Raw genomic sequence first — 230686 nt, 5'->3', positions numbered from 1 at the left:
ACCGTGCTGCTGGAGGATTTCGCGCGCGCCGACTGCATCTTCATCTTCGGCCAGAACCCGGGCACCAACTCGCCGCGCATGATGAGCGACCTGCGCAATGCATCGCGCCGGGGCGCCACCATCATGTCGTTCAACCCGTTCCGCGAGCGGGCGCTGGAGCGCTTCCAGGCGCCGCAGAACCCTGTGGAGATGGCGACGCTGACCTCCACGCCCATCTCCTCGCGCATCTTCCAGGTGCGGGTCGGCGGCGACGTGGCCCTCATCAAGGGCATGATGAAGCATCTCGTCGCGGCGGATGAAGCGGCCCGCGCGCGCAATGCGGCCCCGGTGCTCGACTGGGACTTCATCCGCGGCCACACCGCCGGCATCGACGCCCTCATCGCCGACCTCGCGACGACCTCCTGGGAGGACATCGAGCGCAAGAGCGGCATCGCCCGGGCCGACATCGAGACGGCCGCCGAGGCCTACATGCAGGCGGAGCGGGCGATCCTCGTCTACGGCATGGGAATCACCCAGCACCGCCACGGCACGAAGAACGTGCAGCAGATCGCCAATCTCGCGCTGCTGCGCGGGAATGTGGGGCGTGAGGGCGCCGGCATCTGCCCGGTGCGCGGCCATTCCAACGTGCAGGGCGACCGCACGGTCGGCATCACCGAAGTGCCGTCCGATGCGCTGCTCGATGCCATCGAGGCGCGCTTCGGCTTCGCCCCGCCGCGTGCCTTCGGCCACAACGTGGTCACCGCGCTGGAGGCCATGCTGCGCGGCGAGACGAAGGTGTTCATCGGCCTCGGCGGCAATTTCGCCGCCGCCATTCCGGACTGGCAGCAGACCCAGGACGCCATGCGCCGGCTGGACCTCACCGTCCACATCGCCACCAAGCTCAACCGCAGCCACCTGGTCCACGGACGAGACGCGCTGATCCTGCCCTGTCTCGGCCGGACCGAGATCGACATGCAGGCGAGCGGGCCGCAATCGGTCACGGTGGAGGATTCCATGTCCATGGTCCACGCCTCCACCGGCCACAATCCGCCGGCCTCCGCGCATCTGAAGAGCGAGTCGGCGATCATCGCCGGCATGGCACGGGCGACCCTCGGCAGCCGGTCCACGGTGAACTGGGAGGCGCTGACGGCGGATTACGCGCGGATCCGCGAGGACATCGAAGCGGTGTTCCCCATCTTCCAGGGCTACAACGCCCGCATCCAGGAGCCGGGCGGGTTCCACCTCACCTCCACCGCCCGCGAGCGCATCTGGGCGACCGCCTCGGGCAAGGCGAACTTCATCGTCTGCGAGGGGCTGTGCGAGGACCCCGGCGTCAGCGGCCATCCGCTCTGGCTCACCACCGTGCGCAGCCACGACCAGTACAACACCACGCTCTATTCCCTCTCCGACCGCTATCGCGGCGTCCATGGCGCGCGCGACGTGATCTTCCTCGGCGAGAAGGAGATGGAAAAGCGCGGGCTGAAGCCGGACGACCGGGTCGACATCGTGACCCTCTCCACCGACGGCATCGAGCGCGCGGTGCGCGGCTTCCGCGTGGTGCTCCATCCGTTCCCGGAGGCGAGCTGCGCGGCCTACTACCCGGAGACCAACCCCCTCGTGCCGCTCTACGCGCACGACCCGCAGAGCTTCACCCCGGCCTCCAAGGGCGTGCCCGTGCGCCTCGTGAAATCCGCCCCCGCCACCGGAGCGAAATGACCATGGACGCCCTCGCGCTGTCGCGCCTGCAATTCGCCTTCACCGTCGGCTTCCACATCCTGTGGCCGACACTCACCATCGGCACCGCCTGGTTCGTCACCCTGCTCAGCTTCCTGTGGTGGCGGACGGGCAAGACGGTCTACCGCGACCTCATGCGCTTCTGGATGCGCCTGTTCGCCCTGGTCTTCGGCATGGGGGTCGTGAGCGGGATCGTGCTGAGCTACGAGATCGGCACCAACTGGGCCGGTTTCTCCCGCTCCGTCGCCAACGTGCTCGGCCCGCTCCTCGCCTACGAGACCATGACCGCCTTCTTCCTGGAGGCCGGCTTCATCGGGATCATGCTGTTCGGCGAAGCCCGCGTGTCGAAGGCGACGCATTTCTTCGCCTGCCTGATGGTGGCGGGCGGCGCGCTCATCAGCACCACCTGGATCATCGCTTCCAACAGCTGGATGCAGACCCCGGCGGGAGCCGTCGCGGATGCCAGCGGCATCTATCATGTGGTGGACTGGTGGCAGGTGATCTTCACCGCCTCCTTCCCCTATCGCCTCGCCCACATGGTGTGCGCGAGCTTCCTCACCTGCGCCTTCGTGATCGCCGGCGTCTCCGCCTTCCACATGTGGCGCGGCCAGCACGTCGCCGCCTCGCGCACCGCCTTCTCCATGGCGCTGTGGCTGGCGCTGGTGCTCGCCCCGCTCCAGATCTTCATCGGCGACCTGCACGGCCGCAATACGCTCGTCCACCAGCCGACCAAGCTCGCGGCCATGGAAGGCCTGTGGGACACCACCCGCGGCCCGGCTATGACGGTCATCGCCTGGCCGGACATGGCGGCGCAGAAGAACCTCTATGCGGTGGAAATCCCCCACCTCGCCAGCCTCTATCTCACCCACAGCTGGAACGGCGAGGTCGAGGGCCTGAAGGCGGTGCCGCCCGCCGACCAGCCCAACGTGCCCATCGTCTTCTTCGCCTTCCGCATCATGGCCGGCATCGGCATGCTGCTGCTGGTGACGGCGGTGACGGGGCTGGTGCTGCGGATGCGCGGTCGGCTCTACGACACCCGCTGGTTTCAATACCTCGCCATGGCCACCCCCCCCCTCGGCCTCGTCGCGGTGCTCGCCGGATGGACGGTGACGGAGGCCGGCCGGCAGCCCTGGATCATCTACGGCGTGCTGCGCACCGCCGATGCCGTCGCGCCGGTGACGGCCGGCGCGGTGACCACCAGCCTCATCATCTTCTTCGCCGTCTACAATTTACTGCTGCTCGCCTTCCTCTGGTTCGCCGGACGGGTGGCGTTCAACGGCCCGACCGACACCACGCCCCAGGTCGCCGAGCGTCCCGGAATGGAGCGCGCCAGCGTCGGCCTCCTCACCGGCTCCCCCACCTCCCCGTCGCCCGCTTACGGCGCCGGACAAGCGAAGGCCTGACCATGACCGAGCTGATGCAGGCGGACCATGTGCCGCTCCTCTTCGCCGCCGCCGCCCTCTTCTGCGTCACGGTCTACGTGCTCGCCGACGGGCTGGACCTCGGCGTCGGCATCCTCTTCCTCGCCGCCCCGCGCGACGCGGACCGCGATGTGATGATGGCCTCCATCGAACCCGTCTGGGACGGCAACGAGACGTGGCTGGTGATGGGCGGCACGCTGCTGTTCGCCGCCTTCCCCGCCGGCTACTACATCCTCCTGCCGGCCTTCTATCTGCCCATCATGTTCATGCTGTTCGCCCTCATCTTCCGGGGCGTCGCCTTCGGCTTCCGCCTGCAGGCGACGCGGTTCCGGCCGGTGTGGGATGCCGCCTTCTTCGCCGGCTCCCTCCTCGCCACCTTTTGCCAGGGCCTCATCCTCGGCGGGCTGATCGACGGCGTGCCGGTGGAGAACGGCATGTTCGCCGGCGGCGCCTTCAGCTTCCTCAGCGTGCTCGGCGTCATGTGCGGCATCGGCCTCGTGGGCGGATACGCGCTCATCGGCGCCGGCTGGCTGATCTGGAAGGCGCAGGGACCGACCCAGGTGTTCGGCCGGGAGATCGCCCGCGCGGCGCTGATCCTGACCAGCGCGATGATGCTGCTGGTGAGCCTGTGGAGCGCCTGGAGCGTGCCCGAGGTGGCGGCCCGCTGGTTCGCTCTTCCCAACCTCCTGTGGCTCGCGCCCGTCCCCCTCCTCACCCTTGCGGTGATCGTGGGGATCTGGTGGGCCATCTGGAATGGCCGAGAGGCGCAGACGTTCGTCCTGTCCCTCGTGCTGTTCGCCCTCGGCCTGTTCGGCCTCGTGGTGAGCATGTGGCCCTATGTGGTGCCGCGTCAGGTCACGGTGTGGGACGGGCTGTCGGATCCCCGATCCCTCGCCTTCCTCGGGGTGGGCGTCATGGTCATCATTCCGGTGGTGCTGACCTATCAGGCCCACGCCTACTGGATCTTCCGGGGGAAGGTGCAGCACGAAGCGGGGCACGGCGGCTACGGCTGACGACCCCCGCCCGGTTCGCGATCGCTCGTCCCGAAGCCACATGGCACGGGGCGAGCGATTGCCGTTTTTGTTCCGGGCGACGCCCGTGATCTCTTGCCCTGAGGACGCGAGGCAGAAGCACCGCCGCCGTCATCGTCTTCCCAAAATCGTGCAAAGCGACCGGCATATTCGACAAGAGACCGCTCCCGAACACCGGCAAAATGGCAACGATTTTCCGGGACGCATCGGATGCGAGGATCGATGACCATGAGCCAGGCGCCTGCTCGTCGCCGCGGCGGCAATGTGAGACTGGCTTCGCGGCAGCGTGTCCGCTCGCTTTCGACTAGCCCGCAGGCGCGGGGCGCGCGGGCGATGCCCGACATGTGATCGCCGCGCCCCTCGCCGCCACGCCGATGCCGACGGTAGACACCTTGACGCGGGCGACCATCCCGGAATATTTGATCGAACGATAAATAGTCGGTTTTTCGCGTCCCTCCGGCGCGTCGACCGCCAGCCGCGAGCGCCAACGGCGTGCTGGACGCACTTGCAATAACGCAATACACATAATCTACAACATCGATCTTGTGCACATATATGCAATGAACGGATGAAAGATCGCCAGTGGACAGCGTGCGAGACATCGACGGCAACAGCCTTCCGCTCCGCAGCGGGATGGATGCCGCATCCTTCGACCGCCTCGCGCTGACGTCCGAGGGCGCCGTTGACGGCATCGAATCCTGTCTCGCCCAGGACGAGCTGACGGGCGAGCGCTGGCGGGTGAAATCCGCTTTGCGCGGCAGTCCGGCGGCGGCGATTCTCGATCGCGAGGCGGCCCTGGCGCAAGGGCTCCCCATCGACCTCGCCGACCCGCCCCATCGGCTGGAGCATCGCAACCGGGTGATCCTCCTCTACCCGGATCGCCCCACGTCGACCCTCGGCGACCTCACCCCCGGCACGCTCGCCCCAGAAGCGCTCCTCGATCTCGGCACGGCCATCGCCGCCGCGCTCTCCCGGCTGCACGCGCTCGGCACCATCCATGGCGGCCTCAGGCCGCCGAGCGTGCTTCTGGAAGAGCGGGGACGGGTCCGCTTCCGCCATCTCGTCGGCCCCATCGGCACCGGCGCCCCGCAAGCGGCCGAGTTCATGGCGGCCGACGCCATCGCCTACGCCGCGCCGGAGCAGGCGCGGCTTCATCGGCCGGCCAGCGACGCGCGCAGCGACCTCTATTCGCTGGGCGTCCTGCTCTATGCGCTGCTCGTCGGGCGACTGCCGCTCCAGGCCACCAGCATGGCGGAGTGGCTGCACGCCCATGTGGCGGTCGAACCCGTGCGGCCCGGCGCTGTACGCGGCGACGTCCCGCCTATGCTCGACGCCATTCTCATGAAGCTCATCGATAAGGATCCGGAGCAGCGCTACCAGAGCGCCGAAGCGCTCCAGATCGACCTGCGCCTCGCCCGCACCGCGCTGGCGGCCGGCGACGGCGCGGCGACCTTCGCTCTCGGCCGCGGCGAGTTCGCCCGAAAGGGGATCGAGGCGCGCGGGCTGTTCGGCCGGGCGCTGGAGCTGTCGCAGCTCGTGGAGGCCTTCGGGCGCGTGTCCCACACGGGCCGGAGCGAGCTGATCCTGCTGCGCGGCGAAGCGGGCGCGGGCAAATCCGCCCTCGTCGAGCAATTGTCGAAGGCCTGGCTGCCGGCGGAGGCCCAGTTCGCGGCCGGCAAGAGCGTCCTGCTGCAGGAGGGCATGCCCTACGCCCCCTTCGCCCAGGCACTGCGCACCCTTGTGATGCGGGCGCTAGGCGAGAGCGCGGACGTGCTGGACGGCATCCGCGAGCGCCTTGCCGCGCAGTTGTCGGGCTACAGCAGCCTGCTGATCGACCTTGTGCCAGAGGCCGAATTCATTCTCTCGGACGGTGGCGCGCTGCCCGAGGTCGCCGCGAGCATGGCGCAGGCGCGCGTGGTTCGGATCATGCTCCAGACCCTCAAGGCCTTCGCGACGCCATCCCGGCCCCTCGTCCTGTTCCTCGACGACCTGCAATGGATGGATGCGGCGAGCCTCGGTGCCCTTCAGGCGCTGTGGCGCGAAGCGCCGCCGCATGTGCTGCTCATCGGCAGCTATCGCGAGGAAGAGGTCGCCCGCCATCCCGAGCTGGTCAGCCTGCTGGCAGAGGCGCGCACCGGCTTGCTGCCGACCACGGAGATCCGCGTCGGCCCGCTCTCGAGCACGGAGACCCTCGAATTCGTCGCGAGCGCGCTGAACGGCGCACCGGCCGAACTCGGCGAGCTCGCGGACAGCATCCATCGCAAGACCGGGGGCAATGCCTTCTTTGTCCGTCAGCTCCTGCAGAAGCTTTTCGATGACAGGGTGATCGCCTTCGATCCGGAGGCGCAACGCTGGCGCTGGGATCCGCTGCGCTTCGGCGCGTACAATTCGGTTTCGGACTTCATGCTGCAGCGGCTCGATGCGCTACCGCCGAGCCAGCGCGGCGTCCTGCAGCGGCTCGCGAGCGTCGGCGGGCGGGTTTCAGGCGAGACCTTTGCGCACCTCGTCGGCCAGTCCGAGGCCGAAGCGGAGCTCGTCGCGGTCGGCCTCGTGGAAGCCGGCCTGCTCCTTCGGCGGGATGCGGACTACGTGATCGCCCATGACCGCGTTCTCGAAGCCGCCTACGCCTCCATTCCCGAGCCGGACCGCCCGGCCGAGCATCTGGCCATCGCCCGGCGCATGATCGCAGTCGAGCGCGACGGCGACGCCGACTGGGCCTTCGCCATGGCCGCGCAGATCGAGCGCGCAGATCGCACCACACTGGATGAGGCGGAGCGCCTGAGCTTCGTGAGGGCCTTGCGCACCGCGGCCCGCCGCGCCCGCAATTCCGGCGCCGTTCACGTGGCTGCCGGCCATATCGAGATGGCCCGCAGCCTCATGCCCGACGTCTGGCAGGTGAGCCATCGCGCCTTGTTCGCGGAGGTGAAATGGCTCCATTGCGAAATCCTCATCGCCCTCGGGCGTATCGATGAGGCCCTACCGGCCATCGAACGATCGCTCGCCATCGCCGCCACCCCGGTGGAGCAGGCCGACCTCTACCGCCTGAAGGCCATCGCGCGGACCATCCGGTCGGACTACGAAGGTGCGATCGACGAGGCTCTGGCGGGGCTAGCCCTCCTCGGTGTCGAACTCGAGCGGTTCGTGACGGACGAACAGCTCGCGCAGGCCTATCAGGCGTGCAGCGCCCGCCTCAACGCCCTCGACGTGTCCCACCTGCGCGACCTGCCGGAAATCACCGATCCCGCCATGCGGTCGGCGCTCGCCCTGCTCTCTGCCCTGAGCGCGGCCTTCTTCGTGCGCGGCGGCCTGCGCGTGCTGCATCTCATCAAGATCGTCGAACTCACCCTCGACCACGGCATGACGCCGGAGGCGGCCTACGGGTTTGCGTGGTTCGGCGTGTTCTGCGCGGATCTCTACGGCGCCTACGAGGATGGCGAGACCTACGCCATGATGGCGCAGGATATCGTCCAGCGGGACGGCTACGAGGCCCAGCAGACGGCGGTTCTGCTGGCCCTCGACCAGGTGGGCGCGTGGACGCGGCCGCTGCGCTTCGCCCTCGATCGTGCGCGCGAAGCCGCGCAGATCGGCCTGACGGCGGGCGATCTCGGCTGGGCCTGCTATGCCCGCAACCACATCGCGTCCAACATGCTCATGCTGGGCGCGCCCCTCTCCGCCGTCAGGGACGACATCGATGAAGGATTGGCGTGGACGCGCCAGTTCAAGTATCGCGACATCGAGCTCATCCTGGCGGCGCAGTTCAGCTTCGTGGATACGCTCGCATCCGGCGATTACGACGGCGCACAGGGCGTTCCGGAAGCGGAAATCACCTCGTTGGCGACCCTCTTCTGGGTCCGCCATTACGCAGGCATGACCGCCTTCCTGTTCGGCGATTTCGAGCGCGCCGTCCTCCAGCTGGAACAGGCGGCGGCGCTGAGCTGGGCGGCGCCGGCGCATATCGACACCGCCTCATGCGCGCTCTTCCTCGCCCTCGCGCTGGCCCGCACCAGCGCAGGCGCGCCCGCCCGGAAGGTGGCGCTGGGGAGGATCGACGAACTGCGGCGACGCTTTGCCGATCGCGCACGGCTCAACCCGTCCACCTTCGAGTGCAAGCACCTGCTTCTGGAAGCCGAGGCAGCGCGGCTGTCCGGCATCCCTGCGGACGCGCAGCGCCTGTACGAGCAGGCCGCGGACGCGGCGGCGGCCAGCGGTTTCGTCCATGAGCAGGCGCTGGCTTACGAGCTGGCGGCGTATTGCTGCCGGGAGGCCGGGCTCGGCATTCCCACCTCCGGATACGTCCAGGCGGCGATCAGCCACTATCGCCACTGGGGCGCAGAGGGGAAGGCGGACCAGCTGCTGCGCAGCTTCCCCCTTCTGCTCGACGGCGGCGCCGGCGCGCGCCCCCACCGGGCCGGCGACGGGGCGACCGACGCAACGGGCATTTCGGCGGGACAGGGCGGCCTCAACCTTGAGGTGATGACCAAGGCCGCGCAGACGCTGGCCGAGACTGTCGGGCTCGATCAGGTCATCCGCACGTTGATGCGAGAGATGATCGTCCATGCCGGCGCCCAATACGGCCTCCTGATCCTCATGCGCGGCGGCGACCCGGTGATCGAGGCCTCGGCGCGCGTGGAGAACCAGCAGGTGGAAGTGGACGTCCACTCCGCCGTTCCCACCGCACGGGACCTGCCGCTGGCCATGCTCAACACGGTCATGCGCACGCGCAGGACGGCGGTCTTCGCCGATGCCGCCAGCGAGGAGCCGGGCCTGCGCGCCGCCGGCCATGGCGGCACGCCCGCGCGCTCGCTCCTGTTCATGCCGCTGATCAAGCGCGGCACGCTCGTCGGCATTCTCTACCTCGAGAACAACCTCGCGGCGGACGTCTTCACGCCGAACCGCACGGCACTGCTGGAACTGCTGGCGACGCAGGCGGCCATCTCGCTGGATGCCGCCCGCCTCTACAACGACCTCGTGGACGAGAACACGCGGCGGGCGAGCGCGGAATTTGACCTCAGGGAGACGCGGGCGGAACTCGGTCGCGCGTCCCGCATGATGGCCATGGGCAATTATGCCGCCTCCATCGCGCACGAGATCAACCAGCCCCTGACCAGCATCGTCGCGAGTGCCGATGCGGCCATGCGCTGGCTGCGGCGCGCGGAGCCGGACGTGGATGAAGCCTTGCAGGGCGTCGAGCAGATCCGGGCCTCGGGCATGCGCGCGGCGGGCATCGTCAAGTCCCTGCGCGCGCTCGCCAAGCGCACTTCCCCCGTGCTGGAGCCGATCCGCCTCGAAGATCTCACCGAGGACGTGATGCGGCTGGTGGTCAAGGATCTCCAGTCGAACGGTGTCGAGCTGGTCGACCTGCTGGCGGTGGACCGGCGCCACGTGGAGGCCGATCCTGTCCAGTTGCAGCAGGTCGTCTTCAACCTCATCACCAACGCCATTCACGCCATGGAAGCGGTCGATCCCGGCCGGCGGCGCCTGACCATCGAGACATCTCGGGACGCGGGCATGGTTCGCCTGAGCATCGCCGACACCGGTTGCGGCATGAGCGAGGATGTCCTCTCCCGCATCTTCGAACCCTTCTTCACCACCAAGCACGCCGGCATGGGCATCGGGCTGTCCATCTGCCGCTCGATCATCGAGGCGCACGGCGGGGTGCTCCGGGCGCGCTCGACCGTGGGAGAGGGAAGCGTCTTCTATTTCAGCCTGAAGACGCTGGATGACGCCGCCCGGACGGAACAAGATGCGCAAGCCTGAGTGGAGGCGCGGATCGTGCCTTAACGAACGCTGGGCTTTCGCGTCGTAGGAATGTCGGGCCTGCCCCGTCCCCGCCATTCCACCGGCCTGCCCCGCGTCAGTCGTCCGTGACCTCGCCGGAATCGGGAAGGGTGGCTTGGAGCCGTTCCGCCGCTTCCTTCAGGTTGGGCACCAGGGCCCTGGCCTTCTCCAGCGAGAAGCGCGGCAAGGGGCCGTGGCAGGCTACCGCGGCCACCACCGTGCCGCGTCGGTCCTTCACCGGCACGGCGATGGCGACGAGCCCTTCCAGAAACTCCTGATCGTCCGTGCTGTAGCCATTCTTCGCGATGCGCTCCAGCTCGGCGTCCAGTTCCTCGACGGTGGTGATGGTGTTGGGCGTCTGCGCCTTCAGGTGCAGCGTCTCCAGAATGCGCCGGCGCTGGACGGGGCGCATGGCGGAGAGGAAGAGCTTGCCGGAGGCCGTGCAATGCATCGGCACCCGTGAGCCCACCTCCAGATGCAGGCGCAGCGGCCAGGCTGCTTCCACGCGGTCGAGATAGATCGCCTCGGAGCCCACGCGAGTGACGAAATTGCAGGTCTCGCCCGCCACGTCCACCAGCGCCTCCAGGATGCCGCGCCGCTCGGTGCTCACCGAATTGCGCAGCATGTCGAACCCCATGCGCAGGAAGCGCGGACCCACCGCGAAGCGCCGTCCATCCGGCTCGCGCAGCAGATAGGATTCGGCCTCCAGCTTCTGGCACAGGCGATGGACGGTGGGCTTGGGTAAAGAGAGCCGCACGCAGAGCTCGGGCACGCCGAGGGGCGTTTCGGACCGAGCAATCTCGCCCAGCAGATCGAGCGCCCGCAGCATGGCCGAGGCGTTGTCCCGCTCCTCGGGCTTCTCCGGCTTCTCCACGCTCTCCAGCTGCTGCTTTGCCTTGGCCATCTGAATCGCCAGCCTCTCGCTACGTGCAGCCTTAGCGGCTGGCAGCGGGGTGTCAAACGGAACGCAGGTGCACACGACGGCCTTCGCATTGCACAACATAAATCTCACTGAATGAGACGTTTCAGTTCAAAAAATGGATTGACTCGTCTCATCCCTTCGTCGCATCGTCAGTTCCGCAGAGAGGAAACTGCCATGCAAGGCGAGGAAAACTTCGACTTCGTCGTCATCGGCGCCGGGTCGTCGGGGTGTGTTCTGGCCAATCGGCTGAGCGAAGACGGCAAGAGCCGCGTCGCCCTGCTGGAAGCCGGACCAAAGGACACGAACCCCTGGATTCACGTGCCGATCGGCTACGGGAAGACCATGTGGAATGATCGCCTGAACTGGCGCTTCCACACCGAGCCGGAACCCACCATGGGCGACCGGCGCATCTATTGGCCGCGCGGCCGCGTTCTTGGCGGGTGCTCCTCCATCAACGGCCTCATCGTCATCCGCGGACAGCAGGAGGATTACGACGGCTGGGCGGCGCAGGGCGCCACCGGCTGGGGCTTCGAGGATGTGCTGCCCTATTTCCGCAAGCTGGAGGACAACCCCGCCTTCGCCGACGATCCGCTCCATGGCACCGATGGCCCCGTACGCGTCAGCTCCATCCCGCGCAAGCACGAGCTGATCGAGGTCATCAAGGAGGCCGGCCGCAAGCTCGGCGTGCCGGAGACGGCGGACTTCAACGGCGCCCGGCAGGAGGGTGTCGGCTACTACCAGCTGACCACCCGCAACGGCTTCCGCATGAGCGCGGCCAAGGCCTATCTTTCTCCCGCCAAGGGCCGCGCCAATCTCTCCATCCTCACCGACACACAGGCGCGCCGCGTGCTGTTCGAGAACGGCCGCGCCGTGGGCGTGGAGGTGAGCGTAGGCGGGCGGGTAAAGGTCATCCGGGCGCGCCGGGGCGTAGTGCTGTCGGCGGGCGCGGTGCAGTCCCCCCATCTGCTCATGCTCTCGGGAATCGGGCCGGCGGAGCACCTCAAGGCCAACGGCATCGGCGTCCATGTGGACAGCCCCGGCGTCGGCGGCAACCTGCAGGACCATCTCCAGCTGCGCCTGCTCTATCGCTGCACCAAGCCCATCACCACCAACGATGCGCTGAACTCCCTGTTCGGGCGCCTCAAGATGGGGCTGGAATATCTCCTGTTCCGGGGCGGACCGCTGGCCATCGGCATCAACCAGGGCGGCCTGTTCACCCGCGTGCTGCCGGAATCGAAGACCCCCGACATCCAGTTCCACATCGGCACCCTTTCGGCGGACATGGCCGGCGGCAAGGTGCATGACTATTCCGGCTTCACCCTCTCGGTGTGCCAGCTCAGGCCGGAGAGCAAGGGCTGGGTGCGACTCGGTTCTGGGGATCCGCTCGCGCCGCCGAAGATCACCGCCAATTACCTGGCCGCCGACACGGACCGGCGCTGCGCCGTCGCCGCCATGAAGTTCGCCCGCAAGCTCGCCGCCACCGAGCCGCTGAAGAGCTATGTGGCGGAGGAGAAGCTGCCGGGACCGGGCGTCACCGACGACGAGGGCCTCCTCGCCTTCGCCCGCGAATATGGCGCCACCATCTTCCACCCCGCCGGCACCTGCCGGATGGGCCCCGACGACGACCGCGATGCGGTGGTGGACCCGCGCCTACGGGTCCGTGGCGTCGATGGCCTGTGGGTGGTGGATTGCTCCGTGATGCCGAGCCTTGTGTCCGGCAACACCAACATCCCCGCGATCATGATCGGAGAAAAAGCCGCCGACATGATCCGCGAGGACGCGATGAACAACAGGAATGGGCGAGACAACGCCCCAAATCAAATCAATGACGGGAGGACACAACAATGGCTGGGCAAGCGGGAGCTTCAAGTCGCGAGCTGAGGCGCGTGGTCGGCGCCAGCGTCATCGGCGCGACCATCGAATGGTATGACTTCTTCCTGTACGGCATCGTCGCCGGCATCGTCTTCAATAAGCTGTATTTCCCGGCCGACGATCCGGTCATCTCCATCCTGCTCGCCTACACCACCTTCGCGGTGGGCTTCGTGGCGCGGCCGGTGGGCGGGCTCATCTTCGGCCATTTCGGCGACAAGCTGGGCCGCAAGAGCATGCTCATCATCACGCTGATGATCATGGGCGTGGCGACGGTGGCCATCGGCCTCCTGCCCACCTATGCGCAGATCGGCATCGCCGCGCCCATCCTGCTGCTGCTGCTGCGCGTGGCGCAGGGCATCGGCATCGGCGGCGAATGGGGCGGCGCGGTGCTGATGGCCTATGAATACGCGCCGGAAGACAAGCGCGGCTTCTTCGCCTCCATCCCGCAGATCGGCCTCGCGCTCGGCCTGTGCCTCGCCTCGGGCGTCACCGCCATCGTCTCCATGCTGCCGGACGAGCAGTTCATGAGCTGGGGCTGGCGCGTGGGCTTCATCGGCTCCATCGTGCTCATCATCGTGGGCATGTATATCCGCCTGAAGGTGCACGAGACGCCCGAGTTCGAGCAGGTGAAGGCCGCCAACAAGGCGGAGGCCATCCCCTTCGTCACCATGCTCAGGGAATATCCGCGCAACGTGCTGCTGGGCATGGGCGTGCGCTACATCGACGGCGTGTTCTTCAACGTCTTCGCGGTGTTCTCCATCGTCTATCTGGCGAACTACGTGAAGGTGCCCCGCACGACGGCGCTGTGGCTGGTTACGCTCGCCGCCTTCGTGATGATCTTCACCATCCCCATGTTCGGCAAGCTCTCCGACAAATGGGGCCGCCCGCGCACCTATGCGATCGGCTCCGCGCTGCTGGCTCTGGTGGTGTTCCCGGCCTTCTGGCTGTTCTCCACCGGGTCCCTGCCGCTGATCGCGCTCGGCATCGTGTTCCCGTTCGGCGTGCTCTACGCCATGTGCTACGGGCCTGAAGCCGCGCTGTTCTCGGACCTGTTCGACGCCCGGGTGCGCTACACCGGCATCTCGTTCGTCTACCAGTTCTCCGGCATCGTCGCGAGCGGCATCACCCCCATCATCGCCACCTATCTGCTCGCCCGCGGCGACGGACAGCCCTGGCAGGTGTGCGCCTACGTGGTGTTCGCGGCGCTCGTCTCGATGGTCTCGGCCTTGGCGATCCGGGTGCCGGTCACCCGCGCCCAGTTATCCGACGCCCGGCGCACCACCCCTGAAGCGGCCCGGCAGCCCGCGCGCTGATCCCCCGCCGATCCGGAGGCGGCGCGCGGCCGCCGCCTCCCTCTCCCCAAAGACTTCCAAGGTTCCAAGAGGATTTTTCCGTCATGAAGATGACCACCGAAGAGGCGTTCATCAAAGTCCTGCAGGCGCACGGCATCAACGAGGCCTTCGGCATCATCGGCTCGGCCATGATGCCGGTCTCCGACCTCTTCCCCAAGGCCGGCATCCGCTTCTGGGATTGCGCCCACGAGACAAATGCGGGCCTGATCTGCGACGGCTACACCCGCGCCACCGGCCGCATGGCCATGGCCATCGCCCAGAACGGACCGGGCGTGACGGGCTTCGTCACCGCCATGAAGACCGCCTACTGGAACCACACCCCCATGCTGCTGGTGACGCCCCAGGCGGCCAACAAGACCATCGGACAGGGCGGGTTCCAGGAAGTCTCGCAGATGGCCATGTTCCAGGACATGGTCTGCTACCAGGAGGAGGTGCGCGACCCCTCCCGCGTCGCCGAAGTGCTCAACCGGGTCATCGAGAAGGCCTGGCGCGCCTGCGCCCCGGCGCAGATCAACGTGCCCCGCGATTTCTGGACCCAGGTGGTCGACATCGAGCTGCCGCAGATCGTGCGCCTCGAGCGTCCCGCCGGCGGCCGCAACGCCATCGCCGAGGCGGCGCAGATCCTCTCCGAGGCGAAGTTCCCGGTGATCCTCAACGGCGCAGGCGTCGTCATCGGCAACGCCATCGGCGAGGCCATGGCGCTGGCCGAGCGGCTCGATGCGCCCGTCTGCTCCGGCTACCAGCACAATGACGCCGCCCCCGGCAGCCATCCGCTCGCCGTCGGTCCGCTGGGCTACAACGGCTCCAAGGCCGCCATGGAGCTGATCGCGCAAGCCGACGTGGTGCTGGCGCTGGGCACCCGGCTCAACCCCTTCTCCACTTTGCCTGGCTACGGCATCGACTACTGGCCGCGCCAGGCGAAGATCATCCAGGTGGACATCAACCCGGACCGCATCGGCCTCACCAAGAAGATCACCGTGGGCATCTGCGGCGACGCCAAGGAAGTGGCCGGCCAATTGCTCGACCAGCTCGCGCCCGGTGCCGGCGATGCCGGACGGGCGGAGCGCCGCGCGCTGATCCACCAGACGCGCTCGCGCTGGCTCCAGCAGCTCGCCTCCATGGACCATGAGGACGACGACCCCGGCACCCGCTGGAACGAGGACGCCCGCGCCCGCGACAAGGGCCGCATGTCGCCCCGTCAGGCGTGGCGGGCGATCCAGTCCGCGCTGCCGAAGGACGTCATCATGTCCACGGACATCGGCAACAACTGCGCCATCGGCAATGCCTATCCGAGCTTCGAGATCGGACGGAAATATCTCGCACCGGGCATGTTCGGGCCCTGCGGCTATGCCTTCCCGGCCATCATCGGCGCCAAGATCGGCTGCCCCGACGTGCCCGTGTTCGGCTTTGCCGGCGACGGCGCGTTCGGCATCTCCATCAACGAGATGACTTCCATCGGCCGCGAGGAATGGCCGCCGGTGACCATGGTGGTGTTCCGCAATTTCCAGTGGGGCGCCGAGAAGCGCAACACGACGCTCTGGTACGACAACAACTTCGTCGGCACCGAGCTCGACCCCAAGCTCTCCTACGCGAAGATCGCCGAGGGCTGCGGCTTCAAGGGGGTGCGCGTGGACACGCCGGAGAGCCTCAAGGAGGCCATCCACACCGCCGCCGAGGAGCAGAAGAAGGGCATCACCACCTTCATCGAGGTGGTGCTGAACCAGGAGCTCGGCGAGCCGTTCCGCCGGGATGCCATGAAGAAGCCCGTTCCAGTGGCCGGCATCGCGCGCTCCGACATGCGTGAGCAGATCGCACGCTGACTGAGACCCGGGCGGGGTCGCTCCTCCACACGCTCCGCCCGGCCTTTTCTGCCCCAGAGCGCGATCCGAGCGGATTGGATCAATCCGCTCGGTGAATCGCCCTCTAACCTTAAGAAAGAGAACGCGTTATCCGACGTGATTGCGATGCAATCAGGTCGGCGCGTGCTCTAGTCCCGAGAGGAAGGCCATGCTCGCCCTCGACCGGATCATCGACGCCGCGCGTGCCGCCCCCCGCAGCATCGTTCTGCCGGAAGGCAGCGACCCGCGCATTGCCGCCGGCGCCCGTCGCGCCGCGCGGGAAGGGATTGCCCGGCCGATCCTCCTCGGTGCCCGCGAGGAGGTCATGGCGGCCCTCGATGGTGATGCGCGGGGCATTGCCATCGAGGATCCCGCCACCTCGCCGCGCCTTCAGGCCTATGCCGAGGCCCTGCACCTGTTGCGCCACGCCAAGGGCATGGACCTCGCCACCGCCTGGCGCCGCGTGCGCGAGCCGCTCGCTTACGCCGCCATGATGGTGCGGCAGGGCGATGCCGACGGCACGGTCGGCGGCGCGGTGGCGACCACGGCCGAGACGGTGCGCGCCGCGCTCCAGATCATCGGCCTCGCGCCGGGCGCGAAGATCGTCTCCAGCTTCTTCCTCATGATCCTGTGCGAGGACTATCACGAGCAGAAGGGGGCCTATGTGTTCTCCGACTGCGGGCTTGTGATCGACCCCGACGCGGCCGAGCTGGCCGACATCGCCCGCGCGGCGGCGCACTCCTACACCGCCATGACCGGCGAGGCCCCCCGCGTGGCCATGCTCTCCTTCTCCACCAACGGCAGCGCGCGCCACCAGCGGGTGGACAAAGTGGTGGAGGCGGTGCGGCTGGTGCGGGAGGCGGAGCCGGATCTGGTGATCGAGGGGGAATTGCAGTTCGACGCCGCCTTCGTCGCCACGGTGGGCGCGGCCAAGACGGCGCCCGGATCGAGGATCCGGGGCGATGCCAACGTCTTCGTCTTCCCCAATCTGGATGCCGCGAACATCGGCTACAAGATCGCCCAGCGGATGGGCGGGGCGAAGGCCATCGGGCCGGTGCTTCAGGGGCTTGCAAAACCCGCCAACGATCTCTCCCGCGGCTGCTCGCAGGACGACGTGTTCCACATGATCGCGCTCACCTGCGCCCAGGCCGGCCGCACGCTTCCGGTCGCGATGTCTGGAAAGATCGACAGCGTCTGGCAAAACTCACGGCCTGCCGCAGCCAGCCTCGGTGAGACGCGGGCCGGCTGAAGGGACGGATCAGTTGCCCATCTGGAGCATGGACTCCGAGGCCGCATAGGCCTCACCCCACTGTGCGAGCGTCTTCGAGACGGCCGACAGCGAGATCGGCTGCCCGGCCGCGCGAGGAGCCGCGGCCGCGAACAGCGCTGCCACCAGCACGAGCGGCAGGAAAACCTTTCGCAGTTCGTCTTGCGTGTTCATCTGGGGTCACGAGCGTCGTTTCAAGCGCCCATTATATCCCCAGCCGCATCCGCCGCCAAATGCGGCGCAACATCGCGCTCTGCTGCGTCGCACAATGGCCGGAAAAACAAGGCGGCGCCGACCTCTACGATGGCGCCGCCCCTTCGTATTGAAGCTACGTCAGCTTCCCGGCTTGCCGTGGACGTTGGGCAGGAAGAGGTCCTTCCAGCTCTGCGCCGTGGCGGTGATCATGCCGGTGCGGGTCATGAAGTCCGCATATTTCTGGATGGCCTGCGGGGTGGTGGTGAAGGTCACCTGCGGGTCGTTCAGGATGCCCTCGATCAGCGCCACTTCGCTGCCGTCTCCGGCAAGGCGGACATAGTCCCGGGCGGCGGCTGACTTGTCGCGGTTGATGATGGCGATGGCCTCTTCGAGCGCCGCGAAGAAGGCGGCATAGATTTTCGGATTGTCGTTGGCGAAGCGCGTCGTGGTCCACACCACGTTGAAGGTGGACGGCTGGCCCAGCACGTCAAAGGTGTTGAGCACGGTGTGCACGCCGGGCTTCCTGAGCTCCAGCTCCTGGATGGGCGCGGCAGTGAAATGGGCGGTCACCTCGTTGCCGGCCAGCAGCGCCGCCATGCCGTCCGGATGGGAGAGCGTCACGGTCAGTTTGTCGAGGTCGTTGCGGCGATCCGGGCCCAGCTCCTTCTCTGCGGCCATCTGCAGGAACATGGCCTGCACCGAGACCTTCACCGCCGGTAGGGCAATCTTGTCCTTCGCCGTGAAGTCCTTCAGCGAGCGCACATTGGGGTTGGACGTATTGAGCAGGAGCGGCATGGAGTTCATGGCCGCCGCCGCCTTAACGGGATTGGAACCGTCCTTGGTCTTGGCCCACAGCAGCACCAGAGGCGGAACACCGCCGGCCGCGAACTGGATGGCGCCGGACAGCAAAGCATCATTCATCGCCGCACCACCGGCGAGCTTGATGTAGCGGGTCTTCAGGTTCGATACGCCGCGGGCTGCCGCTTCCTTCTCCAGCAGGCCGCGATCTTCCATGATCATCAGCGGCAGATGACCGAGGCTCGGCTGGCGGGCGATGGTCACGTTGTCCACCTCCGCCGCAGCGACCGACGTCATCGCGGCGAGCAGCACGAGCGCGGCAGCCGTTTTCCATTTCAGTGCCATCATCCTTGAGCCCTCCGTCTGCGTTTCCTCGCCCGTCGCGCGGGCGTCGCCGGGTCTGATGCCCGGATCGGGTCTAGGTCGGCCTGAGGCTCAGCCGCGCCGGATCACCGGAGCGGGGAAGCCCTCGATCATCACGTTGATCGCTGCGGGAAGCCCGCTCGCGTGGGCCTCGGCGAGAGCCTCCGGCAGGTCGGCGGCATCGGTGACGAGGGCGCCATATCCACCCAACGCCCGCACCACCTCGTCGTAGCGGGTGGGGAGCAGATCGCAGTAGCGGGTGCGCTCGGCGCCATAGGTGCGCAGCTGGATCTGGTGCTCGGCGTTCCAGCGGGCGTCGTTGCCGATGACCGCGATGAAAGGCGCACCGACCCGCACCGCCGTGTCGAATTCCGCCATGTGGAAGCCGAAGGTGCCGTCGCCCATCACCGCCACCACCGGCGCCTCCGGCCGCGCGAGCCGGGCGGCGATGGCGAAGGGAATGGAGGCGCCGATGGTGCCGGAAACGCCGTTGATGATGCGGTTCTGCGTCTTGACGATGGCTTGCGGCCACTGGCCGATCTCGCCGCCGTCGCAGACGAGCGTCCCATCGGGATGGCGGGCGAGGAAGTCGCGCACCGCAGCGCACAGCTCTACCGGGTGGATACGGCCCGAGGCCGCCCGCGCGCTCGCCCAGGCCGCCGGCACGAAGGCCAGCGCCTCTTTCGCCTGCGCCAGCCAGGATGCACGAGCCGCAGCCGCGGCCGGCGGGGATGCGGCGAGGGCGGCGAGCACACGGCCAGCCTCCGCTTCCACGCGCTCCACAAGGAGCGCACCTTTCGCCTTCACCGCACGCGCCAGAAGGTGTGGGTCCGCATCCACCACCGCGAAGCGGCAGGACGCCGCCACCGTAGGCGGCGCGCCGAACTTCAGCGTGAAATCTAGCGCCTTGCCGAGCAGAACAACGAGGTCCGCCCCGGCCAGAAGTTCCGCAAAGGCGCCAAGGCCGGGATCGTTCACCCCGCGCGGGCTCTCCATGCCGATCACCGGCACGCCCGTGGCGGCTTCCAGCCGCGCCATGGCTTGTCGTCCTGACGGCGTGCAGAGCGCGGGGCCGCACAACATGAGGGGGCGGTCCGCGCTCTCAAGCAGCGCCGCGAGACGTGCTGCGATGGCTTCCTCCTCCGGCGAGGTGCGTGCCTCCTCGATCGTCACGGTCGGCTGCGATGCAGCCAGCCGCTTCTCCAGAAGATCCACCGGCAGCGCGAGATGAACGGGGCCGGGCCGCCCCTCCCGCGCGATGCGGATGGCTCGCGCGATGTCGGCGCCGAGCGCTTCGGCGCTCTCCACCATCCACGAGGCCTTGGCCATGGGCCGTGCGACCGCCGCCTGATCCATCTCCTGAAAGGCGCCGCGGCCCAATTCGCCGATGCCGGCCTGGCCGGACAGCAGGAGCACCGGGGATTCCGCCCCGAGCGCCGTGAACAAAGCGGCGGCGCCGTTGGACAGGCCCTGCCCGCCGGTGACGAGCGCAACCCCGACCTCACCGGTCAGGCGCGCATGGGCATCCGCCATATGCACCGCCGCCGCTTCCTGACGCACATGGACAAGGGCGATATCCGTCTCCAGCAGCGCGTCATAGACCGGCATGATGTGGTTGCCGGACAGGGAAAAGATGCGCTTCACCCCATGCGCCTCAAGCGCGCGGACAACGAGGTCCGCACCACGCGGAGCGAGGTCCTGCCCCGCGGCGGGGCGAGGGGCGGCGGCAGTGGGGGCGGGTGCGGGGCTCATGCGACGTCCTTCAGCAGGCTCTGGCCGGGCGCGACGCGGGTGAAGGCCACCGCGGCCGTGGAAATGTCGAGGTGGCCCGCCTCCTGCCGCACCAGCGTGTAGCGCGAGGTATCAAGGTCCGAGGTCTCGGGGAAGTCCTCGCGGAAATGGGCGCCTCGGCTATCCTCGCGGGCGAGCGCCGCCGCGGTGATGGCCTGGCTGACAAGCACCAGATTCTCAAGGTTCAGCCGGTCCATCCAGGTGAGGTTGTAGCGGCGATCCCCATCCGGCGCGCCGGCGCGGGAGATGGCATCGCCGAGGCTGCCCAGCGTCGCCTGCGCGCGCTTCAGCCCCTGCGCCGTGCGCAGGATGCCCACGTCATCCCACATGGCCTCGTAGAGCGCCTCGCGGATGGCGGGCAGGTCCCGCGCATCGCGGCCCAGCGGAGAGAAGGCGCGCTCCAACGCGTGTTCCATGGCCGCCGGATCGGGATCGGCAAGGGCACGCCCGCGCTCCACCTCCCGCGCCATGGCATCGCCCGCGATGCCGCCGAACACGGTGGAGTTGGCGACGCCGTTGCCGCCCAGGCGGTTGGCGCCGTGCACGCCGCCCGTATCCTCCCCGGCCGCGTAGAGACGGGGCATGGCGGTGCCGCAATTGCCGCCGAACACCACGCCGCCCATCATGTAGTGGGCGGTCGGGATCACCTCCACCCGCCCTCCGGCCAGGTCGAAGCCGCAATCGGCACAGCGCTCCACCATGCCCTTGAAGGTCTTGCGCACACGGTCCGGGCCGAGATGCCCCATCTCGATGTGCACGCCCCCATGGGCGGTGGCGTAGCCGTCGCGGATGCGGCGCATGATGGAGCGGCTGACGATGTCACGAGTGGCCCGCTCGCCGCGCGGGTCATAGAGGTGCATGAAGCGCGCGCCGGTGCGGTCGGTGAGCCAGCCGCCGGCGCCGCGCAGGCCCTCCTCCAGCACGGTGCCCGTCATGCGCGTGCCGGGGCCGGCGAGGAGGCCGGTGGGGTGGAACTGCACCATCTCCATGTCGCGCAGCGCGAGGCCAGCGCGCAGGGCCATGGCGAGCCCGTCGCAGGACTTGTCGCCGGACGGGGTGTGATACTTGTACATGGTCGGCCCGCCGCCGGTGGCGAGCAGCACCGCGCGCGCCTTCACCAGCACCGGAACGCCGGTACGCATGTCCAGCATGAGCACTCCGGCGAGGCCCGAGCCATCCGCGGCGGGGATGAGGTCGAGGGCGCGGTGGTCCTCCATACGGTTCACGTCGCGCCGCCACACCTGTTCCATGAGGCGGTTGATAATCTCGATGCCTGTGAGGTCGCCCTTGTGCACCGTGCGGTCGAAGGTCTGGCCGGCGAAGGCCTTCTGGTGGACGCTGCCATCCGGATTGCGGTCGAAGAAGCAGCCAAGCTCGGTCTCCAGTTCGCGGATGCGCACCTGCGCCTCGGTCACCAGCGTCCAGGCGAGGTCCTGGTCGTTGAGCCACTTGCCGCCTTCGACCGTGTCCATGAAATGGCGCTCGACGCTGTCGCCGGGCGCCAGGGCCACGTTGTAGCCGCCCTGCACCATGCGGGTGCAGCCGCATTTGCCGATGAGGCCCTTCACCGCCACCGTCACGTCGAGGTCGGGCGCGGCCTTCTTGGTGTGAAGCGCGGCGAACAGGCCAGCTCCGCCCGAGCCGAGGATGAGGACGTCCGTCTCCCGGATCGCGACGGCGGGGGTCATTCGGAGGCTCCGATGCCGGCCAGCACCGCGTCGCGGCGGGCGGCGACATCCGCCTGCACCCGTTCGAACAGCGAGCCGCCATGGGCATCCATGCCCACCAGCAGCGGCCCGAAATCGCGGATGCGGAATTTCCAGAGGCTCTCGGGATGGAGATCGTCCATGTCCACGTCCTCGATCTCCTCGATCCACGTGGTCTCCAGCGCCGCCGCCCCGCCGACGATGGCGAGATAGGCGCCGCCGAGGTCGCGGAAGGCTTCCTGCGTCGCCGGCCCCATGCCGCCCTTTCCGACGATGAGGCGTACCCCTTCCCGCTCCATCAGCGGGCGGGTGAAGCGCTCCATGCGCATGGAGGTGGTGGTGCCGATGCAGAAGGGCGTGTAGCCGGCGGGCGCGGCGGGGGACTTCGCCACGCGGTGCACGTTGGGCGCGGTGTGGATCACCGCATGCCCCTTGAGATCGAGGCGGGTGGTGCGGCCGCGGTCGAACATGTGGATCTGCGTCGCGTCGCGGATGCCGAACAGGGTGCGCTGGAGCGTCACCGTATCGCCGACCTTCAGGGCGCGGACCTGATCGGCATCAACCGGCATTTCAAGGACATGGTGGGCCATCGGGGCGCTCCGGATCAGCTGAAGGCGATGCCGCCGGGGGTGAGGGTGGCCCGCGCGCGGCGGGCGGAATGGCACTGGATGTTCACCGCCACCGGGTTCTGGGTGATGTGGGTGGCGGCCACCTCCACATGGACGGCGAAGGACGTGGATCGCCCGCCGAGGCCCTGCGGCCCGATGCCCAGTTCGTTCACCGCACGGGAGAGCTCGGCCTCGATCTTCGCGCCTTCGGCATCCTCGCACACCGTGCGCAAAGGCCGCGTGGCGGCGATCTTCGCGAGGTGCATGCACAGGTCCGAGGTGCCGCCGATGCCGACGCCGACGATGGTGGGCGGGCACACCCGGCCGCCCAGCTCGATCACCCTGTCCACCACGAAGCGCTTCACGGCGGTGATGCCGTCCGAGGGCAGCAGCATCTTGAGGAACGAACCGTTTTCCGAGCCCGAGCCCTTGGGGATCATCTCAATGGAGACGGTCTCCTCCCGGTCGTCGAAGTCGATATGGATCACCGGCACGCGGATGCCGCAGGAATTCTGGTCGTTCTTGCGGGTGATGGGATGCACCACCGACGAGCGCAGGGAGTTTTCCCTGGTCGATCGCGCCGCGCCGCGGCGCACCGCCTCCTTCAGCCCTGCCCCGTCGAAGGTCACGTTGCGGCCGATGGTGATGTTGTAGATGGGGATGCCGGTGTCCTGGCACAGGATGTTCCGGGTGCGCTCGGCGACCTTGATGTTCTCCACCATGGTGCCGAGGATGGCCTGGCCGGTCGCGTCCGTCTCCGTGCGCTGGAGTTCCGAGAAGCCCGCCTTGATGTCCGGCGGCAGCAACTGAAGCGCGCGCAGATAGAGGTCGGCGCAGATCTTTTCGACTTCGTCGAGGTTGAGGTCCATGGGGTGCTCCTAGAAGACCAGCGCCAGACCCGAGAGCAGGATCATCAGCGACAGCATCTGCTTGAATGCCTTCTCGTTCAGACGGCCGTAGATCTGGAGGCCGAGCACGGCGCCGATGGCGAGCGGCGGCAGGGCCAGGACGATGAGCAGCCAGGAGCGCCCATCGATGCCCACCACGCCGACTGCTGCCAGCGTCACCACGTGCGCGAACAGGATGAAGGGCTGGTACACCCCGCGCGCCACCTCCTTCGGCCAGCCGCGCAGCTGGGTCCAGATGGTGGGGACGACCCCCGAATAGCCCCCGAGGCCGCCGAGGATGCCGCCCACGAAGCCGATGCCAGCATTGGCCCACCGGCCGCCGGCGACGATCACCGGAAGGCGCGGGGCCAGCAGCGCGTAGAGGGCATAGGCCGCCATGCCGAGGCCCAGAGCGAGCTTCAGCGGAGCGGGGTTCACCGCCGTAAGCACCAGGACGCCCAGCGGCACCCCCACCAAAGCGCCCACGAGGAAGGGCGCGAGGCGCACGCCGTCGATGGACCGGCGGATGGGCCAGACCAGCGTGAGGTGCAGGATGCTGCCGCAGGCGACGATCAGCGCGGTGGTCTGGATCGGGTCCAGCGCGTGCAGCCAGATGGCGGAGGCGGCGAGGGCGAAGGCAAAGCCGGCCCCGCCCGCGGCCACCGCGCCAAGAAAGGCGCCGGCCCAGAGCACGGACAGGGTGGCGAGCGGAATGCCGAGCATGCTCACCACCCGCTCAGCAGGAAGAGGAGCCCCACGGCAAGCCCTGCCGCGATGGCGCCCGCCACCACACCGGCGGTGTGGCCGCGGAACGAGAACCACTCGATGGCCAGCACCCGGAGGCCGAGGGCCATGTGCACGGCAAGGGCGCTCACGAGGCCCCATTCGGCGATCTTCACCAGCGGGCTGTGGGTGACCGCCAGGAAGCTGTCGAGCGCGTTAGCGCCGGAGAGGGCGGTGCCCAGCGCGATGAAGTGCATGGGCAGAAACACCGCCAGCGCCACGCCCGACAGGCGATGAAGCAGTGCCGCGATGAAGCCCGGCTTCAGGTGGGCGGCCTCGCGCAGGCCGGGGCGGGTCGTGGAGGAAAGGGCGGACGGCTTCACGGCACCAGTCCTCCCGGCTGGTAGACCGCGAGCGCCGCGCGCAGCCCCAGCACAAGGATGGCGGCGGCGAAGGCGAGCATGGCCATGTCGAGGGAGCGTGAGCGCCAGCCGGTCCATTCGCGGATCACGCTGCGCAGGCCGATGGGAGCGTGAATGGCGGCGGCGCAGACGAACACGCAATAGAAGGCGAGGAACCAGCCATTGCCCGCCGTGCGCGACAGGATTTCCGCCGCGCTGAGCCCGCCGCGCACGGCGTGCACCATGGTGGCGAGATGCACGGCCACCGCGACCGCCAGCACCGCGGCCGTGCCGCGCTGGGCCATGTAGAGAAGGGGATTCATGACTTCACCAGCAGCGCGAGGAGACGGCCGAGGGGCAAGGGCGCAGTGGCGCGCTTGAGGCCAGCGATGGCGTAGGTCGGTGCCAGATCCTTGGGGCAGAACTCGGTGCAGCTCATGTGGCTGTGGCAGGAGTGGCAGCCCACATCCCCGGACACCGCGGCGAGCCGCGCCGCATTGCCCCGGTCGCGCTCGTCATTCACCAGCGTCCAGGCGCGATTGAGGGCGGCCGGGCCGAGATAGTCCTTGTTCCAGGCCACCACGTCGCAGGCGGAATAGCACACGCCGCAATTGATGCACTCGACGCCGGCATCGGCGGCCTTACGCTTCGGGCTGTCGGGCCGCACCTGCGCGAAATCTGAGGGCGGGGCCTCGCCCGGCTCGAAGGCGCCGTGGGCATCGCGCCATTTCTCGAAGAAGGGGACCATGTCGACCGTCAGATCCTTCACGATCGGCAGGTTCCGCAGGGGCTCCAGCACGAGGATGTCGCCGTCCACCGCTTCGGAGACGCGGGTGCGGCAGGTCCAGCGCGGCCGGCCGTTCACCACCATCGCGCAGGAGCCGCACATCCCGACCCGGCAGGCGAAGCGGTAGGAGAGCGTCGGGTCCTGCGCACGCTGGATTTCCGTCACCACGTCGAGAACGGTCTGGCTGGCGCGGCGCGGCACCGCGAAGTCCTCGAAGGCGCCATCGGCCTGGCCGCGCCACACGCGGACGCGCAGGGTCTCCTCGGCCGGCGCTGCCGCCGACCGCCCGTTCTGGCTCGTGCTGGTCATGTCGTTCGTCCTGAAGGCTTCTTGAGACGCCGCAGGCTGCCGCCCGCGACGGGAGGGCACGCGATGGCCGCGCGCCGGCCTAGGAGATATTCAGCCCCCCGGCGCACCGTGGATGGCGGGGAAGAAGATGTCCTTCCAGTCCTTGGTGGTGGCACCGACGAGGCCGGCCCGGTGCATATAATCGAGATAGGACAGCACCTTCTTCGGGGTGGTGGTCCACTCGTTCTCCGGCGCTTTGATGATGGCCACCGCCTCGTCAACGCTCATCTTGGAGCCCTCGGCCTTGATCCACAGCGCGGCCATGGCGGCAGGATCCTTGCGGATCATGGCATTGGCCTCCTCCAGCGCGGCGAGGACGGCGGCGAGGGCCTTGGGGTTCTCGGTGGCGAACTTCTCGGTGGTCCAGATGACGTTGAAGGTGTGCGGCCCGCCAAGCACCTGATAGCTGTCCAGCACCTTGTGGGCGCGCGGATCCTTCAGCTCCAGTTCCTGGAAGGGGGAGGAGCCGAAATGCGCGGTCACCTCGGACTTGCCGCCCATCATGGTGAGCTGGGCGTCCGGGTGGCCCATGGAGACGGTCAGGGAATCCAGCTTGTTTTGCTGGCCCGCGCCGAAGGCCTGTTCGGCGGCCATCTGCAGCGTCACCGCCTGGATGGAGGTCTTCACCGCCGGCAGGGCGATCTTGTCGGCGACGGTGAAGTCCTTGATGGTCTTCACGTTCGGGTTCACCGAGACGAGGTAGAGCGGCATGGCGTTCAGCGCCGCGATGCCTTTCACCTTGAGATTGCCGCGGGTGCGGGCCCAGATGGTGAGCATCGGCCCGACGCCGCCGGCGGCGATATCGAGATTGCCGGAGATAAGGGCCTCGTTCATGCCCGAGCCGCCGGTGAAACGCAGCCATTCGGTCTTCAGAGCGAAGCCCTTGGCGCTCGCCTGCTTCTCGATGAGGTTCAGCTCCTCCATCACCGTCATCGGCAGATAGGAGATGCCGAACTGCTTGGCGAGGCGGACCGTTCCGGTTTCCGCGCGCGCCGTCCCTGCGGCGAGCGACAGCGGAACAAGGGCTAGCGCTGCGGCGGCGAACACGGCCGCGCGTTTGAAGAAGAGACCCATTGCGTTCTCCCTGGTGGCAGACTCCCTGGCGCCTCGCAGCCGGCATGCCGAGGGCTGCCATGGCCGCGCGCTGCGGGCGTGCGGTCTTGTTTTCGTTTCCGGGATCAAAGGCCGATGGACATGTCCGCTCGGGTTTTGATTCCGGCGCGCGACCATTTTCCGATTGAGTGTCGGCAGGGGCAGAGTACCCTCGGAAAGACAGGTGTCAATAGTCTTAGGTCATATATATGACATCGGAATCTATCACCCCCACGAACGCCCGGGCCGCCGCCATCGAGGCGCGGCCGCTCTACCAGCAGACGCGCGACCTGCTGCTGAAGCGCATCATCGACGGTGTCTGGAAGCCCGGCGGCTACCTGCCGAGCGAGCAGCAGCTCTGTGGCGAGCTGGGCGTGTCCATCGGCACCATCCGCAAGGCGACCGAGGAGTTGGTGATCCACGGGCTTCTGGAGCGCCAGCACGGACGCGGCACGCGAGTGGTGCCCCACTCTAGCGCCAAGTCGCGCTTCCGCTTCCTGCGCTTCGTGCACGGGGATGGGCGTCCGCTCGATCCGGTGGCGCATCTCCTCACCCAGACCGTTCGCGCGGCGAGCGCCGAAGAGCGCCGGCAGCTCGATCTCGATGCCAACGGCAAGGTGCTGGCCCTCACGCGCATCCGCAGCGAGAAGGACCAGCCGCTGGTCTATGAGCGCCTGGCGCTGCCGGCGCAGACCTTCGCCGCGCTGGGGCTGGAGACCGGCGAGGATATCGTGGAGGAGGTGTACGTCTTCTATCAGGAGCGCTGCGGCGTCACCATCATGCGCACCGTGGACGAGGTGGGCATGGCGACGGCGGACGCCCTCATGGCACAGCACCTGGGCATCGTGACGGGCGCCCCGGTTCTGGAGGTGCGGCGCGTCGCCTACGCCCTCGATGGGCGACGCGTGGAGTATCGCGAGAGCTTCACCGCCCACCTCAAATACAAGACCGCCCTCGAATGAGGGCGGTCCGCGCTTCGCACCGATTGGCGCCGCTCAGGCCTGCATGCCCCAGCGCTGGATGGTGTGGCGCTCGATGGTCTGGAAGATCAGGTTTTCCACCACGAGGCCGATGAGGATCACGGTCAGAAGGCCGGCGAACACGTTGGAAATGTCCAGCATGTTCTTGTTCTCGAAGATGAACCAGCCGAGGCCGCCAGAGCCGGACGACACGCCGAAGACCAGCTCTGCCGCGATCAGCGTGCGCCACGCAAACGCCCAGCCGATCTTCAGCCCGGTGAGGATGGAGGGAAATGCCGCCGGGATGAGGATGGTGGCGATGAAGCGCGGCCCCCTCAGCCCGTAGTTCCGGCCCACCATCTTCAGCGTCCGGCTCACCGAGAGAAAGCCCGAGTGGGTGTTGAGGGCGATGGCCCATGTCACCGAGTGCACTAGCACGAAGACGAGACTGGCGGTGCCGAGCCCGAACCAGATCAGCGCCAGCGGCAGGAGCGCGATGGCCGGCAGCGGATTGAACATGGAGGTCATGGTCTCCAGGAAGTCCGTGCCGATGCGCGAGGCGATGGCGAGCGCCGTCAGCACTGCCGCCAGCGTGATGCCGATGGCGTATCCCATCAGCAGCACCCGGAGCGACCCCCACGCGCGCTCCGGCAGCACGCCGTTCATCACGTTGGCGAAGAAGGCGGATACGGTGGCGCTGAAGGTGGGAAAGAGCAAATCGTTGTTGAGGACGCGCCCGTAGATCTCCCACGCCAATGCCAGCGCGGCGAGGATGATGAGCTTGCGGAAGAAGCTCCAGTTGTAGAGCAGCTCCCAGGTGGAAAGCGGCTTTTCCACCACCGTCATGGCGTCGGCCGGCGTGTCTTCGCGAAAGATTTCCGGACGCGCCTCGGTGGCGGGGATGACCTTCAGCGTGGCGATCTCAGGCATCGATGATCTCCTTCGCCTCGTCGGCGAACAGCATGTGCTGGATGCGCTGCTCGAGGAGCGCGGCGTCCTTGGGATCGGTGGTGCTGTTGAGCTCGGCCTTCACCCGGCCCGGATGGGGTGAGAGCAGGAGGATGCGGTTGCCGATCTTGATGGCCTCGGCGATGGAATGGGTGACGAACAGCACGGTGAAGCGCGTGTCCGACCACAATTGCAGAAGCTCGTCCTGCATCTTCCGGCGCGTCAGCGCATCGAGGGCGGCGAAGGGCTCGTCCATTAAGAGGATGTCCGGCTCCATAGCCATGCCGCGGGCGATGGCCACGCGCTGCTTCATGCCGCCGGAGAGCATGTGCGGATAGGTGTCCGAGAACTTGGTAAGGTTGACCTTCTCGATGTAGTGCATGGCCCGCTCGTCCGCCTCCTTGGCCTTCAGCTTGCGGGCGGCGGTGAGGGCAAAGGCCACGTTCTGGCGCACGGTCTTCCAGGGCAGGAGCTGGTCGAACTCCTGGAACACCATCATGCGGTCCGGCCCGGGGGCGCGGATCACCTGCCCCTTGAGGCGCATCTCGCCCTCGGTGGGCGTGATGTAGCCTCCGACGGCCTTCTGCAGGGTGGACTTCCCGCAGCCGGACGGCCCCAGCAGGATGAAGCGGTCGCCCTCGAGAACGTTGAAATCCACCCTGTAGGTGGCTGTGACGAGTAGATTCGGCGTCTTGTACTGCAGCGTTACGCCACTCACCTCCAGAAGAGGTTTCTGCGAACCCATGCATCCCTCCCTTGGGACCTGTCGCCGCGGCCTTTATTGGCCGTTCTGGCGAGGCGTCGTTTCTGCTCCCGGTCTTCATGGTGCCGGACCACCCTTGGCGGGGCGGCAGGCCTTGTCGTGTCTGTTGGGATCCCGCGGTCGGGGCGCGCGAAATGGCGCATCCGCCCCGCCGTTCTTCGGCTTTTCCTGCGGGCTGCGGACTCCTGTCGCGCCGCCTCAGGTGTGATGACGATAGACAAGGCTGGTAGGCCTGTAAAGGTCATCTACTATCATATATAAGACATAAGTTTTGTCGCACCACTCCGGCGGCCATCTCGCGCGGAAAGATGGATTTTTCTCAAAGGCTTACGAGAAATCAGGTCAGGTCGGAGAGATAGTGGAAACCGGCCGTGAGGCAGAAGCTGACGCGCCATTCCACCGGAGTTCCGTCGAGCGAATAGGCGAGACGGTCGATGAGCAGCACCGGCGCGCTGGGCTCCACATGCAGCATGGCCGCGGTGTCGGCATCCGCGCCGACGGCCTTCAGCTGCTCCCGCGCCCGCGCCACGGTGATGCCGTAGCGCTGCGCGTAGAGGCCATAGAGATTGTTCGGCACCGGCGCGTCGGCGAGGCCTGGGAACATCTGGTCGGGCAGGATCAGGCTCTCGATGATGAGCGGCGCGCCGTCGAACGTACGCAGGCGGCGAATGCGCAGGACGCGCCCGTTGCGCGGCATAGCGAGGGCGGCGCATTCGGCGGCGGTGCCCTTCGCCCGCTCGATGCCGAGCACCCGGCTTTCCGGGAAGTGGCGCTCGCCGTCATCCCCCACCAGCTTGAAGAACTGGAACAGGATGCGCTCCTCGTCGTGGCGGGCGACGAAAGTGCCCCGGCCCTGCCGGCGCACCACGATGTTCTCCGCCGCCATCTCGTCCAGCGCCTTGCGCACCGTGCCCTGGCTGACCCCGAGTTCGGCGGCGAGCTGGATCTCGCTGGGCAAGGGCTCTCCCGGGGCCCACACGCCGTCCACCATGCGGCGGATCAGGGTCTCGCGAACCTGGCGGTAGAGCGGCTTGGATTCGAGTCCTTCGCCCTCGCCGCGATGGGCGGCGCCGGCCGGGCTTCTCTCCTGCGCCCTGCGGGACTCGGCCCCGGCGGCGATGTTTGGCTTGCTCACGATCCTCTCGCCCCCTGGTCCGGCGCGTCTTTCTCCGACGCTTATAGGTGTGGCTGGCCCGGCTTGCATCTCCCCCGTAGAGCTTGCAACACCCGTCAGTCTCATATCTTATATATGATAATGGAATAGAAGCGCATGCAATGCCCTCGTTCCGCGCCCAGAACGACAATATCCGAAAACGACAACCGGAAACGCCCATGCCCGACATCGTCGTCACCGAGTTCATGGACGAGGCGGCGCTCGCCGCGCTGCGCGACCTTCACGAGGTCCATTACGATCCGGCGCTGGTGGACCAGCCCGATACCCTCAACGCCCTCCTCAAGGATGCGCGCGCCCTCATCGTCCGCAACCGGACGCAGGTGCGCGGAGCGCTGCTCGCGGCGGCGCCAGGGCTGGAAGTGGTGGGGCGGCTCGGGGTCGGCCTCGACAATATCGACGTGGAGGCCTGCCGCGCCCGCGGCATCGCCGTGCGCCCGGCCACCGGCGCCAACGACCTGGCGGTGGCCGAATATGTCATCTGCGGCGTGATGATGCTGCTGCGCGGCGCCTACCACGCCTCCGCCGAGGTGGCCGGCGGCGCCTGGCCGCGCACGCGCCTCATGGGGCGGGAAACGTCCGGCCGCGTCCTCGGCCTGGTCGGCTTCGGCGCCATCGCGCGGGAGACGGCGCGGCGCGCCGTGGCCCTGGGCATGGAAGTCATCGCCCATGATCCCTTCCTTGATGCCGGCAATTCCGCCTTCGCCGCCAACGGCGCGCGCCCGGCCTCGCTTGATGCGGTGCTGCGGAACGCCGACGCGGTGAGCCTCCATGTGCCGTTGACCGCCGAGACGCGCGGGCTCATCGGCGCCGACGCTCTCGCCTGCATGCGGCCGGATGCGGTGCTCATCAATGCCGCGCGCGGCGGCGTGGTGGACGAGGCGGCTTTGGCAGAGGCGTTGAAGGCGGGCCGGCTCGCCGGCGCCATGCTGGACGTGTTCGAGACGGAGCCCCTGCCTGGCGGCGGCCCGCTCGAGGGCGTGCCCAACCTCATCCTCACCCCGCACATTGCGGGTGTCACCGTGGAATCCAACGTGCGCGTCAGCGAGGCGGTGGCCATCGCGGTGGCGCAGGTGCTTCAGGAGAAGGCGGCATGAGCGAGCAACTCTCCCTCCACGCGGCCCGCGCCCTCGCCCGCTCGGTGCTGATCGCGGCCGGCGCCGGCCGCACGGCGGCCGATGCGACCGCCGAGGCCCTGGTGGCGGCGGACGCGGACGGCATCCCCAGCCATGGGCTCTCCCGCCTGCCGGCCTATGCGGACCAGATCCGCTCCGGCAAGGTGAAGGGACAGGCGGAACCGGCGCTCGAATGGACCTCCGTCTCCACCCTGCGGGTGGATGCGCGCGAGGGCCTCGCCTTTCCCGCCATCGCCGCCGGGCTCGATGCCGCCTCAGGCCGCATCGCCGAGAGCGGCATCGTCGCGGTTTCGGTCTTCGCCTCGCACCACGCGGGCGTCATGGGTCATCATGTGGCGCAGATGGCGGAGCGGGGGTTGGCGGCCCTCGCCTTCTCCAACTCGCCGCAGGCCATCGCTCCATGGGGCGGGCAGGCCGGGGTGTTCGGCACCAATCCCATCGCGTTTGCCACCCCGCGCAAGGATGCCGCGCCCCTCGTCATCGACGCCTCCCTGAGCAAGGTGGCGCGCGGCAAGATCATGGTAGCCGCCCAGCGCGGCAATCCCATTCCCGACGACTGGGCGCTGGATGCGCAGGGCAACCCCACCACCGATCCCAAGGCCGCTTTGTCCGGCACCATGCTGCCCATCGGCGATGCCAAGGGGGCGGCGCTGGTGCTGATGGTGGAGATCCTCGCCGCGGCGCTGACCGGCGGCCAGTTCGGCTTCGAGGCGGCGTCCTTCTTCACCGCCGAAGGCCCCTCCCCCGCCATCGGCCACCTGTTCCTGGTGATGGACCCGGTGCGTCTGGGCGGGCCGGACTATCTCGTGCGGCTGGAGCTGCTGCTCGGCGCCATCCTGGGGCAGGAGGGCACGCGCCTGCCCGGCGAGCGGCGGCTGAAGGCGCGGGCCGTGAGCGAGGCCGAGGGCATCACCATCCCCGCCGACCTGCTGGAAGACCTGCAGCGCCGCTCCGCCGCCTGAGATCCAAAAACAAAAGGGCCGCCGGCATATCCTGCCGGCGGCCCTTTTTCGTGCGGGGAGAAGGCGGTCGCTCCCGGCCGCCCTGCCCTCACGCGCTGCGGTAGAGCTTTGTCATCACGAACTCGCGGTGACCGAGGGATTCCGCCGCCGTGAGGCGCCCGTTGGCGGTGCGCACGATCATGTCGATGAGCGCGTCGCCGGCCTCCGGAATGGTCATCTCCCGGCGCAGCACGCCCGACACGTCCACGTCGATATGCTCGCCCATGGTGCGGATGGTGCGCGGGTTGCCCGAGATCTTGATGACCGGGACGATGGGGTTGCCGATCACGTTGCCCTGCCCGGTGGGGAAGGTGTGGATCACGTAGCCCGCCGCCGCCATCAGCGTCACGCATTCGGCCGCCGCGGAGGAGGTGTCCATGTAATAGAGGCCGGGGCCCTTGGCCGGAGCCTCGGCGGGCTCGAGGGCGTCGATGTAGCGGCACTCGCGGCCGATCTTCTCCAGATTGCCCAGCGCCTTCTCCTCGATGGTGGTGAGGCCGCCGGCAATGTTGCCCTTGGTGGGCTGGCTGTCGGAGAGATCGTCGGTCTTGTGGGCCTCGATCACGTCGTCCTGGTAGGACTTCCACATCTTGAACCACTTCTCGGCCACTTCCGGGGTGGCCGCGCGCTCCTTGCACAGGTGCTCGGCGCCGGTGATTTCCGAGGTTTCGCCGAACACGCCGTAGATGCCGTGCGGGATCAGCTTGTCGTACATGTTGCCCACGGTGGGGCAGGAGGACAGGCCCGTGGTGGTGTCGCTCTCACCACATTTGGTGGAGATCCACAGGTCGGAGAGGGGGCAGTCCTCCTGCGGCAGCTCGTTGGCCCACTGCACGAAGCGCTTGGCCTCGTAGGAGGCCTTGGCCACGGTGGCGATGTCGCCGTTGAGCTCGATGCCGAAGCCCACCACCGGCTTGCCGGTCTTGGCAATGCCCTCGACCACCCGGTTGGTCCACTGGTCCTCGATGCCGATCACCACCACCGCGGCGACGTTCGGGTTTGAGCCGATGCCGATGAGGGTGCGGAAGTGGATTTCCAGATCCTCGCCGAACTGCAGGCGACCATAGGCGTGGGGCAACGCCATGGTGCCCTTCACATGGGCGGCCACGGCCTCGCAGGCGGCGTTGGAGAGGTCGTCGAGGGGCAGGATGACGACGTGATTGCGCACGCCCACCCGGCCGTTCTCGCGGCGCCAGCCGCGGACGGTGGCATTGGCATAGTCGGCCGAGGCGAGCGCCGTGGGGGTCGCCTTGGTGATGAGCTGGTCGGGCGCGCCGCCGCGGAAGGGGTTGGGCGCGGTCTGGGCGTGGAACATGGCGATGTTGGACATTTCTTCCCTCACCAGCGCTTGGTCTTGGCATTGTGGACGTGGACATGCTCGCCCTTGGCGATGTCGGCCTTGGCGATGCCGATGTCCTGACCGTACTTCCAGATGGTGTCCCCGGCCTTGATGTCCGCGAGGGCGACCTTGTGGCCGATGGGCACGTCCATCTTGGAGGTGAGGTGGAACGCCGAATTGTCGTGCGTCACCACGCACAGCATGTCGGTGCCGGCCTTCAGGCCTTCCACCACGACGACACCCACGGTGTCCTTCTTCTCGTGAACCAACAGTTGCGGCGCACTCACGCTTGCCTCCTCCTTGCGTCTCGGCCGGCTCGTGCCGACCAAGTCTTATATAAGATATAGTACATAAAACTGCGAACAAAACCCTGTCAAGCGGCCCGTCGGGCGCCGGCATTCTTTCTGGTTTTTCGAATGAAAGGCGCGTCTGGCCGCGCGGAGCCGGCGCCTGCGCCGGAGCAGCAGGCGGGGACGGGAACCCAAGATGAGGAAAGCGCCCCGGCCCGGCGGGGGCGCGCCGGCGGTCAGAGCCGCAGGACGATCTTCGCCGCGCCGGTCCGGCCGGCGTCGATGTCGGCGAAGGCGGTGATGGCCTCCGAAAATCCGCGCTCCTCGATCCAGCCGAGGTCGCCGAGGCGGCCCGAGGCGAGCGCGTCCACCGTCGCCCGGAAGTCGGCGGGCGTGTAGCAGTAGGTGCCGGAGACGATGATCTCCTGAAGCGTGATGCGGCGGATGTCGAGCCCCTCGGTGCCGGGCAGAAGTCCAGCATGGACAATGACACCCCCCGGCCGCACGAGCCGGCAGGCCGCGGCGCGGGTCGCGACAGCGCCCACCGCATCAACAACGAGATCGATGCTGCCGTCCTTCGGCTCCCCACCCTCCCCCGGCGCGTAGCAGCGGAACGGGCCGGCGCGCTCGACCGTGGCCCGCCGGGCCGCATTGGGCTCGGCGACGAAGATCTCCGCCGCCCCCTGCATGGCCATCACCAGCGCCGCCGCAAGCCCGATGGCCCCGCCCCCGAGCACGAGGCAGCGGGCGGCGGGAAGGGGCATGCCCAGCAGGCGCGCCCCCTGGTTCACTGCGTGGTAGCTCACCGCCACCGGCTCGGCGAGCGCGGAATGGGCGATGGGGAAGTCGTCGGGGATGGGCACCAGATTGCGCTCTGGCACCCGCACCAGCTCGGCGAACGCACCGGGGCGCGGCGGCATGGAGAGGATCTGCCGGTCGGGACACAGATGCGCGCGCCCCGCCTCGCAGGCCGGGCAGGTGCCGCAGGTGACCAGCGGATTGACGGTGACGCGCTGTCCCGCCCGTGGCCCGGAGGCGACGCGCCCCGCAGCCTCGTGCCCCAGCACAAGCGGCGCCGGACGCCGCGCGTCATGGCCGTGATAGGCGTGCATGTCGGATCCGCAGATTCCCACCGCCTCTACCCGCACCAGCACCTCGTCGCTGGTGGGCAGAGGCTCAGGCTCGCTGCGGAACTCCAGCCGGTGGGGGCCGGTATAGACCAGAGCTTTCATGATCGGGCTTTCATCTCGGGGCGCTATTTGGCGGTGAAGCCGCCATCCACCGCCAGCACCTGGCCGGTGACGTAGGCCCCAGCGTCGGAGGCGAGGAAAACGGCGGGACCCACCAGATCCTCCAGCCGCCCGTTGCGGCCGATGGCGGTCTGAGCCGCATTGTGGGCGGCGCGCGCCTCGTCCTCGAACACCGCCTGCGTGAGCGCGGTGGGGAAGAAGCCCGGCGCGATGGCGTTGGCGGTAATGCCATGGCGTGACCATTCCTCCGCCATGGCCCGCGTGAGCTGGGCGACGGCGCCCTTCGCCGCGCCATAGGGCGCGGAATTGGGAAAGGCGCGGAAGGATTGTAGCGACGCGATGTTGAGAACGCGCCCCCACCCCCGCCCCGCCATGGCCGGCGCGAGCTTCTGTACCAGCATAAACGGCGCGCGCACGTGCACGGCCATGTGCAGGTCGAAGGCCTCCCGCGTCACCGCGCCGAACGGCTGGCGCAGGTTCATTCCGGCGGCATTGACGAGGATGTCGATGCCATCGCCGGCCGCTTCGGCCAGAAGCTCCGCCCCGTCGTCAGCCGCAAGGTCGGCGACGATGGCGCGGGCGGCGATGCCGTTGCGGGCGAGATCGGCGCAGGCGGCGTCCAGCTCCGCCGCGCGGCGGGCGGCGAGGACCACGCCGGCCCCCGCCTGCCCCAGCCCCGCGGCGATGGCGAGGCCGATGCCGGAGCTTCCGCCCGTCACCAAAGCGGTGCGGCCGGAAAGGTCGAACAGGGAAGACAGATTGAACATGGCTCAGGCGTCCACCGGCACGCCCATGTCGAAATTGTGCCCGGGGAAGTATTTGGCGAGACGGTAATCCCCGGTGCGCGCGTGCGCCTCCATGCCCTCCAGCCGCGAAATGCGGGCCGTGACCTGGGCGATGGTCTTGCAGGCGTCGCGGCTCATCTGCTGCCAGGTGAGCGGCTTGAGGAACTTGTGCACCGACAGCCCAGCCGAATAGCGGGCCGCGAACTTGGTGGGCAGGATGTGGTTGGGGCCGGATGTCTTGTCGCCGAACGCCACCGTGGTCTCCTCGCCGAGGAAGAGCGAGCCGTAATTGGTCAGGGCCTCGCGCCACCAGCCGAGGTCGGCGGCATGGACCTCCAGATGCTCGGAGGCGTAGCGGTCCGAGACCTCCACCAGTTCCTCGCGGGTGTCGCAGACGATCACCTCGCCATAGTCGCGCCAGGCGGCGGCCGCCGCATCGCGCGCGGTGGGCGGCAAATCGGCGATGAGGCCGGGCACGCTGCGCATCACCTCATCCGCCAGCGCGCGGGACGAGGTGAAGAGCCATGCGGGGCTCTCGTGGCCGTGCTCGGCCTGGCCTACGAGATCCACCGCCACCATCAGGGGATCGGCGGTCTCGTCGGCGATCACCGCCACCTCGGAAGGGCCGGCGAACACGTCGATGCCCACCTTGCCGAACAGCATGCGCTTGGCCTCGGCGACGAACTTGTTGCCGGGGCCGACGATGATGTCCGCCGGCTTGCCTGTGAACAGGCCGTAGGCCATGGCGGCGATGGCCTGCACCCCGCCGAGCGTCATCACCACATCCGCGCCGGCCACCATCATGGCATAGAGCACATAAGGATGGATGCCGCCGCCCCGGTAGGGCGTGGAGCAGGCGACCACGGTGCCGACGCCCGCCGCCTTCGCCGTGGCGACCGACATGTAGGCGGACGCGATGTGGGCATAGCGCCCGGTGGGCACGTAGCAGCCGGCGACATTGCAGGGCACCAGCTTCTGCCCCGCGGTGAGGCCGGGCAGAAGCTCCACCGAGAAGTCCTTCACGCTCTCGCGCTGGGCATCGGCGAAGCGGCGCACCTGATCGGCGGCGAAGGCGATGTCGCGGCGCACCTGATCGGGCACCTCGCGGGCGCGGCGCTCCATCTCCTCGCGGTTGACGAGGATGGGGCCATCCCACTTGTCCAGCTTCAGGGCATAGTCGCGGACCGCCTCCTCGCCCCGGCGCTCGATCTCGCCCAACATGGCGGTGACGACCTCGCGGGCCGTTCCCGTCTCGGTCTCGGGGGTCTTGCTCGCGCGCTTCAGGTATTCGATGGCCATTTCAGTGCTCCATGGCGCCGGGGAGGAGACGTCCTGCCGTCCGGGCTCTAGTTGGTCGTGTCGAATTCGGTGGCGAAGGCCTTGAGCTTCGGGTCGGCCGCGACCATCCGCATGAAGCTGTCGTCCACGTAGGACTTGGCCTCGGGCGCCGCGGGAATGGTGCCGACTTCCGCCATGAAGGCGCCGATCCGGCCGAGCCAGCCGTCGAGGGCGGACGGTCCCTTGGCGCGATCCATGAGGCGGAGCTGTTCGGTGAGCGCGAAGGTGGGCCGCAGGGCGAATTCCTGGTCGATGGCGGAATCCGAGGCCTCGACGCCGCCGACGGCATAGAAGGCCTTGGTCATGGCGTGCGCCTCCTGCGGATGTGCCTTGGCCCAGCCCCAGGCGCGCAGGTAGACGGCGGCCACCTTGGCCACGAGGTCCGGATGCTCCTTGGCGAAGGCGGGACGCACCACCAGCGCGCCGGGCACGATGGCGCCGGCATCCGCGCCCGAGCAAAGCACCTTGGCGCCGGCCTTTTCCTCCAGCGTGTAGGTGTAGGGCGCCCACACCCCGACGACGTCGGAATTGTTGGCCATGGCGGCGGAGATGATCTGCGCCTGGCCGAGATTGACGAACTGCATGTCGGAGGATTTCAGCCCCCATTTGGCGAGGCAGTTGCGCGCCGCATAGTCCGCCGTGGAATTGGTGGTGAGCAGCAGCTTCTGCCCCTTCAGGGCGGACGGATCCTTCTGCAGAGCGGCGACCTTGTCGGCGCGGGTCATCAGCGCGTTGGTCTTGGATTCGTCGTTGGTGATGCCCACCGTGACGAGCCCGAAGCGCGCGGCGCCCAGCACCGCCGGAACCGAGCCGGTGCCGCCCACGTCCCACGATCCCGCCTGCGCCGCAGCCACCTGCGGCGCGCCCGCCGGGAAGGTGACGAAGGTCGCGTCGAGCCCCACCTCCTTCCACCAGCCCTTCTCGGCGGCGATGTAGAAGGGCAGAGCCCAGTAGAGCGAGGGCTGGTAGGAGATGCTGATCTTGGTCAGCCCCTCGGCCCGTGCCGGTGCGGCCGGCGCGACCAGGGTTGCCGAGAAAGCGGCGAGCGCCGCCGCGAGGAAGGCGTGCCTGCGCGCGGGGCGTTTGAACGGCGTGTCCTTGACCTTGGTCATGCGTGTCTCTCCCTGGTGCTGCCGGTGGTCCGGCCTGTTCTGGAGCGCGCGCCGGGGCGCCCTGCTCCCTTTTTCGACGCCGTCAGTGCGCGGCGCCGGTCTTTTCCTCTCGGAGCGATCGCCAGATGTGGGTGCGCAGGTGGACGAAGGATTCGAGGTCCATCACGTCCTCGATGCGGCTGTAGCGCTCCCAGCCCTCGGCCTCGCGGATCGACTTCACGTCCACGATCTCCTTCAGGCGGCCGGGGCGACGGGTCATGATCGCAACCCGGTCGGCGAGATAGACCGCCTCTTCCACGCCGTGGGTGATGAACAGCACGGTGCGCGGATTGCGCCGGGCGAGGCGCACCAGCTCTTCCTGCATCACCACGCGGGTCTGGGCGTCGAGCGCGCCGAAGGGCTCGTCCATGAGAAGCACCTGGGGATCGAGCACATAGGCGCGGGCGATGGCCACGCGCTGCTGCATCCCGCCCGAGAGCTGGTGCGGATAGGCGCCCTCATAGCCATTGAGGCCGATCAGCTCGACCGCCTCCATGACACGGATGCGCCGCTCCTCGCGCGGCATGTTCCGGTTGCGCAGGCCCAGCTCGATATTCTCGACCACCGTCTTCCAGGGGAAGAGGGCGAACTGCTGGAACACTACCGCCCGGTCCGGCCCCGGCTCGCGCACCTCGGCATTGCCCACCAGCACCCGTCCGGAGGTGGGAAACTCGAAGCCCGCGGCGAGCCTCAGGCAGGTGGTCTTGCCGCAGCCGGAGGGGCCGACGATGGCCAGGAATTCCTTGTCGGCGATGGCAAGGTCCACGTCGTCCAGCGCCTTCACCTGGCCGGCGCCGAAACTCTTGCTCACGGCATCGAAGCGGATGGAGCTCATCTTGTCCTCTCAGGCTCGCTCGAGGCGGTTGTGGATGCGCGCCTCGAGGGCACGAAGGGCGATGTCGATGAGGACGCCGACGAGGCCGATGGCCGCCATGCCGACCATCACCGTTGCGGTGGCGACGCCGCTCTGGGCCTGCACCATCATGTAGCCGACGCCGGTGGAGGCCACGATCAGCTCGGCCCCAACCAGCGACTGCCAGCCGAGGCCGGCGCCGATCCTGAGGCCCGCCACGATGGAGGGGGTGGCGGCCGGCAGCAGCACTTCCAGGATCAGGCGGTGGGTCGGCGTGCCCAGCATCTCGGCGGCCTCAATGTAGCGCGGGTCCACCTGGCGGGCGCCGCGATAGGCGTTGAGCAGGCAGGGGGGAAAGGCGCCGGAGAAGATGATGAGGACGGGCCCGCCGAAGCCGGTGCCGAACCACAAGGCGGCGAACGGCACCCACGCGATGGGCGCGATGAAGCGCAGGGCGTCGAACAGCGGCGAGACGATGTCGTCGAGCAGCCGGAAGCGCCCCATGAGCAGGCCCAGCGGCACGCCCACCGCCGCCGCCAGCAGGTAGCCGGCGGAAAAGCGCTGGAGGCTGGAGGCGAGATGCTGTGGCAGCGTGCCCCCCGCGAACGAGGTGTGGAGCAACGTCACCAGCCGCTCGGCCACCTCCAGCGGGCCGGGAAGGAAGGCCTTGCCGACGAGCCCGCTCGCCGCGACCAGCGCCCACAGGCCGAAGAAGCCGACGAGACCGGCGAGGCCCAGCGCCATGCGCCGGGCAGGGTCCAGCGCGCCGGTCATGCCGTGTCTCCCTTGATGCGGACCCAGGTGAGGGTGCGGCGCTCGACCAGCCCCAGCAGAGCGGTGGTGAACGCGCCGAAGATGGCGACGCAGATCATGCCCACGAGGATCATGCCGGGATAAAGGTCCTGCTGGGCGAGGTTGAGCAGGTGCCCGAGCCCAGCGAGGGCGCCCACGAGTTCAGCCGCCACCAGCGTGGTCCAGCTCGCCTGCAGGGACAGGCGCAGGCCGGTGAAGATCATCGGCGCCGCGCCGGGCACCACCACCTCGCGGATGAAGCGGCCGTGCGGCGTGCCGAGCATGCGCGCCGCCTCGATGAGGGGGCGCTCGATGGTGCGCACGCCGGCCTGAGTGTTGATGACCGAAGGGACGAAGGCGGCGAAGAAGATGACCATGATCTTGGCCGTGTCCCCGAGCCCGAACCACAGGATGGCGAGCGGGATCCAGGCCAAAGGCGGAATGGGGCGCAGCAGCATGAACACCGGGTTGAGCACCGCCTCGGCCGTCGCGCTGGTGCCCATCAGCAGGCCGAGGGGCACCCCCACCGCCACCGACACCACGAAGCCCAGCGCCACCAGCTTCAGCGATTGCAACACATGCACCACAAGCGTCGCGTCGCCGTAGCCCCGCACCATGGCCTGGAGGCCGGCGGTCCACGTATCGGCCGGCGTCGGGAAACGTCCCGGTGAGATCAGCCCGTTGGCGCCGGTGGCCATGAACCACGCGAGCACCAGCAAGCCGAGCGTCGTCACGCCGATGGCGGACCTGCGCCCGAGCGGCATTCGTCTCCTCCCGTCATTGCGTGCTCCATCTGCGGGAGCATCGGCACGCTGCGTCTCCGCCTCGTGGGCGGCCAATGCAAGCGCTTACATAAAAGCTATCATCGAGCCTCAGAGTGTCAAGCGGCGATCGGCCCGAGATCTCTATTTTCACCGCTGCACTGCGGTAATTACCTTGCGGACACAAGGCTGCAAGCGCATTCATCCCTGTTCATTCCGGCCGGCTGCTGGCATGATGACGAGCATGAATCGCAAGGCGCGGGCGACGCTTCAGGATGTGGCTCAGCTGGCCGGGGTCTCCACGGCCACGGTCTCGCGCGCCCTCTCGCGCCCGGACCTGGTGCAGGAGGAAACCCTGGCGCGCGTGAGCGACGCCATCGCGCGGCTGAACTACGTGCCGGGCGGCGCGGCCCGGGCCCTCGCCTCGGGCAAGACGCTGACCATCGGCGCCGTGGTGCCCACCCTCGATCACGCCATCTTTGCCCGCGCCATCCAGGCCATGCAGACCGAGCTTGCGGGCAACGGCTATCAGCTCCTCGTCGCCGCCCACGATTATGCCCCGGCGCAGGAGGCAGCAGCGGTGCGGGCGATGCTGGCGCGCGGCGTCGACGCACTCATGGTGGTGGGCGCTGACCATCTGGAGGAAACCTGGGCGCTGCTCACCACCGCATCCGTTCCGGTGGTGCTGTCCTGGTCGTTCGACGCGCGCCTGCCGGCCATCGGCTTTGACAATGAGAAGGCGGGGTGGCTCATCGCCGATCACCTGCTCGATCTCGGCCACCGCCGGTTCGGGATGATCTCCGGCTTCACCCACGCCAACGACCGCGCCCGCTCCCGCGTCGCCGGGGTCCGCGCCGCCCTCGCCGCGCGCGGGCTCGAGCTGCCCTCGTCCTGCGTGGTGGAGGCCCCCTTCACCCTCGCCGGCGGCCGCGCTGGGCTCGCCGAGCTGATGGCGCGGGCGACGCCGCCGACGGCCGTGGTCTGCGGCAACGATCTTCTGGCCGCCGGCGCGTTGTTCGAGGCCCAGGCGAGCGGCATCGCCGTGCCCGGTGCGCTGTCGGTCGTGGGCATCGACAATCTGGAAATCGCCGCCCACCTTGCCCCGCCTTTGACCACGGTGCATCTGCCCACCACCGAGCTGGGACGCACGGTGGCGCGCCATCTCCTTGCCCGCCTTCGCGGCGAAGCGCAGCCGCACCGCGTGGAGCTGCCCATCGAGCTGGTGATCCGCCGTTCGGCCACGGCGCCGGCCGCAAGTCCGGCTCTCGCCCGGGAACCGTCATAGAGGCGGCCGGCGTTCCGCGCGCCTATCCGGCCGGTTCGGTCTGCCCCGGGACGCGGGACGAACACGCGGTCCGCAGCGCCGCGCGCAGCCATCGATGGGCGGGATCGGCATCGAAGCGGGGATGCCAGGCAAGGGACACGGCGAGCGCATCCGTCTTCACCGGCAGGTCGAAGCTGTGGAGGCCGGCACGCGCCGGCTCCGTCAGCCGGGCCGGCACGGCGGCGACATGGTCCGAGGTGCGCACGATGGCCAGCGCATCGTTGAAGTTGGCCACCGCGATGGCCACGAAGCGCTTCAGTCCCAAAGCTGCCAGCGCCACGTCGATGGGCCCTGAGAAACGCCCCCGGCGCGAGACGGAGACATGGGGAAAGGCCGCGAACCGCTCCGGCGTCACCTCCCCCGCGAGCGGATGGCCGGGGCGCACGACCCCCACGAAGCGATCGTGGAACAGCGCCTGCAAGCGGATCTCCGGCCCCATGGCGCCGATGACGCCCACATCGGCGTCGATCCGGCCCTCTCGCAGAGCCTCCACATCCTCCTTGTCCTGATGGGCGAAGCGCAGCCGGACCAGGGGGGCCTCCTGCGCGGCCAATGATGCCAGCGCCGCGCCGAAGGTGCCGACGAACCCGTCATTGGCGCGGATGACGAAGGTGCGCTCCAGCCGCAGCAGATCGATCTCGTCGCCGCGCACCAGCGCCTCGGCCTCGGCCACGAGGCCGCGCAGCCGTTCGCGCAGGGCCTCGGCCCGCGGGGTCGGCACGAGCCCGCGCCCCGCCCGCACCAGCACCGGATCGCCCAGGAGGTGACGGATGCGCGCGAGCTGGCGGCTCATGGCCGGCGCCGAGAGGTTCAGCCGCTGCGCCGCCCCCACGACACTGCCTTCCGAGAGGAGCGCGTCGAGCGTCACCAGCAGGTTCATGTCGAGCGGCGGCGCGTGGCGCGTCGGTTTGGCAGGCAAGGGAGCGCCTCCGCATCAGTGCATCTGATGCAATCATATAATAGCGACATTGCACTGTATGCAAACAAGATCGGCCCCTATCGAAAGACCAGTTCAACGCGCCTGCGCGCTGCTTTCGACAGGACCCCACATGACACGACAAACCTCTTCCCCCACCGCCCAGCCGCACGCTGCGGCCGCGCACCGGCCCATCCATTCCGGCATGGTGCTGACCGGGCTTTCCCTTGCCATCCTGCTGTCGCAGCTCGGCACCAACATCATCAACGTCGCCCTGCCCACCTTGGTCAAAAGCCTCGGCGTGGACTTCGGGGCCGTCCAATGGGTGGTGGTGAGCTATCTGCTCGTCGTCACCGCCCTCATCGTCGGCGTGGGCCGTTTCGGTGACCAGCTCGGCAAGAAGCGGCTCTATCTGTGGGGGCTCGCCGTCTTCATGGCGGCCTCAGTGCTGTGCGCCCTCTCCACCAGCCTGCCCCTGCTGATCGCCGGCCGCGCCGGCCAGGGGCTTGGCGGCGCCATCCTGATGGCGCTCTCCTTCGCCTTCGTCGGCGAGGTGTTTCCCAAGGAGCGCACCGGCTTCGCCATGGGCGTGCTCTCCACCATGGTGTCCTTCGGCATCGCGCTCGGGCCCTCGCTCGGCTCGCTGGCGCTGGCCGCCTTCGGCTGGCAGGCGGTGTTCTGGGTCAACCTGCCGTTCGGGCTTCTGGCCTTCCTTCTGGTCTCGCGCTATCTGCCCAATGCCGTCGATGCGCCGAAGCATCCCGTCCCCGCGGCGCGGTTCGACTGGCTCGGCACGATCCTTCTCGCCTTGACGCTCGGCGCCTATGCGCTGGCCATGACGTTCGCCGGCAAGCAGGGCTTCGATGCACCGCTCGTGCTGCAGCTCGGGCTCGGCGCGCTCGTCGGCCTTGCCCTGTTCCTCGCGGTGCAAGTGAAGGCGCGCGCGCCGCTGCTGAAGCTATCCATGTTCGGCAACGTGCTGCTCTCCACCAGCATGGTCATGAGCGTGCTGGTCTATGCGGTGATGATGGCGACCCTGGTGCTGGGGCCGTTCTTCCTCTCGAAGGCCCTCGGCCTCGACACCCGCATGGTCGGGCTGGTGATGACGGTCGGCCCCCTCGCCGCAGCCATCATGGGCGTGCCGGCCGGCACCCTCGCCGACCGCATCGGCGCGAGGCTCGCCATGGTCCTCGGGCTGGCGCTGTTCACCGTCGGGGCGTTCGCCATGTCCTGGGTGTCGCGTGATGGCGGCGTCGCCATCTACATCGTCGCCATCCTGTTCATCAGCGTCGGCCTCGCCTTCTTCCAGACGCCGAACAACACCGCCGTCATGACCGATGCGCGCCCCGAACAGCGCGGCCTCGTTTCCGGCCTGCTGGCCCTGGCCCGCAATCTCGGCCTCATCACCGGCGCCTCCCTCATGGGCGCGCTCTTCGCCAGCGTTGCCGGCGATACGGCCACCGCCACCCCGGACCTCGTGACGGAGGCCATGCGCTTCGCCTTCCGCATCGCAGCGTCCATGGCGGCTGCCGCGTTCCTCCTCTCCCTCACCACGCTGCGCCGGCGTCGCGCCTGACCCGGCGGCCAAGGACCCTTCCGATGAAACAGAACAACACCCCCCTCGCGGGCGCCGAACGCCCGGTTCCGCCCGAACGCCGCCTGAGGATCGCCGAGGTCCGCAAGGTCACCGAGGTGAGCCCGCACATGCGGCGCATCACCCTCGCCTCTACGGCGCTGATGGACTTTCCCGTCCGCCGCCCGGCCCAGTGGGTCAAGGTCTTCGTGCCCACGGTCGATGGCGGGAAGCCCGACGGGCGCGCCTACACCATCCGCCATTTCCGCGAGACGCTGTGCGAGATGGACATCGATTTCGTCCTGCACGGGGACGGCCCCTGCTCCACCTGGGCGCAGAATGCGGCGCCCGGCGATGTGGTCCAGATCGCCGGCCCGCGCGGCGGCTTCCGGCTGGATCCGGACGTCTCGCATCTGCTGATCGGTGGCGACGAGACGGCGCTTCCCGCCATTGGCGCGATCCTCGAAACCCTGCCGGCCGGGCTTTCCGTCGATGCCTTCGTGGAAATTCCCGAGGATCGGGATGCCCAAATCATCCACTCGAAGGCGGATGTGGAGATCACCTGGCTTCCGCGCGGCAACGACGATGCCGGCCCGTTTTCGACCCTCGCCGACCACGTGACGCGGGCGGAGGTGCCGCAGGCCTCGGGTGCGGTGTGGTTCGCCGCCGAAGCCTCGGTCGCGCGAAATGTGCGCCGCCACTTCCGGATCGACCGCGCCATCCCGCCCAGTCGGCTCGTCATGTCCGGATACTGGAAGAAGGGCGAGACCGACTTCAAGGACAGTGAGGGAGATCAGTGAGGGACGAGACCGGCGCGTTTTAGGCCGACCGGGGCGCCTGGCTGTCGATGCGCATGAAGAACTGGGTGCGCGGCACGAAGATGCGCTGGAACGAGCCGTAATTCGCCGGGCTCGCCGAGCTGAAGATTTCCACCACCATGCCGATGGTCTTGGCCTCCACTCCGATCTTCGAGCAGATGTCGCGCGGCAGCGGCTCGATGCGGATGTCATACGTCATGCGCTGGACCGTCAGGTTCAGCTCACGGCGCAGATTGACGCCTTCAAGGGCAGTCTGCTTGTCCTTGCGCACCTGGTCGTAGACCCGCGCATCGATGATGAACTGGCTGTAGACGAGGAATTCGTGGCCGATATCGACGATGCGGTCGATCTCGACCACCTCGTCCTCCACCCATTGCATGTGCATGCTCCAGGAACCGCGGTTCCTGTGCCGGTGAATGCGGTCCACCTGGGGGAAGACGGGGAAGAAGTTCTCGCGCCGCTCGTCGCTGAACAGGAAGTGCCAGACCGTGTCCACCTGGCGCGGCTCGCGATTGACGAAGCTGCCGGCCCGCCCCTGCTTGCGGTCCACCGCCCCGTCCTGCACCAGTTCGCGATAGGCCTTCTGGACCGTGCCGAGACTGAGCCCGGTGGCGAGCGCCAGATCCTTCTCCGGCGGCAGGCGGTCGCCAAGGCTCCAGTATCCCTCGCGAATTCCCGCCAGCACCGCATCCCGCAGCTGGAGGTATTTGGGGGACTGGCCGGGGTCCTTCGGCGCGAAGCGGCGCCAGAAGTCGTGGCCCGCCTGGGACGGCGGAGCCTTGGTCACGGCATCTGCCTTGTCGTGCGTCGCACGCGGAACCCGAGGCTTTGTCATGGGAGATTCCGAACGCAGGTGAGAGGGCGGTGGTACTGACATTCCCCCAAGGAGGCAAGGCGCCGGCACAATGGCGTGTCCGGTGCCCGCCACGATGGGTCAATCGCCGGGCAGATCATGGACGTTGCTGAAGAAGACGTCCTTCCAGGAGGTCGGCAGATTCTTCAGCAGGCCGGTCTTGTGCATGTATTCAGCGAAGACCATCACCTTCCGGGGCGTCGGCGAAAAGCTCATCATGTTCGGATCATTGAGGATCGCTACGATCTCGGCCTCCGACAGCTTCGACTTGTCGAACCGCTTGAACGCCTGCGCCGCCGCGGTCTTGTCGGCGGCGATGAGGCCCATCGCCTCGGTCAGCGCCGCATAGGTGGCGGCGTAGAGCCTGGGATTGGCCGCCCGCCACTTGTCATTGGCATAGGCGGTAATCAGCGTGTTGGCGCCGCCGGTGACGTCATAGGAACTGAGGATGGTGCGCACGTTCGGATTGGCGAGCTCCATCTGGATGAAGGGCACCGTCGTCACGTGCGTCCTGGCGACGGCCCCGCCCGAGAGCAGCGCGGCGACGCCGTCGGGATGGGACATGGTGATGGCCAGCGTGTCGAACTTGTTGCGCTGGTCGAAGCCGAAGGCCTGGGCGGTGGCCATCTCCAGGATCAGCGCGTGCTGCGTGCCCTTGCCGGCGGCCATGGCGATCCGGTCGGTGGGCTTGAAGTCCTTGATGGACGTGATCGCGGGATCGATGGTGTTGAAATAGATGGGTGAATCGCAGATCGCCATCATCCCCTTCACGGGGGCGAACTTCACCGTCTTGTCCCACAGATTGAGCATCACCGACGTGCCTGCCATGGCGATGTCGGCATTGCCGGAGATCAGCGCATCGGTGATGGCCGGGCCGCTGGTCAGCTGCGTGTAGATGACCTTGGCATCGGGCAGGCCGAGGGCCGCCGCATGCTTTTCGATCAGCTTGTTTTCCGCTGCGACGATCATGGGCAAATAGCACAGGCCGAGGCCGCTCACGACACGCACCTCGGCCGCAGCGGCGGGCCTGGCAAGGGGCGGGGCGATGGTGGCGGCAATAGCGACGGCCAATACGGCCAGCCGGGCAAGATGTTTCATCTGGATCCCCTCATGGTCTGGAAGGTTCCGCGCCAGTTCGGCGTCTCGTTTGGTGATCGGCGGAACGCGACGCCCGCAGGCGTCGCGTTCCCATTTTCAATGCCTCAGAGCAGGCGGTCGTTCTGTGGCCCCTTGAGCGGGATTTCCATGAGATCTTCGCCGAAGAAGATGTTGCCGCCATAGACCCGCGAGATGTCGGCGACCACCCGCTCCCTGAGGCCGGGCCGGTCGAATTGCTCGGTGATGTGGGTGAGGACGAGGTTCTTCACCCGGGCATCGCGCGCCAGTTCCGCAAGCTCCATGTGCCCCATGCAGCTGTGCGAGAAATCGGGGCTGTAATTGGTGCCCGAGAGGTAATGGCACATGTGCACGAGCACGTCGCAATCCCGCGCCAGCACATGCATGCTTTCCGCCGGTCCGCTGTCGCCGGAATAGACGAAGACGCCTTCGGGGGTCGTCAGGCGGAAGCCGAGGGTCACGAGGAAGGGCTGGAAGTGGTTCACCTGATCCGTCTCCAGCGTCCAGCCATCGCCCTTGATGACGTCGCCGGGCGACAGGGTGGTGACCTCCGGAACGGGACGCGGCCGGGGCAGCGTGCCGCCGCGGGCCTTGAACAGATCGAGGCTGGAACCGTGGGAGGTGCGCGCCACCAGATCCGCATTGTACACGCCGTCCAGCCCGAACAGGCGCTCGGTGATGTCGGCGATAGGCGCTGGGCCGAACACCTTCAGCTCGGGAATGCGGTCGGCGCCCTGGTCCCAGCGCGTCAGCAGCAGGCGGCCATAGTCGCCGCAATGGTCATAGTGCAGATGGGAGAAGAAGAGGTGGGTCACCCGGGTCGCGGGGATGCCCAGCTCGAGCAGGCGATGATGGGCGCCGAAGCCGTGGTCCATGACGATCACGTCGTTTCCGGTCTCGATCACATAGCCGGAGGACATGCGGCGCAGGGAAGGCGTGGGCGTGCCCGTGCCGAGAAGGCGAATACGCATGGGACTGCTCTTTTCTTGGAGGTGTAAGTGCAGGGTGAGGTCAGCCGCGGCTCATGCCCCAGCGGCGGATGGTGCGGGCCTCGATGGTGCGGAAGATCAGTCCTTCCACCAGCAGGCCGATGATGATGACGCAGGTAAGCCCGGCGAAGACCTGATCGGTCTCCAGCTGGTTGCGTTTCTCGAACAGGAACCACCCGAGCCCGCCCGAACGCGAGGACACGCCGAACACCAGTTCCGCCGCGATCAAGGTGCGCCAGGCAAAGGCCCAGCCGATCTTCAATCCGGAGAGGATCGAGGGGAAGGCGGCCGGGATCAGGATCAGCGCCACGTAGCGCACGCCGCGCAGGCCATAGTTCTGGCCGGCCAGCCTCTGGGTTTCAGAGACGCCTAGAAAGCCCGTCAGCGTGTTGAGGGCGACCGCCCAGAGCACCGAATGCACGATGACGAAGACGAGGCTGGGCACCCCGAGCCCGAACCACAGCAGCGCCAGCGGCAGGAGGGCGATGGCGGGGAGCGGATTGAACATGGCGGTGAGGGTGGCCAGAAGGTCGGCGCCCAGCCGCGAGGAGACGGCGAAGGTCGTCAGCATGGCCGCAAGGGCGATGCCGATGGCATAGCCCGTCATGAGCACCTGCAGCGTCGCGCCGATGCGCTGGAGGAGGACGCCGTGGACGAGGCCATCCCACAAGGCGCTCAGGGTGTCCGTCAGCGTGGGGAACATCAGCGGGTTGGACAGCCAGACGGCATAGACCTGCCAGGCCACCATCAGCGCCACGACGATGGCGCCGCGCCGCACCCCCTCCATGTTGGCGAGGTGCTCCCAGAGCGAGAGCGGACGCTCGATCTCGGCCGCATCGCTCACGGGGGGCGTGGTCCGCTCGAATTCCGGCCGGATAGGCGGAGACAGCCGGGCGACCGGCAAGGGGGTGATTTCAGCCATGGTGCCCCTCGGCGAAAAGCATGGTGTTGATCTTCTGGGACAGGGCCATGAAATCGCTGCCGCCCTGGTGGTCGTGCCCGTATTGGTGGGCGTTCAGCTCCGCCTTCACCTGCCCGGGATGGGGCGAGAGCACGAGGATGCGTGACCCGACCACGATCGCCTCCTCGATGGAGTGGGTGACGAAGAGGACGGTGAAGCGGGTGTCGTCCCACAGCTGCAGCAGCTCGTCCTGCATCTGGCGGCGGGTCAGGGCGTCGAGGGCGGCGAAGGGCTCGTCCATCAAGAGGATGGCGGGCTCCATGGCCATGGCACGGGCGATGGCCACGCGCTGCTTCATGCCGCCGGACAGCATGTGCGGATAGGCATCCGCGAACTTGCCGAGCTTGACCTTGGTGATGCTGGCCATAGCCCGCGCGCGGGCTTCGGCGCGGGGAAAGCGGCGGCTCACCAGGATGGGGAACATCACGTTCTCCAGCACGGTCTTCCAGGGCATCAGCTGGTCGAAGTCCTGGAACACCATCATGCGATCGGGGCCGGCGCCGTCGATCATCTGGCCGTTCAGCCGCATGAAGCCCGCCACCGGTTTCAGGAAGCCGGCGACGCCTTTCAGCAGGGTGGATTTGCCACAGCCGGAGGGGCCGAGCAGCACGAAGCGGTCCGCCGGATAGACTTCGAAGCTCACGTCGCGGGTGGCCGTGACGAGCAGATCGCGGGTCTTGTACTGGAGCGTGACCCCGGACACCTCCAGCAACGGGCTCGCATACGAAGGCGGATAGGTCTGGTCTTTCGGATGCATGGTGGCAGCGTTCATCGGCCCCCTCATTGTTCCGGCTCTGGCTTCGCCTTCGACAGAGTCCGAACGGGACGCCGGCGCGGCGAATTGCATTTATGAGATGTAGTGAAACATAAATGCTATATAGTTTACTGTCAACCGACAGAGGGCGCGTCGGAGCGTTGCGGACCGCCGTGGCGCACGCGGGGGGCGCCGTTGATCCGAAGCGTTGCAAGAAGCCGACCGGGGGCAGCGGCGGACAGGCGCGAAGGCGGCGCACGCGGCGGGACGCGCTCCGTCGCGGTCGGCCGCAGGAGAGCTACGGCCGATCAAGGCGCCGATGTCGCAAGACTTCGCGTTGAAGGTGGCAGGCGGGGCAGACTGGAAGCGCTGGCAGCAGACTTCGAATGATCGCCGAGTGGCTGGCGCCCCGCGCCTTTGCCTATTTCGCGTTCAGGGGGTGATGTCAGGCTGCCACGAGGCCAATGCGCTCCGCCCCAGTTCGGTCAGCACGTAGACGCCGCGCTCCGCACGCTGGAACCACCCATAGACATTGCGGTGGAGAATTTTCTGGGCATCGGGGCAGATGTGCTTCAGGTCGCGCGGACGCTGCGGCGCGGCTGTCATCGCGGCGGCGCAGGCCAGGGCCTGCTGCCGATACGCGGTCATGATCGGCTTGCGCGTGCCGCCGCCCGCAACGGGATCGCCCTGGCGGCGCCTGTGCTCCTCCATCAGCCGCGAGCGGCGGCGGGGATCCTTCCGCGGCATCGGCGAGATTGGTGAAACAAGGACATCGACGCGCCCGGTTGCCGAGACGCCCAGCAAGCCGAAGCCGAGGCGGCGGCAGAGATTGCGATAGCGCGGGTCGCTTTCCCGCCCCTTGCCGTTGGCGGACAGGCGGGCCGCCAGCCAGATCTCGTCGCCCATGGTCGCCCGGTCGACGCCCTGAAGAATGAGTTCGAGATTGAATGCCAGCTTCAATTCGCCGATCACCACCACCGCAGGATCATCGTCCCGGAGAGCGACGATGTCGCAATTCCTCACCTCGCCTTTCACGGTGTAGCCGAGCTGCTCGAGGAAGCGCTTCACGGGCTCATAAAGGGACGTTTCCACAGCGCGCCTCCGGTTGGACCGCGCCGAACATGTCCTGCCCGTGGTTTAGGAGCGGCAAACGACGGTGATGTTCCGGCGGATTGCTCGCCGCCCCCTAAGACCTCGCGCCCGAAACCAGCCGTGCACCATTGGCGAGAACGGTGTCGCGCACCTCGACCCCCAGGGGCTCCAAAGCCGCGAGGGACTTCCGGCCCTCCGCATCACCGACCTCGAACGGGAAGTCGGTGCCGAACACGACCCGCTCCGGGCCGACCAGCTTGAGCAGGAAGTCGAGCACGGTCAGGTGGGCGACCACCGTGTCGTAATAGAGATCGCGCAGATAGTGCGACGGCGGCTTGCCGATATGCGCGCGGCAGGCCGGATTGGCCTCATAGAGCGGCGCCTCATAGGCGAGATCGAGCCGGCCTGCGAGCATGGCCAGCGTGCCGCCGCCATGGGCCAGCACCATCTTGAGGCTGGCATGGCGCTCGATGACGCCGGCGAAGATCAGCCGCGCCACGCACAAGGCGGTTTCCGAGGGCCAGCCCACCAGTTGCAGCATGGTGAAGCTGCCGAAGGCCTGCCGCTCCACGCCCGTGGTCGGGTGCATGAAGACGATGCAGCCCTGCCGCGCGCATTCCGCCCACATGGGCTCGAAGGCGGGATCATCGAGCGGGCGCCCCGCCGCCGAGGTCGGCAGGGCGACGCCCACATGGCCCTCGTCCAGCCCGCGCCGGATTTCCGCGACGCATCGCTCCGGCTCGGCGATGGGCGGAACGAGGAGCCCGCCGAGGCGGCCGCCAGCGTCGCGCACCGCCGCGAGGGTCTGGTCATTGAGCCGCCGGGCGAAGGCCGCATCCGCCGCCCATCCCGCATGGGAGACGACGCGCGGCGGCGGCGACACCAGCTGGAGGCCGATCTCGCGCCGCGTCAGGCTTTCGAGCCGCCCGTCCATGTCGAACAGCAGCGGATCGAGGGGGCCGTAGCCGGCGAAGCGGAAGCCTTCCGGACACGTCTCGATGCCGAAGGCACCCTCCCGTGCGAGTTCGCTGAGGAAATCGCGCGAGAGGGCATGGGCGTGAACGTCGACGATCACGGGAAGGGCTTGCGCGGATAGACGACGGGGGCCGCCGCGATGGCCGCGGGATAGACCGGCACCGCCTTGCCGCCCTGCACCTGCGCGACCACGGCGGAGGCCTTCACGTCGACGCCGGCGTCGTTGTACTTCACCGGGCCGAAGAAGGTGTCGGTGTCGAGCTGGAGCATGGCCTCGCGCACCTTCACCGGGTCGATGCTGCCGGCCTTCTCGATGGCGAGCTGGAGCGACAGCGCGCCCGCCGTGCCGGCGGCGGTGATGTAGGTGGGCACCTCGCCGCCGAACTGCTTCTTGAAGGTCTCCACATATGTCGCGCTGTCGGCGACCACCGGGCCCTTATAGGTCAGCGCCGGATCCCAGATCTGCACGCCGAACAGGTCTTCCGCCGCCGGGCCGAGGGCGTTGAGGAAGTCCGGGATGCCCACCGCGAAGGCGAAGCCAATGAGCTTGGGGTTCACCTTCAGCGTCTGCAGCGTCTTGATGAGCAGGATGGAATCCTGGACGTAGCCGGTGAGGATCAGCACGTCCGGATTGCTCTCCTTCAGCGCCGTGGCGACGGAGGAGAGGTCGGCCGAGCCCTTCGGATACTTGGTGGAATAGACCACCTTCAGGCCCTCGGCCTCCGCCTTCTTCTGCGCGGCGCCGGCGAACACATTGGGGAAGAGGTCGTCGGGGCCGGCGATGGCGATGGTCTTGGGCGGGTCCTTCACCGTCTTCAGCAGCGCCAGCATGGGATCGAGCGTGGTCGAGGCCAGTGGCGCGGGACAGAAGATGTATTTGTAGCCGCGCTGGTAGAGGCTGTCGGCCGTCGCCATGGGCGTCATGGTGATGACCTTGTACTTCTCGCTGATCGCCGCCGTGGCGGTGGCGATGCCGGAGGAGTAGGGCCCGAGGATGAAGCCCACGCCGTCTTCGGTGATGAGTTTCTCGGTCAGGCGGGCGGAGGTCTGCGGCTTGCTCTCGTCGTCGTAATAGATGACCTCGACGGGCATCTTCTTTTCACCGACCTTGATGCCGCCGGCGTCATTCACCAGCTTTTCCCAATAGGCGTAGCCGTTCTTCAAGAGATGGCCTTCGCGGGCGAAGTTGCCGGTGAGGCTGACGGCGGCGCCGATCTTGATCTTGTCCTGCGCGGCGGCCGTGCCCGCGCCGAAAAGGGTGGCGAGGCCGAGGGCGGCCACGCTCTTCACCAGAGTTCGTCTGTGCATCATCTCGCTCGCTCCTGCTGGTCCCGGAAGGTTTGGTTTTCTTAGGTTTCTCAGGCGGATGCCGCGGTGCCGGGCACGAAGCGCCCGAAGCCCGGCGCGCCCACCAGCTTGCCGCCCTGCGCGACGATGGTGCCCCGCACGATGGTGTGGGTGGCCGCGCCCTTGGTGGCCATGCCCTCCCAGCTGGAGAAGCCGGTGCGCGAGAGCATGTCCTCGTTGCGGAAGACGCCTTCGCGGCTCATGTCGACGATGGTGAAGTCGGCATCCGCGCCGGGCTGGATCACGCCCTTTCGCGGGAAGATGCCAAAGCGCCGGGCGGGGGCCTCGGCGGCGAGGCGCGCCACGTCGTTGAGCGAGAGGCGCCCCTCATTCACCGCGTTCATGAGCAGGGGGATGTATTCCTGCGCGCCGGTGACGCCCAGCGGCACCGAGAACAGGTCCTTCCAGCCGGGGTCCACGTCCTCCTTGGAATGGGGGGCGTGCTCCAGCACGATCATATCAGCCGTGCCGTCCTTGATGGCGTCCCAGCCGGCCTCGGGGTCGTAGGCCCAATTGTAGGTGCGCGGCCCCACCTTCTCCATCTGCGCGCGGTTCATGAACATGGTGCCGAGCTCCAGCTCGCACGACACGTCCTGGCCCAGGTCGAACTTGGCGTGGTGGATCATCTCGTTGGCGCCCTTGGGCATGACGCCGAGATGCAGCACGTGCAGCTTCACCCCGCAGATGCGGGCGTAATAGAGCGAGGCCGCGAGGCCCGCGACCATGCCGTGGCCATACATGTAGCCCTTCGAGAAGCTCTCGTGATAGGCCATGGCATCGGTGCGGCCCTTGTCGATGTAATCGCGGAAGGTGAGCCGCTTGCACCATTCGGGATCGTCATGATGCACCGAGGCGACGAGCCCCATGTCCCGCGTCGCCTCATAGAGCTCGAACAGGATGCCGTGGTCGAGCACGCCGAGTTCCGAGATGTAGGGATAGACTTCCTTGATGTGGCGCGTGTTGAAGATCTTGATGCCGATGGCGCCCGCCTTGGCCAGCGCCTCCACCGTGCGCGGATAGAGCCCGCCGCCATAGAGCGCGTAGTCCACATGGGCCTTAGGCGCGACCAGCGCCTTCTTCATCTCGTAGTCTTCGAGCGTGGTCGGGTGCGGCGTATTGTTGGTCATGTCGATGCACATGGTCACGCCGCCGACCGCCGCCGCCGCGGAGCCGGTCTGAAAGTCTTCCTTGTAGGTGTGGCCCGGCTCGCGGAAATGGCAGTGGACGTGCCACATGCCCGGCAGCACGGCGAGGCCCTTGGCATCCACGCGCTTCGCCGCCTCGGTGAAGGGGCCGCCGATGGCGGAAATCTTGCCGTCGAGCACGGCGATGTCCGCCTTGAAGGAGGAGGACGGGGTGTGGATCGTGCCGTTTTCGATCACGAGGTCATAGGGTCGGGACACGTCACGCTCTCCAGAAGGATCGGTTGAGGCACGTCAGTTGAGGCCGAGATAGGCGGCGCGGATGTCCTCGCGCCGCAGAAGGTCGTCCGCCGGGCCGTCGATGGTGATGCGGCCGGTGTCGAGCACGTAGCCGCGGGTGGCGATCTCCAGCGCGAGGCCCACGTCCTGCTCCACCAGCAGCACGGTGATGCCGCGCTCGCGGTTGACCTGGCGCACCGCGTCCGCGATGCGGTCGACGATCACCGGGGCGAGGCCCAGCGACATCTCGTCGACGAGCAGCAGGCTCGGCCGCGCCATAAGCGCCCGGCCGATGGCGCACATCTGCTGCTCGCCGCCGGACATGAGGCCGGCGAGCCGGCCTTCCAGCCGCTTCAACTCGGGGAACAGCTGGAAGACGAAGGCAAGGTCGTCCTCCTCGCCGGCGCGGTCCGGGCGCGCTGTGGCGCCGAGCTTCAAATTCTGGCGCACGGTGAGGCCGGCGAACAGGCGCCGGCCCTCCGGCACCATGGCGATGCCACGCCGGGCGCGCTCATAGGGCTTCAGCGGGCCGAGGTCCGCGCCGGCGAAGCGCATCTTTCCGCCGCGCACCGGGACGAGGCCGGTGAGGGCCCGCAGGAGGGTGGTCTTGCCCGCGCCGTTCGCACCCACCAGCGCGACGATCTCGCCTTCCGCCATGTCGAAGCCCACGTCCCACAGGACGCGGCTGTCGCCATAGGCCACCGCGAGGCCTTCGACCGAGAGAAGGCTCATTGCACGCCTCCCGCCGCCGTGGCCACCTGGGCAGCCGAATGCGCCTTGGCGAAGCGCTGGCCGAGATAGGCCTCCACCACCTTGGGGTCGGACACCACGTCGTCCGGCACACCCTCGGCGAGCTTGGCGCCGAAGTTCAGCACCATGATGCGATCGCAGAGGGCCAGAACCGCCTTCATCACATGCTCGATGACGACCACGGTGAGGCCGGCCTGCTTGAGGCTCTTCACGAGGTCGATCATGCGTTCGATCTCCGTGTGGTTGAGGCCCGCCATCACCTCGTCGAAGAGGATGATGCGCGGCCCCATGGCGAGCGCGCGGGCCACCTCCAGGCGCTTTCTGTCGGCGAGGGTGAGCTGCGGCGGCATGAAGGCGGCCTTGGGCGCGAGGCCCGTGCGCTCCAGTGCGGCATCGGCGGCGGCGAGCCAGGCGTCGCGGGTGCGCAGCCGCGCGTGGCCGAACATGGCGCCGATGGCGACATTCTCCCGCACGCTCATGGCCTTGAAGGGCTGCACGATCTGGAAGGTGCGGGCGATGCCGAGGCGGGAGAGGCGATGCGGCGGCAGGCCGGTCACATCCTCCCCAGCGAAGCGGATGGAGCCGCCATTGAGCCGGTAGACGGCGGAGATGGCGTTCAGCAGCGTGGTCTTGCCGGCGCCGTTGGGGCCGATGACCCCGAACACCTCGCCCTCCTCCACGCGGAAGGAGACGCCGGCCAAGGCCTTCACGCCGCCGAAGCGGATTTCGAGGTCGTTCGCCTCAAGCAGCGCCATGGCGCGACCTCCACCGCTGGATCAGGGAGCGCCCCGCCACCAGCATCCCGTTGGGGGCGACGAGGCAGATGACGACGATGAGCACGCCGAACACGATCTGGTGCGCCTGCAGGAAGCCGCCCCACACCAGCGTGGAGAGGAATTCCAGCACGAAGGCGCCCAGCACCGGCCCGATCACCGTACCCATGCCGCCGAGGATGAGCATCATGTAAGCCTTCACGCCAATGGCGGGATCGAACGCGCTGGCCGGCTCGATGAAGGTGATCCAATAGGCCCACACGCCCCCCGCGAAGCCAGTGATGCCGGCGGAGAGCGCCCAGGCCGCGACCTTGGTGGCGGTGGTGTCGATGCCCATCACCCCCGCCGCGCGCTCGCCATCGCGGATGGCCCGCAGCGCGTAGCCGAAGGGGCGGGTGAGGATGAACGCCACCAGCAGGGTGGAGACGACCATGCCGGCCAGCATCACCAGATAGATGGCGCGATAGAGCGGCCCCGGCGGCAGGTCCGAGAGCGGCAGCGGCAGCCCCTCGGCGCCCCCCGTCACGCCGCCCACTTGGATGACCAGCTGGATGGCGGCGAGGTTCAGCGCGACGGTGGCGATGGCGAAGTAATGCCCCCGCAGCCGCAGGATGGGCCAGCCGACGATGCCCGCCACCAGCGCCGAGAAGGCGACCGCCGCGACGAGCGCCACGGGAAAGGGTGCCCCGAGCGTCATGGCCACGCCGCAGGCATAGGCGCCGAAACCGAAGAACACCGCATTGCCGAAGGCGTGATAGCCGGTGAGGCCGACGATGACGTTCAGCCCCTGCGTGACCGTGGCGTACATGAACACCGTGGTCAGCACCCGCAGCCAGTAATTGTTGAGGGCGAGGGGCGCGAGCGCGAGGACCACCGCGCCGGCGGCGAAGAAGGCCCAGAAGACAAGCGCGCGGCGCCGCGCGCCCGAGGGGGAAGAGGGGGAGATCATGCGTGCTCCCCGAAGAAGGCGCGGCCGAACAGACCCTGCGGCCGTAGGGCCAGCACCAGCAGGAACAGGCCGAAGCCGACGATCTCCTGATAATTGGCGCCGAGGAAGTAGCCCGCCCAGGCCTGCACGAGGCCGTAGATGAAGCCGGCCACGATGCACCCCTCCACCGAGCCGATGCCGCCCAAAACGGTGATGACGAACACCGCGCTCAGGAAGGTGACGCCCATGCCCGGCATCACCGGGAAAAGCATGGAGGCGAGCGAGCCGGTCGCCCCCGCCAGCGCCGCGCCGGCACCCGCCGTCAGCGCGTAAATCCGCTCGGGATTGATGCCCATGAGGGAGGAGACCTCCCGGTCGAGCGCGGTGGCGAGGATCATCTGACCGGCACGGGTGAAGCGCAGGAAGGCGAAGAAGGCGATGCCGAGGGTGACGGAGAAGCCCGCCGCGATGAGGCGCACCACCGGCACGAGGATGCCGAACACCTCGATGGAGCTCGCCGCATAGGAAGAGTTCACCGAGCGCACGTCGGAGGTGAAGGCGATGGAGACCGCATCCACCATCACCAGCTCGATGCCGAAGGTCACCACCAGCGACAGGAGCAGGCTGGTGCGGATGATGCGGTTCAGCACCAGCACCTGCAGCGCGTAGCCCAGCGCGAACATGGCGATCATGGAGACCGGAATGGACGCGATGGGGTCGAGCCCGGCGAACCGGAACAGGCCGTAGGTGATGTAGGCGCCCAGCATGATGAAGCCGGTGTGGGCCAGGTTGATGACCCCCATGACGCCCCAGACCATCGAAAAGCCGATGGTGGCGATGCCATAGAGGCCGCCGAGCAGCAGCCCGTTAGCGGTGGCTTGCCAAAGCACCGTTACCCCCCCAAATCGTTGATATCACGAAGTTATATGCTTGACGGAAGGCTTATTTATACATATCTTATGCAAAATAAATTGAGTCATGCAACAACGATGTCTGAACGAAACGCACAAAGAAGCCGCACCCGTGCCGCCGGACGCGGCAGCCTCGCGGTGCCCACCGCCCCCAAGGCGGGAATCTCGAAGGGGGGATCGAGCGAGTTCGCCTATCAGGTGATCCGCGCCGAGATCGTCTCGCTCGCCCTCGCGCCTGGCTCCGACCTCGACGAGGCGGCGCTGGTGAGCCGCCTCGGCCTCTCCCGCACGCCGCTGCGCGAGGCGCTGGTGCGCCTCGCCGGCGAGGGGCTGGTGCAGATCCTGCCCAATCGCGGCACGCGCGTCGCGCCCATGGGCTGGAACGACATTCGCGAGCATCTGGAGGCGTTCGACCTCTCCCAGCGCCTCGTCACCCGCTGGGCGGCGCTGCGGCGGACGGAGGCGCAGATCGCTGCCATCGACGCCCAGCGGGAGGCCTTCGAGGCCGCGACGGCGCAGCGCGATTCCGAGGCGATGCTGGAGATCAACTGGCGCTTCCATGCCGCCATCGCCGCCTGCTGCCGCAATGGCGTGGTCGAGCGCTTCTATCTCCAGCTGCTCACCACCAACCTGCGCATCTCCCGCCTCGCCATGACCTACGACTGTTTTTCCACCGAGGAGGCGTACGACGCGCACATCGGCAACATCATCCGCGAGCACCGCGAGATGGTGGAGGCGATCCGCGCCCGCGATGCCGACCGGGCGGACGCGCTCGGTAGCTCCCACGCGGGGCTGGCCCGCAAGCGCGTTTCCGAATGCCTCACCCAGAGCATGCTGTCCGACATGGAGCTGCCCCTCGGCGGCGCGCCCGACAGCCTCGCCTGACTGCGAGAAGGAGAAACCGCCATGTGCGAGGTCTGCGCGATCTTCGGCGCGGGAGAACACTGGAGCGACTTCGCTCGGCAGCGCGACGAGCGCTTCCCGTTCGAGGATATCCTGCACTATCGCGAGGAGCGCCGCCGGCGCGTCGCCATGCTGAATGCGCTGGTGCAGCCCCTCGGCCTCGTCTGCGAGGATTGGGACGGGGAGGCGCTGGCGCTGACCGACGCGCGCGGCCGCACCAAGATCGCCCCGACCCTCGGAGACGTCTGGCCGGTGGCCGAAAGCCTCTCCGGCCGGAGCATCGATCCGCTCACCGAGGATTTCATCGCCCCGGTCGCCATCGCGGAGACACCGGTCCATGGATGAACGCCTGCCCTTGATCGTCGTGACCGGCTTCCTCGGCTCGGGCAAGACGACGCTCATCCGCCGCTTCATCGAGACCCCGGAGGGCGGCGATTCCGGCCTCATGGTCAACGAATTCGGTGAGGCAGGCGTCGATCATCGCCTGCTGGTGCATGCCAGCGAGGCGGTGGAGCTGATCGACGGCGGCTGCCTGTGCTGCGCGCGCCGCGCCGATGTGGCCAAGGCGATGCACGATCTGGTGCGCATGGCAAAGACCGGTTCCAGAGCCGGCGGCGGCCTGCGCCGCGCCATCCTCGAAACATCAGGACTTACCGATCCCGCGCCCGTCATCGCGACCCTCGCGCGCGACCCCTGGCTGAAGGCGCACGTGCGCCTCGCTTCCGTCGTGGCGGTGGTGGATGCGGTGGCGGGCCTGCGCAATCTGGAACACCGGCCGGAGGCGCACCGTCAGGTGGCCATCGCCGATACGGTGGTGCTAACCAAAGGCGACATGCGCGCCGCCGTGCCGCCGGCACAACTCGCCGCGGCGGTGCGCGCCATCTCCCCCGATGCGCGCATCCTCGACGCGCAGGACGAGACGTTCCGCCTCGCGGACGTGCTGGCGGGCCGCGACAGCCTCCACGCCCCGCCCTCCCCTTTCCTCGCCGACGCGCCGGAGCATGACTCGGAGGTCTCCTCCTTCACCCTCTCTTTGGAGGGCGCGCTGGACTGGCCGGCCTTCACACTCTGGCTCTCTGCGCTGCTGCACGCGCATGGCGACCGCATCCTCAGGGTGAAGGGGCTTCTGCGGACCACATCGTCGGACCGGCCCCTCGCCATTCATGGGGTCCAGCACGTGATGCATCCGCCGACCCATCTGCCGGAGCGCGATGCCGGCCCCTCCTTCCTCGTCTTCATCGCCCGCGGCATCAGGAAGGCCGAAATCGAGCTCAGCCTCGCCCGCCTGCTGGAGCGCTGCGCGCCGTTCGCTGCACGCGAGGCGCGCACCGGGAGTCAGGACGGCAACCAGGCGCTGCTGCTACACCATTAGACCACGCGAGGCATCACCCTCGGGGTCTTCCCCGCCCGCCCTTCGGCGGCCGTTGCGACAGCTCAAAACAGCTGGCGCATCAAGGCCAAGACGGTCGCCGGACTGCCCCACGGGAAGCTCCATCGTGCCGGCGAGAGTTGTTGACCAATCGAGCGGCAGGGTGAAGTTTGGACCGCAATCGCCTGCGGTGTGCGGGCGGTTCGGCACCGGCCATCGGGCCGCTCGTCCGCCCTTCCGGCGGGACGGACAAGCCCGGAGAACGCCGGACAAAAGCAGATGCCGGAGCAACCGGGCTGCCGGGAAGGGAAACGCGGAATGATCACAAGGCGTCAGGCGTTGCGCTCGGTCGGAGGCATGGCCCTCGGGGCCGGGGCCGGGCTCATGGCGGGGTCCCGTTTCGCGGCACTGGCTGCGGACACGATCACGCTTCCCTTTGGCAATGGCGAGCGCCCGCTCGTGGTCTATCCCGGCAAGCGCGCCCTGATCGGCCTGACCGCGCGGCCCCCGCAGCTCGAAACCCCGTTTTCCGTGTTCAACGAAGGCATCCTGACGCCGAACGACGCCTTCTTCGTGCGCTATCACCTGGCCGACATTCCCCTCGACATCGACCCCACCGCCTTCCGCGTGGAGGTCAAGGGCAAGGTCGCGACGCCCCTTTCGCTGTCGCTGGACGATCTGAAGACCAAGTTCGACCCGGTGGAATTCGTCGCCGTGCATCAATGCTCGGGCAACAGCCGCGGCTTCCTGGAGCCACGCGTGGGCGGCGGACAGGCGGGCAACGGACTGATGGGCAATGCCCGCTGGAAGGGCGTGCCGCTGAAGGCCGTGCTGGAGAAGGCGGGCATCGCAAGCAGCGCCGTGGAAGTCGCCTTCAGCGGGCTCGACCGTCCCGCCATGCCGCAGACGCCGGGCTTCGCCAAATCCCTGAAGCTCGATCACGCGCTCGATGGCGAGGTCATCCTCGCCTACCAGATGAACGGCGCCGACCTACCCTGGCTGAACGGCTTCCCCCTACGCCTCGTCGTGCCCGGCTACTTCGGAACCTACTGGGTCAAGCACCTCAGCCAGATCACCGTGCTCGACAAGCCGCTCGACAATTTCTGGATGGCCACGGCCTATCGCATTCCCGACAATGAATGCGCCTGCGTGCCGCCCGGCACGAAGCCGGAAAAGACCGTGCCGATCGGCCGTTTCGTCGTGCGGTCCTTCCTCACCAACGTCCTCGACGGCGCCAAGGTTGCGGCGGGCAAGCCTCTGCCCTTGCGGGGCATTGCCTTCGATGGCGGCTCGGGCATCGCGCGCGTCGAAGTCTCCGCCGATGGCGGCAAGTCCTTCGCGCCGGCGACGCTGGGCGAGGATCTCGGCAAATACTCGTTCCGCGAATGGCGGACGAGCGTGACCGTGCCGGCGGGGGAGCATGCCATCCTGGTGCGCGCCACCAACGTGCTCGGCAAGACCCAGCCCATGGAGCCGACCTGGAATCCCTCCGGCTACATGCGCAACGTCGTCGAAACCACCCGTATCGTGGCCGCGTGAGGGACATTCCGATGACCAACCATCTAAAGGCCCTCTCCGCCGCCATCGCCGCTGTAACCATGGCCTGTGCCGGCACCTTCGCCGGCCTGGCGATGGCGCAGCCCATGTCCTATGTGCTTCCAGAGGAGACCGCCGTCTTCAAGCCGGGTCCGGGGGTCGAGGCCGCCGAGAACAATTGTGCGGCCTGCCATTCGGCCGACTACATCCTCACCCAGCCGCCCAAGATGGGGCGGCCGTTCTGGGATGCCGAGGTTCACAAGATGATCTCCGCCTACGGCGCCCCGATCGACGAGAAGGACGCCAAGGCCATCGTCGACTATCTGGCGGCGACCTACTAGGCGAAGCCGCCTCACGCACCCGCCCGACCTGGGGGCGGGTGCGTGATGAGCTGCCTCTCCCGACGGACTATTTCCCCGCCGGCGCGACACCCGGCGCCGGACGCTCGACGTCGCGGGTGGACGCCGCCTTCAACCACGCGTTCATCGACTCCAGCGAGACGGAGCCGTCGCCGAGATCGACGGCGATGGAGCCGATCTTGCCGGTGAACAGGGCCGGGACCTGATAGTCGGCATCATCAACCGGGGTGCCGGTGTCCTGGCCCACGTCGAAGGTCTCGTCCCAGGCGAAGGTGAAGGGCGTCGTGTGCGGCAGGGTCAGCTTCGCCGCTTCCGTCCCGTCCACGGTGAGAATGCCCGTCCCGCCATGTCCGAACGGGACCTCGCCCTGCTGGACCAGCGCGAAGTCGAACACCAGCGTGTGCCGGCCTGCGGCCAGCGCCTGCGCCGCCTGCCATTTCGGCCGCTTCAGGTTGAGCAGGTTCATGGTGAAGGTCGGCTTGCCGTCCTTCAGATAGAGCCCCCATCCGGCGAAGCGGCCGCCCTGCGTGACCAGAACGCCGCTGCCGCCATCGGCCGGCACGGTGATGTCGGCGGTGATGCGGAAGGAGCGGTTAAGAATGCTCGGCGCCGCATTCGCCTGGGTGCAGCAGGAGGGGCCGGTATAGACGAAGCGGCTGCGGCCGGCGGCAGGGCCGGGACGCGGCGCGATCATGGCGGCGATGGAATTGTTCAGCGGGAAGACCTGGTTCCTCTGGCCCTCCATGATGAACAGCTCCTGCATCGCCTTGAGCTTCGCGGGCTCGGCCTTGGCGAGGTCGTGCAGCTGCGTCGGGTCGTCGGCGAGCTTGTAGAGCTCCCAGGCATAGCCGTTCATCACATCAGACGGGCGGGCATCGGTGATCGTCGCCCACGGCGGCACCGGCGGGGTGGTGCTGGCGATCCAGCCGTCATTGTAGATGGCGCGGTTGCCGAGGATCTCGAAATACTGCGTCTTCCGCGTGGAGGGCAGCGCCTTGTTCTGCGCCGGCAGCGTATAGGCCATGGACACGCCGTCCATGGGCCGCTGCGCGATGCCGTTGACGAAGTTGGGCTGAGGCACGCCCACGAGTTCGAGGATCGTCGGGGCGATGTCGATCACGTGGTGGAACTGCCCGCGGATGCCCCCGTGGTCCTTGATCTTCGCCGGCCACGAGATGGCCATGCCGTTGCGGGTGCCGCCGAAGTGCGAGGCCACCTGCTTGGTCCAGCGATAGGGCGTGTCGAAGGCCCAGGTCCAGCCCACCGCCATGTGGTTGTAGGTCTGGTCGGTGCCCCAGGCGTCGTACCAGGGCATCTGCTCCTCGGCGTTCAGCGCGACGCCGTTGAAATACATCACCTCGTTGGGCGTGCCGTTGACCGAGCCTTCCCCGCTCGACCCGTTGTCGCCGCTGATATAGATGATGAGCGTGTTGTCGAGCTGGCCGAGCCGCTTCACCTCCTCGATGACACGCCCGATCTCATGATCGGTATATGCGAGGTAGGCGGCATAGACATTGGCCTGCCGGATGAAGAGCTTCTTCTCCACGTCGGTCAGATCGTTCCAGCGCTTCAGCATGTCGGCCGGCCAGGCCGGCAGTTCCGCATTGGCGGGGATGACGCCGAGCTTCTTCTGGTTGGCGAAGATGCGGTCGCGCAGAGCTTCCCAGCCCTCGTCGAACAGATGCATCTGCTCGATCTTCTCCACCCACGCCTTCGTCGGGTGGTGGGGCGCGTGGGTGCCACCGGGAGCGTAATGGATGAACCACGGCCGGGTGGGCGCGATCTCCACGTTCCGGCGGATATAGTCGATGGCGTCATCCGCCAGGGCCGTGGTCAGGTTCCAGCCGGGATGACCGTCATAGGGATGGATGGGCGTGGTATTGCGGAACAGGTTGCCCGGCTGCCACTGGCTCGTGTCGCCGCCGACGAAACCGTAGAAATAATCGAAGCCGAGGCCGCCCGGCCAGTTGGTGAACGGGCCGACGATGCTCGCCTCCCATGGCGGCACGTTGTGGTTCTTGCCGAACCAGGCCGTGGCATAGCCGTTCTGCCTGAGGATGGCGCCGAGGGTGGCGGTCTCCGGCGGGATGATGGCGTTATAGCCGGGATAGCCGCTGGAAAGCTCGCTGATGTCGCCGAAGCCGACCTGATGGTGGTTGCGGCCCGTCAGCAGCGCCGCACGGGTGGGCGAGCACAAGGCGGTGGTGTGGAAGGTGGTATAGCGCAGGCCCTCGTTCGCCACCTCTTCCAGCGTCGGTGTCGGGATGACGCCGCCGAAGGTGGAGGGGGCCGCAAAGCCCACGTCATCGGTGAGGATGAGCAGGACGTTCGGCGCCGCGGCGGGCGGCATCACCTGCGGCGGCCACGCCGGGGTGCTGTCCACGGTATCGGGGAGGATCCGGCCGACGAAAGGCGGGGACGGCGCCGGCAACTGAAGACCAGGCAAAGTCATCACCGCATCCGGCGCACCCGGCACACCGCGGATATCCTGAGCCCGGGAACCCGCTACCGGCACAATGGTGACCGCCACAGCAAGACATGGGAAAATGATCGAACGGAGCATCCGGCCCTCCCTTGCACGCTTTTTTTGATCTGCGTCGCGCGCGACTTTCGCGTGCAATATGCGCCTTCTTGAGAGCTTCCGCTTTGACTTTAGACAGTCCGGCGACGTCCATCCGTCTGGTTCAGGGGATCGGATGGTTATTTTGGCGCATGGGGGATCATCTGGTGGGTTCGCCACGCGCTGAGCCGCGCTGCGACAGGAGCCACCCGGACAGGCCTAACTCCATGATCGCCATCTGTCCAACAGTCAGGCGATAGGAGCGCAGGATGGGGGCGCAGGGCGTAGATGGCCTTCGCCACCGCCTCGCCCAGCGCAAAGGCCTCGTCCGGCCCTGCATCAGCGCGGAGGTGATGGACTGCGTCGCCGCGACGCCGAAATAGTCGCGCCGGCCCTCCTCGGTGGTCTCATCGTTGCAGATCAACGGGTGGCAGGGGTGCGAGACGAAGGAGATGAGGTCGCGCCGCTCCGGCAGATGGCCGGCGAAGGGCGCTGGGGCGTCCAGCAGCATCACCTTGGTGCCCACCTTCAGCTTCGGCGAAATGGCGACATTTGGCGCGGCGCCCCGGACGGAAGCGCGCGGCGGGAACTGAGCTAGCCCGTAGCCAGGGTCACCGGCATCTTGATTGCAAAGGTCGCGCCTGTCCCGGTCTTTGCGGTGATGGCACCCCCGAACTCGCCCAGCACCGCGCGGACCAGCCGCATGCCCAATCCTGTGCGGCCCTCCGGACCGAAGCCGGGGGGCAGGCCGGCGCCGTCATCGCTAACGACGAGGTTCACCCAGCGATCGTCGGCGGTGAGGACGACGCGAACGTCGCCACGCATACCGTCGGCATAGGCGTGCTTGAAGGCGTTCGTGACCAGTTCCGACAGGAGCAGACCGAGGTTCATCGCCTGACTCGATTCGAGCGTCAGCTTGTCTGCGTGGACCCGGAGCGCATCCACATTCGCCGGACGATTGGCCGCCAACGCAGCGCAAAGACCCTCCACGAAATCGCTGACCTCGACGAGGTCCGTACCCGAGCTTCTGTAGAGCTGCTCGTGCACAGCGGCGATACCGCCGATGCGCTGCTGCGCATCTTCAAGGGCTTTCGCCGCCGACGCGTCCGACAGCCGGCGCGCTTGCAGCCCCAGCATGGCGGCGACCAGCTGGAGCGAGTTCTTCACGCGGTGATCCGCTTCCCGCCTCAGGACGTCGTTGCGGGCCAGCAGGTCGTTTCGTTCCGACAGCAGCCGCGCGACCTCGGTCCGCGCCGCGCGCTCGGCATCGAGGCTCCGTCTCAAGCCCAGCTCGGTCGAAGCATGCCGCGCCAACGATTGCAGGGCCAGTCGCTGGACAGGCGCGAGATCGCGGGGGCTGTGTCCGACGACGCACAGGGTTCCGGTGCCCTGCCCCTCCAGCATTTCCAGCGGCACACCGGCGTAAAAGCGCAGGAAGGGCGCGCAGGTGACGCACGCGAGCGTGTTGAACCGCGGGTCCTGGGTCAGGTCCGGCACGATCAAGATGCCGCCCTGCTGGACGGCCTCGGCGAACAGAGCCATGTCGCTCGGCACCTCGTGCGGCGCGAAGCCAAAGCCGAGGCTTGTGCCCTGCGGATGATCGTCGTCGACGCGCGTGAGCACGGCCATCGGTGCCTCGCACAGCAGGGCCGCCAGTCCAACGATCCGATCCAGCGCCGCCTCGCCCGGCTCAGCCATCCGGCCGCGCGGGACCGGCGTGGCCAGGCCATCTTCGAGGGAACGGGGAACGGACTGGTTCATGCGTGACGTTCCTTGGTCCCCGTCGATCCGCTCCCAATGGTGGGGGCAACGGAAAGCATCGGCTTTCCTGCCGATCAAACTAGGCTTTGGGGGACCACTGCCATAGAGCCGGCTGCATCAGTGCGAACTGATGCGCCTGCGCCCCTTCACCGCCTGGGGCGTGTGGGCGGAGATGCCTTTTTGCCCGGCGTGCCGGTGAAACCGCGCTCGCGTGCCCAGACCACCGCTGCCGTGCGGCTGTGGACGTCGGCCTTGCTGTAGATGCGGGCGATGTGGTTGCGGACCGTGTTGCGCGTCAGGCCCAGCTTCTTGACGATATCCGCATCCGCCAGTCCCTCGCACATGAAGCCGAGGATTTCCTGCTCCCGGGCCGTCAGATCGGCAAGACCCACCCGCGGCTTGTCCGAGCGCCGGGGTCGGCGCAGTTCGGCAAGCTTTTCGATGACGGTTCGGCTGAACCACGAGGTATCCTGCATCACGGCCTCGATGGCGGCGATGAGCTCCACTTCCGAGCGCCTGCGCTCCGTGATGTCCTGGATGACCGTCAGCAGGCAGTCCTGCCCGTGGATGGTGACGGTTTCCCCGGATATCAGGCAATCGAGAATGTCCCCCGCCTTGGTGCGCAGTTGCACCTCGATGCTGCGGAAGCTTCCGCTCTCCGCGATCTTGCGCTCGATCTGTCGGCGGACGACCGCGCTCGTCCAGATCGGCAGTTCGGGACCGGACCGTCCCACGGCCTCTTCCTCGCTGTAGCCCAGCAGAGCGACGAACGCGGCGTTCACATCGAGCAGACGAAGGTTTTCGCGCGTGGAGAGGGCGGTCGGCAGGGGCGTCATCCGAAACGCGGAGGCAAAGCGCTCTTCACTCTGGCGGAGCGCATCTTCCGCCATCTTTCGCTCGGCCATGTCCATGAAGGTGAACAGCATGCAGCCTTCATCGCCAAGCTCGATGGGCTGCCCAGCGACAATGACGAAGCGGGAGCCGCCTTCGGCAACGCGAATGGTGGCCTCGGTCTGCGAAATGGTCCGTCCCTCTCGGAGGCAGGCGACGGCGGTCTCCTTGTTCGGCGCGCCCTCGAGAACGTCGAGCTCATAGACGGAGAGGCCGATCAGGTCCTCCCGCGCATAGCCGGTCATTTCCAGGAAGCCCTGGTTGACCTTCACATAGCGCAGATCGGACAGGCGGCAGATGATGGCGGGAGCCGGGTTGGCGTTGAACGTCCGCTCGAAGCGCTCCTCGGCCGTGAAGCGATCGGTCAGGTCCTCGATCACCAGAACATGGGATTCCGCTTCGCCCTTGGTGTTGGACAGGCTGCGGCCGCCAATCCGGCAGATGCGGCGCCAGCCATCGTCCGGGCTTTCGGCATGGGTGATTTCCACGACGAGGTTCTCGAACGGCTCTCCGGCGAGCAGCCGGTCGATAGGATACTGGCTGTCGGTCAGGATGTGATTGTTGCGATATTTGAGCAGGTAGGTCTTCCGGTAGCCGGCCGCCGTGGTGCCGAGGCCGGCAAGCTCCGCCACGTCATGCAGCGCAAGCGCACGCTCATTCGCCCACACGATGCCATCGACCGGATCGATCAGCACGATCCCTTCCGCGAGCCCGGCGATGATCTGCTGAAGCTGGCGTCGATCGACCCGCTGGCGCAGGGCTGCCTCGTTGGGAACATCGGTGTCCATGGCGCTTCCCTGTGTGGCGAACGAGGTCCCCGGGACCAGTTCGCCCGATCACAGCACGGAAAGCAAACGCGACGTGCGCGGATGCGCTGCATCCGGCCGCATGGCACGGCCGGACGCAGAGGGGCGGATCTGGTCAGATCATTCCGCCGGCAAGCCGGACAAGGCCTGCAGGGCCCGCGTCTCGCCGGATCACTTCAGGGCGTCGCGGGCGGCATCCTTGGCGCCACCCACCGCATTCTGGACCTTGCCGGCGGACTTTTCGGCCTTGCCTTCGGCTTCGGTCTTGACGTCGCCCGTCACCTTGCCGGCGGCTTCCTTGATGGTGCCCTTCACCTGCTTGGCGGCACCAGCGACACGATCCTTATCCATGGCAGCTCTCCTGTTATCGGCTCACCGCACGGCGACTGGACCTGATGCACAGATCGCCTCCGGATCTTCAAATACATAGGCCGCGAGAGCGAGATTAAAAGATGCAGACACGCCAATTGAGCTGACGCATCTGCATCAATGCTCGGCATACGATGCTCAAACTTGATCTCGGCCGCAATCTGTCCACCGATCTATTTCATATACCTGGACTATTTACGGGATTGGCACAGGAACAAAACTGGCATCCGGTTGCTTTATATTCTGCTTTTTTCGCGTTCGGGAAAGGCGATGCAATGCTGCACGACGAAGGACACACCCCATGATCCGCGAAAAAACGCTGGAAGATCTGTTCCACGACACGCTCAAGGACATCTATTACGCCGAGCGGAAGATCCTGAAGACGCTTCCCAAGATGGCGCGCGCCGCCTCTTCGCCGGAGCTGAAGGCAGCGTTCGAGAAGCACAAGGACGAGACCGAAGGCCAGGTCGAACGCCTGCAGCAGGTCTTCGAGCTCATCGGCAAGCGTGCGCAGGGCAAGACCTGCGATGCCATCGAGGGCATCGTCGCCGAAGGCGAAGAGATCATCGAGAACTTCAAGGGTTCGCCGGCCATCGACGCGGGCCTCATCTCCTCGGCCCAGGCGGTCGAGCATTACGAGATCACCCGCTACGGCACGCTCAAGCGCTGGGCCGAGGTGCTCGGGCTGACCGATGTCGCCGCCCTGCTCCAGCAGACGCTGGCCGAAGAGACCCAGACCGACAAGTCGCTGACCGCGCTCGCGGATAAGTCTGCCAACTCCATCGCCAAGGCCGCCTGATCCAGAGCGGCCACCGCGCTTATCGGCGGCCGCCTCGCTTTCCATCCACGTTCATTCAAGGAGACCACCCATGGGTCGAGGCATTCTACTGTGGCTGCTGGGGATTCCGATCCCGATCATCATCCTTCTCGCCCTTTTCATGCGATAGGGGGACCGCATGTCATCCACCTACGCACCACCGGCGCCCGCCATCGCGGCCGCCGTGGAGCCGTCCCCGTCGGCGGTCAGCTGGGGCGCGATTTTCGCCGGCGCCCTGGCTGCCGCCACCCTCACCTTGACCCTGATGCTCCTCGGCTCGGGCCTCGGGCTGACCATGGCCTCGCCCTGGGCCGGCGAGAGCGCCAGCATCACCACCTTCGCCGTCTCCACGGTCATCTGGCTGGTGATCGTCCAGTGGCTTTCGGCGGGTTTCGGCGGCTATCTCACCGGACGGCTGCGAACCAAGCGGGTTGGCGTCCATAGCGATGAGACGTTCTTCCGGGATACGGCCCATGGCTTCATGGCCTGGGCGGTCGCCACGCTGCTGGTTGCCGGCATGCTCGGTTCCGCCATGTCGTCAGCGGTGGGAACGGGCGTTCGTGCCGCGTCCAACGTCGCTTCCGGCGCGGCCATGGGCGCGTCCGCCGGTGCCGCTGCCAATGCGGGATCGGGCAGCGCAACCGACGCCGTCTCCTACTTCGTCGACACGCTGTTCCGCCCGGCCGATCCGGCCAGGCTGGCGGCTCCCGAAGGCGAAGGGGACGCGGCCGCGGCGGCACAGGCGTCGCGCATCCTGACAGCGAGCGCGGCGGCAGGCGAAGTCTCCGCGGCAGACCGGGCCTATCTCGGCCAGCTCGTGGCGGCGCGCACCGGCCTCTCCCCGGCCGAAGCGACCGAGCGGGTGAATGCCGTGCTGGCGCAGGCCGAGGCGGCGAAGGTGAAGGCGCAGAAGGCGGCCGACACGGCCCGCAAGGCCGGAGCCTTGTTCGCCCTTCTCGGCGCCCTCTCTCTCCTGGTCGGCGCGTTCGTCGCCGGTGTCGCCGCTGCCATGGGTGGGCGGCAGCGCGATGACGACGAGGCGCTGTATCTGGGCATGTCGCGCTGAGTGCCGGGCATCGGCGGGGCTTCCAGCTCCGCCGATGCCATTTTTTAGTTCTGGGCGTCAGAGCTTGACGCTTCCCTCCCGCGCCCACAGGCGCAGCTTCCGGCAGCTCTCGATGAAGCCGGAGATGGCGGAGGCGCCCTCCAGGGCAATCATTCCCTCATCCGCATCGGGCACAACGCTAGCCTTGGCGAGGAGCGGCACAGCACCGGCCGTGAAGCCGATGAACTTGCAGTGGGCAAATGCGTCCGCCACGAAATCGCGCGCCGCCGCTTCGCCGGTCAGCCGCTCGGCCCCCTCCTCCGACAGCAGCAGCACGACCGCATCGAACAGCACGGAAGGACCGCCATCGATCATGTGATGGGCGGGCAGCCGGCTGCCATCCGAGGCCTCGACGCCGCCCACCTTAGGCGCGACCAGCTCCATCGTTGCGCCCTCCTTTTCCACCGCAGCCCGAAGCTTCTTCAGCAGGCCCGCGTCGCAGCCGTTGCTGACGAGCACCCCCACCTTCCGGCCGGTGAAGCTCTCCGGGCCGTTCAGGATGATGCTGAGGGCCGGAGACGCCGGCAGGTCATCGCGGGGCGATACAGCCGCATCGGCGGGCTTGGGCATCGGATCCATGCCGAGCTTGTCGGCCACGGTGGCCCCCAGCGCCTCGTCGATCACCAGCAAATGCGCCACCATCCGCTCCCGGATGGGTACCGCCTCCACCTTGCTGAGCTCGAAGGTGAGCGCCATGGCGATGTGCTTCTGCTCGGGCACGGTCTGGCTGTTGAAGAACAGCCGGGCCTGGCTGTAGTGGTCGGCGAAGCTCTCGGCGCGCAGGCGCACCTTGGGTCCGTCGACCTCCTCGCGAAACGACCGGAAGCCTCGGACAGGGTCCTCGCGAGGCCCCTCGCCCCGCGAATTGGGTTCATAGTTCGTGCGCCCGGCGGGATTGCGCATCGCCATGTGTCCGTCCTGCTGAAAATGGGCGAACGGGCATTTGGGGGCGTTGATGGGGATGTGGGTGAAGTTCGGGCTGCCGAGGCGCTTCAGCTGGGTGTCCAGATAGGAGAAGTTCCGGCCCTGAAGCAGCGGATCGTTGGAAAAGTCGATGCCGGGCGGCACGTTCTGCGTCATGAAGGCGACCTGCTCGGTCTCGGCGAAGAAGTTCTCCGGCATCCGATCGAGCACCAGCCGGCCGATGGGGACCGGCTTGATGAGCTCCTCCGGAATGAGCTTGGTCGGATCGAGCACGTCGAAAGCGAAGCTGTCCGCGAAGTTCTGGTCGAACAGCTGCACGCACAGCTCCCACTCCGGAAAATTGCCGGACTGGATGGCCTCCCACAGATCGCGGCGATGGAAATCGGGATCGGCGCCGTTGATCTTCACCGCCTCGTTCCAGACGACGGACTGCAGGCCGAGCTTGGGCTTCCAGATGAACTTGACGAAGGTGGATTCGTCCTTGGCATTCAGCAGCCGGAAGGTGTGGACGCCGAAGCCCTCCATGAAGCGGAACGAGCGCGGAATGGCCCGGTCGGACATGACCCACATGATCATGTGCATGGATTCCGGGGTCAGCGAAATGAAGTCCCAGAAATTGTCGTGCGCCGACTGCGCCTGGGGAAAGCCGCGGTCAGGCTCGGGCTTCACGGCGTGAATGATGTCCGGAAACTTGATCGCGTCCTGGATGAAGAAGACCGGGATATTGTTGCCGACGAGATCCCAATTGCCTTCCTTGGTATAAATCTTGACCGCGAAGCCTCGCACGTCACGGGCGAGATCGAAGGAGCCCTTGGAGCCGGCGACGGTGGAGAAGCGCACGAAGGCCGGCGTTTTCTCGCCCGCGCGCTGGAAGAGGTCGGCGCGGGTGTAGTCCGCAAGCGACTCGTAGGTCTCGAAGAAGCCGTGGGCGCCGTAGCCGCGGGCATGGACGACCCGCTCGGGAATACGCTCGTGATCGAAGTGGAAGATCTTCTCGCGGAAGTGAAAGTCCTCGAGCAAGGCGGGACCGCGAGAGCCTATCTTGAGGGTGTTCTGATCATCAGCGACGGGACCGCCCTGGGCGGTGGTGAGCACGGGGATGTCGCCGCCCGCCAGCTGGTGAAGCTCGCCGCCCGCCCCACGCTGAAGCTTCTGGTCATGGACAGTCGCCGGCTTGCCAGAGGAAAAGCCCGATTTATTAGCCATTGGATTTCCTTCGCGAAAGTATTTCGCGCGCGAGCGCTCAATTCAATGCGAGGGATTTTGTTAAGTTCCCAAAATTCGGATTGTGCCTGTCCATAAATACAGGAACCGCGCGTGGCAGTGGGCGTTCGTTGAAAGCTGCTATATTTCTCGTTTGGCGGGTTATCGAGCATGCCATCACGGAGTGCTCATCATGTCGTCACGCCCCACCAACACCCAAATTTATCTAGCTGCCGGAGTGGCCGCCACGGTGGCCGCCGTTGTCGCCAACGCGCTGATCGCGCGCAAGACCGAGCGCAACAATCCGCCGAACGGCAAGTTCATCGAGGTGGACGGGGTGCGGCTTCATTATGTGGAGCGCGGGATTGGCCAACCGCTCGTGCTGCTGCACGGAAACGGGGTTTCGATCGACGACCTTGAGTCCAGCGGGCTCCTGGATCTGGCGGCGAACCACCACCGCGTGATCGCCTTCGATCGGCCCGGGTTCGGACACAGCTCCCGTCCGCGCGCCACCGTCTGGACCGCGGAAGCGCAGGCCGCGCTGTTCCACAAGGCCCTGCTACAGCTCGGCGTGCCGCGCTTTCTCCTGTTCGGCCACTCGTGGGGCGCTTGCGTCGCGGTCAGGCTCGCCGCGGACTACCCGCAGGCGGTTGCCGGCCTCGTCCTCGCGTCCGGCTATTACTACCCCGGCTTCCGGGCCGATACGCTTGCGATGGGGGCTCCTGCCGTGCCGGGCTTCGGCGATGTGTTGCGCTATACGGTGTCGCCGCTCCTCGGCTGGCTGATGTGGCCCAAAATGCTCCGCACCCTGTTCGGGCCGGCGACGGTTCCGGCCAAATTCGGGGCCTTTCCGCGCGACATGGCCCTGCGCCCGTCGCAGCTGCGGGCCTCGGCCGCGGAGGCGATGCTGATGATTCCGGCCGCCTACGGTGCCAGCGAGAAGTACAGCGATCTCAGAATGCCCGTAGCCATCGTGGCCGGTGAAGGCGACCGCATCGTGGATATCGACGACCAGTCGAGCCGGCTTCACGATGATATTCCCGGCAGCACATTCCGGCGGATCAAGGGCGGCGGGCACATGGTGCACCAGACCGCCACGGGCGAAGTCATGTCCGCCATCGATGATGTGGAGCGGGAAATCGCGACGCGGATGTGAAGCCTGCGTCGCCCCACCCGTTCATCCAACACCCCCGCAGCTCTCCGCGTCCCATTTGGGCGTGGAAGGCTGCGGGGTAAAGCTTATCGTCAGCGCCGAGGTATCTGCCCCGCTACACGCCCGCGCTCCGCGCGGCCGTGGCTGCTCTCCACAAAGAAGCGCAGCATCTCCCGGCTCGCGTCCGGCCCCTTCGGATCGGTGAAGGATCCCGCCGGGCTACCGCCGGACCAGGCATGGCCGGCGCCGTGGAGCACCCAGTTCTCCAGCACTACATGCCCTGCGGCATCGCTGTGGACTTCCCTTGTGTAGGCCACGCCGCCCGGCGACTGGCCGGATGTGACCGTCGTCCCGAGCTTCATTTCCCCCTGCGCCTGCGCGGCCGCCTGCGCCACCACCTGCATGCCGTTCACCGGATGCACTGTCCTGTCGCCGTCGCCATGAAAAACGATGGTGGGCACGACGGTGCCATCGCTCCGGCATGGCGCCGGACTTCCGCCCTGGCGCATCGCCGCGAAAGCGGACGGCATGTCGCGGGCGGCACCGCATGCCAGCCCCGAATGCACCCCGATGGCGCGAAAGAGATCGGGATAGGTGGCGCCCATGATCGCAGCCGTCGCGCCCCCGGCGGACAGGCCGGCGGCGAATACCCGGTCCGGATCGACCGGAAACTCATCCATGATCTGGCGTGTGATGCCTGCGATCAGAGAGGGCTCGCCACGGTCGCGCTTCTGGTCGCCTGCATTGAACCAGTTCCAGCAGCCGGAGGCGTTCGCGTCGGGGCTCTGTGCGGGATAGGCGACGATAAAGCCATGATCCTCCGCCAGCTCGTTCATACGCGTGCCGGCCGCGAAATCATCGGGGGACTGGGTGCAGCCGTGCAGCATGACCACCAGCGGCACGGCCTCGTCCGCCAGGCTCTGGGGCACGTAAAGCTTGTAGGATCGACGGCCGGCCTCATTGGCGAAACTACGCTCCTCGAAGCGCGCGCCTTCAGGCACCGGCGCCTGTGTACCAACGCGGGGTCCCCTCGCCTTGACGCGGGCGGAGGGGCCGGCGTCGAGGACCAGATCAAGCATTCCGTCCAGCCAGGAGGCGGGCCGGGCGGCGCCGCGCTCGACATGGCCGGGGGCAGCCGTCTTTTTGGCTTCGGGCGCAGTCCAGGCGCCGCCGGTTTCCGGCGAAGGGGGGACGAGATCGACGGTCTGTGAGCCCGCGTCCGCATCGGCAGGGCGATCGGCGTCAGGGGCGCCGGACAGGCCGTCACGCAGCACGCTCATGGCTTCTTCCAGCCGACCTTGACGAGTGAGGCGTGTGGCTTCCAGCACGTCGATCTTGAATTGTCTGGCCATTTCGTACGGCTCCGTAAGTTCATTCTGAGAAAGCGCAGGAGCCGGCCCTGCGGTGAAAGGCTTGAAACGGCCAGCATTGGCGGTTCAGGTCGTCAGCTGGTCCGATCGGCCAGTGCCGCCTTGACGCCCGCGCTGGCCTGGAGAGCCCCGAGAATCTGAAGAGAGGCGATGGTGGACCGCGCCAGCTCAGGCGAGACATCCTCCTCGATAACCGCCATGCCAAGCACGTGGATATGCAGCATCTCGCCGGAATTGTGTGCCGCCTCCAAGTCCTTACGACTATAACGCCGCAGACCGAGGTCCAGCTGATGCCGGCTCAGCGATTTTTTCAGAGCCTCATCATGTCGGTCGATCTGATTGCGAATGGCGGTGCGGATGAAATCGGTGCGGTTGGAGTAAAACCCTTCGCGCACCAGAAGGTCCACTTGACCCAGGTCCACATAGCCGAGGTTGATAGTGATCTTCTCGCTCTCCGCCTGCCGCGGCCTTAGCTCCTGCACCTTATGGGCCATTTTTCCATCCCTAAACCATCTGTGTGGATGGTAGATGGTTTTGCCGGACGCCCCGCACAAGGGGCTCCGGTGAAGGTTTTTGTCGCGTCAGGACCCGAGCCGGACGTGAACGGCACGCTCTCCCGGTTCATCCCGCAGCGGGATGAGGAGCGGACACGTGGACAATGCAACGCCGTCGAGGGTTGCCGAAGCAATGCCCCGGCTCACCCCCTTCGGATTGTCCACGGTGATGCGATAGCGCGCAGCGCCATGACGGATGGTGAGATCGAACCCGGGCCAGCCGCGCGGGATGCAGGGATCGAGGCGCAGCATGTCCCCTTCCTTGTGCAGCCCGAGGATGCTCTCGATGCCAGCCCGCTGCATCCAGCCGGCGGAGCCGGTGTACCAGGTCCAGCCGCCGCGGCCCGCGTGGGGCGGCTCGGAATAGATGTCGGCGGCGAGCACGTAGGGCTCGACCTTGTAGCGCACCACGTCGGAGCGGGTCCGCGCGTGACTGATGGGATTGAGCATGGAGAACAAGGCTCCGGCCTTGTCGCCTTCGCCCAAAGTTGCGAAGGCCATCACGGACCAGAGCGCCGCATGGGTGTATTGGCCGCCATTCTCGCGGATGCCCGGCGGATAGCCCTTGATGTAGCCGGGATCGAGCGGCGTCCTGTCGAAGGGCGGCGTGAACAGCAGCGCCAGTCCTTCCCCCGGCCGGATGAGGTCCCGCTCCACCGCCGCCATGGCGCGGACCGCCCGCGCGGGATCGCCCGCGCCGGAGAGCACCGCCCAGGACTGCGCGATGGAATCGATGCGGCATTCCTCGCTCATGGCCGAGCCCAGGGCCGTGCCATCGTCGAAGAAGGCGCGGCGATACCAGTCTCCGTCCCACGCCGTGCGCTCGAGGGCGGCCTGGAGTCCTTCCGCATGGGCGTGCCAGCGCGCGGCCCGACCATCCTCTCCCCTTGCTTCAGCGAGGGGGGCAAACGCGGTCAGTGCGGCATGCAGGAACCAGGCGAGCCAGACGCTCTCGCCTTCGCCGCCTTCTCCCACACGGTTCATGCCATCGTTCCAGTCCCCGGTGCCGATCAGCGGCAGGCCGTGGCCGCCCAGCGCGAGGCTCTCGTCCAGGGCGCGGGCGCAGTGCTCGAAAAGGGATGCAGACTGATCCGAGACCGAGGGCGGGAAGAAGGCCTCGTGCTCGCCGGGATGCAGCCTCTGACCTTCCAGGAAGGGCACCGCCTCATCGAGCACCGCCCGGTCGCCACTCACCTTCACATAGTGGGCGGTGGCATAAGCGAGCCAGGCCCGGTCATCGGAGATGCGGGTGCGCACGCCGCGGCCGGAATGGGGCAGCCACCAATGCTGCACATCGCCCTCCACGAACTGCCGCCCGGCAGCGCGCAGGAGATGGGCGCGCGTCATGTCGGGACGCAGCGGCACCAGGGCCATGCCGTCCTGCAGCTGATCGCGGAAGCCGTAGGCGCCGCTCGCCTGATAGAAGGCCGAGCGCGCCCACACGCGGCAGGCCAGCGACTGGTAGAGCAGCCAGCCATTCAGCATGATGTCCATGGCGCGATCGGGCGTGCGCACCTCGACGGCGCCGAGGATGGCGTCCCAGCTTTGGGTCACTTCGGCTAGAACCGCGTCGAGGTCGGCGGCGCGGAACCGGGCGATCAGTTCGCGGGCCTCGGCCGTATCGGCGCCCTGGCCGAGCAGGATGACAATTTCCGCGCTGGCATTGGGGCGCAGGTCAACGGTGGTGCGCATGGCGCCGCAAGGGTCCAGACCCGCCCCCACCAGCCCGGAGAACCGTCCGCCCCGCAGCATCGCCGCGGGCGAAGCGAGGGTGCCGTTTCGGCCGATGAACTCGCTGCGGTCGCCCGTCCAGTCGGTCTGGCGCCCGGCCATGTCGAGGAAGGCGACGCGGGCGCCGAAATCCCCGTTCCAGGGATTGCGGGCGAACAGCGCGCCGGTCTCGCCGTCGATGCCCGTGGTCGCGAACGGAGACGTTGCCGTCCGCGACGGACCAAGCACCCATTCCACATAGGCCGTGAGGGAGAGCCGGCGCGAGCGAGGTGTCAGGTTGCGCACCTTCAGGCGTGCGATCTTGATCGAACCTTCCACCGGCACGAACTGGATAAGCTCGCTGGCGATCCCATGGGCCGCATGGGTGAAGGCGCTGTAGCCGCGACCATGCCGGGCGACATAAGTCGCCGCCTCGTCGCGCATGGGCAAGGCGGTCGGGGTCCAGACGGCGCCGGTCTCGTCGTCACGCAGGTAGAAGGCTTCGCCGATCCGGTCGGTGACGGGATCGTTGGACCAGGGGGTGATCAGGTTTTCCCGGCTGTTCTCAGCCCAGGTGCAGCCGCTGCCCTCCGTCGCCACGTGGAAGCCGAACGCGGGGTTGGCGACGACATTGATCCACGGCGCCGGGGTGGACCGACCCGGGCCAAGCACGGTCACATATTCGCGCCCATTGTCGGCGAAGCCGCCAAGACCGTTGAAGAATTCCAGCTCCGGCACGACAGGCGGCGGCTCCGGCACCACCACGCGGCGCTTGGGCGCGGCGCTGGCGGTGAATTCGGCTTCGCTGATCCGATCGAGCTGCTCCACGAGACTGCCGCGCTGCGCCACGAGAACGATCCGGGCGATGGAGGACAGGAGCGATCGCGTTTCCCCCGGAATGAGATCGGCCCGCAGCACGAAGACCCGTCCCGTGGGTCCGTTCCGCTCCGCCTGCGGCTGCGAGCGGCTGGTGCGGACGAGGGCCTCGATGGCGATCTGCAGATCCTGCACGTAGGACGACTGGCGGTCATTGAGGATCACGAGATCCACCGCCAGCTGCTTCATGCGCCAGTAAGCGTGTGCCTTCAGCAGTTCGTGGGCGACATCGATGTCCTCGATATCGGAAATGCGCAGCAGCACGATAGGCAGGTCGCCGGAAATGCTCTGCGCCCAGAGGCCGGACTGCGGCCCCCCGCCACGCAGGATGGTGTCGGACGAAGGGCGCAGCGTCGGCGCGGCGTAGATCGCATAGCCGGCGAGCCGCTGGTATGTGGCCGCATCGCTCGCGGTGATGCCGAGGTGGTAGAGCTCGACCTGGGCCTGCGTCCAGGCGAGGGTTGCCGCGCGGCTGTAGGCGGCGGTGTCGCGATGTCTGTCGATGCCGTCCAGCAGCGCGCTGCGGGTGGGCGTGGCCATGGTCCAGAACGCCACCCGCGCCATGCCGCCCGGCTCGATCCGCACGCGCCGGCGCAAGGCGAAGATCGGGTCCAGCACCCTGCCGGTGGTGTTCGAGAGGGGGCGCCCATCGATGACCGCGATAGGGTCGCGCACGCCGTGGCCCCGACCGAGGAAGCGGGCCCGGTCGGTCTCGATCTCCGGCCCGCCCACGGCCTCGCCATCCAGCACGCTGAAATGGGCGGCCCAGATCTCCGGCTCGCCCGGCGCTCGCCGCCGGCGCGTCGCGAGGATCGCGCCGAGGTCGGAGAGATATTCCGTCTCGACGAAGAGCTTGGAAAAGGCCGGATGGGCGATGTCGGAGGATTGGGGCGCCAGCACCAACTCGGCGTAGGAGGTGATCTCCAGCTCCCGCCAGCGGGTGCCCGTGTTGGAGAGCGAGACGCGGCGCACCTCGGCATCGTCCTCTGCGGAGACGAGCACATCCAGCGAGGTTTCCAGCGTGCCGTCGCGGCGCACGAATTCCGCGCGGTCCTCGTGGAAGGTCACATGATAGGCGGCCGGCTCGACGCCGCTCGGCTGCGCTCCGCACGACCAGACCTCTCCGCTCTGTACGTCGCGGATGAAGACATAGGAGCCGTAGTCATCGCAGGTCGGATCCTCGCGCCAGCGGGTGACGGCGAAGTCGCCCCAGCGGCTGTAGCCGGAGCCGGCGGCCGTCAGCATGGCGCAATAGCGCCCGTTGGACAGCAGGTGAGTGGCAGGCGTCGCCTGCCGGGCCGAGCTGAAGGTGCGGCCGGCAGGTGGATCTAGATCGCGGGCGCGGGCCGTCGACCGCCCGTCCGCCGACCAGGGGCGCACCACCGCCACGTCCCGGGGCGTGCGCTCCTGCAGCAGCAGTTCCGTCGCCTGGATCAACGGTTCGACGTGGAAGCGCGCGCGCATGATGCCGCCCAGCAGCGTGTCGGCGATGGCGACGATGGTCATGCCCTGATGGTGCGCCATGAAGGCCTTCACCACGGCATGCCGCGCGCCCACCGGGACTCGGCTCGTGGTGTAGTCCAGCGCTTCGTAGAAGCCGTAGCGGCCGCGGCCGCCGGCCTCCCGGAGCCGGGCGAGATTGGCGCAGGCGGCGATGGGGTCGGCCATGGCGGCAAGAGCGGTCGCGTAGGGCGCGACCACCAGATTGTCGCCCAGCCCCCGCTTCAGCCCCAGGCCGGGAACGCCGAAATTGGAATATTGGTAGGTGAGCTCTAGGTTGCGGGCGTTGTAGGCAGATTCGGAAATCCCCCACGGCACCCGCAGGTCGGCCGCATAGTCGATCTGCCGACGCACCACGAGCCGGTTGGTCTGGTCGAGCAGGCTGCCGGCCGGTGCGCGCATGATCAGCGACGGCATCAGGTATTCGAACATGGAGCCCGACCACGAGATCAGCGCGCCGCCATGGGCGATGGGCGTCACCGAGCGCCCGAGGCGGAACCAGTGCTTGGCGGGAACATCCCCCTTGGCGATGGCGAAGAAGCTGGCGAGGCGGGCTTCCGAGGCCAGAAGATCGTAGCAGCTGGGGTCGAGCGTCCCCTCCGCCACCAGATAGCCGATGGACAAGAGATTGCGGTCGCGGGAGAGGAGGAAGCCGAACTCCATCTCAAGCGCCATGGTGCGGGCGTCATCCTCAAGCGCGGATAGCCGGGCGGCGAGCGCGGCGTCCTGCGTCTGGCTGTCCGCGATGTCCTGGCGATGGCTGGCGATGATGTCGAGACTGGCCCGCGCCCAGAACAGCATGTCCGCGCCGGCAGCGTCACCGCGCTCGGTGGCGAGGGCGAGGGCGATATCCATCATCGTGTCCGCACCGGCGGCGAGCTCGGCGAGCCGGAGGGCGGGGTCCTCGCCTTCTGCAGAGCCCCGGCGCGCGCCGGCGGAAAGGCCGGCGAGGGTCTCGTCCAGCTGCGGGAGGGTCACCGTCTGGGTGCGCCGTCCGTCCGCGAGCAGGCCAGCCTCCTCGCGGGTCAGGTCCAGCGCATCGGCGATGCCGGCCAGACGCTGGGCGATGGGCTGCGCGGACGTCTTCCACTCGTTGAGCGCGTTGGCCAACGCGATGAGGTGCCCGGCGAGGTTGCCGCTGTCGACCGTGGAGACGTATTTCGGGTCGAGCGGACGCAGGTCGCTGGTATCGTACCAATTGAAGAAATGGCCGCGGAAGCGCGGAAGCCGCGCCATGGTGGCAAGGCTCGCCTCCAGCCGCCCCAAGGCGGCGCCGGTGCCGAGCCATCCGAAATCGCGGGCGCTCGCGATGGAGAGCAGATAGAGGCCCATGTTTGTCGGCGACGTCCGGTGCGCCACCACGGGCGCAGGGTCTTCCTGGAAGTTGTCCGGCGGCAGGTGATGGTCGGACGCCGTCACGAACGTCTCGAAGAACCGCCAGGTGCGCCGCGCGGTCAGCCGCAGGGTCTGGGCCTGGGCGTCGGACATTTCCAGCTGGCCCGCCGGATGGGGCGCACGGCTGATGCGATACGCCACGGCGGGCGATGCCGCCCACGCGACGGCAAACACGGCCGCGAGCGGCCAGGCGCCCTCTCCCGCGACGGCGGCGACAGCCACCGCGACAGCAGCGACAACCAAGCCTCCGGCCATCCGGCGGTAGGAGCCCGCAAGGTCGAGCTGCCGGGCAAGGCTCGCCTGCGCGGCGGGCACCCATTCCAGCAGGTGGCTGCGGGTGACCAGCAGCCGCCACAGGGTGCGCACGATGGCATCGCCCATCAGCCAGGCCTCGTAGGCGAGGAACACCACATTGAGCGTGGATTGCAGCGTCGCCAGCCGCAGGTCGGCCAGCAGGGCCCGGAGATGGCTGACGGCTGCGATGCCGCGCTGGCGGGGCACGATGGCCGCGAGAACGGGAATGAAGTGCGGCAGCGCCAGGGTGACGAGCACGGCGGCGGTCCAGAACAGCGCGGCGGCGAATGGCAGCGTCCACCCGGCGATCAGGGCCGCAACGGCCAGCGGCGCCGAGAGCGATCGACGCAGATTGTCGAGCATCTTCCAGCGCCCCATAACGGGCATGGTGTCGATGCCGGGGGTGGCGCCGGGGAGCTTGGGGCCGCGTCCGAGGATCCAGGGCAGAAGCTGCCAGTCGCCCCGCGCCCAGCGATGCCGTCGCAGGGCGCTGACGTCGTAGCGGGCGGGAAACTCCTCCACCACTTCCACGTCGGAGGCGAGGCCTGCGCGCGCGAAGACGCCTTCAAACAGATCATGGCTGAGCAGGGTGGAATCCGGCACGCGCCCGTTCAGCGCGGCCTCGAAGGCGTCCACGTCGTAGATGCCCTTGCCGACATAGGAGCCCTCGCCCGACAGGTCCTGATAGACATCGGACACGGCCGAGCCGTAGGGGTCGATGCCGCTCATGGAGGAAAACGTGCGCTGGAACAGCGAACCTTCCTCACCCATGGGCAGAGAGGGCGTCACGCGCGGCTGGAGCACGCCATAGCCTTCCACCACGCGCCCCTCCGCCGCATCGAAGCGGGGTCGGTTGAGCGGATGGGCCATCTTGCCGATGAGCCGGCGGACCGTGTCGCGCGGCAGCCGGGTGTCCGCGTCCAGGGTCACCACATAGCGCACGTCATCCGGCAGGCTCGGCGGCGATCCGGCGATGTCCACGAAGGTCGTGTCGGCGGCACCGCGCAGCAGGCGGTTCAGCTCGTGCAGCTTGCCGCGCTTGCGCTCCCAGCCGATCCAGCGCGCCTCGCCCGCGTTCCACACCCGCCGCCGGTGCAGCAGGGCGAACCGGACACCGCCGGGCGCGGGTCCGTAACGTGCGTTGAGGGCGGCAATCCCGGCCGCGGCCTCGGCGAGCAGGGCGTCGTCGCCGTCCGCATGCTCCGTCTCGGAATCGGTCCAATCGGACAAGAGCGCGAAATGCAGGTCGCCTTCGGGGCTGGCGAGGTGGTGGATCTCCAGCCGCTCGACATTTTCCGCGATGGATGCGGGGCTCGTCAGCAGGGTGGGCACCGCCACCAGGGTGCGCAGATGCGAGGGAACGCCCTCGCGCAGCTCGAGCGCCGGCAGGGCCGTTGCCCCGAAGCCGAAGCTCATGGCGCGATTGACCAGCGCCACCGCGGCATCAATGGCCGGCACCGATCCGAGCAGGGTGAGAATAACGAGCTGTGCCGCACCGACGCCGGCCGCGCCGAGCGCGAGAAGCGGCAGGGCCAGAAGCGCTGCGGCCGCAATGGCGATGGCCGCCACATAGCCGCCGACGCCGAAAGCCCGATTCAGGTGGGTGGAGATGTTGCTGATGGGCAGGCGAAATCCGACGTGTCGCTCGAAGGCGCGCCGTCCGCTTCCAATCAGATAATAGCCGGGCTCACAATCACGCGGGAGCGGCCCCTGATCGGGATGCGCAGCGCAGGCTCGCTCGGTCGCGGCAATGGCCTCCCGGGCAATGTCGAGCTCGCTGCGGCGGGACCCGCGCGCCAGTTGCTCGATGGCATCCCGGTAGAGATTGCGTGTCGGGAAATCCATGGCGTCATAGGCGCTTCCGGCCGACAGCAAAGCGTGGACGAGGCTGGTGCGCTCGAAGAGGTCCGGCCAGTCCAGATCGGAGATCAGACGCAGGCTGGTGATGATGTTGCGGATGGTGACGTTCGCCGCGCCCTGGCTGCGGTGCACGTCGCGCACTACCGTGTCGGCGGTCGTGTGCCGCGCCGCCAGGCGCTGGTCGAGCCAGACCAGAGCCGGAGTGATCCGGGGGTCCTGATCGCGCAGCCGGTGCACCAGCTGGACGGCGAAGGCGTCGGCGATCTGGCCCTGCTCATATTTGCCGAGCACGCTTTCGACCGGCTCGCCCGGTGTCCCGCCGGCGCCCAGCAGCCGATCAGCCAGCGCATCGGCCTCGCGCCGGGCGATCCGGTCGTCAACGATCGCCTCGGCCAGGCGCCGCAGATTCTCGATCAGCACGATCCGCAAGGTGATGGAGACCGCCCACAGCTCGCCGATGGTGAGCGGTTGGATCTCCTGATAGGCCGTGAGATAGCGCGACAGCATCTCCGGATCGAAGCGGCTGTCGGTATGGGCCACGAATGCCCACGCCACGCCGAACACGCGCGGATATCCCGCGAACGGCCCGCCGGCGAGCTTGGGAAGCTGGCGGTAGTAGCCCGGCGGCAGATCGGAGCGGATCTCCCGAATCTGCTTTTCCACCAGATGATAATTGTCGATCAGCCATTCCGCCGAGGGGGTGATGGCACCGCCTTCCGCAACGGATGTGGCGATGGCGCGGTAGGCGGCCAGCAGAATGGCGCCATTATCGGCGAGGCGGGCGGAGAGCGCGTGTCCCCGGGCGAGCCGAGGCTCCACCATCTGGGCGGAGGCAAGGCTGCGTGCGTGCTCTTCAAGCCGTTCCGCACCGAACAGTTCCTCGCGGATGGGCTGCTGATCCCACGGCGAGGATGCGGGCGCGCGCCCGAAGGCACTGAGAAGATGGGAAAGCAAATGGACCTTTCTACCGCGTGGTGCGGCCGATGATCGGCCGTGCGGAAAGTGCTGCCGACGTGCGCAGCTTCGCGTGCGGTCTCATGACCGGCGGGACAGCGCGCTAATCCTGAATCGTGTCCGCGAAGGCGCGGGCGAAGCGGACGGCAAGGGCGCGGGCGTCGGCCTGGAGTTGCTCGGTGCTCTTGGGAGCGGCCGCGCTGTTGCGGACGGGAATCTCAAGCGTGAGGCTGCCGCCGCCGCTGTCCTGCTCGCGCCAGATGACCCGGGCGAGGACGTGCTCCGCATCGAGCGACTGGAAAACGATGTTGAGGCCCTTGTTCATGCGATCGAACGCCTTTCTTGCCGGAGGCACGGCGTGCGACGCGCGGCTCGCATACGATCGCGCGAAGGGGGCCGGGGCGCCCGCCGATGGTGGGCCCTAGAAGTCGGACGTGGACAGGCGGTGGAAGCTTTGCCGCCGCCGCGCATAGACGCCGCTCGCGGCGCGCTCGATGCGCTGCCGGTTGGTGTCGAAGGTGCGCAGGGACGCGGCCTCGTCATGGCCGCTCTGGGGACTGAAACGCGTCAGGACATCGGCGTCGAGATGGAACGCGACTTCGAAGGCGGAATCGTGCCCCCAGAAGGTCACGCAACGCCTGACGGGATCAAAGACGCGGCTGGCGTTGGGAAACTGAAGGGTCATGGAAGCCTCCTGATTGCGGCACGTCCGTCAAAGAAGGAGCGCGTCCGCCGAAGGGGCTTCGCGCGCCCTCGCGGATGTCTGCTGGTCCTTCAACAAGGCGGCATCGAGTTCGGCGGCATTCACCGACAAGCATTCGTTTCGACCGGGGGGCGCCGCGAGGGCGGGCGTGTGCAGCATCGTCGCCATGCGCCGGTAGGCCAGGAAGGAGACGCCGAGAAGCTGCTCCTCGTCGATGACGAGACGGTAGGTTCCCGCCGGAAGGTCGCCATCCGCCTCGCTGAGGTGGAAGGCGTGATCGAACGTGACCGTGGTTTCACGGGTGCGGACGTTCATGACATCACCTCAGCCTTTCTTCTTGGGCGGACCCAAGGAAACGGGAGACCCTTTCACGAACGACGCCGGCGGCTCGGGCACCTTGATCTTCTTCGGCTTCTTGGTTTCGCGGTTGCCGCGCATCTGTCCTTTGGCCATGGCCGTCTCCTCTCGGGCACGTGGGTAGATCCTGCCGGCGAGACGAAAAACGCCCTGCGACCTCAAGGGCCACAGGGCGTCGGACGCTCTGCAGGGCAAGAGATGGCTCATCGCCACCGGGACCGCCGGTACATCCGCGGTCAGCCTTCGGCAACAATGGGCAGGCCGGCATTCCCGAAAGGCTCGGGCCGCCGGCCATCAGCTCAGCTCAGATCCTTGAGCATGTCCGCGGCCATCTTGCCGCTCTTGCGATCAACGACGAGCTCAAAGCCCACCTTCTGGCCTTCGCGCAGATCGCCGAGGCCGGAGCGCTCGACAGCGCTGATATGGACGAACGCATCGCTGCCGCCCGCATCGGGGGCAATGAATCCAAAGCCCTTCTGGGCGTTGAACCACTTCACGGTTCCCTCAGTCATAGGAACCCTTTCTATTTTCAGTATTTAGCTGGCCGGCTCACAGCCGGGTGTCGAAATCGCATTTTCGGGCGAGAATTTTGGACGGGCGCAAGAGCAAAATCTGCGGAGATCCAAATGATCAGGCTTTGTATCGACTGGGGGAATATGCTCCCCGGCGCCTCGATTTGCAAGATTATTTTATAAACGCCTCTGCTTTGGCGCGGCGGTTGGTCCATTATATGCTACCGGCACGGGGCTCTGGCCGAGCTGCTCCGCGGCGCGTCTCACGATGCGAACGCAAAGCCTGGCCGGCCCCTTCAACCGCCGGAACCCGGGCCGAGTGACGTGCTGCCTTGCAGCCCCGTCAAAGACCTCGGGCGTGGTCGAGCCCCATGGAGCGCCCTTGATTCCTCTCCAGATCCGCCACACCACCACCTACCGCTTCCATCGGCCGGTGACCTTCGGACCGCATCGGCTGATGCTCCGCCCCCGGGAAAGCCGCGACCTGCGGGTGACATCGAACCAGCTGATCCTGACCCCGGCGGCGACGGTGAACTGGGCTCAGGATGTCTTCGGCAACGCGGTCGCCACGGCGAACTTCTCGACGTCCGGCGATCAACTGGTCATCGAGAGCACGACAGAGCTCCAGCTCGATGCCGTGCCGTGGCCGGTGTTCGCCATCGCGGGCACCGCCACGTCCTTTCCGTTCAGCTATTCCGCCGACGAATGGACCGATCTCGGCGCGCTGGGGGTCCCCCAGTTTCCCGATGCCAGCGGCCGGCTACGGAGCTGGGCCATGGGCTTCGTTCGGGGGAACTCCACCGACACCCTCTCGCTGCTCAAGGATCTGAGCGCCGGCGTATCCCGGCAGATCTCCTATCAGAGCCGCGACGAGGAGGGCACACAATCGCCGACGCACACGCTGGATCGCGGCTGGGGCTCATGCCGTGATTTCGCGGTGCTGTTCGTCGAGACGGTCCGCAGCCTCGGCTTCGGCGCGCGCATCGTGTCGGGCTATCTCTACAACCCCGCCGGAACATTCGTGGGGTCTCAGGGCATGGGCTCCACCCACGCATGGGCGGAGGTGTTCGTGCCCGGAGCAGGATGGATCCCGTTCGATCCCACCAATCGCAGCATGGGCGGGTTCAATCTCATCCCGGTCGCCGTGGTGCGCGACATACGCCAGGCCATCCCCGTGCAGGGCAGCTTCATCGGCGACAGCAACGCCTTCGGCGGCATGACGGTGGACGTCCACGTCACATCATGACGGGACGGGGCGCCGCGCCCCCGAGGAGGTCAGCAGGATCAGGGCCAGCAGCCCGCCGGCGGCCGAGACCACGGACGCGGCGAGGATGCCGAGCTTCGCCGAGGTGAGCAGTCCCCCCTCGAACGCCATCTCGGCGATGAACAAGGCCATCGTGAAGCCGATGCCCGTGAGCATGGCCCCCGCCGCCAGCACGCCCCAGGACAGCTCCGCCGGACGTTTGCCGAGCCGGAGCGCGACAGCGATCGCGCTGAACATCACGATGCCGACAGGCTTGCCCAGGACGAAGCCGGCGAAGACGGCCAATGCAAGCCCGCGGTGAAATTCGGCCGGCACGATGCTGACGCCGGCATTCGCCAGGGCAAAGAGCGGCATGACCGCAAACGCCACCCAGGGATGGAGCAGCATTTCCAGGCGCTCGATGGGCGAAAGGGATTCGCGCGCGGCGATCCTGGCCCGCTGCAGGTCCTGTCGCCCCTTGCTGTCTCCGGTCCAATGCTCATCAAGGGGATAGGCGATCACACGATCGAAGATCGCATGCAGGCGAATGCCGCTGACCCAGCTTCGGGCCGGCGTCATCAGGCCGAGGATCACGCCGGCGAGGGTCGGGTGAATGCCGCCCGCGTCCAGTGCCAGCCAGATGGCGCCACCGATGGCGAAATAGGCCGGGATGCTGCGAATTCCCAACCGCGAGATGACCGCCACCAGGCCGAATCCGGCGCCGGCAAGGGCGATGGGAATCCAGGAGATGGTGCCGCCATAGCCGATGGCGACCACGAGGATCGCGCCCATGTCGTCGAAGATCGCCAGCGACAGCAGGAACAACCTCAGGCTCAAGGGAACGCGGTTTCCCAGCACAGCGAGTGCGCCGATGACGAAGGCGGTATCCGTCGCCATCACCACCCCCCAGCCGTGCCAGCCCTCACCGCCACCTTGGAGCAGGAGGAACAGGGCCGCCGGCACCGCCATTCCCCCCAGCGCGGCCGCAAGGGAGAGTGTGATGGTTCGCAGGTCGCGCAGTTCTCCCAGGACGATTTCGCGCTTGAGCTCAAGGGCGACGACGAAAAAGAAGAGCGTCATCAGACCATCATTGATCCAATGCTGAAGCGAGCGGGAAAAGCTGATGTGGCCGATCTCCAAGCCCACGCGCGTGTCCCAGACCGCGAGAAACGTCTTTGACCAGGGAGAATTGGAGAGCCCGAGGGCCACGATGGTGGCGAGCAGCAGCGCCGCGCTGGCCATGCTCTCGATGCGCACGAAGCGCATGAACGGCTTGGTGAATCGGTCTGCGGGCTCCTGAGGAAGCCGGCCCAGGCCGTTCGCGATAGTCTTCGCAGATTGCATTATGGGTCGCCCTCGGATGCGCCGTGGGCGGAAGCGCATGCGGCATCGCAGTATTGCTGCTCGGATCGAGCTAGAACTTCACAGCCATACTGGCGGCAGAGTGTCTATGGTGCTGGATAAAGCGCGCCGAGCGCCTCCAGCCGTGCTGAGCTACGCGGCTCGGACCGTCGCCCTCGAAAGAGGGCGCGCTGAACTGAAGCTGGCGATGCGTTCCCTAGCTTGAAAACAGCCGCGCCCAAGCATTCGAGAATGCACCTCTCTGATCCAGTCAAGACGCTGTCGCACCTCAAGGGCGTCCCATCGATGCATAGGCGCACCGCCCTCCCCCTCCCAGCGCGCAATCGCGGCCGCCGTCTCTGTAAGATCGGAGGGCTTGTTTTGGTTGATGTCATTCATAGTGAACGCCTATCACAGGGCGACCAATTTTACAATTTTCGGACTGCTTTTGTTTTCTCCACATATTGGAATAACGGATATTTCGAGCTTATAGCCAATTCACATGGGATCTATTTTTAATTTTGACCTCCGACGATTGGAACAAGATCAGCATGACCGCGAAGATGGAGGCTGGCGCTCGCAAGGGGCGGCGCGATGATAAGCTGGGCCGCCTCGGCCGGGAGGCTCGATGCGACGAACGACGACTGATCCGCTATCCTGGTCAGGCAGCCCATTTTCCTCACCATTGGGCTGTAGATTAAGGGACCTGATGCCATTACTCCCCTCACAGGCGACCAGGCGCAGCATCGGTAACGTGGTTGCCCCCGCGCGCTTTATCGCGTTCGCGGTACTGCTCGTTCTTGTGGGCGGCGGATCGATCTGGTTCGCGGGCTGGCGCCTTGGCTTCATGATCGGGTTCGACGTCGCCTCGGCCACCTTCCTCCTGTCCTGCTACGAGCTGCTGGACGATGCGCCAAGCGACATGCGCGCGAACGCCAAGCGCAATGACGCCAATCGGCCAGCGCTGCTGGCGCTCACATTTGTCATGGGGCTGTTGATCCTCACGATTGTTGCCAGCGAGCTGATGGAAAAGGGGAACGCCGGACCCGGGACAATCGCCTTGATCGTGCTGACGCTGGTGTTGGCCTGGATCTTCAGCAACACTGTCTACACAATTCACTACGCACACTTGTATTATACGAATTCAAAAGAAGAGACAGATCTTGGTGGCCTGGCATTTCCCGAGACGCCGGAGCCAAAATATTGGGATTTCATATATTTTTCATTTTGCCTCGGCATGACATTCCAGACCTCCGACGTGGAGGTGACAAGCATGCATATGCGCCGCGCCGTGACATTCCACTGCCTGGCCGCCTTCATTTTCAACATCGGCATTCTCGCATTCAGCATCAACTCGCTGGGCGGCTGACTTCCGCTTACGCGCTAGTCGCATTCACAACGTTGGCGGCGCTGCCTTGGTGCTCCAGCCGATCGGGGACTGATGCGCCCGCGCACTCTCAGGACGGGCGGCAGAACGCAATAAAAAAGGCCGGCGCACACGGCGCCGGCCAGCTGGGAGGAGAGGAAGAGGCCGGCTCAGGTGGCGTAGGGCCGATGGAGCTGGACCTCGGGATTGAGCCGCACGCCGAAGCCGGGCTTGTCGAGAGCGGAGGCCTTCATGCGGCCGTTCACCGGCACCGGCTCGTCCAGCAGCAGCGGGCTGAAGGCGGGGCGCACCTCGTCCGCATTGGGCGCGCTCATGATGATCTCGGTGAACGGGCTGTTATGGCGCGTGATGACGAAATGGTAGCTGTAGACGCCCGAGCCGTGGGGCACCATGAGCTTGCCGTGGGCATCCGCGAGCGCCGAGATCTTGATCAGCTCGGTGATGCCGCCGCACCAGTTCACGTCGGGCTGGATGATGTCGCAGCAGTCCATCTCCAAAAGCATGCGGAAGCCCCAGCGGGTGGCCTCATGCTCGCCGGTCGTCACCAGCATGCCCTTCGGCACGTTGCGCTTGAGGTCCGCATAGCCCCAATAGTCATCGGGGGAGAGGCATTCCTCGATCCACTTCAGGCCGAATTCCTGCGCCTTCTGGGCGAGGCGGATGGAATAGTTGAGATCGAGGCTCATCCAGCAGTCGTACATGAGCCAGAAGTCGTCGCCGACCTTGGCGCGCATGTCGGCGAGCTTCTCGATGTTCTTCTTCAGGCCCTCGTCGCCCTCGGCGGGGCCGTGCAGCAAAGGCAGCTTGCCACCGATGAAGCCCATCTCCTTGGCAAGGTCGGGCCGCGCGCCGGTGGCGTAGAACTGCAGCTCATCGCGCACCGGGCCGCCGAGAAGCGCATGCACCGGCTCGCCGCGCAGCTTGCCGAGCAGGTCCCACAGGGCGATGTCCACGCCCGAGATGGTGTTCACCACCACGCCCTTGCGGCCGTAGAACTGGGTGGAAAAATACATCTGGTCCCAGATCTTCTCGATCTCCGTGACCTGCCGGCCGATGAGGAAGCGCGAGAGGTGCTTCTCCACGATGAAGGCGCCGATCTCGCCCGCCGTGGTCACGCCGAGGCCGATGGTGCCGTCGGAGGCCTCCACTTCCACCACCAGCGTGCCGAGCACGTTGATGCCGAAGGAGCGGCGGCTCTGCCGGTATTCCTCATAGCGCGCCATGGGGGTGGCGATGTGGTCGTCGATCCAGTGATAGCCCTGGGTGTCGTGATAGTCGGCACCGCCGCCGCGCACGGTGTAGGCGCGGACCGCCTTGATTGTCGGCATGGCCATGGTCTTGTCTCCTCTTCGCCCCGCGCCTGGCGCGGGGCGTCACATGGTCGAAATCAGGCGTCGAGGGTCACGCGCGGCGCGTGGCCGGAGCAACGGGAAGGGCCCGTGACTGGCCGATGGCGAGGATCAGCAGCGCGCCAAGAAGCGTGGTGCCGGCGAGCACATAGAGGCCCGCCGCCTGGGAGGCGAAGGCCGCCTCCGCCCAGGTCTTCACGTTGGGCGCCACGAAGCCGCCAAGTGCGCCGAGCGAGTTGATGAGGGCGATGCCGCCCGCCGCCGCCACGCCGCCGAGATAATCGGTGGGGAAGGTCCAGAAGATGGGCTGCACCGAGATGAAGCCCGCCGCGGCGAAGCAGAGCGCGATCAGCGCCAGCGCCGGGGAGGTTGTGGCGACGGAGGCCGCGATGCCGAGACCGGACACTGCGAGGATCGCCGCCGCATAGCCGCGCCGGTTGCCCGAGGCATCCGCCATGCGGGGCAGCACATAGGCGGCCACCAGCGCGCACACCCACGGGATGGCGGAGACGAAGCCAACCTGAAGCCCAACCTTGGTGCCGAGCAGGTTCGCCACCTGCGTCGGCAGGTAGAAGACCACGCCGTAGACGCTCATCTGGATGAGGAAATAGATGAGGGCGAAGTGCAGCACCTTCATGTTGCGCATGGCGGAGAGGAGATGCGCCGGGCCGTGGGTGGTCTTGTGGGTCTCCTCGGCGGCGAGCACGCGGGTCAGCTCGTCCTTCTCGGCGGCGGTCAGCCACTTGGCGTCGGCCGGCTTGTTGTCGAGGTAGAAATAGGCCCACACGCCCACCACGGTGGCGAGCAGCCCTTCCACCATGAACATCCACTGCCAGCCATGCAGTCCGCCGAGGCCATGCCAGTCCAGCAGCAGGCCGGACAGCGGAGAGCCGAAGATGAAGGCGAGCGGCGCACCGAAATAGAACAGGCCCATGGCCCGCCCGCGGGCGAAGGAGGGGAACCACAAGGTGAGATAGAAGATCACGCCCGGGAAAAAGCCGGCCTCGGCCGCGCCCAGCAGAACGCGCAGCACGTAGAAGGTGAATTCGTTGTGCGCGAACATCATCGCCGCGGAGATGAGGCCCCAGGTGACCATGATGCGCGCCATCCAGATGCGCGCGCCCACCTTGTGCATGATGATGTTGGAGGGCACTTCCAGCAGCGCGTAGCTGAGGAAGAAGATGGAGGCGCCGAGCGCGAAGGCCGCGTCCGAGATGCCGGTGTCGGCCTGGAACGCCTTCTTGGCAAAGCCCACGTTCGCCCGGTCGAGGAAGGCGAGCACGTACATGAGCAAAAGGAACGGCAGGAGCCGCTTGGTAACCTTGGAAATCGTCGCCTGAAGCGACGCGGACGGGGCGGGCATGAGCCTCTCCATGGGAAACGTTGCCTCCGGCCGTCTCGGGCTCATTCCCGGGCAGCTCTTGTCTTGGCGCGCCCCAAGGTGGCGAGGCGCGCGGGGAGACGGCGGCGTCACGCCGCCAGTAACTTTCGGGCTGCGGTCAATACACCGCGCGGCCGCCGGAGATGTCGAACACCGCGCCGGTGGAGAAGGCGCAGTCTTCCGACGACAGCCAGGTGATGAGCGCGGCCGCCTCGTCCACTTCCAGGAAGCGGCCCATGGGGATCTTCGACAGCATGAAGTCGATGTGCTCCTGCTTCATCTGGTTGAAGATTTCGGTGCGCGCGGCGGCGGGCGTGATGCAGTTCACCAGCACGTTCGACTGTGCCAGTTCCTTGCCGAGCGACTTGGTGAGGCCGATGAGGCCCGCCTTGGAGGCGGAGTAATGGGAGGCGTTGGGGTTGCCTTCCTTGCCGGCGATGGAGGCGACGTTGACGATGCGTCCCCAGCCGTTCGCCAGCAGGTGCGGCACCACCGCCTTGGAGGTGAGGAAGGGGCCGACCAGGTTCACGTCGATCACCCGCCGCCACACGTCGGTGGCGAGTTCCCACGTCTTGCCGTTGCCGCCGGTGATGCCGGCATTGTTGACAAGGATGTCGATCTTGCCGTGCTTCGCCACGACATTCGCGGCGGCGGCGGTGACGGACGTTTCGTCGGTCAGTTCCACCATCTCGGTGGAGACAGTCCCGGCCTTGGCGAGTTCTGCGGCGGCTTCCTCGAGGCGGGCGGCGTCGATGTCCCAGAGCGAGACTTCCGCACCCGAGGCGAGCATGCGCTGCGCCGTCGCATAACCGATGCCGCGCGCGCCACCGGTGATGATGGCCACACGGCCCTTGAGATCGATATTGGTCATGGCGCTGTTCCTCAGCCCTGCACGGTGGTCTGGCGCTGCTCGCCGAGGCCCTGGATGCCGAGGCGCATGGTCTGGCCCGGCGTGAGATAGAGCGGGGGCTTCTGCCCGAGGCCGACGCCCGGAGGCGTGCCGGTGGAGATGACGTCTCCCGGCTGCAGGCTCATGAACTGGCTGATGTAGCTCACGAGATGGGCCACGCCGAAGATCATGGTGCGGGTGGAGCCATCCTGGAAGCGCTTGCCGTCCACTTCCAGCCACATGTGGAGGTCCTGCGGGTCGGAAATCTCGTCGGAGGTGACGAGCCACGGGCCCATGGGGCCGAAGGTGTCGCAGCCCTTGCCCTTGTCCCACTGCCCGCCGCGCTCGATCTGGAATTCGCGCTCGGACACGTCGTTGATGACGCAATAACCGGCCACGTGGGAGAGGGCATCCTCTTCGCTCACATACTTGGCGGGCTTGCCGATGACGATGCCCAGTTCGACTTCCCAATCGGTCTTCTGCGAGCCGCGGGGGATCTCCACATCGTCATTCGGACCGACGATGGAGCTGGTGGCCTTCATGAACAGCACCGGCTCGGAGGGCACCGGAAGGCCGCTCTCGGCCGCGTGGTCGGAATAGTTGAGGCCGACGCAGACGAGCTTGCCCACGGAACCCACACAGGCGCCGATGCGGGGATTGCCTTCCACCAGCGGCAGGGTCGCCGGATCGATGGCCTTCAGGCGATCGAGGCTTTCGGGAAGGAGGGCGGTGCCGGCGATATCCGGGACAATGCCGCTGAGGTCGCGCAGGCGGCCTTCCGCATCGATCAGGCCGGGGCGCTCCTGCCCCGCCGCGCCATGGCGAACGAGCTTCATGTGTTTCCTCCCATCGGTCCGCCGTTCGTCCGTTATGGGCCGGACCGGTTCGAGCCAATTCGGGGGGACGCTAGCCGACTCAGCGATAACGGGATAATGAGAAGATCTGTTCAGCCTATTCCATCAGGTTATCGCAATGCGCGACCACGGCCCCACGGCGCTCCTCTCGCGCCTGCGCTTCAAGCAATTGCGCCTCGTGGACGTGCTGGGGCGCACCGGAAATCTCCGCCGCACGGCGGCTGAGTTGAACATGACGCAGCCGGCCGCCACGAAGATATTGCAGGATCTCGAGGAAACGCTGGGGGTGAAGCTGTTCGAGCGCACGCCGCGCGCCATGCTCGCCACCGAGATCGGCGCACATGTGGTGGACTATGCGCGCCGGGCGCTGACGGACGGGGAGCGTTTCGCCGGTGCCCTCGCCAATCTCAAGCGCGGTGGCTATGGCGCGCTGGCGTTGGGCGCCATCATGGCCACCGCTTCCGACCTCCTGCCCCGCGCCATTGCCGAGTTGAAGAGGCAGCGCCCGCTCATGACCATCCAGGTGCTCGCCACCACCTCGGACCAGCTGATCGCGGCGCTGGGGCGGGGCGAACTGGACCTCGTCATCGGCCGACTGCCCACCAGCGAGGACGGGGCGAAGTTCGATTTCGAGCCCTTGTCCAAGGAGGAGCTGTGGGCCTTCGCGGCCGCCTCCCACCCGCTCGCCGGACGGCACCATCTCGACCTTGCCGATATGGGGGACCTGCCATGGGTGCTCCAGCCGGCGCCGAGCCCCATGCGACGGCTCATCGATACCGCCTTCGCCGCTGCGGGCCTGAGGACGCTGGACAATCTGGTGGAGACCTCCTCCATCTTCGCCACGCTCAATCTGGTGCGGCATGCGGGCATGGTCTCCATGCTGCCGAGCACGATCGTGGCGCAGGAAGTGGCCGGCGGCGGCTTCGTCCGCCTGCCGCTGGAGGTGAAAGGCGAGCTGGAGCCCTACGGCATCGTCACGCGAAAGGGCGTGGTCACGACGCCCAACGCCGCGGAATTCCTCGCCATCCTCAAGGCCCTCGTCGCGCAGGAGGAGGGTGAGGGCATGAATCCAGGCGGCGCAGGTCGAAAGCCCCAGGCTCGGGCCGACGCCCTTCCCAGTCCGCGGAACCCGCGCCAGAAATGACGGCAGGCCAGGCCCGCGCCGACTGAAACGCGTCGGCACGAACGGGACGCAACCGTCATGCTCAGGCGGATTGAGAGCCGCAACAGCGACATTGCGCACACTTTCGGCCGGCGTCAGCAAACCCGCACGGCCATCGGCTTGCTGTCCGCGATGATGCTGCCGCTGGTCCTGAAGTTCCTGTGGGCGCCGTGGGTGGATCGCCTGCGACCCATCCCTGGCATGCATCGAGCGGGCTGGGTCCTGATCACCCAGAGCCTCACCGTCCTGGTGGTTGCCGCCTTTTCCCTCGTGGCGCCGACGGACATCTGGGCCTTCTTCGCCTTAGGCATGGCGCTGGCGCTTCTGGTCTCCACCCAGGATATCGCCGCCGACGGCTACGCCACGCGCCGACTCGCCCCGGCCGACCGGCCGTTCGGCAACGCCATTCAGGGCGGATCGGTGGCCTTGGGCGCTCCCTTCCGCCAGTCCCGCAGGGCGACGACCTCGGTAGCCCAGAGCCTGCGACTGCTGCGACGCGACCGTCGTCCTCAGGCGCCCGCCACGACTTTGCCGAGGCCGGACTTGAGCGCGTGCTCCAAGCGCTCGTCCGGGGGCGCGATCTCGGTCACGAGGTCGCGCAGGTGTGCTTTGTTGCCCAGCGGCTCCAGCACCATCTCGCGCGGCTCTAGGCGGGCCGTACAGGCATAATCCACCTTGCCGTCGACGATGATCATACACTCCTTGCAGGTGTTGGCGTTGATACAGGAATGGCGGACGGACAGCGTGGCATCGAGGTTGGTACGCACGAAGCGCAGCCCGTCCAGCACGGACTGACCGGGGGTATAGGGTACCTCGTAGGTCGAGGTGCGGGTATCGTCACCGGCATGGCCGCGGCGGACGATCAGGGTGGCTGTCTCACGCATCAGGCGACCTCGCAGAGGGTGCGGCCCTCGACCGGGGCTCGGCCGAGCACGATGTCGTCACCCGCCAGCTTCACCGTGTGGTGCAGCACGAAGGCGGGGTCCATGGCGGGGAAGTCGTCACGCTGGTGGGCGCCGCGGCTCTCCTTGCGAGCGAGTGCGGAGCGCGTCACCGCCTCGGCGACGAGGAGCATGGTGCGCAGGTCGAACCAGTCGAGGCGGGCCATGTTGTAAGGGCCGGGTGCGCCGGGCGGCAGCGCGCCGACTTGCGCCTTGAGGCCGGCGATGGCGGCGAGTGCCTTTTGGAGGCCCTGCTCGGTGCGGAAGGGCCCGACGTCCACGGCCATGATCTGCTGCAGGTCAGCGATGAGGCCGGCGTGGTTCTCAACGCCCTCGGGCATCGCCGCGCAGACGAGGTCGAGCGCGCCGGCTGGCACCGGGGTATCGGCATTGCCGGCGGTGCTGGCATGGAGCGCCGCGGTCCGGCCCGCGGTGCGGCCGAATACGAAGGCTTCGGTGATGGCATTGCCGGAGAGGCGGTTGGCGCCGTTGGAGCCGCCGTTGGCCTCGCCGCAGGAGAACAGGCCGGGCACGCTGGTGCGCATCTGGGCGTCCACCTTCACCCCGCCCATGTGGTAGTGGGCGATGGGCGCCACCTCGATGGGCATCCGGGTGAGGTCGATGCCGTTAGCGGCGAGCCGGTCGATTACCGGCCCGAAGGAGGCCCGCAGCGTCTCCGCCGGGATGTGCTGGAAGGACAGATAGGCGCCGCCCGCCGGCGAGCCGCGGCCCGCCTTCACCTCGGAGAGGATAGCGAAGGTGGCGCGGTCGCGCGTCACGTTGTAGGTGCCAGCCTCCTCATTGCCGTAGTCGTTCACGAACTCGCGCATGTCGGCGTTGAGCAGGCGCCCGCCGAGCTTGTAGCGGAAAGGGTCCCACATGATCGGGTCCATGCCCACGAGGCGAGGGGCAAGGTGGCCGATGGGGAAGAACTGCACGAACTCCATGTCGGTCAGCTCGGCGCCAGCGCGCAGCGCGAGGGCGTATCCGTCGCCGCTCATGTTGGCGGAGGCGCTGTTGCGCTGGTAAAGCCGGGTAAGGCCACCGGTGGCGATCACCACCGCCTTGGCCTTCAATACGACGGGCCGTCCGTCGGCCAGCGAGAAGCCCGTCGCACCGGTGGCGACGCCGCCGGTCACCAGAATGTCGGTGATGTAGAGGTCGCCGATGCGGGTGACCTCCTTCTGGCGCAGCACGCGGCCGCGCAGGGTCTTGGCCACCGCCGGGCCGGTGGAGAGGAAGTCCACGTAGACGCAACGCGGCCGGTCGTGCCCCGGCGCCAGCGCCTGGCGGATGGAGCCGTCGTCGTTGCGCGCCCAGCCCACCTTCCACTCGTCGAGCTGGAGGATGTCGCGGGGACCTTCCTCGCACACCAGCTGGGCGAGGGAGGCGTCGCACAGCTCGCGGCCGGCGGCGAGGGTATCGGCGAGGTGGTGCTCGCAGCCGTCTGGGGTCTGGGAGCCGAGCGCCACCGCCACGGTCATCTGCGCCATGATGGTAGCGCCGCTGCGCCCGATGAGGCTGCGGTCGGCGAGGATGACGCCCGCGCCTTCCTTGCCGGCCTCCAGCGCCGCCATCATGCCGGCGGCGCCGGAGCCGATCACCAGCACGTCGGTTTCGAGTTGGACCACATCGATTGCCACTGCCATGCCTTTCCCAAGATCGGCCCTGCATCAGACCGTGGCCGCCAAGTGTGCCGCCTGTCGCAATATCCGGAGACGGCGCGCAGCACCTCGCCGGGCTCGGAGAGGATCTCCTTAGAAGGTAGCCTGGAACGCGATTACAAGTTCTGCCTTTTTGCCCGAAAGGGAGAGAAATTTCCTCCCATCAAATATTGAACGGAAAAATCGGATCCAGGTCATGGGCCGGGCCTAGCTCATGCGCCAAGTCCTGATGATGGGCGACTACACGCCCACAGCTACGCTCAAGCTGCCCACGGCTAAACTCGCCCATGCGGCGTATGATCATTCCCCCAGCAGCGTGGCGCCGCAGACGCGAATGACACGCGCGGCCAGTCGCCACGATAGTGCGCCCAGGAGATCCGGAGGGGCGGCGTATCTTCCTGCGCTCCATGCCTGCGCAGGCACCATCGCCACCGGGCTCGCCACAGTGGAATAGTTACCGTGAATTTCCATGCGCATCCCTTGGCACAGATAGACGATGGCAACCCGCGTCGCGAGATACGCGGACGTTAGAATATTTCCAACATACAATCAGTTATGTATGTCATAGCGCATTTAGACGATTGCTTTTGACGCTTCCTTATCATTTCTCCAAATCATCGCGATTGCTCGCTTGCGGCGAAGCGGTTACCAATTCGGCTCTTCTTCACCGAATAGCCGCCTGCCCCGCCACGATGATTGCGAAAACTGACCCCAGCAGCGATCTGATGCTGGCCTACATGCGCCAATGGCGTGACCTACGGGCCCACCTCAGTCGCCGCGTCGGTTCACGGGACCTTGCCGAAGAGGCCCTTCAGGAGACGTGGCTGCGGCTTGCCGGCATGGGGCAGGCTCCGGTGGGGGTGCGTGACTGCCACGCCTTCCTCCTGCGCATCGCTGGCAACATCGCCATCGATCTGCTGCGGCGAGAACGCCGTCATGCCGCCCGGCAGATCAGCGACGAGGCAGTGCTCCGCGGGATTGCCGACGCCACGCCCTCTCCGGAAGCCTATGCTTTGCACCGCGACGAATTGCGGGTGCTGGTGCATGCCCTTGCCGAGTTGGAGCAGCGGCCCCGCGCCGCTTTGCTGCTGAGCCGGTGCGACGGGCTGACACATGCAGAAATCGGCGCGCGCTTGAAAGTCTCCGACAGCATGGTCGCGAAGTATCTGGTTCAAGCCCTACGGCACTGCCGCGACAGGCTGCGCGCATTGGACTAGCCTCGGCACCCTGCATCGGTATCCGCGCATGACGCCCACGCCCCGCTCCGTCTCGCCCGCGTTCGCCCGCGCCCCCATTGTGGCAAGCGATCGCGCCATCGAATGGCTCGTGCGCATCCATTCCGGGGCGCCGGGGGCGGAAGCGGAGGCACAGGCCTTCGCGCGCTGGCGCGCCGAGAGCCCCGAGCACGAGGCGGCGGCGCGTGAGGCCGAGGCGCTCTGGCACGGGCTCGGCGGCGCCGGAGCCGTCGCGCGGGATACGGCGCACAAGGCATCGCGCGGAAAGGTCACGCGCCGGGCGCTGATTGGCGGCGGGGCGTGCGCCGCGCTGGGCCTCGGCGCGCTCGCCGCCGGTGCCATCCGCGATCATCTCGCCGCCGATGTTGCTACCGGTGTCAACGAAGTGCGGGCGACGGACCTGCCGGACGGATCGCGCGTCCTTCTCAATGCCAGCACGGCGCTGGCGCTTGATTTCAGCGCAACCGAACGGGGCGTGAAGCTGCTCTCCGGACAGGCCCTGTTCACCGTCGCGCGCGATCCGGACCGCCCCTTTGTCGTCACTGCAGCGGACGGGCGGACCCGCGCCATCGGCACCGCCTTCGACGTGGACATGCAGCCCGACGGGGTGGTGGTGACAGTTGTGGAGGGCGTCGTCACCGTGGCGGCGGGCGAGGACGGCGTCACCCTGCGCGCCGACCAGAGTCTGCGCTATGACACCCGTGGGCGGGTGATCGGCCCGCGGACGGTGAATGCCGACTCCGTCACCGCCTGGCGGCGCGGCAAGCTCATCTTCGATCGCCGGCCGCTGGTGGAGGTGGTGGCCGAGCTCCAGCGCCACACCCACGCACGCATCATCATTGCCAGCGGCCGCCTCAAGGGGCTGGAGGTGACCGGCGTGTTCGAACTGGCCGATCCTGCATCAGTGCTGGAGACCATCGAGCAGACGCTGCCAGTGCGCGTTGTCCGCCTGCCGCTGATCAACGTCATCCTCTGAGCGCGAAAAAAATCGCAGGCGCCGCTGCAAGGTCGCCGGTGTCGCTTCGTCCTTGTCTTCGAAGGTCCTGAACGGCGGCGCGCTGGTGGGCCGGCCTGACGGAGAGAGAGAGACGATGGCGGCGGGATGGGAACGGCTCCGGCGGCGGGCGGACGGGACGGCGGGGCGGACGGCATGGCGCTCGGGAACCGCCGTCTGCGCCCTGCTGGCGATAGCATGCCCCGGCGCGGCGCACGCGCAGGAGGGGGCGCCGGGCATCGCCTTCAGCATTCCCGCGCAGGACCTCGGCAGCGCGCTGACGCGCTTCGCCGACACGGCCGGCCTGCGCCTGCTCTTCCCATCCGATCTGGTGGCCGGGCGCCGCACCTCGGGGCTGTCCGGCACCTATTCGCGCGATGCGGGCCTCGCCCGCCTGCTGGCAGGCACCGGCCTTGTCTATCGTTTCACCAGCGCCAACACCGTAACCATCACCTCGCCGCAGGCGCAGGGCGCGGCCGGCTCCGGCGCGGACTGGCTCGGCACCGTGGACGTGGAAGGCGATAACACCCAGCAGGTGGTGGCGCTCGAGACGTCGGCCGGGACCAAGACCGAGACGCCGCTCATCGACACCCCGCAATCCATCAGCGTGGTGACGCGGGCGGAAATGGACCAGCGCGGCGTGCAGGATTTCAATTCTGCCGTGGCTTACACCCCGGGCGTGCGGGCCGTGGACTATCCCGGCGGCCAAGGGATGCCGGACATCTACATTCGCGGCTTCCGCGCGATCGATCAGAATGCCAATTACCGCGACGGCCTGCGCAACGGCTTCAACAACTACGACAGCGATATCGAGGTCTATGGCCTCCAGCGCCTGGATGTGGTCAAGGGGCCGACTTCGGCTCTCTACGGCGCCGGCACCCCGGGTGGCATCATCGACGCAGTCACCAAGCGCCCGACGGCCACGCCGCTGCACGAGATCGAGATCCTCGGCGGCAACTACGACCGCATCCAGGGCGCCTTCGACATCGGCGGGCCTGCGACCGAAGATGGCACTTGGCTCTATCGCCTCACCGGCCTGTTTCGGGACAGCGGCACGCAGATCGACTATTCCCCGGACAATCGCATCTACATCGCTCCCGCCGTTACCTGGCAGCCCAACGCCAATACCTCGCTTACCCTCTTGGCGAACTACCAGAAGACGGAGAAGGGCGGCTCGGAGCAGAGCATCCCCATGGCCAACAGCCTGTTTCAGCTGGGGCCGAAGATATCGCCAAGCCTCTATCTCGGCGCGCCCGGACTGAGCAGCTGGAACGTCGAGAACACCTCGGTCGGCTACGAGTTCAAGCACAGGTTCGAGAACGACTGGCAGCTGGTCCAGAATGCGCGCTACACCCATTCCGACGTGGATTACGCCTCCGCCTGGGGCTGGGACTGGCCGATTGCGGTGGTCGACAACAAATATTTCAATGTCGGCGTGCAGTTGCGGCCGAAGGTCTCGGACAGCTTCCTGATCGACACACATCTCTCCCGCGATTTCCAGACCGGGCCGGTGGCACACAAGATCCTGCTCGGCGTCGACGGGGGATGGTACAATGCGAGCGAAGTTCGAACGAATTCCACCAATTACAACTCCATCAACATTTTCGCCCCGGACTACAATTTCATCTATACGTTCGGCCGCCCCTGGTCGGATACGGAGAGCACCATCTCCCAGATCGGAGTCTACGCACAGGATCAGATGACCCTCAACAACTGGCTGCTCACCTTGAGTGGACGCCAGGACTGGGCGCGCAACGAGGAAGCCAATTATTACTCGCGCACCATCCTCGCAGACTACGGCTTTACGGACGAAGTTGTGGCGGCCAATTATTCCGCTTTCACATGGCGTGCGGGCCTGGGATACAAGTTCGACAACGGCGTGATGCCCTATGCCAGCTACGCCACCTCCTTCCTGCCGGTGGCTGGGACGGACTTCCAGGGCCGGTCCTTCAAGCCAACGACCGGCGAGCAGTACGAGGCCGGCATCAAGTATGAGCCGCAGGGCTGGCGGGCCATGTTCACGGCTTCGGTGTTCCAGATCACCCAGCAGAACGTGCTCACCACGGATCCCGTCAACGTGGGCTATTCGGTGCAGGACGGCGAAGTGCGCTCGCGCGGCATCGAGCTCGAGGCCAAGGCGAACGTCACCGCCAACCTCGATATCATCGCCTCCTACACCTATCTCGACACGGTGGTCACGCAGGACAACGCCAACGATGCCGGCATCAGCAAAGTCGGCACCACCCCTTCCAGTGTGCCGCACAACAGCGCAGCCTTGTGGGCCTACTACACATTCCATGAGGGAACACTGGATGGGCTCGGCATCGGTGCCGGCCTGCGCTATGTCGGCAGTTCCTGGGCCGTCATGAACGATGCGAATGGCGGCCAGATCGCCATCCCCGGCTATACCCTGGTGGATGCTTCGCTTCGCTACGACCTTGGCAAGCTCGACCAGCGGCTACGCGGCGCCACCTTCTCGCTCTCGGGCACCAATATCTTCGACACGGAATACTACACAGCCGGCTTCTACTGGAACTCTGTGATCTACGGCACGCGACGCACCGTATACGCCTCTTTGAATTACCGTTGGTAGAAAACAGAGGATCGCCCACGGTGGAGCGTTCAATCTAATCTACGTCGAGCTGGAAAGTTTGCAGCTCGGGGAGACCGAGTTGCGCCGCCGAACCTACGCCGGCTGCGCGCAGGCCATCGGGCGCGGTTCACGAGGTGGGGATGGCCTGAAGGTCGCGATAGCCGCGCACCGACGCCTGCTACCGGCGACTCGCCTGCGATCCTACGCCGACGTGACGAGCTGGGGCCCCGCGCTGGCGGACCGGCCCGTTGTCGTGGTCTGCCAGAAAGGCCACAAGCTCAGCCAGGGCGTAGCCGCATGGCTGCGGCTCCGTGGGCTTCCGGTGAAAACGCTGGAAGGCGGCTTCGAGGCGTGGAGAGACAGTGGCGGCGTGCTTTTCTCTGAAGCAGCCCTGCCGCCGCGCGACGCGGCTGGGCGAACCGTGTGGGTCACGCGCGCCCGTCCGAAGGTGGACCGCATCGCCTGCCCCTGGCTGATCCGCCGCTTCATCGATCCCGATGCCGCCTTCCTCTTCATCGGCGCCTCCGAGGTAGAGGGCGTACCGGCCGCCTTCGGTGCCGCGCCCTTTGATATCGACAGCGCCTTCTTGAGCCACCGCGGCGAGGGCTGCACCTTCGACACCATGATCGGGGAATTCGGGCTCAGGTCCGCCGCCGCGCGCTGAAGAACCGCCTCATGGTGGTGATCGCCGGCCTCGCCTTCCTGGCCATCTACGTGCTGCACATCCCGTTCCCGCTGATCATTCTCGCCGCCGGCGCGCCATGTTCCGGTTCAAGCTCGGGATGCACCCCACGCTCGCGGTATGTGGCGTGGCGGGGATGGTGCTCGCAGCGCTGGGCTAGGTGAGCCGGCCTTCGGACCCGACGGCCCGACCTGCGTGGCGAGGCAGCTCTCGTAGCGCCGATCCCCAATCGGATGGAATGGCCAGCGCGCCACCGTCACGAGCTCGGTCCAGTGAAGCCCACCGTCCGCCTGCGCGCACGCTGTTTCTGGCGATGACCCAGCGGCACAACACGGCAAGCCCGCTACTGGACGGGCGCCAGATTATCGTTTGTTTTTCTGGATTTAAGGTGGCGCGCCGGGGAAGATTCGAACTCCCGACCCCCAGATTCGTAGTCTGGTGCTCTATCCAGCTGAGCTACCGGCGCCTATGCCCTGGACCGGCGAACCGGTCGGGAAAGCGGGGAGCTTTCCGGGGCGTTCGCGGCTTGGAATTCCGCGAGGCCCGTCTGCTACCCCTTTTTATCGGAGGGTGCAAGGCCCCTGTCCGGCATCACGCGCGAGGCGGGCCGGAAACAGCGCGCCTTGTGGAAAACTCGCACCCATTACGCACGGATGCGTTCGCGCCGGTGGTGCCGGCTTTCCGGCTGGTCGGGGATGGTGATGCGGAAGGCGGTGCCGATCTTGGTGTCGAGCAGGTGGATGTGGCCGCCATGCGCCCGCACCAGTTCGTCGGCGATGGGCAGGCCGAGCCCGGTGCCGCCGCGCCGCGCCGAGGAGACGAAGGCCTCGAACAGATGCTCCCGCCGCGCCGGGGGAATGCCGGGACCGGTATCGCTGAGATCGATCTCCACCACCGGCCCCTTACGGCGGGCGCGGACGCGGATCTGGTCGCGCTCGGGATCGAGCGGTGCGCGCGCCTCCAGCGCCTGGAGGGCGTTGCGGGTGATGTTGAGGATGACCCGGAACAGCTGGTCGGGATCGGCATCGGCGGTCAGGCCGCGCTCCACGTCCACGACCCAGCCCACCCCCGCGCTGCCGCCAGCCGAGAGGCCGAGGGTCTCGCGCACCTCCTCGAACAGGTGGGCAAGCTCCACATCCCGCCGCTCCGGCAAGGGCTCCTTGGCGCGACCGTAGGACAGGGTCTGCTCGCAATAATGGATGGCGCGATCGAGGGCGGCGAGCAGCTTCGGCGCAAAGCGCTGCACGGTCGGGTCCGGCACCGAGGCGAGGCGGTCCGAGAGCAGCTGCGCGGAGGACAACAGATTGCGCAGATCGTGGTTGATCTTGGACACGGCGAGGCCCAGCGCCGCGAGGTGGCTCTTCTGGTGCAGGGTGTGGGAGAGCGCGCGCTGCAATTCCTCAAGGGCCTCTTCGGCGGTGCCGATCTCGTCGGAACGGCCGGAGGGCACGATGATACGGGAGGCATCCTCCGGATCCTCGCGGAAGGCCGACATGCGCTCGGTGAGGCGGCGCATGGGGCGCACGAACAGCCAGTTGAGGCTCACATAGACCAGCACGCCCGCCGCCACCGCGACGGCAAGCGAGATCAGCAGCACCGTGGCCGCAAAGCGCAGCAGCGCGGCGCGCAGCGGGGTCTCGCTGAGCACGATCTCGATGAAGTCCGCCCCCCGCGGCGGCTCGCCGACGATGCGCAGGATGCGTCCGTTGTCGGCGATGAGCGTGTCGAAGGCGTCATGCACCGCGCTCCAGAGCGTGGTCTCGCGCATGTCGATATGCACGTCCGCTTCCGGGGGCATGTCGGAGGCGGCGAGCAGGCGCCGGGTGCCTTCCCGCTTCACCACGATCACCTTGGCGCCCACGCTGTCGAGAAGCTCGCGGGTCATATCGACAGTCACGCCGTCCTGCGGCGCGGCATCGAGCACCAGGGCGGCGGTGCGGGCGGCGGCGAGGCGGTCGGATAGCCAGGCAATGCGGTAGTTGGCGATGGTCGGCACCAGCACGGCGATCTCCGCCGTGGCCACCACCGCCACCGTCAAAGCGAGCAGCTTTGCCGACAAGCCGAGGCTCCACCGGGTGCGCTTGGGCGCCGGTGCCTCCTCGGGCTTATGGCTCCTCGGCTCGAACATCGTATCTGATACGGGGGGAAGGCCCGTCCCGGATCCCTCGGGCCCATTGCACGAAGGGATCAGCGTTAAGACATAGGCAACCATCGGGGAACCGGCCAGAGCAACCTCAATTTGAGGTAAACGGCCGAAACGGCAGCGCTTTCGCTTGCCTGCCCGTCACTGCACGGGCGCGGGGCTTGTGCCCTACTCTTCCTCGCCGAAACGGCCGCTGACGAGGGTGCCGAGGGCTTCGAGCACGTCGGACGCCTCCCGGCCGGTGGCGGTGACAGTGACGCAGGTGCCGGGCCCGGCGGCGAGCATCATCAGGCCCATGATGGAATTGCCGCCCACCGCCTCGCCGCTGCGGCACACCGTGACCATGGCGTCGAAGCGCTCCACGGTCTGCACGAATTTGGCGGAGGCCCGGGCGTGGAGGCCGCGCTTGTTGATGATGGGAAGGACGCGTACCAGCGCCTCTGGCGCGATAGGCCTGCCGCAGGCGATGGCCGGATCGTCGGAACAGCCGCCCGCCTCGCAACCGGCGTCGGCGAACAGCTCAGTTACCGGAGAGGACGCGGCTTGCGACATTGATGTATTTCCTACCGGCTTCCTGGGCGACGTCCACGGCCTGGGCCAGCGGCATCTCCCCACGCACCTTGGCGAGCTTGACCAGCATGGGCAGGTTGATGCCCGCTACCACCTCGACGTCGGGCGTATTCATCACCGAAATCGCGAGGTTCGAGGGCGTTCCGCCGAACATGTCGGTGAGGATCACCACCCCGTCGCCGGTGCGCACGCGGTCCACCGCCTCGATGATGTCCTGACGCCGCCGCTCCATATCGTCTTCTGGACCGATGGTGACAGCGGCGATCTGGGCCTGCGGGCCCATCACGTGCTCCAGAGCGGAGCAGAATTCGTCTGCCAGACGGCCGTGTGTGACGAGGACGAGACCGATCATGCTTCCTCCGCCCTCACCTCCCCCTGATGAAGGCCTCCCGCGCTGCGGGACGGCCATATTCAGAGCGGCTCAAAAATTACGCAAGGGGTGCAACGCACAAAAGCACATTTAGTTTTCGTAAGCTCGAGTTTTGAGAATGCAAGCGATTATGACAGGAGCCAAGGCCAAGGCAGAGATTGGAGTTCTCAGGATTTCAATGCCTTGAATTTGCTCCTGAAGCTCGGCCGTATCCGGCATGCGCGCCGTTTCCGGTGCCGATAGATCGACCACATGCCGCACTGCGACGTAAGCGCGATGGGGCATCCGCCGCACACCAATACCGCGCAACTCGATGAGCCCTGCAAGCAAAGGCGGCGGCCGAGCGATCAGGATACCATTCTCGGCCGTGAGAACCACCCGATCGTCCGCGACCAGCTCGGCCGGCGGGAGAGCGCGGGGCCCATCGAGGATGAGGCTCAGCGCCAGCGTGGATTTGCCGGAGCCCGACGGACCACGGATGAGGAGCCCCACGTCCCCCACGGCGACGCAGCTGGCATGGATGGTGGGCGGTGCGGCCCCGGTCACGATCAGCCGGTGGGCAGGCGCACGACGAAGCGGGCGCCGGTGACATGGGGGGTGCCGTCGGGATCGGTGGCGGTGCGGTTCTCGGCCCAGATGCGCCCGCCGTGGGCCTCGACGATCTGCCGCGAAATGGAGAGGCCGAGGCCGGAATTCTGGCCGAAGCCCTGGTGAGGGCGGTCCGTGTAGAAGCGCTCGAAGATGCGCGAGAGGGCATCAGGGCGGATGCCCGGCCCATCGTCGTCCACCATGATCTCCGCGCCATCCTTGAGGCGGCGGCAGGTGACCCGCACAGAGCCGCCCTGCGGCGAGAAGGAGCGGGCGTTGGACACGAGATTGTCCACCACCTGGCCGAGGCGCGAGGAATGGCCGGCGATGTTGTAGTCCTGCGGCGCTCCCGCGGCGCGATCGAAGGCGAGGGAGACGCTGACGCCATCGTCCTTGCGCACGTCCTGGGCGAGGCCCACCACCATCTCCAGCAGTTGCTTCAGGTCCACTGTCACGGCTTCCTGCCGCTGCAGCTCGGCGTCGAGGCGGCTGGCGTCGGAAATATCGGAGATCAGGCGGTCGAGCCGCTTCACGTCATGCTGGATCACCTCCAGCAGCCGCGAGCGTGAGGAATCGGTCTTGGCCAGCGGCAGCGTTTCCACCGCGCTGCGCAGAGAGGTGAGCGGGTTCTTCAATTCGTGCGCCACGTCCGCCGCGAAGCTCTCGATGGCCTCGATGCGGTTGTAGAGCGCGCTCGTCATGTCGCGCAGGGCGCCGGAGAGGTGGCCGATCTCGTCGGCGCGGGCGGTGAAATCGGGAATTTCCACGCGGGTCTTGATGCGCCGGCGCACCCGCTCCGCCGCAGCGGCGAGCTTGCGCACGGGATCGGCGATGGTGCCGGCGAGCAGCACGGAGAGCAGCACCATCACCGCCGCAGCCACGAGGAAGACGCGGACGATGACGAAGCGTTCGGCCTTCACCGCAGCATCGATCTCACCGCTCTGGGTGGAGAGCAGCAGCACGCCGAGAATGGCGCGGAAGCGCTGGATGGGCACGGCGACCGAGACCACCACCTGCCCGCGCTCGTCCACCCGCACTTCGCTGGCCTTGGTGCCGAGCGCCGCGGAGGCGACCTCCGGATAGTTCTTGCCGGCCTGCGGCCCCATCTCCCGGTAGAGCGGCAGGTCGCCACGGCCGAGCCAGAGCTGGACGCCGAGCCAGGCGCGCTCCAGGAAGCCGGGCTTGGGCTCATTGGGCGACGGCAGGTCGAAGCGCAGGATCTCGCCGCGGGAATAGAGCGAGCGGGAATCCAGCAGCAGCTGGCCTTCCCGGTCATAGATGCGGGCGCGGGTCCGGGTCGGGCCGACGAGGCGGCGCAGCACCGGCGCGACACGCTCGGGATTGATGGGGAATTCCAGCGGCGCGAAGCCGTCCTCGGGGCCGTAGCTCTCGCCCGCCTGCAATTCCAGCAGGCGATCGGGGTCGAGCGTGATGGCGTTGGTCTCGACCTGCGCCGAGGAGGCGATGGCGGCGGCGATGATCTCGCCCTGCACCAGAAGGCTCTGGATGCGCGCGTCAATGAGGCCGGAGCGGAATTCCGAGAGATAGAGGATGCCGGAGACCAGCGCGCACAGGCCGGCGAGGTTCAGGAGCACGATGCGCCGCGTGAGCGACGAGAAGCCCTTGAACGCCACGAAGCGGCGCACGCGCCGAACGGTGGCGAGAATGCCCGCCGGCTCGCTCGGGCGCTCCAGCGGCGCTTCGTTGGTCTCGACCGTCATTTGGTGCCGAACCTGCCGCGCGCGGCCCGGATCACTCCTTGAACCGGTAGCCGACGCCGTACAGGGTCTCGATCATCTCGAACGAATCGTCCACCGACTTGAACTTCTTGCGCAGCCGCTTGATGTGGCTGTCGATGGTGCGGTCGTCCACATAGACCTGATCGTCATAGGCCGCGTCCATCAGCGCATTGCGGCTCTTGACGACGCCCGGACGCTGGGCGAGCGCCTGGAGGATCAGGAACTCGGTGACGGTGAGCGTCACCGGCTCGGCCTTCCAGGTGCAGGTGTGGCGCTCGGGGTCCATGCGCAGGTTGCCGCGCTCGAGAACCTTGGCGCTGTCCACCTCGCGCGGAGCGGCGCCGTCCTTGGCACCGGCGCGGCGCAGGACCGCCTTCACCCGCTCCACCAGCAGGCGCTGGGAGAACGGCTTCTTGATGAAATCGTCGGCGCCCATCTTGAGGCCGAACAGCTCGTCGATCTCCTCATCCTTGGAGGTGAGGAAGATCACCGGCATGTCGGTCTTCTGGCGCAGGCGGCGGAGCAGCTCCATGCCGTCCATGCGGGGCATCTTGATGTCGAGGATGGCGAGGTCCGGCGGGTTGGTCTTGAACCCGTCCAGCGCCGAGGCGCCGTCGGTGTAGGTGTCGATGCGGTAGCCCTCCGCCTCCAGAGCGATGGAGACCGAGGTCAGGATGTTGCGGTCGTCGTCGACGAGGGCGATCGTGGGCATGACACCTCTTTAAAGCCGTCCGGAAAGCGGTCCGTTGAACACGGGCCTTCAAGCCGACCATCTGTTGCGGCCGCTCACTGCGGTGAACCGCGTTCGCGTGGCCGAAATGTGACACACAAGACTCGATCGATGCAAATTAGCGGGATTCTCCACCGACACCAAATGGCGGCTGCCGAATACCCTTAATCAAGCTTTTCCTTTCCCCAGCCGCCTTACGATGGGGCGTGTGTCCTCTTGCGCCCGCCCGCCGCGCCGGAGCATCGTGGCACCGCCCCTTGGGAGGAGACCATGACCAAGCCGTCCGCGACCGCAGTCCGCCATCTCGTGCGCGAGGCCCGCTTCGGCGCCCTTGCAACGCTGGAGGGTGACGGTGCGCCCTACGCCTCGCTCGTGGCCATCTCCACGGACCCCGAGGGCCGGCCGACACTGCTCATCTCCCGCCTCGCCCGCCACACCCGCAACATTGCGGGCGATGCCCGCGTCTCCCTCCTTGTTTCGGCGGCCGGTGCCGCAGACCCGCTGAACGCGCCGCGTGCCAGCCTCATCGGCCGCATCATTCCCGCCCCTGCCCCGGAGGTCCGTGCGCGCTACCTCGCCCGGCATCCCGCCGCGGCGGGATATGCGGATTTCACGGATTTCGCCTTCTACGCCATCGACATCACCGAGGCGCACCTGGTCGAGGGCTTCGGCCGCATCGTGGACGTGCCGGGGGAGAAGCTGCTGACCGGCTGGCAGGGGGCGGAAGCGCTCTCCGAGGGGGTCGCGGGCGTCATCGAGCACATGAATGCCGACCATGCCGACGCCGTGAAGCTTTATGCCACCGTGCTCCTCGGCGCGCCGGAGGGCGACTGGCGGATGCTTTCCCTCGACCCCGAGGGCTGCGAGCTGATCTGCGACGATCTCGTGCGGCGCCTCGACTTTACCAAGCGGGTGGAAGACCTTGCTGCGGTGCGGCAAGAACTTGTGAAGCTGGTCAATGACGCGCGGCGCGGAACTGCGGCCTGAACTTAAACGTTTAGCCTCCGTTTGTCGGAGTTTCCTTGGCGGCGAACTCCCTCTAGCTTGCTCGCCGCGGCTTCGAGGGATGCGCAAAGACATCCCCGGCCCGACACCTCCCGCATAACTCTACGAGAGCGGGAAGGCGGATGAATGCCGGCGTCACGCCGGCGGGAACTGTGGAGGATTTTCCGTGCTCGAAACCGGTCACCGGAACAGCGCCTGCGGCGCGGACACTTTCGGCCTCAAGCATCTTACGGCGGTCCACTGGAATCTTCTGGAGCCCGAGCTCTACGAGCACGCGCTGGCCCACAAGGAAGGGCACCTGTCCTCCGGCGGCGCGCTGATGGCCGAGACCGGCGCCCACACCGGCCGCAGCCCCAAGGACAAGTTCGTGGTGCGCGACGCCACCACCGAGGGCGAGGTCTGGTGGGACAATAACGGCGCCATCACGCCGGAGCAGTTCGAGACGCTGTATCAGGATTTCCTGAAGGAAGCCGAGGACAAGACCCTGTTCGCGCAGGACCTTTATGGCGGCGCCGATCCGGCCTCCCGCATCAAGGTGCGCGTCTACACCGAGTTCGCGTGGCACTCCCTGTTCATCCGCACCATGCTGCGCCGCCCCGAGCGGGCCGAGCTGGACGGCTTCGTGCCGGAGATGACCATCATCGACCTGCCGTCCTTCAAGGCCGACCCGGCGCGCCACGGGGTCCGCTCGGAAACGGTGATCGCGGTGGACTTCACCCGCGGCATCGTGCTCATCGGCAACTCGTCCTATGCGGGCGAGATGAAGAAGTCGGTGTTCACCGCGCTCAATTACATCCTGCCGAAAAAGGGCATCATGCCCATGCACTGCTCGGCGAATGTCGGGGACGCAGGCGACGTCTGCCTGTTCTTCGGCCTGTCGGGCACCGGCAAGACCACGCTTTCCGCCGATCCCAACCGCACCCTCATCGGCGACGACGAGCACGGCTGGAGCCAGGACGGCGTCTTCAACTTCGAGGGCGGCTGCTACGCCAAGACCATCCGCCTCTCGGCCGAGGCCGAGCCCGAGATCTTCGCCGCCTCCAACCGCTTCGGCACGGTGCTGGAGAATGTGGTGCTGGACAAGGTGACGCGGGTGCCGGACTTCGACGACGGCAGCCTCACCGAGAATACCCGCTCCTGCTATCCTCTCGCCTTCATCCCCAATGCCAGCCCCACCGGCCGCGCGGGGCAGCCGAAGAATGTGGTGATGCTCACCTGCGACGCCTTCGGCGTACTGCCGCCCATCGCGCGGCTGACTCCGGCGCAGGCCATGTATCACTTCCTCTCCGGCTACACGGCGAAGGTCGCGGGCACCGAGAAGGGCGTGAAGGACCCGGAAGCGACCTTCTCCACCTGCTTCGGCGCGCCCTTCATGCCGCGTCACCCCTCGGTCTACGGCAATTTGCTGCGTGACCTCATCGCGGAGCATGGCGTCGACTGCTGGCTGGTGAACACCGGCTGGACCGGCGGCAAGTTCGGCACCGGGCGGCGCATGCCCATCAAGGTCACCCGCACGCTGCTTACGGCGGTGCTGGACGGCTCGCTCAAGGGCGCCTCGTTCCGCACCGACCCCTATTTCGGCTTCGAGGTGCCGACCTCGGTGCCGGGCATCGAGCCGCACATCCTCTATCCGTCCAAGACCTGGGCGGACAAGGCGGACTTCGACGCCACCGCGCGGCGGCTGGTGAACATGTTCCGCGAGAACTTCGCCCGCTTCGAGACCCATGTGGACGCCGCCGTGCGCGATGCCCAGCCGCAGGTGCGCATCGCCGCCGAGTGAGCGGCCCGCGCCAAGCTTCAGAAGCGCAGGCTCAAAAGCAAAAGGCCCGGCGCGCTGCGCCGGGCCTTTCCATTTCCTAGAGAGGCGCTTCAGCCGCGGCGGCGCTGCTGGCCGAGACCCATCTGCTTGGCCAGCTCCGAGCGGGCGGCGGCATAGTTGGGCGCGACCATGGGGTAGTCGGCCGGCAGGCCCCACTTCTCGCGATACTGCTCGGGGGTCATGTCGTAGCGCGTGCGCAGGTGGCGCTTCAGCGACTTGAACTTCTTGCCGTCCTCAAGGCAGATGATGAAGTCCGGATGCACGGAACGCTTCACCGGCACCGCCGGCTTCAGCGGCTCGGCGTCCGCCGGCGCCTCGCCGGTGCCAAGGCGCGTGAGGGCGAGGAAGACGTCGTTGATGAGGGCCGGCAGCTCGGTGGCGGCAACCGTGTTGTTGCCGACATAAGCGGAGATGATATCCGTCGCGAGCTCGATGAAGGCCGTCTGTTCCGTGGTGTCGCTCATGGGACCTGCTTCGCGTTGAGATGGCTTGAGAAAAATGCGCCGTCGGTCAGGTTTCGCGCTTCCGAACGATCAGGACATGCAATCGACGGGCGGAGCGGGAGAAGTCGGCGGGTGCGAGCAAGGTGGAGCCCAGTGCTGACAAGGCGCCACCAAGACGCGACACGCCACCGGGACGCTTTAGCGGCGCCCCGCCGCGCTCGTCCGCAGAGACACAGTGTACGAACCCCGGACAGTGTACGTACCCTGAACAGTCGCCCGCGCACGGATGCTGCGAAGACGGCTATAAGACCGTGTTAGTTTCGCATTTTCGACTTTGCAACCGATATTTCGGCTATACGGCTCATCTTCGTCAGTTGTCGCGATATCGCAGTTCTGCATTGCCGACCCGCCGCGGCGCGGCGCAAAAGAGCGGCCGCGCCGCAGCACCCCTCCACTGCCCGCCCGCGGTCATGTGATCGGCGCAGCCTTGCCGTTGCCATATGGAATGCCTACCTCTGCGACAAATCAGACTGGGGTTCTTCCATGTCCACCTCTGCCCCTTCCGACGCGGACCACACCAAGGTCGTGAAGAGCGAAAGCGAATGGCGCTCCTGCCTCACGCCCGAGCAGTTCCGAATCACCCGTCAGGCCGGCACCGAGCGTGCCTTCACCGGCCCCTACTGGGACGAGAAGCGCGCCGGCCTCTATGAATGCGTCGCCTGCGGCGCGCCGCTGTTCCGCTCCGAGACCAAGTACAATTCGGGCACCGGCTGGCCCAGCTTCTTCCAGCCGGTCTCGCCGGAGGCGGTCGTGACCCATGAGGACGTCTCCCACGGCATGCGCCGCATCGAGGTGCGCTGCGCATCGTGCGACAGCCATCTCGGCCATGTCTTTCCCGATGGCCCGGCGCCGACCGGCTTGCGCTTCTGCATGAACGGCACCGCCCTCTCCCTGAAGACGGACGACGAGGCAGACCGTGGCGTCTGAGCCGCCGCGCGCCCCTCGCCGTCCGTCGACCCGCACCGTCCACGGCATTTCCCTCACCGACGACTACGCCTGGCTGCGCGCCGACAACTGGCGCGCCGTCATGCGCGACCCATCGGTGCTCGACGGCGACATCCGGACCTATCTGGAAGCCGAGAACGCCTATGCGGATGCCTGGTTCGCGCCGCTCGGCGATCTCAAGGCAAAGCTGGTCGCCGAGATGCGCGGGCGCATCAAGGAGGATGATTCCTCCGTGCCCGCGCCGGACGGCCCCTTCGCCTATTATTCCCGCCACCGGGAGGGGGGCCAGCACCCCCTCGCCTGCCGCAAGGCTCTGCCGGATGGCCCGGAGGTCATCCTCCTCGATGGCGACAAGGAGGCCGAGGGCAAGGCCTATTTCCATTTCGGCCACTGGCGGCACAGCAGCGACCATGGCCGCCTCGCCTATTCCGCCGACACGTCCGGCTCCGAGCTCTATTCGCTTCGCGTCCGCGACCTCGCGACCGGCACCGACCTCCCCGACGCCATCGAGGAGACCACGGGCGACCTCCTGTGGAGTGCCGACGGCAACGTGCTCTATTACATTCGCCGGGATGCCGAGCACCGCCCATCCCTCGTCTTCCGGCACGTCATCGGCACCGCTCCCGAGACGGACACTCTGATCTATGAGGAGCCGGACAAGGGTTTCTTCGTCTCGCTGGGCGAAACCCAGTCCCGCCGCTACGGGCTGATTGCCTGCGGCGATCACGAGACGTCGGAGGTCCACCTTCTGGACCTTGAAGACCCCGCCGCCACCCCGCGCTGCATCGCGCCCCGCACCGAGGGCGTGCGTTACGAGGTGGAGCACCATCCCGACCTTGGCGGCGTCTATGCCCTGATCTTCCTGACCAATGCGGACGGCGCCGAGGATTTCAAGATCACCACGGCCCCCGTCGCCACGCCGGGGCGGGAGCACTGGAGCGATCTCGTCCCGCATCGCCCGGGCTGCATGATCCTCAGCCACACGGTGTTCAGCGGCCACATGGCGCGCCTGGAACGCGAGGGCGGGTTGCCGCGCATCGTCATCCGGTCGCTCGCCGACGGCGCGGAACACGCCATCGCCTTCGACGAGGAGGCCTATGCGCTGGGCATGTCGGCGGGATACGCCTTCGACACGACGCAGCTGCGCTTCACCTATGCGTCCATGACCACGCCGTCCGAGGTGTGGGACTATGACATGGCGAGCCGCCGGCGCGAGATGCTGAAGCGGCAGGAGGTGCCCTCCGGCCACGACCCCGCGCATTACGTGACGCGCCGCCTGATGGCCCCGGCGCCGGACGGCGAAACCGTGCCGGTCTCGCTCATCTACCACAAGGACACTCCGCTCGACGGCTCCGCCCCGCTGCTGCTCTACGGCTACGGTGCCTATGGAATCACCATTCCCGCCGGCTTTGCCACCAACCGGCTGTCGCTGGTGGACCGTGGCTTCATCTATGCCATCGCCCATATACGGGGCGGCACGGACAAGGGCTGGCGCTGGTATGCCGACGGGAAGCTGGCGAAGAAGACCAACACCTTCACCGACTTCATCGCGGCCGCCGAGCATTTGATCGCGGAAGGCTTCACCAGGCCCGAGCGCATCGTCGCCCAGGGCGGCTCGGCGGGCGGGATGCTGATGGGGGCGGTCGCCAACCTCAGGCCCGATCTGTTCGCCGGCATCGTCGCCGAGGTGCCGTTCGTGGACGTGCTCACGACCATGCTGGACGACACCCTGCCCCTCACCCCGCCGGAATGGCCGGAGTGGGGCAATCCCATCGCCGATGAGCAGGCCTTCCAGCGAATCCGGGCCTATTCGCCGGTGGATAATGTGACGGCCCAGGCCTACCCCTCCATCTTCGCCCTGGCCGGACTCACCGATCCGCGCGTGACCTATTGGGAGCCGGCGAAGTGGGTGGCGCGGCTGCGGGCGGCCGATACCGGGAAACGGCCCATCCTGCTGCGGACCAACATGGACGCGGGCCATGGCGGCGCCGCCGGGCGGTTCGACCGGCTGGACGAGGTGGCGCTGGTCTACCTCTTCGCCCTGAGAACGGTTGGCCGCGCCGGCTGAGCCGCGCGGCCATTCACAGACGGAAGCCGGGCAGTTCCCCATCGGCATTTGCGCGGCGGACGGCTTCCGGCTATCCAGAGCGCGCTGTCGATCGACATGCGAGTGAGGGGGCGGCTCCGCGCATTGTAAGGCATGCTGTGATGGGCCGTCTGGATCGTTACATCTTCTCCACGGCGGCTGTCGCCTTCCTGGGGGTCGTGGTCGTGCTCGCCGGCATGATCTGGGCGACGCAGGCCCTGCGCCAGCTCGACTTGGTGACCAGCCAGGGCCAAACCATCCTCGCCTTCATCGCCATCACCAGCCTCACCATGCCCACGCTGGTGCTGGTGATCGCCCCGGCCGCCCTGTTCATCGCCACCGCCTACACCCTGCTGAAGCTCAACGGCGACAGCGAGATCGTGGTGATGGCGGCCGCCGGCATGGGGCCGTGGCGCCTGCTGCGCCCGCTCATCCTGCTGGCCATCCTTGTGTCCCTGTTCTGCTCCTCCCTCGCGGTCCATGTGGTGCCGGCCAGCCTCACCAGCTTCCGCGAGCAGGTGACCAAGGTGCGCGCGGACGTGGTGTCCTTCGTCGCCCAGCCCGGCCGCTTCGTGAACCTGACGCAGGGCCTCGTCTTCCACGTGCGCGAGCGCTCCGCCAATGGCGTGATGCGCGGCATCTTCATCAATGACGCCCGCGAGAAGGAGGTTTCCACATACCTCGCGGATCGCGGCCAGATCGTCGAGAGCAAGGCCGGCATCTTCCTGGTGCTGGAAAACGGCTCCATTCACCGGCGCGGCGGCGACCTGTGGAAGACCGAGGCGACGCCCCAGCCGACGCCCGAAGAGGCCCGCGCCGCCGCCCGTGCCAAGCTCGCCGCCCAGAACGCCGGTGGACAGGCCGCCAAGGCGTCCGAGCCGGCAGCGCCGCCCGCCGCGGCTCCCGCAGCTGGCGACCAGAAGCAGGGGCGCTCCGACAGCAAGGCCGCCAATTCCTCGGTGGTGGAGTTCCAGCGCTACGCCTTCGACCTCTCGTCGCTGGCACCGGACAACAAGGGCGTGGACATCAAGCCCATGGAACGGCCCCTCACCTATGTGATGAACCCGCCGCCCGAAGACATGTACGTGCGATTCTTCCCCGGCCGGTATCGGGAAGAGCTGCACAAGCGCCTGTCCGCGGGGCTCTATCCCATGGCCTTCTTCGCCATCGCCGCCGCGGCGCTCGCCCAGCCACGCACCACCCGCCAGAGCCGGGGCGCCGCGCTCACCGCCATCATCCCGGCCATGGGGCTGGTGCAGATCGGCAACTTCGCCATCGCCGGCCAGCTCAAGGCCAATGCCGCGGCGGTGCCGCTGATCTACGCGCTGCCCGTCGTCACCGTCATCATCTGCGCCATGGTGCTGCAAGGCTGGATCCGCCTCGCCCCGCCAGCGGCGCTGACCGCGTTCATCGATTCCATCCGGGCTCGGTTCTCGCGGCGGGCGGCCGCCTGACGATGATCGGACGCATCCTCGGCTTCTATTTTGCGCGCCGCTTTGCGCACGCAGTGGCGGTCATCTTCCTGTCCTGCGTCACGCTGATCGTGCTCGTGGACTTCCTGGAGATGGCGCGGCGCACGGCCGACCGCGATCAGGTGACGGTGAGCCTGCTGGCCCTGCTCACCCTCTACCGCGCCCCCGCCTTCACCGAGCAATTGCTGCCGTTCGCCGTTCTGTTCGGCGGCATGGTGACCTTCGTCATCCTGTCCCGCCGACTGGAACTGGTGGTGGCGCGGGCGGTGGGGCTTTCGGTCTGGCAGTTCATCACCCCGCCGGTGCTCGTGGCCTTCCTGGTGGGCGTTTTCGCCACCTGCGTGTTCAACCCGATCTCCGCCGACTTCAAGGAGCGGGCCAACCAGATCGAGGGCGACATCTTCGCCAGCGGCGGCGGCACGCCCGGGTTCACCCAGGGGAAGAAGGAATTCTGGATTCGACAGCAGAGCGTGGACGGCCAGTCCATCATCCAGGCGCAGTCCTCCCGCCAGGGGGGCCGCGTGCTTTCCGGCGTGGTGATTTTCGAGTTCGATCCGGCCGGGAACTTCATGGAGCGTGTGGAGGCGAAATCTGCAACCTTGGGAGATGGTGCATGGATTCTTACCGGCGCCAAGGTGCTCGTCCCGGGCCTCGATCTTGCTTCCTATGATACCTACATGATCGCCACGAAGCTGGACCCCAAGCAGGTCCAGGATTCGCTGATCGCCCCGGAAACCGTGTCGTTCTGGCAACTCCCGTCGGCTATTCGCAGTGCAGAACAATCCGGCTTCGGCGCGGAAAAATACCGCTTGCAGCTCCAGAGCCTTCTCGCGAAGCCGTTTCTGCTGGTGGCAATGGTCCTCATTGCCGCGGTCGTGGGCCTCCGCGTGTTCCGCTTCGGCGGGGTGGGCCAGACGATTCTCGGTGGCGTGCTTGCGGGCTTTCTGCTTTATGTTGGGACCAAGCTCGCCGAGGACCTCGGTGAGGCGGGAATCGTTCATCCCGTTGCTGCTGCGTGGTTTCCTGCAGTGACCGGGATTTTGTTGGGGGCGCTCATTCTGTTGCACCGGGAGGACGGATGACGGTCGGGCATCCCCCCGCCGTAGGGATGACTGCCAGGGGCCTTCGCGCAGCTGCGCGGGGAACGGGTGGTCGCGCGTCTCGACGCGCCTCCTCGGCTGCCGCCTTCAGCTTGATCTTTGCCGGCCTCGTCGCCCTCCTCGCGCCGATGGGGAGCGCCCGTGCGCAGACCCAGCCGGCCGCCAGCCAGAACACGACGCCGGGCAGCAATATCCTCACCGCGCGCCAGCTCGACCCGAACCAGAAGATGCTGGTGACGGCCGACCAGCTTGAATACGACTACCAGAAGGACACGGTCTCGGCGGTCGGCAACGTCCAGATCTATTATGACGGCTCCACCCTGGAGGCGCGCCGCGTGGTGCTGGACCGCAAGGCCAACACCCTGCGCGCGGAAGGCAATGCCCGCCTCAAGGACAAGGACGGCAAGATCGTCACTGCCGACACGCTGCAGCTGACCCAGGACTTCAAGCAGGGCTTCATCGATTCCCTGCGCCTCGACACGCCGGACAACACCCACTTCGCCGCCGTCCGCGCCGACCGGACCGACGGCAACATCACGGTGTTCCAGAACGGCATCTACACGGCCTGCGAGCCGTGCAAGGACGACCCCTCCAAGCCTCCGCTGTGGCAGATCAAGGCCAAGAAGATCATCCACAACGACGACGAGAAGATGGTCTATTACGAGGACGCCTGGGTCGAGTTCTTCGGCATGCCGGTGGCCTATTTCCCGTACATGTCGTCGCCCGACCCGACGGTGAAGCGCAAGACCGGCTTCCTGATGCCGGAGTTCTTCTCCTCGAGCCAGATCGGCTACGGCGTCGCCGTTCCCTTCTTCTGGAACATCGCCCCCGACCGTGACCTGACCCTCACTCCCGCCTTCCTGACCCAGCAGGGCGTGCTGATGCAGGGCGAGTGGCGCCAGCGCCTGATCAACGGCAGCTACACCATCCGCGCCGCCGGCATCGTGCAGCAGAACCCGCAGGACTTCATCACCACCTCGAACGGCATCACCGAGGTGCTGCCCGGCTATCGCCAGGACCGCGGCGCGGTGGAAAGCTCCGGCGCCTTCGCGCTGAACAAGTTCTGGACCTTCGGCTGGGATGCCACCGTCGCCTCGGACCGAACCTTCCTGCGCGACTACAACCTGATCCCGGACACCACCACCACCAAGACCTCCACCGTCTACCTGACGGGCCAGGGCGACCGGTCCTATTTCGATCTGCGCGGCCTCTACTTCCTCGGCCTTGGCGTGACGGATGACCAGGCGCGCCAGCCCGTCGTCGGCACGCTCAACTACGACAAGGTGTTCAACAACGCCCTGTGGGGTGGCGAGGCCGGGTTCAAGGTGAACCTCACCAGCCTGACCCGCCAGCAGGCCGACTTCATCGGCACCTCTGAACTCACCTCGGCCATCGGCAGCGTCGGCGTGCCCACCGGGGCGTGCACCCTGTGGAGCCCGAACGCCAAGGAATGCCTGCTGCGCGGCGCGCCGGGCGACTACACGCGCCTGTCCGGCGACGTGTACTGGAAGAAGACCATCACCGATCCCCTCGGCCAGCAGTGGACGCCGTTCGTCACGGCGCGGGTGGACGTGGCCTCGGTCAACACCTCCTATCTGCCCGCGAGCTACCAGTTCGGCCCCACCTTCCCCGGGCAGAACCCGCTCCAGTCCGGCAGCGACGACCTCATCCGCGCCATGCCTGCGGTGGGCCTCGACTACAAATATCCCTTCATCTCGGCGGAGAGCTGGGGCACCCAGACCATCGAGCCGCGGGCACAGGTCATCATCCGCCCGAACGAGAGCAACATCGGCAAGTTCCCGAACGAGGACGCCCAGAGCCTGGTGTTCGACGACACCAACCTGTTCGAGGTGAACAAGTATTCCGGCTACGACCGGGTCGAGGGCGGCAGCCGCCTGAACCTCGGCGTGACCTATACCGCCGCCATCAACGGTGCCGGCCTGTTCACCGCCGTGGTCGGCCAGTCCTACAACCTGTTCGGCAAGAACTCCTACGCCTACGGCGACATGGCCAATACCGGCCTTGAGTCGGGCCTTGAGACCTCGGCCTCGGACTACATTGCCAAATTCGGCTACTCGCCCACCAAGTATCTCGAGTTCGTGACCCGCTTCCGGTTCGACGAGCAGAACTTCTCCATGCAGCGGTTCGAGCTGCAGGCGCGGGCCGAGATCGACCGGTTCAACATCGCCGTCACCTACGGCCGCTACGAGGCGCAGCCGCTGCTCGGCTATTACGATCCGCGCGAGGGCATCTACACCAACGCGTCCTACAAGCTGAACGACAATTGGGCGGTCCGCGGCGCCATCCGCTACGACTTCGCCGCGGGCGAGGTGGACTACACCCTCGTCGGCCTCAGCTACATCGACGACTGCTTCACCCTCGCCCTGAACTACATCTCCGACTACACCCTCAACGGCCCCAACGCGCCGCCGGTGACGAAGGTGATGTTCCGCATCGGCCTGCGCACCCTCGGCGAAGGCGGCTTCTCCACCAGCTTCGGCTCCGAATCCTCGAATTGATGCCGGCTGCGGCCGCGAACGGTAAGGCCACGTTCGCGAAGCCGCATTGCCGCCACAGGATGAAGACAAAAGTCGCAGGCAGCCCCCCGGACAGGACCATGCCGCTCGTACGCCTTCTTCTCCTCGCCGCCGCCCTCCTCCTTCCCGTGCTTGCCTCGGGAACGCAGGCCCACGCGCAGCAGATCGTGGTCCTCGTCAACGGCGATCCGATCACGAGCTACGACGTCTCGCAGCGCCAACTCCTGCACAACCTCATCGAGCGCAAGCCCGTCAGCGCCAAGGACGCGCTGGAGGAGTTGATCGACGAGCGCCTGAAGATCCAGCAGGGCGCGCGTCTGAAGCTCGACGTGGACCAGAAGGACGTGGACCGCTTGTTCGCCTCGGTGGCCGAACGGTCCGGGCGCACGCCCGAGCAGCTCTCGTCCGGCTTCAAGCAGCAGGGCCTCGACGACCGCACCTTCAAGCAGAAGCTGCTCGCCGATTATGTCTGGGGCCAATATGTCCGCGCCCGCTCCGGCACCGTGAACATCCGCGACGCGGACGTGATCGCCGCCTTGCAGAAGCGCGGCGAGACCCAGATGGTCGCCACCGAATACACCCTCATGCCCATCGTCTTCGTGGTGCCGCGCAATGCCAGCACGCATCAGGCGCGACTGGCGGAAGCCAACGCCCTGCGCGGCCGATTTACAGATTGCGACGGCGGCGCCCAGATGGTGAAGTCCATGAAGGAGGTGGTGGTGCGCCCCAAGGTGACCCGCCTGTCCTCCGAGATCCCGGCGCAGCTCAAGCAGATTCTGGACAAGACCGAAATCGGCAGGCTGACCCCGCCCGAGGTCGCCCAGGCCGGTGTCGAGACCTTTGCCATGTGCGGCAAGCGCGAGGTGCGCGGCGAGAGCTCGCAGAAGCGCGAGATCAAGGACGAGCTGACCTCCAGCCAGTTCACCGCCGAATCAAAGAAGTTCCTCGCCGAGCTGCGCAAGCAGTCCCTCATCCAATACCGCCGCTGACCGGAACGGGCGTGCATTGCGCCCGTCGCTTGCGTGCTATGGTCGGCCGGCGCCCACGCCGGTCGCTGAACCCGTGCTGCTGACGAATCCCTGATGCCCGCCGCCTCTCCCCTCGTTCTCGCCCTTGGCGATCCGGCCGGCATCGGCCCCGACGTCGCGCTCGCCGCCTTCCTGCGCCGTCGCGGGCCTGAAGGTGGCGCTGCAGCCGTCCCGGCCTTCATCGTCGCCGGCGATCCTGCCGCGCTCGCCGCCCGCGCCCGCCTCCTGAACCTCGATATCCCGCTGGTGGAGACGACCCCCGAGGGCGCGGTGGCACACTTTGCCAATGCCCTGCCCGTGCTCCCCGCCGGCCCCGCCTTCACGGGCCGCGCCGGCCGGCCGGATGCGTCCTCCGCCGCCTGCGTGGTGGCGAGCCTTGAGTCCGCCCTCGGCCTCGTGACAACCGGGCGGGCCGCAGCCCTCGTCACCAATCCGCTTGCCAAGTCGGTGATGTACGAGGCCGGATTCCCCTTTCCCGGCCACACCGAGTGGCTGGCCGACCGCGCCGCCGCGCCGGGTCGTCCGCCCCCCCATCCGGTGATGATGATCTGGTCGGAGCAGCTCGCCGTGGTGCCGGCGACCATCCACGTGCCCTATGCAGACGTCCCCACCCTGCTCTCCATCGACCTGCTGGTGGAGACCGGCCGCATCGTCGCCCGCGACATGGCCAGCCGCTTCGGCATCGCCCGGCCGCGGCTCGCCTTCTGCGGCCTCAATCCCCACGCCGGGGAAGAGGGCACGCTCGGCGGTGAGGACGAGGCTATCGTGCGGCCCGCCGTGGAGGCGCTGAAGCGCGAGGGCATGCTCGCCATCGGCCCCCTGCCCGCCGACACCATGTTCCATCCCGAGGCGCGGGCGCGCTACGACGTGGCGGTGGGCATGTATCACGACCAGGTGCTGATCCCGGCCAAGACCCTCGCTTTCCATGACGGGGTGAACGTGACCCTCGGCCTGCCCTTCATCCGCACCTCGCCGGACCACGGCACGGCCTTCGACATCGCCGGCACGGGCCGCGCGAACCCGTCCAGCCTCATGGCGGCGCTCAGGCTCGCGCGCCGGCTGGCCGATGCCGAAGCGGCGGCGCGCCCGGCTCCCGCTCCCGCCCTGGCGCGCGCATGAGCGCGCTCGACGATCTGCCGCCGCTGCGCGACGTCATCCGCCGGCATGGCCTCTCGGCGCAGAAGTCGCTGGGGCAGAACTTCCTCCTGGACCTCAACCTCACCGGCCGCATCGCCCGCGCCTCCGGGCCGCTGGAGGATGTGACGGTGGTGGAGGTCGGTCCCGGTCCGGGCGGCCTGACGCGCGCGCTCCTGGCATTGGGCGCGAAGCGCGTCATCGCCATCGAGCGCGACCGGCGGTGCATGGATGCGCTGGCCGAGGTGGCGGCGCATTATCCCGGCCGGCTGGAGGTGATCGAGGGCGACGCGCTGAAGGTGGACGTGCGCCCCCTCATCGGCGAGGGCGAGGCGCGGGTGGTGGCGAACCTGCCCTATAACATCGCCACGGTTCTGCTGGTGGGCTGGCTCTCCACGGACCCGTGGCCGCCGTGGTTCTCCTCCCTCACCCTCATGTTCCAGAAGGAAGTGGCCGAGCGCATCGTGGCGGAGCCGGGCTCCAAGGCCTACGGGCGCCTCGCGGTGCTCGCCGGCTGGCGCACCAAGGGGCGGATCGCCTTCGATGTCGCCCCCTCGGCCTTCGTGCCGCCGCCCAAGGTCACCTCCTCGGTGATCCACCTCGTGCCGCGCCCGGAGCCCCTGCCCTGCGCGCTGTCGGCTCTGGAAAAGGTCACGGAATCGGCTTTTGGCCAGCGCCGCAAGATGCTGCGCCAGAGCCTGAAGACCCTCGGCGTCGATGCGCAGGCCCTGCTCGCGGCCGCCGGCGTGGAGGAAACCGCCCGCGCGGAGGAGATCGACGTCGCCGGCTTCGTACGGCTGGCCAACGCCTTCTCCGAGGGTGTCGGCCGCCAGTTCGGCGCGCTGTCCGCGCTCAAGTAAGCCGAGGAGGCGGGGCTACTCCGCCGCCGCCACCCGCGCCGGGTCGTAATTGAGGATGGGGGCGAGCCAGCGCTCGGCCTCCGCCAGGGTCCAGCCCTTGCGCCGGGCGTAGTCCTCCACCTGATCGCGCTCGATGCGGCCGACGCCGAAATAGGCGCTTTCGGGGTGGGCGAAATAGAAGCCCGACACCGCCGCCCCCGGCCACATGGCGAAGCTCTCGGTGAGGTGGATGCCCGCCTTCTGGGTGGCGTCCAAGAGCTCGAAGAGCGTCGCCTTCTCCGTATGGTCGGGCTGGGCGGGATAGCCCGGCGCCGGGCGGATGCCGCGATAGCGCTCGGCGATGAGGTCGTCGTTGGCGAGGGCCTCGTCGGTGGCATAGCCCCACAGCTTGGTGCGCACGATGTGGTGCATGCGCTCGGCGAGGGCCTCGGCGAGGCGGTCGCACAGGGCCTTCAGCAGGATGGCGGAATAGTCGTCATTGGCCGCCTTGAAGGCCGCCACCCGATCCTCCTCGCCGATGCCCGCCGTCACCGCGAAGCCGCCCACATAGTCGGCGACGCCGCTCTCCAGCGGGGCGATGAAATCCGACAGCGCGAGGTTGAAGCGGCCTTCGCGCCGCGCAAGCTGCTGGCGCAGCGTGTGCAGGGTCGCGAGGGGGGTCTTTCGCGTGTCGTCGCGGAACAGGAGGATGTCGTCGCCCACGGCGTTGGCCGGCCAGAAGCCCACCACGGCACGGGCCGTCACCCACTTCTCCGAGACCATCTTCTTGAGCATGGCCTGCGCATCGGCGAACAGCGCGCGCGCCGGCTCGCCCACCACCGCGTCCTCCAGGATCGCAGGGTAGCGGCCCGTCAGCTCCCAGGACTGGAAGAAAGGCGTCCAGTCGATGAAGGGCACGAGGTCGGCGAGGTCATGGTCCTCGAACACATGGGTGCCGAGGAAGGACGGCTTTTCCGGCGTGTGGGCAGAAAAATCCAGCTTCAGGGCGTTCTCGCGCGCCTTGGCCAGCGTCAGGCGCTGCTTGTTGGCGTCGGCGCGGGCGTGGGCCTCGGCGAGCTTGGCATATTCGGCGCGCACGTCGGCCACATAGGTGCCGCGCGTCTCGGCATTGAGCAGGTTGGAGACGACGCCCACCGCACGGCTCGCGTCGGTGACATACACCGCCTGCCCGCGCTCGTAGCGCGGCGCGATCTTCACCGCGGTGTGGACGCGCGAGGTGGTGGCGCCGCCGATGAGCAGCGGCACGACGAAGCCCTCACGCTCCATCTCGGAGGCGACGTTCACCATCTCGTCCAGCGACGGGGTGATGAGGCCGGAGAGGCCGATCACGTCCACCTTCTCGTCCTTGGCCACCTGCAAGATCTTCTGCGTGGGCACCATGACGCCGAGGTCGATGACCTCGTAATTGTTGCACTGGAGCACGACGCCCACGATGTTCTTGCCGATGTCGTGGACATCGCCCTTCACCGTCGCCATCAGCACCTTGCCGGCGGCCGAGGCGGAGGTGATGCCCTGCTCCTCCTTTTCCTTCTCCATGAAGGGCATGAGGTAGGCCACCGCCTGCTTCATCACGCGGGCGGACTTCACCACCTGGGGCAGGAACATCTTGCCGGCGCCGAAGAGGTCGCCCACCACGTTCATGCCCGCCATCAGCGGGCCCTCGATGACGTGCAGCGGGCGCGCCACCGTCTGCCGGGCCTCCTCGGTGTCGGCCTCGACGAAGTCGGTGATGCCGTTGACGAGGGCATGCTCCAGCCGCTTCTCGACCGGCCAGGTGCGCCAGGCGAGGTCGGCCTCCTTCTTCTCCTTGCCGGCCGCGCCCTTGAAGCCTTCGGCGATCTCAAGCAGGCGCTCGGTGGCGTCGGCGCGGCGGTTCAGCACCACGTCCTCGCACGCCTCGCGCAGCTTGGGCTCGATCTCGTCATAGACGGCGAGCTGGCCGGCATTGACGATGCCCATGTCCATGCCCGCCTTGATGGCGTGGTAGAGGAACACGGCGTGCATGGCCTCGCGCACCGGCTCGTTGCCGCGGAACGAGAAGGAGAGGTTGGAGACGCCGCCCGAGACATGGGCATAGGGCAGGCTCTGGCGGATGAAGCGGGTCGCCTCGATGAAGGCGACGCCATAGCCCGAATGCTCCTCGATGCCGGTGGCCACCGCGAAGACGTTGGGATCGAAGATGATGTCTTCCGGCGGGAACCCCACCTCTTCGGTCAGGATGCGGTAGGCGCGCTCGCAGATGGAGGTCTTGCGGGCGTAGCTGTCGGCCTGCCCCTCCTCGTCGAAAGCCATCACCACCACGGCGGCGCCATAGGCGCGCACCAGCCGGGCCTTCTCGAGGAAGGCTTCCTCGCCCTCCTTGAGGGAGATGGAGTTGACGATGCCCTTGCCCTGCAGGCGCTTCAGCCCCTGCTCGATGATCTCCCACTTGGAGCTGTCGACCATCACCGGCACCTTGGCGATGTCCGGCTCGGCGGCGACGAGGTTCAGGAAGGTGATCATGGCGGCCTCGCTGTCGAGGAGGCCTTCGTCCATGTTGATGTCGATTACCTGCGCGCCGTTCTCCACCTGGTCGCGCGCCACCGCGAGGGCGGCGGGGAAGTCGCCGGTGGTGATGAGCTTGCGGAAGCGGGCGGAGCCGGTGACGTTGGTGCGCTCGCCCACGTTCACGAAGGGAATCTGCGGCGTCAGCTCGAACGGCTCAAGGCCGGAGAGGCGCAGGCGCGGCTCCAGCTCCGGCACCTCGCGCGGGGCCTTGCCCTTCACCACCTCGGCGATGGCGCGGATGTGGGCGGGCGTCGTGCCGCAGCAGCCGCCCACCACGTTCACGAGGCCGGAGGCGGCGAACTCGCCTACGAGGGCCGCCATGGCCTCGGGGCTCTCGTCATACATGCCGAATTCGTTGGGCAGGCCCGCATTGGGATAGGCGCAGACGAGGGTGTCCGCCACCCGGCCGATCTCGGCGATGTGGGCGCGCATCTCGCGGGCGCCGAGGGCGCAGTTGAGGCCGATGGAGAAGGGCTTGGCGTGGCGCAGCGAATACCAGAAGGCGCTCGGCGTCTGGCCCGAAAGCGTGCGGCCGGAGAGGTCGGTGATGGTGCCGGAGATCATCACCGGCAGGCGGAAGCCGCGCTCCGCATAGAGCTTCTCGATGGCGAAGATGGCCGCCTTGGCGTTCAGCGTGTCGAAGATGGTCTCGACGAGGAGAATGTCGGCGCCGCCGTCCACGAGGCCACGCGCCTGCTCGAAATAGGCGTCGGCCAGCTCGTCGAAGGTCACCGCGCGGAAGCCGGGGTCGTTCACATCCGGCGAGATGGAGGCGGTGCGGTTGGTGGGGCCGAAGGCGCCGGCCACGAAGCGGCGGCGGCCGTCCTCCTTCTGCGCGATGTCGGCCGCCTCGCGGGCGAGCTTCGCGCTCTCGAAGTTCAGCTCGTAGACGATCTCCTCCATGCCGTAGTCGGCCTGGGCGATGGAGGTGCCGGAGAAGGTGTTGGTCTCCACCATGTCCGCGCCGGCACGGAAATATTCGAGGTGGATGGCGCGCACCGCATCGGGCTGGGTGAGGCTGAGAAGGTCGTTGTTGCCCTTCACGTCTCGCGGCCAGTGCTTGAACCGCTCGCCGCGATAGCCCGCCTCGTCCAGCTTCAGCTGCTGGATCATGGTGCCCATGGCCCCGTCCAGCACCAGGATGCGCTCGGCGGCGGCCTTGGCGAGATCGGCGAAGATGGTGTCGGCGTGGGTCGAAGCGGCGGTAGTCGTGGGCGCGGTCATGGGGCGGTCTCGAGGCTCGGGGCGACGCACGCGCGCGCCTCCGTGAAGGACAGTCCGGCGCACCGCGCCGGCGGGAATGGCGTCGCGCTCAGACCGCCATCGCCTGCGGCACCGGCCCCGCATTCGGGCGCAGCCCGAGCAGGTGGCAGATGGCGTAGACGAGGTCGGCGCGGTTCAGGGTATAGAAATGGATATCGGTGACGCCACGATCAACGAGGTCCGTCACCTGCTCCGCCGCCACCGCCGCGGCGATGAGCTTGCGGGTCTCCACATCGTCGTCCAGCCCCTCGAACCGCTTCAGCAGCCATGCGGGCACGCTCGCCCCGGTGCGGGTGGCGAAGTTCGAGGCCTGCTTGAAGTTCGTCACCGGCAGGAGGCCCGGCACGATGGGGATGTCGATGCCCTTGGCGCGCACCTTGTCGAGGTAGCGGAAATAGACGTCGTTCTCGAAAAAGAACTGGGTGATGGCGCGGGTGGCGCCGGCGTCCACCTTGGCTTTGAGATAATCGATGTCGGCATCGAGGTTCGCGCTTTCCGGGTGCTTCTCGGGATAGGCCGAGACCGACACCTCGAAATCGCCGATGCGGCGGATGCCCTCCACGAGATCGCAGGCATAGGGGTAGCCCTCCGGATGCGGCTCGTACGCCGTGCCCACGCCGGTGGCCGGATCGCCGCGCAGGGCGACAATGTGCTTCACGCCGGCATCCTTGTAGGCGCGCACCACGTCGTCGATCTCGGCCCGGCTGGCCCCGACGCAGGTGAGATGCGCCGCTGGATGAAGGTCCGTCTCCTTCACGATGCGCGCCACCGTCGCATGGGTGCGCTCCCGGGTGGAGCCGCCCGCGCCATAGGTGACGGAGACGAAGCTCGGAGACAGCGGCGCCAGCCGGTGGATGGAGGACCACAGGGTCTTTTCCATCTCCTCGGTCTTGGGCGGGAAGAACTCGAAGGAGACGTTGACCGGCGGCCGGTCCATCTCCCGGCTGGCCCGCACGGGCGCCGCGGCGGGAATGGAAGCGGGGGTGGTCATCAGGCAATCTCCCTTTGGGCAAGGTCGGCGTCGGCCACCACGTAGCGCGGATCGCGGGCGAGCCAGAGCGAGACGGTGAGGCCGTCGCCGGCACCGCCATCGGGGGCGAGGGTGTCGAAGGAGACGAGCTCGAGGCCCGCCGCGGCGAGCCAGCCCTCCACCGTCGCACGGGCGAAGCCGAGGTGGCGGTGGGCATGGGCCTCGCGCAGGAATTCGAGGCCATGGGGGGCGAAATCCACCACCAGCAGCCGACCGCCGGGCGCCAGCACCCGCGCCGCCTCTTTCAGCGCGCGGCTGCCGTCGTCGAGATAGTGCAGCACCTGATGGACGATCACGGCGTCGAACGCGTCGCGCGGGACCGGAACGGCATAGATGTCGCTCTGCCGCAGCAGGCAGTTGCGCACGCCGGCGCGCTCCAGATTGGCGCGGGCGACGCCCAGCATGTCGGGGGAGAGATCCACCCCCATGCCGCGCTCGATGTCCGGCGCGAACAGTTCCAGCATCCGGCCGGTGCCGGTGCCGAGATCGAGCAGCGCGCGGATGGGCGCGCCGGCGAAAGCGCGACGCACGGCGGCTTCCACCGCCGCCTCGGGCACATGGAGGCGGCGAATCTCGTCCCACTGGCGGGCATGGGCGGCAAAATAGCCCTGCGCGGCGGCAGCACGGGCGGCGCGCACCGCCTCCAGCCGCGCCCGGTCGCCGGCGAGGACGGGATCGTCCCGGTCCAGAAGGTCGAGCAGGCTCCGGGCGATTCGCCCGCCCGGTCCCTCCGCGGCGCGGCGATAGAAGACCCAGCTGGCCTCGCGGTGGCGGTCGACCAGCCCGGCATCGGCCAGAAGCTTGAGGTGGCGCGAGATGCGCGGCTGCGACTGGCCGAGAATCTCGGTGAGATCGGAGACGGTCAGCTCCGCCTCGCCCAGCACGGCGACAAGGCGCAGGCGCGTATCCTCCCCGGCGGCCTTGAGGCCCTCGAGGACGGCGGCGAAGGAGGAAGCTGCGGGCAAAGGCCGATCTGACATAAAGATATCTTTATATCCTTACCGACCGGCATTCAAGTCCGGCGTCTATGCCCCGCGCGCCACACTGCGATCACGATCGCGAGCCTGCCGGAATCTCGCATTGCCGGGGATCTCTTGCGGGCCTAAAGGCGTTTCAGGACAAGAGCTGCAAAGCCGGAACAAGTTACCGCCGGACGGGCCAAATTTTTCCTCGACCCGTTTCCAATTTCGTCACGTTTCACGGTTAACACCTCAAGCATGACCCTTCGCAACACCCTTCTCCTCGCCGCCGTCGGCGCGTCCGTTCTAGCCGCCCCGGCCTTCGCCCAGGGGCCGTACGGGGGGCCGAACTACAGTCTGCCCGGCGGACAGCAGGACGATGCTACCGGCACGCTCCCGCCCGCCCCTGTCGGCGGCTATGGCGAGGCGCCTCCCGGCTATTCGGACCCCTATGCGCGCCAGCAGGCGCCGGTGCGCCGCGATCAGGTGGAGCGCACGGACCTTCCCGCGCCGGGTCAGCCCCAGCAGGCCTATCCCCAGCCAGCGCAGCAGGGCTATCCGCAGCCCGCGCCCGGCGGCCCTGTTGCGGTGGCGCCTGATTCCGGTCCCTACCCGACCGCCGTTCCGGCGCAGGGGCAGCAGGCCTATGGTGGCCAGCCGGTCTACAATTCCGCGCCCGACCTCTACGGTCGCCAGGCGACCCCCACGTCCTATGAGCCCCAGCAGCAGGCCTATGGCCAGCAGCCCGGCTATTCCGGCTCCGGCCGCGGCGCCGTGGATCAGGATGCGCTTTATGCCAGCCTGAACAACGCGCCGGCCCCTGCGGGTTCCTACGGCCCCAACTCCGCCGTGGTGCCCGGCACGACCGAAGCGCCGTCCGGTCCGCGCATCGAGAATGTCGATCCGACCGAGCCCGTGGCCGAGCGCTTCCGCCGTCAGACGGTGGACTACGTGACCACCCAGCCGGCCGGCACCATCGTCATCGATACGCCGAACACCTACCTCTACTTCGTGCTCGGCGGCGGCAAGGCCATCCGCTACGGCATCGGCGTTGGCCGCGAGGGCTTCACCTGGGCCGGCACCGAGAAGATCACCGCGAAGAAGGAATGGGCCGACTGGCGTCCGCCGTCCGAGATGATCGAGCGCCAGCCCTATCTGCCGCGCTTCATGGCCGGCGGCCCCGGCAACCCGCTCGGCGCCCGCACCATGTATCTCGGCGGCACCATCTATCGCATCCACGGCACCAACGAGCCGCAGACCATCGGCAAGTTCGTGTCCTCCGGCTGCTTCCGCATGCTGAACGCGGACGTGGAAGACCTCTACGACCGCGCCAAGGTCGGCACCAAGGTTGTGATCCTGCCCAAGGCGAATTCGGCCCCGCAGGCCAATGCCGCGCCGGTTTCCACCGCCTCGGCCGGCAAGCCCGCCGCCCAGCGCTGAGCGCAGCCCGCTCCCACGGCGGAAAGACATCACCGAAACGGCCCGGCCCACGCCGGGCCGTTTCGCGTTTGGAGCCCCCCTGATCCGGGTGCAGGCTCCGCAATCTGCCGGAGCGGAAGACCGCTGTGCGCGGCGTTCCCATTCGATATGATGGCCCAGCAGCGATCAAGCTGACAGGAGAGGCCCATGTCCACGCCTGCATCTGCGCCCACCCCCGCTTCCGCCGTCGCCGACCAGTTGCACGCCGTGCGTGCAAGCTGGGGCTGGTTCGCGGTGCTCGGCATCGCTTTCATCGTACTGGGCTTCGTCGCCCTCGCCCACGTGCTCGCCTCCACGGTCGTCACCGTGCTCTATGTGGGCGCGCTGATTCTGGTGGGCGGCGTGGTGCAGGTCATCCACGCCTTCCGGGTGCAGGGCTGGGGCCGATTCTTCTACTGGCTGCTCGCGGGCGTGCTCTACGTCGTGGCCGGCGGCCTCATGATGTACAACCCGCTGCTCGGTGCCGGCGTCCTCACGCTGATGATCGGCGTGGCGCTCGCCGTCGAGGGCATCTTCCGCCTCTTCGCCGGCTTCGGCTCGCAGCACGGCAAGGGCTGGGGCTGGATCGTGGTGTCCGGCGTCGTCACTTTGCTGCTGGGCCTCATCATCATCGCCCGCTGGCCGGTGAACTCCGTCTACATCCTCGGCCTGTTCCTCGGCGTCGACCTCATCGTCAACGGCGTCGGCACGCTTATGTTCGGCCTCGCTCTGCGCGAGAAGAAGGACTGAGTCGCGGCACTCCGCCCGATTCGAAAAACCGCCCCGCCCGTCCTCGGCGGGGGCGTTGCCGGGAACGGGCGGAGCGGACGGCCCCGGGGGGCGTCGGGGCGCGTCCTGTTCAGATGAGGGGGATCATGACGCCGGCTGCGGCAGCGCGGCCGGTGCGGTCTCCTCTTCCGTGACCTTCACGCGGAACCAGGTGGCATAGAGCGCCGGCACCACCAGCAGGGTGAGCACGGTCGCCACCAGCAGGCCGCCCATGATCGTGACCGCCATCGGCCCCCAGAACACGCTCTCCGCCAGCGGGATCATGCCGAGCACGGCGGCCAGCGCCGTGAGCACCACCGGACGCGCCCGGCGCAGGGTCGCCTCCACGATGGCCCGGTGGGGCGTCGCGCCGTCCCGGATATCGTGGTCGATCTGGTCCACCAGGATCACCGTGTTGCGCATGATCATGCCGGCGAGCGCGATGAGTCCGAGCAGCGCCACGAAGCCGAACGGCCGGTGCGCGATGAGCAGCGCCGCCGCCGCGCCGATGAGGCCGAGGGGCGCCGTCGCCAGCACAAGAGCAAGGCGGGAGAAGCTCTGCAGCTGGATCATCAGCAGCGTGAGCATGACGATGATCATCACCGGGAATACCGCCGCCAGCGAGGCATTGGCCTTGGCGCTTTCCTCGATGGAGCCGCCGGTCTCGATGCGATAGCCGGGCGGCAGCTCGGCCTTGAGCTGCGCCAGCTTGGGCAGGAGGCGGGTGGTCACGTCCGGCGGCTGCACGCCGTCCCGCACGTCGCCGCGCACGGTGAGCACGAGGTCGCGGTCGCGCCTCCAGAGGATCGGCTCCTCATGGGCATAGCCGATGCGCGCCACCTGTCCGAGCGGCACGGCAAGCCCGTTGCGGGTGGTCACGGTGAGCGCGGCGAGATGCTCCAGATCCACCCGTTCTTCGGGCACGGCACGGGCCATCACGTCGATGAGCAGGTTGCCCTCGCGCAGCTGGGTGATGGCGTAGCCCTGAAGCAGGGTCTGCAGCGTCTCCGCGATATCGCGCGGCGAGGTGCCGAGCGCACGGGCGCGGTCCTGATCCACGGTGAGGGTGATGGACTTGACCTGCTCGCCCCAATTGAGGTGCGGGTCGATCATGTCGGTGTCGGAGGCCATCACCAGCCGCACCTTCTCGGCGATGTCGCGCACCGCGATGGGGTCCGGCCCCACCACGCGGAACTGCACCGGAAAGCCCACCGGCGGGCCGAACACGAAGCGGTCCACACGCACCCGCGCTTCGGAGAGCGCGCCTTCGGCCAGCTCCGCATCGAGCCGCGCCTTCAGCCGCTCGCGGGCGGCCACGTCCTTCGCCACGATCACGATCTGCGCGAAGTTCGGATTGGGCAGCACCGGATTGAGGCCGAGCCAGAAGCGCGGCGCGCCACGGCCCACATAGGTGGTGCTGGTGGCCACGTCTGGGTCTTCCCCGACGAGGGCCTCCGCCTTCTTCGCCGTCGCCTCGGTGACGGTGATGGAGGTGCCCTCAGGCAGGCGGATTTCCAGGAACAGCTCCGGCCGGGTGGAGGTGGGGAAGAACTGCTGCTGCACGAAGCCGAAGGCCACCACGGACCCGGCAAACATCACGACCGTCGTGCCGATGACCATGAAGCGGTGGCGCAGGCAGAATTCCAGCGTCCCGCGCAGCATCCGGTAGAGCCGGCCGTCGTGCATCTCGTGATGCCCGCCCGCCTTCTTCATGTCCGGCAGGAGCACCGTGCCGAGATAGGGGGTGAAGATCACCGCCACGAACCACGATGCGATGAGGGCAATGCCCACCACCCAGAAGATGCCGCCGGCATATTCGCCCGAGGAGGACTTGGCGAAGCCCACCGGCAGGAAGCCGGCCGCCGTCACCAGCGTGCCGGTGAGCATGGGAAAGGCGGTGGAGGTCCAGGCGAAGGTGGCGGCGGACATGCGGTCCCAGCCCTCCTCCATCTTCACCACCATCATCTCGATGGCGATGATGGCGTCGTCCACCAGGAGGCCGAGGGCGATGATGAGCGCGCCCAGGGTGATGCGATGGAGGTCCATGCCCGCCGAGAACATGATGAGGAAGACGATGGCGAGCACGAGCGGCACCGAGAGCGCCACCACGATGCCGGTCCGGAAGCCCAGCGACAGAAAGCTCACCACCAGCACGATGACGAGGGCTTCGAGGAAGGTCTTCAGGAACTCGCCCACCGATTCGCCGACGATGTGCGGCTGATCGGCCACCTGCGTCACGTCGATGCCGTGCGGCAGCTCGGCGGTGGCCTCGGCCATGGCGGTTTTCAGCCCCTCGCCCAGGGTGAGGATGTTGGCGCCCTGCGCCATGGACACGCCAATGCCCAGCGCCGGCAGCCCATGCTGGCGCATGAGGAAGGCGGGCGGGTCCTCATAGCCGCGCTTCACCGTGGCGATGTCGCCGAGGCGCAGCAGCGCCCCATTCACCGCCACCGGCACCTCGGCGATGGCCTCGACGCCGGTGAAGGCGCCGGTGACGCGCAGGTTGATCCGGTCGGAGCGGGTATCCACCGCCCCGCCGGCCACCACGGCGTTCTGCCGGGCCACGCTGTCGAACACCTGCTGCGGCGTGATGCCGAGATTGGCGAGGCGGGCGTGGGAGAATTCGATGTAGATCTTCTCCGGCCGCTCGCCGATGAGGTCCACCTTCTCCACATTGGGCACGCGCAGCAGGCGCTGGCGGATGAGCTCCGCCTGCCGCTTCAGCTCGGCCGGCGCCGCCCCCTGCCCGCTCAGGATGTAGAGGGCGGAATAGACGTCGCCATATTCATCGTCGAAGCCCGGCCCGATGACGCCGGCGGGAAGATCGCCGCGCACGTCGGAGACCTTCTTGCGCACCTGGTACCAGAGGTCCTTCACCTCCTTCGCGGGCGTGTTGTCCCGCAGGAACACTTGCACGAAGGAGACGCCGGGGCGCGAATAGCTCTCCACCCTGTCGAGGTGCGGCAAAGACTGCAGCTTCTTCTCGATGGGATCGGCCACCTGCGCCTGCATCTCGGAGGCGGTGGCGCCGGGCCAGGCGGCCTGCACCACCATGACCTTGATGGTGAAGGAGGGGTCCTCGGCGCGGCCGAGATTGAAATAGGAATAGGCCCCCGCCGCGCCGAGCAGGAGGATGGCGAACAAAGTCAGCGCGCGATGGGTGATGGCCCAGCGCGAAAGATTGAAGCGCGAGGCGCCTTCGGGCGCGGACACGGCGCCGGGCGCCGGATCGTGGGAGGGGCCTGCGCCGCTCACGGACGCTGCTCCGCCACGCTGGTGCCGGCGGCGGGCGCCTGCGCCCGGCGGGTCTCGACCGACGGAAGGCGCTCGGCCACCTCGGTCACGGCAGGCGCCTGGACGGTGCGCACCTTCTGGCCGGGCAGCAGCGTCTGAACCCCGAGGATCACCACCGCATCCCCCGGCGCGACACCGCCGGAGAGCAGCACCTCATCACCCGTATAAGCGGCGATCTCCACCGGGCGGGCGACGATGGCATGGGTCGCCCCATCCACCACGAACACCTGCGGGCCATGGCCGCGATCGATGAGCGCGGACAGCGGCAGGCGTGCCACCTGCTGCTGGTCCTTGGGGCGAAGGGTCACGGTTGCGGTCATGCCCAGCGCCACCGCCCCGTCAGCACCCTCCAGGGAGAAGCGGGCGGGATAGGTGCGGGAGGTGACGTCGGCCTGCGGCGATAGCTCCCGCAGGCGCGCGGGAATGCGCCGGCCGGGATCGGCCCAGAGGGTCACGACGGCATCGGCCGTGCGGGCATCGGCAAGGGCGGTCTCGGGAAGGGAGACCAGCGCTTCCTTTTCGTCGAGGCGGGCGACGCGCACGATGGTCTGGCCCGAGGCCACCACCTGCCCCGGCTCCGCAGAGGTCGCGACGACGACGCCCGCCGCGTCGGTGACGAGGTCGGCATAAGAGAGGCGGTTCTCCGCCAGCTCCAGCGAGCGCTTGGCGCGTTCGAGGCGGCCCACCGCCTCCTCCTTGGCGAGCGACTTGCGGTCGAGATCGGCGTTGGAGGCCGCGCCCTTGGCGGTGAGCGCGCGATAGCGGGTGTCCTCGGTGGTGGTCTGGGCGAGGTTGGCGGTGGCCGCCTGCATCTCCGCCTTGGCGCTCTCCAGCTCGAGCTTGAGGTCTTCCTTATCGAGGCGGGCCACCACGGTGCCGGGCTCGATGCGGTCGCCCACTTCCACAAGCCGCTGCACCACCTTGCCGCCCACGCGGAAGGCGAGGTCGATCTCGCGGCGGGCACGGACCACGCCGACGAAGCTCTTCTGGGTCTGACGCGGGCGGAAGCTGACGGTCGTGACCTGCACCGGCCGGGCGAGCGTGGCCTCCTTGGAGGCAGGCGCCTCGCCGGCATTGGCGGGGTTTTCCTGACCGCAGCCGGCGAGCAGCACGGCGGACCCGGCGAGGAGCAGCGCCGCCAGGCCCTTCAGGCGGCGGCCGGTTCGGATCGGAACGTCAAGGCGGGGCATGGAACGATCCTGTGGCTCGGGTCTGCGAAATACGGATTTAACACTGACGATTTTCGTCGATCATCACTCTTACGGCGCACGAAAGCGTTTCGCTCACCCCGCTCATGGGAGAGGCGAACGCTCCACCTCGATACTTCTCAGAATGAACCGGAGGGTGTCCCGCAGAGCGGCCTCCTGATCCTCGTCGATATGCTGCGCCACCAAAATGGGGTGGCAGAAGCGAATGAGGGCGCTCTGGATCTGCCGGCTGACCTTCGAGGGATCATGGGCAACGAACACACCCTGCGCGATGCCCTCGGCGAGGACGCGGGCGGTCAGATCGCACAGGCGCGCCTTGTGGGCCTCTATGGCCTCCCAATTGTTCTCGATGGCCACCAGAACCATGTCGTGCACGCGCCGCTCCTCAAGGAAATTCTCCTTGTGGTAGCGCATGATGGACAGATAGGCGGCGAGGATGCGCTCCTGGGGCGAGCCGACGTCGGCAATGGCCGCGGCCACCTCCGCCTCGCTCTCGTTGAGGCAGCGGCCGCAGATGGTGGCGACGATGGCGTTCTTGGAGGGGAAGAAGCGGTAGACATTGGCCGGCGACATGCCGAGTTCGGCGGCGATGTCCGCCACCGCCGTCTTGGCGAAACCCATGCGGCGAAACAATTCCTCCGCCGTCCGCGCGATGCGCTCACGGGTCTCGTCCGCCGTCTCCTTCACCCTGACGTTCACCATGCACTCCCATAAACTGACGATTATCATAAATCGTCAGTTCTAAATTTCCAAGCCCGCGATTCGCCCGTGTCGCAAAATCTTATCCTTGCCGTGTCGGTGCGTCGCCTGCGTCCGCGTCCTCGGGGTGGCCCGAAGCCCCGGGGCCGTGGGAGGGAGAAGATGACGCAGAAGGTGCTGATCCTGATCGGAACGAAGAAAGGCGCGTTCATTCTGGAGAGCGACCCTGCCCGGACGAGCTGGTCGCTGCGCGGTCCCTTCTGCGACACGTGGCCGACCAATCACGTGGTGGGCGATCGCACCTCCGGCCGCATCTATGCGGGCGGCGGGAATGAATGGTTCGGCCCTGCCGTGTGGCAGTCGGACGATCTCGGCGCCAGCTGGACCCATTCCTCCCGTGGCCTTGCCCATGCCGAAGGCGAGGCGCCGGTGAAATCCGTCTGGAGCCTCGCGCCCGGGGCGGAGGGCGTGCTCTATGCCGGCGTCGAGCCTGCCGGCCTGTTCCGCTCGGATGATCGCGGGCAGAGCTTCACCGCCCTCGACGGCCTGCAGAAGCACCCGTCCCGCGGCGATTGGGGTCCCGGCGGCGCGGGCCTCATCCTCCACTCCCTCGTGCTGGATCCGGACGATCCGGACGCACTGTGGGTGGGCATCTCCGCCGCCGGCGTCTTCCACAGCGCCGATGGCGGACGCACCTGGAGCGCGCGCAATCGCGGTACCCGCGCCGATTACATGCCCGAGGACCAACGCTACCCCGAGCATGGCCAGTGCGTGCATTGCGTGGTCAAGGCGCCGGGCTTGCGCCACCGCCTCTACCAGCAGAACCATTGCGGCATGTACCGCTCCGACGACGGCGGCGTGTCGTGGCAGAGCATCGAGAAGGGCCTGCCCTCCAGCTTCGGCTTTCCGGCGGCCGCCCATCCGCGCGATGCGGAGACGCTGTTCCTCGTGCCGCTCAACGGCGACACCGCCGGCCGCTTCATGCCGGAGGCGAAGGCTGCCGTGTGGCGCACCCGCGACGGCGGCGCCTCATGGCAGGCGCTGCGGTCCGGCCTGCCGCAGAAGGACGCCTATTTCAACGTGCTGCGGCAGGCCATGGCCACCGACACGCTGGAGCCCGCCGGCGTCTATTTCGGCACCGGCTCCGGCGAGATCTATGCCAGCGCCGACGAGGGGGAGAGCTGGACGCGCCTTGCCGAGCACCTTCCCACCATCTCCTCCGTGGAGACTCTGGTGGTGGAGACCTGAGCGGTGACGGACGACACCGCGCCGGTGAAGGTGCGCCTGCCGGCCCACCTCGTCCGGCTGTTCCCGGACGGGGAGACCTATCTGGAGCTTCCCGCTGCGACGGTGCGCGAGCTGATGGATGCGCTGGAGACGCGCTGGCCCGGCATGCGCGACCGACTGTGCGACGAGCGCCCCGCCATCCGCCGCCACATCAACGTGTTCGTCGACGGGCGCCGGGCGCGGCTGGATACCCCACTGCGGCCCGGCGCGGACGTGTTCGTGCTCACCGCCATCAGCGGCGGGTAAAGCGTTTTCGAGCGAAGTGGGTACCGGTTCGCGTGAAGAAAACGCGTTGGAATGGGGAGCCTCAGCGCCCGTCGGCGATGAGGCAGCCGGGCGGGAAATCCGTTCCGTCCAGCGCCGCCACCACGCATTGCGCCGAGATGAGGTTGCCGCGGGCCAGCGCCTCGGCGCTGGAGCCGGAGGCGTGAGCCGTCGCCACCACGTCGGGCCGTGCGGCCAGAGCGGCGGCAACCGGTAGCATCGCCGCGTCCGCCTCCGCCTCGAACACGTCGAGGCCGGCGCCGCCGATGCGTCCCGCCTCCAGCGCGGCCAGCAGCGCGCGGTCGTCCACGAGGCCACCGCGCGAGGTGTTGATGACCAGCGCATGGGGCTTCATGGCGGCGAGCGCGTCAGCTCCGATCAGGTGGCGGGTCTCGGGAGTGAGCGGCGCGTGGATACTGATGATGTCGCTCTGCGCGATCAGGTCGTCGAGCGGCACATAATCCACGAAGGGGAAATCCGGGTCGGGGGTGCGGGTCGCCACCAGAACCTTGGTCCCGAAGCCGTGCAGGCGCCGCGCCACCGCCTTGCCGATGCGGCCGAGCCCGACGAGGCCCACCGTCTTGCCCGTGAGGTCGTATCCGCTCAGCACCCGCCAATTGCCGGCGGCGATGGCGCGGTCGCTCTCCTTCAGGCGCCGTAGCAGCGCGAGAATCATCGCCAGGGTGTGGTCCGCCACCGCATCGTCATTGGCGCCCGCCGCGATGGTGACCACCCGGCCGAGCGCCTTGGCGGACGCCACGTCCACCCGCTCATAGCCGACGCCGCGACGGGCGATGACCTTGAGATCGGGATGGGCGGCAAGAATCTCCCGCGTCACCGCGCGCATGCCGACGATCCAGCCCTCGACGCCTTCCAGCAGCGCGCTCAGGGCGGCGTCGGGAATGTCGGCATCGAGCGCATCGCCCGGCAGGCCGGAGGGGACCACCACGCAGCCGTGCTCGGTGAGATATTCGGCGGCGGCGGCATCGAACAGGCGGGTGGTGACGAGAACCTTGCGGGGCGCGGACACGGCAGGCGACCTTTTCCGGAGGGAACGCACGGGAGCGAATGCCCCCTCCTCTCCCGGCCGCGCCTTGAGATCAACCCCCCGGCCGGCATCGGCGCCATGCAGAAGCAGCCATCCGGAAGCACCATGCAAAAGGGCGGCGCCTGCGCACCGCCCTCAAGTCTTGGCAGGCGGGCCGCAGCCCGCCCTTTCATTTCCGCCGGTCAGGCCGCCTGGGCCGCGCGCTCTACCGGCGCACCCTCGATGGTCTTGGGGGCGGAGGTCGCTCCCGCGATGGGAATGATGCGGGGCTTCTTGGTCTCGGGAATGTTGCGCACGAGGTCCACGTGCAGCAGGCCATTCTCAAGTACCGCGCCCTTCACCTCCACATGGTCGGCGAGCTGGAAGCGACGCTCGAAGGCGCGGGCGGCGATGCCGCGATAGAGCACCTGGGCGCTCTCGGACGCTTCGGACGATTTCTTCTCGCCCTTGAGGGTGAGGGTGTTTTCCTTCACCTCGATGCCGAGCTCGGCCTCGGTGAAGCCCGCCACAGCCACCGTGATGCGATAGGCGTTCTCGCCCGTGCGCTCGATGTTGTAGGGCGGGTAGGTGGGCGCCGCATCCACGCCGCCGACGGAATCGAGCAGCGAGAACAGCCGGTCGAAACCGACGGTATTGCGGTACAGGGGGGCAAGGTCAAACGTACGCATGGCATATCCTCCTTTGAAGCGACATGCGGGACCCGCATAAAGCCGGGTCCGGTCAGGGCGCCGTCAGGTCTCTGCCCGGCGCCTTTTCGGATGTGGGTAGGCCCGTTTCGGGCGTCAAGGGGGTGCCCCGGCCACAATCTGAACCGGCGATGAACGCCGCCGCAGGCCCGCGTTCACCAGACGCGGCTAGACTTTTCCCCAACGACATCTGCTCCGTCCGCGGCGTGATCCGGTGAGGAGGCGGGGAGCAAGGGGAGGTCGGGCGATGCGGGCCTGTGCGGCCGCCTGTGCGGCCTTCTTCCTGATGGCGCTCGCGCCGCCCATGACGCGGGCCCTCGCCCAGTGCGGCCCCGAGCCGCCGGCCCCGGCCGGTGTCCAGCCGGCCGTTCCGGCCAAGCCCCCGCCTTTGCACTCGTACCATCCGCCAAGCGAAGCCGGGACGATCGCCTTGCCCGGCCTGCCGCTCGCCCGCGCCGCCTCCGTCACCGCGACCCAGATGCCGGACGAGGCCGCCCTGATGCCCGGCGGCGCCATCGCCCCCCGCGCCTACCGGCCCTACCAGATCGCCCCCGCCGGCCCCCTTCCGCTCACTGCAGAGACCGTCGCGCCGAGCCTGGAGGCCCGCGGCTTCCGCCAGATCGGCGCCGTGCGCCAGCGCGGCCAGAGCTTCCTCGCCGAGGCCACCGGCCCGCGCGGCGAGCGGGTGCGGCTGGTGCTGGATGCCGCCAGCGGCGACATCAGCGGCATGCAGGTCATCGGCTCCGGCGCGCCGCGCTGAGCGCTGCTCCCGCGCGAGAGGGCGCGCGCTGAGCGCCGATCCCGCGCGAGACGGCGATTGTGAAGCGGGCGCCCGGCGTGTAACCCTCAGCCCGCCCGCCTTCCATCGCTGCGAGCCTCATGACGCTCTATTTTCTGCCGAACAATCCGGTGCCCGAAGGCGCGATCGAAGGCGAGATCACCGCCCGGGACGGCGTGCGCCTGCGCTTCGCCCGCTTCATGCCCGAGGGCAAGGCGAAAGGCACCGTCGCGCTGTTCAGCGGCCGCTGCGAGTTCATCGAGAAATATTTCGAGGTGGTGCGCGAGCTGAGGTCGCGCGGCTTCGCCGTGGCGCTGCTGGACTGGCGGGGCCAGGGCGGCTCCCAGCATCTGCTGCGCAACCGCCTGAAGGGGCACGTCACCCGCTTTTCGGATTATCTGCTCGACCTCGAGGCCTTCGCCCGCGAGGTGCTGCTGCCGGATTGCCCGCCGCCCCACTTCGCGCTCGCCCACTCCATGGGCGGCTCGATCCTCCTGTCCTCGGTGCTGGAGGGGCAGCGCTGGTTCGATCGCATGGTGTTGAGCGCGCCCATGCTGGGGCTTGATTCGGTGCCCTTCGAGGGCATCGTCCGGCCGACCGCCGCCGTTCTCTCCCACATCGGCTTCGCCCGCGCCTTCGTGCCTGGCGGGCGCGGGCGCTCGCTGGCGCGGCTGAAGTTCGAGGGCAATCCGCTGACCTCGGACCGCGGCCGATTCGATCGCACGCACGCTCTGGTCACGGCCTATCCGCAGCTCGATCTCGGGGCGCCGACCATCGGCTGGCTGGCGGGCGCCTATTCCACCATGGCGGAATTGACCCATCCCGACGTGATTCCGCGCATCCGCCAGCCGCTGCTCATCATCGCGGCAGGGGGAGAGCGGCTCGTGTCCAACAAGGCCATCGAGCATTTCTCGGCCCGGCTCATCGCCGGCGCCCATGTGGTGGTGCCGGCCAGCCGGCACGAGCTGCTGATGGAACGCGACATCTTCCGCGCCCAGTTCTGGGCGGCGTTCGACGCCTTCATTCCGGGCACGCCGATCTGAGGATGCTCAGCCGCCGGTGAGCTGGCGCAGCGCCGCCTCGTGCACCTTGCGGCTGCCGGCGGCGACCACGCGGCCGCCCGCCACCGGCGAACCGCCTTCCCAGCTGGTGACCACGCCGCCCGCGCCCTCAATGATGGGCACCAGGGCGATCACATCGTGATCCTGCAGGCCGGTCTCGATGACGAGATCGATGAGGCCCGCCGCCACCATGCAATAGGCGTAGCAATCGCCGCCGTAGCGCGACATGCGCACGCGCTCCTCCACCGTGCCGAAGGCGGCGCGGTCTTCGTCGTTCATGAGGCGGGGGCTGGTGGTGTAGAGCACCGCATCCTCCAGCCGTCCGCAGTCGCGGGTGGCGAGGGTGCGCTCGCCGGCCGGGCCACGATAGCGCGCCGCGCCGCCGTCGCCGAAGAAGCGCTCGCCGATGAACGGCTGGTGCATCATGCCGTAGACCGGATCGCCCTCCTTCAGAAGGCCGATCAGCGTACCCCAGGCGGGCAGGCCGGCGATGAATGACTTGGTGCCGTCGATGGGGTCCAGCGCCCAGGTATAGGGCGCGTTCGCCGCCACGTTCTCGAACTCCTCGCCGATGATGCCGTGGGCGGGGAATGTGGAGCGGATGAGCGTGCGCATGGCCTGCTCGGCCGCCCGGTCCGCCTCGGTGACGGGATCGAAGGCGCGGCCCGCGCTCTTGTCCTCGATGCCCAGGGCCGTGCGGAAGAAGGGCAGGATGGCCTCGCCCGAGACGGTCGCAAGCTGATGGACGAAGGCGTCGAAATCGACGGCGGTCATGGGCGCTCCGGAACGATCGGGCGGGCCGAGGGTGCCCGCGCCGGCAAGAAAGCGCGGGTGCCTGCGGCTGCCAAGGAAAATCTGCGGGGGAAGTACGGCTCCGGTCGCGGATAGCCCGATGCGGCACGTCGGCCGAATCCGGCTGCCGATGATCCCGGCGGCACACGTGCGATGCGAGATGATCGCCGCAGCGGCAGGCGCGGCAGGCAGAACGCGCAAAGATTGGGCAGGTCCGCCGCAATGGGCTGAAAATAAATGGTTTTAAATGTTGGACAGATGCACAAACTATCTGCCTGTCACGGACTTGATGCAGAGGGGGCCGTTCGTCATATTGATGCAGCGCGGCATTGCTTGTTGCGGTGCCGCTGCCCTCCTTGGGCGTTTCCTCCCTAGACTTGGGCCGCTGTTCTCAGCGGCCCCTTTCTTTTTTCGGCCCCTCATGCCGAGGCAGGAAATGCGCGCCGCCCGGCAAAGTCCCGGTGGCCTGCGTCCGCCTCCGACTCCCCCGCTCGCGACTCCTGCCCTGCCAGATCCCGCTCCGCGCCCGTGGCGCGTGAAGAGAAGCTCGCGGCTGTGGTCGACCGCGCGCGTCCACCTGCGTGCGTTTAGCCCTGATCGACTGACCGTCACCATGGGCCCGGCGCCGGACATGCCGAGTCCTGGCCATCCCCGGCACGGCCGAGTCGGACCAAGCGCACGCTTTTATCGATTTTTTTGAGCGGCCCGATCGCACAGGCCCCAGCCCGGGCTTAGCCGGGAGAAATAAATCCTTATAAAAATCAATGAATTGCCGTGGTATACCAGGCTGCGACAAACGCGCACTTGATTTATGGCACTGCACTCGGCTATTTGTGCATTGCGACACGGCGATTGGCGTCGCTGTGTCGCTGCCCTCCTTGGGCGTTTCCTCCCTAGACTTGGGCCGTCTGCTCACGCGGACGGCCCCTTTCTTTTTCGGGCTGGCCGATCCGGCATTCGCCGTCACCCGCCGCCCTGTCTAGGCCCCTCTCGTTCCATCCCTGGATGCGGTCTTGCGCCGCCATTCGATCCCGTGTCTCGCGGACGTCTTCGCAGGGCGAAGCCAGTCCGGGCCGGAATTCGATGGTGCCTGAGTAATTCCTCGGCAACCGTGCGCAATTGGTAGCCTTGCCATACGAAAAACGCAAGGCACCTTATGCAAAAATGCAGGGCTTTGTCATTCAGCTGCCGCACGGAGCGGGGCAAGGCCCTCCGACACCGCGATGAACAGGTCCCCCATCAGGGCGCGAATGTCGGCCTGAACCCGCACAAATCCGCCATTTCGCTCATAACCGGCCTCATCCATGTAGAGGCTGCGGTTGAGTTCGATCTGCACCGCGTGCAGCCCGGCGGAGGGGTTTCCGTAGTGCTCAGTAATATAGCCGCCCGCATAGGGCTTGTTGCGCACCACCCGGTAGCCGCGGGCAGTGAGAGACCGTTCGATGGCGTCGGTCACGAGATCGCTGCAGCTTGTGCCGTAGCGATCGCCGATGACGAAATCGGCCCGCGCCACCTCGTCCCGCGCGGAGGTGGAGGGCATGGAGTGGCAATCCACCAGCACCGCCAGTCCCCATTCCCGCTGGATTCGCCCCACGAGGCGGCGCAGGGTCTGGTGGTAGGGCTTGTAATAGGTCTCGATGCGCTCCAGCGCCTCGTTCACGGCGAGACGGCGCGGATAGATCTCCTGCGCGTCGCCCACCACCCGTGCGATGGTGCCGAGGCCGCCGGACACGCGAATCGACCGCGTGTTGGCAAAGGGCGGCAGCCGGCCTTCGAACATGCGCGGGTCGAGCTCGTACGGCTCGCGATTGAGGTCGAGGAAGGAGCGCGGGAACAGCGCCCGCATCATCGGCGCGCCGAGCGCGACGCAGTCGCCGAACAATTCGTCGACGAACGTATCCTCGGAGCGGCGCAGGGTTGAAAAGTCGAGACGGGTCTGCTCGACGAAACTGCGCGGATAGATGCGGCCGGAATGCGGGGAGTTGAAGAGGAAGGGCGCGCGCGCCTCGACCGGAGTGAGCACCTCGAATGCGGGTTCAATGGTGTCGGCGAGACAGGCAGTCATCAAGAACCCAGCACCTTGGAATAGTTCCGGAATTCACACCGGCGGGCGGCGGAATGATGGCCCGGCGAAACACCTTTTGGAAAGGGGTGGCGCGGCTTTCACTTCGAATTTACCCGAATGCGGCAGACAAGTCATATGAACCCCCTGCTCTGGCCGGGGGTGGACAGAACATGACATCAGGGGAAGCGGCGTGGCCAAGATCCTGCTCGCTGAAGACGACAACGACATGCGACGCTTCCTCGTGAAGGCGTTGCAGAATGCGGGCTACTCCGTCGCCTCCTGCGACAACGGCCGCTCCGCCTACGAACGCATGCGGGAGGAGCCGTTCGAACTGCTCCTCACCGACATCGTGATGCCGGAGATGGACGGCATCGAGCTGGCCCGCCGAGCCACCGAGCTCGATCCCGACTTGAAGGTGATGTTCATCACCGGCTTCGCCGCGGTCGCCCTTAATGCCGACGGCGAGGCGCCGAGCGAGGCCAAGGTGCTCTCCAAGCCCTTCCACCTGCGCGACCTCGTGAGCGAGGTGGGCAAGATGCTGGCGGCCGCCTGACGCGTCATCCACAGGCCGGAACATCCTTCGACACACCCGCCTTGCCTCCGGCGTTTCGAGCCGATATAGAGGCGGCTCCTGCGAGGGGGCGCGTAGCTCAGCGGGAGAGCACTACGTTGACATCGTAGGGGTCACAGGTTCGATCCCTGTCGCGCCCACCATCCCTCACCTCATCATCCGGCGATTGATCCGTCCGGCGGCACCAGCCGTCCGGGCCGTCATCGCGTGTGCGGCACCGGCCATCCAGCGTGCACCCGGTCGCGTAAAAGAGCGGCGCCTGCGGGCGCATTGACGCGCCCCGGCCGAGGCGCCATCTCACCGGCAGCAGCCGAGGACCTGATGATCGACGCTCCCGCCTTCTCCGCCGATTTCACCCATCTGCCCAAGGACCACCCGAAGGTGGCGTTCGGGCGCATCGGCGTGCTCATCGTCAATCTCGGCACGCCGGAGGCGACAGACTACTGGTCCATGCGGGCCTATCTGAAGGAATTCCTCTGGGACCGGCGGGTGATCGAGGTGAACCGGGCGCTGTGGTGGTTCGTGCTCAACGCAATCATCCTCACCAAGCGCCCCGGCCCCAAGGGCCGCGACTATGCCAGCATCTGGAACAAGGAGCGCAACGAAGGCCCGCTCAAGACCATCACCCGCGACCAGGCCGAGAAACTCGCTGCCCATTTCGCCGGCATCGATGAGCGCATCGTCGTGGATTTCGCCATGCGCTACGGCAAGCCACCCATCGCCGAGCGCCTCGCCGCTCTTCAGGCGCAGGGCTGCGAGCGCATCCTGCTGGTGCCGCTCTATCCGCAATATGCCGCCGCCACCTCCGCGACGGTCTGCGACAAGGCCTTCGACGCGCTGAAGGAAATGCGCTGGCAGCCGACGCTGCGCGTCGCCCCGCCCTGGCACGATGATCCCGTCTATATCGACGCGGTCGCGCGCGACCTGGAGCGGAATCTGGCGGCTTTGGACTTCGAGCCGGAGGTGATCCTCGCCTCCTTCCACGGCGTGCCGAAGTCCTACCTCATGAAGGGCGACCCCTATCACTGCCAGTGCGCCAAGACCGCCCGCCTGCTGCGCGCGCGGCTCGGCATGGACGAGAAGCGCTTTCGCCTCACCTTCCAGTCCCGCTTCGGCCGCGAGGAATGGCTGAAGCCCTATACGGACGAGACGGTGAAAGCCCTCGCGACAAGCGGGGTGAAGCGGCTCGCCGTGTTCAACCCCGGCTTCGTCGCCGACTGCCTGGAGACGTTGGAGGAGATCGGGGTCGAGAACCGCGAGATCTTCGAGCATGCCGGCGGCGAGAAGTTCGCCGCCATCCCCTGCCTCAATGCCGGCGATGAGGGCATGCGGGTGCTGAAGACCGTGGTGGAGCGGGAATTGAAGGGCTGGGTGGGGTAGGCCCCCTCCCCGCCTCTTACTCCGCCTTCGGCTCCACCTTCGCGGCTTCCCAGCCGAGTATGGCTCGCTTGCGCGTCAGGCCCCAGTGGTAGCCCGTAAGGTCGCCGCTCTTGCCTATGACGCGGTGGCAGGGCACCACGAAGGAGATGGGGTTCTTGCCGATGGCCGCGCCCACCGCACGCGCCGCCTTGGGCCGTCCCACGTGCTCGGCGATGGTGGAATAGGTGGTCGCCCGGCCCATGGGGATGCGCAGCAGCGTCTCCCACACCCGGATCTCGAAATCCGTGCCGATGAAGACGATGCGCAGGGGCTGGTCGCCCCGGCATGAGGCGGGATCGAATATCTGTGCCACCAGCGGGGCGGTGGCGGTCGGGTCTTCCAGATAGGTGGCATTGGGCCAGCGCGAGCGCATGTCGGCGAGCGCCGCCGCCTCCTCCCCCAGATCGGCGAAGGCGAGGCCGCACAGGCCGCGCGGCGTGGACATGGCCAGCGCCTGCCCGAACGGGGACGGGTGGAAGCCGAAGCGGATGACGAGGCCGGCACCGCCGGTCTTCCACTCCCCCGGCGACATGGCCTCATGCACCACGAAAAGATCGTGCAGCCGGCCGGGACCGGAGAGACCCAGTTCCAGCGCGGCATCCAGCACGTTGGGGCATTCGGCAACGATGCGCCGGGCGCGGTCCAGCGTCACCGCCTGCAGGAATGCCTTGGGCGTGAGGCCGCACCAGCGGCGGAACAGGTCTGTCAGCGCGCGGGCAGAGACGCCGGTGGCGGCGGCGATCTCCTCCACCTCCGGCTGCCGGCGCACGTTGCGGGAGATGTACTCCACCGCCCGGCGTACCACGTCATAGTCGCGGGCGGCGATGTCGAGCGGCGCAGCGGGCGTCGCCGTCAGCGTCGGCGCCGCCGCCGGCAGGATGAGATCGGGGGCATCGAGCGCCAGCACGGCACGTCTCCTTCTGATCGAGCGTTGCCCATCTCAGCAGGCGCCGCAAGCGCCGGCCACCCGATTTCCCCCGCCCCTGCCATCAGGCGGGATCGCGCCGCACGGTCAGCCCGTTGAAGGTCTGCTGGCCCGCCATGCACTGGATGCGGTTGATGTTGACGTGGCGGGGCATGGTGCAGGCGAAATACACCTGCTCGGCGATGTCCTCGCCGGTCATGGGCGTGTAGCCGGCATAGACCTGATCCGCCTTGCCCTTGTCGCCGGCGAAGCGGACCACGGAGAATTCGGTCTCCACGAGGCCCGGCTCGATGTTGGTGACGCGCACCCCGGTACCAGCCACATCCGCCCACAGGTTCAGGGAGAACTGCTTCACGAAGGCCTTGGTGGCGCCGTAGACGTTGCCGCCGAAATAAGGGTAGTCGCCGGCGACGGAGCCGGTGAACACCACATGCCCCTCCTTGCGCTCCACCATGGCCGGCAGGCTCGCCCGCACTGTGGTGAGCATTCCCGTGATGTTGGTCTCCACCATGGTCTTCCACTCGTCTAGATCCGCCTTCTGCGCGGGCTCCAGCCCGAGCGCGAGTCCGGCATTGGCGAAGACGATGTTGTAGTCGGCGAACGGCGCCGGCAGGCTGGAGAGGGCGTCGAACGTCGCCTTCTCGTCGCGCACGTCGAGCTCCAGCGGGAGGATCAGGTCGCCGAACTCGGCCTTGAGGCCGTCCAGGCGGTCGGCCCGGCGGCCCACGGCCACCACCTTCGAGCCCGCGCTCGCGAAGCGGCGGACGGTGGCGGCGCCGATGCCCGAGGTGGCGCCGGTCACGACGAGGGTCAGCGTGCGGGGATCGAGCATGGCCATGGGAAGCTCCGGGCAAGGCAGGGACGGGAAAAGGGCGCGGAAGACCGTGCCGCAAGGTGCGCCGGTGATTAAACCGCCTTAACCATCGCGTCCATCCGTCGCCTCCAAACGGTACTTAGATACATCACCAGCCTTGCTGCTGCCACGATCTCGCGAAAGGGTGCGTTTACCCGCAGCCGGCTAGGGTTCGCGCCTGTCAGTTGCGGTCCGAACGTCGATGGCGTCCCGTGCGAGCCACCCAGGGGCGGGTGGCGGTTTTCTCGCGAAGACGCTAGGTTGCGGACACGTCCGGAGAACAATGGATGAAGGTGGTTCTGGTTTCGGCGGCGCTGGCGCTGGCCCTTGGTGGGTGCAGCACGGAGCTTGACGGCTTCGGGGCGAAGCCGTCCGCCACGGCGGCCAATCGCGTGCTCACGGCGCCCACGGCGGCGGTCGAATCCTCGCCCGTGCCCGGCAACGTGTCCACCACTGCGGCCGATACCGCCACCGGCGCCATCACCCCGCGCACCACCGCATCCAACGTGCCCCTCACCCCGCCTCCGGCCAATCCCGGCGCCACCGCCTTTGCCCCCAGCGCGGCCAAGGAACAGGTTTCCGGTGCCTGGAGCTTCTCGTGGGATGGCGGCAAGGCCTCCTGCCCGGTGCGCCTCGGCACCGACCGCGGCCTCAGCGGCCTGTCCGCCCAGGCCGACGTCTCCTGCCCCAGCGAGATCTTCATGACCAAGGGCTGGGACATGATGGGCTCGGACATCGTGCTGCAGAACCATCAAGGCAAGGTCACCGCCCGCCTGCAGCCGGATGGCCCGAACCATTACGTCGGCACCATCGCCGAAACCGGCCAGCAGGTCGCCCTCGCCCGCTGAGGCGGGCCCTCAAGCTTTTGCCCGAAGCCGGCTGCCTTACGTCCCGACCTTCTCCCCGAACCGCTCCGAAAACACCAGCTCCTCCAGCGGGAGGCGCTGGCGCCATCCCGCGCGCTCGAGGTCCGGCGTCGCTGCGAACTGGTCGACATAGCCCATGCACAGCAGCGCCACCGGCACGATGGGATCGGGAATGGCGAGGATGCGGCTGAGATCGGCCAGGTCCAGGATAGACACCCAGCCCACCCCGAGATTTTCCGCCCGCGCCGCCAGCCAGATGTTCTGCACAGCGCAGACGGTGGAATAGATGTCCATCTCGCTCTGGTGCGTGCGCCCCAGCACCACCGGCCCCGCGCGATCCCGCTCGCAGGTGATGCACAGGAGGAGCGGCGCCTCGCGCAGGCCCTCCAGCTTCAGCGTGCGGTAGAGAAGCGCCCGCTCGCCCTCGAACATTTCCGCCGCCTCGGCATTGGCGCGGGAGAAGGCCGCGTGGAGCGCGGCCTTGGTCTCGTCCGAGCGCACCACGATGAAGTTCCACGGCTGCAGGAAGCCCACCGAGGGCGCCGCATGGCCGGCGGCGAGCACCCGGGCGAGCACCGCGTCGGGCACGGGATCGGGCAGGAAGTTTCGGCGCACGTCCCGCCGCGCGGCGATGCAGCGATAGATGGCGGCGCGCTCGTCCGCCGAGAAACTGTCGTCCCGGACCATGGCCGCGCCCTCCCTGTGTTTGTTCATGGCGTCCGCCCCCGGTCTTCGACCGGCGCCGGACGATTGCTTCGCTCAGACGCCGAGCGGGCTTTGCCCAAGGCCACTCCGCCTTGGGCGCCATTCGGCGGCAGCGGGACGGCAAGGTCAATCCCGAAGCCTGCGCCCTCACACCCCGCCGATCAGCCGCCCCACCGCATCCCGCCACTGGGCGATGCGGCCGGTGCGCACCTCCGGCAGCATCTGCGGCGTGAACCGCCGCTCCAGCCGCCACTGGCCGGCGAACACATCCGGCGGCGGGAAGAAACCGCACTCAAGGCCAGCGAGATAGGCAGCGCCGAGCACGGTCGTCTCCTTCTGCACCGGCCGATCCACCGGGGCGCCGAGAAGGTCGGCGAGGCGCTGCATGGTGAAGTCCGAGGCGGTCATGCCGCCGTCCACGCGCAGCACCGTGTCACCGTCCGGCCAGTCGGCGCGCATGGCGTCGATCAGGTCCACGGTCTGGAAGCACACGCTCTCCAGCGCCGCCCGCGCCAGCTCCGCCGGTCCGGTGGCGCGGGTGAGGCCGAACAGGGCGCCGCGCACCTCCGGCCGCCAATAGGGCGCGCCGAGCCCGACGAAAGCAGGGACGAGAATCACGTCCTGCCCCGCATCCGCCTCCGCCGCGAGGCGGTCGCTCTCGCTGGCGGTGGAGATGATCCTCAGCCCGTCGCGCAGCCACTGCACCGCCGCGCCGGCGACGAAGATGGAGCCCTCCAGCGCATAGGTGCGCTGGCCGCCGATCTGGTAGGCGATGGTCGTCAGCAGCCGGCTGGAGGAGGCGACGGGGGTCGTCCCGGTATTGAGCAGGGCGAAGCAGCCGGTGCCGTAGGTGGATTTCACCATGCCGGGCGCAAAGCATGCCTGCCCCACCATGGCCGCCTGCTGGTCCCCCGCCACGCCGCGGATGGGAATGGGCCCGCCGAACAGCGCCGGATCGGTGGTGCCGAAGTCCGCGGCGCAGTCCTTCACCTCCGGCAGCAAAGCGCGGGGCACGCCGAACAAGGCGAGGAGATCGTCGTCCCATTCCCCGCGATGAATGTCGAAGAGCAGGGTGCGCGCGGCATTGGTGGCGTCGGTGACATGCACGCGGCCGCCGGTGAGGCGATGGAGCAGGAAGCTGTCCACCGTGCCGAAGGCCAGTTCCCCCGTCTCCGCCCGTTCCCGCGCACCGGGCACGGCATCGAGGATGTGGGCGATCTTGGTGGCGGAGAAATAGGGATCGAGCAGCAGGCCGGTGCGCGCGTTCACCAGCGCCCCGTGGCCGTCCGCCTCCAGCTGGGCGCAGGCCTCGGCCGTGCGGCGGTCCTGCCAGACGATGGCGCGATGGATGGCGCGTCCGGTCGCGCGCTCCCACACCAACGTCGTCTCGCGCTGGTTGGTGATGCCGATGGCGGCGATGTCGGACGCCGTGGCGCCGGCCTTGGCCAGCACCGCGCGGCAGCAATTGAGCACGGTGCCGAAGATGTCCTCCGCCTCCTGCTCCACATGGCCGGAGGCGGGGAAATGCTGCGGCAGTTCCTCCTGCGCCAGCGCCGCGACGGACCCGTCCCGCCGCACCAGCAGCGCGCGCGAGGAGGTGGTGCCCTGGTCGATGGCGAGAATGTAGGCGGCCACGGCGTCCTCCCTTGTTCTGTTTCAGGCGCGCCGCGCCGCCATGTAGGCGTCGAGCGCCTCCACCGCATGCGGCGCGGTGCGCAGGCCGAGCTTGGAGCGCCGCCACAGCACGTCGGCGGCAGTCTCAGCCCATTCCCGGTCCATCAGATAGTCCACCTCGCGGGCGCACAGATGCGCGCCGAACCAGTCGCCGAGGTCGTCCTCGTCGCTCACCCCGTCCAGCAACTGGAAGGCGGACGTGCCATAGGCCCGCGCGAGGCGCGCCAGCAAGGCGGGATCGAGCGCCGGAAATGCCCCGCGCAGGGTGCGCACCAAAGTGTCATAGCCCTGCCGCGGGAAATCGCCTCCGGGCAGCGGCGCGGTCGCGGTGAAGGGCGCGCCGAGATGGGGAAAGTGCGGCGCGAGGCGCGTCAGCGCCGCCTCTGCCAGCCGACGATAGGTGGTGATCTTGCCGCCGAACACGGTGAGGAGCGGCGCCCTCTCCTCCGGCGCGTCGAGGGCGAGCACATAGTCCCGCGTCGCCGACTGGGCCGCCCCGGCGCCGTCGTCATAGAGGGCGCGCACGCCGGAATAGGTCCACACCACCTGTTCGGGGGCGATGGTGGCGGCGAAATACTCGCTCGCCGCCGCGCACAGATAGGCCACCTCCTCCGGCGTCGCGTGCACATCCTCCGGATGGCCGGAGAAATCGCGGTCCGTGGTGCCGATAAGGGTGAAATCGCCCTCGTAGGGAATGGCGAAGATGATGCGCCCGTCCGCATTCTGGAAGATGTAGCAGCGCTCGTGCGCATAAAGCCGCGGCACCACGATGTGGCTGCCCTGCACGAGGCGGAGCGGGGCGTGCGCCTCGCCCCTGCCCGTCTTCAGCACGTCGAGCACCTCGCCCGCCCAGGGGCCGGCCGCATCCACCAGCGCCCGCGCCTTCACCGTCTCGGGGCGGCCCTCATGCTCGCTCTCGATCACCCACAGCCCCGCCTCCCGCCGCGCGCCGGTGACGCGGGTGCGCGGGCGGATGGCGGCGCCCCGGTCCGCGGCGTCGCGGGCGTTGAGCACCACAAGGCGCGCATCCTCCACCCAGCAGTCGGAATATTCGAAGGCGCGGCCGTAGCCCGGCCGCAGCGGCTGGCCAGCGGGATCATGCCGCAGGTCCAGCGTGCGGGTGGGAGGCAGCAGGCGGCGGCCGCCGATATGATCGTAGAGCCACAGGCCGAGCCGCAGCATCCATGCCGGGCGCAGGCCGGGATGGTGCGGCAGCACGAAGCGCAGGGGCCAGACGATGTGCGGGGCGAGGCCCCACAGCACCTCCCGCTCGGCCAGAGCCTCGCGCACCAGGCGGAACTCGTAATATTCGAGATAGCGCAGGCCGCCATGGATCAGCTTGGTGGAGGCGGAGGAGGTGCCGGAGGCGAGATCGCCCTTCTCGAACAGCACCACGCTGAGGCCACGCCCCACGGCATCACGGGCGATGCCGCAGCCATTGATGCCGCCGCCGACGATGGCAAGGTCGAAGACCTGACCACTCTCCTCCATCTCGGCCTCCCGGCACCGGAATCGGTTCGCTCCGCCAGACGATGCCCGAGACCTGCGGCAGGTCAACGCCCGCGCCGCCGATCCATGTGGACGGGCGGGCGCCCAGGCGCCTCAGACGTTGATGAGACCGCCCGCCGAGAACCCGCCGTCCACGGCGATGGTCTCGCCGGTCACGTAGGAGGACACCTGCTCGTCCAGCAGGAAGGAGATGGCGCCGCACACCTCCTGCGGCGTGCCGGTGCGGCGCAGCGGCAGGGTCTTCAGCCACGCGGAGCGGGTCTCGGCCGTGAGCAGTTCGCGCACCAGCGGCGTCTCGATGGGGCCGGGCGCCACGGCATTCACGCGGATGCCCAGCGGCGCGAACTCCACCGCGAGGATCTTCGTCAGCGTCACCACGCCGCCCTTGGAGGCGCCATAGGCGGAACGCCCGAGATTGCCGCGCAGGCCGGAAACGGAGGCGATGTTGACGATGGAGCCACCGCCCGTCTCCCGCATGGCCTTCGCTGCCTCCCGCGCCACCACGAAGCTGCCGACGAGGTTGATGTCCAGCACCTTGCGGAACAGCTCCACGCTCGTGTCGAAGGCGGGAATGTCGCGTGCGATGCCGGCCGAGTTCACTACGCCCCTGAGCGGGCCGAAGTCCACCGCCGTGCGCGCGACGGCCGCCGCCACCGCGCTTTCCTCGGTGATGTCCACCGTCTCGAACCGCACCCGCTCGCCATGCGCGGCGAGATGCTCCCGCGCCTTGGCGATGCTGTCGGCGGCAAGATCCAGAGCGACGACGCGCCAGCCCTCGCCGAGCAGGGTTTCCACCACGGCGAGCCCGATGCCGGACGCTCCGCCGGTGACGATGACGCTGCCCTTCATGCCTTCCCGCGTCACAGCCCGATCAGCCCGCCGGCGGTGAACCCGCCATCCACGCCGATGGTCTGGCCGGTGACATAGGACGATTTTTCAGGATCGAGCAGGAAGGCGATGGTGCCCGCCATCTCCTTCGGCTGCGCATAGCGATTGAGCGGCACGCGGGCGAGCCAGGCGGCGCGGGCCTGATCGGTATGGACCGCCTGCACCAGCGGGGTATCCACCGGCCCCGGCGCTATGGCGTTGACGCGGATGCCGAGGGCCGCGAACTCCACCGCGAGAATCTTGGTGAGCACCACCACCGCGCCCTTGGACGAGCCGTAGGCGGCGCGGCCGAGATTGCCCTGGATGCCCGAGACGGACGCGATGTTGACGATGGAGCCGGCGCTGCGCGCCTGCATCACCTTCGCCGCCTCGCGCGCCACCAGGAAGGTGCCGATGACGTTCACGTCGAGGATCTTGCGGAAGATGTCCGCCGAGGTTTCGAGGGCGGGGATGTCGCGGGCGATGCCGGCGGAGTTCACCACGCCCCACAGCGGCCCGAACCCGCTCTCCGTCTCGGCAACGAGCTTCACCACCTGCGCCTCGTCGGAGATGTCGGCCTGGACGACCCGCACCTTGTCGCCATGGGCGGCGAGCGCGGCCCGCGCCTTCTCGATGCTCTCCGGCACGAGGTCGGCGGCGACGACGCGCCAGCCCTCGGCCAGAAGCTCTTCCACCACGGCGAGGCCGATGCCCGAGGCACCACCCGTCACGATCACGCTTCCCGGTCTCGACACGGCACTCTCCCTGAGGGTGATTGTTGGTTTGCGGCGGCGGCTCAGATGAGCCCGCGCTCGGCCAGGGCCTCGCGCACCATCTTCTTGGTGATCTTGCCGTAGGCGGACTTCGGCAGGGCCTCCCAGAAATGCACGCGGCGGGGCAGCTTGTAGCGGGCGACCTTGCCGTCGAGGAAGGCGATCAGGTCCTCCTCGCTCACGCTCTGCCCCTCGCGCGGCACGCAGACGGCGACGCCCACCTCGCCCCACATGGGGTCCGGCACGCCGAGGATGGCCACCTCGGCGATGGCGGGATGGGTGAGCACCTTCTCCTCCACCTCGCGCGGATAGACGTTGGAGCCGCCCGATATGTACATGTCGGAGGCACGTCCGGTGATGTAGACGAAGCCCTCATTGTCCATGTGGCCGAGGTCGCCGGTACGGAACCAGCCGTTGCGGAATGCCTTCGCATTGGCCTCGGGATTGTCGTAGTAGCCCGCCAGCACCGCCGGGCCGCAGACGCAGATCTCGCCGGTCTCGAAGGGCGCGACCTCGCGACCTGCGTCGTCCTGGATCTGAACCTGCATGCCGGTGCGCTCGAAGCCGCAGGTGCCGAGCTTCACATGCGGGCCGTCCTCGGGATCATGCAAATAGGGCGGCAGTACGGTGATGTTGCCCGTCACCTCGCCGAGGCCGAAATACTGCACCAGCACCTTGCCGAGCTTCCTCAGCGCGAACTTCTGGTCTTCCCGGTACATGGGCGCGCCGGCATAGATCACGTAGCGCAGGGAGGAGTGGTCGAACTGGTCCACCGAGGGGTGCTCGGTGAGCAGCTTGGTGATGGTGGGCACGGTGAACATGTTGGTCACCCGCCAGTCCTGAACCAGTCGCCACGCCTCGGCGGCATCGAAGCGCTCGGAGGGCATGAGGATGGTCTTCACCCCTCGCGCCACCTGCACCAGCTGGTGCACGCCCGCGCCGTGGGAGAGCGGCGCCACCACGAGGGAGGCGTCCTGCTCGGTGGTGCCCGGCATCAGGTCGCAGAGGTGATTGGTGATGACGAAGGCCATCTGGCCATGGGTCAGCACCGCCGCCTTGGGGCGGCCGGTGGTGCCGGAGGTGAAGAAGAACCAGCAGGGGTCGTCGTGCTCCACGTCCGCCACCGGCACCTTTTCACCGAGGCGGGCGGCGACGATCTCCCCATAGTCGGCACCGAAGGGGGCGGCGCCGATGGCGATGACCTCGCGGATCGCCGGCGCCTCGGCACGGACGACCTCCACATGCTCGGGAAAGTCGCGGTGGCAGATCATCACGCTCGCGCCCGAGGCGGAGGCGAGATAGGCGACCTCCCCGGGCGTCTGGCGGAAATTGGTGGGCACCCACACCGCCCCCAGCCGGAAGGCCGCGAACATGCTCTCGAACATTTCGAGGCAGTTCTTCGACTGCACGAGGATGCGGTCGCCCTTGATGACGCCGCGGGCGGCCAGCTCCGCCGCCATGGCATCCACGCGGGCATCCATCTCGGCCCACGTCACGGTGCGCTCGCCCTCGACGAAGGCGATATGGGCCGGCAGCCGCCGCGCCGCCTGACGCAGGAAATGGGAGAGGTTCATCACCCGGCGGCTGGTGCGGGCCACGCCGCCACGCGGGGCCTCGGCAACGGTCTGGGCATTTGCGGACATTCACTTCACTCCGGGATCGGAAACGGTCAGGGGGCCGGGCGGGCCATGGAACGGGCCGGGCGCTGTGGAGGGCCCCGCTCGCTGCCGCCGAGCTTCGCCTCCAGCGCGGCGGCTTCGCGCTGGAGCAGCGGCACCAGCTCCTTCTGTCGCTCCGCGCCCAGCCGGCTCTCGATGGCGGCGAGCGAAAGGGCGCCGAGCGGGCGCCCGTCCGCTCCGCGCACCGGCACGCCGATGCCCCACGAGCCGGCGACATAGAGGCCCGGATTGAGCGCATAGCCACGGGCGCGCGTATCGGTCATGGCGCCGCGCAGCAAATCGGGGGAATAGCCGGGATAGGCCGCGAGCGCCGCGGCGTTGGCCTCGATGATGCGCGCCGCCTCGGCCTCGGGCAGCGCGGCGAGGATGGCGAGACCGCCGGCACCGATGCCGAGGGGGTGCCGGTCGCCGGCCTGCAGCACATGGGTGCGGATGGGCCAGGTGCCCTCCTCGCGATGCAGGCACACGGAGAAGGCCCCGCGCGGCACCGAGAGGAAGGCGCAGTCGCCGCTCTGGCGGGCGATGCGGGAGAGCCCATCGAGGGCGAGGGCGTGGATGCCGAAGCGCGGCGCGGCCAGCGTGCCAAGCACATAGGCCTCCGGCCCCACATGATAGCGGCGGCTCGCCTCGTCCTGATCCACCAGCCCGGCCCGCACCAGCGCCAGCAGGACGCGGCGCACGGTGGGCTTGGAGAGGCCGGAACTGGCCACGAGATCGGCGAGGCGGGCGCCCTCCGCACCCGCGCGGCCCACGAGCATCAACAGCGCGACCGCGCGCTCGATGCTCTGGGTGCCGCCGGCCGACTCAGGCGCGGCATCCGGGGTCGCGCCCGACGGATGCTCCGGCCCGCCTGCTCCGGCGGCGGGCGCTTTCAGTCCCCCTGCCACGCGCGCTCCCTTGATCCAGAATATGGACCTGATTTATCTGGCGAATTGGGATCGCCGCCGCGCGACGTCCGAAGGGACCATAATCTGCTTGCGAAATGCCCACAAGCGGGCCAGCATGGGCGGCGGGAAAAGAGGTCCATATATTGGACCCAAGGAAACCAGTCGGGCCGGGCCGGAGCCAGTCGGGGCACCGCGAAACGGCCGCAAGGAGGAGCACTGATGACCCTGACCCGTCGCACCCTCATCAAGGCGAGCGCCGCCACGGCGCTGACCGGCGCCATCGCGCCGGCCCTGTTCGCCCCCACCGTCGCGCGGGCCCAGAGCGCCGAATTCTCCTACAAGTACGCCAACAACCTCCCCGTCACGCACCCCATGAACGTGCGCGCGCAGGAGATGGCAGCGAAGATCAAGGCCGAGACCAAGGGCAGGGTCGAGATCAACATCTTCCCCTCCAGCCAGCTCGGCGGCGACACCGACATGCTGAGCCAGTTGCGCTCCGGGGCCATCGAGTTCTTCACCCTCTCGCCGCTGATCCTCTCGACGCTGGTGCCCAACGCCTCCATCAGCGGCATCGGCTTCGCCTTCCCGGACTATGCCAGCGTGTGGAAGGCCATGGACGGGGACCTCGGCGCCTATGTGCGCGGGCAAATCTCCAAGGCCGGCATCGTCGCCATGGACAAGATCTGGGACAACGGCTTCCGCCAGATCACCACCTCCACCAAGCCCATCGAAACCGCGGCCGACCTCAAGGGCCTGAAGATCCGCGTGCCGGTGTCGCCGCTGTGGACCTCCATGTTCAAGGCGTTCGACAGCGCCCCCGCCTCACTCAACTTCGCCGAGGTCTACACCGCGCTGCAGACCCGCGCCGTGGACGCGCAGGAGAACCCGCTCGCCATCATCTCCACGGCGAAGCTCTACGAGGTGCAGAAATACTGCTCCCTCACCAACCACATGTGGGACGGCTTCTGGTTCCTCGCCAACCGCCGCGCCTTCGAGAAGCTGCCCGACGACCTGCGCACCATCGTGGCGAAGAACATCAACGAGGCGGGCCTCAAGCAGCGCGACGACGTGTTCGCCCTGAACAACAATCTGCGCAAGGAGCTGGCGGAAAAGGGCCTCGCCTTCAACGAGCCGAAGGTGGACAGCTTCCGCGACCAGCTGCGCAAGGCCGGCTTCTACGCCGAGTGGAAGGGCAAGTACGGCGACGAGGCCTGGGCCACGCTGGAGAAATATACCGGCCAGCTCTCCTGAGCCGCCGCTTTTCCTCACGTTTCAAGGGGCGGCCTCGGCCGCCCCTTTTCGTTCAGGGCGCCAGTTGCACCACGATGCCCTCATTGGGCCGAAGGTCGATCGTGTCGCCCACGCGTTCCCCCGCCCGATCGCAGAAGGTGGAGAGCAGCAGGCGTCCCCCGCCCACCGCTTCCGGCAGCGTCGCCGACAGCGGGTCGCCGCCGAGATTGAGCGCCACCAGCATCGTCTCCCCCTCCCCCTGCCTGAGATAGGCGACGAGATCGCCCACCGCCGCGACCGGGGACCACAGCCCCACGGACAGGGCCGGATGCGCCCGCCGCAAGGCCAGCAGCGCGCGGGTGAGGGTGAGCATGGAGGCCGCCTCCCCCTGCTCGCGCTTCACGTTCACCTCGGTGAAATCATCCGCCAACGGCAGCCACGGCTCCACCGTGGAAAAGCCGGCGAACGGGCCGTCGTCCCACTGCATGGGCGTGCGGGCGCCGTCGCGCCCGAGGCCGAGGCCGGGCACGTTCTTCTCGAACGGGTCCTGCACCCGCTCCTTGGGGATGGGCACCTGCGTCATGCCGATCTCGTCGCCGTAATAGAGCGTCGGCGTGCCCCGGAGTGTCAGCAGCAGCATGGCCGCCACCCGCGCCTGGTCAGGCCCGAGCCGACCCACGACGCGCGGGCGGTCGTGGTTGGAGAGCACCCAGTTGGGCCAGCCACCCTCGGGGATCGCGGCCTCATAGGCGGCGATCAGCGGCGCCAGTTCCGCCGCGGTCCACGGCGCCGCCAGCAGGGTGAAGTTGAACGGCAGATGCACGCCGCGCCCGCCCTCGCCGTAGTACGCGGCGATACGGTGGAGCGGCAGATAGGCCTCGCCGATCAGCACCCGGTCGCCCTCGCAGGAATCGGCGAGCGCGCGGAAGCCGGCGATGACGTCCATCACCTCCGGCCGGTCGCCGGTATAGAGCTGGGTCAAAGCGGAATGCGGGTTCATGCCCTCGCGGAAATCGGGGTTCGGCGGATTGTCCCGGAACTCGGCATCCTTGATGACGTGCCAGAGCGCATCGATGCGGAAGCCGTCCACGCCCCGGTCGAGCCAGAAGCGCAGGACATCGTGCATGGCCTCCACCACGTCCGGGTTGCGCCAGTTGAGGTCCGGCTGCTCCTTCAGGAAGGCGTGGTAGTAATACTGGCCGCTCGCCGCGTCATATTCCCAGGCGCTGCCGCCGAATTCGGACAGCCAGTTGTTGGGCGGGCCGCCATCCGGGGCGGGATCGCGCCAGATGTACCAGTCGCGCTTGGGATCATCCCGGCCCGAGCGCGAGGCCTTGAACCAGGGATGCTCCTGCGAGGAATGGTTGGGCACGAAATCGAGGATGATCCTCAGCCCCAGCCCATGGGCCTCCTGAACCAGCCGGTCGAAATCTTCGAGCGTGCCGAACAGGGGATGGATGGCGGTGTAGTCGGCCACGTCATAGCCGAAGTCCGCCATGGGCGAGGGATAGATGGGGGAGATCCAGATGGCGTCGACGCCGAGGTCGGCGAGATAGGGAAGCCGGGAGATGATGCCCGGCAGGTCGCCCACGCCGTCGCCGTTCGAATCCTGAAACGAGCGCGGATAGATCTGGTAGACCACGCCGGCCTGCCACCACAGCGGCCCGGTCTTCAGCCGCTCGCGTTCCTGCTCCGCCATGGACGCCTTCTCCCGCTCTGCCGGAGCACTCTGGCGCTCCGGCTCAGATTGGAGAAGTACGGCCGGCCCGGTTCGGTTTCATGACCGGCCGTCTGGAAGGGCTGGAACGCCCGCCCCTCAGGCGGCGCGGCAGCGGTCGATGGCCCAGCGCACCAGCTTGCGCACGTCCGGATCCGGATCGTCATAGACGGCTTCGAGCGCGGGCACAGCGGCGGGATCGGCGATCTCGCCCAGCGCCGCGGCGGCCTCCTTGCGGACGTTGGACAACTGGTCGCCCAGCGCCTCCGACACCACCGGGACAGCCGCGCGGGCCTTCAGCTTGCCCAGCGCGTTCACTGCCTTGGCCTTCACCTGCCAGGCATCGTCATTGGCCGCGACGATCAGCGGGTCCACCGCCTCGAGAATCTTCGCCTTGCCGATGGAATAAGCGGCTTCCTCGCGCACCTGCCAGTGGCCGTCGCTGAGGCCGGCGATCAGCGCGGGGACGCCCGCAGTGCCGCTCCGCACGAAGACGAGGGCCGCCATAACCGCCCGGCGCACCGCCGGCTCGGGATCGGTGGCCGCCAGAAGCAACGCGGGGAGCGCGGCATCCGCCTTCAGATAGCCGAGCACGCCCAACGCCTCGCGCCGCACCGCCATGTCGGGATCAGTGAGGGCGCCGAGGGCCACCGGCATGGCCGAGGCATCCTGCATGTCGCGCAGCGCCCGGAGCGCCGAGGTGCGGACGAACGCGCTCAGGGGGCCACCCGTCTCCTGCGCCCGCTCGATGAGGCGGGGCGCGGAGGCCGGCTCCTTCTTATCGGCGAGGCTCTCGGCGGCAGCGAGGCGCACCGCCTCCGCCGCATCGTCGAGGGCTTCGGCAAGGCCAAGGGCGGCCGGCAGGCCGGAATGCTCGTCGAGGGACTTGGCGGCGGCTTCCCGCACGCCGGCATCCTCGTCCTTCAGGCCGGCGAGCAGCAGGTCCACGGCGCCCGGGTCCACGCTCTCGGCCAGGCCCAGCATGGCCACGCGGCGGATGCCGGGGTCGGCGTCGCGGGCACGCTCGGCCACCGCATCGAGGTCGTCGTCGAAATCGTCGAAGATGGCCATGGCGCTCACCGCAGCAGATAGGGGATTTCGACCTTCACCGCGCCGGTGGGGCAATCCACCTCGCACGGCATGCAATACCAGCACTCGTCATACTTCATGTGCGCCTTACCCGAGGCCGGGTTGATGGCGAGCACGTCGAGCGGGCACACGTCGATGCAGACGCGGCAGCCCTTCTCGGCGATGCACTTGTCGTCATCGACGGTCACGGGCACGGAGGTGGTGTGATTGGCGAAAGGCATGGGGGCAGCTCCGGAATTCGGGGTGTGAGGCTCACTCGGCGGCGATGGCCGGCGTGCGCAGCTGGTGGTAGGCGCCCATCTCGTCCTCATCGATCTCGACGACATAGGGATCCACCGCGCGCTTCTTGTGCGCCATGCGGCCCATCTCGTCCTTGTAGAGGAGGGTGTGGCAGAACCAGTTCTCGTTGTCGGTGGCGGGGTGGTCGACGCGCCAGTGGTAGAGGCCCCACCGGCTTTCGGTGCGGTAGAGCGAGGCGGCGGCGGCCATGTCGGCGCAATCGAGGATGGATTGCAGCTCCAGCGCCCGCATCAATTCATGCGGATCCTTCACGCACAGGGCCGAAAGATCGTCGCGCACCTCGGCGAGGCGGGCCTGGCCGATCTTGTACTTGGCGGTCACCTTCGGCGGCTGGAGATAGTCGTTCACGAGGCGGCGGGCCTTGTACTCCATCTCGAAGGGGGTGAGGCCGTCGTCGCGGCGGGTGGGGGCCATCACGCGGGCCTGCTCGCGGGCCACATCGGCGGCGTCATAGGCGGGCAGATCGGTGGAGGCGCAATAGTCCGCCGCATCCTCGCCGGCGATGCCCCCGTTCACGAAGGCACCGAGCATGTAATTGTGCGGCACGCTCGCCATGTCGCCGGCGGCATAGAGGCCGGGCACGGTGGTGCGGGCATTCTCGTCCACCCACACGCCCGAGGCCGAGTGGCCGGAGCAGAAGCCGATCTCGGAGATGTGCATCTCCACCATCTTCTCGCGGTAGTTCGTGCCGCGCTTCTCGTGAAAGCGGCCGCGCGAGGGGCGCTCGTTGGAGTGCAGGATGGTCTCGATCTCGGAGATGGTCTCCTCGGCGAGGTGGGTCATGTTGAGGAAGACCGGGCCGTTGCCGCTCAGCAGCTCGCCGTAGAACTCCTTCATCATCTGGCCCGACCAGTAGTCGCACTCGATGAAGCGCTCGCCCTTGTTATTGGCGGTGTAGCCGCCGAACGGACCGGTGACGTAGGCGCAGGCCGGGCCGTTATAGTCCTTGATGAGCGGGTTGATCTGGTAGCACTCGAGGTTCGCGAGGCCGGCGCCGGCATGGTAGGCCATGGCATAGCCGTCGCCGCAGTTCGCCGGGTTCTCGTAGGTGCCGAACAGATAGCCGGAGGCCGGCAGGCCGAGGCGGCCGGCGGCGCCGCAGGCCAGCACCACCGCCTTGGCGCGGATCACCAGGAACTCGCCGGTGCGGGTGTTCACACCAATGGCACCGGCGACGCGGCCGTCCGTGCCGGTCAAGAGGCGGGTGGCCATGTAGCGGTTGGTCACCAGAACCTGGTGCTTGCGCAGCTGGCGGTAGAGCGCCTTCTTGACGTGGTGCCCTTCCGGCATGGGCAGCACATAGGTGCCCATGTGGTGAACCTTGCGCACATTGTATTCGCCGGAGCCGTCCTTCTCGAACTTCACGCCGATGGAATCCAGATACTGGATCATCGGGTAGGAGCCGGTCGCGTAGGCCATCACCGCCTTCTGGTGGACGATGCCGTCATTGGCGACGGTGATCTCCTTCACATACTGCTCGGGGGTGGCGTAGCCGGGGATGACGGCGTTGTTCAGCCCGTCCATGCCCATGGAGACCGCGCCGGAGCGCTTCACATTGGCCTTCTCCATGAGGACCACCTTGAGGCCGGGATTCTTCTCCTTGGCCTTGATGGCCGCCATCGGGCCGCCGGTGCCGCCGCCGATGACGAGGATGTCGGTCTCGACGATCTCGGTCTTCATCTCGCTGTCGAACGCGCTCATGGGTTCATCTCCGGAAGGTCGTTGGCGGCCTCCGCGGCCAGCGCCGCGAGATAGGCGAAGGGATAGACCCCGCGCTTGTGGCCGTCGGAAAAGGTGAGGTTCAGGCCGTGCGCGCCGAACGGCTCCACGCCGGTGAGGGCGACGCCGGGAAAGGCGGCGGGGAAGCGGTCGCGGGCGCGGTCCGCCGTGCAGGCGGCGCAGCGGCAGGCGGAGCGCAGGCGTTCGGCCGAGAATTCCGCCCGCGTCCCGCCATAAGCGAGGGTCAGGCGGCGCCGGTCCCGGTCGAGGCGGATTTCCTCGACTTCAAGGGGGAGGGGTGCGGGGGCGGACGTCATCATGGCCCCGATTGGACATCGCGGCCCCTCCTGCCGATAGCAACTAGTTGCTGGCTGGAGCACTTCCAGGGAGCCCCTTTGCGCGGCCTCCGCCTGCGCTATGGTACCGGTCACGGATCACGGGAAGAGCCGAATGGATCAGGTCGAGTGCATCGTCGCCGGCGCGGGCGTGGTCGGCCTCGCCGTCGCCCGCGCGCTGGCGCTGGCGGGCCGGGAAGTGGTGCTGGTGGAGGCGGCGGATGCCATCGGCACCGGCACCTCCTCGCGCAATTCCGAAGTGATCCACGCCGGCATCTATTACGAACCCGGCAGCCTGAAGGCCGAGCTGTGCGTGCGCGGCCGCGCACTGCTCTATGCCTTCTGCGAAAGCCACGGGGTGGGGCACAAGCGCATCGGCAAGCTCATCGTCGCCGCCGCGCCGGAAGAGGTCGCCTATCTGGAAAAGCTGGCCAGGACCGGCGCGGCCAACGGCGTCGATGATCTGACGATGCTGAGCGGCGCGGCGGCGCAGGCGCTGGAGCCGGCGCTCTCGGTCCATGCGGCGCTGCTCTCGCCCTCCACCGGCATCGTGGATTCCCACGGCCTCATGCTGGCGCTGCTCGGCGACATGGAGGCGGCCGGCGGGATGCTCGCCCTCTCCTCCCCAATCGTTGCCGCGGAGGCGGGGGCGGACGGTATCGTGCTCACAACCGGCGGGCCGGAGCCCATGACGCTCGCCTGCCGCCTGTTCATCAACGCCGCCGGGCTCGATGCCCCGGGCCTCGCCCGCGCCACCTCCGGCATGCCCGCTCCTCTGGTGCCGCAGGAGAGCATGGCCAAGGGCAATTACTTCACCTGCCTGCGCAAGGTGCCCTTCACCCGCCTGATCTATCCGGTGCCGGAGGCGGGCGGCCTCGGCACGCACCTCACCCTCGATCTCGGCGGGCAGGGGCGCTTCGGGCCAGATGTGGAATGGGTGAGCGAGCGGCGCTACGAGGTCGACCCCACCCGCAAGACCACCATGATGGCCTCCATCCGCCGCTACTGGCCGGATGTGCGGGAGGAGGATCTGGCGCCGGGCTATTCCGGCATCCGCCCGAAGATCCCCGGCATGGACGGGCGCGCGCCCGATTTCGTCATCCAGGGGCCGGCGGTGCACGGCGTGCCGGGGCTGGTGAACCTCTTCGGCATCGAATCGCCGGGGCTGACGAGTTGCCTCGCCATCGCAGAGCGGGTGGTGGAGGTGGCGCGGGGATAGCGCGCCTGTGGCGCACGGTGCAGGCTCACCGCTCCCCGGACAAGCGACGGCACAGCCGGAGCGCTGATCCGGGGCCCAGCGCAAGGAGCTCCCGCGCAGCGGGGCAAAACCAGAGGCCGCCGGGATCGGAAGCGCCTTCGGCGGGCCGTTGCGCTGGGCCCCGGCTCGCATTCCGCTGGCGCTGCATGCGTCCGGGGCGCGAGAGATTCCTCAAACAAAAAGGGCAGCGGCCCGAGCCGCTGCCCTCTTCTAAATCCGGTCGCGGATGGCCCTCAGGCCATCTCGCTTTCCTTCTTGCGCTCCTCGCGCTTGCGATCGTTGGGGTCCAGCAGGCGCTTGCGCAGGCGGATGGACTTGGGGGTCACCTCCACCAGCTCGTCGTCCTGGATCCACGCCAGCGCGCGCTCCAGCGTCATGCGGATCGGCGGGGTGAGGCGCACCGCCTCGTCCTTGGAGGTGGTGCGGATGTTGGTGAGCTGCTTGCCCTTCAACACGTTCACTTCCAGGTCGTTGTCCCGGTTGTGCACGCCGATCAGCATGCCCTGGTACACCTTCCAGCCGGGCTCGATCATCATCGGGCCGCGATCTTCGAGGTTCCACAGGGCATAGGCCACCGCCTCGCCCGCCGCATTGGCGATGAGCACGCCGTTGGTGCGGCCGGCGATCTCGCCACGATAGGGCGCATATTCGTGGAACAGCCGGTTCATGATGGCCGTGCCGCGGGTGTCGGTGAGCAGCTCCGACTGGTAGCCAATGAGGCCGCGGGTGGGCGCGTAGAAGACGAGGCGCTGGCGGTTGCCGCCGGAGGGGCGCATCTCGATCATCTCGGCGCGGCGCTCGCTCATCTTCTGGACGACGGTGCCGGAATATTCCTCGTCCACGTCGATCAGCACTTCCTCGATGGGCTCGAGGGTCTGGCCGGTGGCCTCGTCCTTCTGGAACACCACGCGGGGACGCGACACGGCGAGCTCGAAGCCCTCGCGGCGCATGGTCTCGATGAGCACCGCGAGCTGGAGTTCGCCGCGGCCAGAGACGAAGAAGGAATCCTTCTCGGTGGATTCCTCGATCTTCAGCGCCACATTGCCTTCCGCCTCGCGGAACAGGCGGTCGCGGATGACGCGGCTGGTCACCTTGTCACCCTCGGTGCCGGCGAGGGGCGAATCGTTCACGATGAACGACATGGTGACAGTGGGCGGATCGATGGGCTGGGCCGCCATGGCCTCGGTCACTTCGAGCGCGCAGAAGGTGTCGGCCACCGTGCCCTTGGAGAGGCCGGCGATGGCGACGATGTCGCCCTGCACGCCTTCCTCGATGGGCTGGCGCTCGATGCCGCGGAAGGCGAGGATCTTCGAGACGCGGCCCTGCTCCACCAGCGTGCCGTCCTGCGCCAGCACCTTGATGGCCTGGTTCGGCTTGATGGAACCGGAGGTGATGCGGCCGGTGATCATGCGGCCGAGGAAGGGGTTGGCTTCCAGCAGCGTGCCGATCATGCGGAAGGGGCCGTCGTCCACGGTGGGCTCGGGCACGTGCTTCAGCACCAGATCGAACAGGGGCGCCATGCCCTGGTCCATGGGACCTTCCGGGCTGTCGGCCATCCAGCCGCTGCGGCCGGAACCGTAGAGGATGGGGAAGTCGAGCTGGTCGTCGGTGGCGTCGAGCGCCGCGAACAGGTCGAACACCTCGTTGATGACTTCGGTCGGGCGGGCGTCGGAGCGGTCCACCTTGTTGATGGCGACGATGGGCTTGAGGCCGATCTTCAGCGCCTTGCCGACCACGAACTTGGTCTGCGGCATGGGGCCTTCGGCCGCGTCCACGAGCACGATGGCACCATCCACCATGTTCAGGATGCGCTCCACCTCGCCGCCGAAGTCGGCGTGGCCGGGGGTGTCGACGATATTGATGCGCGTGTCCTTCCAGACCACCGAGGTGGCCTTGGCCAGGATGGTGATGCCGCGCTCTTTTTCCAGGTCGTTGGAATCCATCACGCGCTCGGCCACGCGCTGGTTCTCGCGGTAGGACCCCGACTGCTTCAGCAGCTCGTCCACCAGCGTGGTCTTGCCGTGGTCGACGTGGGCGATAATGGCGATGTTACGCAGCTTCATGGGCCGTCCAGCACGAAAACGCGGGTCCGAATGGCTCGGGCCCGCCGGGAAAGGGGTATTTTGCGGTGCAAAATACACACAAACCGATCAAGATCAATGCGCCGCCGCCGCGACCCTGTCACCGCGCCATCTTCGGGCGGTCTGGACACCGGCCGCGCCATGGCCTGTACGAGGGGCGGAACCCTCTTGCCGCGCCGGCCAAGCCGGTCCATCAGGCCTCATGCGCAGGCGCGCGCTTCCGGACGGGGAGAGAGATGGGCACGTGGATGGACGGGGCCTTCATTTCGGGCGTTCTGGTCAGCATCGTCACGATTTCCATCCAGGCCATGGCCACACTCGTCGTGATAAAGGCCGTCCGCTATGCCGCACGCCACCTCAGCGGAAGGCGCAAGGTTGAAGCCCTCGTCATCGTCATGGCCGCCTCGGGCACGCTGCTGACAATTGCCCACCTGGTGGAGGTGATGGTCTGGGCCCTGCTCTACAGCGTCACGGGGGCGACCGAGCCGGACAACGTCTATTATTTCGCCTTCGTGAACTTCACCACCCTCGGCTATGGCGACCTCATCCCGGCCCGCCCGTGGCGCATCCTCGGACCGATGACGGCGGCCAACGGCATGCTGCTGTTCGGCTGGTCCACCGCGGTGCTGTTCGCCGTCCTGTCGCGCTCCATCGCCCATCTGCGCCTGCGATAGGCCACGGCGCGGCCCATCCCGCGTTTGAGGTAAGGTCGTCCCGTCCCGCCTGCGCTATAGTGGTCCATCGCGAGGGGCGCACACGGACCATGGCATCAGGAGCATTGCAGCAGACGGCAGCCGACCCCGGGGCTCCGGACGTTTCGTCACAGCCCGCTTTCGCCGCCGCGCAGGTGATGGCGCGCCATCCCTATTTCGCCGCCTTTCCGCTGGAGGAGCTGGCCGCCCTGATCGCCCGCGGTGAGCGGATGGATGTCGCCGCCGGCACGCGCCTGCTCTGCCGGGGGGATGTGGGCACCTTCGCCCTGCTGGTGTTCGAGGGCACGGCGGTGGTCACCATCGACACACCCTACGAGCACGTCCAGTTGGCGCAATTACAGGCGCCGGCGGTGATCGGCGAGATCGCCGCCTTCACCGGCGTCGCCCGCACCGCCCATGTGGATGCCCTCACCACCATCCGCGCGGTGCGGATTTCGGCGGAGGTATTGGAGGCGGCCGGGCGGGTGCGGCCCGATCTCCTCTCCGCGGTGATGCGCCAGTTCGGGCGCCGTTTCGAGACCTTCAACCAGGTGTTCGGCTTCTACGCCAACGCCCTCAATGCGCTGGAGCGGCGCGAGTTCGACCTCGCCTTGCTCGACGATCTGCGCAATCCGCTGCCGGAGATGGTGGATTTCTCCCACTCCTTCCGCCGTCTCGCCGAGGCCATCATGAGCCGGGCGGCGGAACGGCGGGAGATGGCCAACGCCGCCGCCATCCAGCGCGCCATGCTGCCGCCGCCCCTGCCGCCGGAGGCGCTGGCCAAGCGGGCGGACATCTTCGCCGCCATGCGTCCGGCGAAGGACGTGGGCGGCGATTTCTACGATTACTTCCTCATCGACGACCGCCGGCTGGTGGTGACTTTGGGCGATGTTGCCGGTAAGGGCACCCCCGCCGCTTTGTTCATGAGCGCGACCCAGACCGCGCTGCGCATGGTCCTGCGGAGCGAGCCGGACCTTGCCGTCGCTGTGGCGCGGGTGAACGAGCTGCTGTGCGCCACCAACGGCGAGGACATGTTCGTCACCCTGTTCTGCGGCGTCCTCGACCTCGACACGGGCGCCCTCACCTACTGCAATTGCGGACATACGGACTGCATGATCCTGCGCGCCGACGGACGGCTGGAGCGCCCCGTGGCGACCGGGCCGGCCCTCGCCATGATGGAAGGCGCGCGCACCCGCGCCGAGACCGTGGCATTCGCACCCGGGGATCGCCTGTTCCTGTTCTCGGACGGCCTGACGGATGCTTTCAATCCCGCGGAAGAAGCGTTCGGTGAGGCGCGGCTCGAAGCCGCCGCCCTTGCCGCCCTCGCGGCAGCGCCAGATCTCCCGGCCGCCGCCTTCATCAGCGGCCTGCTCGACACCGCGACCCGCTGGGCCGACACGGCACCCCAGTTCGACGACATGACAGCGCTGGCGGTCACCCTCGGCCGCCGTTGATCACGGAACTTCCGCACCGCCCACGTGTTGCCCGAAGGGGGCGAGCGTGCGGAGGACGGCCATGGCCGACGAGGACAACACCCACCCGACGGCTCCAGACAGCCTGACGGCCCGAACGCCGCTGGAACTGGACATCGCCGCCGCCGCCCACCGCAAACTTCTGGTGCTGGCGCTGCAGCTGATGGCGCGGGACGACGTCCTGCGCGCGGCACTGGTGGAGGCCGTCAGCCAGAAGCTGACCTTCCACGATTCCCATGAGGACGCGGGGCTGGAGGCAGACGCCGCCTTCGCCTTCGAGCGGCGGGTGGACGAGGAGTTCCGCCGCGTCCTCTTTGACGTCCAGGCGGTGCTCGGCGACGAGATGCGCTCGCCGGTGGCCTGAGCGGGGCCGGCACGGCACGCCGATTGCTTCGTCGGCCCCATGACCTTGCTGCCCCGCAAAGTGTCGCGACATCCAGGCCGGATGCGTCCGGTTTCTGGCCCAAGCGCCGTCCGCAAGACGCCGCTCGCGCTTTTGCGCCCTATGGTGGCGGGGCTCTCCCCGATCCTTGTCCGTATCCGGACGCAGTGCGCGGAAACCCGCCCATGAGCCAGTTCTCCTTCGCCCATGCGGGCAATACCGACTGGCAGGCCGCCCTCGGCGCCTGCTGGAGCCAGCTGCGCACCCAATTGGAGGACAAGCCGCCGCCGACGCTCGGCTGGTGCTACCTCTCCGACCGCTATACCGGCGCCGCCGGCAACATCATGGAGGCCCTGAAAGCGGGCCTGCCGGAGGTATGCTGGGTCGGCACCATCGGGGTAGGGGTCGCGGCGGACGACGTGGAATATTTCGACGAGCCAGGCATCGCGCTCATGCTGGCCGACATTCCGCCGGAAGGCTTCCGCGTCTTCTCCGACCTCGCGCCTCTGGGCACGGACGGCTTCGAGCCCTTCACCGCCCTTGTCCATGCCGACGGCGGCACGCCGGACCTGCCCGAGCGGATCAAGGCCCTGGCCGGCCAGACCCTCACGGGCTACCTGTTCGGCGGGCTCTCCTCAGCCCGCAACCAGCCCTTGCTGTTCGCCGATGACGTGATGCTCGGCGGGGTGTCGGGCGTCGCCTTCGGGCCGCAGGTGCCGGTGCTCTCCCGCGTCACCCAGGGCTGCCAGCCCATCGGCCCCAAGCGCGCCATCGGCCGCGCCGAAGGCAATTACCTCGTCACCCTCGATGGCGAACGGGCCCTCGACTGCGCGATGGAGGACCTCGGCCTGCCCGCCGACATTCCCGACGACCAGTTGCGGCACGAACTCGGCCAGACGCTGGCCGGGCTCATTGCGCCGGGCGAGGATTCCAGCGCGGCGCCGGGCCGCTTCGGCACCGACACGCAGGTGCGCCACCTTCTGGGTGTCGGGCGCAAGGCCGGTGTTCTGGTGGTGGCGGAGCAGCTGGAGGCCGGCACCAAGCTCGCCTTCTGCAAGCGCAACGCGGAGGCCGCGCGCCACGATCTCCTGCGCATCGTCGCCGAGGTGAAGGCGCAGGCCGATGCCGCCGGCGGCGCCCGCGGCGCGCTCTATGTGAGTTGCTCCGGCCGCGGCGGCCCGCATTTCGGCTCCCCCAGCGCGGAGTTCAGGATGGTGCGCGAGGCCCTCGGCCCGGTACCTCTCGTCGGCTTCTTCGCCGGCGGCGAGATCGCCCGCCACCATCTCTATGGCTATACCGGCGTGCTCACGGTGTTCACCTGATGCTCCCGCTCAGGTGAGAGCTCCCAAAGCAAGAGACTGAAGTATTGCCGCGCCGCACGCATCGGCGCAGGCGGCTCTCGGCTTGGCCTGAACCCTCGGCCACGCGACGGGCCGAGGCTCCGCGCCCATCTGCCCACCCGCCAGAATTCCTTTGCGTCAGGCCTGAGGCCGGACAGCAGGCGCGATCGCTCTTGCAGTGCCGCATGTCACGATAGTGCCATTTGGCACTATTGCCGGAGACATGGCCCGGCGCGTTAGAGTTATCCCAATAAGAAAACGACCGGGAACAGACAGCAAGCTCTTCATCGAGAAGCGACAGTCTTGATGTGCGCACCCGTGCGCGCAGAGCCTTCTGCTTGTCCTTCTCGGCGAAGAGATCCGGTCGTCACACGCCTGCCTTCCGGATTATTTACGGGGAGTTGAGATGACGCACGAAACGCTGGGTGTCAGCAAATACGATATTCTTTTCGAGCCCATCAAGATCGGGCCGAAAACACTTCGGAACCGCTTCTACCAGGTGCCGCACTGCATCGGCGCCGGTTCCGACAAGCCCGGCTTCCAGGCCGCGCACCGCTCCATCAAGGCCGAAGGCGGCTGGGCGGCCCTCAACACCGAATACTGCTCCATCCACCCGGAATCGGACGACACGCACCGCGTCTCCGCCCGCATCTGGGACGAGGGCGACGTGCGCAACCTCGCCGCGATGACCTCTGAAATCCATAAATACGGCGCGCTCGCGGGAGTCGAGCTGTGGTACGGCGGCGCCCATGCCCCGTGCATGGAGACCCGCCAGACCGCGCGCGGCCCGAGCCAGTACGCCTCCGAGTTTGAATCCCTCACTTATTGCCACGAGATGGACCACGACGACATCCGTCGCGTGCAGGGCTTCTACGTGGAGGCGGCGCGCCGCGCCCGCGATGCCGGCTTCGACATCATCTATTGCTACGGCGCGCACTCTTATTTGCCGCTGCAGTTCCTCTCCAAGTATTACAACAAGCGCACCGACAAGTACGGCGGCAGCTTCGAGAACCGCGCCCGCTTCTGGATCGAGACCCTGGAGCAGATGAAGGCGGCCGTGGGCTCCGAATGCGCCATCGCCACCCGCTTCGCCGTCGACACGCTGATCGGCGAGGACGGCATCGAGGTGGAGCGCGACGGCCTCAAGTTCGTCGAACTGGCCGACGATCTCGTGGACCTGTGGGACGTGAACGTGGGCGACATCGCCGAGTGGGGTGAGGATGCCGGCCCCTCCCGCTTCTATCGTCAGGGCCACCAGCTTTCTTGGCAGAAGTTCGTGAAGCAGGCCTCAAAGAAGGTCGTGCTGGGCGTCGGCCGCTTCACCGATCCGGAGAAGATGGTCGAGGTGATCCGCAACGGCGAGCTCGACGTGATCGGCGCCGCGCGGCCCTCCATCGCCGACCCCTTCCTGCCGGAGAAGATCCGCGACGGGCGTCTCGACGACATCCGCACCTGCATCGGCTGCAACGTCTGCATCTCCCGCTGGGAGATCGGCGGCCCGCCCATGATCTGCACCCAGAACGCCACCGCCGGCGAGGAATTCCGCCGCGGCTGGCATCCCGAGCGCTTCCCCAAGAAGGGCTCGGACGATGCCATCCTGGTGGTGGGCGCCGGCCCCTCCGGCTCCGAGTGCGCCCGCGTGCTCATGGAGCGCGGCTATGTGGTCCATCTCGTGGACAGCGCCGATAAGGTCGGCGGCTATGTGAACGAGGTGGCCACCCTGCCGGGCCTCGGCGAGTGGAGCTATCACCGCGACTATCGCGAAGTGCAGCTGAACAAGCTGGTGAAGCGCAACCGCGACAGCCAGATCGCCCTCGGCGGCAAGAAGCTCTCGGTGGAGGACGTGCTCTCCTACGGTGCCGACAAGGTGGTGATCGCCACCGGCGCCCACTGGGTCACCGACGGCACCAACTGCCTCACCCACGCCCCCATCCCGGGCCTGGAAGGCACGCCGCGCGCCAATGTGCTGACGCCTGAGGACGTGATCCTCGGCACCAAGCCCATCGGCAAGCGGGTGATGATCCTCAATGCCGACCCCTATTACATGGCGCCGAGCCTCGCGCAGAAGCTGGCGGAGGCGGGGCATCAGGTGACGGTGGCGTCGGGCGTCGAGCTCGGCCGCTACATGCACTTCACCCTTGAAGCGCCGAACATGCACCGCATGCTGCACGAGCTGCACATCAACGTGCTCTCCAGCACCTGGGCGAGCCGCGTGGAAGACGGCCGGATCGAGCTCTACAACCTCTGGGGCGACGGGCATAAGCGCGTCTATACCGGCCCCGGCAAGATGCCGCGCAGCGCCAACACCACCCACGCCTGGCACGAGTACGACACCCTCGTGCTGGTCACCGCCCGCCGCTCCGAGGATGCCCTGTTCCGGGCGCTGAAGGCGCGCTCCGGCGAGTGGGATGCCCGCGGCATCAAGGGCGTGTACGTGATCGGCGACGCCTGGGCGCCCAAGCTCATCGCCGACGCCACCTTCGACGGGCAGCGCCTTGCCCGCGAGATTGAAGAGGCGAACCCGCAGGAGCCCAAGCCCTACCGGCGCGAGTCCGCCGTCTATGGCGCGCCCTACCAGCCGGGCGGCTCCTACGAGATCCGCTACCAGGGCTAGTTCCCCTCGTCCTGGTCAGAGCGGGCGGGGCGCGGCAGATCACGCGCCCCGCATGCCCGCCGTCGTCGGGGTCCAATCCCTCGGCCGGCACGGGCATTCGCACGAGCACAGCCAAGAAAAAGATCACAGGGCGAGCAGCACATGATTCCGAGCGGCATCGATCCATCCAAGGTCACGCGCATCCTGTTCCAGGATTTTTCGCCCTGGATGCTCGCGATCTTCTATGTCTATGCCATCGGCTGCATGGCGGCGTTCGCCTGGGGCGTCTACGCCCAAATTCACAAGTATCGCGCCGGACGCCGGGGCGCGCGCCTCGCCTGGGGCGACATCGGCCGCAGGCTTCTCGATACGGCGAAGACCATCGCCTCCCATCGCACGCTGCGCCGGCGCGACACCGCGGCCGGGCGGCTCCATGCCTTCATCTTCTACGGCTTCGCGCTGCTGTTCATCGGCACCGCCACCATCACCCTGCAGGAAGACATTCTCGGCCCGCTCATCGGCCTCGAATTCTGGCACGGCCACTTCTACCTGCTGTTCAAGCTCACGATGACCCTGGCCGGCACCGGCTTCATCTGCGGCCTCCTCTACATGATGTGGCGGCGCGGCTGGCTGAAGCCGCCGAAGCTCGATTATGCGCGGCCCGACCGCACGCCGCAGGATGCGGACTTCTCCCGCGAGCGCTACCGCATCGAGGACTGGGCCTTCCTGTGGACCCTGCTGCTCATCGGCATCACCGGCTTCCTGCTCTCCGGCGCCCGCATGGTGTGGCTCCAGAATGATCCGGCGGTGTGGGACACGCGCTGGTGGGCCCCGGTGGGCGCGTCCATCGCCGCCGGCCTGAAGGCGGTGGGCTTCACCAGTGCCGGCGCGGGGGCGCTGCGCATGGGGCTGTGGTGGCTGCACGGCGTGCTGGCGCTCACCTTCATCGCCCTCATTCCCTACACCAAGGCGAAGCACATCTTCACCGCCGCCGCCTCCTGGCTGCTGCGCAATCCCGATGCGATCCGCCACCTGCCGCTCGGCGATCTCGACGCCGCGCGCATCGGCTATCGCGAGCTGGGCGACGTCGCGAGCCGCTATCTCGTCCAGGCGGACGCCTGCACCAAATGCGGCCGGTGTCATGAAGCCTGCCCGGCGCGGGCCGCCGGCTATCCGCTCTCCCCGCGCGACGTGGTGCTGACACTGCGCGAGCAGGCCAACACCCATTTGGGCGAGGTGCTGCCCAAGCCACGCGCCGCCGGCTGCGCCACGCCCCTCATCGGCCTCGCCACCGGCGAATACCGGCCGGAGACCCTGTGGTCCTGCCGCCAGTGCGGCGCCTGCACGGAGATCTGTCCGGTGGGGGTGGAGCACGTGCCGCTCATCAACATGCTCCGCCGCACGCTGGTGGACGAAGGCGAGATGGACCCGGCGCTCCAGCGCACCCTCGGGGCGGTGAACAAGACCGGCAACTGCTTCAACGAGAGCCGCCGCAAGCGCCCCAACTGGACCAAGGACCTGCCCTTCAAGATCAAGGACGCGCGCAAGGAGCCGGTGGATGTGCTCTGGTTCGTAGGCGACTATGCGAGCTTCGACCCGCGCAACCAGAAGGTCAGCCGTGCCTTCGCCCGCATCCTCCATTCCGCGGGCATCGACTTCGGCATCCTCTACGAGGGCGAGACCACGGCCGGCAACGACGTGCGCCGCGTGGGCGAAGAGGGCCTGTTCCAGCAGCTCGCGGAAGGCAACATCTCGACGCTCGGCGATTGCAGCTTCAACCGCATCGTCACCACCGATCCGCACTCCTTCAACACGCTGAAGAACGAGTATCCCGACCTCGGCGGCACCTATGACGTGAGCCACGCCAGCGCCTTCCTGAAGGAGCTGATGGCGGACGGGCGCATCACTCCCGCCCGCAAGCTGGACTTCACCGTCACCTATCACGACCCCTGCCACCTCGGCCGCCTCAACAAGGGCTATGACGCCCCGCGCGAGCTGCTCGCGGCCACCGGCGTGAAGCTGGTAGAGATGGGCAAGAGCCGGGACAATTCCTTCTGCTGCGGCGGTGGCGGCGGCCGGGTGTGGGTGCCCGATCCGCCCGGCACCACCAAGGTGGGCGAGATCCGCGCGCGGGAAGCCGCCGAGATCCATGGCCTCGACGCCCTGGTGGTCAACTGCCCGAAGTGCATGACCATGCTCGAGGACGCGGTGAAGACCACCGGCAACGAGCGCAACTTCCGGGTGCTGGAGCTGACCGAGCTGCTCGCCGAGGCGCTGGAGCCCGAGGAGCCCGCCGTCCTCCCCGCTCCCGCCGAGGTTGTCTGAGCGATGCGGGCACCGGCGAACATGGCCGCGCTGACGGGTGCGCTGATCGCCCGGGGCGACGCCTATCTCGCACTCCCCGCCTATGGGGCGGAGGGCGCGGAGTGGGCGCAGGCGGCGCTGGCGCGGCTGCTGCTCTCGAACGCCCGGCTGAAGCTGGTGTTTGCCGCGCTGCCCTTCGCGCCGCCGGCCTTCCTCGCCCTCCTCGCCGGGGAGGACCGGCCTGCCATCCTCCAGCGCATCGTGCGCAACCCGGCCACCTCAGGCGCGACGCTGCTGCGCCTCGCGCGGCAGATGGACGACGCGGCGACCCGCGCGGCGCTGGCCGCCCACGCCCACACGCCCTCGGTCGCGCTCATCGGCCTCGCCATGAATGCGGACACCGCCGTGCGCGCCGCGCTGCTGCGCAATGCCGGAACGCCGGCCCTCGCCCTCCATGCCCTGCTGGACCACGCAGACGCCGCCGAGCGCGCCGCCCTTGCCCGCAATCCGCAGGCGGACGCGGACCTGCTGCGCACTTTGCTCGCGGGCGGCGATGCCGTGGTGCGGGCCGAGGCGGTGGCTCACCCCCATTGCCCGCTCACGGAGGTCGCCGATGCGTGCGTCGATGCCGATGCCGCCATCCGCCGCCGGGCGGCCTCCAATCCCGTGCTGCCGCCGAGCCTGCGTCAGGCGCTGATGGGCGACAGCGATCCGGCCGTCCGCGCGGAGGCCCTGCGCCTTCATGCGGAGGGCCAGGACGTGGCCTTGACCGATGACGGCGACGTGCGGGTCCGCCGCGCCCAGGCCCGCCATGTGGCCCTGCCGGAGGATCTGGCGGAGGCGCTTTCCCGCGACGGCGACGTGTGGGTGCGCGTCTGGCTCGCCCGCAATCCGGCGCTACCCGCCGGCCTCATCCAACGGCTGGGCGGCGATGCGGAGGCGCGGGTGCGCCATGCCGCCGGCCGCAATCCGGCCTGCCCGGCCGACGTGCTCGCAACCCTCGCCCGCGATGGCGACGAATGGGTGCGCGCCGCCGTGGCCTGCCGCCCCGACCTTCCGGCCGAGGCCTTGCGCGCCCTGGAACGGGAAGACGGGGAGGATGTGGCCTCCGCCGTCGCCCGCAATCCGCAGACGCGGGAAGCCGCGCTCCGCCGCCTCGCCCGGCATGGGCAGGCGGACGTGCGCCGCGCGGTGGCGCTCAATCCGGATCCGCCCGCAGCCGCCCTGCGCCTGCTGCTGGACGATCCCTATCCCCTCAATCGCGCCTTCGCCGTGCGCCATCCGAACCTGCCGGTCGCGGATGCCTGGGGCTGCGCCGACGACGGCGCGCCGCAGGTGCGCTTCGCGGTGGGCAAGCGCGCCGTCACCCACGCAGCGGCCGCCGGGCGCGCCGCACGCAGGCACCTCGAAACCTTCCCACAGCCGTGAGGACACCCATGAAGATACTCGTGCCGGTGAAACGCGTCGCCTCGCTCGATGACGAATTCGAGTTGCGCGACGATGGCCGCGACGTCGACCCGGATTTCTGCGAGTTCGACTTCAACGAATTCGACGAATACGCGCTGGAAGCGGCGGTCCAGATCAAGGAAGCCGCGCCCGAAGGCTCCGTCGAGGTGGTGGTGCTGACCATCGGCCCCGACGATGCCGACGACGTGCTGCGCAAGGCCCTCGCAAAGGGCGCCGACCGCGCCATCCGCGTGGATGATGCGGGGCTCGAAGAGGCGGACCGCGTGGCCATCGCCCGCGTCATCGCCAAGGTGGCGGAGAACGAGGAGCCCGGCCTCGTGCTGTGCGGCGCGCAATCCGCCGACCAGGGCAACGCCCAGACCGGCATGTCGGTCGCGGCGCTGCTCGGCTGGGCGCGCACGGCGGTGGTCTCGAAGCTCGACTTCACCCCCGGCGCCGCCACCGCGCAGGTGGAGCGCGAACTGGAAGGCGGCCTGGTGGAGCGCCTCGAGGTGGAGACGCCCGCGGTGCTCACCATCCAGCTCGGCATCAACACGCCGCGCTACGCCTCCCTGCGCTCCATCAAGCAGGCCAATGCCAAGCCCATCGAGTGCCTGACGCCCCACGATGTCGGCCTTTCCGACGCCGAGATCGGCGCCGCCGGCGCGCTCAGCCGGGTGCGGCGCGTGTTCGTCCCCGAGCGGGGCCGGGGCGAAATCATCGCGGGCACGCCGTCCCAGCAGGCGGCCCGTCTCCTTGAGATCATTTCGGAGGTGAACGGCTGATGTCCGGAATTCTCATCCTGGCCGAGCACCGGCGCGGCACCCTGCGCGATGCCACGCTGGAGGCCATCGGCGCCGCCGGCACGCTCAAGGCCGCCCTCGGCGGTCCCGTCACCGTCCTCGTCATCGCGGCCGATCCCGCCCCGCTCGCCAAGGCGGTCAGCGTCGGTGCGGTGGACGAGGTCATCACCGTCGCCCGTCCCGACGCGGCGACCTACGAGCCGCACGTCTACGAAGCCGTCCTGCGCAGCGTGATCGCCCAGCGCTCGCCGGCGCTGGTGCTGATGCCCCACGGCGTGGACAGCTTCTCCCTCGCGCCCGCCGTCGCCATCGGCGAGGGCCTGGGCTTCGCCACCGACGTGTTCGGTGTCGCGGTCGAGGACGGCCAGGTGGTGGCGACGCGCGCCGGCTACAACGAGAAGGTCTTCGTGGAGATCGACTTTCCCGGCCGCATCGGCGTGCTCCTCACCCTGCGCGGCGGCTCCTTCGCGCCGGAGACGGCTCCCGCCAGCCCGGCCGTGTCCGCCATCGACGCGGGCGATGGCAAGGCCCGCAGCAAGCACCTCGACTGGCGCGATCCGCCGGCCACCGGCGGCATCGACATTCCCGGCTCGCCCTTCATCCTCTCCATCGGCCGCGGGGTCGGGGACGAGACGAACGTGGCGCAGTTCCTGGAGCTGGCGGACGGCCTCGGCGCGACGCTCGGCTGCTCGCGGCCCATCGCCGACAACGGCTGGCTGCCCAAGGCGCGGCAGGTGGGCCAGTCCGGCCAGCTGGCGGCCAAGTGCAACCTCTACATCGCCATGGGCATCTCCGGCTCCGTGCAGCACCAGTGGGGCATGAAGCACGTGGAGAACATCGTGGCGATCAACAAGGACCCCGAGGCCTCCATCTTCACCATCGCCCGCTACGGCATCGTCGGCGACATGCTGGAGATCGCCGAAGAACTGCGGAAGCAGAAGGGCATCCAGTAGAGCACAGCTGAACATCCGGGCCGGGACCGAGCGCCAAATCGGTCCCGGCCACAGGTCCTGTCGATCGCGTCCAGAGGCAAGAAGAGCGACCTCCGAATTCATCGGAAGCGCCGCAAGGGTGACGACAAACACCATCCGGGCCGGGCACGCGCGCCGTCGCCCCGAAGCACCGGGCAAGGGAGGACACCGTGACGACGATAACCAACATTCACGCGACAACGGAGGGTGACGGGAAGCTGCACCGCTCCATCAGCTGGACCGGGGCCTTCTGGGTGGCGAGCGGCGTGCCCGCGCTGGTGCTGTTCTCCATCGGCGGCATCGCCGGCACCACCGGCACGCTCTCGTTTCTGATCTGGGCCATCTCCATCGGCATGGGCTTCATCCAGTCCTTCATCTATGCGGAGATCGCCGGCCTGTTCCCGAACAAGTCGGGCGGCGCCTCCATCTATGGCGCGGCCGCCTGGGTGCGCTACGTGAAGCTGGTGGCGCCGCTCTCGGTGTGGTGCAACTGGTTCGCCTGGAGCCCGGTGCTCTCGCTCGGCTGCACCATCGCCGCCGCCTACATCCTCAATGCCTTCGCCCCCATCCCGGCGGTGAACGGACCCGAGGTGGCGCAGTGGATCGCCGCCCATGCCACCACACTCACCGGCACCGATGCCGAGAAGGCCGCCGCCGCGGTAGCGGCGCTGACGCCGGCGGTGCGCGACTGGACGCTGTTCTCCCACGCCATCGGCCCCGTGTCCTTCTCCCTGAACGCCTCCTTCTTCGTGGGCGCGACGCTGATGCTGGTGGTGTTCGCCATCCAGCACCGGGGCATCATGGGCACCGCCAGCGTGCAGAAGTGGATCGGCCTCTCGGTCATCATTCCCATGGTCATCGTCGGCCTCGTGCCGATCCTCACCGGCAAGGTGGACTGGGGGAATTTCTCGCCGCTGGTGCCGCTGGCCGCCGCCGGCGCAGCCGACCCCGGCAGCTGGAACATTCCGGGCTGGACGCTGGTGCTCGGCGGCCTGTTCATCGCCGCCTGGTCCACCTACGGCTTCGAGACCGCCGTGTGCTACACGAGCGAGTTCCGCAACCCCGAGAAGGACACCTTCAAGGCCATCTTCTACTCCGGCCTGCTGTGCCTGGCGCTGTTCATCCTCGTACCCTTTACCTTCCAGGGCGCGCTGGGACTTTCGGGAATGCTTGACCCGGCCATCGTGGACGGCTCGGGCGTCGCCCAGGCGCTGGCCCACATGGTGGGCGGCGGCAAGATCATCGAGAGCGCCCTCGTGATGCTGATGATCCTCGCCCTCATGCTCTCCATCATGACGGCCATGGCGGGCTCCTCGCGCACCCTCTACCAGGGCGCCGTGGACGGCTGGCTGCCGCGCTTCCTCGACCATGTGAACGAGCACGGCGCGCCCACGCGGGCCATGTGGGCGGACCTGTGGTTCAACCTCGCGCTGCTCGCCGTCGCCTGCGCCGATGCCACCAGCTTCTTCTTCGTGCTGGCGGTGGCCAACGTCGGATACATCATCTTCAACTTCCTGAACCTCAATTCGGGCTGGATCCACCGCATCGATTCCGGACACGTGGCCCGGCCCTACAAGGCCCCCACCTTCCTCCTCGTGCTCGGCACCGTGTTCGCCTTCGCCAATGCGGTCTTCATGGGCGCCGGCGCCAAGGTGTGGAACCCGGTGGCGCTGTGGGCGGGGCTCATCACGGCGGCGCTCATCATCCCGGTCTTCATCTTCCGGCACTATGTGCAGGACGGCGGCAAGTTCCCGCACGAGACCTTCGAGGACCTGCAGGTCGGCGACGGGACGAAGACGCAGAAGCGCGCCGGCATCCTGCCCTGTCTCGCGCTCATCGCCGGCATCGCGGTGGTGATCCTCTCCAACCTCTTCTTCCACCTCTGATCCTGAAGGGACATCGCAGGATGACACAGGCCCTTTCCGCCTTCTCCCGCCTCTCGGCGCTGTCCGACCGCCACCGCGCGCTCGGCACCGCCTTCGAGGCCTCCTGGAACGACATGCCGGTGCCGCAGAACTACGCCAGCGACACCTATGACGAGGTCATCGCGGTGCGCACCGCCGCCGGCCTGTTCGACGTCTCCGCGCTGCGCATCATCGACGTGGCGGGCAAGGAAGCGCTCGCCGTGCTGAACGAGACGTGCACCTCGGACATCTCGAAGATCGCGCCCGGCGCCTCCTCGCTCACCAGCGTGGTGGACGAGAACGGCTCCCTCATCGACGACGTGCTGATCTATTGCGACGGGCCCGACGCCTACCGCATCTCCCACGGCGGCGGCTCGCTGGAGGACATCCTGCCCGGCATCGCGGCGGGCCGCGAGGTGACCTTCACCAAGGACAACGACGTCCACATCCTGTCCCTGCAGGGGCCGAAGGCGCTCGACATCCTCAACCCGAACACCCCGTTCGCGCTGGAGACCCTGCCCTATTTCGGGCACCAGCGGACGACGTTGTTCGGCCGTCCGGTGTCCATCGCCCGCGGCGGCTATTCCGGCGAGCGGGGCTACGAGGTGTTCTGCGCCGCGGCGGATGCCGTCGCGATGTGGGACGCCATCCTCGCCGCCGGAAAGCCGGTCGGGGCCATGGCGGTGTCCTGGTCCTGCCTCGACGTGGTGCGGGTGGAGGGCGGCCTTCTGTTCTTCCCCTATGACATGCCGCAGGGCGACACCACCCCGTGGGAAGTGGGCCTCGGCTGGACGGTCGACCTCTCGAAGCCCGCCTTCCGCGGCCGCGACGCGCTGGTGCGTCGCAAGGGGCAGGAGCGGGTGGCGCAGGTGGGGGTGGAGATCGACCACCACGCCGCCGTGGAGCCCGGCGCCAAGCTGTTCCGGGACGGCAAGGAAGTCGGGCTCGTGAACTCCACCACCTACAGCCGCTACCTCATGCGCTCCCTCGCCCTTGCGCATGTAACGCCGGACCTCGCCGCCTTCGGCACCGAGCTGGAGGTGCGCGGCGCCGACGGCACGTTCGCGGCGCGGGTGGTGAAGACGCCCTTCTACGATCCGCTGCGCCTGCGCACCCATCCGCTTGAAGAACGTACGGCCTGAAACCTTAGCCACCTCAGGCCGTCGTGCCCCAGGGCTCTCTCCGGGCTTCCTCCGAGGAGCTTCCCCCCTGGGCGCTCGCCGGAGAGCGTTCCGTCCCAATCGCGCTCTCCGGCCCTTCCTCTTGGGGCCGGCTTCGGCCGGCCCCATTTTTCTGAAGCGAGCCCCACGATGGTCCCTGCGCGCCGACCCCAGAATTGCCAAGCATCGAAGCTTGGGCTTTATTCGCCGCAAGAAGAATTGCGAGAGCGGCGATTCCGTTGGGGCATGTTGCGATGGTCGACGCCGATCAACCCCGGCCCGCTGCCCAGCCTGCCCGCTACAGCGCCGTGCGCCTGAACAGTCCGGAATGGTTCGCGCGCGTGGGCGAGGTGGCCCGCGTGATCGGCTCGGACCGCTTCCACCGGGAGCTGGTGGAACTCGCCGGCGCGGCCATCAACCACGATGCCTGCTGGATCATCCGCTATTCGCGCGTGGCGCCGCCGGATGTGCTCTACACCAAGGACGTGGCGAGCGACGTGGTCGCCTACTACACCAACCTCTATTCGTCCGTGGACCCGTTCTCCGAATACTGGAAGAACAACGGCAGCCCCGGCGTGCTGATGCTGAACGACGTCAGTTCCCCGGGCCAGTCATGGGACATGTACCACAAGGTGTTCCAGACGCTGGCCAGCATCTCGGACGAGCTGGGCATGTTCTTCTCGACCGTCGGTCATTGCTGCTTCGGCCTGTTCCTGGAGCGGGAGACGGGCCGCTTCTCGCAGACCGACATCGAGCGGGCGCGGCTGATCTTCCCCATGCTGGAGGGCTTCCACCGCTCCCATCTCGGCGCGCTGTTCAACGACCTGCGCAACCCGCGCGGGACGCAGGTGGAAGGCTTCATCACCCGCCCGACCCTCATCGAGGACCGGTTCGGCGTGGATGTCTTCGCCAATGACGCCTGGCGCGACGCGGCCCGGCGCGCCCCGGCCCTCACCGACGCGGTGGAGGCCCTGCGCGTGGCGCCGGCCGGGACGATCCACGCCTCGGGCCCGCTGAACGTGAAGGTGGAGGTCTTCGACCGCGATTTTCCCCTCGCCCCCGGCGGGCGCATGTATGTGCTCGACGCGCCCCAGCGCGGGGTTGCTGATGATCCCGACCGCCTGCTGGAGGACGCCCTCGGCATCTTCACGCCGCGCGAGCGGGAGATCCTGCTCCTCTTGATGAACGGCCAGACCACCGGCGAGATCGCCCAGAAGCTCAGCCTCAGCAAGGGCACCATCAAGAACTGCCGGCTGCGCATGTATCGCAAGACCGGCGTCGGCTCCGAGCGGGCGCTGGTCAAGCACGTCATGCAGTCCATCGGCGCGCGCTGAGGCGCCGGGGACGTCTCTTGCGGCAGGGCCTTATTGCGGCAAGGCGGCGGAGATGCGCTGGGCGGCGTCGAGCAGCACCGGCAGGAACTGCGTCCGCATCGCCTCGATGGAGGAGCGGCCCTCATGGGTGGAGACGTTGAGCGCAGCCAGCACCTCTCCCCGCCGGTTGCGCACCGGCACGGCGATGGAGCGCAGGCCGAGTTCCAGCTCCTGGTCCACCAGCGCCCAGCCCTGCCGGCGTGCATTCTCCACCGCCTCCTTCAGGGCCACCATGGTGGCGACCGTCCGGGGCGTGCGCTTCTCGATCCGCACCCGGTCATAGACCACCGCGAGCTCGGCCGGCGGCAGGCCGGCGAGCAGCACCCGGCCCATGGAGCTGCAGAAGGCCGGCAGGCGCGAGCCGATGGACAGGCCGATGGTCATCACCCGCGCCGTGGGCACGCGGGCCACATAGACGATGTCGTCCCCGTCGAGCACCGAGAGGGAGCAGGATTCCTGCAGCGTGTTCACCACGTCGCGCATGACCGGCTGCGCAATCTCCCACATGGGCAAAGAGGAGAGATAGGCGAAGCCCAGCTCCAGCACCTTGGGGCGCAGCGCGAAGAGCTTTCCGTCTGTCTCCGCATAGCCCTCGCGCACCAAAGTGAGCAGGAAGCGGCGGGCGGCGGCCCGGGTCAGGCCGGTGTGCTGGGCCACCTCGCTGAGTGTCATGCGGGGCTTGTATTGGCTGAAGGCGCGGATCACCTCCAGGCCGCGCACGAGGGACTGGACATAGTCCTTGTCCTCGCCCGCCGCCCCGGCGCGCTCCAGCACCTCGCCCGTCGTCATGCGCCCTCCCGCGAACCGCCGGCAGCGGTCGCTCCAGCCGGCGCATTATAGGGGGCATCCTTCGCCTGCCCAGCCGCCCCGTGCTCGGCGGCGCGGGCCGCCATCAGGCGCTCGTCCCGCCAGGCGACGCGGGCCTCCCAGTCTTCCAGCGGCAGCAGCGCCCGCCGCTCGGCCGTGGCGCGGGCAACGAGGGCCTCGCTCCACCCTTCGGGCTGGCCACGCTCGGCCCCCATCTGCCGGTAGCGCTCGCCCATGCGCTGGGCATGTTCGGCGAGGCCACCGCGATAATTGAGATCCGACGTCTCGAACGGCCCGACGATGGACCAGCGCAGGCCGAGGCCCGAGGTCATCACCCGGTCGATGTCCGCCACATCCGCGATGCCCTGCTCAAGCATCCAGTAGGCTTCGCGCAGGATGGCGCCCTGCAGGCGATTGTAGATGAAGCCGTTCACCTCGCGCTTCAGCACCACCGGCACCTGCCCCGCGCGCGCCATGAGGGCGCGGGTGCGCTCGGCGGCGACGGGATCGGTGAAGGGGGCGGGTACGATCTCGACGATGGGAAGAAGATGGGGCGGATTGGCCGGGTGGGCCACGAGGCAGCGCGCCCGCCCCGGCAGGCCATCCGCGAATTCCGAGGCCGGCAGCGAGGAGGTCGAGCTGGCGAGCACCGCATCGGGCGGCGCCAGCTCGTCCATGGCGCGGAACAGCTCCGCCTTCAGGTCGAGCCGTTCGGGCACGCTCTCCTGCACATGAACGGCGCCGTCGAGGGCATCGGCCAGGGTATCGACCACCCGCACCCGGGCCATCACCTCCCGCGGGGCGGCGTCGAGCAGGCCATGGGCCGCGAGCGCGGCGAGGCGCTCGGCCACGGCCGGCAGAACCCCGCGGCGCACGTCCGCGGAGGCGTCGTGCACCCGCACCTCGATCCCCGAGCGGGCAAACACGATGGCCCAGCCCACCCCCATGCTGCCACCGCCCACGAGGGTGACGGGACCGCTCCGGCCTTCGGTCATACGGGCCTCATTTGTGCGTAATAGACGTCACAAGTTCGTAATGCGAACAAATTTGAAAGACAAGTCGCGTGTTTCGGGAGGCGTCTACCGCGATCAGCGGCGCGACGCCAGCCCGCATGGGTTTCGAAGAAACTGTTCAAGCGTGGGCCCTTGTTCGCAGGTGCAGCATTTAATCTGCTTGACGGAAGAGGCGGCGGCGCCGTACCAAACTACGAACAAAAAGTGCGCCATTCGCACAATCTAAATCGGATAAACGCCGTGGCGAAAGCCCTCTTTCGTGATGCCGCGCCCACCCCGACGCCCTGACCGGCGGCGCCTGCCGCCCCCAGCTTTCTGTCCGAAGGAGGAAACATGAAGACCAAGGCCCTCGCGGTGCCCTTCGCTGCCGCGCTCCTCGCCAGCGCCATGATGGCAGGCCCCGCGGCCGCCCAGTATGCCGGCGGCGGCGTGAAGATCGGCGTGCTCACCGACATGTCTGGCGCCTATTCGGACCTCGCCGGCTCGGGCTCGGTGGAAGCCGCGAAGATGGCCATCGAGGACTTCGGCAAGCCCATCAACGGCAAGCCGGTCGAGCTGGTCTCCGCCGACCACCAGAACAAGGCCGACATCGCCTCCGCCACCGCCCGCAAGTGGTATGACACGCAGGACGTGGACGCCATCTTCGACATCAACGGCTCCGTGGCGGCGCTCGCGGTGCGCGAGGTGGCCAAGGAGAAGGGCAAGGTCGACATCAATTCCGGCGCGGCCTCCATGTCGCTGACCAACAAGGCCTGCTCGCCCACCGGCCTGCACTGGACCTATGACGTCTATTCGCTGGCCGCCGGCACCGGCAACGCGCTGGTGAGCGAAGGCTTCAAGACCTGGTACTTCATCACCGCCGACTACACCTTCGGCCACGACCTGGAAAACCAGGTGGCCAAGATCGTGAAGGAGAAGGGCGGCACGGTGAAGGGCTCGGTGGCCCATCCCTTCGGCACGTCGGACGTCTCGTCCTACCTACTCCAGGCGCAGGCGTCCGGCGCCAAGATCATCGCCATGGCGAATGCCGGCTCCGACACCATCAACACCATCAAGCAGGCGCGCGAGTTCGGCATCACCCAGGGCGGCCAGACGCTAGCGGCGCTGCTGCTGTTCCTCACCGACATCCACTCGGTGGGCCTCGAAGCGGCCCAGGGCATGGTGCTGACCACCGGCTTCTACTGGGACACGGACGACAAGACCCGCGCCTTCTCCAAGCGCTTCGCCCAGCGCATGAACGGCAAGATGCCCACCATGGTGCATGCCGGCGTCTATTCCTCGGTGCTGCACTATCTGAAGGCCGCCGAGGCCGCCGGCACCGACGAGGGCGAGAAGGTGATCGCCAAGATGCGCGAGCTGCCCATCGACGACATGTTCGCCAAGAACGGCAAGATCCGTCCCGACGGCCGCATGGTGCACGATATGTATCTCGCCAAGGTGAAGTCGCCGAAGGAGTCCAAGGGCCCCTGGGATTATTACGAGATCGTCCGCGTGATCCCGGGCGATGAAGCCTTCCAGCCGCTCAGCGACAGCACCTGCCCGCTGGTGAAGAAGTAAGTCTCGCGCGCGTCGGCCTCTCCTCCCGGTCCGGCGCGCCCCCGGGCGCCTGCGCGCACTTGCAGCGCGGGCGCCCGGGGTCTTTCCTCCGCTCCGCGCAGTCCAGAAGGCGAAGCCCATGCTGTTCCATGTCGAGATGCAGGTGAACATTCCCCACGACTTTCCGGCCGAGAAGGCGGATGCCATCAAGGCGGCGGAAAAGGCCTACGCGCAGGATCTCCAGCGGCAGGGCAAGTGGGTGCACCTCTGGCGCATCGCCGGCCGCTACGCCAACGTCTCCATCTTCGACGTTTCGAGCGTGGACGAACTGCACACGCTCCTCTCCTCGCTCCCCCTCTTTCCCTTCATGGACATCAAGGTGACGCCGCTGGCGCGCCACCCCTCCGCCATCTGAAGCCGCGCCCGAAGGACCGCCGCATGCCATACATGATCGAGACCTTCGACAAGCCCGGCACGCTGGACCTGCGCACGCAGGTGCGGGACACGCACCTCGCCTTCCTCGATGCGCACAAGCACCTGCTGCTCGCCTGCGGCGCCAAGCTGGACGATGACGGCAACGCTGCCGGCGGCGGGCTCTATGTGGTGGCGCTGGAGACGCGGGCGGAGGCGGAAGCCTTCATCGCCGCGGATCCCTTCTTCACCGCCGGGCTGTTCGAGCGCGTCCAGATCCAGCGCTGGCGCAAGGCCTATGTGGACGGCGTGTGCTACCTGCCGGAGGCGAAATGAGCCCGCGGACCCTCGTCACCGGCGGATCGAGCGGCATCGGCCTCGCGGTGGCGCGGCAGGAGCTGGCCGCCGGCCGCGCCGTGGTGGTGCTGGACCGTGAGCCGCCCCCCGCCGATCTCGATGCCCGCTTCGTCTGCGTCAACCTCATGGACGAGGCGGCCACCGCCGCCGCCCTCGCGGAAGCCCTATCGCACGGCCCCGTCACCCGCCTCGTCAACAATGTGGGCATGGTGCGGCCGGCGAGCCTCGACGACACCACCGGCGCGGATTTCGCCGCCGTCATGCGGCTCAATCTCGGCGTCGCCATCCAGGCCACGCAGGCGCTGCTGGCGGGGATGCGGGCGGCGCGCTTCGGGCGCATCGTCAACGTGTCGAGCCGCGCCGCCTACGGCAAGGAACTGCGCACCGCCTATGCCGCCAGCAAGGCGGGGCTGCTCGGCGCCACCCGCACCTGGGCGCTGGAACTGGGCAAGGACGGCATCACCGTGAATGCCGTGGCGCCCGGCCCCATCGCGACCCCCCTCTTCACCGCCGCCAACCCGCCCGACGCGCCGCGCACCCGCGCCATCGTGGAGGCCATCCCCGTCGGCCGCATGGGCACGCCGGAGGATGTGGCGCAGGCGGTTTCGTTCTTCCTCTCGGACGAGGCCGGCTTTATCACCGGCCAGACGCTGCCGGTCTGCGGCGGCATCACGGTGGGCAAGGGCGCGGTCTGAGCGCACCGGCGCCGGTGTCTTCGCTGGCGCCGCCCGGGCTTCACCCAAACGGAGACGTCCATGCCGTCCAATCCCCGCTGGGCCCGCCGGCCGGAAGGCTCCACCTGGGGCGATTTCGGCCCGGACGACGAGCTCGGCCGCCTCAACCTCATCACCCCCGACAAGGTGCGCGCCGCCGTCGCCGAGGTGAAGGAGGGCCGCACCTTCTGCCTCAGCCTGCCCCTCGACCGGCCCGGCGGCAACGTGCTGAACCCGCGCCGCCTTCCCCCCGTGCTGACGCCCACCGGCAGCGCGGAAGCGCCGCGCTTCAACGCCATGCTCTGCGCGGAAGACGCCAGCCTCGTAGACGTGGTGAGCGACGACAAGGTGGAGATCTGCCTGCAATACTCCACCCAGTGGGACAGCTTCGCCCATGTGGGCGCGCTGTTCGACGTGAGCGGGGAAGGCCGGCCCGAGCCGGTCTATTACAACGGCTTCCGAGCCGGCACCGACATCGTGGGCCCGCGCGATGCCGAGGCGCGCGGCATCGCCTCCGGCGCGCACCGGCTGGGCATCCACAACGCCGCCGTCCACGGCGTGCAGGCCCGCGGCGTGCTGGTGGATCTCCTCGCGCTCTTCGGCCGGGAGCGCCACCTCGTCGGCTATGACGATCTCATGCGCGCCATGGACGCACAGGCCGTGACGGTGGAGGAGGGCGACATCCTGTGCCTCTATACCGGCTTCACGCAGGTCGTCATGGAGATGAACGGCACCCCGGACGGCGCCATCCTCGGCAAAAGCTGCGCCGCCCTCGACGGCCGCGACGCGCGCCTTCTGCAATGGATCTCGGACAGCCGCATCTCGGCCCTCGTCGCCGACAATTATGCGGTGGAGCATCTGCCGGCGAAGCGCCTCGCCGCCACGACGCAGGCGGCCATGCCGCTGCACCACCATTGCCTGTTCCGGCTCGGCGTGCCGCTGGGCGAATTGTGGTGGCTCGCCGACCTCGCCGCCCACCTGCGCGCCGCCGGGCGCAGCCGCTTCCTGCTCACCGCCCCTCCTTTGCGCCTGCCCGGCGCCGTGGGCTCTCCCGTCACCCCCATCGCCACCGTGTGATCTTCCACAGGAGACCCGGATGCCCTTTATCGCCGTCGACGGCCGCACCACCCACTACGCGCTCGAAGGGGCGGAGGGCGCGCCGGTCCTGCTGCTCGCCAATTCGCTCGGCACCAGCTTCCTCGTGTGGGACGCGGTGATGCCGGCGCTCACCGCCCGCTTCCGCGTGCTGCGCTACGACATGCGCGGCCACGGCCTCTCCGACGCCGCGCCGCTGCCCGATGAAAACACCGGCTATTCCATCGCCGCCCTCGCCGGGGATGCGCTGGGGCTGCTCGATGCGCTGGGCATCGAGAAGGCGCATGTCTGCGGCCTCTCCATCGGCGGCATGGTGGCCCAGCATCTGGCGGCCCATGCGCCGGGACGGGTGGATCGGCTCGTTCTGTGCGACACCGCCATGCAGATCGGCCCCGCTTCGGTGTGGAACGAGCGCCTCGCCGGCATCCGCCGCGACGGCCTTCCCGCCATCGCCCCCGGCGTGATGGGCCGCTGGTTCACGGATGGCTTCCGCGAGCGGGTGCCGCATATCGTCCGCGGCTACGCCAACATGGTCGCCCGCACCACCCTGGAAGGCTATGTGGGCTGCGCCATGGCGGTGCGCGACGCCGACCTCACCGCCTCCGCCGGCCGGATTTCCGCGCCGACTTTGGTCGTGGTGGGCGACAAGGATCCCGCCACCTCCCCCGCCTCCGCCGAGGCCATGGCGGCGGCGATTCCCGGCGCACGGCTGGAAGTGATCGCCGACGCCTCGCACATCCCGTGCGTGGAGCAGCCGGAAGCTCTCGCCCGCCTGCTCATCGCGCATCTGGCGGGGTGAGGCTCCCCTGAACGGTCTTCCGGGTACGCTTCGCCGAAGCGTGCCCGTTGGCCGAACGCGTCAGGTCCCCGTCTTGTCGTCCTTGACGTCGGGCTTGGGCCCGGCGGCGCGCATGTTCACGAGCTGATTGAGCAACTGGAACCAGAACGGCGCCCCAAACGAGATCGCGACGGCGGTGAAAATCCAGCCGAAGACGGTCAGGGCATCCGACAGACGCAGATCGCCGCGTCCGAGCCGCTCCCACGAAACGCAATGTGTCGGCGCGGTGGAACCTGACGCCGCCGCGCCCGCGCCGGCTGGCGGTGCGGGCGGAACCGGAGCCGCACATTGCTGCCAGCCGATGGGCAGCGGCGCCAGATCTGAAAGAATGCGCGAGATGGGGGCCTCACCCGGTTTCGGCTGGCCCTCTTTCACCCAGGCCTGAGCTTTCACCTCGTACTCCGCGCGCAATTGGGGACTTTTCATCAGCGTGTCGACGATGGTGAACGTATCCACGTTCAGAGACGCGGCGAGGAGGAAGCCGATCCCCAGCAGCCACACTTGCGTATGACGCGTGTACTGGCCATTGAGCCGGTCCATAGCTTGATTGTACCAGCCATCCACGGATGTGCGAAACGCATCCAGGTCCGTGCCCGCGCTTTCGACAAGCGTGCCAAGGGCTTGGCGCAGCTTTCCCTCGGGCAGCTTCCCGACCGCTTCGCGCAGGCCGACGATGGACTCGGCCTGCGATCCCTCGCTGATGAGCGTGAGCAGCGCGAGGGTGAAGTTGCGCGCCGGCACGTAGGAGGGCTTTCCCTTGGGACTGGACCCGGACACGAGGGCATGCCCATATAATTGCTCGGCAATTTCCCGAAGGCGGCCATCCTCCCCGCCCTCCGGCGCGATTAGCCCGCGTATGGCGGCTTCGAGCCCTTTCTGGCGCTTTGACAGAACAGCGGACAATTGCTCCTGAAGGGTCGAGGCCAGCAGGCTCATCATCGTGTAGGTGACCATCAGCGCAATGGCGATCGTCAGGACATCGCTTAAGGTCATCGCCCCCTCCCCCATTGGATTTCCCGGCGGTCTGGCACCCCCTGCCACCGCTTGGTCGGGCCATGGAAAATATGATTGCAGATCTTCAAAACTACAACTTAAAGTATAATAGACAGCCGCCCCGCAATCCGGAGCCGAGCGCAACACCGCGCGCTGCCGCCATCGCGCCACGCGCAAAGATAATCCCGGGAATCGGTGGACCGGCGCACCATCGCCCGGATCGGCGAGCGCAGCGGCAAGTCCTCAAGGGGTCAGGTGCGGCGCAAGGGCTGATGACACCCGACCAGCCGACGCGCTTGAACACCCGACATCACGATGCGGGCGGCGTCTGTATCTGGGAGGGGCGCTTGATTTGGCTGGGGGACCTGGATTCGAACCAGGATTAACGGAGTCAGAGTCCGCGGTTCTACCGTTGAACTATCCCCCAACACCCGGCCGGCCGCAGGAGCGGGGCGGGTGGGTCTGCCGAGGCAGGTGGGCTCTATACGCAATTCGATCGCCGGGTTCAACTCCCGTTTCGCGCCATTCACAGCCCCGTTTCTTTGGGGCCTGTCCGGGGTGTGGCGACACCCATGCGACCGGTGGGACCTGTGGTATACGACATACGCAATGGTGCCATGCACAATCCGCTATATTGCATCGCACGCAGATGGCCTATCTTCCCTCCATCAAATGGAGGCGAAAATGGTCACGATCACTGCACATGCTCCCCGCGAAACCGGCTTCTTCGGTCGCATCGGCGCTGCGGTGTGCGACTTCCTCGACGCCGTCGCCGAAGCCCGCGCCATGTCGGAGCGCTATGAGTACCTCTCGCGCCGCTCCAACAGCGAGCTCGCCGAGATGGGCCTCGACCGTCAGCGCATCGCCCAGGCGGTTGCCCGCGGCTTCTGAGAATTCCTGAAGGCCCGGCCGCGCGGTTCCGCGGCGGCCGGCTCTTAAGTTCCTGTCTTCCGCGTTTCCTCCCAGTGCCCTCCACCCGCTGCCGCAAGGCAGCGGGTTTTCTTTTGCGCCCTACTCCACCTTCACCGTCACGCTGTCGCTGCGTCCATCCGCATCGATGACGGTGAGGCGGGCGAAGCCGCGGCCGGGCGGGGTCCAGAACAGGGTGCGGCGATCCTCCACCCGTGCCACCGGACGGCCGTCCATGAGCAGGGTCAAAGGGAAGGTGCCGCCGTCCACCTTCAGCGCCAGCGTCTCCGCCCCCTCGGAGGAGACCCGCGCGCCGTCGGGCGGATAGACCACCTCCAGCGCCTGCTCCTGACGCGCCCGGCCGAAATGCCGCTGGGGCGGTGGCAGCCGGGCATTGCCGGCCATCACCGCCCCGCGCGGGGCGACGGCAAGGCTCGCGGGCGTGCGGACGATGCGGGCGAAGGCGTCGAACAGCAGAGGCGCGGCCGCCGCGCGGCCGGTGAGGTCGGGCACCGCCTGCCCGTCCGGCCGGCCCACCCAGACGCCCACCGTGCGCCGGCCATCGAAGCCCACCGCCCAGCTGTCGCGATAGCCATAGGAGGTGCCGGTCTTGAAGGCGATGCGCCCACCCAAGGCATTCTCCGGCGCCGGGGTCCCGAGCAGGCACTGGCCCACATACCAGGCGGCCACCTCGTCCACGAGCCGGACCTTGCGCGGCGCCGCCACCGCGCCGTCGCCCCGGCGGAAGACCGGGGCATGGGCCTCCCCGCCCCGCGCCAGCGCGGCATAGAGGGTGGTGAGATCGATGAGGCGGATGCCCACGCCGCCGAGCCCCATGGGCAAGGCCGGCGCGGCACCGGGGGGCAGCTCCAGCCGGCCGCCCGCCTGCTGCATGCGGCTCGCCAGCCGCTGCGGCCCCACCGCCTCCAGCAGCCGCACCGCCGGCACGTTCAGCGACATCTGCAGCGCCTTGCGCACGGAAAGCGTGCCCTGGAAGGTGCGGTCGAAATTCTCCGGCCGCCACGCGCCGAAGCGGGCGGGCCGGTCCTCGATCAGCGTCTCGGGATGGGCGATGCCGTCTTCGAAGGCGAGGGCATAGATGAAGGGCTTCAGCGTGGAGCCCGGCGAGCGCACGGCGCGGGCGAGGTCCACGGCGCCGGCGCGGTCCTTGTCGAAATAATCGGCGGCGGCCACGTAGGCGCGCACCTCGGCGCTCTCATTGTCCATCACCACGATGGCGGCGGAGAGCCCGCGCCCCAGCGTGCGCGTGCGCTCGCGCACCAGCTCCTCCAGCCGCTCCTGCAGGGGTGCATCGAGGGTGGTGAGGTGGCGGGCGAGGTCCGGCCGCTCGGCCGCCATCTCCTCGGAGAGGTGGGGCGCGATCTGCGGCAGGAGACGGCGGGCGGTGGGCACGGCCTCGGCCTTGGCGACGCGCACCTCGTCCGGCGCGATGATCCCCTGCGCGGCGAGGCGGTCCAGCACGCGGTCGCGGGCCGCCTTGGCGCGGGCGGGATAGCGGTCCGGCCGGCGCGTCTCGGGCGATTGCGGCAGCGCCACCAGCAGCGCCGCCTCGCCCAGCGTCAGCCGGCGCGGCTCCTTGCCGAGATAGGTGAGCGAGGCCGCACGCACCCCCTCGATGTTCCCGCCATAGGGGGCAAGCGTGAGATAGAGCGAAAGGATCTCGTCCTTGGAGAGCCGCGCCTCCAGCTCTAGCGCGCGGCGCATCTGGGCGAGCTTGGCGTTCAGCGTGCGGGCGCGGGGCGGCAGGGTCAGGCGCGCCACCTGCATGGTCAGCGTGGAACCGCCGGAGACGACGCGCAGCGACCCCGCCGCCTGCCCCGCCGCGCGCAGCAAGGCGAGGGCATCGACGCCCATATGGTCGCGGAAGCGCCGGTCCTCATAAGCGAGGATCATGTCCACGAGGCGCGGGTCCACATCGCCCGCGGAGGCCGCGAGCCGCCAGCGCCCGTCCGGCAGCGCAAAGGGGCGCAGGAGGCGGCCTTCCTTGTCCACCACCTCGGCCGAGACCTTGGGCTCGGGCGGCGGTGGGGCATCGGCGCAGATGATGGCGAGCCCCACAGCGCCGGTCGAGAGCGCCAGCACGAGGCCGAGCCCCGCCGCGCCCGCCATCCAGCGCCAGCGGCGCCGGGGGACAGGAGGCGGGAAGGGCGCGGGCATCTCACTCATCGGGCGGGCGCGACCTCCATGCTGCCGGCCGCCGTGCGGGCGAAGCGGTCGGGGCGGTACATGTCCTCCACCATGGCCGGCGGGTGGGCATAGCGGCCGGGCGAAACCGCCCGCACCGTGTAGGCGACGACGAAGGGCGCATCGCCCTCCTCCCGCGTCACCGAGGCGACGAAACGGTCGTCGCGGAACTCCACGTGGCCGGCCTCGCTGGTCTCGTCGAGCCAGGTGAAGCCGCCGTCACCGCCCTTGATGAGGTTGGGGTTCTCGATCTCGAAGCCGGCCGGCAGGAAGTCCACCAGCAGCACGTCGGCCAGCGCGCTCTTCTCCTCCGAGAAGGTGAGCACCACGGCGAAGCGCTGGTTCTGCACCGCCTTGGTGGGGTCCGCCGGCTTGCCGTCGAGGGTGAAATACTTGCGGTCCAGCGAGAAGCCCTTGGAGATGGGCGGCTCGGGCGCCACGGGGGCGCCGTTGACGCCCACCACCACCTTCACCGCTTCGGTGCCGGCATTGCGCAGGGTGAGCGGCCCGCGCTCCAGATCGGCGCGCGAGAGCTTGCTGCCGAACGGGCCGCGCACGAGGCCGCCATCCACCTCCAGCGTCATGTTGGCGGCGCTGGCGGCCAGAGTGCGGGCGGCCAGCAGCATCCACGCATTTTCCTGCGTGGAGGTGCGCTCCGTGCGCACCCGCGCCGCATCCACGCGGGCGAGCGCCACAGCGGCCACCTTGTCCAGCCCCGCCTCGCGGGCGAGCACGGTCAAGGCGGCGGCGTCGCGCAGCACCGAGCCGAAATCCGAACGGCCGATCTCCGGCGCGGTGGCGCTGGCGGGGATGCCCTCCAGCGCCACGTTGAAGGCCCGTTCCGCGCGGGTGCGGTCGCCGAGCAGCGCGAGGGCCGCGCCCACCTGCCCGCGGGCGAGCGGAGAGGCGAGGTCCTTCAGCCGCGTGTCGGCGATGTAGCGCAGGTCGCCCAAGGGCGCGCGGCCGTTGCGGGCGAGCACATAGAGGGCATAGGCGAGGCCCTCGCTGGCGGAGCGCATGTCGGCCCCCGCGAGGTTCACCACGTTGCGCAGCCGGTCCAGCGCCAGCGAAAAGGCCTGGTCGGGAACGGCGAAGCCCTTCTCCTTCGCGCGGGTCAGGAAATCCACCACATAGGCGTCGAGCCAGGTGTCGTTGCCGCCTGCCGACCACAGGCCGAACGAACCGTCCGACCCCTGCCGCGAGAAGACGCGGACGATGGCGTCGCGGATGCGCTGGTCGGCCTCCGGGTCTTTCGCCCGGCCCACGAGGACGGACAGCTCGTTGTAGGAGAGCAGCGGCAGAGCGCGGCTCGTCACCTGCTCGGTGCAGCCATAGGGGTAGCGGTCGAGGGCCGCCAGCAGCGCCGGCACGTCGATGGCGCTCGAGGGCGAAACGCTCACCGCCACGCTGCCGGTGCCCGGCAGCAGATCGGCGAGGAGATCGCGCGACACGCTGATGCTCTCGCCGGGGGCGAGATTGCGCACCGTGCGCCGCTCGATGTCCGGATAGGCCGGACGCACCTGCATCTGGAAGCTGCGGGTGATGTCGATGCCCTGCCCCGTCAGCCGCGCCGTGACGGTGGCGGGGCCGACGCCCCGGCCCTCCAGCGCGAGACGCACGGACTGGCGCTGCTTCTGGGCCAGCGTGACGGGCGGCACGGTGCCGGTGACGGCGGCGGCGCCGGTGGCCGTCACCTCCAGCCGGTAGTCGCCCGCCGGGCCTTCCACATTGGTCAGGTCCAGATTGAAGCTGGAGCGGTCGCCGGAGGCGAGGAAGCGCGGCAAAGTGGCGAGCATCACCACCTTGTCGCGCACCACCACGTCGGCGGCCGCATGGCCGAGGCGGTTCTGGCTCCAGGCGATGGCCATCACCCTGAGCGTGCCGTCGAAGGCGGGCACCGGGAAGGAGACGGTGGCGGTGCCGTCCGCCCCCACTTCCACGAGGCCGGAGAACAGCGCCACGGGCGGACCCTGCGGCGGGCTCGCCATCATCGCCGTCTCGCCGCCATCGCCGCCGGAGCGCAGCCGGCCGGCGGCGCCCTGCATGCCGTCGATGAGCGCGCCGTAGAAATCGCGGATATCGGCGGCGAGCCGGCGCTGGCCGAACACCACCGCGTCCGGCGCGGGCGGCTTGTAGCCGGTGAGGTTGAGGATGCCCACATCCACCGCCGCCACCGTCACATAGGCCTTCTCGCCGGCCGGCAGGTTCGACACCTTCACCGGAATGGCGAGGGTGGTGTTGGGGCGCATCTCGGCGGGCGGGGACAGCTCCACCTTCAGGGTGCGCGCCTCCTTGTCCACCGAGAACCAGGACAGGCCCATGGCGCGGCCGGGCATGCGGCTCGCCTGAACGTCCAGCGGGCGGTGGAGGAAGGCGACCACATAGGCCCCCGGCCCCCAGCCGCCATCCACCTTGAAGCTCAACTTGGAGGCGCCCGGCTGCACCTGCAGCACCTTGGCGTCGCGCACGCCGTCATTCACCACCATCACCGTGGCGGTGCCGGCCGTGCGAGCGGTGAGCGTGGCTTCCAGCGTGTCGCCGGCGGCATAGGCCTGCTTGTCGAGGGTGAGTTCCAGGCGGTCCGGCGTGTCGGCATTGCCGTCGCCGCCGAAGCCGGCCTCGAAGGTGACGGAGGTGAGCGGCAGGCCGTCGCCGGTGAGGTCGAGGCGGTAGCGGCCATATTGGGTGGGCACGGAGAGGCGGGCCGGGCCGTCGGCGGTGGTGGCGATGACGCCTTCGCCCATGCGGGTCACGGTCTTCACCGGCTCATAATCCCACGAGCCGCTCACGCGATACCACTGGTAGCGCGTCTCGATGCGCGAGAGCTTCCAGGTGAGGCCGGGCGAAGCGAGGAGCTTGTCGTCCACGCCGGCCACCACCACGTCGAAATTCGCCGTCTCGCCTTCGCGGACGCGATCGGCGAAGAGCGGCTTCACGCCGATCTGGCTGCCGGCCGGCGCGAGCGGGAGCACGATGGTGCGCTGGACGGCGCGGCCCCCCGCCTCCACGAGGCGCACGAAGGCCTCCATCTCCAGCGGCCGGGCGGTCTTGGGCAGCTGGCCCGCCAGCAGGCGGATGGTGGCGCGGCCGCGGGCGTCGGTGACGGGGGCGTCGGCCGTGGGCTGGCGCTCGGCCAGCACCTCGTCCTGCGCGTTGCCGAAGGCATAGCCGGCAAAGCCGGGCCGGTTGGCGGCGGCGCGCAGCTCGGTCTCCGCCTCCACGTCGAGGCCGGAGGCGGGGGCGCCGAACAGGAAGCGGCCGTCCACCAGCACCTCCACCGCCTTGTCGCGCGGCAGGCGCGGCTCGCGCGAGGAGAGGTCGAACTCCACCCGGTCGGGCACGTAATCCTCGACCAGGAACGTCACCTCGCCGATGGAAGGGGCCTTCAGGTCGGTAAGCGCCTTGGCCCGCCAGGTGCCGGTCATGGCGCCCTTGAGGATGGGCAGATCGAGCGTGCGCCCGCCCGCGCCCTGGTCCTGCACCACCACGCGGCGGTCGGCGACGCCGTCCGGGCGCACCAGTTGCACGGTCAGCGGCACGTTGGGGGCGGCATTGCCCGCCGCGTCGCGAAGCAGGACGGTGACATGCACGGTCTCGCCGGAGCGGTAGACGCCGCGCTCGGTGGCGAGGAAGGCATCCAGCGCGCCCGGCGCCTCGCGGCCGGAGACGCCCCGGTCGGTGAGGTCGAAGGCATTCTCCTTCATGGAGAGGAAGGCGTAGTCGCCATTGGCGGCACGCGCCGTCACCACCTCCGGCCCCATGCCGGCGGGGCCGCGGGAGAGGCCGGCATCGAAGCGAGCATAGCCGCTGGCGTCGGTCTTCGCCGTGCCGAGGATCTCGTTGGAGCGGGCGACCAGCGTTACATCCGCCCCGGCCACCGGCTCGGCGCTGCCCAGCGACCGCACCAGCACATGCACGCCGTCCGGCGCGGCGAGCGCGGTCATGCCGAGGTCGGAGACGATGAACCACTGGGTGGCGAGGCTGCCGTAGTCGTCGTCGCCCGAGGTCTCGCGCGGCTCGGCGGTCATGGCGTAGACGCCGGCCTCGAGCTTGCCCACCGCCTCGTTGACGGGGATGGCGGTGACCACATCGGCATTGAGCGTGCCGTCCACCTCCAGCGTGCCGGAGAACACCTCTATGCCCGCGCCCTCGGCGAGGCGCTGGCGCACATAGCCGTCGAGGCCCTGGCGGAACTCGCCCTGAATGGCGGTGGGCACGAGGCCCCGGTCGCCGATGCGCAGCACCTTGATCTTCAGCTCGCGCGAATTGACCGAGGTGACGGGAATGCCCTTCTGCCCGGTGCGCGGCAGCACATAGTTGCGGCCTGAGAAATGGGCCGAGGGCTGGCGGTCGCGCACATAGATGGAGAGTTCGGTGGCCTTCTTCAGCTTCTCGCCATTGGCCGCAGGCACGCCCGGCCGCACCGCGATGGTGTAGCGGGAGCCGTGCTTGAGGCCTTCCACGCAGATCTGCCGCGCCTCGCCGGTGATGGCCGGCTTGTCCATCCCGCCCACCTGCACGAAGGCGGCGAAATCGGTGCCCGGCGCGATGTCGTCGGAGAATTGCACGCAGGCGCGCGGCGACGCGGCGTCGGATTCCACCGAATAGTCCACCAGCCGGAAGCCGTGCTCCTCCTTCAGCTTGTCGTAGAAGCTGCGGTCGGCGGGGGTGTCGCGCAGCTCCAGCGCCAGCTTCATGGTGTCGATGGCCGGCTGCCACAGGCGCCGGTCGGCATAGACATGGCCGATGAAGGAGAGCGCCTCCCCCTCCTCCGCCCGCGTGGTGGCGCGGCGATAGGCGATGAAGGCGGCGGCCAGCGCATTGTCGATGAAGGTGGAGGCGTCCTCGTCGTCGGTGGGCTTGATGGCGGCCAGCGAGCGGGCGAGGCGCATCCAGATGCCCGGATCCTGCGCCTGCACCAGCGCGAGGCCGGCATAAAGCTCGGCGGCGGCGCGGGCATCATTGCGCTGGAAAGCCTGGGCGGCATCGCGCCGCGCCTTGTCGAGGGGGCCGGTGGGGGCGGTCGCCTCCCGGCGCAGCAGCCGCTCGTAGCGCCGGGCGCCGGCGATGAGATCCTGCCGCTGGAAGGTCTTCTGGCTCGCCGCGCGCGGCGGCAGCGGGGCGGCCGGCTGGGCGGGCACGGGCTGGGCGGCGGGCGCCTGCGGGCGCGCCTGCTGGGCGAAGGCGGGCGTGCCGGGAACCGCGCCGGCCATGAGCGCGCTGGCCATGAGCGCGAGCGCGAGGCCGAAGCGCGTGGGTAAAGGCGCGCGGTTGCGGCGGATGGTGAGGAGACGACGGCGAAGGTCCATGGACCGCTCCCTCGGTGCGCAGCACCGTTGCGGGAGGCGAGGCGTGCGATGCGGCGGGATGGCTCTTAGAGAGCGGCTCCTGCCCGCAGATCGTTCGACCGGCCCCCTCACGAGAAATGACCGACCGGTGCCCGTCATCCCCATTCCGGAACGACTGGCCCGACCCCGCACCGCCATCTACGCGCAACCCGGCCCGCTCGCCAAGAGGGACGTTTGCGGAACGTCAGTTATTCGCTGTGCGGGGACCGGACTCCCCTCTCCCCTTGCGGGAGAGGGGGCGGGGGTGAGGGGGCTGGCGCCGCCATCCCGGTTCTGGTGAAGGAGGAGAGAACGACCCCTCACGCCGACCCTCTCCCGCAAGGGGAGAGGGAGACCATGCGGCGACGATCCCGGCTTGAAGCCGTCGCGCAGGCGTCGCAGAATCGGGCAACATCCGGGGCGCAGCGTCGGGGCGCGAGGGGGCTTGATCCATGGTGTCGTTGAGGTTTTCCGCCGGCCTGCGGCCGCTCGCTCGTGCCGCCGTCCTCGCCGCCGGTCTTCTCTGTGCCGGGCTTTCCGTCCCTGCCTTAGCGCAGGCGGTCGATCCCCTCCCCTCCTGGAATGCGGGTGCGACCAAGACCGGCATCCTCGATTTCGTGAAGGCCACCACAACCCCCGGCGGGCCGGATTTCGTGCCCCCCGCCGACCGCATCGCCACCTTCGACCAGGACGGCACGCTCTGGGTGGAGCAGCCGGTCTATACCGAGGTCGCCTTCGCCGCCGCCCGCGTGCGCGCGATGGCCCAGGCCAATCCGGACTTGAAGACCGAGGAGCCGTTCCGCACCGCCATTTCCGGTGACGAGAAGGCCAGGGAAGAAGCCCTGGGCAAGCTCTCCTCCGCCGATTTCATGAAAATCATCATGCTGACGCTGGAATCCCTCACGGTGGAGGAGTTCCGCGCCGCCGTGCAGGAGTGGATGGCCACCGCCCGCAATCCGGTGCTGAACCGCCCGCACACCGATCTCGTCTACCAGCCCATGAGGGAGGTGCTGGAACTGCTGCGCGCCAACGGCTTCCGCACCTATATCGTCACCGGCGGCGGGCAGGATTTCGTGCGCGCCTATTCCGAGAAGCTCTACGGCATTCCGCCCGAGCAGGTGGTGGGCACGCCGGACTCGGTGCGCTTCGGCTACGACGCCTCCGGCCGGCCGGTGCTGCGGCTGGAGCCGGCCGTTCTGTTCGAGGACGTGTTCGGCGGCAAGCCGGAGGGCATCCACCTCGTCATCGGCAAGCGCCCCATTGCCGCCTTCGGCAATTCCACCGGCGACCGGCAGATGCTGGAATATACCAAGGCCGGAAAGGGTTTGCGCTTCGCGGCCCTGGTGCTGCACGACGACGGAAAGCGCGAATTCGCCTATGGCCCGGCACAGGGCCTGCCATACTCCGAGGTCGGCACCTTCACCCAGAAGCTCTATGACGAGGCGAAGGCGCGCGGCTGGTCCGTCATCTCCATGAAGGACGACTGGAAGAAGGTGTTCGCCTTCGAGCCGTGAGGTTGCCGCGCGGCCTCCTCCATTTTGGGGATGCGGCGCCCGTGGCTTCCGTGGACCATGGCCACGCGCTCAACCGAGACCTCCCGGGAAGCGCCGGCCGGGCCGCCGCTTCCCCGCAGGCGCCCGGCCGGATTTTTATCCAAACATCGCTGAACGGCATCGCGTCACCGGCGCCACCCATTTTTCCGCCACCCGGATACCATTGCGCAGGTGCGAGCACACGCCCCTTGATCTGCATCATGGAAGGCGGGAGGCTGCGGGCCGACAGCTTGGGGCGAGCATCCGCCAGGAGGCCCAGCCGCCCGGCCGGCCCGTGCGGCGGCACGAGGGAGAGCGCACATGACCGCTCATTTGGCCGCAGCGGCGGCTCAAGACACCCAGCACAATCGACATGCCAAGTATGATCGCCTGATCTCGGCGGCGCAGGCGTTGCCCCGGCTCAAGGTGGCGGTGGCCCATCCCTGCGACGACGTTTCCCTGCGCGCCGCGCTGGAGGCGGCGGACCTCGGGCTGATCGAGCCCATCCTTGTCGGCCCGCCGGCCAAGATCGCGGCGGCCGCGGCGGCTGGCCAGCTCGACATTTCCAAGGTGCGGCAGGTGGCGGCGGCGCACAGTCACGAGGCGGCGGAGAAGGCGGTGGCGCTGGTCCGCTGCGGCGAGGCCGACGCCCTCATGAAGGGCAGCCTCCACACCGACGAGCTGATGAGCGCGGTGGTCGCCCGCGACACCGGCCTGCGCACCGCGCGGCGCATCAGCCACTGCTTCGTCATGGACGTGCCGAGCCACCCCGACGCGCTCATCATCACCGATGCCGCCATCAACATCGCCCCCTCGCTGGAGGACAAGGCGCACATCGTGCAGAACGCCATCGAGCTGGCGCACGCGCTCTCCTTCCCCGAGGTGCGGGTGGCCATCCTCTCCGCCATGGAGACGGTGAACCCCGCCGTGCCCTCCACCATCGAGGCGGCGGCCCTGTGCAAGATGGCCGATCGCGGCCAGATCACCGGCGCCATCGTCGACGGACCGCTGGCGTTGGACAATGCCATCGACCTCGGCTCGGCGGCCATCAAGCACATTTCCTCGCCGGTGGCCGGGCGGGCCAATGTGCTGGTGGTGCCGGATCTCGAAGCCGGCAACATGCTGGCGAAGAGCCTCTCCTTCCTCGCGGGTGCCGATGCGGCGGGCATCGTGGTGGGGGCACGGGTGCCCATCATCCTCACCAGCCGGGCGGATTCCGCGCCCACGCGCCTCGCCTCCTGCGCGGTGGCGGCGCTGCTCGCCGCCGCCCAGCAGGCCACCGCCCGCGCGGCGGCCAAGGCGCTGGAGGTCTGAACATGGCAAAGGTACAGCTCGTCCTGAATGCCGGCTCCTCCAGCCTCAAGTTCCAGGTGTTCCTCGACGACGGCGCGGACGTGCCCAACCGCATCTATCGCGGCCTGTTCGAGGGGCTGGGCACCGATCCCCACTTCAAGGTGAAGGACCACGACGGCGCGACCGCCGGGGAGCAGCGCTGGGCCGGGCAGACGGCATTCGGCTTCGAGGAGGCGCTGGCCTATCTCTCCGACTGGCTCGGCGCCCACCGGGGCGGCCACCAGCTCGCCGCCGTCGGCCACCGCGTGGTGCATGGCGGCCCGCATTATACCCATGCGGTGGAGCTGACGCCCGCCATCATCAACGAGCTGGACACCCTCTCCCCGCTCGCGCCCCTGCACCAGCCGAAGAGCCTGGAGCCCATCCGCATCATCGCCCGCCGCGTGCCGGGCCTGCCGCAGGTGGCGGCCTTCGACACCGCCTTCCACCGCACCCAGCCGGAACTGGCGCAGATGTTCGCCATTCCCCAGTCGATGACCGATGCCGGGGTGAAGCGCTACGGCTTCCACGGCCTGTCCTACGCCTATCTCGCCACCCAGTTCCCCAAGGTCGATCCGCGCCTCGCCAAGGGGCGGGTGGTGGCGGCGCATCTCGGCAACGGGGCGAGCCTGTGCGCCTATGACGCTGCGCGCTCCATCGCCACCACCATGGGCTTCTCGGCCCTCGACGGGCTGGTGATGGGCACGCGCAGCGGCTCCATCGATCCCGGCGTCGTCTTCTATCTCCAGCGCGAGATGGGCATGAGCGCGGAGGAGGCGGAGCACTTTCTCTATACCAAGTGCGGGCTCATCGGCGTCTCCGGCCTCTCCAACGACATGCGCGTGCTGCGCGAGCGCTGCGAGACGGATGCGGGGGCACGGCGGGCCATCGACCTGTTCGTCTACCGCATCAACCGCGAATTCGGCTCGCTGGTGGCGGCGCTGCGGGGCATCGACGCCCTCGTCTTCACCGCCGGCATCGGCGAGAACGACGCCGAGACCCGCGCCGAGGTGATCCGCGCCGCCGCCTGGGCCGGCTTCGAGCTGGACCCGGAAGCCAACCGCGCCGGCGCCACACGCATCACCCGCGGCACCGGCCCGCAGGCCTATGTGATCCCCACCGACGAGGAATGGACCATCGTCCGCGAGATGCGGCAGGTCCTGTCACACACGGCTGTCGCCTGAGGAGGCTCCCATGCATCCCATGGACATGATGAAGGTCTACGGCCGGGTGGCGGAGATTTACCGCCTGCGCATCGGCGAGGCGGTCTCGGCCTATGGCGCGGCCATGCGCGAAGCGGCCTCCGCCTTCGCCGGGGCGGGCCGCCCGCAGACGCCGGCGGAGGCGTGGCGCGACAGCGTCTCCTACGCTTTCGACGCGGCCCAGCGCTCGCTGATCTTCTGGGACACCATGCGCCAGCGCGGCAACAACTGGATCGAACACGAGAAGGCCGGGAAGCCGCCGCTGCTCGCCTTCGACTACGAGATGGTGGCCGACGCCCGCACCTTCGCGCGGCCCTGCAACTATGCCCTCGTGCGCATCCTGCCGCCGGACGGCGTGACGCTGGACCCGGAAAAGCGCGCCTTCCTCATCATCGATCCGCGCGCCGGGCACGGGCCGGGCATCGGCGGCTTCAAGAAGGATTCCGAGGTCGGCTTCGCGCTGAAGGCGGGGCATGCCGTCTACATGGTCATCTTCTTCCCCGAGCCGGTGCCGGGGCAGACGCTGGCGGACGTGTCGCTGGCGGAATCCGAGTTCGTGCGCCTCGTGCGCGAGCGCCACCCCACCCGTGAGCGGCCGGTGGTGATGGGCAATTGCCAGGGCGGATGGGCCGCCATGCTGGTCGCGGCGCTGGACCCGGACAATGTGGGCCCCATCGTCGTCAACGGCGCGCCCATGTCCTACTGGGCGGGCAACGATGCCGAGAACCCCATGCGCTATGCCGGCGGCGTGCTGGGCGGGGCGTGGACCGCCTCGCTGGCCTCGGACCTCGGCGGCGGCGTCTTCGACGGCGCCTATCTCGTGGACAATTTCGAGTATCTCAACCCGGCCAACACCTATTTCACCAAATACTATTCGCTCTATTCCAAGATCGACACCGAGCCGCCGCGCTTCCTGGAATTCGAGCGCTGGTGGGGCGGCTACTTCCTGATGAACCGGGAAGAGATCCGGTGGATCGTGGAAAACCTGTTCGTCGGCAACAGGCTCGCCGCCGGCAAGGCGGAATGGGCGCCGGGCAAGACCTTCGACCTCAAGGCCGTGCGCTCGCCCATCATCGTCTTCGCCTCGCTGGGCGACAACATCACCCCGCCCCAGCAGGCCATCAACTGGGTGGCGGACCTCTACCCGACCACGCAGGCGCTGAAGGATGCCGGGCAGGTCATCGTCGGCCTCATGCACGACACGGTGGGACATCTCGGCATCTTCGTCTCCGGCGCCATCGCCCGGCGCGAGCACGCGCAGATCGTGGACCTGCTCGACTATGTGGAGGCGCTGCCCCCCGGCCTCTACGGCATGACCATCGAGGAGGACCGCTCCGGCCCCGAGGTGAAGTATGACGTGACCCTCACCGAGCGCCGGGTGGAGGATCTCGCGGTGCTGCAGAAGTATAACCGCAACGACGAGATCCCGTTCGAGGTGGTGGCCAACGTCTCGCAGACCAATTCGCGCCTCTACGAGACCTTCGTCCATCCCGCGATTGCCGCCGTGGTGACGCCCGAGATGGGCCGCGTGGTGCGCGCGGTGCATCCGCTGCGCGTGGTGCGCTGGGGCCTGTCCGATCTCAATCCGTGGCTCAAGGCCATGGCGCCGCTGGCCGAATTCGCCCGCGGCCAGCGCACGCCCCGGGACGAGAAAGGCGTGCATGTGGCCGGCGAGCGCTTCGCCGCTACCGCCATCACTGCCGGCTGGGACCTCTACCGCCGCCTGCGCGACGCGACGGTGGAGACCGAATTCTTCCGCCTCTACGGCACCTTCGCCATGCTGGACCCGGACCTCACCGCGCCGGCCACCGCCGCCGCCCTGGTGGAGCAGCCGCCGGCCGAGGTCGCGGCGGCCCTCGCCGCCATCCGCGAGGGCGGCTTCACCGATGCCGGCGTGCGCGTGGCCCTCATCGGCTTCAAGCGTGGCGGCAACGAGCGCCGGCTCTCCACCCTGAAGCAGATCCGCGAGCTGGTGGGCTACGAGCTGGGGCTTCTGGCCCTGCCCTCCGATGTTGCGCAAGGCATCATCCGCCGCCAGTCCATCATCGTGGACCGCAACGAGGCGGAGGCCATCGCCACCCTGCCGGCGCTGCTGAAGACGCCGCAGGAGCGCTCGCGCCTCCTCGCTCTGCTCGACCGGCTGCTCGCCAACATGGAGATCGCCCCCGAGGCGGCGTCCGTGGTGGACGAGGTGCGCCAGGTGCTGGCGGTGGCGGATGCCTCCCCGAGCCTGCCGCGGGGCGAGGGCGCACAGGTGGTGCCGTTCCCGCTCAACGTCGCCTGAGACGACGGCAGCGCGCCCCGGATGGCGCCAAAAGGTAATTGGCCGATCGCGCCCGCTGTGCCAAGCGCAGGGGCGAGATCGGGGCGTTGCCGGACGCGGGCGGGGTGCTAGTGTGCGCGAACGCGGCGCTGCAGGGGCTCAGATCAGCGTTGCGGATCCAGTTTGCGGGGCATCGGGCGAAGCCGCCGGGCGGCATCGACGGGCCGATCAGGGGGAACAGCCATGGGCATCATCGCTCGTCCGAAGCCGGCGCATTTCAAATCCGTTGGTCCCGTCCTGTGGGCCGCTGCGCTGCTGCTCTGCGCGACGCCGGCCGGCGCCCAGCAGGGGCCGATCCCCGTGGGCGTGGCGGCAGCTGAACTCAAGCCGATCGCCGACGCCATGGAATTCGTCGGCCGCGTGGAAGCGCCCGAGCGGGTGGACATCCGCGCCCGGGTGAAGGCCATGCTGGAGGCCGTGCTGTTCAAGGAAGGCGAGATGGTGAAGGAGGGCCAGCCCCTCTACCGCATCGAAAAGCCGCCCTTCCAGGCCGACGTGCAGCAGGCGGAAGGCGACGTAGAGCGGGCCAAGGCAGCCCTCACCCTCGCCAAGATCCAGCGCGAGCGCGCCGAGGAACTGCTCACCAAGAATGCCGGCACGGTGGTCGCCCGCGACCAGGCGGTGGCCAACGAGGAATCCGCAAAGGGCGCGCTGCTCACCGCCGAGGCGGCGCTGAACACGGCGAAGATCAATCTCGGCTACACCGACATCGTCTCCCCCATCGCCGGCCGCATCGGCCGCACCGCCTTCACGCGCGGCCACATCATCGGCCCGGAGAGCGGCCCGCTCGCCACGGTGGTGAGCCAGAACCCCATGTACGTCACCTTCCCGGTGAGCCAGCGCGACTATCAGGAAGCGCAGAAGGACGAGGGGAAGGTGGACCTTTCCAACGTGGAGGTCCGCATCAAGTTTCCCGACGGCAGCATCTATGGCGAGGTGGGGCGCATCAACTTCATCGACGTGTCGGTGAGCCGCACCACGGACACCATCATCATGCGCGCCGACGTGCCCAACCCCAAGGGCCAGCTGGTGGACGGCCAGCTGGTGCGGGTGGAGCTGAAGTCCGGCAAGCCGGAGGAGCGCGTCGTCGTCCCGCAGGCGGCGCTCATCGCCGACCAGGCCGGCGTCTACGTCTTCGTGGTGGAGGACGGCAAGGCGGTGGTACGGCGGGTGAAGCCGGGCGGAAACGTCGGCAGCAACATCATCGTGGACGGCATCAAGCCCGGCGAGCCGGTGATCGTGGACGGGTTCGAGGCGCTGAGGCCCAACGCCCCCGTGCGCGCGACCCCCGTCCTCGGCGTGAAGGGCTGAGGCGATGCTCTCCTCCGTCTTCGTCGACCGCCCGCGGCTCGCCATCGTCATCGCCATCGTCACGGTGATCGCGGGCCTGCTCTCGCTCTTCGCGATCCCGGTGTCGCAATATCCCGACATCATCCCGCCGCAGGTGTCGGTGACCACCTTCTATCCCGGCGCCTCCGCCGAGGTGGTGGATTCCACCGTCGCCCAGCCCATCGAGGCGCAGGTCGTGGGCGTCGACAAGCTCATCTACATGAAGAGCGTGTCCGGCGATGACGGGTCCTACACCCTCACCGGCTCGTTCGAGCTGGGCACCGACCCGGACATCAACACCGTCAACATGAACAACCGGGTGCAGGTCGCGCTCTCCAAGCTGCCGGAGGACGTGAAGCGCCAGGGCGTGACGGTGAAGAAGAAGTCGTCCGCGCTGCTCGGCGTGCTGGCGATCTATTCGCCCAAGAAGACCTGGGACCCGCTCTACATCTCCAATTACGTCACCATCAACATCCTCGACGAATTGAAGAGCATCCCTGGCGTGGGCGATGCGGGCCTGTGGGGCCCGCAGGACTATGCCATGCGCGCCTGGGTGAAGACTGACCGCCTCACCGGCCTCGGCCTCACCGCGGAGGACGTGGTCAAGGCCATCAGCTCGCAGAATATCCAGGCCGCCGTGGGCCGCCTCGGCGCGCGCCCGGTGTCCGACGACCAGCAATTGCAGCTGAACCTGCGCACCAAGGGGCGGCTGTCCAGCGTCGCGGAGTTCGAGAACATCGTCCTGCGCACCAATGCGGACGGCTCGGTGCTGCGCCTCGGCGACGTGGCGCGCCTCGAAATGGGGGCCGCGAACCTCGACCGCGAGACCCTGTTCAATGGCGGCCCCTCGGCGGTGCTGGCGCTCTACCAGTCGCCCGGCGCCAACGCCATCACCACCATCAACGCCATCCGCGCCCGCATGGACGAACTGGCGAAGGCCTTCCCCGAGGACCTCGCCTGGAAGGTCACCTACGACCCGACCGTGTTCGTCACCGACACCATGCACGAGGTGCAGAAGACGCTGATCGAGGCGTTCATCCTCGTGGTGCTGGTGGTCTACCTCTTCCTCGGCTCGTTCCGCGCCACCCTCATCCCCACGCTGGCGGTGCCGGTGAGCCTCATCGGCACCTTCATCGTGCTGAACGCCATCGGCTATTCCGCCAACACCGTGTCGCTGCTCGCCATCGTGCTGGCCATCGGCATCGTGGTGGATGACGCCATCGTGGTGGTGGAGAATGTCGAGCGCGTGATGGAGGAGCATCCCGAGCTCTCCCCCGCCGACGCCACCAAGAAGGCCATGGCGGAAATCACCGCCCCCATCATCGCCATCACCCTGGTGCTGCTCTCCGTGTTCGTGCCGGTGGCCTTCATCCCCGGCATCTCCGGCGAGTTGTTCCGCCAGTTCGCCATCACGGTGGCGGTGGCCATGTTCCTCTCGGCCATCAACGCGCTCACCCTCTCGCCGGCCCTTTGCGGCATCCTTTTGAAGCCCTCCCACGGGCCGAAGAAGGGGCCCATCGGCTACGTCATGCGCGGCATCGACAAGGTGCGCGACGCCTACGGCTCGGCGGTGGCGCGGCTGGTGCGCTTCTCGCTCATCGGCCTCGTCTGCGTGTTCGTCGCCTCGGGCGGCATCTTCGCTCTGTCGAAGCTCACCCCCACGGGCTTCCTGCCGGAGGACGACCAGGGCGCCTTCTTCGTCGTCGTGCAGCTGCCCGGCGGCGCCTCGGTGGGCCGCACCACGGAGGTGATCCGCAAGGCCGAGGCGCTCCTGAAGGAAGAGCACACGGTGGAGGACTACACCTCCGTCATCGGCCTCAACTTCATCGACAACTATTCCCAGCCCAACGCCGCCTTCATCGTCGTCACCATGAAGCCGTTCGAGGAGCGCAAGGGCAAGGACGAGAGCGCCAACGCGGTGATCGCCCGCCTCGGCGAGAAGATGCGCATGATCCCCGGCGGCACGGTGGTGCCGCTCGGCCCGCCGCCCATCGTCGGCCTCGGCACCGGCGGCGGCTTCTCCTTCGTGCTGCAGGATCTCAGAGCCGGCGATCCCAAAGTGCTGGCGCAGGTGCTGCGCGGCCTTCTCATCGCCGCCAACCAGGACCCCGAGCTGACGCGGGTGTTCTCCACCTATTCCGCCACCAACCCCTCGCTCCAGCTCGATATCGACCGCGACAAGGCGCAGGTGCTGGGCGTGCCGCTCGACAGCGTGTTCACCGCGCTGCAGACCTCGCTGGGCGGCCTCTACGTGAACGACATGAACCTCTACGGCCGCACCTGGCAGGTGCAGGTGCAGGCGGAGGGCGAGGACCGCAAGGATGTGGAGGACATCTACCGCATCCATGTGCGCAACAACAAAGGCGAGATGATCCCGCTGCGCTCCATCGTGGAGGTGCGGGTGGAGGTCGGCCCGCCGGCGCTCATCCGCTACAACAACAAGCGCGCGGTGACGGTGCAGGGCAATCCCGCGCCCGGCGTCTCCTCCGGCCAGGCGCTGGCCGCCATGGATGCGGTTGCGGCCAAGACCCTGCCGCAGGGCTTCTCCGGCGCGTGGACCGACACCTCGTTCCAGGAGAAGAGGGCGGAGGGCAAGACGGGCGTCATCCTCGCCTTCGCCGTGCTGTTCGCCTTCCTGTTCCTGGTGGCCCTCTATGAAAGCTGGTCCATCCCGGTGCCGGTGCTGCTCTCCGTCACGGTGGGCATGCTCGGCGCCTATGCGGCCATCGTCATCGGGCAGCTCACCCTCGACCTCTACGGCCAGATCGGCATGATCGTGCTCATCGGCCTCGCGGCGAAGAACGGCATCCTCATCGTCGAGTTCGCCAAGGAGCGGCGCGAGCATGGCGAGGATTTGCTCACCGCCGCCACCGAGGGCTCTCGCCTCAGGTTCCGTCCGGTGATGATGACGTCGCTGGCCTTCATCCTCGGCCTGTTCCCGCTGGTGGTCGCCACCGGCGCGGCGCAGATGGCGCGGCAGAATGTGGGTACGCCGGTGTTCGGCGGCATGATCGCCGCCTCCTTCCTCGGCATCTTCGTCATCCCGCCGCTCTACGTGCTGTTCCAGAGCATCCGCGAAAAGCTGCGCCCCGGCGCCCGGCCGAAGGTGGCGGCGCCGCCGGCACCGGAAGCCGGCAGCGGCCATTGAGACGCTGAAAGGCCGGTCGCCCCTTCCGGGGCGGCCGCCTCAGATGCCCAGATACGCCTCGCGCACGCGCGGGTCGGCGATCAGCTCCGCCGCCGGGCCGACCATGGTGACCCGGCCGGTTTCCATCACATAGCCCCGGTCGGCCACGGACAGCGCCCCGAAGGCGTTCTGCTCCACCAGCAGCACGGTCACGTCCAGCGCCTTCAGCCCCTTCACCACCTCGAAGATCTGCGCCACGAGGATGGGCGCGAGGCCCATGGAGGGCTCGTCCAAGAGCAGGCAGGCCGGCCGGCCCATGAGGGCGCGGGCGATGGCCAGCATCTGCTGCTGCCCTCCGGACAGGCCGCCGGCCAGCTGGTTGCGCTTCTCCTTCAGGATGGGGAACATGGCGAAGGCATCCGCCATGTCGCGCTCCACCCGTTCGTCGGCGAAGACGAAGGCGCCGAGGCGCAGGTTTTCCTCCACGCTGAGATTGGTGAAGATCTGCCGCCCCTCCGGCGATTGCGCCAGCCCCCGCGCCACCCGGCGATAGGCGGGCACCTGGGTGAGCGCCTCGCCGCGGAAGGTGATGGTGCCGCCCGACACCGGCTGCACGCCGGAGAGGCAGCGCAGCAGCGTCGTCTTCCCCGCCCCGTTCGCCCCCACCACGGTGACGATCTCGCCGGAGCCGACGAACAGGTCCACCCCGTGCAGCACCTCGATGCGCCCGTAGCGCGAGCGCAGCCCCTCAACCGTGAGCATGGAGCGCCTCCGTCGTGCCGGCACCGAGATAGGCCTCGATCACCTTCGGATCGCGGCTGACCAATGCGGGATCGCCCTCGGCGATCTTCTCGCCATGGTCCAGAACCACGATGGTGTCGGACAGGCGCATCACCAGCTTCATGTCGTGCTCCACCAGCAGGATGGCGACGCCGGTCTTGGCCACCTCGCAGATGAGGCGGTCGATCTCCTCCGTCTCCACCGCGTTGCAGCCCGCCGCCGGCTCGTCGAGCAGCAGCACGCGGGGGCGGGCGGCCAGCGCCCGGGCGATCTCTAGGCGCTTGAGCGCGCCATAGGAGAGGGCGCCGGCCTCGCGCTCGGCCGCCCGCTCCAGCCCCACACGCTCCAGCAGGATGCGCGCGCCCTCCGCCGCCGCCCGCGCCCGCCGGCGTGAGCCGGGCAGGCCGAACAGGTCGGCGAGCACCGGCCCGCGCTCGTGCATGTGGAAGCCGACGATGACGTTCTCCAGCACGCTCATCTCGTGGAAGATCTGGAGGTTCTGGAAGGTGCGCGACATGCCCCGCACCGCCAGCAGGTCCGGGCGCAGGCCGGTCACGTCCTCGCCGTCGAGACGTACCCGGCCGGATTTCGGCAGGTAGACGCCGGAAATCATGTTGAACAGCGTGGTCTTGCCCGCCCCGTTGGGGCCGATGACCGAGACGATCTTGCCCGTCTCCAGCCCAAAGGACACGTCGTTAACCGCCGTGACCCCGCCGAAGGAGATGCCGAGGCCTTCCACTTGTAAAAGGCTCATTCCCCCCTCCCCCGCAGCAGGCGCCGGGCGCTGGGGATGAGCCCGGCCGGCAGGAAGATCATCACCAGCATCATCACGAGGCCGAGGACCACGTGCTCGTAATCCTGCAACACGGTGAGCACCTGCGGCAGCAGCGTGAGGAGCGCCGCGCCGAAGATGCCGCCCAGCACCGACCCGGCCCCGCCCAGCACCGCCATGGTGACGAGCTCGATGGAGTGCATGAAGCCTGCGACATCAGGCGTGATGAGCCGGTTCTGCAAGGCCAGCAGGGAGCCGGCAACCGAGGCGTAGACGGCGGAGATGACGAAGGCATTCAACTTCGCCTTCGCGACATCGATGCCCGCCGTGCGCGCCGCCACCTCCGAGCCGTGCAGCGCCCGGAGCGCGCGACCGGTGGGGCTTTCGCGCAGGTTCAAGGCGAGCCAGGCGCCGATGAACAGAACGAGGCCGCAGAAGGCGTACCAGAATTGCGGGTTGGTGAGTTCGATTCCCACCTGTTCCAGCAGCGCGCGCAGGCCGGGATCGGGCACCTTGATGCCGTCCGGCCCGCCGGTGAGCCAGCCTTCATTGGCGAGCACCATGGACACCAGCACGCCGAAGCCGAGCGTCGCCACCGCGAGATAATAGCCCTTCAGCTTCAGGATGGGCCGGCCCACCACGTATGCGATGGCGCCGGAGAGCGCCGCGCCGGCCACCACCGCGAGCGCGGGCGGCAGGCCGAAATGCGCCGGCAGCAGCGCGCAGGCATAGCCGCCGATGCCGAGGAAGCCCGCATGGCCGAGGCTGATCTGCCCCGCATAGCCGGTGAGGATGACGATGCCCACCACCGCGATGGAATTGACGAAGACCAGCGACCCCACGCGGTAATAATAATTGGACGGGAAGAAGAAGGGACTGGCGATCATCAGCACCGCCAGCACCAGCAAGGTGGACTGCTTCGGGGAGAGCCGCATGGTCACACGCGCTCCACCGGATTGCTGCCATAGAGGCCGCGCGGGAAGGCGAACAGCACGGCGAGGATGACGAAGAAGGCCACCGCATCCTTGTAGTGGGAGGAGATGTAGCCCGCCGTCAGCGCCTCCATGAGGCCGAGCAACAGGCCGCCCGCCAGTGCGCCCTTGGGGTTGCCCATGCCGCCCAGCATGGCGGCGGCGAAGCCCTTCAGCGCCAGCGAGATGCCGATCTCGAAGCTGGTGGGCAAAATGGGGGTGATGAGCACGCCCGCCAGCGCGCCGATGGCGGCGGAGAGGGCGAAGGAGAGCGTCATCACGAAGCGCGTGTTGATGCCCACGAGCTGCGCCGCCAGCCGGTTGTTGGAGGTCGCAAGCACCGCGCGGCCGGTGAGCGTGCGGGTGAAGAACAGCCACAGCGCCACGAAGATGGCCACCGCCCCCGCCACCACCCACAGGCTCTGGGGCAGCACGGTGGCGCCCAGCACATGGATGGGGTCGTCGCCGGAGAAGGAGGGCAGCCGGTGGGTGCCCTTGTCCAGCACGATCTGGGTGACGCCCCGGATGAAGATGGAGGCGCCGATGGTGATGATGATGAGCGACACCACGGGCGCGCCGCGCGCCGGCTCGATGGCGAAGGTGTTCAGCGCCACACCGATGGCCGCCGTGAGCGCGATGGCGATGAGCGCCGCGAGCGGCAAGGGCAGGCCGGCGGCGACGCCGGCCACGCTGATCATGCCACCCAGCATCACGAACTCGCCCTGGGCGAAGTTCACCACGTCGGAAGCGTTGTAGATGATGGTGAAGCCGAGGGCGACGAGGGCATAGACCGCGCCCACCGTGACCCCGGACACCAGGAATTGCAGCAGATCGGACATGTCGCTCGCTCCCCGCGGGCGGTTCGAGGCGGCGGGCCGGGTGCGCCGGCAGGCCGTCTCAGGCTGTGTGGAAGGGGTGCCGCGCCTTGCCGGCGGACGCCATGCGTCTCCCCGGCGGGCGGCTTGTCTTGGGTGGGGGCGTCCGCGGCCACCCCTGACGGCGGCCGCGGACCGATGGCGGAAGACCGGCGGACAGACGGGCCGGGTGGGGCCCCTCTACTTCACCAGCTTCCAGCCGCCGTTGCTGATTTCCAGCATGCGGAAGGCGGAGAGATCGAGGCCGAGATGGTCGGTCTTCGAGTAATTGTAGGTGCCGGTGGTGCCGACGAGGCCCGTGGTGCCCTCGATGGCATCGCGGATGGCGGCGGGCTTGGCGGACGGCGCCTTGGCCAGCGCCTCGGTGAGGATGCGCATGGCGTCATGGGCATAGCCGCCAAAGGTGGAGACCGGGGCGCCGCCGGCCACCTTCTCGAAGCTCGCCTTGTAGGCCAGCACCACGTTCTTCTGCGGGTCCTTCGGATCGAGCAATTCGCCCACCAGGAGCGCGGTGCCGGGCAGGCGCACGCCCTCGGCATTCTTGGCGCCGGACAGCTCGATGAAGGCGTTGGAGGCGACGCCGTGGGACTGGTAGAGCGGCAGGGTGATGCCCAGCTGCGCATAGTTGCGGGTGATGGTGGCCGGCCCCTGGCCGAAGCCGGTGTTCAGCACCGCCTGGATGCCGCTCTTGTTGCGGATGTTGGTGAGCTGCGGGGTCATGTCCGCATCCTTCGGCCCGTAGGTCTCGTCGGCGACGATCTCGATGCCGGAGGTCTTGGCCACCGCGATGCACTGGGCGCGCATGGAGGCGCCGAAGCCGTCGGTGCCGGAGATGAGGCCGATCTTCGTCAGGCCGCGGGCCTTCATGTCGTCGAAGATCTTCTGGCACGCCATGCGGTCGGTGTGCGGGGTCTTGAAGGTGAAGGGCTTCACCGGATCGATGATCTCGATGGCGCCGGCCAGCGAGATGAAGGGCACCTTGCTCTCCTCCGCCACGGCGAGGATGGCGAGCGAGGTGCCGGTGGTGGTGCCGCCGACCATGGCGACCACGCCGTCGTCTTCCACGAGGCGGGTGGCGAAGGTCTTGGCCTTGGAAGGGTCGCCGCCATCGTCATAGAGGACGAGCTTGGCCTTCTCGCCCTTGATGCCGCCCTTGGCGTTCAGCTCCTCCACCATCATGCGGATGGTCTTGGCCTCTGGATCGCCGAGGGATGAGGCCGGCCCCGTCTCCGAGACCACGGCGCCGATCTTGATCTCGGCAAGGGCGGGGGTTGTGGCGGCGGTGGCGACGAGGGCCAGCGCGAAGGCGCCCGTGACAATCCTCTTCATGTGTCCTCCCCAGAATTGATGGGTGACGCCGCCGAGCCGTCGCCACCGCGGGCGGCCTGAGGAGACAAGCCTGCGGGAGAAAGCGAGGGGGCATCACGCTTCGATCTATTATCGTTAGATCGTTCGGTCTTTTTAATTCAGATCCATTCGCATTGCCACCAGAATCTGCAGCGCCTCAACGCAACGTCAGCCGGGCGGGATTTTTCCCCACGCCTCAGGCGTATAGGCGCACCACTGCCGGCCTTCCTGCCATCATGCCCCGACGATTTCGCGCCGGAAGGCCGCAGGCCCCCGCTTGACATGGCTCAAGGAACGCGAGAATACTTAGATCGATCGTTCGATGAATTATCCGACAATCCAACGCTGCAGATTCAACACCACACCAGGGGTGGACCGCCATGCCGCACGCCGCCGTGTCCGAGGCCGCACAGGCCCGCGACTATCGCGCGCTCATCGAGCCCGCGCGCATCAACAGCCGTCTTTATTATGATCCGGCCATCTTCCAGGAAGAGCTGGAGAAGATCTGGTACAAGACGTGGGTCTATGTGGGCCACACCAGCGAAATTCCCAACAAGAACGACTATGTCACCAAGTCCATCGGCCCCATGCCGGTGCTGATGGTGCGGGACCGGGAAGGCGAGGTCCGCCTCCTCCTCAACAAGTGCCCCCATCGCGGCAACCAGCTGTGCGCCTACCAGAAGGGCAACCGCACCAGCTTCACCTGCCCGTATCACTCCTGGACCTTCTCCAACACCGGCGACCTCATGGGCTATGCCCTGCCGGAGGGCTATGAGGGCCAGAGCAAGGCGGGGCTGAACCTCGGCAAGGTGCCGCGCATCGCCATCTATCGCGGCTTCGTCTTCGGCTCCATGGCGGCCGAGGGCATCTCGCTGGAAGAGCATCTCGGCGGCGCCAAGGCGGCCCTCGACCAGTTGCTCGACAACTCGCCCACCGGCGAGCTGGACCTGACCGCGGGCTTCCTCCAGCACCGCACCAAGGCCAACTGGAAGTTCATGCTGGAGAACGAGACGGACGGCTATCATCCCGGCTTCGTCCACGGCTCGGTGTTCCAGGTGACCAGCTCCGGCATCGGCAGCCTCTACGGCGCGGATTCCACCGCTCTCACCCGCGACTATGGCAACGGCCACACCGAGTTCGACCTGCGCCCCGAATGGCGCAAGCACGACAAGCCGCTCCAGTGGTTCGGCACCACGCCGGAGCGCCTGCCCGAATACGTGAAGAGCATGAACGCGGCCTATGGCGAGGAGCGGGCGCGCGAGATCATGATCGACGGCTCGCCCCACGTCATGATCTTCCCGAACCTCTTCATCGCCGAGATCCAGATCTTCGTGCTCCAGCCGGTGGCGGTGGACGAGACCATCCAGCATGTCACCGCCGTGCAGTTCAAGGGCGCGCCGGACATCAACCGCCGCCTGCGCCAGCAGACCATGGGCTCGGTGGGCCCCGCCGGCCTGCTGCTCGCCGACGATACCGAGATGTATGAGCGCAACCATCGCGGCGCGCAGATCCTTGATCCGGAATGGCTGGTGCTCTCCCGCGGCCTGCACCGCGAGCGCCTCGACGAGAACGGCTTCCGCATCGCCCATTCCACCGACGAGACGCCGCAGCGCGGCATCTGGCGCCACTATCTGAACCTGATGACGGAGGCCCGCTGATGACCGCCCTCGCCCATTCCTTTGCGGACGCCTCCGCCCCAGACCTCGCCAAGCTGGAGCCGGCGACGCTCAACCATCAGGTGGCGCAGTTCCTCTATCTGGAGGCCCGCCTCGCCGACACCCACGATTATGACGGGTGGGAAGCGCTGTGGACCGACGACGCCATCTACTGGGTTCCGGCCAATGGCGACGACACCGACCCCGAGAAGCAGATGTCGGTGCTCTACGACAACCGCTCGCGCATCGGCGTGCGCATCCGCCAGCTCAAGACCGGCCGTCGCCACACCCAGACGCCGCGCTCGGAGCTGGCCCGCGTGATCTCCAACATCGAGATCGCCGAGGTGCGCGGCCCCGAGGTGGACGTGCGCGCCAACGTCCTCATCTACGAGGACAATCTGCGCGGCGACACGCTCTGGGCCGCACGCAACACCTACCGCCTGCGCATGACGGAGGAAGGCTTCCGGCTGGTGCGCAAGAAGATCTGCCTCGTGAACAACAACAAGCCCATCTACACGCTGTCGTTCCTGGTGTGAGGGCGGGGCCGGCACGTATCCCCGCGCCTGCGCCCGGCTCTTTGCCCCCTTGCGCCGTCATGCCCGGCCTTGTGCCGGGCATCCACGTCGGGCCGCTGGCGCACCGTTCGAAATGACGGTCCCGGCCCCACCACGTGGATGGCCGGGACGAGCCCGGCCATGACGACCGGAAGGGGCGTCGAAAGCGCTCACCCTTCAGCCCTCCCCTTTCAGCCCCCGAGGCTCCCATGACACACAGCACCACGCCCAGCACGCCCCCCGCCCCCGAGAGCTGGATCGCCGAAGGCCCCGTCCTGCTGGATTATGCCGATGGCGTCGCCACCCTCACGCTCAACCGCCCCGGCTCGGCCAACGGCATGAACATCGAGCTGATGCAGGCGCTCTACAAGGCCATCATGGTGGTGCACCGCTCCGCCCATGTGCGGGTGGTGCATCTGCGCGGCGCGGGCGCCAATTTCTGCGCCGGCGGCGACGTGCGCGAGTTCGCCTCCAAGGGCGAGGCGCTGGGCGATTTCCTGCGCGAGGTGACGGCCTATCTGCAGGTGGCTATCGGCGCCCTCATCCGCCTGAAGGCCATCGTCGTCACCGAGGTGCACGGCTATGCGGCCGGCGGCGGCGGGCTCGGCCTCGTCTGCGCCTCCGACATCGTGATCGCCGGCGCGGGCGCGAAGTTCATGGCCGGCGCGACGCGGGTGGGCATGGCGCCGGATGCCGGCGCCTCGGTCATCCTGCCCCACCTCGTGGGCTTCCGCCGCGCGGCGGAAATCATGCTCTCCAACCGCGTGGTGAGTGCCGAGGAGGCGCAGTCCATCGGCCTCATCACCAAGTGCGTGCCGGACGATGCGCTGACCGAGGAAGCCGGCAAGGCCGCGCGCTTCTATGCCTCCGGCGCGCCGCTCGCCATGGCCGCCACAAAGCGCCTCCTGTGGAACGCGCTGGACGTGGAGCGCGCTTTGCCGGAGGAGGCGCGCACCGTCTCCGAACTCTCCTTCACCGCCGATTCCCGCGAGGGGCTCGCGGCGGTGATCGAGAAGCGCAAGCCCGTCTTCACCGGCCGATGACCGCGCCTGTAACGAAGCGCCGCGCGCTCGTAACCGGAGGCGGCGCCGGCATCGGTGCCGCCATCGTCCGCCAGCTCGGCGCGGACGGCGCGGCCGTCACCTTCTGCGATCGCGATGCCCCGGCCGGCACCGCGCTCGCGGGCGAGACCGGGGCCACCTTCGTCCATATGGACGGCACGGACGCGGCGGCCGCGCAGGCGCTGTTCGCCACCCACGGCGGGTTCGACGTGCTGGTGAACAATATTGGCGCCGACCAGCACGCCTTCTTCACCGACACCACGGTGGACGACTGGCGCTTCCTGCTCTCGGTGAACCTGGAAACCGCCTTCCTCTTCACCCGCCTCGCTTTGCCCGCCATGCAGGCGGCACGCTACGGGCGGCTGGTGAACGTGGCCTCGGAGGCGGGGCGGCTGGGCTCCAAGGGCGGCGCGGTCTATGCCGCCGCCAAGGCCGGGCTCATCGGCTTCACCCGCTCCATCGCCCGCGAGAATGCCCGCTACGGCATCACCGCGAACGCCGTCGCGCCCGGCCCCATCCGCACCCCCATGGTGGAGCGGGCGGTAGCCGAGGTGGGCGAGAAGATCCTCGCCGACATGGCCGCCCTCACCCTGCTGCGCCGCATCGGCGAGCCGGAGGAAGTGGCGGCGGCGGTGGCCTTCCTCGCCTCGCCCGGCGCCTCCTTCGTCACCGGCGAAGTGCTGGGCGTCTCCGGCGGCATGGGCTGCGGCGCCTGACCTTTCAAGCAAGACCAATACCCCACTGGAAGCCCCCGATGACCCGCATCGTCTTCGTCACGCCCGCCGCTGAGCGCATCGAGATCGATGCGGATGACGGGCTCTCCGTCATGGAATGCGCCCGCCGCGCCAATGTGCCCGGCATCGTCGCCGAGTGCGGCGGCGCCTGCTCCTGCGCCACGTGCCATGTGCATGTTGACCCCGTCTGGTCCGCCACCGTGGGCGAGGCCGCCGGCATGGAGCGCGACATGCTCGAATTCGCCGAGGACGTGCGCGACACCTCCCGCCTCTCCTGCCAGGTGAAGGTGGCGCCGGCGCTGGACGGCCTCGTCGTCCACCTGCCCGCCGGCCAGGGCTGAGGGCGATGCCGGGTCCGCTTTCGGGACTGCGCATCGTCGAGATGGTGGGCCTCGGCCCCGCCCCGTTCGCCGCCATGATGCTGGCGGATGCGGGGGCGGAGGTCATCCGCATCCACCAGAAGGGCGCGCGGGCGGACATCCCGCTCATGAACACGCGCTTCGACGTGCTGGCGCGCGGCCGCCGCTCCCTCGCCCTCGACCTCAAGGCCGAGGCCGACCTCGGCGTGATGCGCGATCTCATCGCCCGCGCGGATGGCCTCATCGAGGGCTTCCGGCCCGGCGTCATGGAGCGTCTCGGCCTCGGGCCGGAGCCGTGCCTTGCCGCCCATCCGCGCCTCGTCTACGGCCGCATGACCGGCTGGGGGCAGGACGGGCCGCTGAAGGACGCGGCCGGGCACGATCTCAATTATCTCGGCATGACCGGGGCGCTGGCCGCCATGGGCCCGGCCGATGCGCCGCCGCCCGTGCCGCTCAACCTCGTGGCCGATTTCGGCGGCGGCGGCATGCTGATGGCCTTCGGCATGGTGGCGGCGCTGCTGGCCGCGAAGACCACCGGGCAGGGCCAGGTGGTGGATGCCGCCATGACAGACGGCGCCGCGCTGCTCGCCGCCATGTTCTGGGGCTTCCGCGCCGGCGGAATGTGGAGCGATGCGCGCGCGGCGAACCTGCTGGATGGCGGGGCCTATTTCTACGGCACCTATGCCTGCGCGGACGGGAAATTCCTCGCCGTGGCGCCGGTGGAGGGCCGCTTCCACCGCATCCTCATCGAGCGCCTCGGGCTGGACGCCGCCGACTTCACCCACGCCGCCGATCCCGCCGCCTGGAGGACGCTGCGGGCGCGTCTCGCCGCCTTGTTCCTCAGTGAGCCACGCGACCACTGGGCGGACCTGTTCGCCGACACGGACGCCTGCGTCACCCCCATCCTCGACTGGGACGAGGCCGCCGCCCATCCCCATGCGCAGGCGCGCGGGGCGTTCGTGCGCGTGGACGGCGTGACCCAGCCCGCCCCCGCCCCCCGCTTCTCCGCCACCCCCTCCGCGGTGGCCCACGGTCCCGCCAAGCCGGGCGCGGACGGGCCGGCCATCCTCGCCGACTGGGGCCTCGATCCAGCGCGGCTGGGGGGAGGCGTATTCGAGAGTTGAGCAGACCGCGCGCTCCACGCACCAGCCGTCATGCCCGGGCTTGTGCCGGGCATCCACGTCGGGCCGATAGGACGTTACCCGTAAAGCGTTCCCGGCCGATCCACGTGGATGGCCGGGACGAGCCCGGCCATGACGCGGCATTGTAGGATAGAGGCCGTGCGTGAACGGAGCAGCCTACGAAAAAGCCGGCCCCCCGGCGGTGGCGGGAGGCCGGCGAGTGGGCCCAGCCCATACGACGTCGAGAGGTTCAGGGCGTCGGGAGGAGGCCGGGATTCACAGCGCGCGCAGGAAGGCGCCGATGCGGGCCAGCGACGCCGCCGCCTCGGGCAGTTCCTCGAACACCTGGAAATGGTGGCACATGCCGGGGAACACCTCGACCTCCACCCGCCCGCTTTGCTCCCCCGCGCGGCGGGCGAGGAGGTGGCTGTCGTCGAGGGTGATGTCGTGCCCGCCCGCATGGACGAGCACAGACGGCAGGCCGGAGAGATCGCCCTTGACCGGCGAGGCGGCGGGATCATCAGGCCGGGTGTCGCGGCCGAGATAGGTGCGCGCCATGGCCTTCAACTGCTCGGGGCGGGAGAAGATGTCCTTCTCCGCCAGCGCCGTGTAGCTCTCCCCGCTCATGGTGAGATCGAGCCACGGCGAGAGCAGCACCAGCGCCTTCGGCAGCGCCAGCCCCGCATCCCGCGCCCGCACGGCCGTGCCCAGCGCCAGCGCGCCGCCGGCGGAATCGCCCACCAGCGCGAGCGGCGTTTCCCCCGCCTCCACCAGCGCGCGATAGACGGCGAAGGCGTCGTCATGCGCCGCCGGAAAGCGGTGTTCGGGGGCGAGGCGATAGTCGAAGCCGATCACCCGCATCCCGCTCGCGAGCGCGATCCGCGCCATCAGCCCCGCATGGGAGCGGATGGAGCCGATCTGGAAGCCGCCGCCATGGCAATAGAGCAGCACGCGGGGGGCATCGCCCCCCGGCGCATCGAAGGCGCAGGCGGGCAGGCCGGCGAGGGTCAGCGGCGTGCGCCTCACCTCCGGTGCGCCCTCGCCCGCCCCGAGGAAAGCCTCGAAGCTGTCGCGGATTTCGGCGAGCGTCAGCCCCGCCGCCCAGGCGGAGGTCGCGGCTTCGATGCGCGCGCGCACCCGCTCGAAGGCGGGTGCGTCGGAGGAAAGAGCCTCTGCCAAGGCCGCCTCAGTGCGTCGCTTCGGGCCGGTGCAGCACGCGCGTGGCCTTGGCCTCGTAGCGCGGCAGCTCGCCCTCCGGGTGGCACTCCACGTTCACGTTGATGCCGAGGCGGGCCTTGATCTCGCGCCGCACGTCGGCCGCCGCATCCTCGCCGGGACGCTGCGAGGCGGCGACCGCCTCCACCGCCACGGTCATCTTGCCGATGGTGGTGGCTTCCTTGTCCACGTAGATCTGCCAGGCTTCCTTGGCGAGGCCGGGAATGCCGGCGATCACGTCCTCGATCTGCGAGGGGAAGACGATGACGCCCTTGAACTTGATCATGTCGTCGGTGCGCCCGATGATCCGGCCGATCTTGCGCATGCCGCGCCGCCCCGAGGGGCAATCGTAGGGGCGCGGGGAGAGGCGCACGAGATCGCGCGTGCGCCAGCGCACCACCGGGGAGGCTTCCTTGCGCAGGGTGGTGATGACGATCTCGCCCACCTCGCCCTCGGACACCGGCTTCATGGTCTTGGGATCGAGGATCTCGACGATCACCGTATCCTCGTTGAGGAGCTGCAATTCGTCGTCGGCGTGGGTGAAGGGCGTGGAGATGGCGAGGATCGGCCCGCCGGCTTCCGTGGTGCCGTAGATGTTGTGGCTCATGAAGCCCTCGGGCATTTCGGCTTCCAGCTGCGCGCGGAACTCGGCCGAGACCGACTGGCCGCCGAGGATGGCGACCTTCAGCGTCCAGTCGTTACGCGGATTGATGCCCTGATGCTTGGCCGCCTGCACCAAAGTCATCAGCCACAAAGGTGACATGGAGGCGACGTCATAGGCGTGGTCGCGCAGCCAGCGGGCAGCGAGCTCGCCGCGGCCGGGGCCGATGGGGAAATTGGTGCAGCCCACGGCGGAGAAACCGGCATCGAGCGCCGGGCCGCCGATCCACAGGCCATAGCCATAGCCCTGATAGGCGCGGAAGCCCGGCTTGACGCCTGCGGCGGTGAGCAGGCGCGCCATCTGGGAGGGCAGCAGGCTGTGCAGGTCGTTCTTCGTCATGCCGAAGGTCACCGGCAGGCCGGTGGTGCCGGAGGTGGCGACGAAGCGCTCCACCTTGTCCATGGGCACGGTGAGGAAGGGGAAGGGATAAAGGTCGCGCAGCAGCGACTTGTCCATGAACGGGGCGTTGGCGAGGCCGTCCTCGCTGGCGAGGTCCTCCGGCTTCATGCCGGCCTGCGCAAAATGCGCCTTCCAGGTGTCGCACTGCGCCAGACGCGCGCCGAGGCCGGCAAGGCCCTCGCGCTGGAGCTTCAGAATACCGTCGCGGTCGAGCGACTCCACCTCAGGATGCTGCATGTGGCTCCTCCCCCATCCGACCGTTGGAACACGCGGCTCTTGTGGCCGCTCTGGATTGGCGAATTAATAGACCGAACGACTGGTCTATGTAAACGGCGATTTTGATCTGCATCAACCTCCACGCCCGAGATTCCCGGCGAGGCTACCATGGGGAAGGCGGGGAAGGCACCCGCGTCGGGGTTCCGGAGAAGGCTGGGGCAGCGCTCGCGTAGAAGAAGCGCGCGGCATCTCCCCGCCGTCATGGCCGGGCTTGTCCCGGCCATCCACTTCGGGCCGATTTCACAGGCATTTCAGACCTGTTCCCGGCCAGACCACGTGGATGCCCGGGACAAGCCCGGGCATGACGGCAGCCCAAGACGAGCCACGCCCTACCCTTCGAGCGCTTTTGAACGGCTTCAGGAAGACCCCTCCCGCGCCCGCCGCCCTTGGCACCGCCGCCCCATGCGCTTATAGACCGAATGATCGGAACATTCTTGCAGGTGTGGCCGCCGTGGCGAGAACGCGCTCAGCCGAATACGACAACATTCACGACACCATCCTCGAACGGGCGGCGTCCGTGTTCGCGCAGCGCGGCTATGCGGCCACCTCCATCGGCGACATCGCCGAGGCGTGCGAGTGCTCCAAGTCGCGGCTCTATCACTATTTCACCTCCAAGGAGGCGATCCTTTCCGACATGCTGACCTCGCATGTGGAAAGCCTCCTCATGAAGTGCCGGCAGACCCTTTACGGCTATCAGGACCCGGAGGAGCGCTTCCGCCAGCTCACCCGCCTGTTCCTCGATGTCTATTCCGTCTCGCGTGACCAGCACGTGGCGCTGCTGACCTGCGCCGAGTTCCTCGCGCCCGAGACGCGCAAGGTGCTGGTGGCCAAGCAGCGCGAGCTGATCGCCTATGTCAGGGACATCCTGTTGCAGCTGCGGCCGGACCTCGCCCATTCCAGCACCGCCCACGTGGACACCATGCTGTTCTTCGGCATGATCAACTGGACCTATACGTGGTACCACGCCGACGGCGCCGTGACGCCGAACGAGCTGGCCGACCGCACGGTGGACCTCTTCGTGAAGGGCTACGCCAACGCCCCCGCGCCGGCCAATGGCGGCACGCCCCACGCCAAGCCGGACGGCCGCCATGCGGCCCGGCATGAGGGGCGCAGCGGGAAGGAGTGAGGCCGGCTGAAGGGACCGACGGATTCGTACAAGCCGTCATGCCCGGGCTTGTCCCGGGCATCCACGTGGTGCGGCCGGGCGCCAATTTCCATGACTGGCACTATCGGCCCGACGTGGATGGCCGGGACAAGCCCGGCCATGACAGCAAAACACCCCTCATGCCGCCGCCCGCTTCATCCGCGCCACCGGGTCGAACCCCTCCGCCGCCACCTCGTCCAGCGTGAGGACGGCGCCTGCCTCCAGCAGCTTCTTCGCCGCCATGTAGGTGCGCGCATCGTTGAGGGCGTCCACCGCGATCATGCGGCCCGCGCGGAAATACCAGAGCGATTCGCCCCGCTCCGAGCGGCGGCGCACCACCGCGTCATAGCCGCGGTTGAGTCCGACGATCTGCAGTTTCATGTCGTACTGATCGGACCAGAACCACGGCACCGGCGCATAGGAACGGGCGTGGCCGAGCATGTCGTCGGCCGCGCATTCGGCCTGGTCCACCGCATTCTGCACGCTCTCCAGCCGGGTCGGCAGGCCCTGGAACGGGAAGGACGCGCAATCGCCCGCCGCCCAGGTTCCGGGCATCGAGGTGCGGCCGTGCACGTCCACCACGATGCCGTTCTCGCAGGTGATGCCGGCCGCGCGGGCGAGTTCGTCGCGCGGCAGGACGCCGATGCCCACCAGCACCGCATCCACCTCCAGGCGCGTGCCGTCATCCAGCGTCACCGCCGCCACAGTGCCGTCCCGCGCCTCCACCCCGGCCACGCTGCGGCCTTCCAGGATGCGCACGCCATGGCCCGCATGGAGCGCGCGGATGGCATCGGAGGTCTCGGCGCAGGCGACACGCTCCAGAATGCGCGCGGCCCGCTCCACCACGGTCACCACAAGCCCGGCCTTCGCCGCCACCGCCGCCGTCTCCAGCCCCACATAGCCGCCGCCCAGCACGAGGAGCCGGCGGCCGGGGCGGATTTCGCCTTCCAGCCGGTCCGCATCGGCGAGGCCGCGCAGCTCGTAAACGCCTGAGAGACCGGCGAATTCCGGCGGCAACGGGCGGGGGCGCGTGCCGGTGGCGAGCGCCAGCTTCGTCCACGCCACTTTGCGCCCGCCCACCTGCAGCGTGCGGGCCACCGGATCGATGGCGGTGACAGGCGCGCCCGTCACCACGTCGACGCCGATGCCGCTCCAGAACTCGGCGGGGCGCAGATAAAGCCGGTCCACCGTCCACTCCCGCTTGAGATAGGCCTTGGAGAGCGGCGGGCGCTGATAGGGCGGGTGCGGCTCGTCGCCGAAGAGGGTCAGCGCGCCGGAATAGCCGCCATGCCGCAGGCGCAGCGCGAGGGAGGCGGCGGCCTGCCCGGCCCCGACGATGCAGATGTGATCCTCACCGGCGTGTTTTTGGTCCATGGCGTCCCCCATTCTGGATATTGATTGACCGAACGTTCTGATTATTATAATGCCCAAATGCGGGTGGCAATCGGCTTTCCCGCGCGCCGTCGGCCCCGACGTTAGGCGCGTGGACGCCGGTGAAGCCCCCTCCCCCGGCCGCACAGACGGGCACCTCATGACGGGCATCACAGCACTCGCAATCCACCTGCCGCGCCTGCGCCTCCAGCGCGCCGCCATGGCCGCCGCCATGGGCTGGCTCTGCCCCCGCGGCGACACCCGCGGCGCCCGCACTTTGGCCTATTGGGACGAAGACCCCATCACCATGGCCGTCGCCGCCGCCCGCACCTGCCTCGCGCAAGCTGAGCGCAATCGAGTTCCCGAGGCGCGCACCGCCGTCCGCGCCCTCACCTTCGCGACCACCACCCCGGTCTTCGCCGAGCCGCAGCAGGCGGCCCTCGTCCATGCCGCCCTTCGCCTCCCGGAGGCGACCCGGGCGCAGGATGTGGGCGGTACCATCAGGTGCGGACTGCTCGCTTTGCATGCCGCTCTTGAATCCACCGAACCGGCATTGCTGACAGCCGCCGATATGCCGCTGAACACCCCGGGTGGCACCGCCGAAATGCGCTATTCGGATGGGGGTGTCAGCGCTCTTGTCGGGGGCGGCGGCGGGGGCGGGCCGGACCTCCTCACCTATCGTGGCGGCGCCAGCCTCTCCGCCCCCTTCATCGAGCGCTACCGTGCCCCCGACCGGTCCCTTCCCACCGATTGGGAGGAGCGCTGGGTGCGGGAAGAGGGCTTCCTCGACCTCGTGCCCCGCGCCATCGCGGAAGCTCTTGGAAAGGCGCAGCTTTCCGCGGAAGAGATCGACCATTTCGTCCTGCCCTGCGTCATCCCCGGCGCGGCCAAGGCGGTGGCGCAGGCGGCCGGTCTCTCCCGCGCAAAACTCGCCCAACCCCTTGATCTGGAATGCGGAGACACCGGCGCGGCCCATGCCCTCGTGATGCTGGCACGGGCGATGGAAGGCATGCGCCCCGGCGAGCGGGTGCTAGTCGCCCAGTTCGGCCAGGGCGCGACCGCTCTGGTGCTGGAAGCGACCGACGCCATCACCGGCTTCCCGGCCGCCGCCTCGCCCGCTCTAGCGGATGGCATCTCAGAGGCCAACTATCTGAAACTCCCCATCTTTCGCGGCCTCATGCCGTGGGAGCGCGGCCTGCGTGGACGCTTCCCGGTGAACGAGGCGCTGACCACTGCCTACCGCAATTCCGAGGCCCTGCTGGGCTTTGTCGGCGGCCGCAGCCCCGAGACGGGACAGGTGCAGTTTCCCCCCTCCCGCCTCGCCGTGTCGGAGGCGGGTTTCTTCGCGGAAACCCAGCAGCCATGGCCCCTTGCGGACCTCGGCGGCACGGTCGCCACCGCCACCGCCGACCGCCTCGCCTTCTCCCGCAGCCCACCCAATTGCTACGGCCTCGTCGACATCCCCGGCGGCGCCCGCCTGATGATGGACTTCACCGACCCGGACGCGGAGCGCCTCTCGCCCGGCGACGCGGTGCGTTTCGTCTTCCGCATCAAGGATCTGGACGAGCGCACCGGCTTCCGCCGCTATTTCTGGAAGGCGGTCGCGGCCCCCGCGTCGCCCGCCGCAGCCTGACCGGAGGGCGACAAAATGGCCAACGGAATCAAGGACAAGGTCGCCATCCTCGGCATGGGCTGCTCGCGCTTCGGCGAGCGCTGGGACGTGGGGCAGGAAGAGCTGATGGCGGAAGCCTATCTGGAGGCGCTGGGCCATGCCGGCATCGCCCCCGACCAGATCGGCGCCGCCTGGTATTCCTCCCATTATGATGACATCGGCGCCGGCAAGGCCGGCACCCCCATGGCCCAGGCCCTGCGCCTGCCGGCCATCGGCGTCACCCGCGTGGAAAACTTCTGCGCCGGCGGCACGGAAGCCTTTCGCGGCGCCGTCTATGCCGTGGCATCAGGCGCGGTGGACATCGCTCTGGCGGTGGGTGTGGAGAAGCTGAAAGACACCGGCTTTGCCGGCCTGCCCCCGGCCTCGCGCGGCACCTTCGCGCCCATGTATCTGCCCACACACACGAATCCCGGCAACTTCGCCCAGCTGGCGCGGGCCTATGGCACGCGCCACAACATCTCCGCCGGCGACCTCAAGCGGGCCATGGGGCACACCTCCATGAAGAGCCACGCCAATGCGGTGAAGAACAAGAACGCCCATCTGCGCAAGGCCATCACCGTCGAGCAGGCGGTGAATGCGCCGCTGGTGGCCGACCCGCTCGGCCTGTTCGACTGCTGCCCGGTGTCGGACGGCGCCGCCTGCGCCATCGTCACCACGCCGGAGATCGCGCGGGCTCTGGGAAAGACGCCAGTGCTGGTGAAGGCCATCCAGCTCGTCGCCTCCAACGGCTGGGAGGTGCAGAGCAGCGGCTGGAATGGCTCCTATGTCCACACCGCCCGCATCGCCGCCCGCCGCGCCTATGCCGAGGCGGGCATTGCCGATCCGCGCGCACAGCTGAGCTTCACCGAGCTGCACGATTGCTTCTCCATCACCGAGCTGGTGACGCTGGAGGACATCGGCCTCGCCGACGAAGGCACCGCCTGGAAGCGCATGCTGGACGGCGCTTTCGATGCGGACGGGGCGCTGCCCAGCCAGGTGGATGGCGGGCTGAAATGCTTCGGCCATCCCGTCGGCGCGTCCGGCCTGCGCATGCTCTACGAATGCTGGCTGCAGCTCACCGGACAGGCCGGCGAACGCCAGCTCGCGAGCCCGAGCCTCGCCCTCACCCACAATCTGGGCGGCGCGCCGGCGCAGAACGTGTGCTCCATCACCATTGTCGGTGCCGCCTGATCCGACCGTGGCGGCCCGCTGACTGCCCCGCCGCCCGGCACGCGCCGGCGGCGGGGTTTTTTATTTCTAGGCGAGAGACTTAGGCCTTTTGCCAGTCTGCGAATCTCTTGCCCTCGGCGGCGAGCTGGACGAGGAGCGGAGCGGGGTTGGAGCCGGCGCCGCCGGTGGCGTGGGCGGCCTCGATCTCGGTGAGGATGGTGGCGAGGCCGAGGGCGTCGGCGGCGTGCATGGGGCCGCCCTTCAGGCGCGGGAAGCCGTAGCCGTTGACGAAGGCGAGGTC

General features: G+C 68.1%; 189 protein-coding genes, 3 tRNA genes and 1 pseudogene (1 of these 193 cut by a window edge). 86 read left to right on the top strand and 107 right to left on the bottom strand.

Features of this window, described 5'->3' with window-relative positions; translation table 11 throughout:
* From FHT36_RS21755 to FHT36_RS21740, 4 genes are all read left to right on the top strand, one after another.
* On the top strand, window positions 1-1695 hold the 3' portion of the coding sequence (locus FHT36_RS21755; RefSeq protein WP_169124540.1) for an FdhF/YdeP family oxidoreductase. The gene continues 603 nt to the left of window position 1, outside the view; 1695 of the gene's 2298 nt are visible here — the last part of the coding sequence; its start codon lies off the left edge, out of view; its stop codon occupies window positions 1693-1695.
* A 2-nt stretch (window positions 1696-1697) separates the two neighbouring features.
* A complete protein-coding gene (locus FHT36_RS21750; protein ID WP_169124592.1) occupies window positions 1698-3116 on the top strand; it encodes a cytochrome ubiquinol oxidase subunit I in 1419 nt (472 codons plus the stop codon).
* 2 nt (window positions 3117-3118) lie between these two features.
* Window positions 3119-4147 carry a cytochrome d ubiquinol oxidase subunit II gene (cydB, locus tag FHT36_RS21745; protein WP_169124539.1) on the top strand — a complete coding sequence of 343 codons (1029 nt, stop codon included), beginning with the start codon at window positions 3119-3121 and terminating at the stop codon, window positions 4145-4147.
* Between the two features lie 600 nt (window positions 4148-4747).
* The gene (locus FHT36_RS21740) at window positions 4748-9922 is read left to right on the top strand and encodes an AAA family ATPase (protein ID WP_348644544.1); all 5175 of its coding nucleotides are present in this window, start codon (window positions 4748-4750) and stop codon (window positions 9920-9922) included.
* A 97-nt stretch (window positions 9923-10019) separates the two neighbouring features.
* Here the strand turns inward: FHT36_RS21740 and FHT36_RS21735 are convergent, their stop codons facing one another.
* Window positions 10020-10847: an IclR family transcriptional regulator gene (locus tag FHT36_RS21735; protein ID WP_169124538.1), complete on the bottom strand. Its 828-nt coding sequence runs from the start codon at window positions 10845-10847 to the stop codon at window positions 10020-10022.
* Between the two features lie 192 nt (window positions 10848-11039).
* On the opposite strand from FHT36_RS21735, the gene FHT36_RS21730 reads away from it, so the two are divergent.
* The 4 genes from FHT36_RS21730 (at window position 11040) to pta (ending at window position 17176) form a co-directional block, all read left to right on the top strand.
* Window positions 11040-12746 carry a GMC family oxidoreductase gene (locus FHT36_RS21730; protein ID WP_169124537.1) on the top strand — a complete coding sequence of 569 codons (1707 nt, stop codon included), beginning with the start codon at window positions 11040-11042 and terminating at the stop codon, window positions 12744-12746.
* On the top strand, window positions 12710-14050 hold the full coding sequence (locus FHT36_RS21725; protein ID WP_169124536.1) for an MFS transporter: 1341 nt from the start codon (window positions 12710-12712) through the stop codon (window positions 14048-14050). The genes FHT36_RS21730 and FHT36_RS21725 overlap by 37 nt, the downstream gene beginning before the upstream one ends.
* An 83-nt stretch (window positions 14051-14133) precedes the next feature.
* Window positions 14134-15909 carry a sulfoacetaldehyde acetyltransferase gene (xsc, locus tag FHT36_RS21720; RefSeq protein WP_169124535.1) on the top strand — a complete coding sequence of 592 codons (1776 nt, stop codon included), beginning with the start codon at window positions 14134-14136 and terminating at the stop codon, window positions 15907-15909.
* A gap of 187 nt (window positions 15910-16096) precedes the next feature.
* A complete protein-coding gene (gene pta / locus FHT36_RS21715) occupies window positions 16097-17176 on the top strand; it encodes a phosphate acetyltransferase (RefSeq protein ID WP_169124534.1) in 1080 nt (359 codons plus the stop codon).
* 9 nt (window positions 17177-17185) lie between these two features.
* On the opposite strand, the gene FHT36_RS21710 is transcribed toward pta, so the two are convergent.
* The 11 genes from FHT36_RS21710 to FHT36_RS21660 form a co-directional block, all read right to left on the bottom strand.
* Window positions 17186-17368: a hypothetical protein gene (locus FHT36_RS21710; RefSeq protein ID WP_169124533.1), complete on the bottom strand. Its 183-nt coding sequence runs from the start codon at window positions 17366-17368 to the stop codon at window positions 17186-17188.
* Between the two features lie 159 nt (window positions 17369-17527).
* Window positions 17528-18535, bottom strand: a complete 1008-nt coding sequence (locus FHT36_RS21705) for an ABC transporter substrate-binding protein (RefSeq protein ID WP_210257912.1) — start codon at window positions 18533-18535, stop codon at window positions 17528-17530.
* Between the two features lie 87 nt (window positions 18536-18622).
* Window positions 18623-20302, bottom strand: coding sequence for a thiamine pyrophosphate-binding protein (locus FHT36_RS21700; protein ID WP_169124532.1), 1680 nt, complete (start codon window positions 20300-20302; stop codon window positions 18623-18625).
* Window positions 20299-22029 (bottom strand): L-aspartate oxidase, encoded by a 1731-nt coding sequence (locus tag FHT36_RS21695; protein WP_169124531.1) that lies wholly within the window; start codon window positions 22027-22029, stop codon window positions 20299-20301. The genes FHT36_RS21700 and FHT36_RS21695 overlap by 4 nt, the downstream gene beginning before the upstream one ends.
* Window positions 22026-22637 carry a fumarate hydratase C-terminal domain-containing protein gene (locus tag FHT36_RS21690; RefSeq protein ID WP_169124530.1) on the bottom strand — a complete coding sequence of 204 codons (612 nt, stop codon included), beginning with the start codon at window positions 22635-22637 and terminating at the stop codon, window positions 22026-22028. The genes FHT36_RS21695 and FHT36_RS21690 overlap by 4 nt, the downstream gene beginning before the upstream one ends.
* Window positions 22638-22651: 14 nt before the next feature.
* Window positions 22652-23524, bottom strand: coding sequence for a fumarate hydratase (locus tag FHT36_RS21685; RefSeq protein WP_169124529.1), 873 nt, complete (start codon window positions 23522-23524; stop codon window positions 22652-22654).
* A gap of 9 nt (window positions 23525-23533) precedes the next feature.
* Window positions 23534-24265 carry a sulfite exporter TauE/SafE family protein gene (locus FHT36_RS21680; RefSeq protein ID WP_169124528.1) on the bottom strand — a complete coding sequence of 244 codons (732 nt, stop codon included), beginning with the start codon at window positions 24263-24265 and terminating at the stop codon, window positions 23534-23536.
* Between the two features lie 2 nt (window positions 24266-24267).
* Complete coding sequence (locus tag FHT36_RS21675; RefSeq protein ID WP_169124385.1) at window positions 24268-24648, bottom strand: succinate dehydrogenase; 381 nt, start codon at window positions 24646-24648, stop codon at window positions 24268-24270.
* Window positions 24645-24989: a succinate dehydrogenase gene (locus tag FHT36_RS21670; protein WP_169124527.1), complete on the bottom strand. Its 345-nt coding sequence runs from the start codon at window positions 24987-24989 to the stop codon at window positions 24645-24647. The genes FHT36_RS21675 and FHT36_RS21670 overlap by 4 nt, the downstream gene beginning before the upstream one ends.
* On the bottom strand, window positions 24986-25762 hold the full coding sequence (locus FHT36_RS21665; RefSeq protein ID WP_169124526.1) for a succinate dehydrogenase/fumarate reductase iron-sulfur subunit: 777 nt from the start codon (window positions 25760-25762) through the stop codon (window positions 24986-24988). The genes FHT36_RS21670 and FHT36_RS21665 overlap by 4 nt, the downstream gene beginning before the upstream one ends.
* Window positions 25763-25852: 90 nt before the next feature.
* Window positions 25853-26875, bottom strand: a complete 1023-nt coding sequence (locus FHT36_RS21660; protein WP_169124525.1) for an ABC transporter substrate-binding protein — start codon at window positions 26873-26875, stop codon at window positions 25853-25855.
* Between the two features lie 227 nt (window positions 26876-27102).
* Here FHT36_RS21660 and FHT36_RS21655 point away from each other — a divergent pair, with 227 nt between their 5' ends.
* Window positions 27103-27855 (top strand): GntR family transcriptional regulator, encoded by a 753-nt coding sequence (locus tag FHT36_RS21655; RefSeq protein ID WP_169124524.1) that lies wholly within the window; start codon window positions 27103-27105, stop codon window positions 27853-27855.
* Between the two features lie 33 nt (window positions 27856-27888).
* Here the strand turns inward: FHT36_RS21655 and FHT36_RS21650 are convergent, their stop codons facing one another.
* The 3 genes from FHT36_RS21650 to FHT36_RS21640 form a co-directional block, all read right to left on the bottom strand.
* Window positions 27889-28782, bottom strand: a complete 894-nt coding sequence (locus FHT36_RS21650; protein ID WP_169124523.1) for an ABC transporter permease — start codon at window positions 28780-28782, stop codon at window positions 27889-27891.
* Window positions 28775-29545, bottom strand: coding sequence for an ABC transporter ATP-binding protein (locus tag FHT36_RS21645; protein ID WP_169124522.1), 771 nt, complete (start codon window positions 29543-29545; stop codon window positions 28775-28777). Before FHT36_RS21645 ends, FHT36_RS21650 begins: the two co-directional genes overlap by 8 nt.
* A 355-nt stretch (window positions 29546-29900) precedes the next feature.
* Window positions 29901-30698, bottom strand: coding sequence for a GntR family transcriptional regulator (locus FHT36_RS21640; RefSeq protein ID WP_348644543.1), 798 nt, complete (start codon window positions 30696-30698; stop codon window positions 29901-29903).
* A gap of 197 nt (window positions 30699-30895) precedes the next feature.
* On the opposite strand from FHT36_RS21640, the gene FHT36_RS21635 reads away from it, so the two are divergent.
* Window positions 30896-31831: a hydroxyacid dehydrogenase gene (locus FHT36_RS21635; RefSeq protein WP_169124520.1), complete on the top strand. Its 936-nt coding sequence runs from the start codon at window positions 30896-30898 to the stop codon at window positions 31829-31831.
* Window positions 31828-32832: an Ldh family oxidoreductase gene (locus tag FHT36_RS21630; RefSeq protein ID WP_169124519.1), complete on the top strand. Its 1005-nt coding sequence runs from the start codon at window positions 31828-31830 to the stop codon at window positions 32830-32832. The genes FHT36_RS21635 and FHT36_RS21630 overlap by 4 nt, the downstream gene beginning before the upstream one ends.
* Before the next feature lie 88 nt (window positions 32833-32920).
* On the opposite strand, the gene FHT36_RS21625 is transcribed toward FHT36_RS21630, so the two are convergent.
* The 9 genes from FHT36_RS21625 to FHT36_RS21585 all read right to left on the bottom strand — a co-directional run bounded on the left by FHT36_RS21625 (window position 32921) and on the right by FHT36_RS21585 (window position 41433).
* Window positions 32921-34201, bottom strand: coding sequence for a UxaA family hydrolase (locus tag FHT36_RS21625; RefSeq protein ID WP_229646781.1), 1281 nt, complete (start codon window positions 34199-34201; stop codon window positions 32921-32923).
* A gap of 8 nt (window positions 34202-34209) precedes the next feature.
* Entirely contained in the window at window positions 34210-34497 is a 288-nt protein-coding gene (locus FHT36_RS21620) for a UxaA family hydrolase (protein ID WP_169124518.1), read from the bottom strand.
* Window positions 34498-34736: 239 nt separating this feature from the next.
* Window positions 34737-35732: an alcohol dehydrogenase catalytic domain-containing protein gene (locus FHT36_RS21615; RefSeq protein ID WP_169124517.1), complete on the bottom strand. Its 996-nt coding sequence runs from the start codon at window positions 35730-35732 to the stop codon at window positions 34737-34739.
* Window positions 35733-35755: 23 nt separating this feature from the next.
* Window positions 35756-36517, bottom strand: coding sequence for an SDR family NAD(P)-dependent oxidoreductase (locus FHT36_RS21610; RefSeq protein WP_169124516.1), 762 nt, complete (start codon window positions 36515-36517; stop codon window positions 35756-35758).
* Window positions 36518-36520: 3 nt separating this feature from the next.
* Window positions 36521-37834, bottom strand: a complete 1314-nt coding sequence (hisD, locus tag FHT36_RS21605) for a histidinol dehydrogenase (RefSeq protein ID WP_169124515.1) — start codon at window positions 37832-37834, stop codon at window positions 36521-36523.
* A gap of 47 nt (window positions 37835-37881) precedes the next feature.
* Window positions 37882-38985 (bottom strand): ABC transporter substrate-binding protein, encoded by a 1104-nt coding sequence (locus tag FHT36_RS21600; protein WP_169124514.1) that lies wholly within the window; start codon window positions 38983-38985, stop codon window positions 37882-37884.
* An 82-nt stretch (window positions 38986-39067) separates the two neighbouring features.
* Window positions 39068-39859, bottom strand: coding sequence for an ABC transporter ATP-binding protein (locus FHT36_RS21595; protein ID WP_029555401.1), 792 nt, complete (start codon window positions 39857-39859; stop codon window positions 39068-39070).
* A gap of 9 nt (window positions 39860-39868) precedes the next feature.
* Window positions 39869-40651 (bottom strand): ABC transporter permease, encoded by a 783-nt coding sequence (locus tag FHT36_RS21590; RefSeq protein ID WP_169124513.1) that lies wholly within the window; start codon window positions 40649-40651, stop codon window positions 39869-39871.
* Window positions 40648-41433, bottom strand: coding sequence for an ABC transporter permease (locus FHT36_RS21585; RefSeq protein ID WP_169124512.1), 786 nt, complete (start codon window positions 41431-41433; stop codon window positions 40648-40650). Before FHT36_RS21585 ends, FHT36_RS21590 begins: the two co-directional genes overlap by 4 nt.
* A 241-nt stretch (window positions 41434-41674) precedes the next feature.
* Here FHT36_RS21585 and FHT36_RS21580 point away from each other — a divergent pair, with 241 nt between their 5' ends.
* Window positions 41675-42715, top strand: a complete 1041-nt coding sequence (locus FHT36_RS21580; protein ID WP_169124511.1) for a LacI family DNA-binding transcriptional regulator — start codon at window positions 41675-41677, stop codon at window positions 42713-42715.
* A gap of 22 nt (window positions 42716-42737) precedes the next feature.
* On the opposite strand, the gene FHT36_RS21575 is transcribed toward FHT36_RS21580, so the two are convergent.
* Window positions 42738-43634: a LysR family transcriptional regulator gene (locus FHT36_RS21575; RefSeq protein ID WP_169124589.1), complete on the bottom strand. Its 897-nt coding sequence runs from the start codon at window positions 43632-43634 to the stop codon at window positions 42738-42740.
* A gap of 169 nt (window positions 43635-43803) precedes the next feature.
* Here FHT36_RS21575 and FHT36_RS21570 point away from each other — a divergent pair, with 169 nt between their 5' ends.
* Both FHT36_RS21570 and FHT36_RS21565 read left to right on the top strand, forming a co-directional pair.
* Window positions 43804-45246: an MFS transporter gene (locus tag FHT36_RS21570; RefSeq protein WP_169124510.1), complete on the top strand. Its 1443-nt coding sequence runs from the start codon at window positions 43804-43806 to the stop codon at window positions 45244-45246.
* A 23-nt stretch (window positions 45247-45269) separates the two neighbouring features.
* The gene (locus FHT36_RS21565) at window positions 45270-46043 is read left to right on the top strand and encodes a siderophore-interacting protein (RefSeq protein WP_169124509.1); all 774 of its coding nucleotides are present in this window, start codon (window positions 45270-45272) and stop codon (window positions 46041-46043) included.
* 19 nt (window positions 46044-46062) lie between these two features.
* On the opposite strand, the gene FHT36_RS21560 is transcribed toward FHT36_RS21565, so the two are convergent.
* The 13 genes from FHT36_RS21560 to FHT36_RS21500 all read right to left on the bottom strand — a co-directional run bounded on the left by FHT36_RS21560 (window position 46063) and on the right by FHT36_RS21500 (window position 58910).
* Window positions 46063-46848: a GntR family transcriptional regulator gene (locus tag FHT36_RS21560; RefSeq protein WP_169124508.1), complete on the bottom strand. Its 786-nt coding sequence runs from the start codon at window positions 46846-46848 to the stop codon at window positions 46063-46065.
* Between the two features lie 147 nt (window positions 46849-46995).
* Window positions 46996-48012, bottom strand: a complete 1017-nt coding sequence (locus tag FHT36_RS21555) for an ABC transporter substrate-binding protein (protein WP_169124507.1) — start codon at window positions 48010-48012, stop codon at window positions 46996-46998.
* Between the two features lie 104 nt (window positions 48013-48116).
* Window positions 48117-49001, bottom strand: a complete 885-nt coding sequence (locus tag FHT36_RS21550; RefSeq protein ID WP_169124506.1) for an MBL fold metallo-hydrolase — start codon at window positions 48999-49001, stop codon at window positions 48117-48119.
* Between the two features lie 40 nt (window positions 49002-49041).
* Window positions 49042-49941 (bottom strand): ABC transporter permease, encoded by a 900-nt coding sequence (locus FHT36_RS21545; RefSeq protein WP_169124505.1) that lies wholly within the window; start codon window positions 49939-49941, stop codon window positions 49042-49044.
* Window positions 49934-50752 carry an ABC transporter ATP-binding protein gene (locus tag FHT36_RS21540; RefSeq protein WP_237355746.1) on the bottom strand — a complete coding sequence of 273 codons (819 nt, stop codon included), beginning with the start codon at window positions 50750-50752 and terminating at the stop codon, window positions 49934-49936. The genes FHT36_RS21545 and FHT36_RS21540 overlap by 8 nt, the downstream gene beginning before the upstream one ends.
* Window positions 50753-51166: 414 nt before the next feature.
* Window positions 51167-51826 carry a DUF2161 domain-containing phosphodiesterase gene (locus FHT36_RS21535; protein ID WP_169124503.1) on the bottom strand — a complete coding sequence of 220 codons (660 nt, stop codon included), beginning with the start codon at window positions 51824-51826 and terminating at the stop codon, window positions 51167-51169.
* A gap of 94 nt (window positions 51827-51920) precedes the next feature.
* Window positions 51921-52901, bottom strand: coding sequence for an amidohydrolase family protein (locus tag FHT36_RS21530; protein WP_169124502.1), 981 nt, complete (start codon window positions 52899-52901; stop codon window positions 51921-51923).
* Window positions 52898-54112: an amino acid ABC transporter substrate-binding protein gene (locus tag FHT36_RS21525; RefSeq protein ID WP_169124501.1), complete on the bottom strand. Its 1215-nt coding sequence runs from the start codon at window positions 54110-54112 to the stop codon at window positions 52898-52900. Before FHT36_RS21525 ends, FHT36_RS21530 begins: the two co-directional genes overlap by 4 nt.
* Window positions 54113-54159: 47 nt before the next feature.
* Window positions 54160-55551 (bottom strand): dihydroorotase family protein, encoded by a 1392-nt coding sequence (locus FHT36_RS21520; protein ID WP_169124500.1) that lies wholly within the window; start codon window positions 55549-55551, stop codon window positions 54160-54162.
* Between the two features lie 33 nt (window positions 55552-55584).
* Window positions 55585-56301, bottom strand: coding sequence for an ABC transporter ATP-binding protein (locus FHT36_RS21515; protein ID WP_169124499.1), 717 nt, complete (start codon window positions 56299-56301; stop codon window positions 55585-55587).
* Window positions 56298-57074: an ABC transporter ATP-binding protein gene (locus FHT36_RS21510; RefSeq protein ID WP_169124498.1), complete on the bottom strand. Its 777-nt coding sequence runs from the start codon at window positions 57072-57074 to the stop codon at window positions 56298-56300. Before FHT36_RS21510 ends, FHT36_RS21515 begins: the two co-directional genes overlap by 4 nt.
* Window positions 57061-58041 (bottom strand): branched-chain amino acid ABC transporter permease, encoded by a 981-nt coding sequence (locus FHT36_RS21505; RefSeq protein ID WP_169124497.1) that lies wholly within the window; start codon window positions 58039-58041, stop codon window positions 57061-57063. The genes FHT36_RS21510 and FHT36_RS21505 overlap by 14 nt, the downstream gene beginning before the upstream one ends.
* Window positions 58038-58910, bottom strand: a complete 873-nt coding sequence (locus FHT36_RS21500; protein WP_024280023.1) for a branched-chain amino acid ABC transporter permease — start codon at window positions 58908-58910, stop codon at window positions 58038-58040. The genes FHT36_RS21505 and FHT36_RS21500 overlap by 4 nt, the downstream gene beginning before the upstream one ends.
* 99 nt (window positions 58911-59009) lie before the next feature.
* On the opposite strand from FHT36_RS21500, the gene FHT36_RS21495 reads away from it, so the two are divergent.
* The 5 genes from FHT36_RS21495 to FHT36_RS21475 all read left to right on the top strand — a co-directional run bounded on the left by FHT36_RS21495 (window position 59010) and on the right by FHT36_RS21475 (window position 63080).
* Window positions 59010-59816 (top strand): GntR family transcriptional regulator, encoded by an 807-nt coding sequence (locus tag FHT36_RS21495; protein WP_169124496.1) that lies wholly within the window; start codon window positions 59010-59012, stop codon window positions 59814-59816.
* A gap of 21 nt (window positions 59817-59837) precedes the next feature.
* Entirely contained in the window at window positions 59838-60179 is a 342-nt protein-coding gene (locus FHT36_RS21490) for a hypothetical protein (RefSeq protein ID WP_169124495.1), read from the top strand.
* Complete coding sequence (locus FHT36_RS21485; protein WP_169124494.1) at window positions 60172-61206, top strand: GTP-binding protein; 1035 nt, start codon at window positions 60172-60174, stop codon at window positions 61204-61206. Before FHT36_RS21490 ends, FHT36_RS21485 begins: the two co-directional genes overlap by 8 nt.
* Window positions 61207-61521: 315 nt before the next feature.
* Window positions 61522-62742: a molybdopterin-dependent oxidoreductase gene (locus FHT36_RS21480; protein ID WP_169124493.1), complete on the top strand. Its 1221-nt coding sequence runs from the start codon at window positions 61522-61524 to the stop codon at window positions 62740-62742.
* 11 nt (window positions 62743-62753) lie between these two features.
* Window positions 62754-63080, top strand: a complete 327-nt coding sequence (locus tag FHT36_RS21475) for a cytochrome c (protein ID WP_169124492.1) — start codon at window positions 62754-62756, stop codon at window positions 63078-63080.
* Window positions 63081-63147: 67 nt separating this feature from the next.
* On the opposite strand, the gene FHT36_RS21470 is transcribed toward FHT36_RS21475, so the two are convergent.
* The 5 genes from FHT36_RS21470 to FHT36_RS21450 form a co-directional block, all read right to left on the bottom strand.
* Window positions 63148-65661: an arylsulfatase gene (locus FHT36_RS21470; RefSeq protein WP_169124491.1), complete on the bottom strand. Its 2514-nt coding sequence runs from the start codon at window positions 65659-65661 to the stop codon at window positions 63148-63150.
* A gap of 157 nt (window positions 65662-65818) precedes the next feature.
* Window positions 65819-66184 (bottom strand): phosphogluconate dehydrogenase C-terminal domain-containing protein, encoded by a 366-nt coding sequence (locus tag FHT36_RS21465; RefSeq protein ID WP_169124490.1) that lies wholly within the window; start codon window positions 66182-66184, stop codon window positions 65819-65821.
* A gap of 68 nt (window positions 66185-66252) precedes the next feature.
* Window positions 66253-67419 (bottom strand): histidine kinase dimerization/phosphoacceptor domain -containing protein, encoded by a 1167-nt coding sequence (locus FHT36_RS21460; RefSeq protein ID WP_169124489.1) that lies wholly within the window; start codon window positions 67417-67419, stop codon window positions 66253-66255.
* A 146-nt stretch (window positions 67420-67565) separates the two neighbouring features.
* Window positions 67566-69098 carry a helix-turn-helix transcriptional regulator gene (locus tag FHT36_RS21455; protein WP_169124488.1) on the bottom strand — a complete coding sequence of 511 codons (1533 nt, stop codon included), beginning with the start codon at window positions 69096-69098 and terminating at the stop codon, window positions 67566-67568.
* Between the two features lie 189 nt (window positions 69099-69287).
* Complete coding sequence (locus FHT36_RS21450) at window positions 69288-69467, bottom strand: CsbD family protein (RefSeq protein ID WP_169124487.1); 180 nt, start codon at window positions 69465-69467, stop codon at window positions 69288-69290.
* A 319-nt stretch (window positions 69468-69786) separates the two neighbouring features.
* On the opposite strand from FHT36_RS21450, the gene FHT36_RS21445 reads away from it, so the two are divergent.
* Window positions 69787-70284 (top strand): ferritin-like domain-containing protein, encoded by a 498-nt coding sequence (locus FHT36_RS21445; RefSeq protein ID WP_169124486.1) that lies wholly within the window; start codon window positions 69787-69789, stop codon window positions 70282-70284.
* 157 nt (window positions 70285-70441) lie between these two features.
* Window positions 70442-71368: a hypothetical protein gene (locus FHT36_RS21440; protein ID WP_169124485.1), complete on the top strand. Its 927-nt coding sequence runs from the start codon at window positions 70442-70444 to the stop codon at window positions 71366-71368.
* Between the two features lie 57 nt (window positions 71369-71425).
* Here FHT36_RS21440 and FHT36_RS21435 read toward each other — a convergent pair whose 3' ends face one another.
* On the bottom strand, window positions 71426-73537 hold the full coding sequence (locus tag FHT36_RS21435) for a catalase (protein WP_169124484.1): 2112 nt from the start codon (window positions 73535-73537) through the stop codon (window positions 71426-71428).
* A 190-nt stretch (window positions 73538-73727) separates the two neighbouring features.
* Here FHT36_RS21435 and FHT36_RS21430 point away from each other — a divergent pair, with 190 nt between their 5' ends.
* Window positions 73728-74690 (top strand): alpha/beta fold hydrolase, encoded by a 963-nt coding sequence (locus FHT36_RS21430; protein ID WP_169124483.1) that lies wholly within the window; start codon window positions 73728-73730, stop codon window positions 74688-74690.
* Between the two features lie 89 nt (window positions 74691-74779).
* Here the strand turns inward: FHT36_RS21430 and FHT36_RS21425 are convergent, their stop codons facing one another.
* From FHT36_RS21425 to FHT36_RS21395, 8 genes are all read right to left on the bottom strand, one after another.
* The gene (locus FHT36_RS21425; protein ID WP_169124482.1) at window positions 74780-76039 is read right to left on the bottom strand and encodes a PHB depolymerase family esterase; all 1260 of its coding nucleotides are present in this window, start codon (window positions 76037-76039) and stop codon (window positions 74780-74782) included.
* A 92-nt stretch (window positions 76040-76131) separates the two neighbouring features.
* On the bottom strand, window positions 76132-76551 hold the full coding sequence (locus FHT36_RS21420; protein WP_169124481.1) for a CopG family transcriptional regulator: 420 nt from the start codon (window positions 76549-76551) through the stop codon (window positions 76132-76134).
* Window positions 76552-76638: 87 nt separating this feature from the next.
* Complete coding sequence (locus FHT36_RS21415) at window positions 76639-85200, bottom strand: GH36-type glycosyl hydrolase domain-containing protein (RefSeq protein ID WP_210257910.1); 8562 nt, start codon at window positions 85198-85200, stop codon at window positions 76639-76641.
* 103 nt (window positions 85201-85303) lie between these two features.
* On the bottom strand, window positions 85304-85525 hold the full coding sequence (locus FHT36_RS21410; protein WP_169124480.1) for a hypothetical protein: 222 nt from the start codon (window positions 85523-85525) through the stop codon (window positions 85304-85306).
* Window positions 85526-85621: 96 nt separating this feature from the next.
* Window positions 85622-85885: a DUF1488 family protein gene (locus FHT36_RS21405; RefSeq protein ID WP_169124479.1), complete on the bottom strand. Its 264-nt coding sequence runs from the start codon at window positions 85883-85885 to the stop codon at window positions 85622-85624.
* Between the two features lie 27 nt (window positions 85886-85912).
* Window positions 85913-86218, bottom strand: a complete 306-nt coding sequence (locus FHT36_RS21400; RefSeq protein WP_169124478.1) for a hypothetical protein — start codon at window positions 86216-86218, stop codon at window positions 85913-85915.
* A gap of 9 nt (window positions 86219-86227) precedes the next feature.
* Window positions 86228-86356 (bottom strand): hypothetical protein, encoded by a 129-nt coding sequence (locus FHT36_RS24775; protein WP_256444955.1) that lies wholly within the window; start codon window positions 86354-86356, stop codon window positions 86228-86230.
* Between the two features lie 203 nt (window positions 86357-86559).
* On the bottom strand, window positions 86560-86772 hold the full coding sequence (locus tag FHT36_RS21395) for a cold-shock protein (protein ID WP_169124477.1): 213 nt from the start codon (window positions 86770-86772) through the stop codon (window positions 86560-86562).
* A gap of 382 nt (window positions 86773-87154) precedes the next feature.
* Between FHT36_RS21395 and FHT36_RS21390 the strand changes: the two genes are divergently transcribed.
* Window positions 87155-88018: a transglutaminase family protein gene (locus tag FHT36_RS21390; protein WP_169124476.1), complete on the top strand. Its 864-nt coding sequence runs from the start codon at window positions 87155-87157 to the stop codon at window positions 88016-88018.
* Here FHT36_RS21390 and nhaA read toward each other — a convergent pair.
* Entirely contained in the window at window positions 88013-89341 is a 1329-nt protein-coding gene (gene nhaA / locus FHT36_RS21385) for a Na+/H+ antiporter NhaA (RefSeq protein ID WP_169124587.1), read from the bottom strand. The two genes, FHT36_RS21390 and nhaA, sit on opposite strands and share 6 nt — an antisense overlap.
* Before the next feature lie 769 nt (window positions 89342-90110).
* Here nhaA and FHT36_RS21380 point away from each other — a divergent pair.
* Window positions 90111-90725 (top strand): DUF1345 domain-containing protein, encoded by a 615-nt coding sequence (locus FHT36_RS21380; RefSeq protein ID WP_210257909.1) that lies wholly within the window; start codon window positions 90111-90113, stop codon window positions 90723-90725.
* A gap of 167 nt (window positions 90726-90892) precedes the next feature.
* Here the strand turns inward: FHT36_RS21380 and rhmD are convergent, their stop codons facing one another.
* From rhmD to FHT36_RS21360, 4 genes are all read right to left on the bottom strand, one after another.
* Window positions 90893-92077 (bottom strand): L-rhamnonate dehydratase, encoded by a 1185-nt coding sequence (rhmD, locus tag FHT36_RS21375; RefSeq protein WP_169124475.1) that lies wholly within the window; start codon window positions 92075-92077, stop codon window positions 90893-90895.
* A gap of 67 nt (window positions 92078-92144) precedes the next feature.
* Window positions 92145-93455: an MFS transporter gene (locus FHT36_RS21370; RefSeq protein ID WP_169124474.1), complete on the bottom strand. Its 1311-nt coding sequence runs from the start codon at window positions 93453-93455 to the stop codon at window positions 92145-92147.
* Between the two features lie 136 nt (window positions 93456-93591).
* Window positions 93592-94344, bottom strand: coding sequence for an SDR family NAD(P)-dependent oxidoreductase (locus FHT36_RS21365; RefSeq protein WP_169124473.1), 753 nt, complete (start codon window positions 94342-94344; stop codon window positions 93592-93594).
* An 11-nt stretch (window positions 94345-94355) separates the two neighbouring features.
* Window positions 94356-95198: a fumarylacetoacetate hydrolase family protein gene (locus FHT36_RS21360; protein ID WP_169124472.1), complete on the bottom strand. Its 843-nt coding sequence runs from the start codon at window positions 95196-95198 to the stop codon at window positions 94356-94358.
* A 136-nt stretch (window positions 95199-95334) separates the two neighbouring features.
* Between FHT36_RS21360 and FHT36_RS21355 the strand changes: the two genes are divergently transcribed.
* Window positions 95335-96360: a LysR family transcriptional regulator gene (locus FHT36_RS21355; protein WP_169124471.1), complete on the top strand. Its 1026-nt coding sequence runs from the start codon at window positions 95335-95337 to the stop codon at window positions 96358-96360.
* Between the two features lie 527 nt (window positions 96361-96887).
* On the opposite strand, the gene FHT36_RS21350 is transcribed toward FHT36_RS21355, so the two are convergent.
* A complete protein-coding gene (locus FHT36_RS21350; RefSeq protein ID WP_169124470.1) occupies window positions 96888-97262 on the bottom strand; it encodes a 2Fe-2S iron-sulfur cluster-binding protein in 375 nt (124 codons plus the stop codon).
* Entirely contained in the window at window positions 97262-98968 is a 1707-nt protein-coding gene (locus FHT36_RS21345; protein ID WP_169124469.1) for an FAD-binding protein, read from the bottom strand. The genes FHT36_RS21350 and FHT36_RS21345 overlap by 1 nt, the downstream gene beginning before the upstream one ends.
* 740 nt (window positions 98969-99708) lie before the next feature.
* On the opposite strand from FHT36_RS21345, the gene FHT36_RS21340 reads away from it, so the two are divergent.
* From FHT36_RS21340 to FHT36_RS21320, 5 genes and pseudogenes are all read left to right on the top strand, one after another.
* Window positions 99709-100200 (top strand): RNA polymerase sigma factor, encoded by a 492-nt coding sequence (locus tag FHT36_RS21340; RefSeq protein WP_246702358.1) that lies wholly within the window; start codon window positions 99709-99711, stop codon window positions 100198-100200.
* A 28-nt stretch (window positions 100201-100228) separates the two neighbouring features.
* Window positions 100229-101194, top strand: coding sequence for a FecR domain-containing protein (locus FHT36_RS21335; RefSeq protein ID WP_169124468.1), 966 nt, complete (start codon window positions 100229-100231; stop codon window positions 101192-101194).
* Window positions 101195-101309: 115 nt separating this feature from the next.
* Window positions 101310-103805 carry a TonB-dependent siderophore receptor gene (locus FHT36_RS21330; protein WP_169124467.1) on the top strand — a complete coding sequence of 832 codons (2496 nt, stop codon included), beginning with the start codon at window positions 101310-101312 and terminating at the stop codon, window positions 103803-103805.
* 160 nt (window positions 103806-103965) lie between these two features.
* Window positions 103966-104454: pseudogene (locus tag FHT36_RS21325) on the top strand (chromate resistance protein ChrB domain-containing protein); the annotation flags it as partial.
* Window positions 104455-104480: 26 nt separating this feature from the next.
* Window positions 104481-104651, top strand: coding sequence for a hypothetical protein (locus FHT36_RS21320; RefSeq protein ID WP_169124465.1), 171 nt, complete (start codon window positions 104481-104483; stop codon window positions 104649-104651).
* A gap of 225 nt (window positions 104652-104876) precedes the next feature.
* Here the strand turns inward: FHT36_RS21320 and FHT36_RS21315 are convergent.
* The 7 genes from FHT36_RS21315 to FHT36_RS21285 all read right to left on the bottom strand — a co-directional run bounded on the left by FHT36_RS21315 (window position 104877) and on the right by FHT36_RS21285 (window position 110609).
* Window positions 104877-104953, bottom strand: a tRNA-Arg gene (locus FHT36_RS21315).
* Between the two features lie 177 nt (window positions 104954-105130).
* Complete coding sequence (locus FHT36_RS21310; protein WP_169124464.1) at window positions 105131-106615, bottom strand: ATP-binding protein; 1485 nt, start codon at window positions 106613-106615, stop codon at window positions 105131-105133.
* 183 nt (window positions 106616-106798) lie between these two features.
* On the bottom strand, window positions 106799-107149 hold the full coding sequence (locus tag FHT36_RS21305) for an HPr family phosphocarrier protein (RefSeq protein WP_393974571.1): 351 nt from the start codon (window positions 107147-107149) through the stop codon (window positions 106799-106801).
* Between the two features lies 1 nt (window position 107150).
* The gene (locus FHT36_RS21300; protein ID WP_024277703.1) at window positions 107151-107552 is read right to left on the bottom strand and encodes a PTS sugar transporter subunit IIA; all 402 of its coding nucleotides are present in this window, start codon (window positions 107550-107552) and stop codon (window positions 107151-107153) included.
* Between the two features lie 108 nt (window positions 107553-107660).
* The gene (locus FHT36_RS21295; protein WP_348644538.1) at window positions 107661-108116 is read right to left on the bottom strand and encodes an HPr kinase/phosphatase C-terminal domain-containing protein; all 456 of its coding nucleotides are present in this window, start codon (window positions 108114-108116) and stop codon (window positions 107661-107663) included.
* 2 nt (window positions 108117-108118) lie between these two features.
* The gene (locus FHT36_RS21290; protein ID WP_169124462.1) at window positions 108119-109879 is read right to left on the bottom strand and encodes a sensor histidine kinase; all 1761 of its coding nucleotides are present in this window, start codon (window positions 109877-109879) and stop codon (window positions 108119-108121) included.
* A 31-nt stretch (window positions 109880-109910) separates the two neighbouring features.
* Window positions 109911-110609, bottom strand: coding sequence for a response regulator transcription factor (locus FHT36_RS21285; RefSeq protein ID WP_029557293.1), 699 nt, complete (start codon window positions 110607-110609; stop codon window positions 109911-109913).
* 288 nt (window positions 110610-110897) lie between these two features.
* On the opposite strand from FHT36_RS21285, the gene FHT36_RS21280 reads away from it, so the two are divergent.
* Window positions 110898-111614: a HugZ family protein gene (locus FHT36_RS21280; RefSeq protein WP_169124461.1), complete on the top strand. Its 717-nt coding sequence runs from the start codon at window positions 110898-110900 to the stop codon at window positions 111612-111614.
* A gap of 184 nt (window positions 111615-111798) precedes the next feature.
* On the top strand, window positions 111799-113412 hold the full coding sequence (locus FHT36_RS21275; protein WP_169124460.1) for a phosphoenolpyruvate carboxykinase: 1614 nt from the start codon (window positions 111799-111801) through the stop codon (window positions 113410-113412).
* A gap of 89 nt (window positions 113413-113501) precedes the next feature.
* On the opposite strand, the gene FHT36_RS21270 is transcribed toward FHT36_RS21275, so the two are convergent.
* Complete coding sequence (locus FHT36_RS21270; RefSeq protein ID WP_169124459.1) at window positions 113502-113915, bottom strand: MucR family transcriptional regulator; 414 nt, start codon at window positions 113913-113915, stop codon at window positions 113502-113504.
* Between the two features lie 522 nt (window positions 113916-114437).
* Here FHT36_RS21270 and msrB point away from each other — a divergent pair.
* From msrB to rsmA, 8 genes are all read left to right on the top strand, one after another.
* Window positions 114438-114881 carry a peptide-methionine (R)-S-oxide reductase MsrB gene (gene msrB / locus FHT36_RS21265; RefSeq protein ID WP_169124458.1) on the top strand — a complete coding sequence of 148 codons (444 nt, stop codon included), beginning with the start codon at window positions 114438-114440 and terminating at the stop codon, window positions 114879-114881.
* On the top strand, window positions 114871-116967 hold the full coding sequence (locus FHT36_RS21260; RefSeq protein ID WP_169124457.1) for a S9 family peptidase: 2097 nt from the start codon (window positions 114871-114873) through the stop codon (window positions 116965-116967). The genes msrB and FHT36_RS21260 overlap by 11 nt, the downstream gene beginning before the upstream one ends.
* A 140-nt stretch (window positions 116968-117107) precedes the next feature.
* On the top strand, window positions 117108-118439 hold the full coding sequence (locus FHT36_RS21255) for an LptF/LptG family permease (RefSeq protein WP_169124456.1): 1332 nt from the start codon (window positions 117108-117110) through the stop codon (window positions 118437-118439).
* Window positions 118440-118441: 2 nt separating this feature from the next.
* Window positions 118442-119539: an LPS export ABC transporter permease LptG gene (lptG, locus tag FHT36_RS21250; protein ID WP_169124455.1), complete on the top strand. Its 1098-nt coding sequence runs from the start codon at window positions 118442-118444 to the stop codon at window positions 119537-119539.
* A gap of 110 nt (window positions 119540-119649) precedes the next feature.
* Window positions 119650-122076, top strand: a complete 2427-nt coding sequence (locus tag FHT36_RS21245) for an LPS-assembly protein LptD (RefSeq protein ID WP_246702357.1) — start codon at window positions 119650-119652, stop codon at window positions 122074-122076.
* 98 nt (window positions 122077-122174) lie between these two features.
* Window positions 122175-123083 (top strand): peptidylprolyl isomerase, encoded by a 909-nt coding sequence (locus FHT36_RS21240; RefSeq protein ID WP_210257907.1) that lies wholly within the window; start codon window positions 122175-122177, stop codon window positions 123081-123083.
* Window positions 123084-123173: 90 nt separating this feature from the next.
* Entirely contained in the window at window positions 123174-124241 is a 1068-nt protein-coding gene (gene pdxA / locus FHT36_RS21235) for a 4-hydroxythreonine-4-phosphate dehydrogenase PdxA (protein WP_210257921.1), read from the top strand.
* Window positions 124238-125116 carry a 16S rRNA (adenine(1518)-N(6)/adenine(1519)-N(6))-dimethyltransferase RsmA gene (gene rsmA / locus FHT36_RS21230; protein WP_169124452.1) on the top strand — a complete coding sequence of 293 codons (879 nt, stop codon included), beginning with the start codon at window positions 124238-124240 and terminating at the stop codon, window positions 125114-125116. Before pdxA ends, rsmA begins: the two co-directional genes overlap by 4 nt.
* Before the next feature lie 15 nt (window positions 125117-125131).
* On the opposite strand, the gene metH is transcribed toward rsmA, so the two are convergent.
* The 3 genes from metH to FHT36_RS21215 all read right to left on the bottom strand — a co-directional run bounded on the left by metH (window position 125132) and on the right by FHT36_RS21215 (window position 130936).
* Window positions 125132-128887: a methionine synthase gene (metH, locus tag FHT36_RS21225; protein ID WP_169124451.1), complete on the bottom strand. Its 3756-nt coding sequence runs from the start codon at window positions 128885-128887 to the stop codon at window positions 125132-125134.
* A gap of 88 nt (window positions 128888-128975) precedes the next feature.
* Window positions 128976-129917 (bottom strand): methylenetetrahydrofolate reductase [NAD(P)H], encoded by a 942-nt coding sequence (metF, locus tag FHT36_RS21220; RefSeq protein ID WP_210257906.1) that lies wholly within the window; start codon window positions 129915-129917, stop codon window positions 128976-128978.
* Window positions 129917-130936, bottom strand: coding sequence for a metalloregulator ArsR/SmtB family transcription factor (locus FHT36_RS21215; RefSeq protein WP_169124450.1), 1020 nt, complete (start codon window positions 130934-130936; stop codon window positions 129917-129919). Before FHT36_RS21215 ends, metF begins: the two co-directional genes overlap by 1 nt.
* A gap of 237 nt (window positions 130937-131173) precedes the next feature.
* Here FHT36_RS21215 and FHT36_RS21210 point away from each other — a divergent pair, with 237 nt between their 5' ends.
* Together FHT36_RS21210 and FHT36_RS21205 are read left to right on the top strand one after the other, a co-directional pair.
* Entirely contained in the window at window positions 131174-132355 is a 1182-nt protein-coding gene (locus tag FHT36_RS21210; RefSeq protein WP_169124449.1) for a L,D-transpeptidase, read from the top strand.
* A gap of 186 nt (window positions 132356-132541) precedes the next feature.
* Window positions 132542-133123 (top strand): HdeD family acid-resistance protein, encoded by a 582-nt coding sequence (locus FHT36_RS21205; protein WP_169124448.1) that lies wholly within the window; start codon window positions 132542-132544, stop codon window positions 133121-133123.
* A 123-nt stretch (window positions 133124-133246) separates the two neighbouring features.
* Here the strand turns inward: FHT36_RS21205 and FHT36_RS21200 are convergent, their stop codons facing one another.
* From FHT36_RS21200 to FHT36_RS21190, 3 genes are all read right to left on the bottom strand, one after another.
* Entirely contained in the window at window positions 133247-136354 is a 3108-nt protein-coding gene (locus FHT36_RS21200) for an efflux RND transporter permease subunit (RefSeq protein WP_169124582.1), read from the bottom strand.
* Window positions 136355-136392: 38 nt separating this feature from the next.
* Complete coding sequence (locus FHT36_RS21195; protein ID WP_169124447.1) at window positions 136393-137625, bottom strand: efflux RND transporter periplasmic adaptor subunit; 1233 nt, start codon at window positions 137623-137625, stop codon at window positions 136393-136395.
* Between the two features lie 102 nt (window positions 137626-137727).
* Window positions 137728-138345, bottom strand: a complete 618-nt coding sequence (locus tag FHT36_RS21190) for a TetR/AcrR family transcriptional regulator (RefSeq protein ID WP_169124446.1) — start codon at window positions 138343-138345, stop codon at window positions 137728-137730.
* A gap of 159 nt (window positions 138346-138504) precedes the next feature.
* Between FHT36_RS21190 and FHT36_RS21185 the strand changes: the two genes are divergently transcribed.
* Window positions 138505-139590 carry an exo-alpha-sialidase gene (locus FHT36_RS21185; protein WP_169124445.1) on the top strand — a complete coding sequence of 362 codons (1086 nt, stop codon included), beginning with the start codon at window positions 138505-138507 and terminating at the stop codon, window positions 139588-139590.
* A gap of 3 nt (window positions 139591-139593) precedes the next feature.
* A complete protein-coding gene (locus FHT36_RS21180) occupies window positions 139594-139875 on the top strand; it encodes a MoaD/ThiS family protein (protein WP_169124444.1) in 282 nt (93 codons plus the stop codon).
* Window positions 139876-139936: 61 nt separating this feature from the next.
* Here FHT36_RS21180 and FHT36_RS21175 read toward each other — a convergent pair whose 3' ends face one another.
* Window positions 139937-140923: a phosphoglycerate dehydrogenase gene (locus tag FHT36_RS21175; protein WP_169124443.1), complete on the bottom strand. Its 987-nt coding sequence runs from the start codon at window positions 140921-140923 to the stop codon at window positions 139937-139939.
* 200 nt (window positions 140924-141123) lie between these two features.
* The gene (locus FHT36_RS21170; RefSeq protein WP_169124442.1) at window positions 141124-141609 is read right to left on the bottom strand and encodes an Hsp20 family protein; all 486 of its coding nucleotides are present in this window, start codon (window positions 141607-141609) and stop codon (window positions 141124-141126) included.
* Between the two features lie 265 nt (window positions 141610-141874).
* On the opposite strand from FHT36_RS21170, the gene FHT36_RS24615 reads away from it, so the two are divergent.
* Together FHT36_RS24615 and FHT36_RS21160 are read left to right on the top strand one after the other, a co-directional pair.
* On the top strand, window positions 141875-142387 hold the full coding sequence (locus tag FHT36_RS24615) for a hypothetical protein (RefSeq protein WP_246702356.1): 513 nt from the start codon (window positions 141875-141877) through the stop codon (window positions 142385-142387).
* A gap of 119 nt (window positions 142388-142506) precedes the next feature.
* Window positions 142507-143448 (top strand): alpha/beta fold hydrolase, encoded by a 942-nt coding sequence (locus FHT36_RS21160; protein WP_169124441.1) that lies wholly within the window; start codon window positions 142507-142509, stop codon window positions 143446-143448.
* A gap of 6 nt (window positions 143449-143454) precedes the next feature.
* On the opposite strand, the gene hisN is transcribed toward FHT36_RS21160, so the two are convergent.
* Window positions 143455-144240: a histidinol-phosphatase gene (gene hisN / locus FHT36_RS21155; RefSeq protein ID WP_169124440.1), complete on the bottom strand. Its 786-nt coding sequence runs from the start codon at window positions 144238-144240 to the stop codon at window positions 143455-143457.
* A 1195-nt stretch (window positions 144241-145435) separates the two neighbouring features.
* Complete coding sequence (locus tag FHT36_RS21150) at window positions 145436-146323, bottom strand: N-formylglutamate amidohydrolase (protein WP_169124580.1); 888 nt, start codon at window positions 146321-146323, stop codon at window positions 145436-145438.
* Window positions 146324-146513: 190 nt separating this feature from the next.
* Between FHT36_RS21150 and cpdR the strand changes: the two genes are divergently transcribed.
* The 3 genes from cpdR (at window position 146514) to hemH (ending at window position 148274) form a co-directional block, all read left to right on the top strand.
* Window positions 146514-146876 (top strand): cell cycle two-component system response regulator CpdR, encoded by a 363-nt coding sequence (gene cpdR, locus FHT36_RS21145; RefSeq protein WP_024277671.1) that lies wholly within the window; start codon window positions 146514-146516, stop codon window positions 146874-146876.
* Window positions 146877-146962: 86 nt separating this feature from the next.
* A tRNA-Val gene (locus tag FHT36_RS21140) sits at window positions 146963-147037 on the top strand.
* 178 nt (window positions 147038-147215) lie between these two features.
* Window positions 147216-148274 carry a ferrochelatase gene (gene hemH, locus FHT36_RS21135; protein ID WP_169124439.1) on the top strand — a complete coding sequence of 353 codons (1059 nt, stop codon included), beginning with the start codon at window positions 147216-147218 and terminating at the stop codon, window positions 148272-148274.
* Between the two features lie 16 nt (window positions 148275-148290).
* Here hemH and FHT36_RS21130 read toward each other — a convergent pair whose 3' ends face one another.
* Together FHT36_RS21130 and FHT36_RS21125 are read right to left on the bottom strand one after the other, a co-directional pair.
* Complete coding sequence (locus FHT36_RS21130; RefSeq protein ID WP_407077087.1) at window positions 148291-149220, bottom strand: methylated-DNA--[protein]-cysteine S-methyltransferase; 930 nt, start codon at window positions 149218-149220, stop codon at window positions 148291-148293.
* Between the two features lie 82 nt (window positions 149221-149302).
* Window positions 149303-150076 carry an SDR family NAD(P)-dependent oxidoreductase gene (locus FHT36_RS21125; RefSeq protein WP_169124438.1) on the bottom strand — a complete coding sequence of 258 codons (774 nt, stop codon included), beginning with the start codon at window positions 150074-150076 and terminating at the stop codon, window positions 149303-149305.
* 302 nt (window positions 150077-150378) lie between these two features.
* Between FHT36_RS21125 and FHT36_RS21120 the strand changes: the two genes are divergently transcribed.
* On the top strand, window positions 150379-150939 hold the full coding sequence (locus FHT36_RS21120; protein ID WP_169124437.1) for a protease inhibitor Inh/omp19 family protein: 561 nt from the start codon (window positions 150379-150381) through the stop codon (window positions 150937-150939).
* Between the two features lie 36 nt (window positions 150940-150975).
* Here the strand turns inward: FHT36_RS21120 and bluB are convergent, their stop codons facing one another.
* From bluB to FHT36_RS21085, 7 genes are all read right to left on the bottom strand, one after another.
* Entirely contained in the window at window positions 150976-151671 is a 696-nt protein-coding gene (bluB, locus tag FHT36_RS21115) for a 5,6-dimethylbenzimidazole synthase (protein ID WP_246702355.1), read from the bottom strand.
* Window positions 151672-151809: 138 nt separating this feature from the next.
* Window positions 151810-153297, bottom strand: a complete 1488-nt coding sequence (glpK, locus tag FHT36_RS21110) for a glycerol kinase GlpK (protein ID WP_169124436.1) — start codon at window positions 153295-153297, stop codon at window positions 151810-151812.
* Between the two features lie 21 nt (window positions 153298-153318).
* Window positions 153319-154827: a glycerol-3-phosphate dehydrogenase gene (gene glpD / locus FHT36_RS21105; protein WP_169124435.1), complete on the bottom strand. Its 1509-nt coding sequence runs from the start codon at window positions 154825-154827 to the stop codon at window positions 153319-153321.
* 111 nt (window positions 154828-154938) lie between these two features.
* Complete coding sequence (locus FHT36_RS21100) at window positions 154939-155694, bottom strand: SDR family NAD(P)-dependent oxidoreductase (protein WP_169124434.1); 756 nt, start codon at window positions 155692-155694, stop codon at window positions 154939-154941.
* A gap of 11 nt (window positions 155695-155705) precedes the next feature.
* Entirely contained in the window at window positions 155706-156467 is a 762-nt protein-coding gene (locus FHT36_RS21095; RefSeq protein WP_169124433.1) for an SDR family NAD(P)-dependent oxidoreductase, read from the bottom strand.
* 41 nt (window positions 156468-156508) lie between these two features.
* Complete coding sequence (locus FHT36_RS21090) at window positions 156509-158128, bottom strand: acyl-CoA synthetase (RefSeq protein ID WP_169124432.1); 1620 nt, start codon at window positions 158126-158128, stop codon at window positions 156509-156511.
* A gap of 26 nt (window positions 158129-158154) precedes the next feature.
* Window positions 158155-159039, bottom strand: a complete 885-nt coding sequence (locus FHT36_RS21085) for an IclR family transcriptional regulator (RefSeq protein WP_246702368.1) — start codon at window positions 159037-159039, stop codon at window positions 158155-158157.
* A 231-nt stretch (window positions 159040-159270) separates the two neighbouring features.
* On the opposite strand from FHT36_RS21085, the gene FHT36_RS21080 reads away from it, so the two are divergent.
* Window positions 159271-160302, top strand: a complete 1032-nt coding sequence (locus tag FHT36_RS21080; protein WP_169124431.1) for a TRAP transporter substrate-binding protein — start codon at window positions 159271-159273, stop codon at window positions 160300-160302.
* A gap of 52 nt (window positions 160303-160354) precedes the next feature.
* On the opposite strand, the gene FHT36_RS21075 is transcribed toward FHT36_RS21080, so the two are convergent.
* From FHT36_RS21075 to FHT36_RS21055, 5 genes are all read right to left on the bottom strand, one after another.
* A complete protein-coding gene (locus FHT36_RS21075; protein ID WP_169124430.1) occupies window positions 160355-161980 on the bottom strand; it encodes an alpha-amylase family glycosyl hydrolase in 1626 nt (541 codons plus the stop codon).
* A gap of 117 nt (window positions 161981-162097) precedes the next feature.
* On the bottom strand, window positions 162098-163069 hold the full coding sequence (locus tag FHT36_RS21070; RefSeq protein WP_169124429.1) for a HEAT repeat domain-containing protein: 972 nt from the start codon (window positions 163067-163069) through the stop codon (window positions 162098-162100).
* Window positions 163070-163074: 5 nt separating this feature from the next.
* The gene (locus FHT36_RS21065; protein WP_024277657.1) at window positions 163075-163308 is read right to left on the bottom strand and encodes a ferredoxin family protein; all 234 of its coding nucleotides are present in this window, start codon (window positions 163306-163308) and stop codon (window positions 163075-163077) included.
* 31 nt (window positions 163309-163339) lie between these two features.
* Window positions 163340-165088 carry a fumarate reductase/succinate dehydrogenase flavoprotein subunit gene (locus FHT36_RS21060; RefSeq protein WP_210257905.1) on the bottom strand — a complete coding sequence of 583 codons (1749 nt, stop codon included), beginning with the start codon at window positions 165086-165088 and terminating at the stop codon, window positions 163340-163342.
* Window positions 165085-165426, bottom strand: coding sequence for a DUF971 domain-containing protein (locus FHT36_RS21055; RefSeq protein ID WP_024277655.1), 342 nt, complete (start codon window positions 165424-165426; stop codon window positions 165085-165087). The genes FHT36_RS21060 and FHT36_RS21055 overlap by 4 nt, the downstream gene beginning before the upstream one ends.
* 130 nt (window positions 165427-165556) lie before the next feature.
* On the opposite strand from FHT36_RS21055, the gene FHT36_RS21050 reads away from it, so the two are divergent.
* Window positions 165557-166660, top strand: coding sequence for an NAD(P)/FAD-dependent oxidoreductase (locus tag FHT36_RS21050; RefSeq protein WP_169124428.1), 1104 nt, complete (start codon window positions 165557-165559; stop codon window positions 166658-166660).
* Window positions 166661-166932: 272 nt separating this feature from the next.
* Here the strand turns inward: FHT36_RS21050 and typA are convergent, their stop codons facing one another.
* A complete protein-coding gene (typA, locus tag FHT36_RS21045; RefSeq protein ID WP_169124427.1) occupies window positions 166933-168762 on the bottom strand; it encodes a translational GTPase TypA in 1830 nt (609 codons plus the stop codon).
* Window positions 168763-169016: 254 nt separating this feature from the next.
* Between typA and FHT36_RS21040 the strand changes: the two genes are divergently transcribed.
* From FHT36_RS21040 to FHT36_RS20985, 12 genes are all read left to right on the top strand, one after another.
* The gene (locus FHT36_RS21040) at window positions 169017-169454 is read left to right on the top strand and encodes a potassium channel family protein (RefSeq protein WP_169124426.1); all 438 of its coding nucleotides are present in this window, start codon (window positions 169017-169019) and stop codon (window positions 169452-169454) included.
* Window positions 169455-169543: 89 nt separating this feature from the next.
* Window positions 169544-170926 carry a PP2C family protein-serine/threonine phosphatase gene (locus FHT36_RS21035; protein ID WP_169124425.1) on the top strand — a complete coding sequence of 461 codons (1383 nt, stop codon included), beginning with the start codon at window positions 169544-169546 and terminating at the stop codon, window positions 170924-170926.
* A 61-nt stretch (window positions 170927-170987) separates the two neighbouring features.
* Window positions 170988-171308 (top strand): hypothetical protein, encoded by a 321-nt coding sequence (locus tag FHT36_RS21030; protein WP_169124424.1) that lies wholly within the window; start codon window positions 170988-170990, stop codon window positions 171306-171308.
* 203 nt (window positions 171309-171511) lie between these two features.
* The gene (locus tag FHT36_RS21025; RefSeq protein WP_169124423.1) at window positions 171512-172648 is read left to right on the top strand and encodes an FIST N-terminal domain-containing protein; all 1137 of its coding nucleotides are present in this window, start codon (window positions 171512-171514) and stop codon (window positions 172646-172648) included.
* A 424-nt stretch (window positions 172649-173072) separates the two neighbouring features.
* A complete protein-coding gene (locus FHT36_RS21020; RefSeq protein WP_169124422.1) occupies window positions 173073-175280 on the top strand; it encodes an NAD(P)-binding protein in 2208 nt (735 codons plus the stop codon).
* Between the two features lie 141 nt (window positions 175281-175421).
* A complete protein-coding gene (locus FHT36_RS21015; RefSeq protein ID WP_169124421.1) occupies window positions 175422-177584 on the top strand; it encodes a heterodisulfide reductase-related iron-sulfur binding cluster in 2163 nt (720 codons plus the stop codon).
* Window positions 177585-177605: 21 nt separating this feature from the next.
* Window positions 177606-178991, top strand: a complete 1386-nt coding sequence (locus FHT36_RS21010) for a hypothetical protein (protein ID WP_169124420.1) — start codon at window positions 177606-177608, stop codon at window positions 178989-178991.
* A gap of 8 nt (window positions 178992-178999) precedes the next feature.
* Window positions 179000-179794: an electron transfer flavoprotein subunit beta/FixA family protein gene (locus FHT36_RS21005; RefSeq protein WP_169124419.1), complete on the top strand. Its 795-nt coding sequence runs from the start codon at window positions 179000-179002 to the stop codon at window positions 179792-179794.
* Window positions 179794-180765, top strand: a complete 972-nt coding sequence (locus tag FHT36_RS21000; protein WP_169124418.1) for an electron transfer flavoprotein subunit alpha/FixB family protein — start codon at window positions 179794-179796, stop codon at window positions 180763-180765. Before FHT36_RS21005 ends, FHT36_RS21000 begins: the two co-directional genes overlap by 1 nt.
* A gap of 188 nt (window positions 180766-180953) precedes the next feature.
* Window positions 180954-182669 carry an APC family permease gene (locus FHT36_RS20995; protein WP_348644534.1) on the top strand — a complete coding sequence of 572 codons (1716 nt, stop codon included), beginning with the start codon at window positions 180954-180956 and terminating at the stop codon, window positions 182667-182669.
* Window positions 182670-182689: 20 nt separating this feature from the next.
* The gene (locus FHT36_RS20990; protein WP_169124417.1) at window positions 182690-183829 is read left to right on the top strand and encodes an aminomethyltransferase family protein; all 1140 of its coding nucleotides are present in this window, start codon (window positions 182690-182692) and stop codon (window positions 183827-183829) included.
* Window positions 183830-184101: 272 nt separating this feature from the next.
* On the top strand, window positions 184102-185181 hold the full coding sequence (locus FHT36_RS20985; RefSeq protein WP_169124416.1) for a LuxR C-terminal-related transcriptional regulator: 1080 nt from the start codon (window positions 184102-184104) through the stop codon (window positions 185179-185181).
* Window positions 185182-185211: 30 nt separating this feature from the next.
* On the opposite strand, the gene FHT36_RS20980 is transcribed toward FHT36_RS20985, so the two are convergent.
* Both FHT36_RS20980 and FHT36_RS20975 read right to left on the bottom strand, forming a co-directional pair.
* Window positions 185212-186009 carry an IclR family transcriptional regulator gene (locus FHT36_RS20980; protein WP_169124415.1) on the bottom strand — a complete coding sequence of 266 codons (798 nt, stop codon included), beginning with the start codon at window positions 186007-186009 and terminating at the stop codon, window positions 185212-185214.
* The gene (locus tag FHT36_RS20975) at window positions 186006-187022 is read right to left on the bottom strand and encodes a 3-hydroxyacyl-CoA dehydrogenase (RefSeq protein WP_169124414.1); all 1017 of its coding nucleotides are present in this window, start codon (window positions 187020-187022) and stop codon (window positions 186006-186008) included. Before FHT36_RS20975 ends, FHT36_RS20980 begins: the two co-directional genes overlap by 4 nt.
* Window positions 187023-187373: 351 nt before the next feature.
* Between FHT36_RS20975 and FHT36_RS20970 the strand changes: the two genes are divergently transcribed.
* The 6 genes from FHT36_RS20970 to pcaD all read left to right on the top strand — a co-directional run bounded on the left by FHT36_RS20970 (window position 187374) and on the right by pcaD (window position 191951).
* A complete protein-coding gene (locus FHT36_RS20970; RefSeq protein ID WP_169124413.1) occupies window positions 187374-188597 on the top strand; it encodes an ABC transporter substrate-binding protein in 1224 nt (407 codons plus the stop codon).
* A gap of 118 nt (window positions 188598-188715) precedes the next feature.
* Complete coding sequence (catC, locus tag FHT36_RS20965) at window positions 188716-188991, top strand: muconolactone Delta-isomerase (protein ID WP_169124412.1); 276 nt, start codon at window positions 188716-188718, stop codon at window positions 188989-188991.
* 23 nt (window positions 188992-189014) lie between these two features.
* Entirely contained in the window at window positions 189015-189323 is a 309-nt protein-coding gene (locus tag FHT36_RS20960) for a YciI family protein (protein WP_169124411.1), read from the top strand.
* Complete coding sequence (locus FHT36_RS20955) at window positions 189320-190039, top strand: SDR family oxidoreductase (protein WP_169124410.1); 720 nt, start codon at window positions 189320-189322, stop codon at window positions 190037-190039. Before FHT36_RS20960 ends, FHT36_RS20955 begins: the two co-directional genes overlap by 4 nt.
* Window positions 190040-190099: 60 nt before the next feature.
* Window positions 190100-191134, top strand: a complete 1035-nt coding sequence (locus FHT36_RS20950; RefSeq protein WP_169124409.1) for a cyclase family protein — start codon at window positions 190100-190102, stop codon at window positions 191132-191134.
* 19 nt (window positions 191135-191153) lie between these two features.
* Window positions 191154-191951 carry a 3-oxoadipate enol-lactonase gene (pcaD, locus tag FHT36_RS20945; protein ID WP_169124408.1) on the top strand — a complete coding sequence of 266 codons (798 nt, stop codon included), beginning with the start codon at window positions 191154-191156 and terminating at the stop codon, window positions 191949-191951.
* A 60-nt stretch (window positions 191952-192011) separates the two neighbouring features.
* Here pcaD and FHT36_RS20940 read toward each other — a convergent pair whose 3' ends face one another.
* Window positions 192012-192983 (bottom strand): hypothetical protein, encoded by a 972-nt coding sequence (locus FHT36_RS20940; RefSeq protein WP_169124407.1) that lies wholly within the window; start codon window positions 192981-192983, stop codon window positions 192012-192014.
* 353 nt (window positions 192984-193336) lie between these two features.
* Window positions 193337-193410 (bottom strand) — tRNA-Gln (locus FHT36_RS20935).
* Between the two features lie 257 nt (window positions 193411-193667).
* Between FHT36_RS20935 and FHT36_RS20930 the strand changes: the two genes are divergently transcribed.
* Window positions 193668-193874 (top strand): hypothetical protein, encoded by a 207-nt coding sequence (locus FHT36_RS20930; protein ID WP_169124406.1) that lies wholly within the window; start codon window positions 193668-193670, stop codon window positions 193872-193874.
* A 120-nt stretch (window positions 193875-193994) separates the two neighbouring features.
* Here the strand turns inward: FHT36_RS20930 and pbpC are convergent, their stop codons facing one another.
* The gene (gene pbpC, locus FHT36_RS20925) at window positions 193995-196079 is read right to left on the bottom strand and encodes a penicillin-binding protein 1C (protein ID WP_210257904.1); all 2085 of its coding nucleotides are present in this window, start codon (window positions 196077-196079) and stop codon (window positions 193995-193997) included.
* Entirely contained in the window at window positions 196076-201406 is a 5331-nt protein-coding gene (locus FHT36_RS20920; protein ID WP_169124405.1) for an alpha-2-macroglobulin, read from the bottom strand. Before FHT36_RS20920 ends, pbpC begins: the two co-directional genes overlap by 4 nt.
* A 470-nt stretch (window positions 201407-201876) precedes the next feature.
* On the opposite strand from FHT36_RS20920, the gene FHT36_RS20915 reads away from it, so the two are divergent.
* From FHT36_RS20915 to FHT36_RS20890, 6 genes are all read left to right on the top strand, one after another.
* Window positions 201877-202938, top strand: a complete 1062-nt coding sequence (locus FHT36_RS20915) for an HAD family phosphatase (protein WP_169124404.1) — start codon at window positions 201877-201879, stop codon at window positions 202936-202938.
* 339 nt (window positions 202939-203277) lie between these two features.
* A complete protein-coding gene (locus FHT36_RS20910; protein WP_210257903.1) occupies window positions 203278-204270 on the top strand; it encodes a phosphate acetyltransferase in 993 nt (330 codons plus the stop codon).
* A gap of 2 nt (window positions 204271-204272) precedes the next feature.
* Window positions 204273-205472 (top strand): acetate/propionate family kinase, encoded by a 1200-nt coding sequence (locus tag FHT36_RS20905; RefSeq protein ID WP_169124403.1) that lies wholly within the window; start codon window positions 204273-204275, stop codon window positions 205470-205472.
* Window positions 205473-205482: 10 nt separating this feature from the next.
* Complete coding sequence (locus tag FHT36_RS20900; RefSeq protein ID WP_169124402.1) at window positions 205483-207774, top strand: DUF3141 domain-containing protein; 2292 nt, start codon at window positions 205483-205485, stop codon at window positions 207772-207774.
* Window positions 207775-207996: 222 nt separating this feature from the next.
* Window positions 207997-209124 carry an efflux RND transporter periplasmic adaptor subunit gene (locus FHT36_RS20895; RefSeq protein ID WP_169124401.1) on the top strand — a complete coding sequence of 376 codons (1128 nt, stop codon included), beginning with the start codon at window positions 207997-207999 and terminating at the stop codon, window positions 209122-209124.
* 4 nt (window positions 209125-209128) lie between these two features.
* Window positions 209129-212290, top strand: a complete 3162-nt coding sequence (locus FHT36_RS20890; protein WP_169124400.1) for an efflux RND transporter permease subunit — start codon at window positions 209129-209131, stop codon at window positions 212288-212290.
* 39 nt (window positions 212291-212329) lie between these two features.
* On the opposite strand, the gene FHT36_RS20885 is transcribed toward FHT36_RS20890, so the two are convergent.
* The 5 genes from FHT36_RS20885 to FHT36_RS20865 form a co-directional block, all read right to left on the bottom strand.
* Entirely contained in the window at window positions 212330-213031 is a 702-nt protein-coding gene (locus FHT36_RS20885; protein ID WP_169124399.1) for an ABC transporter ATP-binding protein, read from the bottom strand.
* Window positions 213018-213803: an ABC transporter ATP-binding protein gene (locus tag FHT36_RS20880; protein WP_169124398.1), complete on the bottom strand. Its 786-nt coding sequence runs from the start codon at window positions 213801-213803 to the stop codon at window positions 213018-213020. Before FHT36_RS20880 ends, FHT36_RS20885 begins: the two co-directional genes overlap by 14 nt.
* On the bottom strand, window positions 213800-214756 hold the full coding sequence (locus tag FHT36_RS20875) for a branched-chain amino acid ABC transporter permease (RefSeq protein ID WP_210257902.1): 957 nt from the start codon (window positions 214754-214756) through the stop codon (window positions 213800-213802). The genes FHT36_RS20880 and FHT36_RS20875 overlap by 4 nt, the downstream gene beginning before the upstream one ends.
* A gap of 2 nt (window positions 214757-214758) precedes the next feature.
* Window positions 214759-215631 carry a branched-chain amino acid ABC transporter permease gene (locus FHT36_RS20870; RefSeq protein ID WP_029557220.1) on the bottom strand — a complete coding sequence of 291 codons (873 nt, stop codon included), beginning with the start codon at window positions 215629-215631 and terminating at the stop codon, window positions 214759-214761.
* Window positions 215632-215847: 216 nt separating this feature from the next.
* Window positions 215848-216996, bottom strand: coding sequence for an ABC transporter substrate-binding protein (locus FHT36_RS20865; RefSeq protein WP_169124396.1), 1149 nt, complete (start codon window positions 216994-216996; stop codon window positions 215848-215850).
* A 398-nt stretch (window positions 216997-217394) separates the two neighbouring features.
* Here FHT36_RS20865 and FHT36_RS20860 point away from each other — a divergent pair, with 398 nt between their 5' ends.
* The 6 genes from FHT36_RS20860 (at window position 217395) to FHT36_RS20835 (ending at window position 222501) form a co-directional block, all read left to right on the top strand.
* Window positions 217395-218672 (top strand): Rieske 2Fe-2S domain-containing protein, encoded by a 1278-nt coding sequence (locus tag FHT36_RS20860; RefSeq protein ID WP_169124395.1) that lies wholly within the window; start codon window positions 217395-217397, stop codon window positions 218670-218672.
* Complete coding sequence (locus FHT36_RS20855) at window positions 218672-219205, top strand: aromatic-ring-hydroxylating dioxygenase subunit beta (RefSeq protein WP_169124394.1); 534 nt, start codon at window positions 218672-218674, stop codon at window positions 219203-219205. The genes FHT36_RS20860 and FHT36_RS20855 overlap by 1 nt, the downstream gene beginning before the upstream one ends.
* 227 nt (window positions 219206-219432) lie before the next feature.
* Window positions 219433-220266: an enoyl-CoA hydratase/isomerase family protein gene (locus tag FHT36_RS20850; protein ID WP_169124393.1), complete on the top strand. Its 834-nt coding sequence runs from the start codon at window positions 219433-219435 to the stop codon at window positions 220264-220266.
* On the top strand, window positions 220263-221000 hold the full coding sequence (locus tag FHT36_RS20845; protein WP_169124392.1) for an SDR family NAD(P)-dependent oxidoreductase: 738 nt from the start codon (window positions 220263-220265) through the stop codon (window positions 220998-221000). The genes FHT36_RS20850 and FHT36_RS20845 overlap by 4 nt, the downstream gene beginning before the upstream one ends.
* Before the next feature lie 38 nt (window positions 221001-221038).
* Window positions 221039-221359 carry a 2Fe-2S iron-sulfur cluster-binding protein gene (locus FHT36_RS20840; RefSeq protein ID WP_169124391.1) on the top strand — a complete coding sequence of 107 codons (321 nt, stop codon included), beginning with the start codon at window positions 221039-221041 and terminating at the stop codon, window positions 221357-221359.
* Between the two features lie 5 nt (window positions 221360-221364).
* Entirely contained in the window at window positions 221365-222501 is a 1137-nt protein-coding gene (locus tag FHT36_RS20835; RefSeq protein ID WP_169124390.1) for a CaiB/BaiF CoA-transferase family protein, read from the top strand.
* Between the two features lie 273 nt (window positions 222502-222774).
* Here the strand turns inward: FHT36_RS20835 and FHT36_RS20830 are convergent, their stop codons facing one another.
* Both FHT36_RS20830 and FHT36_RS20825 read right to left on the bottom strand, forming a co-directional pair.
* Complete coding sequence (locus FHT36_RS20830; protein WP_210257901.1) at window positions 222775-223677, bottom strand: alpha/beta hydrolase; 903 nt, start codon at window positions 223675-223677, stop codon at window positions 222775-222777.
* 7 nt (window positions 223678-223684) lie between these two features.
* A complete protein-coding gene (locus FHT36_RS20825; protein WP_168462161.1) occupies window positions 223685-225010 on the bottom strand; it encodes a phenylacetate--CoA ligase family protein in 1326 nt (441 codons plus the stop codon).
* A gap of 490 nt (window positions 225011-225500) precedes the next feature.
* Between FHT36_RS20825 and FHT36_RS20820 the strand changes: the two genes are divergently transcribed.
* The gene (locus FHT36_RS20820) at window positions 225501-226175 is read left to right on the top strand and encodes a TetR/AcrR family transcriptional regulator (protein ID WP_169124389.1); all 675 of its coding nucleotides are present in this window, start codon (window positions 225501-225503) and stop codon (window positions 226173-226175) included.
* Between the two features lie 156 nt (window positions 226176-226331).
* Here FHT36_RS20820 and FHT36_RS20815 read toward each other — a convergent pair whose 3' ends face one another.
* Complete coding sequence (locus tag FHT36_RS20815; protein ID WP_169124388.1) at window positions 226332-227567, bottom strand: NAD(P)/FAD-dependent oxidoreductase; 1236 nt, start codon at window positions 227565-227567, stop codon at window positions 226332-226334.
* 157 nt (window positions 227568-227724) lie between these two features.
* Between FHT36_RS20815 and FHT36_RS20810 the strand changes: the two genes are divergently transcribed.
* The gene (locus tag FHT36_RS20810) at window positions 227725-229197 is read left to right on the top strand and encodes an OB-fold domain-containing protein (protein WP_169124387.1); all 1473 of its coding nucleotides are present in this window, start codon (window positions 227725-227727) and stop codon (window positions 229195-229197) included.
* 15 nt (window positions 229198-229212) lie between these two features.
* Window positions 229213-230406, top strand: a complete 1194-nt coding sequence (locus FHT36_RS20805) for an acetyl-CoA acetyltransferase (protein WP_169124386.1) — start codon at window positions 229213-229215, stop codon at window positions 230404-230406.
* 79 nt (window positions 230407-230485) lie between these two features.
* Here FHT36_RS20805 and FHT36_RS20800 read toward each other — a convergent pair.
* A partial coding sequence (locus tag FHT36_RS20800; RefSeq protein ID WP_210257900.1) for a hypothetical protein occupies window positions 230486-230686 on the bottom strand: 201 nt, incomplete at its 5' end.

This window comes from Xanthobacter sp. SG618 (assembly GCF_012932745.1).
Lineage (GTDB): Bacteria > Pseudomonadota > Alphaproteobacteria > Rhizobiales > Xanthobacteraceae > Xanthobacter > Xanthobacter flavus.
This window is presented reverse-complemented; position numbering and strand designations above follow the sequence as displayed.

Coding starts and splice junctions, on each gene's coding strand:
- FHT36_RS21750 (WP_169124592.1), top strand. CDS start 1,698: ATGGACGCCCTCGCGCTGTCGCGCCTGCAATTCGCCTTCACCGTCGGC.
- cydB (WP_169124539.1), top strand. CDS start 3,119: ATGACCGAGCTGATGCAGGCGGACCATGTGCCGCTCCTCTTCGCCGCC.
- FHT36_RS21735 (WP_169124538.1), bottom strand. CDS start 10,847: ATGGCCAAGGCAAAGCAGCAGCTGGAGAGCGTGGAGAAGCCGGAGAAG.
- FHT36_RS21730 (WP_169124537.1), top strand. CDS start 11,040: ATGCAAGGCGAGGAAAACTTCGACTTCGTCGTCATCGGCGCCGGGTCG.
- FHT36_RS21725 (WP_169124536.1), top strand. CDS start 12,710: ATGGCTGGGCAAGCGGGAGCTTCAAGTCGCGAGCTGAGGCGCGTGGTC.
- xsc (WP_169124535.1), top strand. CDS start 14,134: ATGAAGATGACCACCGAAGAGGCGTTCATCAAAGTCCTGCAGGCGCAC.
- pta (WP_169124534.1), top strand. CDS start 16,097: ATGCTCGCCCTCGACCGGATCATCGACGCCGCGCGTGCCGCCCCCCGC.
- FHT36_RS21710 (WP_169124533.1), bottom strand. CDS start 17,368: ATGAACACGCAAGACGAACTGCGAAAGGTTTTCCTGCCGCTCGTGCTG.
- FHT36_RS21705 (WP_210257912.1), bottom strand. CDS start 18,535: ATGATGGCACTGAAATGGAAAACGGCTGCCGCGCTCGTGCTGCTCGCC.
- FHT36_RS21700 (WP_169124532.1), bottom strand. CDS start 20,302: ATGAGCCCCGCACCCGCCCCCACTGCCGCCGCCCCTCGCCCCGCCGCG.
- FHT36_RS21695 (WP_169124531.1), bottom strand. CDS start 22,029: ATGACCCCCGCCGTCGCGATCCGGGAGACGGACGTCCTCATCCTCGGC.
- FHT36_RS21690 (WP_169124530.1), bottom strand. CDS start 22,637: ATGGCCCACCATGTCCTTGAAATGCCGGTTGATGCCGATCAGGTCCGC.
- FHT36_RS21685 (WP_169124529.1), bottom strand. CDS start 23,524: ATGGACCTCAACCTCGACGAAGTCGAAAAGATCTGCGCCGACCTCTAT.
- FHT36_RS21680 (WP_169124528.1), bottom strand. CDS start 24,265: ATGCTCGGCATTCCGCTCGCCACCCTGTCCGTGCTCTGGGCCGGCGCC.
- FHT36_RS21670 (WP_169124527.1), bottom strand. CDS start 24,989: ATGAATCCCCTTCTCTACATGGCCCAGCGCGGCACGGCCGCGGTGCTG.
- FHT36_RS21665 (WP_169124526.1), bottom strand. CDS start 25,762: ATGACCAGCACGAGCCAGAACGGGCGGTCGGCGGCAGCGCCGGCCGAG.
- FHT36_RS21660 (WP_169124525.1), bottom strand. CDS start 26,875: ATGGGTCTCTTCTTCAAACGCGCGGCCGTGTTCGCCGCCGCAGCGCTA.
- FHT36_RS21655 (WP_169124524.1), top strand. CDS start 27,103: ATGACATCGGAATCTATCACCCCCACGAACGCCCGGGCCGCCGCCATC.
- FHT36_RS21650 (WP_169124523.1), bottom strand. CDS start 28,782: ATGCCTGAGATCGCCACGCTGAAGGTCATCCCCGCCACCGAGGCGCGT.
- FHT36_RS21645 (WP_169124522.1), bottom strand. CDS start 29,545: ATGGGTTCGCAGAAACCTCTTCTGGAGGTGAGTGGCGTAACGCTGCAG.
- FHT36_RS21635 (WP_169124520.1), top strand. CDS start 30,896: ATGCCCGACATCGTCGTCACCGAGTTCATGGACGAGGCGGCGCTCGCC.
- FHT36_RS21630 (WP_169124519.1), top strand. CDS start 31,828: ATGAGCGAGCAACTCTCCCTCCACGCGGCCCGCGCCCTCGCCCGCTCG.
- FHT36_RS21625 (WP_229646781.1), bottom strand. CDS start 34,201: ATGTCCAACATCGCCATGTTCCACGCCCAGACCGCGCCCAACCCCTTC.
- FHT36_RS21615 (WP_169124517.1), bottom strand. CDS start 35,732: ATGAAAGCTCTGGTCTATACCGGCCCCCACCGGCTGGAGTTCCGCAGC.
- FHT36_RS21610 (WP_169124516.1), bottom strand. CDS start 36,517: ATGTTCAATCTGTCTTCCCTGTTCGACCTTTCCGGCCGCACCGCTTTG.
- hisD (WP_169124515.1), bottom strand. CDS start 37,834: ATGGCCATCGAATACCTGAAGCGCGCGAGCAAGACCCCCGAGACCGAG.
- FHT36_RS21600 (WP_169124514.1), bottom strand. CDS start 38,985: ATGACCAAGGTCAAGGACACGCCGTTCAAACGCCCCGCGCGCAGGCAC.
- FHT36_RS21595 (WP_029555401.1), bottom strand. CDS start 39,859: ATGAGCTCCATCCGCTTCGATGCCGTGAGCAAGAGTTTCGGCGCCGGC.
- FHT36_RS21590 (WP_169124513.1), bottom strand. CDS start 40,651: ATGACCGGCGCGCTGGACCCTGCCCGGCGCATGGCGCTGGGCCTCGCC.
- FHT36_RS21585 (WP_169124512.1), bottom strand. CDS start 41,433: ATGCCGCTCGGGCGCAGGTCCGCCATCGGCGTGACGACGCTCGGCTTG.
- FHT36_RS21580 (WP_169124511.1), top strand. CDS start 41,675: ATGAATCGCAAGGCGCGGGCGACGCTTCAGGATGTGGCTCAGCTGGCC.
- FHT36_RS21575 (WP_169124589.1), bottom strand. CDS start 43,634: ATGAACCTGCTGGTGACGCTCGACGCGCTCCTCTCGGAAGGCAGTGTC.
- FHT36_RS21570 (WP_169124510.1), top strand. CDS start 43,804: ATGACACGACAAACCTCTTCCCCCACCGCCCAGCCGCACGCTGCGGCC.
- FHT36_RS21565 (WP_169124509.1), top strand. CDS start 45,270: ATGAAACAGAACAACACCCCCCTCGCGGGCGCCGAACGCCCGGTTCCG.
- FHT36_RS21555 (WP_169124507.1), bottom strand. CDS start 48,012: ATGAAACATCTTGCCCGGCTGGCCGTATTGGCCGTCGCTATTGCCGCC.
- FHT36_RS21550 (WP_169124506.1), bottom strand. CDS start 49,001: ATGCGTATTCGCCTTCTCGGCACGGGCACGCCCACGCCTTCCCTGCGC.
- FHT36_RS21545 (WP_169124505.1), bottom strand. CDS start 49,941: ATGGCTGAAATCACCCCCTTGCCGGTCGCCCGGCTGTCTCCGCCTATC.
- FHT36_RS21540 (WP_237355746.1), bottom strand. CDS start 50,752: ATGAACGCTGCCACCATGCATCCGAAAGACCAGACCTATCCGCCTTCG.
- FHT36_RS21525 (WP_169124501.1), bottom strand. CDS start 54,112: ATGATGCACAGACGAACTCTGGTGAAGAGCGTGGCCGCCCTCGGCCTC.
- FHT36_RS21515 (WP_169124499.1), bottom strand. CDS start 56,301: ATGAGCCTTCTCTCGGTCGAAGGCCTCGCGGTGGCCTATGGCGACAGC.
- FHT36_RS21510 (WP_169124498.1), bottom strand. CDS start 57,074: ATGGCGCTGCTTGAGGCGAACGACCTCGAAATCCGCTTCGGCGGCGTG.
- FHT36_RS21505 (WP_169124497.1), bottom strand. CDS start 58,041: ATGATCTCCCCCTCTTCCCCCTCGGGCGCGCGGCGCCGCGCGCTTGTC.
- FHT36_RS21495 (WP_169124496.1), top strand. CDS start 59,010: ATGTCTGAACGAAACGCACAAAGAAGCCGCACCCGTGCCGCCGGACGC.
- FHT36_RS21490 (WP_169124495.1), top strand. CDS start 59,838: ATGTGCGAGGTCTGCGCGATCTTCGGCGCGGGAGAACACTGGAGCGAC.
- FHT36_RS21485 (WP_169124494.1), top strand. CDS start 60,172: ATGGATGAACGCCTGCCCTTGATCGTCGTGACCGGCTTCCTCGGCTCG.
- FHT36_RS21480 (WP_169124493.1), top strand. CDS start 61,522: ATGATCACAAGGCGTCAGGCGTTGCGCTCGGTCGGAGGCATGGCCCTC.
- FHT36_RS21475 (WP_169124492.1), top strand. CDS start 62,754: ATGACCAACCATCTAAAGGCCCTCTCCGCCGCCATCGCCGCTGTAACC.
- FHT36_RS21470 (WP_169124491.1), bottom strand. CDS start 65,661: ATGCTCCGTTCGATCATTTTCCCATGTCTTGCTGTGGCGGTCACCATT.
- FHT36_RS21460 (WP_169124489.1), bottom strand. CDS start 67,419: ATGAACCAGTCCGTTCCCCGTTCCCTCGAAGATGGCCTGGCCACGCCG.
- FHT36_RS21455 (WP_169124488.1), bottom strand. CDS start 69,098: ATGGACACCGATGTTCCCAACGAGGCAGCCCTGCGCCAGCGGGTCGAT.
- FHT36_RS21450 (WP_169124487.1), bottom strand. CDS start 69,467: ATGGATAAGGATCGTGTCGCTGGTGCCGCCAAGCAGGTGAAGGGCACC.
- FHT36_RS21445 (WP_169124486.1), top strand. CDS start 69,787: ATGATCCGCGAAAAAACGCTGGAAGATCTGTTCCACGACACGCTCAAG.
- FHT36_RS21440 (WP_169124485.1), top strand. CDS start 70,442: ATGTCATCCACCTACGCACCACCGGCGCCCGCCATCGCGGCCGCCGTG.
- FHT36_RS21435 (WP_169124484.1), bottom strand. CDS start 73,537: ATGGCTAATAAATCGGGCTTTTCCTCTGGCAAGCCGGCGACTGTCCAT.
- FHT36_RS21430 (WP_169124483.1), top strand. CDS start 73,728: ATGTCGTCACGCCCCACCAACACCCAAATTTATCTAGCTGCCGGAGTG.
- FHT36_RS21425 (WP_169124482.1), bottom strand. CDS start 76,039: ATGGCCAGACAATTCAAGATCGACGTGCTGGAAGCCACACGCCTCACT.
- FHT36_RS21420 (WP_169124481.1), bottom strand. CDS start 76,551: ATGGCCCATAAGGTGCAGGAGCTAAGGCCGCGGCAGGCGGAGAGCGAG.
- FHT36_RS21410 (WP_169124480.1), bottom strand. CDS start 85,525: ATGAACAAGGGCCTCAACATCGTTTTCCAGTCGCTCGATGCGGAGCAC.
- FHT36_RS21405 (WP_169124479.1), bottom strand. CDS start 85,885: ATGACCCTTCAGTTTCCCAACGCCAGCCGCGTCTTTGATCCCGTCAGG.
- FHT36_RS21400 (WP_169124478.1), bottom strand. CDS start 86,218: ATGAACGTCCGCACCCGTGAAACCACGGTCACGTTCGATCACGCCTTC.
- FHT36_RS24775 (WP_256444955.1), bottom strand. CDS start 86,356: ATGGCCAAAGGACAGATGCGCGGCAACCGCGAAACCAAGAAGCCGAAG.
- FHT36_RS21395 (WP_169124477.1), bottom strand. CDS start 86,772: ATGACTGAGGGAACCGTGAAGTGGTTCAACGCCCAGAAGGGCTTTGGA.
- rhmD (WP_169124475.1), bottom strand. CDS start 92,077: ATGGCCATGCCGACAATCAAGGCGGTCCGCGCCTACACCGTGCGCGGC.
- FHT36_RS21370 (WP_169124474.1), bottom strand. CDS start 93,455: ATGCCCGCCCCGTCCGCGTCGCTTCAGGCGACGATTTCCAAGGTTACC.
- FHT36_RS21365 (WP_169124473.1), bottom strand. CDS start 94,344: ATGACCAATATCGATCTCAAGGGCCGTGTGGCCATCATCACCGGTGGC.
- FHT36_RS21360 (WP_169124472.1), bottom strand. CDS start 95,198: ATGAAGCTCGTTCGCCATGGCGCGGCGGGGCAGGAGCGCCCCGGCCTG.
- FHT36_RS21355 (WP_169124471.1), top strand. CDS start 95,335: ATGCGCGACCACGGCCCCACGGCGCTCCTCTCGCGCCTGCGCTTCAAG.
- FHT36_RS21350 (WP_169124470.1), bottom strand. CDS start 97,262: ATGCGTGAGACAGCCACCCTGATCGTCCGCCGCGGCCATGCCGGTGAC.
- FHT36_RS21345 (WP_169124469.1), bottom strand. CDS start 98,968: ATGGCAGTGGCAATCGATGTGGTCCAACTCGAAACCGACGTGCTGGTG.
- FHT36_RS21340 (WP_246702358.1), top strand. CDS start 99,709: ATGCTGGCCTACATGCGCCAATGGCGTGACCTACGGGCCCACCTCAGT.
- FHT36_RS21335 (WP_169124468.1), top strand. CDS start 100,229: ATGACGCCCACGCCCCGCTCCGTCTCGCCCGCGTTCGCCCGCGCCCCC.
- FHT36_RS21330 (WP_169124467.1), top strand. CDS start 101,310: ATGGCGGCGGGATGGGAACGGCTCCGGCGGCGGGCGGACGGGACGGCG.
- FHT36_RS21320 (WP_169124465.1), top strand. CDS start 104,481: ATGGTGGTGATCGCCGGCCTCGCCTTCCTGGCCATCTACGTGCTGCAC.
- FHT36_RS21310 (WP_169124464.1), bottom strand. CDS start 106,615: ATGTTCGAGCCGAGGAGCCATAAGCCCGAGGAGGCACCGGCGCCCAAG.
- FHT36_RS21300 (WP_024277703.1), bottom strand. CDS start 107,552: ATGATCGGTCTCGTCCTCGTCACACACGGCCGTCTGGCAGACGAATTC.
- FHT36_RS21290 (WP_169124462.1), bottom strand. CDS start 109,879: ATGACGGTCGAGACCAACGAAGCGCCGCTGGAGCGCCCGAGCGAGCCG.
- FHT36_RS21285 (WP_029557293.1), bottom strand. CDS start 110,609: ATGCCCACGATCGCCCTCGTCGACGACGACCGCAACATCCTGACCTCG.
- FHT36_RS21280 (WP_169124461.1), top strand. CDS start 110,898: ATGACCAAGCCGTCCGCGACCGCAGTCCGCCATCTCGTGCGCGAGGCC.
- FHT36_RS21270 (WP_169124459.1), bottom strand. CDS start 113,915: ATGAGCGACACCACGGAACAGACGGCCTTCATCGAGCTCGCGACGGAT.
- msrB (WP_169124458.1), top strand. CDS start 114,438: ATGTCCACCTCTGCCCCTTCCGACGCGGACCACACCAAGGTCGTGAAG.
- FHT36_RS21255 (WP_169124456.1), top strand. CDS start 117,108: ATGGGCCGTCTGGATCGTTACATCTTCTCCACGGCGGCTGTCGCCTTC.
- lptG (WP_169124455.1), top strand. CDS start 118,442: ATGATCGGACGCATCCTCGGCTTCTATTTTGCGCGCCGCTTTGCGCAC.
- FHT36_RS21240 (WP_210257907.1), top strand. CDS start 122,175: ATGCCGCTCGTACGCCTTCTTCTCCTCGCCGCCGCCCTCCTCCTTCCC.
- rsmA (WP_169124452.1), top strand. CDS start 124,238: ATGAGCGCGCTCGACGATCTGCCGCCGCTGCGCGACGTCATCCGCCGG.
- metH (WP_169124451.1), bottom strand. CDS start 128,887: ATGACCGCGCCCACGACTACCGCCGCTTCGACCCACGCCGACACCATC.
- metF (WP_210257906.1), bottom strand. CDS start 129,917: ATGACCACCCCCGCTTCCATTCCCGCCGCGGCGCCCGTGCGGGCCAGC.
- FHT36_RS21215 (WP_169124450.1), bottom strand. CDS start 130,936: ATGTCAGATCGGCCTTTGCCCGCAGCTTCCTCCTTCGCCGCCGTCCTC.
- FHT36_RS21210 (WP_169124449.1), top strand. CDS start 131,174: ATGACCCTTCGCAACACCCTTCTCCTCGCCGCCGTCGGCGCGTCCGTT.
- FHT36_RS21205 (WP_169124448.1), top strand. CDS start 132,542: ATGTCCACGCCTGCATCTGCGCCCACCCCCGCTTCCGCCGTCGCCGAC.
- FHT36_RS21195 (WP_169124447.1), bottom strand. CDS start 137,625: ATGCCCCGCCTTGACGTTCCGATCCGAACCGGCCGCCGCCTGAAGGGC.
- FHT36_RS21190 (WP_169124446.1), bottom strand. CDS start 138,345: ATGGTGAACGTCAGGGTGAAGGAGACGGCGGACGAGACCCGTGAGCGC.
- FHT36_RS21185 (WP_169124445.1), top strand. CDS start 138,505: ATGACGCAGAAGGTGCTGATCCTGATCGGAACGAAGAAAGGCGCGTTC.
- FHT36_RS21170 (WP_169124442.1), bottom strand. CDS start 141,609: ATGCGTACGTTTGACCTTGCCCCCCTGTACCGCAATACCGTCGGTTTC.
- FHT36_RS24615 (WP_246702356.1), top strand. CDS start 141,875: ATGCGGGCCTGTGCGGCCGCCTGTGCGGCCTTCTTCCTGATGGCGCTC.
- FHT36_RS21160 (WP_169124441.1), top strand. CDS start 142,507: ATGACGCTCTATTTTCTGCCGAACAATCCGGTGCCCGAAGGCGCGATC.
- hisN (WP_169124440.1), bottom strand. CDS start 144,240: ATGACCGCCGTCGATTTCGACGCCTTCGTCCATCAGCTTGCGACCGTC.
- FHT36_RS21150 (WP_169124580.1), bottom strand. CDS start 146,323: ATGACTGCCTGTCTCGCCGACACCATTGAACCCGCATTCGAGGTGCTC.
- hemH (WP_169124439.1), top strand. CDS start 147,216: ATGATCGACGCTCCCGCCTTCTCCGCCGATTTCACCCATCTGCCCAAG.
- FHT36_RS21125 (WP_169124438.1), bottom strand. CDS start 150,076: ATGGCCATGCTCGATCCCCGCACGCTGACCCTCGTCGTGACCGGCGCC.
- FHT36_RS21120 (WP_169124437.1), top strand. CDS start 150,379: ATGAAGGTGGTTCTGGTTTCGGCGGCGCTGGCGCTGGCCCTTGGTGGG.
- bluB (WP_246702355.1), bottom strand. CDS start 151,671: ATGAACAAACACAGGGAGGGCGCGGCCATGGTCCGGGACGACAGTTTC.
- glpD (WP_169124435.1), bottom strand. CDS start 154,827: ATGGAGGAGAGTGGTCAGGTCTTCGACCTTGCCATCGTCGGCGGCGGC.
- FHT36_RS21100 (WP_169124434.1), bottom strand. CDS start 155,694: ATGAAGGGCAGCGTCATCGTCACCGGCGGAGCGTCCGGCATCGGGCTC.
- FHT36_RS21090 (WP_169124432.1), bottom strand. CDS start 158,128: ATGTCCGCAAATGCCCAGACCGTTGCCGAGGCCCCGCGTGGCGGCGTG.
- FHT36_RS21080 (WP_169124431.1), top strand. CDS start 159,271: ATGACCCTGACCCGTCGCACCCTCATCAAGGCGAGCGCCGCCACGGCG.
- FHT36_RS21075 (WP_169124430.1), bottom strand. CDS start 161,980: ATGGCGGAGCAGGAACGCGAGCGGCTGAAGACCGGGCCGCTGTGGTGG.
- FHT36_RS21070 (WP_169124429.1), bottom strand. CDS start 163,069: ATGGCCATCTTCGACGATTTCGACGACGACCTCGATGCGGTGGCCGAG.
- FHT36_RS21065 (WP_024277657.1), bottom strand. CDS start 163,308: ATGCCTTTCGCCAATCACACCACCTCCGTGCCCGTGACCGTCGATGAC.
- FHT36_RS21060 (WP_210257905.1), bottom strand. CDS start 165,088: ATGAGCGCGTTCGACAGCGAGATGAAGACCGAGATCGTCGAGACCGAC.
- FHT36_RS21055 (WP_024277655.1), bottom strand. CDS start 165,426: ATGATGACGTCCGCCCCCGCACCCCTCCCCCTTGAAGTCGAGGAAATC.
- FHT36_RS21050 (WP_169124428.1), top strand. CDS start 165,557: ATGGATCAGGTCGAGTGCATCGTCGCCGGCGCGGGCGTGGTCGGCCTC.
- typA (WP_169124427.1), bottom strand. CDS start 168,762: ATGAAGCTGCGTAACATCGCCATTATCGCCCACGTCGACCACGGCAAG.
- FHT36_RS21040 (WP_169124426.1), top strand. CDS start 169,017: ATGGGCACGTGGATGGACGGGGCCTTCATTTCGGGCGTTCTGGTCAGC.
- FHT36_RS21035 (WP_169124425.1), top strand. CDS start 169,544: ATGGCATCAGGAGCATTGCAGCAGACGGCAGCCGACCCCGGGGCTCCG.
- FHT36_RS21030 (WP_169124424.1), top strand. CDS start 170,988: ATGGCCGACGAGGACAACACCCACCCGACGGCTCCAGACAGCCTGACG.
- FHT36_RS21025 (WP_169124423.1), top strand. CDS start 171,512: ATGAGCCAGTTCTCCTTCGCCCATGCGGGCAATACCGACTGGCAGGCC.
- FHT36_RS21020 (WP_169124422.1), top strand. CDS start 173,073: ATGACGCACGAAACGCTGGGTGTCAGCAAATACGATATTCTTTTCGAG.
- FHT36_RS21015 (WP_169124421.1), top strand. CDS start 175,422: ATGATTCCGAGCGGCATCGATCCATCCAAGGTCACGCGCATCCTGTTC.
- FHT36_RS21010 (WP_169124420.1), top strand. CDS start 177,606: ATGGCCGCGCTGACGGGTGCGCTGATCGCCCGGGGCGACGCCTATCTC.
- FHT36_RS21005 (WP_169124419.1), top strand. CDS start 179,000: ATGAAGATACTCGTGCCGGTGAAACGCGTCGCCTCGCTCGATGACGAA.
- FHT36_RS21000 (WP_169124418.1), top strand. CDS start 179,794: ATGTCCGGAATTCTCATCCTGGCCGAGCACCGGCGCGGCACCCTGCGC.
- FHT36_RS20990 (WP_169124417.1), top strand. CDS start 182,690: ATGACACAGGCCCTTTCCGCCTTCTCCCGCCTCTCGGCGCTGTCCGAC.
- FHT36_RS20985 (WP_169124416.1), top strand. CDS start 184,102: ATGGTCGACGCCGATCAACCCCGGCCCGCTGCCCAGCCTGCCCGCTAC.
- FHT36_RS20980 (WP_169124415.1), bottom strand. CDS start 186,009: ATGACGACGGGCGAGGTGCTGGAGCGCGCCGGGGCGGCGGGCGAGGAC.
- FHT36_RS20975 (WP_169124414.1), bottom strand. CDS start 187,022: ATGACCGAAGGCCGGAGCGGTCCCGTCACCCTCGTGGGCGGTGGCAGC.
- FHT36_RS20970 (WP_169124413.1), top strand. CDS start 187,374: ATGAAGACCAAGGCCCTCGCGGTGCCCTTCGCTGCCGCGCTCCTCGCC.
- catC (WP_169124412.1), top strand. CDS start 188,716: ATGCTGTTCCATGTCGAGATGCAGGTGAACATTCCCCACGACTTTCCG.
- FHT36_RS20960 (WP_169124411.1), top strand. CDS start 189,015: ATGCCATACATGATCGAGACCTTCGACAAGCCCGGCACGCTGGACCTG.
- FHT36_RS20955 (WP_169124410.1), top strand. CDS start 189,320: ATGAGCCCGCGGACCCTCGTCACCGGCGGATCGAGCGGCATCGGCCTC.
- FHT36_RS20950 (WP_169124409.1), top strand. CDS start 190,100: ATGCCGTCCAATCCCCGCTGGGCCCGCCGGCCGGAAGGCTCCACCTGG.
- pcaD (WP_169124408.1), top strand. CDS start 191,154: ATGCCCTTTATCGCCGTCGACGGCCGCACCACCCACTACGCGCTCGAA.
- FHT36_RS20940 (WP_169124407.1), bottom strand. CDS start 192,983: ATGACCTTAAGCGATGTCCTGACGATCGCCATTGCGCTGATGGTCACC.
- FHT36_RS20930 (WP_169124406.1), top strand. CDS start 193,668: ATGGTCACGATCACTGCACATGCTCCCCGCGAAACCGGCTTCTTCGGT.
- pbpC (WP_210257904.1), bottom strand. CDS start 196,079: ATGAGTGAGATGCCCGCGCCCTTCCCGCCTCCTGTCCCCCGGCGCCGC.
- FHT36_RS20920 (WP_169124405.1), bottom strand. CDS start 201,406: ATGGACCTTCGCCGTCGTCTCCTCACCATCCGCCGCAACCGCGCGCCT.
- FHT36_RS20915 (WP_169124404.1), top strand. CDS start 201,877: ATGGTGTCGTTGAGGTTTTCCGCCGGCCTGCGGCCGCTCGCTCGTGCC.
- FHT36_RS20910 (WP_210257903.1), top strand. CDS start 203,278: ATGACCGCTCATTTGGCCGCAGCGGCGGCTCAAGACACCCAGCACAAT.
- FHT36_RS20905 (WP_169124403.1), top strand. CDS start 204,273: ATGGCAAAGGTACAGCTCGTCCTGAATGCCGGCTCCTCCAGCCTCAAG.
- FHT36_RS20900 (WP_169124402.1), top strand. CDS start 205,483: ATGCATCCCATGGACATGATGAAGGTCTACGGCCGGGTGGCGGAGATT.
- FHT36_RS20895 (WP_169124401.1), top strand. CDS start 207,997: ATGGGCATCATCGCTCGTCCGAAGCCGGCGCATTTCAAATCCGTTGGT.
- FHT36_RS20890 (WP_169124400.1), top strand. CDS start 209,129: ATGCTCTCCTCCGTCTTCGTCGACCGCCCGCGGCTCGCCATCGTCATC.
- FHT36_RS20885 (WP_169124399.1), bottom strand. CDS start 213,031: ATGCTCACGGTTGAGGGGCTGCGCTCGCGCTACGGGCGCATCGAGGTG.
- FHT36_RS20880 (WP_169124398.1), bottom strand. CDS start 213,803: ATGAGCCTTTTACAAGTGGAAGGCCTCGGCATCTCCTTCGGCGGGGTC.
- FHT36_RS20875 (WP_210257902.1), bottom strand. CDS start 214,756: ATGCGGCTCTCCCCGAAGCAGTCCACCTTGCTGGTGCTGGCGGTGCTG.
- FHT36_RS20870 (WP_029557220.1), bottom strand. CDS start 215,631: ATGTCCGATCTGCTGCAATTCCTGGTGTCCGGGGTCACGGTGGGCGCG.
- FHT36_RS20865 (WP_169124396.1), bottom strand. CDS start 216,996: ATGAAGAGGATTGTCACGGGCGCCTTCGCGCTGGCCCTCGTCGCCACC.
- FHT36_RS20860 (WP_169124395.1), top strand. CDS start 217,395: ATGCCGCACGCCGCCGTGTCCGAGGCCGCACAGGCCCGCGACTATCGC.
- FHT36_RS20855 (WP_169124394.1), top strand. CDS start 218,672: ATGACCGCCCTCGCCCATTCCTTTGCGGACGCCTCCGCCCCAGACCTC.
- FHT36_RS20850 (WP_169124393.1), top strand. CDS start 219,433: ATGACACACAGCACCACGCCCAGCACGCCCCCCGCCCCCGAGAGCTGG.
- FHT36_RS20845 (WP_169124392.1), top strand. CDS start 220,263: ATGACCGCGCCTGTAACGAAGCGCCGCGCGCTCGTAACCGGAGGCGGC.
- FHT36_RS20840 (WP_169124391.1), top strand. CDS start 221,039: ATGACCCGCATCGTCTTCGTCACGCCCGCCGCTGAGCGCATCGAGATC.
- FHT36_RS20835 (WP_169124390.1), top strand. CDS start 221,365: ATGCCGGGTCCGCTTTCGGGACTGCGCATCGTCGAGATGGTGGGCCTC.
- FHT36_RS20825 (WP_168462161.1), bottom strand. CDS start 225,010: ATGCAGCATCCTGAGGTGGAGTCGCTCGACCGCGACGGTATTCTGAAG.
- FHT36_RS20815 (WP_169124388.1), bottom strand. CDS start 227,567: ATGGACCAAAAACACGCCGGTGAGGATCACATCTGCATCGTCGGGGCC.
- FHT36_RS20810 (WP_169124387.1), top strand. CDS start 227,725: ATGACGGGCATCACAGCACTCGCAATCCACCTGCCGCGCCTGCGCCTC.
- FHT36_RS20805 (WP_169124386.1), top strand. CDS start 229,213: ATGGCCAACGGAATCAAGGACAAGGTCGCCATCCTCGGCATGGGCTGC.